The sequence below is a fragment of the Nocardia sp. NPDC052566 genome (assembly GCF_044547285.1).
GTDB lineage: Bacteria > Actinomycetota > Actinomycetes > Mycobacteriales > Mycobacteriaceae > Nocardia.
Map to the genome: position 1 here is coordinate 620885 of NZ_JBIUAF010000007.1, position 176590 is coordinate 797474.

Below are 176590 nucleotides of genomic sequence, written 5' to 3' on the forward strand. Positions count from 1 at the left end.
GGTGATTTCTCGTCGATCAGCTGCCAGCATGGAACATGTCGGATCGTTGAAGCGGCGGTTCGCAGGGACTTGGAGGCATGAAATGCTGTGGAAGATCATCGGTATCGTCGCGGTCGTCTGGATCGCGCTGGCCATCATCGGTGCGCTGATCAAGGGGCTGTTCCCGATCCTGGTGATCAGCGCCATCGTGTTCGGCCTGTACCTGCTGTACAAGGCGGTCTCGGGCTCGGACAACAACACCGTCAGCAAGCTCTGACCATCTGCTGAGGCCGTGCACCGTATGACGGATGCACGGCCTTTGTCATGCCCGCAATACGATGGGCCGCTGTGGAACAACTTCCGGAGGACTGGCAGCGCGGCCTGGTGATCGTCGCGCATCCCGACGATATCGAATACGGTACGGCCGCCGCAGTGGCGCGCTGGACGGAGCAGGGCAAGGACATTCGCTACGTGCTGGCCACCCGCGGCGAGGCGGGGATCGCCGGACTCCCGCCCGCCGAATCGGGGCCGCTGCGCGAGGCCGAGGAGATCGCCTCGGCCGAGGTGGTGGGCGTGCGGCAGGTGGAGTTCCTCGGCTACCCCGACGGACGGCTGGAAGCGAACCTGGCACTGCGCCGCGATCTGGCCGCCGCGATCCGCCGCCATCGGCCGGACATGGTGGTGCTGTCGCACTTCGGCGACACGTGGGGTCCCGGTTTCCTCAACAGTGCCGATCACCGCGCGGTCGGCCGGGCCGGGCTGGACGCGGTCGCCGACGCGGGCAACGAGTGGATCTTCCCCGAGCTCGCCGACCTGCCCGTCTGGACCGCGCGCTGGGCCGCCGTGATGGGCCCGAAGGCCACCCACGCCGTCGACGTCACCCACACCATCGGCAAGGCGAGCGCTTCGCTCGCCGAGCATCGCCGCTACCTCGAGGTGCTCAGCCCCGAGCCGGTGGCCGATCAGGTCCGCGCGATCATCGACATGACCACCGGCCCGAAGGACGGCTTCCCGGCCGAACGCGCCGTGGGTTTCGAGCTGTACTACTTCGGGGGCTGATCCGGGAACCCAGTGCGCCGAGCGCGGGGGCGAGCGGTCATTCCTTGGCGGCGGCGACGCGTGCGACGACCGCGCGCCAATCCTGTACCGGCGCAACGGCGAGACCGACGACCTTGCCCGCGTCGTCGGCGCGGCGCAGGGTGAGGGCGGCCTCGAAATCCGGGTCGGCGCGGAAGCTTTCGATCTCTCGCTGATTCATCGGACCGCCCTGGGCGATCAAGGTGCGCTGACTCGAGGGTGACAGCGCGGTGGCATGCGCGGTATCGGTGGCGGCCAGATAGCGCTTGGCGACCACGTGCAGTTCGATCAGCCGGGCGACGCGATCGCCGAGTACCGGGCGCACGGCCTCGGCGCCGTGCCTGCCGTGGCCCGCGTCGTCGCCGGGCACGAGCAGGTGGCCGATATCGTGCAGCAGCCCGGCCACCTGCAGTTCCTCGTCCTCGGGATGCCACTGCCGCAGCAGTTCCGCGCATTGCCGGTCGTGATCGAGGATGTCCACCGGATCGCCGCTGCGATCGGGCATATCCCAGACGTCGGCGCAGTTCGCCAGCAGGGTCATCAGGTCGTCCACGGTGGAAAGCGGCACCGTTCGCTCCTCTCTCGATAATGGTCTAGACCATCCTGCCGCCGTGGCGGGCGGTACGGGGTTGCCGGTGCGTGGCATCCGGATGAACCCTTCGCGCGCGGTCCTGGTCATCTGTGCAGGTTGGAGATTCGCGGGCGGGTGCCCTCTGTCGTCGGCCCCGATGTGGCAGGCTGTGCGAATGCGTGTTGCCGTTGTTGCCGGACCCGATCCCGGACATGCGTTTCCGGCGCTGGCGCTCTGCGCGCGTTTCCTGGCCGCGGGGGATGAGCCGGTGCTGTTCACCGGGCCGCGCTGGTTCGATGCCGCGAAGGACGCGGGCATCGCGGTGCGCAGGCTGAAGGGTCTGGCGCCGCGTCCCGACGAGGACGACGGCGATGCCGGGCGCCGCATTCACGAACGCGCCGCACACATTTCGACCGAGATACTGCCCGACCTCAGCGCCATGCTGCCGGAACTGGTGGTGTCCGATGTGCTCACCGCGGGCGGCGGGATGGCCGCGGAACGGCTCGGCGTGCCCTGGCTGGAACTGTCCCCGCATCCGCTGTACCTGCCGTCGAAGGCGTTGCCGCCCATCGGGAGTGGGCTCGCGCCGGGGGAGGGGTTGCGCGGCAGGCTGCGCGACGAGATGCTGCGCGGGCTGACCGCGCGGGCCGTGCGCCGCGGGCAGCGCCAGCGTGAGCAGGCACGCGAGGGTGTCGGGCTGCCCGCCGCCGATCCCGGCCCCGATGCCCGGTTGATCGCCACCCTGCCCGCACTCGAGGTGCCGCGCCCCGACTGGCCCGACAACGCCCACCTCGTCGGCCCGCTGTTATGGGAGCCGACCCGCGACCTTCTCGAACCGCCGCCCGGCGACGGGCCTTTGGTGATGGTGGCTCCGTCGACCGCGCAGACCGGTGTGGCCGGAATGGTGGACACCGTCCTGCGAGCCCTCGACGGAACCGGTGTGCGCGTGGCGATTTCCATGCTCGACACCCCACCCGCCGACCTACCGCCCTGGGCGACAGCGGGATTGGGCCGCCAGGACGAGTTGCTGAAGCACGCCGCGCTGGTGATCGGTGGCGGCGGGCACGGCCTGCTCGCCAAATCCCTGCTCGCGGGCGTGCCGATCGTCACCGTCCCCGGCGGCGGCGACCAATGGGAGCTCGCCAATCGCGCTGTCCGCCACGGCAGTTCGATCCTGGTCCGGCCCCTGACCGCCGACGCCGTGCGCACCGCCGTGCTGGAAGCACTCGACGAACCCCGCTACACCGAGGCGGCCCGAGCCGCCGCGGACGGCGCCGCGGTAGTCACCGACCCGATCCAGCTGTGCCACCAGATCCTCGAAGGAGCGCACACCTGACTCCATCGCGCTGCCGTATGTCCGGTGCGACGGGCCGAATCGGCGGCGGATTTCTTCGTCGGGCCCCTTGGCCGCGGGGTGCGGTGTGACGTGAGTATCTTGGATACGGTGCGGTTGACCGAGTTCCAGGAACTGATGCATACCGAGTTCGGGGCGGCCCGTGGGGACGCGCTGCTGGCCGATCATGTGATTCCGTCGTTGGGCGGGCGTACCGGCGCCGCCGCCATCGAGGCGGGCGTCGATCCGAGAGATGTGTGGCGTGCGCTGTGCGCGGAGTTCGACGTGCCGCGTACGCACTGGTAGCGAGGGGTTTTCGGGTGAGTGAGCTGAATATTCTCGATGGGCTGCCGCCGCGGGTGGCGGAACTACTGGGCGATGCGCCGACCTGGTCCGACGATCATGAGGGCATGAGCGGCGGCGTCCAATTCGTCAACGGGACGTACTGGGTCAAGCGCGGACCGCACGCGATCGAGGAACACGCGCGGCTGACGTGGCTGGCCGAGCAGGGGATCGCGGTGCCCGAGGTGGTGCTGTTCGAGCAGGACGTGCTGGTGCTGGCCGATGCGGGCGTGCCGAGCCTGGCCGAGCACGAGGCGCCGGGGCGGCTCATGGGTGCGCTGCTGCGCCGCCTGCACGAGCTGCCGATCGAGCGGTGCCCGTTCGACGAGCGGCTCGACGTGGTGCTCCCGCGCGCCGCGCGCAACGTGGCCGACGGGCTGGTCGATCCGGAGGACTTCGACTTCGACAAGCACGGGCTCGGTCCGGAACAGATCCTGGCGCTGCTGGCCGATCGTCCGGACGAGACGGATCTCGTTGTCGCCCACGGGGATTACACGCCGCCCAATGTGCTCGACGGTGGCATTCTCATCGATGTCGGCGGGCTCGGGCTCGCGGACCGCTACCGGGATCTGGCGCTGGCGGTGCGGGACCTGAGTGACGATTACGGTGACGCCGAGGTCGAGCGGTTCTTCGAGGCATACGGGCTGGACACGCCCGACCAGCGGCGGTTGGACTACTACCGCATGCTCGACGAACTGTTCTGAACCCGGCTGGGCGGCTACCCCTTCTTCGCGTAGTGCCGCGCCGCCTTGGTCCGATTCCCGCACGTCGCCATCGAATGCCAGCGCCGCGTACCGTTTTTCGATGTGTCGTAGAAGAACAGCACGCAGTCCGGGTGGGCGCACTGCCGGATGCGGTCGGGCGCCTCGGTGAGCAGATGCAGGAGATTGTCGGCGGCCAGCCAGGCCGGGAGCCACGCGGTATCCGGCACATCGGGTGTGTCGGTGGGCCCGGTGGCGGTGAGGGCGCGTTTGACGCGCCCGTGTTCGAGGACGTCGTTGAGCCCGGCATGGGTGGCGTTCTTCACCGTGTCGTAGATGGCGGAGCGCGCCGCGAGCACGGCCTCGAGTGTTCGCTCGTCGGCGGTGGCGCGCTCGGACAGTCCCGCCGCGTGCAACCAGACGGCCAGACCTGCCACATCGGTGAGCAGGTCCTGGGGTCCGCCCTCGATCCAGCGAGTGTTCAGCAGGTCGAGTGCCAGCGGTTCGCCGAGGTGCGGGCGCGGATCGAGCATGATTGAGGGTATCGAGCTTCGGGTGCTCTCCATGGCAACCACCGCCGTTCTAACCGGGTATTGCGATTTTATAGGTTGACGCCACCGGTCGGCGCCACTATCTTCTAACTTGTCAAACGCCGCAAGGTGGTTATTCCTTCCGAGGGTCCACAGAAAGGAGTCGTCATGCGACCTCCACTGCCTCCGTTCGATCTCGAATCCGCCAAGGTGAAGGTGCTCGCCGCCGAGAACGCCTGGAACACCCGAGATCCCGAACGGGTCGCGGCCGCTTACACCGAGGACTCGGTGTGGCGCAACCGCGACGAATTCTTCACCGGCCGCGCGGCGATCGTGGACTTCCTCACGCGAAAATGGTCCAGCGAGAACGGCTATGCGCTGCGCAAGGACCTCTGGGCGTTCGATGGCAACCGCATCGCGGTGCGCTTCCAGTACGAATGGCACGACGAAACCGGCCAGTGGTGGCGCAGTTACGGCAACGAGCAGTGGGAATTCACGCCCGAGGGCCTGATGTCGCGGCGCGAGGCCAGCATCAACGATGTGCGTATCGCCGAATCGGAACGCCGCATCTTCGGTCCGCGCGAGGCCGGAGACGAGTCGGTGCTGCCGCAGCAGTAGACGGCCGCGGTGGCCGACCGTGCCACCGCGGCAACGGGTTCGCACCCGGCAGGCACTTGTCGCCCGCCGGGTGCGACCCCGTTTCTTCGTGCGCTACGCACCGACTTCGGCTGGCCTCCGGGTGATTTCGGCGACCTGCTGTCGCTGGAACAACCCGAACGCCACGAGTCCGAAGACGATCCCCACCGCGCCCGCCACCACGAACGCCGCGTCCATTCCGTCGACGAACCGGGCGAGCGTCAGTGGCTGTTCGTCACCCGATACTCCGCGAAATACGGTGCCCAGCACCGCGACACCGAGCGCGAGCCCGAGTTGCCGCGCGGTGTTCACGGCTCCCGCGGCGGTGCCGCCCTGCTGCGGCGGTACGGCGGCCATGCCCACCGAGACCAGTGCGGGTGCGTTGATCCCGGTGCCGATGCCGATCACCACGAAGCCGGGAACCATTGCCACCCAGGATGATCCGGCATCGATGAGGGTGAGCAGGGAGGTGCCGAGGCCGAGCAGGACCAAACCGCCGCCGATCGTCCACTTGGGCGAAACATCCTGCAGCGCCTTACCGAACGCACCGGACACCATGAACGCGACCGCCGCCATCGGCAGCATCGCCAGCCCGGCGCGCAGCGGCGAGAGGTGCAGTTGCTGCTGCAACCACAGCGACACCAGCGGCAGGCTCGCGAACGCCGCGAAGGTCTGCCCGCTCGCGCCGAACAGGGTGGCGCCGAACTGGCGGTTGGCCAGCAGCGACAGTGGCAACATCGGTGCGGCGCCGCGCAATTCGACCAGGACAAAGGCGGCGAGCGCGACCGCGCCGAGCGCGAGCGCGGCAACCGCGCGGCCGTCGGTCCAGCCGTATTCACCGCTGCGGATGACGCCGTAGGTCACCGCCGTCGCCGCGGCCGCGAAGGTGAGCATGCCCGGCACGTCGATGCCGCGATCGGCGCGGCGCGGCGATGCCGGGAACACGCTGGCGGTCACCGCGATCGCCACTACCGCGATCGGCAGGTTGACGAAGAAAATCCAACGCCAGGACAGCAATTCGGTGAGTATGCCGCCCAGGACGACGCCGAGACCCGTCGCCGCGCCCGCGACCGCGCCCCAGATGCCGAAGGCGGTGCCGCGATCACGCCCGGTGTAGGTGGCGTGCAGCAGCGACAGGGTGGTGGCGAACATGGCCGCACCGCCGACGCCCTGAAGTGCCCGCGCCGCAACGAGGATCGTGGCCGATCCGGCGATACCGCACAGCAGTGAGGCGACGGCGAACACGGCGAGCCCGGCCAGATAGGTGCGCTTGGCGCCGACCCGGTCGGCGAGCGAGCCGAGCACGAGCAGCAGCGCGGCCAGCGCCAGCGAGTATCCGTCGACCACCCACTGCAGGCCGGACAGCCCCGTCTCCAGATCGGCCGAGATGTCGGGCAGCGCGACGTTCACGATCGTGACGTCGATGAGCAGTATCAGCGTGCCCAGGCTCGCGGCGAGCAGGGGAAGCCATTTCCTCACGGGAACCTCCAGCGGTCGAACGATATCGACGGCAATCGTGCGTGGATCGCGGGGATCGTCCTAGCTGGAGCGCTCCGTGCGTTAGATTCCTCCTATGGCTCGCGAAGACCCGTTGGAATCCTCCGTTCTCGATACCTTGGACAAGCAGATCCTGTTCGCGCTGGTGAAGGACGCGAGGATTCCGTTCGCCAAGCTCGGCGGCATCCTCGGTGTCTCGGAGCAGACGATCGCGCGGCGCTATCGGTCGCTGCGTCAGCGCGGCATCATGCACGTGTCGGGGCAGGTGAACGCGGTGCCGCTCGGCCACACCCGCTGGATGCTGCGGATCAAGACCACGCCGGATCGTGCGCTGCGGCTGGCCGAATCGCTGGCCAGATTCCCGGATCTGAGCTGGGTCACCCTGCTGTCCACCGGTTCCGAGGTGACCTGCGTGAGCCGTCCGCGCTCGATCGAGCGGCGCGATGCGCTGCTGCTGCACACCCTGCCCAAGGCCAGTCAGGTGGTCGGCCTCATCGCCCACGAGGTGATGCACCGCTTCCCGGCCGACGAGGACTGGCCGCGCTTCGGTCATCTGTTCACCGCCGGGCAGCTGCGTGAGCTCGGGCCTGCGCGCTCGCGCCGCGACGGCGCGGGGCCGGAGGAGCCGGTCGACCTGTCCGCACAGGACGAGGCGATGCTCGCGCTGCTCGGTCGCGACGGGCGCGCGCCCTACGCCCAGCTCGCGGCCGAAACAGGGTGGACCGCACCGCGGGTCGCGCGCCGGATGGCCGAGCTGGAGGCGGCGGGCGTGCTGTACTTCGATCTCGACTTCGCCATCGAGCGGATGGGTTACGGGGTGCGGGCCACGCTGTGGCTGCGGGTGCGTCCCGCGGATCTGGACGCGGTGGGCCGGGCCATCGCCACCCATCCCGAGGTGGCGTTCGTGGCCGCGACCACCGGGCCGACCAATCTGGGCGTGTCGGTGGTCTGCCGCGACACGGCAGGGCTCTACCGGTACATCACCGAACGGCTCGGCGCGCTCGACGGCATCACCGATCTGGATGTGACGCCCGCGCTGCGGGTGTTCAAACAGGCGCAGACGCTGCTGGACAGTGATCGGATCGCGCTGGTCCGGTGAGGGCTCGGGTGGCTGTGGTGTGGCGCGGCCGCGATCGCGCCGCGTTTGCCGAGGCCGGATCGATCCGTTTGCGTGTCGTCTGGCGCGTCGCTTGACTCGAACATCTGTTCGTCTAGTCTGGTCGCCAGAACTTGTCGGTGCCGCCCTCTAGTGTGGGCGCCAACCACGAACGAGAACTCACCCGGCGAAAAGGGGATCAGGACATGGCACCACAGGCGTTCGACCGCGACAAGGCGCTCGAGCTGGCGCTGGCTCAGGTGGAGAAGAGCTTCGGCAAGGGCGCGGTGATGCGCCTCGGTGAGGAGGCGCGCCAGCCCATCTCGGTGATCCCGACCGGATCCATCGCGCTGGACGTCGCGCTCGGCATCGGTGGCCTGCCGCGTGGCCGCATCATCGAGGTCTACGGTCCGGAATCCTCGGGTAAGACCACCGTCGCGCTGCACGCGGTGGCCAACGCGCAGGCCGCGGGCGGCGTCGCGGCGTTCATCGACGCCGAGCACGCGCTCGACCCCGACTACGCGCGCAAGCTCGGTGTCGACACCGACGCGCTGCTCGTCTCCCAGCCGGACACCGGTGAGCAGGCGCTGGAAATCGCCGACATGCTCGTCCGCTCCGGCGCCATCGACATCATCGTCATCGACTCGGTGGCCGCGCTGGTGCCGCGCGCCGAAATCGAGGGCGAGATGGGCGACAGCCACGTCGGCCTGCAGGCCCGCCTGATGAGCCAGGCGCTGCGCAAGATGACCGGTGCGCTGAACAACTCCGGCACCACCGCCATCTTCATCAACCAGCTGCGCGAGAAGATCGGCGTCATGTTCGGCTCGCCCGAAACCACCACCGGCGGTAAGGCGCTGAAGTTCTACGCCTCGGTGCGCCTGGACGTGCGCCGCATCGAAACGCTCAAGGACGGCAGCGACGCGGTCGGCAACCGCACCCGCGTGAAGGTCGTGAAGAACAAGGTCTCGCCGCCGTTCAAGCAGGCCGAATTCGACATCCTCTACGGGCAGGGCATCTCTCGCGAGGGCTCGCTCATCGACATGGGTGTCGAGCACGGCTTCGTCCGCAAGTCGGGCTCCTGGTACACCTACGAGGGCGACCAGCTCGGCCAGGGCAAGGAGAACGCCCGCAAGTTCCTGCTGGAGAACGTCGATGTCTGCAACGAGATCGAGAAGAAGATCAAGGAGAAGCTGGGTATCGGCGCCGACGTGACCGCGGACGCCGCCGAGGTGCCCGCCGATTTCTGAGCGAGTGCAGCGTGAACACAGTGCCCTCGGCCACGACCGAGCCGAGCGCCGCAGGGTCGTGATCCGATGAACAGCGACCGCCGGATGCGTCGTTCCGAGACCGGGCAGCAATCCGATCCGGTCGCGGACATCCGGCGTCGACTGGCCGGCCTCGGTGTCACGCAGGATCTTTCGGCCGGTGTGCAATCGGCCGAACACACTTCACCCGAACGCCGGTCGGCCGGGCTCGATCCGCAGCGAGCCCGGCCGACCGGAACCTCGGCAGGACCGGTGGCGGCCGGCGCCGAATCGGGTGAGCCCGAGCCGCCGCGACCGGACACCCGGTCCGCGGCGGCTCCCGGGGAATCGGGCGGCACAGTCGAACAGGCCAAAGAGGCATGCCTGCGCCTGCTCGCCGTCCGTGCCCGCAGCCGCGCCGAGCTCGCACAACGCCTGGGCGCCAAGGGATTCACCGCCGAGGTCGGCGACCGCGCGCTCGACCGGCTCGCCGAGGTCGGCCTGATCGACGACGCCGCCTTCGCCGAACAATGGGTGCACTCCCGCCACACCTTCTCCGGCAAGGGCAAACAGGCACTCGCCCAAGAACTCCGCCGCAAAGGCGTAGACCCCGCCGACTCGGCTCCCGCCCTGGAATCAATCACCTCCGACGACGAGGCCACCCGCGCCGCCGAACTGGTCCGCCGCAAACTCCGCACCATCCCCCGAGGCCTGGACCGCGACAAAACAATCCGCCGCCTCGTCGGCATGCTCGCCCGCCGCGGCTACAGCCAATCCACCGCCTTCACCGTCGTCAAAGCCGAACTGGCCCAAGCGGAATTCGATACGGCGGATCTCGATACGGATTGATGGGACGTCCGGCGCCGATGTAGGGGCGACAGTGAGCGGGCGCAAGGCAGTGGCGGTGCACGGTCGGCATTGAGCCCGGTCGGTGAGAGTGCGACTGTGAGCGGACGCGTGGTCCGTAGGGGAGCGGTGTGCAGAGTGCTGTCACACAGTCATTTCGGCGCCGCGCACCGAATATCGCGAAATTCGCAGCGCGCCACCGCAATCGACGAGCTCCAACGAGGTCGATGCTGTTCCTACGCGGGTTGGGTGGCTCGAGGCCGAGCCCGTTGCCGAGCGCAGTCAGATGGCCCGTTTGCGGCGTGTCGGACGGCCATTTGACTGCGCTCGGGGAGTGGGTTGGCGGGTCAAAGTGGGGGGACGGTGGGGGGCCAGGGAGTGGGGGTGATGTTGGCGGGTTTTCCGGTGCCGTCGTCGGGCCAGTCGAAGTGGGGTGGGGGTGGGCCCCATTGGCGGGGGGCGGTGAAGGAGATTCGGGCGGAGCCGAAGTCGGTGGCGGTGAAGGTGGTTTGGGCGTTGAAGGCGACCTGGTCGAATCTGGCGCCGCCGATGAAGGTGGCTCTGCTGAACCTGGCCTCGTCGTTGAAGGTGGCTCCGCCGAACAGCGCGCCGTAACCGAATGTGGCCATGTCGAATCCGGCGCTGCCGTGGCAGGTGATCCGGTCGAAGTCGGCGTTGCCGCTGAAGGTGGCCTGGTCGAACTCGGCGTCGCCATGGAAGACGGCCTCGCTGAACCTGGCACTCGCGCCGAACGTGGCCGCGCTGAACCCGGCGTTGCCGGCGAACGCCGCCTTCTCGAAGCCGACGCCGCCGTGGAATGTCGCCTGGTCGAACCTGATGTCACCGCCGAAGATGGTTCCGGCGAATCCGGTGCTGCCGTGGAAGACGGCATTGTCGAATCTGGCGTCGCGGTTCAGTTCGACTACGTCGAATCTGGTGTCGCCGTGGAAGGTGGCTCTACCGAAACCGGTGCTGCCGTTGAACCTTGCTCCGTCGAACCAAGCGCCCGCGCCGAAGGTCGCCCGCTCGAACCATGCACCCGCGCCGAAGGTCGCCCGCTCGAACCAAGCACCCGCCCCGAAGCTTGCCCGCTCGAACCAGGCGTTGCCGACGAAGGTGGCTCCGCCGAACCTGGCGACGAATTCGGCGGCACCGCCGAAGGTGGCCCCCACGAAGCCGGTGTCGCCGTGGAAAGTGGCTCCGCCGAATCCGGTCTCGCCGTGGAACTTCGCTTCGGTGAACCAGGCGCCGCCGCCGAACACGGCACGGTCGAACCGGGCTTTACCGGAGAAGATGGCGCTGTAGAAGTGGACGTCGTCGAAGTGGGCGGTGCGGAAGTCGAAATTGCTTGCCGACCAGCTGTATTCGGCGTCGGGTTTGAGATGATCGGCGATGACCCGGACGATGGTGTTGCGGACCTCGCGGTCGTTCTGCCGGTACTCGAAGTGCCGTTCGGTCTCCGGTCCGGCCGGATCCGCGGCCGGGTACTTGCGGACGTCCTTGGTCTGATGATTGGCCCCGAGTTCGGGGGTGTAGGGCAGACGCAGGTACCCGCAGAGCACATCGATGCACTGCTGGCGGTGCAGACCCTCGGTTTCGTCGGCGACACCGGCCATCGCGTACACCCCGGCGATCCGAACCGCGACATCGGTGGCGCCGAGCTGCGCGGCCGCCGCCCCGAACCGCTCCACGAACTTGCTCTGTTCGAGATCACGCTGCCGCCGATAGGCGACCACCAACGCGACAACCCCACCGACCCCGGCCACCACGGTCAACGCCACCCGGGTGAGGTCGAGCGGCGCCGCCTTCACATCACTGGTCGGCGTCACCCCATGCAGCACCTGATACGCCACATACGCCACCCCGAGCCCCGCCACCAACGCGAACACCACCGCGGGCAGCAACCGGACCCGCCCCGCCCGCCGCCCAATCGCCTTGTTCCCCTTCCCCATCCGCGCCGCAACCACCCCGGTCTTCCCGCGCGCCGCCGCACCAAGAGCACGAACCCACCCCGCCATCGCTCGATTCTGCGCGCCACCACTCACCCTTTGTGCGGAACTTCAACCTTCCGCCGGAAGTTTTGCCCCGCCACATTCCTCAGCCGCACCCCACAGCCGTGCGGGAGAAGACGCTAGGACGCTCGGGGATTCCATTTGCGGTAAGCCAGGATTCGGGGGTGTCCGTATGGTTTCCGCAATGGAGAGTTCGGGGAGGGCGATGCAGGGGGAATTAGTCATACCGGGCCTGGCGACCGTGGGCCCGTGTCAGGCCCACGAAGAAGGTAACGGGCGGTTGCCGGGTGCGTGTTGCTCAGCATTCCGACGCGTGCAGCTGAACCGCGCACGGCACCCAGGTAGTGAACGAGCTCATCTTGGATTCCGGCACGACGCCATAGGGTCTGCAACGCTGCTACCAGCTGAAATGGGTCAGTCCGCTGCGGTTCGAGGGTCAGTGCAGGTCGAGAACCGTCAACAGCACCGATTTCACCGCGGTCATCTGCTCGGCTGTGGCGACGCCGAGGCGTTCCACGAACCGATCCGAGGGCGCTACCCCGAGCAGATGTCCATAGCCGCAGCCGAACTCGCCGAGGCTCACACTCACCATGCCTCGCCGTCCCGGTGGCTCGATATCGAGTATGTCCATCACCAGAATTCGGCCGTCTTCGTTCAACGGATCGCACGAGACGACCAGCACTGTTCGTTCTCGCATCACTGCCTGATATCGCCAGATGTCGCCGCGCCGGACTGTCACCGGCCCAGCTCCGACAAGTAGGCGTCTACCGCGGCATCGTGCTCGGCGGCAGCGACGGCTTCCGCGTCGGTGAGGACGGTGGCCAGCGGCGGATCGGCACGCATCGCGGCCAGTTCTTCCCGGACGAGTTCATGCCGCACAGCGCGAGTGATGAAGTCGGTGAGGTTGCCGTTTCCAGCGTCCTTCGCGGCGGCGGCCAAGTCGTCGTCGAGCCGCAGGGAAATCTTCGCCATACGTTAAGGGTATCGGTTGTCGGGCAGACTGTCCGACAGCGTGGAATGCTGCACGGCCTAACTGCCCGAGTTCGCGGCGCGGGACAGCGACATCGTGCTGATTGATCTGAAACGCCTGTACAAAGGGTCTTGACCAACCTCGTGCGGCTGATCGGAGGCGTGGATGCGACTAAGTGTGGTGGTGGCGCGGGAGCGGTTTGCTGCCGAACGGGTGGCTCGGCTTGCGACCGTGACGGCCGAGTCGCTGCCGCATGTCGTGCCGATGGTGTTCGTTGTGGTGGGGGAGACGATCTATTCCGCGGTCGATGCGAAGCCGAAGTCGACGCAGGCGTTGCGGCGGCTGGCGAATATCGCGGCGCATCCGGGGGTGGCGGTGCTGGCCGATCACTATGCCGAGGATTGGGGGCGGTTGTGGTGGGTGCGGGCGGATGGGCGGGCGCGGATCGCGGAGGGGGAGGAGGCGGGGACGGCGTTGCGGCTGCTGGCCGCGCGGTATCCCGAGTATGTGGAGCAGCCGCCGCCCGGGCCGGTGATCGCGATCGACGTCGACCGGTGGTCCGGGTGGGCGGCGAGGTGATGCGCGGCAGGGGTTTCAGAGGCCGGGGATGGTGGCGAAGACGGTGGCGAGGCTGTCCTGGCGGAAGTAGATGTCCGGCGGCGGGTTTCGATAGATGTCGAGGCCGGAGTCGGGGAGCCAGGTGGAGTCGAGCACGTGCAGCGCCAATGGGCCTGCGGGGGCGGTGATTTCGACCTCGATGCCCTCGGCGGGCGGTGCGGAGAACGAGAAACCCTTGGTGGGCACCGGGTTCAGGTCGCGGCCGGCTACTCGCAGCGTGCGGGGCGCGGTGTCGTAGCGCAGGCCGAGAATGGTGGCGCCACGCAGGGTGTGCAGGCGCAGCCGGACCGTGCGCTGCCCGGATTCGGTGGTGTCGGAAAGGATTTCGGCGGTGGGCCGGGGCAGTGATTGGGCCGATGCCGGTCCGCTGGCGACCGCGGTCGGCCACAGCGTCGCGAACTGCGCCTCCGGCGCGGTCGCGCCGACGAAGCCGTCGGTCCAGCGATCGGGCTGCACCTTCGACAGCCACTGCGCCTCGTTGCGGTCGGCGTCGAGCGCGTAGATGAGCTGGGACGACATCGGATGCTCGTCGTCGAAGCGGTCGACGACCAGCCCGGCCGCGGCGAGTGCGGCGGCAAGGGTCAACGTGGTCAACGGGATCGCCCATCCGCGCCGGGCGGGCCAGGCCTTGGCGAGGGTCAGCAGGAGCAGGCCGCCCAGCAGCACCACCGCGGGCGCCACCAGGAACGGCGTGCTGGTGATGCCGGTCTGCGCCGCGGACCAGTAGCCGCCGAGCGATATCGCGGCGGGTACCAGGAAGACGGTGAGCACCGGCAGCTGCCAGCGTTCGGGTACCACGAAGGTGGCGAGCACTCCTACCGTGGCGAAGAACGCAGGGACGACAAGCGCCTGCGCGGCGGCAGGCGCGAGTGCCGCGGCCGCCGCACCGAGTACCGCGACGCAGCACAGCATTCCGGCGGCAGCGGCCGAGGCGCTGAATACCTTGCGCGCCACGGCGAACCACGCGCCGACGACGGCCGCGGACAGCACGATGATCGCCAGATAGTAGAGCTCGGGCCGGTACGGATCGACGAACAGCGGCCGATACTCCGGCCGGATCGCTTTCAGCGCCTCCCACAGCCCGTACACCGCGCCCATCGCGATCGGCACCGCGACGAATGCCGTCGCGGTGGCGCCGAGTACCCGTGCGATGCTGGTCTCGCCGCCGCGGCGGGCCTGCCGGACCACCCACGCCGCGCCGAGCACCGTGGCCACCGCGAGCGCGATGATCACCCACAGCGGCAGCACCACCAGGATGCCGAAGGGCAGCTGGAAGTACGCCCGGTCGCCACCGTCGGCGAGGTCGGCCAGGTCCTTGCCGCCGAATTCGCGGGCCAGCGCGAGACTGTTGTCGCCGAGCTGCTGCAGGGTGGCCCGATCGACGTGCGCCGGATCGTCGAATCGGTTGTGGTAGTAGGCGCTTTTCCCGGCGTAGGCCCAGTCCAGCACCTGGAGTCCGCCGGGCTCGAACGAGGCGAAGTCGGTATTGCTCGAGGTCTGCCCACCGGCCAGTGCGGTGGTCAGCGAGTCGGTATTCGGGTGCGGCGCGGTGGCGACCGTATCGATCAGCGCGCCGTCGGGCCGGGTGGTGCGCCACAGCAGCGCGGGCCCGCCGGCGCCGCGGGCCTCGTGGTTGATCACCACGCCGCTGCGCTTGCCCGCCGCGACAAAGGCTTCCGCGCCGAGCAGCCCCACTTCTTCACCGTCGGTCAGCAGGACGACGATGTCGTTGCGCAATCCGGTACCGGCGGCCCGCAGTGCGCGCACCGTTTCCAGCGTCGTCGCGACCCCGGCGCCGTCGTCGTTCGCGCCGGGTCCCGAGGCGACGGAATCGTAATGCGCGGTGAGATAGACGGTTCCGGTCGAGTTCGTGCCGGGCAGTTCGGCGACGATATTGGCGATCCGCCCCATGCCCTCGACCTCGCGCACGAGCGTCGAGGGATAGTGGCCGACGCCTTCCTGAATCTCGGTCTCCAGACCGAGCTTTCGCAGCTCCGCGACGAGATGGTCACGGACGCGGTCGTGTTCGGCGGTGCCGAGCGGGTGCGGCCGCTGCGCGATCTCCTCGATGACCCGCATCGCCCGGCCCGCACTGAACACGTCCGCGGGCGCGGATTCTGGCCGGTGCCCGTGCGGTTGCTGGGTCCACGCTGTAGCTACGACCACAGCGAGCAAGATCGCGAAAGCCAGCAGACCGGAGAGACGGGAACCCATTCGCACGTTCCCGATCGTAGTTAGCGAGCCTGGTCGCGCGGATCCGTCGATGGGATGACTCCGTCTCGCTCCCGACGACGACGCTCATTCCGGTCGGTGACACACGGCTTCGACATTGTTGCCGTCCGGATCGCGGACGAACGCCCCGTAGTACGCGGGATGGTATTCCGGCCACACCCTCGGCTCGTGCAGTATTTCGGCGCCCGCGGCGATCGCCGCGTCGAAGAAGGCGTGCACGGCGGCGCGATCCGGTGCGGCGAAGGCGATATGCGATTCACGGAAGCCGTCGCCGGTGCTGCGCGGGCCGAGCCAGAAGTCGGGTTTCGGCGGGTTGCCGTAGCCGATGACCTGACCGAAATCCATCAGCCTGGTCCCGCCGAGCGGGGCGAGCACCTGATCGTAGAAGGTGGCACTGACCGCGACATCGGCACATTGGATCGCGAGGTGGTCGAGCATGGGTGCCTCCATGGGTGGCTTCGGCGGTCCCTGGCGCAGGGCGGCTTGTCGAGATCCTCGCACACGCAGACACGACGGTTGGGGCGCTCGGCCGTCGCGATGCCGGTGGCGGCGCGCCTCGGGGGTGCGGGCGAACTGTCGGCAGAAATCCATCGGACTTCCAGTGGCGCCTATCGCGTTTCACCCGCCGCCCGCGCCGGCGTGATCGAGGTGGTGGTGATCGTCATGGACCGTTCCTTCGTCGAGGACCTGCGGATCCCGTTGGCTGTACACCAGGGCCGCGAGCACGATGACCCCGCCGAGGACCTGCCACCGGGTGATGTGTTCGGCGCCCGTTGCCACGGCGAATACCGCCGCCGTCACCGGCACCGCGAACATGAAGACCATGGTTTGGGCCGAGCCGACCCGCCGCACACCCCAATACCAGGCGACGAGACCGTAGATGGTCACCGCGAGCACCGAGAACGCCAGCGAGAACCAGGTGAGCCCGGACAGATTCGCGAGCGAGACGGACCTCCCCGGCAGCAGCAGCGCCGCCGGAACGAGCAGCGCCGCACCGATCGACGACGCCCACGCGGTCACGCGAAGGGGGCTGTGCTGTGCCAGCAGTGGCCGTGTGACGACCGGATACGCGCCCCAGAGCAGCGCGGCGGCCACCGCGGCCAGATCGCCGAGCGCGCGATTGCTCGCGCCGGCACCCCCGTGCCGCCCGAGTACCACCAGCACCACACCGGCCAGCGCGATCGCCGCGCTCACCACCACCCGCCGCCGCACCGGCTCCCCGGTCAGCGTCGCGAAAAGCGCCGTGCAGAACGGGGACAGCGCGATCAGGATCGCGGATTCGGTGACCGTGGTGAGCGCGACGGCGGCGCTGAAGGTGAGCTGATACGCCACGATGCCGACCACCGCCGACAGCACAAGCCGTGGCCACCAGCGCCGTGCCAGCCACGGCCTGCCCTCGGTGAGGAGCACAAGCGCGAGCAGCAGCGGTGCGGCGGCGGCGAAGCGAACGGCGTTGTAGCCCACCACATCCAGTTCACGCAGCCCCCATCCGGTGACGGTGTAGCTCGCGCCCCAGACCGCGCTCACCGAGGCGAGTACCCAGCTCGCGCGGTCAAGCCGCACGCGGCACGCTCACCTGATCCAGTACCTGCCCGACGGCGCCGAGCGCGGATTGCAGCGCGCCCTGGATCCAGGCGTGCGCGACGGAGAGGTGCTCACCGGCGAAGAACACCCGCGGCGCCGAATATGGGTGCGGCGCACCGATTTCGGCGAGATAGCGGGTGTGTTGTCCCGGCGAGAGGTAGGCGAACGCGCCGCCGCCGATGCCGACCTGTTCGTCCCAGGTCCAGTGCACGACGTCATCGACCGACGAGGTGATTCCGGGATGCAGTTTCTCGAGCGAGCCGAGCACGATTCTGGTGCGGTCGGTTTCGGGCAGCGCGGCGAACCGGCGGGCGTTGCTCTCCCACAGATAGGCGGCGGTCAGCACGGCGGGCCCACGTGAGCGCTCGGGATCCACTGCCACCCAGCGGGATTCGCCGTCGACCCGGCGCGCGTTGTCGGACGGATACCAGACCTGCTGGATCGGCAGATCGGTGAAGCTACCGCCGCCGAAGATGCCGTCGCGCCGCTCCCACGTCCGCTCCTGCACGTGCACAAGGGTTTTGGTGCTGCTGGCATAGCTGATGCCGCGCACCGCCTGGCGCTGGGTGGCGGGCAGTGCGGGGGAGATGTCGATCTGATCGACCGCGGTCGCGGGCACCGCGAACACCACGTAGTCGACGTCGTCGACGATCGGCGCACCGTGGCGGTCACCGCTGAGGCGGACGCCGTCGGCGTCGATGCGCACCTCGGTGATCCTGGTGGACAGCCGCAGGCTGCCGGGCCGCAGTGCGTCGGCGAAACCGTGGATCAGCGCGTCCGTACCGTCGACCAGCTCCAGTTGGTCCACGTTGAACAGGCCGAAGTAGTCGACGAGCACCTCGAGCAGCGAGGCGTGCTCGTAGTGCAGCAGCCCGCTGGCGTGCCCGATCAGATCCCACGCGTCCGGTGACAGCCGCTCGCGGGCGAACTGCCACAGCGAGGTGGCGGCGAGCCGGTCCAGCTCCGGGTCGGCGACATCACCGGCGAGCAGCGCCTTGCGCCGATGATCGCCGAGCCCGGACCAGGCGTCGCGCAGCAGTTGTTCGAGCAGCAGCAGCGGATCCCGCTGCTCACCGGTCGCCAGCCGGTAGGCGGGCAGCACCTGATCCACCTCGGATCTGCGCACCCGTTTGCCGCGCAGCAGGTAGTAGGCGTCCGGGTTGGCATTCACGAAAGGCCGTGTGGTCAAACCGAATTCGTAGACGTAGTGCAGCGTGCAGTGGTGATTTCCCGGTATCCGCATGGCGCCGAGCTCACCGTGCGTGCCGTCCCAGAAGCGCTTGGTACGCACCCGGCCGCCCGGCTGGGCGGTGCGCTCGTACACGGTGACGTCCAAGCCGTGCCGTTGCAGCTCGTAGGCGGCCGCCAAGCCGCTCGCGCCTGCCCCGATCACGGCCACCCTGGCCGGACCCGCATGGCTGCGGCGGCGAAGTTCGGTGGGAAAAGCGTAGGACTCGTCGAATAGGACATCGGAGGTACGGCTGGCCATCGATCATCAACTCCCGCGTTCGGTCTCGGTGATGACCGTCCCGCCGGGAGGCTGTCCGGGGGGTCGGTGGCTACGAGCCTCGCGGTAGGCCGTCCGCGAGACGAGGGTTGCGCTCACCATGAGCACAACACCGAGAGCCTTGCGCCGCAGTCCATTCCGTGGCGATTGTCCCGTTGGGGAGCTATCTCCGATTTGTCCCGGAAAGCACGCTGCCGACCCGTCCGAACATGCTCGGTCGAGTCGGCAGCGATGCTGTCGGTGCTACTTGGTGCCCGCCAGATCGACGCCGGGCGCGGCGTCGGTCAGGACCGAATCGGCGGCGAGCACCGCGCCGCCGCGTGTCTTCCTGCGGACCCGCAGCCGCTGCTCCACCTTCGTCGCGATGAACGTCAGCGCGCTGTTGAGCGCGATCATCACGACGGCGATGACCATCAGCGCCGGGATCGTATTCTGTTGCGCCGCACCGAGTTGCTGACCGGAGCGGACGATCTCGATGTAGGTGATCTGGTAACCGAGCGCCGAATCCTTCAGCGCGACAACCATCTGCGAGATCAGCGCGGGCAGCATGGCGGTGATCGCCTGCGGCAGCAGGATCAACCGCATCAGCTGGCCCTTGCGCATGCCGAGCGCCACCGCGGCCTCGGTCTGACCGCGGGGCAGCGACTTGATACCCGCGCGCACGATCTCGGCGATGACCGACCCGTTGTAGATGGTCAGCGCGAACACCACGGCGCCGAGCGCCAGGTCGTCCACCTTGAACACCTTGTAATCGGAGAACAGGGCGAACAGGAAGATCATCAGGATCAGCACCGGGATGGCGCGTGCCACCTCGACGATGGTGCCCGCGACCATGCGCACGATCCGATGATCGGACAGCCGCAGGATGCCGAACACCATGCCGACCACCAGCGCGAGCACGATCGACAGCAGTGCCGCGACCACGGTGCCCTTCAGGCCGGGCAGCAGATAGGTGGTCCAGACGTCCATGTCGACGAACGGCTTCCACTTCTCCGCCGTGAACTGGCCCTTGTCCGCGAAACCGCGGTACAGCGACCACAGAGCGAACGCCACCAGGATGACGACGATGCCGGAGAAGATGTGGTTGCGGACGCGCGCCTTGGGGCCGGGCGCGTCGAACAGGACTGACGCTTGTGCACTCACTGGGCGATCACCTCGAGACGCGACTCCCCTTGCGTCGGGGGCGTGCAATTGGCAGTTCGAGTCGGGTAGTCGATTGGCTGGTCTTGCGCACTCACCGGGCCACCTCGAATCGCTTGGCCAGCCAGCCGAACAGCAGGCCGGTCGGCAGCGTGAGGATCACGAACCCGAGCGCGAAGATCGCGCCGATGGCGAGCAGCGCGGCCTCGGTGTCGATCATCTTCGCCATCAGGTTGGACGCCTCGGCCACACCGATCGCCGAGGCGATGGTGGAGTTCTTGGTCAGCGCGATCAGCACGCTGCCCAGCGGGGCGATTACCGAGCGGAATGCCTGCGGCAGCACCACCAGGCGCAGGTTCTGCAGGAAGCTGAAGCCCAGCGAGCGGCCCGCCTCGGACTGGCCCATCGCGACGGTGTTGATACCGGCGCGCAGCGATTCACACACGAACGCCGCGGTGTAGATGCTGAAACCGATGACGGCGAAGCGGAAGTTGTTCTGGGCCACCGAATTCGGACCCTCCGGCGCGAGCCGCCAGCCCATGGTGGTGTAGAGACCCAGCGACATGAACACGATGATCAGCGTCAGCGGGGTGTTGCGGAAAATGGTGACGTAGGCGGTGCCCACCCAGCGGGCGACCGGGACGGGGGACACTCGCAACGCGGCGACGATGGTGCCCAGGATCAATGCCCCGATGGCCGACAGGACGGTGAGTTGAATCGTCACCCAGAAGGCGTCGAGGATTTGGTCGTCATACCTGGAGATCAGGTCGAACACGGCGGACGCGTCCCTCCGATCGAAGTAGATGTGCCTGGTCTGGCAATGGTTGAGCTACCGGGTGTGGCAGCGGCCGGAGATGCCGGATTCGGCGTGGGGAGATGCGGCGGGTGGCCCGGTCCGGCAGGCCCGGACCACCCACGCGGGGAACCTCAGTAGCGGTTCACCGTAGGCGGCTGCGGCGCCTGGTAGCCGGACTGGCCGACGGTCGAGTCGAACGCCTTCTTCCAGGAGCCGTCCTTGATCATTTCCTCGATCGCGTCGTTGACCTTGGTGCGCAGGTCCTTGTCGCCCTTCTTCAGGCCGATGCCGTAGTTCTCCGTGGTGAACGGCTTGCCGACGACCTTGAACGCGCCGGTGCTCTGCGCGGCGTAGCCGGCCAGGATGATGTCATCGGTGCTCACCGCGTCCCACGAACCGGCGCGCAGGCCCTCGAGGCACAGCGAGTAGGTGTCGTTGGTCTGCAGCTGGGTGTCGGGGAAGTTCTTCTCGATGTTGCCCGCGGGGGTCGAGCCCTTGACCGAGCAGACCTTCTTGCCCTTCAGGTTGTCCGGGCCGGTGATGTCGGTGTTGTCGGCGCGGACGAGCAGCGACTGACCCGCGACGTAGTACGGACCCGCGAAATCGACCTTCTCCTTGCGCTTGTCGCTGATGGAGTAGGTGGCGACGATGTAGTCGACCTGGCCGTTCTCGATCAGCGTCTCGCGCTGCGCGGACGGCGATTCCTTGAAGGTGATGTTCTCGGTCTTGACGCCGAGCTTGTTTCCGACGTACTTGGCGACCTCGACGTCGAAGCCGCTGAACGAGCCGTCCTTGTTCCGCAGGCCCAGACCCGGCTGGTCGAACTTGATGCCGACGGTTAGCTTGCCGTCCTTGGCGTGATCGAGGGCGGACTTGCTCTCGCCGCCACCACAGGCCGCGGTGGTTGCGGCGGCCAGCGCCAGGGCGGCCGCCCCGACACCGAGCCGAAGCGCACGGTTGATCCTCATCGAGTTTTCCTTCTCTCTCGTGTATTTCGTTGGCTTCAGGAGCGCTGCCGACTCGAGGTCAGTGGCTCAGTATCTTGCCGAGGAAGTCCTTGGCGCGGTCGGATTTCGGTGCCGTGAAGAACAGTTCGGGCTCGGCATCCTCGACCACCTGTCCGTCGGCCATGAACAGGACCCGGTTGCCCGCCCTGCGGGCGAACCCCATCTCGTGGGTGACCACGAGCATCGTCATGCCCTCCCTGGCCAGCGACACCATCACCTCGAGCACCTCCTGGACCATCTCCGGGTCCAGCGCCGAGGTCGGCTCGTCGAACAGCATCACCTTCGGGCTCATCGCCAGCGCGCGGGCGATCGCGACGCGCTGCTGCTGACCACCCGAGAGCTGCGCCGGGTACTTGTCGGCCTGGTTGGCGATGCCGACCCGGTCGAGCAGCTCCATCGCGCGCTTGTTGGCTTCTTCCTTCTTGGTCTTGCGCACCTTCATCGGCGCGAGCATCACGTTCTCGACGATGGTCTTGTGGGCGAACAGGTTGAACGACTGGAACACCATGCCGACGTCGGCGCGCAGCTGGGCCAGCTTGCGGCCCTCCGCGGGCAGCGGGACACCGTCGATGGCGATATCGCCGGAATCGATGGGCTCGAGGCGGTTGATGGTGCGGCACAGTGTCGACTTCCCCGAACCCGAGGGCCCGAGGACGATGACGACCTGTCCCTTGGGGACTTCGAGGTTGATATCGCGCAGCACGTGGAGCTCACCGAAGTGCTTGTCCACGTTGCGCATCGAGATCATCGGTGCGGCGCTTCCGGTGGCGGTAGCGTCCTTCTGCACGGAGATCGTCGGCGCGCTGGTGTCGGCGCTTGCGTCCCCGGTGTTGTCGATCCCGGTCGTGTCGGGCGCGGCGGCGTCGTCGGTCATGGTCCAAGACCTTAAGGGCTAAAACCGGATTTGCCCGAGTTTCGACGACACACCCCGGTAACACTCGTCATCACATGCAGATCACGAGCATCATCGACGCGTCATCGCGCACCGTTCGGACACCTCTCGGTCACATTCCGTAGGTGTGCGTGCGCTCGGCCCCCGGGAGGCGCCGATGCGCTGGAAACCAGGTTCGCACGTCCCCGTACCCTAGGTGGGTGGATTCGATCGGACAGGTTGTGGCGGGAGCACGCAGTTACGAGGTCCGCACCTTCGGTTGCCAGATGAACGTGCACGATTCCGAGCGCTTGTCCGGCCTGCTCGAGGATGCGGGCTATGTGAAGGCCGCGCCGGGCGCGACGGCCGACCTGGTGGTCTTCAATACCTGCGCGGTGCGCGAGAACGCCGACAACAAGCTCTACGGCACCCTCGGCCATCTCGCGCCGATCAAGGCCGACCGGCCCGGTATGCAGATCGCCGTCGGCGGCTGCCTGGCGCAGAAGGACCGCGATGTCGTCGTCCGCAAGGCGCCGTGGGTGGACGTGGTGTTCGGCACGCACAACATCGGCTCGCTGCCCGTCCTGCTGGAGCGGGCGCGGCACAACGAGGAAGCCCAGGTCGAGATCCTCGAATCGCTGGAGGCGTTCCCCTCCTCGCTGCCTGCCAAGCGCGAATCCGCCTACGCGGGCTGGGTGTCGATCTCGGTGGGCTGCAACAACACCTGCACGTTCTGCATCGTGCCCTCGCTGCGCGGCAAGGAGGTCGACCGCCGCCCGGGTGACGTGCTCGCCGAGGTGCAGGCTCTGGTCGACCAGGGCGTGCTGGAGGTGACGCTGCTCGGGCAGAACGTGAACTCCTACGGCGCGTCCTTCGCCGATCCCGACGCTGTGCTGAATGGGCGCTCCGCAAGCTCCGCGCCTGAGCGTGACCGCGGCGCCTTCGCCAAACTGCTGCGCGCCTGCGGCGGCATCGACGGGCTGGAGCGGGTGCGCTTCACCTCGCCGCATCCCGCGGAATTCACCGACGACGTGATCGAGGCGATGGCCGCGACCCCGAATATTTGCCCGCAGTTGCACATGCCGCTGCAATCGGGTTCGGATCGGGTGCTCAAGGCGATGCGCCGCTCTTACCGCAAGACCCGCTTCCTCGGCATCATCGAGAAGGTCCGCGCCGCGATGCCGCACGCCGCGATCACCACCGACATCATCGTCGGCTTCCCCGGCGAGACCGAGGAGGACTTCCAGGAGACGCTGGACGTGGTCCGCCAGGCTCGATTCACCAGCGCCTATACCTTCCAGTACTCGAAGCGGCCAGGCACGCCCGCCGCCGAGATGCCCGACCAGCTGCCGAAGGCGGTCGTGCAGGAGCGCTACGAGCGGCTGATCGCGCTGCAGGAGCAGATCTCCCTCGACGCGAACCGCGCGCTGATCGGCACCGAGGTGGAACTGCTGGTCGCCGAGGGCGCGGGCAAGAAGAACGCCGCGACCGCGCGGATGAGCGGGCGGGCCCGCGACGGCAGGCTGGTGCACTTCCGTCCAGGCGGTACCGCCGAGACCATCCGCCCCGGCGACATCATCACCGTCGACGTGACCGATGCCGCGCCGCATCACCTGATCGCCGATTCGGCGATCAAGAGTCACCGGCGGACCAGGGCGGGTGACGCGCACGAGCGCGGCATCACCCCGAAGACCGAACCGATCGGCGTCGGCCTCGGCCTGCCCCGAATCGGTGCGCCCGCACCGCAACCCGTTGTGGTCGGCGGCTGCGCCACCGGTTGCGACGCATGAGCACGGGCGAGGACAAGCGCCGCGACGACGGGCCCGAGCCCGCGAGCGAACCCATCGCGAATCCCGAGGTTCGGCCGGGAACCGGCGGCCCCGCCGAGCCGACTGACTCGGCGGAGGAAGTCGGCACCGATACGGACAAAGGAGACGCACCCGCCGTGAACCCGGTCGAGAGCAAGGATTTCGAGCAGTTCCGCGATGAGCTGGAGGGCGTCGAGCGCCGCATCGCCGGGGAGATCGATCCCGGGGTGCGCGCCATGGTGGTCGCGGGCTCGGTGTTCGTGCTGCTGCTTTCGCTGGTGCTGCCGCACGCGGGCGCGGCGCGCGGTTTCGACGTACTGCTCGGCACCGATGTCACCCGGCTCGAGCACATCGGCCTGCCCTCACGGATCTTCGTGTGGTTCACCGTGGTCTTCGCGATCGGGTTCTCGCTGCTCGCGCTGATGACGCGCCGCTGGGCGCTGGCCTGGATCGCGGTGGCGGGCACGGCCGTCGCCACCGTCTTCGGTGTGCTGTCGATCTGGCATCGCCAGACCCCGGGGCTCGGCAACTACCACGGCGCGGGCCCCGGCATCGGGCTGATCGTCGGCACCATCGCCGCCGCGGTGCTGACCTTCCACTGGATCAAGGTGGTGTGGAGCCGCACGGCCCTGCACCTGGCCGCCGAGGAACAGCGGCGCAATGCCGCTGCCGCCGCGGAGGAGCAGGATCGCCGCCGCCGGACCGGTGAGCTCTGATCGAGCCGGGTTACCCCGCCGCCGTCAGCGGTTGCTGACGGCGCCTTCGGCGGCCTCGGCCCACTCGCGCCACTGCTTGGCCTGCTCGAGTGCCTTCTCGGCGTCTCGCTTGTTGCCCGCCGCGGTGGCTTTCGCGGCCTGCTCCTCGAATTGCGCCACCCGCTCCCGGAATTGGGCCGCGCGGGCCATCGCCTCCGGGTCGGTGCGGCGCCACTGCGCGTCCACCGCGTCGCGTACCCGCTTCTCGATGGTGCGCAGCTTGCCTTCCAGCTCCTGGATGCGCTCGCGCGGCACCTTGCCCAGCGCGTCCCACTTGTCCTGCAGTTCACGCAGTGCCGCGCGGGCGGCGTCGAGACCGTTGGCCGGATCGATGTGCTCGTAGGCGGCGAGTAACTCTTCCTTGGCCGCCGCGTTGTGCTCGAACTCGTTGTCGCGCTCGGCGACCGCGGTGTTGCGGGCGGCGAAGAACACGTCCTGCGCGCTCTTGAACCGGCGCCACAGCGCCTCGTCGGCCTCGCGCGGCGCGCGGCCCGCGGCCTTCCACTCGGTCAGCAGATCGCGGAACACACCCGCGGTGCCGACCCAGTCGGTGGAGCCGGACAGCTCCTCGGCGCGGCCGCAGAGCTCTTCCTTGCGGGTCTTCGCGGCGGCCCGCTCGCGGTCCAGCTCGGCGAAGTGGGCGCCGCGGCGGCGGTTGAACGCCTCGCGCGCCTTGGAGTAGCGCTTCCACAGCGCGTCGTCGACCTTGCGGTCCACACCGCGGATGGACTTCCACTCGTCGAGGATTTCGCGCAGCCGATCGCCCGCGGCCTTCCACTGGGTGGATTCGGCGGCGATCTTCTCGGCCTCGGCGGCCAGCGCTTCCTTGCGCTCGGTGTGCTCGTGCCGCGCCCGGTCCTTCTCCTCCTTGGCGTGCGCGGCGGCTTCCTCGGAGTGCTCGGCGATCGCGGCCAGCCGGGTGGTCAGGCCGTCGATATCGCCGATGACGGCGGCGGTCGGCAGCGATTCGGCCAGTGCGGTGGCGGCGGCTCTGGTCTTGCGCGCGTCCGCGCCCGCGGCCAGCCGCGCCTCCAGCAGCGCCACCTCGGTGGCCAGATCGTCGTAGCGGCGGCCGAAGTGGGCCAGCCCCTCGGCGGCGTCACCGGCCTGCCACGATCCGACGACGCGCTCGCCGTCCGCGGTCTTCACCCAGGCGGTGCCGTCCTCGTCGACCCGGCCCCAGGCACTGGGATCACTGACGGAGGGAACGACGACCGGATGCGGATGCTGCTGCGCCGGACCCGGCGTCGGTTTGACCGCGTGTGGCTTGGGGGCGCCGGGAGTCGGGCCGCCGGGCTTCGGGGCGGACGGTCGCGGCGTCGCGCCGGGGGTGGCCTTCGCGGTTCCGTTGCTGTCGGTCATTGCTCCTCGTCCCTGCCGCGCGTCACGGCTGCCTGGTTACGCCCTAGCTCATCCCATTGAACCCGGTCCGAGCCTTACAAACCATTGATCAACGTCTTCCCGTGGCGCTATCTCGTGGATGTCAACCCGTGATGACCTGGGATGTCGCTCCTCGAACACTATCAATCTCGGCCGAGTTTGCGGCAGAGACACTCGAACAGAGGCAGTCCACGGGCCGGTACCCGTGCTCGGTATGACCGCCTCGGCGAACGACTACGGTTACGTGGTGTTCTCCATTGCGGCCCTGGTCCCGTCGCCGCCGATCCTGGTGCCCGAGCTCTGCGGCGGCCTCGCGGCGACCCCCGGCATCGGGCAGCCGGACGTACCACTGACGCTGCGCGAAGCGGCGCTCGCGGCCGCCGGCGCGCTGGCCGGAACCCGAAAATGGCTGGTAGTAGGCACCGGAACCGAGGATCAGGCGCTCGGCGCCGACGCGCTCGGCACCTTCCGCGGCTTCGGCGCCGACGTCAGGGTCGCGCTGTCGGAGGCGGCGATGGGTGACCTGAGCGCCGAGCCGGACCCCGAGCTACCGCTGCCCGCGCTGGTCGCGGGCTGGCTGCGCGGGCGGGCCGCGCCCGCCTCGGAGGTCTCGGTGCGCATTGTCGCCGCCGACACATCCGCCGAGCGTTGTGCCGAGATCGGCGCCGAGCTGCGCGGTGTGCTCGACGGCACACCCGAGCCGGTCGGCGTGCTCGTGGTCGCCGACGGCGCGGCGACGCTGTCGCTGAAGGCGCCCGGCTATCTCGATCCGCGCGCCGAGGCGGTGCAGGCCGGGCTCGATCGGGCGCTGTCGCACGGCGACCGGGCCGGGTTGCTTGCCCTCGATCCGGCCTTGTGTGCGGAATTGGTCATGTCCGGCCGTGCCGCCTATCAGGTGCTCGCCGGGCTGTTCGCCGCCGACGCCGCCGACCCGGCCGTCGAAACCCTGTACCAGGACGCCCCTTTCGGTGTCGGCTACGACGTGAGCGTATGGCGTCCCGCGGACGGTGATACGCCGTGATCACCCCCATCGCCGTCGTCGGCCCCACGGCGACAGGCAAATCCGATCTCGGGCTCGAGCTGGCCGAGCGGCTCGACGGCGAGATCGTCAACATCGACGCGATGCAGCTCTACCGCGGCATGGACGTCGGCACCGCCAAACTGACGGTGGCACAGCGCCGCGGGATCCCGCACCACCAGCTCGACGTGCTCGAGGTGACCGAGAACGCGAGCGTCGCCACCTACCAGGCGGCCGCCGCCGCGGACGTGGCCGCGATCATGGCGCGCGGGCGCACGCCGATCATCGTCGGCGGTTCGATGATGTACATCCAAGCGCTGCTGGACGATTGGGAGTTCCCGGCGACCGATCCCCGAGTCAGGGCGCGCTGGGAGCGGCTGCTGGCCGACGGCGGCGTCGTCGCGGTGCACGAGGCGCTGCGCGCGGCCGATCCGGTGGCCGCCGCGACCATCCTGCCCACCGACGGCCGCCGCATGGTGCGCGCGCTCGAGGTCGTCGAACTCACCGGCCGGCCGTTCGCCGCGTCCGCCCCCCGCATCGGCGAACCGCGGTGGGGCACCGTCATTCTCGGCGTCGACCGGGAGACCGCGGCGCTGGACGCGCGGATCGAACTGCGCACCGCGCTGATGTTCGACACCGGGCTCGTCGACGAGGTGCGCGGGCTGATCGAGCGCGGCCTGCGCGAAGGCGTCACCGCGCGCCGCGCCATCGGCTACGCACAAGTCCTGGCCTACCTGGACAACGAATACGACCTGGATCAGGCGCGGGAACGCACCCTGATCGGCACCAGGCGCTACGTGCGGCGGCAGCGCTCCTGGTTCCGCCGCGACCAGCGGGTGCACTGGCTCGACGGCGCGGACCCCGCGCTGGTGAGCACGGCGCTGTCGCTGCTCGACACCACAGAACGGACTCCACAGTGAACCGACGTGTCAGTACCCGCAACGCCTCGGTCCAGGTGTGGCAGGCGTATCTGAACAACCGGACCAAGCGCCATCGCGACGGCCGCTTCCTGGTGCAGGGCGTGCGCCCGATCACCCAGGCCATCGCCAACGACTGGCCGCTGGAGACGCTGCTCTACCGCCTCGGCACGCCCGACCTGTCGGCCTGGGCGCGCGAGTTGCTCGACACCAGCGAGGTGCCGCAGGTCGGGCTGGTGCCCGAGCTGATGGCCGAACTCGGCGAAAAGTCCACGGGCATACCGGAAGTTGTCGCGGTGGCGATGTCGCGCCAGCCGGAATTGGATACCTTCGAACCCGGTGAACCGGGCGAGGACGCGCCGATCGTCGTCGTCTTCGACCGGCCCAACTCGCCGGGCAACCTCGGCACGCTGATCCGCTCGGCGGACGCGTTCGGCGCGAGCGGGGTGATCGTCACCGGGCACGGCGCCGACCAGTTCGACCCGCAGGCGGTGCGCGCCTCCACCGGATCGCTGTTCGCCATGCCGGTGCTGCGCGCCGCGGGCGCGGCCCAGGTGCTCGAATTCCGGGACCGGCAGGTAGCGCGCGGCATCCCGACCAGGATCATCGGCACCGACGAGCGCGCACCGCACGCGATCTTCGACCACGACCTGACCGAGGCCACGATCCTGGTCATCGGCAACGAGACCAGCGGTATGAGCACGGCTTGGCAGGAGGCCTGCGACGACCTGGTCTTCATCCCGATGGGCGGCACCGCGAGCTCGCTCGGCGCGCCGTCGGCGGCCGCGATCGCGCTGTACGAAATTTCCCGGCAGCGCCGCACGTTTGCCAGGTGAGACAAGCGGGCTGGAACACAGCCCGGTGCGGTCGAGCCCGGAGGCGGTAGCGCAGCGTCACCACGCAGGGGCTCCGCGTCGGGCTCCAATAAATACAGCTGGGAGAATGCGGGCGTGCGGGATATCGAATTCACCAAAGGCCACGGCACCCAGAACGATTTCGTGGTGCTGCCCGATCTGCCGGTCGCGCTCGAGCTGACCGTGCAGCGGGTGGCCGCGCTGTGCGATCGGCAGCGCGGTATCGGCGCCGACGGCGTGCTGCGGGTGGCCAAGGCCGGCGCGTTGCGCGACGCGGGTGTGCTCGACGCGATCCCGGACGGCGTGGCCGCCGACGACTGGTTCATGGATTACCGCAATGCCGACGGCTCCATCGCCGAGATGTGCGGCAACGGCACCAGGGTGTTCGCGCACTACCTGGCCGCCACCGGCATGGAGAGCAGGCGCGGCTTCGTGGTCGGCAGCCGCGCGGGTGCGCGCCCGGTGGTCGTGCACGCCGCGGACGCGGTGCACGGTGAGGTGAGTGTCGGCATGGGCCCGGTGCGCGAGCTCGGCGAATCCACCGCGACCGTGTCGGGCTGGGGGTACTCGGGGATCGGCATCGATGTCGGCAACCCGCATCTGGCCTGCGTCGATCCGAATCTGTCCGCCGAGGCGCTGGCCAAGCTCGACCTCACGGTCGCACCGGGATTCGATCCCGACCTGTTCCCGCGCGGGGTGAACGTCGAAATCCTCACCGCGCTCGATGCCGACCGGTCCGTGGACATGCGCGTGTACGAGCGTGGTGTCGGCGAAACCCGTTCCTGTGGAACGGGAACCGTCGCGGCCGCCGCCGCGGCGCTGGCGCACGAAGGATTCCGGATCGCGTCGGACAGTGGCGAGGTCACCGTCCGCGTGCCCGGCGGTCAGGTCACCGTCGGCATCGCGAACGGCGAGGCCACGCTGCGTGGACCGTCGGTGCTTGTCGCCACCGGCCGCCTCGCGGGTGCGTGGTGGGCCGGCCTCTGAGCGGCCTGCCGACTCGCGCGGAGTTCGCCCAGCGGATAACCGAATGCGCGGGGCCACCGGAACGTGGCAGCATGGACAGCGTATGAGGAAATCAGAGACATTCGACATCAATTCGGCCGACGACGCGTTCGACGCCGGTGACACCGCCGACTCCGGTGACGTGGTCGCCGAGCACAAGGCGCGGATGAGCCGCAACGGCTGGTCGGCCGAGCCGACGGTCGGCGAACTGCAGCTCGACGAGCGCAGTTCGCTGCGCCGCGTGGCCGGTCTGTCCACCGAGCTCACCGATATCACCGAGGTCGAGTACCGGCAGCTGCGCCTGGAACGGGTCGTGCTGGTCGGGGTGTGGACCGAGGGCACCGCCGCGCAGGCGGACGCGAGCATGGCCGAACTGGCCGCGCTGGCCGAGACCGCGGGCTCCGAGGTGCTCGAGGCGCTGATCCAGCGCCGCGACAAGCCGGACCCGGCGACCTACATCGGTTCGGGCAAGGCCGAGGAGCTGCGCGCGGTGGTGCTGGAGACCGGCGCCGACACGGTGATCTGCGACGGTGAACTCACCCCGGCACAGCTGACCGCGCTGGAGAAGGTGGTCAAGGTCAAGGTGATCGACCGGACCGCGCTGATCCTGGACATCTTCGCCCAGCACGCCACCTCCAGCGAGGGCAAGGCGCAGGTCGCCCTGGCCCAGATGGAATACATGCTGCCGCGCCTGCGCGGCTGGGGTGAGTCCATGTCCAGGCAGGCCGGTGGCCGCGCGGGCGGCAACGGCGGCGGCGTCGGTCTTCGCGGTCCCGGTGAGACCAAGATCGAGACCGATCGCCGGCGCATCCGCGAGCGAATGGCCAAGCTGCGCCGCGAGATTCGCGAGATGAAGACCGCGCGCGAGACCAAGCGGGCGCGCCGCAATTCCAGCGGCATCCCGTCGGTCGCCATCGTCGGCTACACCAACGCGGGCAAATCCAGCCTGATGAACACGCTGACCGGCGCCGGGCTGCTGGTGCAGGACGCGCTGTTCGCCACCCTCGATCCGACCACCCGCCGCTCGGCGCTGGACGACGGCCGCGAGGTCGTGTTCACCGATACCGTCGGGTTCGTCCGGCACCTGCCGACGCAGCTGGTCGAGGCGTTCCGCTCGACGCTGGAGGAGGTGACCGGCGCCGATCTGCTGCTGCACGTGGTCGACGGCTCGGACCCGATGCCCGCCGGGCAGATCAAGGCGGTTCGCGAGGTGATCACCGACGTGATCAAGGAGTCGGGCACGCCTGCGCCGCCGGAGTTGCTGGTGGTCAACAAGATCGACGCGATCGATCGGGACGAGCTGACGAGGCTGCGCGGGCTGATGCCCGACGCCGTCTTCGTCTCCGCGCACAGCGGCGTCGGGATCGATGCGCTGCGTGAGCGCCTCGCCGAGGTGCTCGGCGGTCTCGATGTCGAGGTCAGCGTGCTGTTGCCGTACACGCGCGGCGATCTGCTCGCCAGGATCCACGCGGACGGCCGCATCATCGGCTCGACGCACGAGGAGGGCGGTACCAAGGTGCATGCCCGCGTGCCGCATTCGCTGGCGTCGGCGCTGGCGGAGTACGCGGGCTCCGGCGCGCCGCTCACCAACGGCCACGCCCAGGACTGACGCGCACTCGGATCCGTGCTCGGTGCGCGGATCCGGGGCGCGAACCCTGTGTCACAGTGTGGATCCGGTCGCGCGAATCCTGCTGGGCAAGTGTCCAGGTCGGGCGAATTTCGAGTGAACTGAGACACAGTCGGGCATACCGGTCGGTATCTACCTGGCAATCGCCTGGATAACTTACGAGGTCACGTGTCCGGGCGCTGTCCCGCGCCGCCGAGTTATCCCATGACTCCATGCACAAGCAGTGCGACACAGTCGATTTCGTTACGCTATCGTCGTCGAATCGACATCAGGAGGGCTCCTTGTCGCACGACCACCCCACCCCGACGCTCAGTGATGGTGCGCCGCTGTCGGTTTCGCTGACCGATACCGACGTTCGAGTGCTCGACACCTTGCTCGCGCCGCTGCGCGCGTGGACGAGCCCCCGCTTCTACGGGCTGGAGAACATCCCGGCCGACGGGCCGGTGCTGCTGGTCGGCAACCACAATCTGATGGGCGGCATCGACGCTCCGCTGTTGCTGCCCGAGGTGCTGCGCCGCCGCGGCAGGCTGATCCGCGGCCTCGCGGAGAACGTCCTCATCGCGGTGCCCGGCATCCGGCACCTGCTGCACCACTTCGGCTCGGTCCGCGGTACCCGGCGCAACTGCCTCACCATGCTCTCGCGCGGCGAGGCGGTGATCGTATTCCCCGGCGGCGGCCGGGAGGCGGTGCGCCGCAAGAACGAGAAGTACGTGCTGAAGTGGGAAGGTCGAACGGGCTTCGCGCACATGGCGATCGAAGCGGGCGCGCCGATCGTGCCGGTCGCCATGATCGGCGTGGACGACGCCTACGACATCGTGGTCGACGGCGATCATCCGGTGCTGCGCCCGCTGCGCTGGGCCGTCGAGGCGCTCGGCCTGAGCAAGGACCTGACCCCGCCGCTGATTCGCGGACTCGGCCCGACCGTCATTCCGCGGCCGGAGCGGTTCTACTTCTCCGCCGGTGCGCCCATCGACCCGGCGCCGTGGCGCGACGCCGACGATATGCACAGTGCGGCAAAGGAATTGCGCGATGTGGTGCGCAAGGCGCTGGAGGAGGAATTGCGGTTCCTGTTCGCCGAGCGGGAACGCGATTCCGGTCGCACGCTGGTCGGCAGGTTACGCGGATTCCTCAGGCGCTGAGGCGCTGATCACCCGCCGGTGTTCCGGCGGATATGAGATCCATTGCGCCGGTTCATCATCGGCGCGAACCTGACGAGCCGCTGAGAATAGGCTGGCAATTTCTCAGCAATCGATACGTACCGTGGCGTCCATGGCTCGTACACGCAAGAAGCTGGCGGTGGTGGCAGGCGCGGTCGCGGTACTCCTCGGGATGCCCGCCGCATCGGGCGGTTTCGCCGCGATGGCCGCGACGGCGGCATCGGATCCGATCATGGCCTCCGGTGCGCTGCTGGCGTCGCCGCGCTCGTCCGACGGGTCGTACATCGCGGGTGTCACCATCAACGACGCGCGCTCGCTGCAGTTGCAGGTGTACTCGGCCGCGATGGGGAAGAATATCGAGGTCGACGTGCAGCGCCCGGCCGACGCCTCCGTACCGCGCCCCACGCTGTATCTGCTGTCCGGCGCCGGTGGCGGCGAGGACTCGGCGACCTGGCAGAAGAAGACCTCGGTGCTGCAATTCCTCGCCGAGAAGAACGTCAACGTCATCCAGCCGGTCGGTGGCGCGTGGAGCTACTACACCGACTGGCGCGCACCGGATCCCGTGCTCGGCGTGAACAAATGGAAGACCTTCTTCACCGAGGAGCTGCCGCCGCTGGTCGACGGTGCGCTCGGTACCGATGGGACCAATGCCATTGCCGGACTGTCCATGGCGGGCACCTCGGTGCTGCAACTGCCCATCGCCAAGCCCGGCCTGTTCAAAGCGGCGGCGGCCTACAGCGGCTGCGCGCAGATCAGCGATCCGATCGGCTACAGCTTCGTCAATACGGTGGTCACCGCGGGCGGCGGCAAAACCGACAACATGTATGGGCCCGAAGGCGATCCGATGTGGGCGGCCAACGATCCCTACGTCCACGCCGATCAACTGCGCGGCGTCGACCTGTTCATCTCCAACGGCTCCGGCCTGCCCGGCCAGTACGACACGCTCGACGGGAAATTCGCGCTGCCCGGCGTCGGGGGACTGGCCAACCAGACCACGCTCGGCGGTGTGCTGGAAGCGGGCGCCAACTACTGCTCGCGCAACATGCAGAACCGGCTGAACGCGCTCGGCATCCCGGCCACCTACGACTTCCAGCCGCAGGGCACCCACTCGTGGGGGTACTGGCAGGATGCCCTCGTGGCGTCGTGGCCGGTCCTCGCCCGCGGACTCGGGCTGCCCGCGTGAGCTGACCCGGGGATCGCCTTCTGTGTCAGGTTGCTATACCAGGTGAGATCGTAATTCCGGGACGCGAAGTGAACGATGGTTCTCGTTCCGGGTACCGTTATGGGCAACGACCGCGCCGGTAGGTAGCCGGCTGGTGTTGGCACTAGGAGGTTGGCGTGGAGCGCACACTGTTCGAACCCGAACACGAGTTGTTCCGGGAGTCGTTCCGTAAGTTTCTCGATCAGCACGTCGCGCCACGGCATGCGCAGTGGGAAGAGCAGGGCATCGTCGACCGCGATGTCTGGCTCGAGGCGGGTAAGCAGGGCTTCCTCGGCATGGCGATGCCGGAGGAGTACGGCGGCGGCGGGGTGCGGGACTTCCGCTACAACGCGATCGTCGCCGAGGAGTCGGTGCGCGGCCAGTACTCCGGGCTCGGCTTCGCCCTGCACAACGATGTGATCGCGCCGTATCTGCTGGAGCTGGCCAATGAGGAGCAGAAGCAGCGCTGGCTGCCCGGTTTCTGTTCCGGCGAGATCATCACCGCGATCGCCATGACCGAACCGGGCACCGGATCGGACCTGCAGGGTATCAAGACCCGCGCGGTGCGCGACGGTGACGACTGGATCCTCAACGGCGCCAAGACCTTCATCACCAACGGCATCAACTCCGACATCGTCATCGTGGTCGCCCAGACCGATCCGGAGAAGGGCGCCATGGGCTTCAGCCTGCTCGTGGTCGAGCGCGGCATGCCCGGCTTCGAGCGCGGCGCCAACCTGGACAAGCTGGGCCTCAAGGCGCAGGACACCGCCGAGCTGAGCTTCACCGACGTGCGGGTGCCCGGTAAGAACCTGCTCGGCACCGAAGGCATGGGCTTCGTCCACCTGATGAACAACCTGCCGCAGGAACGTCTTTCGATCGCCGTCATGGCCGCCGCCGCGATGGAGGCCTGCCTCGAGATGACCAAGCAGTACGTGCGCGACCGCAAGGCGTTCGGCAAGCCCATCGGCGCACTGCAGAACACCCGCTTCGTCATGGCCGAACTGGCCACCAAGACCACCGCCGTGCGCATCATGGTCGACCGCTTCATCGAGGATCTCAACGCGGGCAAACTGTCCGTCGAAGACGCCGCCATGGCCAAGTGGTGGAGCACCGAGGAGCAGGTCGACCTCATCGACCGCTGCCTGCAACTGCACGGCGGCTACGGCTACATGAAGGAATACCCGATCGCCAAGGCGTACATGGACGCCCGCGTCCAGACCATCTACGGCGGCACCACCGAGATCATGAAGGAAATCATCGGCCGCAGCCTGAAACTGACCTGATCCGCCGGAAAGGTGACGCCCGCAAAGAATTTCGCGCGGGCCTCACCTTTCGGCTACTCGGAATCGTTGCGGCGCAGCTCGGTTGCGTACATGCCGCAGACGTAGGCTCCCGCGCCACCGAGAAGCATGAGCAGGGTGGCGGCGGCGAGCTTGATGGCGACGTGGCTGAGGGGTTCGCGCTGACGGATGACCACCGCGTCGATGGCCTGCCAGCCGAAATAGAGACCGGTCAACAGAATCGCGACACCGCAGGCGACCATGAGGTAGGCGCCCACGATGCGCCAGAACGTCCGCGGATCGGGGTGCGGCGCCGGACGGTCGCCTCGCGCTGCGGGCTGGTGAACGTCCGCGCGATTTCCGCTGCGCGGTACGGGGGTTGGGCCCGCGTGATGGATTTCTGTGGTGCTGTATGGCATGGGGGCTGCGGACGGACGATAGGTGTCCGCTGAGCGATCGGTGCGGTGGGCCCGAGGTACCTCGGAGGGCGGGATATCCACTGGGCGACTAGCACTTCGAGGCCCGGTCGTCGTGCCGGAGCGGTGGACGTCGGCTGGATGATCGGTGCTCGGCGATGTGGGTGACGAGGAGGGGCCGACACCCGCAGGACTATTGATGCCGTGCGCGGTGTGCATGGGGAAGGCCTGCCGGACATTCGCTGGGCGACTCCCACTTCCAGGATCGGGCGTCGAGCCGCGGTAGTGGATGTCGGCTGGGTGATCGGTGCTCGGCGATGTGGGGGCGGGAGTGGGGTGGTCGATGTCCGGTGGGGGACTGGCGGTTTGGGATGTGGGTTGTGGATCGGGGTGGCGGGTGAGGTTCGCGCTCGGTGTTGACGGCAGTGGCGGGTGGTGGCGTTCCGCTGGGGGTTCAGTGGAGTGCGGTGTCAGCTGTGCCGTCGAGCTGGTGTATGGAATGTGTTGTGGCGCAGGTATGTTCGATGATGTCGAGGGGGGAGGTTTTGGTGCTTCGACGATTTTCATCGAGGGGGCGGTGGGGTCGCCTTCGTAGAACGGGGAGGGGTGGGGGGTACGGGATTCGGTGAGGGCGGCGGTGGCGCTGGTGGCGAGTTCGCCGCAGGTGCTGAAGCGCTCGTCGCGGTCCTTGGCCAGGGCGCGGGCGATGACCTCGTCGAAACTGGCGGGGACGCCGGGGTTTTGGCGGCTCGGCTGGGGGATGGGGGAGTGCAGGTGGCCCTGGATCAGTTGCGGGGTGCCGACGCCCGGGTAGGGGAGCAGGCCGGTGAGCATATGGTGAAGGGTGCAGCCGAGGGAGTAGACGTCGGCACGGCGGTCGATGTCGATGAGCGGGTAGAAGCGTTCCGGGGCGGCGTACTGGAAGCTGGCGTAGACCTCGCCGAGGCGGGTCAGGCCGGTGGCATCGTCCATCACCACCGCGATGCCGAAGTCGACCAGGATCGCTCGTTCGGTGACGCCGCGGGCGAGCAGGATATTGCCGGGTTTGACGTCGCGGTGCAGCACGCCCGCGTCGTGCGCGTAGTCGAGTGCCTGGGCCACCTCGGCAATGATTCGTACCGCACGGCTCGGTTCGAGCGGTCCGCTGCGCAGTCGGGCGGCGACGTCGCTGCCGTCGATGTACTGCATCGAAATCCACAGGCGCTCATCGGCTTCGCCGCGCGCGAAGATCGCGCCGATATGCGGATGCGACAGCCGCGCCACGGTATCGGCCTCGCGGCGGAACCGTTCGCGGACATTCGGGTCGGCGCTGTTGGCGCGCGTGAGCACCTTCAGCGCTACATACCGTGGTAGATCGCGATCGTGGGCCAGATAGACCTCGCCCACGCTGCCGACAGCAAGCAGTCGCTCGATGCGGTATCCGGCGAAGACCTGCCCCGCCGTCAGTGCTGGCCCCACCGTCAGTCCTCCGCGCTAGTTCCTCGCGTGCAACCCACTCCCTGGATCGACGATACGCGTGGCGCCCCGGTGCGTGGCGGCACAGAATACCGCGGGCAACCGTGCCGACCCGTCCGTGTGTTTGCGCGCAACGAATACACAGCGCACCCATGGACTCGTGCGCGCCGTCGAACGTGCGCCGAGCCGAATCCGATCAACCCCCATTTCCGAGGCGAAAGGTAGAGACGATGATTCCGCACTTTGTCGATCAGCTCACCCGCATGATCTCCGGCTTCCTCGCGATGCTGATGCTTCCATGAGATCACCTGGCCCGGGACGGAAGTGCCAGGTCCGCCCCGGGCTGCTGACGGCTAGTGCGGCGGCGCACTGAATTCGGCTGTGCCGGATGGATTATCGATAACGTAGCGCCAGTCGCCGTCGGTATCGCGGTGGACGACATCGGTCGCGATCCCGCGCAGGGCGATGGCCCGGCCGTCCGGCGAGTTTCCTTCGAGGGACCAGTCGACGAGCAGCAGCGCGATATCGCCGACGAGGTAGTAGCGGTGCAGCCGTGCCGCCATCGGCACGCCAAGGCTCGACAACGAAGCCAGCGCCACCGCGCGTTCCGGGCCGGTGACGAGTTGGCCCGGCGTAGGAACCATGACGCTGCCGGGTTCGTAGAGCTCCGCCAGTGCGGTCAGATCGCGGGCATTGAAGAGCTCGACCCAACGGGCGATGAACCGCGTCAGGGAGTCGTGGTCATGATTGGTCGTCATGACTTACCGAGCGTAACAACATCAGCGCCGCTTGCTGATCCGAATGCCGCGATCCGGCCGCCGATCGCGCAGTGCCCATTCCCGCGCAGACCCATGGCGGTCAGCCCCTGGCCGCGGAAAGCCACCTCCGATTCGCTCACCCGCGGTGCGCCGCCGGACCGGCTCGGCGTCGGAACGACTGAGGTCCTAGGGTTTCGGGCCGATCGGCAGCAATGGCACGGTGGTCGTCAGGCAGAAGGGGTGTCCGGCCGGATCCAGGAGGACGCGCCAGCGGTCCGGGCCCGGTTGTTCCTCGGCAAGGCGGGCGCCGAGACGCAGTGCTTCGGCCTGGGCGGTGTCCAGATCGGCCACCGCGAGGTCGAAGTGCATGTGCTTGGGAGTCGGCCCCTGTGGCCAGGTCGGAGGCTGATATCCGGGGACTCGGATAGCGGCCAGTACCCCGCGTTCGGCCTGCATCACGTGCAGTTCATCGGTGCGGTAGACGACCTCTCCTTCGAGTAGGTCGGCCCAGAATTTCGCGAGCATCTCGGGATCGGCGCAGTCGAGCGAGATCAACGCCAGCTTTGCTACGGCCATAGCGGCCACCGTACCCGCCCGGGTGGGTACGGCGCCGAAAACGAAGGGGGACAGCGACTTCGGTCGCCGTCCCCCTCGTGCGGAGGCTGCGGTCAGATCTTGCGGATGACCGTGACGACCTTGCCGAGAATCTGCGCATCGTTACCCGCGATCGGTTCGAACAACGGGTTGTGCGGCATCAGCCAGACGTCCTTGCCGGTGCGCTTGAACGTCTTCACGGTGGCCTCGCCGTCGATCATGGCGGCCACGATCTCACCGTTGTCGGCGACGTTCTGCTGGCGCACCACCACCCAGTCGCCGTCGCAGATCGCGGCGTCGACCATGGACTGGCCGACGACCTTCAGCAGGAACAGCGAACCGTCGCCGACGAGTTCGCGCGGCAGCGGGAACACATCTTCGACGGCCTGCTCGGCCAGGATCGGCCCACCGGCGGCGATCCGGCCCAGCACCGGGACGAAGGTCGGCGTCGGGCGGCTCGGATCGGTTGCGCCACTGTCGGTATCGCGCGGGGCGCCCACCGTCGGCAGCGTGGTGACCGCACGCACCTGCTCGTCGAGGCCGCGCACGTCCACCGCGCGCGGACGATTCGGGTCGCGCCGCAGATAGCCCTTGCGCTCCAGCGCGCGTAGCTGATGGGCCACCGACGAGGTGGAGGTCAACCCGACGGCGTCGCCGATCTCCCTGATGCTCGGCGGATAGCCGCGCTCGCTTACGGAGGTGCGAATGACCTCCAGCACCCTGCGCTGACGCACGGTGAGATCCGTCCCGCCGCCGGCGCCGACTTCGCTCTCTTCACCCGTGTCGTCTGTGTGGCTCACCGCAACCGCCCTTCTCGTGCCGTGTGGGTACTGCTGTCGATCCTGTCGTGGTTTTCGTCTCTCGAATCTAGTCCGGTCGCAGCGATGTTTCAAACATCTGTTCGACGCATGTCGGGCGTTTCTACTGACATTGTCGGTGCCTCGTGGTAGAAATTCGAACACAAGTTCTTCGAACACTTGATCGAACGGCCTGGCTCGAACACAGACGGAGCACCCACACGGAGGTTTGTCCGATGAGCACTGCGATCAGCGAAAACGCCACCAAGACCACCAGTATCGATGATGTCGACGACCTCGGTTTCGATACCGTTCCGCGCGTCGCGCCCGCGCGGCGCGGTGCCACGCGGGCGCTCGAATCGCTGCATCGCCCCGCCGTGGATCGCCCGCGTGGCGTGCGCCCGCGCGCCGCCGTCGTGGCCTACGACGAGCGGCCGGCGCGCATCGTCGCGCCCGCGTCCGTGCGGGAGCTGTCTCCGATGGCGCGGGTGCAGGAGGCGCAGGCCGGGTTCGCGATGCTCGCGATGGCGGCGCTGCTGAGCGCGCTCGTGGTGACCGCGCTGATCTGCCTGGCGCATTGGCGCGCGGGCACTTTCGACGGGGGAGTGCCCGCGACGGTGCCGGTGGTCGTCGACGGCTCGGTCGATTCCGGTGCTCCTTCGGTGTATCCGCCCCGCTGATCCTCGGGGTGAATGTCGTTGCGGCGACGAGGGGTGTCGCAGCGAAGGGTGGCCGAATTTGTTGATCGGCGAGTGAAACATGTTGCTACTGTGCTCGAAACGTGACCGGGGCCACCCGTTCCGCTGAACGATTTCGGGACTTCATGCAATGACCTCGCTCGCCCCATCTCCCCGAGCCCTCGCGCGAATCGCCGGGCTGCTCACCTGTTTCGCACTCGCGCTCGGCGCGACGCCCACGGTGCACGCGGCCCCCGCCTATGCGATGTATCTGGATCTGCCCACCGTCAACGGTGACGGCGCGGGCGGCGGCGGGCTGAATCCGGCACTGCCACTGGACGAATCGGTGCTGCTCGACGCGCTCGACCAGGCCAGGGCCGACGGGGTGGCGCCCGCCCGATACGGCACGCTGCTGCACCACTACTGGCTGGTGGTCTCCACCCGCAACGCCGCCATCGACCTCGCGGGCTGGGATCCGGCGCGCGGCGTGCACGCCAACGAGCGCACCTTCAATCAGGTCTACGTGAACTATCTGCGGCTCGCCACGACGCATCCGCAGTTCTGGTGGGCCGGCCTGGCCGGTATCGCGGGCGGTTCGTTCGCCTCCGGATTCTTCGATATGAGCGATGTCGGCGTGGTGCTCGACGTGCCGGGCATCCACCAGCTCGGCAACGCCGTCGCCGACCTGCTGCGCAACACACCGGCGGAACTGGTGGACATCCTGCCCGCCGATATCAAGCTGCTGGCCACCGAGGGTTCGCGGCTCAGCGCCGACGACGTCGCCTGGTACCAGACCCGGCTGATGATCATGCAGAAGCACATCTTCACCGACCTGGTGCCGATGCACGAGGCGTATGTCGCGCTGGGGATGGGCGGCATCGAGGAGATGTACGCGGCGGGCGTGATCGACGCCGATATCGAAGCTGCCTGGCGGTCCATCGATTCCGGTACACGCGACGGCTACATCGACGCGCTGATCCGGATGACCGATCGCGAACAGAACCACGTCATCGCCGACCAATGGGATGCCACCGCCGCGGGCCGCGCCCCGATCGGCCGGGTACTCACCTACGTCAGCACCGTCGCGGGCAAACCCGCCGTGCCCGGCGTACGCGCACCCGGTATCTTCGCCTCGGCCACCGTCCGCGCCGACGTAGCGGGCCGCACCCTCGCCCTGCGCACCCCACTGCCCGACTTCAACTGGGCCGACCGCGACACCCGCTGGACCTACATCACCGCCGATCTGGTGCCCCGCCACGTCGACATGGAAAGCAACACGGCCTTCGCGGCCTCCTTCCTCGGCGAACCGTTCTGGAACAAGCTCGCCCGCGGTCGTTTGATCCCCCGGCTACCGGAGCTCATCGCGGACCTGACCGCGCAGTGGCAACTGACCGGATAGCGCCGGGGTGGCGCATGTTCGCACGCCGTTTCGCTCCGGATTGCCCGAGCGGGTCGCGGCCTGTCGTGCGGTGGTAGCTGGATCATCGGACGACGTGGCCGGGGTGATGTGGACGGCGCGTCCACTGGCCCAGGTATCCTCGAAGTGCTATGGAGGTATACCGAGTGTCAACAGGCGTATACCTCGTGTCGGGTATTGACCCCTGTACACGTGCTCGCCGGGCCGGTCATCTCGATCGGGTGCCGGGCCGGTCGCGAGCGCTCGCATCGACGAAGGATTTCTCGGATGCATTGCCCGTACTGCCGACATCCTGATTCGCGGGTGGTGGACTCGCGCCTGGCCGAGGAAGGCACGGCCATTCGCCGCCGCCGGTCCTGCCCGCAGTGTGGGCGACGATTCACCACGGTCGAGACCGCGATCCTGTCCGTGGTCAAGCGCAGCGGCGTCACCGAACCGTTCAGCCGCGAGAAGGTCATCCGCGGCGTGCGCCGCGCCTGCCAGGGCCGCGAGGTCGACGACGACGCACTGAACCTGCTGGCCCAGCAGGTCGAAGACGCCGTGCGCGCCAAGGGATCTCCCGAGGTGCCGAGCCACGAGGTCGGCCTGGCCATTCTCGGCCCGCTCCGCGATCTCGACGAGGTCGCCTACCTCCGCTTCGCCTCGGTCTACCGATCCTTCACCTCCGCAGAGGATTTCGAACACGAGATCCAGGAAATGCGCCAGGCCCGCGCCGCCGCCACCGTCCCCGCCGAATAACCCCGCTGGTGCGCGGCGGTGGTCAGCGGATGGCGGCGATGGCCTTGTCTATGCGCTTGAGGGAGACCGGGTAGGGGGTGCCGAGTTTCTGGGCGAAGAGGCTGACGCGGAATTCCTCGATCATCCACCAGATTTCGGTGACGGCGGGGGCGTGTTTGCGGTGGTCGGGGAGTGAGGCGACGAGGCGGTCGTAGGCGGCGAGGGCGCGGTCGAGTTCGGCCATGCCCTGGCGGTCGCGGACGGCCGAGCCGGGGAGGGCGGTGAGGCGGGCGGTGGCGGCTTGGAGGTAGCGGGGCAGGTCGCGCAGGCGGACGCTGCCCCATTCGGAGACGAAGCCGGGGAAGACCAGGTCGTCGAGTTGATGGCGCACATCGTCGGCGATATCGCGCTCGGCGGTTTCGGCGAGTGCCGCCGAAACCTGGTGTGCCGCAGCCAATACCGGCACCACGAGGCGGACCATGCGAGCGACGGCGGTGCTCAGCTGCGGCCGGAGCGCGGTGACCAGCGCGTCGAATTTGCCGGGGCTGCGCACCGGACCGCCTGCCGCGGCGATCAATTCGTCGGCCGCGGCCGCACGGCAGTCCTCGACCAGTGCGTCCAGTGAGCCGTACGGATTCTGGCTCAGCGCCAGACGATCCGCCGGCGGCAGGCCCGCGGTCACGGTGCGCGCCGAGGTGGGGATCGCGTGCAGCACCAGCGCCCTGGTGCCCGCCCGCATCGCATTCGCCTGTTCGGCAGGCGAACTCAGCACGCGCACCGCGACGCCGTCGCCCTCGGGCACCAGCGCCGGATAGCCGGTGACGGTCTGCCCGGCGACCTGCCGCTTCACGGTCGGCGCCAGATCGCCGAGCGATTCGGAGGTCCACACCGTCGCGGCGGCCCGCTCCGCGCCCGCGGTGGCCCGCGCGACCGAGGCGGAGACCTGCTCGGCCAGCTGTGTTTTCAGCGCGGCCAGGCTCTTGCCGCTGGCGACGGTGGCGCCCGACGGATCGGTGACGGCGAAGGTCATCCGCAGATGGTCCGGTAACGCGGAGACGGTGAGACTATCCGGCGCGATGGTCACCGAGCCGAGCCGGGACAGCTCCCTGGCCAGTCCGATACGCAGCGGTTCGGCGCGCGGGGTGAGCGCGGCCAGCGCCGCCGCCGCGAAGTCGGGCGCGGGAACAACGGTGCGCCGCAATGCCTTCGGCAACGTTTTGATCAGCGCGGCGGCCAGTTCCTCACGCATGCCCGGCACCAGCCAGTCGAAGCCGACGGCACGCACATGCGCCAGCTGCGCCACCGGAATGTGCACGGTGACACCGTCGTCGGCGTTGCCCGGCTCGAATTGATAAGTGAGCGGGAAGCTCAGCTCGCCCTGCCGCCAGGCGTCCGGGAAGTCGGACGGGTCCAGTGTCGCCGCGCCCTCGTTGACCACGGTGCTGCTGGAGAAGTCGAGCAGCGCGGGCTCTTTGCGGCGCGCGGTGCGCCACCAGCTGTCGAAGTGGCGCACCGAGACGATATCGGCGGGCAGGCGCTTGTCGTAGAACTCGAACAGCACCTCGTCGTCGACCAGGATGTCGCGGCGGCGCGCCCGATGCTCCAGATCCGCGACATCGTCGAGTAACTCGCGGTTGCGGTGGAAGAACTCGTGGCGGGTCTGCCATTCGCCCTGTACCAGCGCGTGCCGGATGAACAGCTCGCGCGACAGCTCCTGGTCGATGCGGCCGTAATCGACCGGCCTGCCGGTGACCAGTGGGATGCCGTACAGCGTGACCCGCTCATACGCCCGCGCCGCACCGCGCTTGGCCGACCAATGCGGTTCGGAATAGGTGCGTTTCACCAGATCGCCCGCGAGGCGTTCGGCCCACTCGGGTTCCACCCGCGCCGCCATCCGTCCCCACAGCCGCGAGGTTTCCACCAGTTCGGCCGCCATCACCCACCGCGGCGGCTTCTTGGCCAGCGACGACCCGGGAAAGATCATGAACTTGGCATTGCGCGCGCCGAGGAACTCCCGCGACTCCGCCTCCCGCACCCCGATATGCGACAGCATGCCGGATAACAGCGCCTGATGAATCGACGTCGCATCCCACGGGGTGCCGTCATCAACCGCGACGGCCGCACCGGCTCGCCCGCGCCCCGAGTTCCCGGCAGCACGACCACCCGATCGGTCACGCCCAGAGCCGCCCTCGCCCGCCGCCGAACGCGAGTCATTCCCGCCGCGCGATCGGCCGCCTGCTGCCGAGCCGCTGTCGCCCTCCGCCGTACGGGAATTCGTCGTGCGCTGTCCGGATCGGCTGCCGCCCGGGGCGGAACTGCTCTCGGTTGCTGCCGCGCGGGAGTCCTTTGCGCTGCGTCCTGGTCGGCCATCATCCGCTGCCGAGCTGCGATAGTCCTGCGCTGCGAGCGAATCGTTCGCGCTGCGTCCCGACCGGCCGCCATCCGCTGCCGAGCCTTCCGCTGCACGGGAATTCGTGGTGCCGCGCCTGGATCGCCCGCCCTCGGCCGCGGATCCGCCTGTCTGCCCGGCGTTCTCACTCGACCAGCCGAGGCCCCTGGTGATGGTGCGTAGCTGGCCGTGTAGGTCCTGCCACTCGCGGATGCGCAGGTAGTGCAGGAATTCCTCGCGGCACATGCGGCGGAATTGGTTGGACGACAACGACTTGCGCTGTTCGGTGAGGTACTCCCACAGGCGCAGGTAGGCGAGGAAGTCGGAGTTCTCGACGGTGAAGCGCGCGTGTTTGGTGTCGGCGGCCTGTTGATGTTCGGCCGGGCGTTCCCGGACATCCTGAATCGACAGTGCCGCGACGATGATCAGCACATCGGCCAGGCAGCCGTTCTTGTTCGCCTCGACCAGCATGCGCGCCATCCGCGGATCCACCGGCAGCTGGGCCATTTCGCGCCCGATCGGCGTCAGGGTCAACCCGGCGTCGGCGGTCTCCGCGGCCTCGGTCTTGCGGTGCGCCTCGGAATCTGCCTGCGCGGAGCCGTCTTCGGCCGCACCCGTACCGCGACCGGCCCGGCGAGCGGGTGCCAGTGCGCCCAGCTCTTCGAGCAACGCGATGCCATCGCGAATGGCACGGCGATCGGGCGCCTCGACGAACGGGAACCCCTCGATATCGCCCAGCCCGAGCGCCGTCATCTGCAGGATGACCGCGGCGAGGTTGGTCCGCAGGATCTCCGGTTCGGTGAACGCGGGGCGTGCTTCGAAATCGTCCTCGGCGTAGAGCCGGATGCAGATGCCGTCCGCGACACGGCCGCAGCGCCCCGAGCGCTGCCGCCCCGAGGCCTGCGAGACCGGTTCGATCGGCAGCCGCTGCACCTTGGTGCGCATCGAATAGCGCGAGATGCGTGCCGTGCCAGGGTCGATGACGTACCGGATGCCGGGAACCGTCAGCGAGGTCTCCGCCACATTGGTGGCGAGCACCACGCGACGCCCGGTGTGCGGCGCGAAGACGCGATGCTGTTCGGCCGCGGACAACCGCGCGTACAGCGGCACGATCTCGGTGCGCGGCAGCTTCAGATCGCGCAAAGCGTCGGCGGTATCCCGGATTTCGCGCTCGCCGGACAGGAACACCAGCACATCGCCGTCACCCTCGGCGAACAGCTCGACCACGCCGTCGGCGATGGCGTCGGTGGGGTCGCGGTCGACGACGCGGGTGTCCTCGTCGTCCTCGTCGACCGACGGCAGCTCCAGTGACAGTGGGCGATAACGGATCTCGACCGGATACGAGCGGCCCGACACCTCGACGATCGGCGCCGGGGTGCCGCTCGCATCGATGAAGTGGTTCGCGAACAGCTCCGGATCGATGGTGGCCGAGGTGATGATCACCTTCAGATCCGGTCGGCGCGGCAGCAATTGCTTGAGGTAGCCGAGCAGGAAGTCGATATTGAGGCTGCGTTCGTGCGCCTCGTCGATGATGATCGTGTCGTAGCGGCGCAGCAGCCGGTCGCGCTGGATCTCGGCGAGCAGGATGCCGTCGGTCATCAGCTTCACCAGCGTGCGCTCGGACGCCTGATCGGTGAAACGGACGGTGTAGCCGATGACATCGCCGAGTTCGGTGCCCAGTTCTTCGGCGATGCGCTCGGCCACGGTGCGCGCGGCCAGCCTGCGCGGCTGGGTGTGGCCGATGGTGCCGCGGATGCCGCGCCCGAGTTCCAGGCAGATCTTCGGGATCTGGGTGGTCTTACCGGAACCGGTCTCGCCTGCCACGATGACGACCTGGTGCTCGGCGATGGCCTTCGCGATATCGGCGCGGCGCGCGGTGACCGGGAGTTGCTCCGGGTAGCGGATTTCGGGTACCGCGGCGCGGCGGGCCTCGACCCGTCCCTCGGCGGCCGTGATGTCGGCGGCGATACCGGCGAGATCCGCGCCGCGGGCCCGGTCGAGGCGCCGGCGCAACCGGTATTCATCGCGGAGCGTCACGGCGGCCAGTCGGTCACGAAGCTCGCGGAGACTGGGGTCGGCTGTCCTGGTCATTGCCTCCTCAGCGTAGCGAAACGGCGCCACCGAATTTCCGCGTGGACCGGGCATCCGGTCCGCGAACGCCGCGACACGACCAGTCCGACCGGCCGGTTTTTCTCGGTCGACCCCCGCTGATGTGCGACGATCCGCTGATGACCGCCCTGCGGGCCCCACTGTGGATTCGTGTCCTGCGCTTGGCCTTTGCCGTGCTCGGGGTGGTGGCGCTGGCGTGGATACCGCTGCGCAACCTCGACACACCCAGCTTCTCGGCGGCGAACTACTTCAGCTACTTCACCATCCAGTCCAACGTGCTCGGCGTGGTGGTGCTGATGATCGGCGCACTGCGCGATCCGCTCGACCGCCGCTGGCAGGTCATCCGCGGGGCGAGCACGCTGTACCTGGTGATCACCGGCATCGTCTACGCCGTGCTGCTCGCGAACATCGACGTGATGCTCACCGATCGGTGGATCAACGACATCCTGCACCGCGTGCTGCCGATCGTGCTCCTCGTCGACTGGCTCCTGGTTCCGGTGTCGCTCGGCCTCTCCGCGCGCCTGCTCGCCGGCTGGCTCGGCTACCCGGTGGTCTACGGCGTCTACACCCTGATCCGCGGCCCGATCGTCGACTGGTACCCCTACCCGTTCCTGGATCCGCGCGAGCGAGGGTACTTTTCACTCGCCCTCGGCCTGGTGGCGCTGGTCGCCGTCTTCCTGCTGCTCGCGATCGCGGTCGCGGCCCTCGGTGCGCTGATCGTGCGATGGCGCGCACCCGCCCGGAGCTAGTTCCCGGCTCGTCAGCCGAGCGCAGTCGAATGGCCCTGCGACACGCCGTAATCGGGGGCCATTCGCTTGCGCTCGACGGATCTCGAGCACTTCCGGCCGCGCACTGGTCAGGCCGAGCTCTTGTCGTAGGGATACGGCCTGCGTGGGCGTTGCGGTGGGCGGTCGGCATCGACGGAAGCAAATCCCGATGCGAGGAAGTACAGCGTCCAGTAGCCGATGCTCTTGGCGATCCACCAGGTGTATTTCCAGAACATCACTCCAGCATCGCTAGCCGCCGTCCACTATGGCAAATATGTGGCAATCATCAGCGACGAAAGGGGTGCGGTGTCGGCGCGTGGCAACCTCCGACTGGTCTGATTTGTGAGTTGTGTAACAATCGGCCGATGAGCGCCGTCGAGGTGTCGCCCGGGTGGGTTCGAGCGTTGCGAGTCGGCTTCGCCGTGCTGGCGCTCATCGCCCTGATCCGCGATCTGGTACCCGATTCCGGGGAGATCGGCTACTCGGTGGCGAATGAGCTGAGCTACTTCACCATCCAGTCGAACGTGATTGCCGCTGTCGTGCTGCTGGTCGGCGGGCTGCGCGATCCACGGGATCGCCGGTGGCAGGCGATCCGCTGCGCCGCGACGCTCTACCTGGTGATCACCGGCATCGTCTACGCGGTACTGCTGTCGCACCTCGGTTACGGCGCGGCACATCCCTGGGTCAACGACGTGCTGCACCGGGTGATGCCGATCGTCGTGGTGGTCGATTGGGTGCTCGTACCGGTGGCGCTCGGGATCACCGAGCGGTTGATCGGGGGTTTGCTGATCTACCCGCTGGTGTACGGCATCTACACTCTGATCCGCGGGCCGATCGTGGATTGGTACCCGTATCCGTTCATTGATCCGCGTCACCAGGGTTATGTGTCGATGACCATCGGCCTCGTCGTGCTCGCCGTCGGATTCGCCCTGCTCGCCGTCGCGATCGTGGCGCTCGGCGACCTGTGCGGCAGGCGGCGCGTTTCGCTCTGAGGTCCTGTCCTGCGGTAAAGGTGGTTGTCATGAATGCGCTTTGGCATGGATTCGCCGATATGGGTGCCGTCGAACGCGACGGCGCCTTCGTGGTCGCGCGCGGAGAGGGCGCCTACGTCTATGACGCGGAGGGCACCCGGTATCTCGACGCGACGGCGGGCCTGTGGTTCACCAACGTCGGGCACGGTCGCGCGGAGATCGCCGACGCGGTAGCCGAGCAATTGCGTACCGTCGCGCACTACTCCAACTTCGGCGATCTCACCGCGCCGGTCACCCAGGCGCTGGCCGAGCGGCTGTCCGCGATCGCGCCGGTGCCGGGCAGCAAGATCTTCTTCACCTCGGGCGGCTCGGATTCGGTGGACACCGCCGCCAAGCTCGCCCGCCGCTACTGGCACGAGATGGGCCGCCCGGACAAGAAGATCGTGGTCGGGCGCCGGATGGCCTACCACGGCATGCACTACGCGGGGACGGCGCTCGGCGGCATCCCGGTCAACCGCGAGGGCTACGGCGAACTGGTGCCCGATACCCGCACCATCGAATGGGACGACGCCAAGGCGCTGCTCGCGCTGATCGAGGAGATCGGCGCGGAGAACATCGCCGCGTTCTTCTGCGAGCCGATCATCGGCGCGGGCGGTGTGTACCTGCCGCCGGACGGCTACCTGGCCGAGGCGCGCCGCATCTGCCGCGACAACGACATCCTGTTCGTCGCCGACGAGGTGGTCACCGGATTCGGCCGTATCGGCGGATCCTGGTTCGCCTCTTCGCGTTTCGGCCTGGAACCGGATCTGATGACCACGGCCAAGGGCCTCACCTCCGGCTACATCCCGATGGGCGCGGTGTTCATCGCGCCGCGGATCGCCGAGCCGTTCTTCGCGGGCGGTACGTGGTGGCGCCACGGCTACACCTACGGCGGGCACGCGGGCGCCGCCGCGGCCGCCATGGCCAACCTGGACATCATCGAGCGCGAGGGCCTGCTCGACGAGGCCGAGCGGCTGGAGTCGACGCTGCACGACAAGCTCGCCCCGCTGGCCGAGCATCCGCGGGTCGCCGAGATCCGCAGCGGTCTCGGCGCGGTCGCCGCGGTTCAGCTCGTCGATCCGTCCGAGGGGCTGCCCCTGGTGAAAACCCTTCGCGCACACGGTGTTTCGGGGCGTGCCGCGGGGCAGGGCGCGATGCAGATCTCCCCGTCGTTCGTGATGAGCGACGATCAGGTCGACGAGCTCGTCGCGGGCTTCACCCGCGCGCTGGGGTAGGTCGCCCGCGAGCTCCGGTGCCCTCGTGCGGCTGCTGACGTGTGCGAGGGCGCTACCGCGGCGGCTGGAGCGCTAGCGTCATGTAGACGCTGTTCGGGTCGTCGGTGTAGTCGGCGAACGGGCCGCATTCGGTGAAACCGTGCCTGGCGTACAGCCGCCGCGCGGGCGCGAAGAAGTCCTGCGTGCCGGTCTCCAGGCTGAGTCGCCGATAGCCGCGGCCGCGTGCCTCGGCGATCAGGTGCCGCACCAGGGTCGAGGCGATGCCGCGCCCGGTCAGGTGGGTGGCGGTGCGCATCGACTTGATCTCGGCGTTGGCCGGGTCGAGTTCCTTCAGCGCGCCGCAGCCCGCCAGCTCCGTCTCGGTCCACGCGGTCCACACGGTGATCTCCGGCTTGCGCAGTGCGTCCAGGTCGAGCGCGTGCACGCTCTCGGCGGGCGAGGTGGCGTACATATCGGCCAGGTGTTGCCGCAGCAGCGCCGCGAGTTCCTGACCCGAGACGTCGTCGACGACGATGCGTAGCGCGGCACTTTCTGTGGACTGATCGGTATGGCTCGACATTTCCCCATTCTGGACGGCGCCGGACGGCCTGTCGCGCCGAAGTCCGGCGCTCGACGGAGACATTGGCCACCCTTTAGTGTGAGGGCGGCCGCCCTCGCCGGTACCAGGCAGGCGACGGACTCACCTAGGTGGACAACGATGTCGATATTCGAGACGCTCGCGCACCGTGTGCCGGTGGCCCGCAGGGCCGCCGACGAAACCTACTACGCGGCGCTCGCGGTGCGCGCCGGGCTCGCCACGCCGGAGCGGCCGGATCGCCTGGCGCGCATGGGTTTCGCGGTGCTGCGGTCCGGGCTGGTCGGCGGGCTCGTCACGGTGGCCGCGCTGCGCTACCGCGAACGCGCCGCGCTGATCGATGAGCTCGGCTCCGTGAGTTTTCGCGAACTCGACGAGCGCAGTACGGCATTGGCCAACGCGTGGCGGGCGCGCGGGCTGCGCGACGGCGAGGGCGTGGCGATTCTGGCGCGCAATCACCGAGGCTTCCACTACGCCGTCTTCGCCGCCGCCAAGTGCGGTGCGCGAATCGTATTGCTCAACACCGATTTCGCCGGTCCGCAGCTGTGCGAGGTGGTCGAGCGCGAAGGCGCGGATCTGCTGGTCTACGACGACGAATACGCGGGCGTGCTCGGCGATCTCGCGCCGCGGCGCGGCCGCTACCGCGCCTGGGCCGACCGGCCCGGCGCCGACACATTGGACAACCTGATCGCCAGCGGCGCGCGCACCCCGCCGCGGCGGCCGCGCACCACGGCCAGGATCATCCTGCTGACCAGCGGCACCACCGGAACCCCCAAGGGCGCCGGGCGCAGCGACCCCACCTCGCTCGCACCGCTCGGCGCGATTCTGGCCAAGGTGCCGCTGCGGGCGCGCGGCATCACCGAATGCCCCGCGCCGCTGTTCCATACGCTCGGTTTCGGGCACGCCATCCTGGCGATCGGCTTCGGTTCGACGCTGGTGATCCGCCGCCGCTTCGATCCGCACGCGGTACTCGACAGTTTGGACCGCCATCGCGCCACCCTCATGGTCGCGGTGCCGGTGATGCTGCAGCGGCTGGTCGATCTGGGCCCGGAAGCCCGTGCGGGACACGACTTCTCCCGGTTGCGCGTCATCTTCGTGGCCGGTTCGCAGCTGGGCGCGGAGCTGGCGGTCCGGGTGACCGAGGCGTTCGGCCCGGTGGTGTACAACGTGTACGGCTCCACCGAGGTGTCCTACGCGACCATCGCCACCCCCGCGGATCTCGCGGCCGAACCCGGTTGCGTCGGCAGCCCGGTGCCCGGCACCACCGTGCGGATCTTCGACGACGACGATCGCGCGGTGTCCACCGGCGCCACCGGCCGCATCTTCGTCGGCACCAGCTATCAGTTCGAGGGCTATACCGGCGGTGGCGACAAGGCCAGGATCGGCGGGCTCATGTCCACCGGCGACGTCGGCCACTTCGACCGCGCCGGACGGCTTTTCATCGACGGCAGGGACGACGACATGATCGTCTCCGGCGGCGAGAACGTCTTTCCCGGCGAGGTCGAGGAACTGCTCGCCGCGCATCCCGCGGTCGAGGAGGTCAGCGCGTTCGGCGTGCCCGACGACAGATACGGCCAGCGCCTGCGCGCGGTCATCGTTGTCCGGGAAGGGCATTCGCTCACCGATGAGCAGGTCCGCGAGCACGTGAAGAGCCACCTCGCCCGCTTCAAGGTGCCCCGCGACGTGCTGTTCATCGATGAACTGCCGCGCAACCCGACCGGCAAGGTGCTCAAGCGGGTGCTGCGCGACCTGTGACGACCGGGGCCCCGCACACCTCGAGGCCCCTCACACGCCGGTTTGGGCGGCAAGCCCGGCATGTGAGGAACCACGGAGATGTGCGGGGCGGTCTCGGGTCAGGTGGTACCGAGGATGCGGCGTAGTGAATCGGGGTGGGGCAGTAGCGCGGAGCGGAACCGGCTGACCGGGGGCACACCGACCAGGCCGCCGCGCCCGCGTTCCACGCAGTCCACGATCGCGTCGGCCACCGCCTCCGGATCGGTGACATAGCCGGGCGCCACGGTGCTCACCGTGACCCCCTGCTCCGCCAGCCCACGGTGCAGCGCGGTGCCGAGCCCGATCACCGCGTGTTTGGTCGCGCAGTACACGGCGGCGCCGAGTGCGGTGGCCACGCCCGCCGCCGAGCCGATGTTCACGATGTGGCCGTGGCCCTGTGCGACGAAGCGCGCGCCGGCCAGCCGGGACCCGGTGATCACCGCGCGCAGGTTGACATCGATCTGATGGTCGGACTCCCGTTCGGTTTCGGCCAGGAATGCCTCCGTCGGGCTGACGTCGGCGGCGTTGACCACCACGTCGAGGCCGCCGAGCTTGCGATCGGCGGCCGCGAGGAATTCGGCGAAGCGGCCGCTGTCGGTGACATCGAGCGCGAGGCCGAACACCGTGCCGCCGTGGATCCGGTTGAGCTGGGTCGCGACGGCGCGGACTCGGCCCGGATCGAGGTCGCCGATCGCGATGTCGGCTCCCTCCGCCAGGAACGCCAACGCCGCCTCACGCCCGATGCCGTGCGTGCCGCCGGTGATCGCGACACGTTTGCCGACAAGTGCCTTCTTCGACATGAACTTTCGCCTGCCTTCATGCTTTTCGCCTACTACGACGGTAGGTGCGCCCCGATTGGCGTTCCATGCGATATCGGGTCATGACCTTCTGGATACCGGCCAGCATCCCGCCGGAATGCGGACGTGGGGAGAGGCGACGACCTTGTCCTTGCTTTGTCCGGCCAAAAACTTACCGATTCCGGCCACCGTGCCGAACGATGAAGTAGTGACCTCGTGGGAGTGGCGGCGGTCGGTGACGAACGCGGCGATCCTCGCCGATGTGGCGATGGATCACGGCCTGGCACTGGCGGATTGTCTGCAAGACACCGGTATCGACAAACAACTTCTGGACACCCCCGGCGCGGAGATCACCGCGGGCCAGGAGATCCAGCTGATCCGCAATATGGTGAACCTGACCGACGACGAATGGGGGCTCGGCATCGAGGCGGGCGCCCGCACCCGCATCACCACGCACGGCGTCTTCGCGCTCGCGGTGCTCAGCAGCCCGACGATGCGCTCGGCGGTCGATTGCGCCATGCGCTACTTCAGCCTGATGACCTCGTTCGCGCGCGCCTGGCACGAGCACGTCGGCAATGAAGTGCACATGTACGTCGACGATTCCGAGATCCCCAAGGATGTGCGCGGCCTGTGCGGTGAACGCGATATGGCCGCGCTGCTGATGAATTGGGTGCTGGTCTTCGGTGTGCCGCCGCCGGTGCTGCGTGGTGAGGTCGGCGGCGGGCTGCGCGAGCGGGCGCTGCCGATCCTCGAGGAGTTCGGGATTCCCTGTACCGAGGCGGTGGGGCCGCACCTGGCCGTTTTCGACGCGACCGATCTCGACAAGCCCATGCCGCAGGCCAGCCCGCTCAACGCGCTGCTGTTCGAGGAACAGTGCGCCGACCTGCTGCAGCGCCGCGGCCTGCAGCACGGCTTCGCGGGTTCGGTGCGAGAGGTGTTGCTGCACAGCCTCAACGGCAAGATAAGCCAGGAGGACGTCGCCGCCAGCCTGCACATGAGCCTGCGCACGATGCGGCGCAGGCTCGCCGAGGAGGGTACCTCCTATCGGCGCCTGTGCACCGAGACCTTCGGCAACCTCGCCGAGGAACTCCTGGCCACCGGGCTCACCGTGGAGGACGTCGCCTTCCGGATGGGCTACTCCGGTGCGCCGAGCTTTTCCAACGCGTTCAAGCATTGGCGCGGCATTTCCCCTGGCCGCTACGCGCGCGGCGTGACCGACCGGGTGCGCTCCGCGGGCACCTGAGATCGCGGCCGCGCCGCGAAAGGGCCGCCCTGTCGGTGCCCGGTGCGAGCATGGAATGGCGAGAGGTGGTGGGGTATGGCGGATTTCGTCCAGCACTACGGCGTGCTGCGCTGGTCGGTGGTCGCGGCGTTCCTGGTCGCGGCGGCCGTCGTCGGGGTGCGGCTGTGGCAGCCCGTGCTGTCGGCGAGCGGGCGGGCGGAGGTGAATGCCGAACCGCGGCAGGCGGACTCGGTGGACCGGCCGATCGCCTGCCAGGAATCCGATGCCGCCCATCTGCTCATGTGCCTGGTCATGCTCGCCATGCTGGTCTTCCCGGCCGGTGCGAGTCCACACGCCGTCAACGGAGTACTGACGGCGATGGCGGTGGTCTTCGCCGCCCTGCTGATCAGCCGAATAGCCCAGCGGCCCACCGAGGGTCGCCTGCCGCCCGCTGAGCGCATCGTCGTACTCGGCTATCACGTGGTGGCCGCGGCGGCCATGCTCTACGCGATGTCCGGCCACGCCATGGGCGCACGCGGTGGCGGCCCGGCCCCGATCCCCGCGCTCGCGCTGGCCGCGCTGTTCCTCGCCGACGCACTGGCGATCCTGCTCGCCGCGTCCACCGGCCGCCGCTACCGCTGGCTCGCGCACGCGCTCGCGACACCGGGTCCGTCCCTGGCCCTGATCCCGCACGTGGTGATGGATATCGGCACCGCCTACATGCTGATCGCCGCCGTCTCCGGGTAGCCGTGCGCAAAGTGCTCATAGGGTGAGCACTTTGATGCCGATGATGGAGGTATGACTACGGGAGATCACCGGGAAATGCTCGATGGCGCTGAGGTTTTCACCTTCGCCGACGCAGGCGCATGGGAGTCGTGGCTGGCCGGTGCGCACGAGCGGGCCGACGGTGCGTGGCTGCGGATCGCCAAGAAGGGCTCCGGGCGCACGACGATCACGCTGGCCGCGGCCGCCGAGATCGGACTGTGCTACGGCTGGATCGACAGTCAGCGCAAGACGTACGACGCCGACCATTACCTGCAGCGGTATTCGCCGCGTCGTCCGGCCAGTTCCTGGTCGCGGGTCAATGTCGACAAGGCCGAGGCACTGATCGCGGCGGGCCGGATGCGCGCACCCGGATTCGCGGTGATCGCCGCGGCCAAGGCCGACGGCCGCTGGGACGCCGCCTACGCATCGCAGCGCACCGCGACCGTGCCACCCGATCTGGCGGCCGCGCTCGCCGCGGACGTGCGGGCACGGGAGCACTTCGACCGCCTCGACCGCACCCGGCAATACGCGCTGTTGCTGCGGCTGATGAAGGCCAGGACCGCCGACGCCCGGGCCGGACAGCTGCGGCAGATCGTCGCATCGCTGATCCCGTCCGGTCGGTAGTTGAGCGAAACAGCAAGTAGCGGAATGGATTCGGTATCTGTGCGTGGCCGGTCCCGCTTACTATCTCGGATGTGACCGACACTAATCGCGGAGGGGACGAAGTGCCGGAGGTCGTGGTCGTCACCGACCACGCGTCGCCGGAGAAGAGCCGGATCGTGCTACACGAGGCCGTCGCGACGCTGACCGGGCGGGTTCCGATCATGCTCGACGCGCGCGACTTCATGAGCGGCGGAGCGGGGCTGGCCCACTTCGTGGACGGGCGGCTCGTGCTCGAGGTGGCCCGCGACGGGGTGGCCGTCGCGCCGGACGCGGTGCTCGTCTACGAGATCGATCCGGCCGATCGGCCGCGCTTGCGCGAGTTCCAGGATGTGCTGGCGCGCAGCGGTATCGCCTGCTTCGGCGCCGACCGGCAGGCCTGGCGCAACGCCACCGACAAGAGCCGCACGGTCGATTGCTTTGCCAGGCGGGGAATTCCGTACGCCGCCACCGTCACCCTGCGCGACCAGGACGAGCACATCGCGCTGGCCTCCTTCGCCCGGCTCGGTGGTGACGTCTGGACCAGGCCGGTGACCGGGCTCGGCGGCGCGGGCGTCTTCCGTGCCACCACCGCGGGCGAATTGCTGACCGCCCGTGCGTATTACGCGGCGAACGATACCCGCTGGCAGCAGTGCCGCGACGTGCGCAATATCCGCTCGGACGGGCACCGGCATCAGTACCGCGTCGTCGTGCTGCACGATCAGGTGTTGCGGGTCTGCGAACACGTGCAGCCCCGCCACGATCTGCCGTGCAACGAGGCACGGGGCGCCGCGTCGACCGTGCTGCCCCCCGACGCGCTCGCCCGCGGCCTGCGCGAACTCGCGATCGCCGCGACCCGCTCGCTCGGCCTGTCGTTCGGCGGTGTCGATCTGGTGCCGCAGCACGGCGGCTGTGTGTTCGAGGTCAACGTGCACCCGGCGCTGCGGGTGCCGGGTGGCTTGGAATCGGTGGCGTTGCCGCTGGTCGCCCATACGCTGGGCATCGACCGCTGGTGATGGGCCGGGCACCCGTCGCAGGGGGCGGGTGCCCGGCGTTCGCGCTACAGGTCGATGATCGAATCCGCGACGACGCGCCCGCCGAGGCGCACCCAGCCCGCCGGATCCCAGTCGGTGAACAACTGCGAGCCCTTGCCCTGGGTGATCTCCAGCCCGCGCTCCAGCAGGGCGGTGATGGCGACGGCGGCGGCGCCGGTGGCCTCGTCCTCGGCGATGCCGAAGTCGGGGGCGAACATTCGCGAGCGCAGCGCGGCGCGCGATTCGTCGATCCACGCCCAGAGGTAGTGATGGCCCTCGGTGTAGTCGGCCGGGTTGAGCGCCGCTACCTCGGCCGGGCTCGCGAGCTGGGCGAAGGCGAACGACGGCGCCCATTCGGCGCGTGCCGTGACCCGGGTGAGCCCGTCGGAGAATTCGACGGCCACCGGGCCCGCCGGCACGTCGAGTACGCGCACCGCCTGCCCGCGTTCGGCCAGCCACCATGCCGTGCCGACGGTCGGATGTCCGGCGAACGGCAGCTCCACCGCGGGCGTGTAGATCCGCACCCGCGCGGTGCCGTCGACCGGATCGTCGACGAAGACGGTCTCACTGAATCCGAGTTTCGCGGCGACCGCCTGCCGGTCGGCCTCGGCCACGGCGTCGGCGCGGACGATGCCGAGCTGGTTGCCGAATTGCCCGGCCGCGTCCGTGAATACGCGTACCACTTCTACGTGTGTCCCCATGGCTGCCGAGCCTACCCCGGAATAACCGCCCTAGGTGGTTTCGGGGCCGGTCACCGGACCGCACGTCCTGGAAACGCCAGCGGCCCCGTCCGGAAAGGACGGGGCCGCCGAGTCTTTCGTGCTGATCAGACCGTCGCGCCGGCCAGTGCCTCGGTGGACTCCACCGCCTGGCCGACACCGGCGACGATCGCGGCGACCCGCAGCGATTCGAAGATCACCTCGCGGGACACACCCGCCTCGCGCAGGGTGTTCTCGTGCGCCTCGAGGCAGTGCGCGCAGCCGTTGATCGAGGACACCGCGAACGACCACAGCTCGAAATCGGCCTTGTCGACGCCGGGGTTGCCGATGATGTTCATCCGCAGCCCGGCGCGCAGATCGTCGTAGCGCCCGCCGAGAAATGCCTTGCCCCGGTAGAACACATTGTTCATGCCCATGATCGAGGCGGCGCCGAGCGCGGCGTTGTACGCCTCGGCCGACAGCGTATCGGCGGCCTCGGCGGAGATCTCGCGCAGCGTCGTTGCCGACCGGGTGGCCGCCGCGGACGCGAGCAGGGTGCCCCACAGCTGCTGTTCGTTCAGCACCGTGGTGCGCGAGATCGAGGACAGATTGAGCTTGAGGTCCTTGGCGTACTCGGGGAGGGAGTTCTTCAGGTTCTCAATGCTCATTCGTCGATTCCTCTTGTCTCTCTATGGTTTTCGGTGTTCGGGTGGATCGTCAGACGCTGGCGGTGAGCAGCTCGGCCGCGTTGATGGTCGGGTCGCCCTTCTTCCAGTTGCAGGCGCACAGCTCGTCGGACTGCAGCGCGTCGAGTACCCGCAGCACCTCGTCGACGTTGCGGCCGACCGAACCGGCGGTGACCGAGACGAACTGGATCTCGTTGTTCGGGTCGACGATGAAGGTGGCCCGGTCGGCGACGCCGTCGGCGTTCAGCACGCCGGTCGCGGCGGCCAATTCGCGCTTGAGATCCGAAAGCATCGGGAACGGAAGGGTCTTCAGGTCCTCGTGCTGTGCCCGCCACTGGAAGTGCACGAACTCGTTGTCCACCGAGGCGCCGAGCACCTGGGCGTCGCGGTCTTCGAATTCCTCGTTGAGCTTGCCGAACGCGGCGATCTCGGTCGGGCAGACGAAGGTGAAGTCCTTGGGCCAGAAAAAGACGATCCGCCACTTGCCCGCGTGATCGTCGCTGGTGATCTGGGTGAAGTAGTCGTCAGGCTGCTGAGCGTCGACCTTCGACAGGTCACCGCCGATCACCGCGGTGAGGTTGTATGCCGGGAATTGGTCGCCGATGGTCAGCAGGGCCATGCGTGTCTCCTCGTCATTGTGGGGTTGCCAGCGATGTGCGAAAAACGTGCGAAAAGCTCTGTGGTGATCTTGCCCAACGGCCGGTGAAAGGTAAACGTGATCGGTCGCACTACACTCATAGGCGTGACTGATCAGACTTATCAGCCAACCCTGTCACAGCTGCGTGCGTTCGTCGCGATCGCCGAATACCGTCACTTCGGTACTGCGGCAGCCCGGCTCGGTGTGAGCCAGCCGACACTATCGCAGGCGCTCGCGGCGCTGGAACACGGGCTGGGACTGCAGTTGATCGAGCGGAGCACGCGCCGGGTGCTCGTCACCGCGGCGGGCGAGCGACTGCTGCCGCAGGCGACCGCGACGCTCGAAGCGGCCGACCGTTTCCTCGCCTCGGCGACCGGCGACGGGCTCGGCGGCACGCTGCGGATGGGAATCATCCCAACGGTAGCTCCGTATGTGCTGCCGACCCTTTTGCCGGAATTGCGCACCCGGGTGCCCGCTTTGGTGCCGCAGGTGGTCGAGGACCAAACGGCCCGGCTGCTCGACGGTTTGCGGACCGGCGTGCTCGACGTCGCCTTGCTCGCGTTGCCGACCCAGGCGCCGGGCCTGGTCGAGATTCCGCTGTACACCGAGGAGTTCGTGGTGGTGACCCCGCGCGGGCACGAACTGGCGGGCCGCACCGATCTCGGGCCCGGCGCGCTGGATTCGCTGCCGCTGCTGCTGCTCGACGAGGGGCACTGCCTGCGCGAGCAGACACTGGAACTGTGCCGTGCCGCGGACATCCGTCCCGGCGCCGTCGGCGACACCCGCGCCGCCTCGCTGGCGACCGTGGTGCAGTGCGTCGCGGGCGGTCTCGGCGTCACGCTCATCCCGGAGATGGCGGTCGCCGCCGAAACCGCCCGCGGCACACTGGAAACCGCGCACTTCGCCGCGCCCGCTCCGGGGCGTACCCTCGGTCTGGCTTTCCGGGCCTCCACGGCGCGCGCTGAGGACTACGAGTTGCTCGCCGAGATCATCCGCAGCCAACGGGTCGATCGTGCCGGAGCGTCGAAATGACGGCCGATTACGGCGATGCGCGCGGTGGGCGGCTGGCTCGACTACGCGACGCCGGCCCGGGGCAGCCGCTGTTCGCCTACGGCACACTGCAATTCCCGCAGGTGCTGCTCGGCCTGCTCGGCCGCTGCCCGGCGCTCGAACCCGCCGAACTGCCCGGCTGGCGCAGCGCGGTGCTGCCCGGCCTGCTGTACCCCGGTCTGGTGCCCGCGCCGGACTCGATCGCGCGTGGCGTGCTGCTGTCCGGGCTGTCCGAGGGGGAGTGGGCGGTGCTCGACGCCTTCGAGGACGACGAATACGACCTGCGGACAGTGCGACTCGCCGACGGGCCCGCCTCGACCTACGTCTGGACCGGCGCCGTCGCGCCGAATGACTGGTCCGCACAACGCTTTACGGCCGAACACCTCACCACCTTCGCCGCTCGCTCCGCCCATTGGCGTGCACGACTCGGTCCGCAATGATTCATGCGACGCACTCGTTAAATATGGACGTACACAAGAAGAATTGTCCGAATAGGAATGGGATCTGAGTTACCCTGGAAGCGCGGTATGTTCGGCTGCAGCGAGAGGCCGACCGATTCGCTACCCTATGTCATGGCGGGCATCGGGTGGTTCGGGGGTGGGGGAGGAAGTCGGCGGCTTTGTCATGGCCTATTTGTTGGGGGACAAGTAGAACGGGTTCATAGTCTCTTCGTCGAGGCGTCGAGACGGTCACGAACCGGGCAGCAAATCATTGGAGTGCGATCGCCGTTCTGCGAATGCACGCGCGTTCGACACCGTATCGTTGCCGTGATGCTTCCAATGTGAAATATTGCTGTCCGCACCGTTATTCACCGTTGACCAGGCACAGCGTGGTGCCTTCTTCGTCGAACATTCCCGGATGCATTCGGGGCGTCTCGCCGGCGGCAGCGAGTGATGAGGAATGTGTACGGAATGATCTCAGCCTCGATGCAGGGGAGTACCGCCGTGATGAATGAATACAGGTTGAACGCGGACGACGACGTCACGAGAGCGGGGGTTGCCGACGTGACGGTCGAGATCCCCATCGAGTCGATAGATACCGGCGGTGCGCTGCGGGTGCGCGCCGAGGACTCCACGCATATCCGGGTGCTGGCGAAGACGGAGACGGAGCTGCCGCCGATCCTCGTGCACCGGGAAACCATGCGGCTCATCGACGGGGCACATCGACTACAGGCGGCAAAATCCAAGGGGGCCATGACAATTCGGGCGCGATTCTTCGACGGGACCGAAGAGGAGGCGTTCGTGCTCGCGGTGCGGGCCAACATCACCCACGGGCTGCCGCTGTCGATCATCGATCGCAAGGCGGCCTCGCTGCGGATCATGCGGATGTATCCGCAGTGGTCCGACCGCAAGGTCGCCGAGGTGACGGGGCTGGATCACAAGACGGTCGGCGCGGTGCGCAGACAATCATCTGGGGAGGTTCCCCAGACACGACATCGGATCGGGCGTGACGGCCGCATCCGCCGGGTGCGCGGGGCGGGTGGAGATCGCCCGCGCCGCACCGAGCCCTGCGACGGCGCCGGCCAGACGCCGCCCGGATCCGCGTCCGGGCCCGAACCGGCGAAACCGGAGCGGGTGTGCTCGGCGGCGGTGCTGCAAAGCCTGCGCCGCGATCCGTCGTTGCGGCTCACCGAGACCGGGCGCACCCTGCTGCGCTGGCTCGATGCCAGTCCGCGCACGCCGACGCAGTCGGTCGATCTGGCCGACCGCATTCCGGAACACTGCCTGAATCTGATCCTCGACATGGCGCGCCAGAATGCCGCCAACTGGCAGGATTTCGCGGCCAGAATCGGCGATCGGCTGCAATGCCGCTGAGCGCGATATCGCGCCGAAATATGTAGTATAACGGGCGCCGCGAACATCGCGGCGCCCGTTTCGTTTTCGAATCTTCTGCTCGAATTCCCCAGATTTTCCCCAGTCGTATGGGCCCGCCGAGTGTGGTTCTACTTGGATATGAATTCGATAAAACGTAGGACGACGCGCTTCGCCGCGACTGCGGCGATCGCAATATCAGCAATGGTTTTCGCGACGAGTTCCGGCGCCATTGCCCAACCGCCGACCGATTCCTCGGTGCCCTCGACTGCGCCATCCACCGCACCGTCGGCCGCGCCATCGACTTCACCGTCCACCCCCTCGACCCCGTCGAGTGCGCCACCGTCGTCGTCGCAGCCCGCACCGCCGTCGTCGAAGACCCCGCCGCGGAGCTCGTCCGCCGTGCCCGCGCCGGACAGCCAGGTCGGGCCGTCGCCGTCGGATCTGCCCGCGCCGCCCCAACTGCCGCTGCCGACAACACCTTCCGCACCGGGTGGTACCGATCTCGGCGCCACGCCCAAGGACGTGCAGAAGGACGAGCAGGGCGTCGTCACCCAGGTGGTGCCCAAGACGCCGGTGCCCGCACCGGGTGGCACCGAGCTCGATCCGGCGGCCGCCGCGCAGGCGCTGGCCGACGCCGTCCAGAAGGAATTCGGGAAAGACCAGGTCGGACAGCTGGTCGTGGACAAGGTCTTCGACGTCGGCGTCGGTTCGACGGTCCGCCTGCGCCAGGAGATCGACTCGATTCCGGTCTTCGGCGCCTCGGTGTCGCAGTCGCTGGCCGCCGACGGTTCGCTCATCGCCGCAACTGGCGCGCTGACCCAGAAGTCGCAGGGCAAGTACCCGGACGGCGCCGCGACGCCACCGCCTCAGGTGTCGGCCACCGCGCTGCGCGCACTGGCCGAGCAGACCAAGAAGCCGGCCGAGAAGTTCACTGCCGCACAGGTGAAGCCCAGCTGGTACGACCCGAAGCTGGCCGGCCTGGACGAGAAGCCGAGCGTGGCGATTCCCGCGTACAAGGTCGAGATCAAGGGTGATGGCCAGGAAGGAAAGCAGCCCGGCGAGTGGGTGGTCTTCGTCGACGCCAACAACACCGGCACCGTGCTCGACAGCTGGAGTGAGACCAAGCACCTGAACCGGGTCGTGTGCGACGCGGACAGCACGCCGGTCGACCTCGACGGCCCGCAGGACCCGACCGAGTGCGGCACCTCGAACGGGTTCTCGCCCACCAGGACCGAGGGTCAGGGCCCGACCGGCATCGACGACGTCGACAAGATCTACGACTACTTCGGCTCCACGGAAACGATGTACCGGAATTACACCCAGTTGAAGAATCTGACCGATCTGATCGGCGTCGATACCGGCGATGGGAACGGAAAAGCTTTGCGCGCCACCGTGCGTATCTGCTCCTACGATGAATGCCCCTACCAGAATGCCTTCTGGAATGAAGACCACATGGCATACGGTCAGGGCCTGTCCACCGAGGACGTCACCGGGCACGAACTCACCCACGGTGTCACCCAGCACATCAACGGCCTTGTCTACCGCAATGATTCGGGCGCGATCAACGAATCCATGTCGGATATCTTCGGCGAATTCGTCTACCTCACCGGACCGAATTACCGGGCGGAGAATCGGTGGAAGATCGGCGCGGGCAGCTCGCTCGGCGTGATCCGCGATATGAAGGATCCGAAGTCGCACCGCCAGCCCGACACCTACCGTGGCACCTACTGGTACACCGGCTCGAACCAGTCGGCGCTGGTCCACACCAACAGCGGCGTCGGCAACAAAGCGGCACAGCTGATCACCGACGGCGGCGCGCTGAACGGGCAGAACATCACCGGTATCGGTATCGAGAAGACCGCCCAGCTGTACTGGACCACCCAGACGCTGCTGACCTCCAATGCGACTTACCGCAGCCTCGGTAGCGCGCTGGCGACCGCATGCCGCACGAATGTCCAGAACAACGTCGCGGGAACAACTCTCGCCGATTGCACGCAGGTGGTGAACGCCACCAAGGCGGTCAAGATGCCGGGCACTGCCGTGGCCGGCTGACTGCTCATCGAATTCGTGAACTGGGCGTCCGGCACATAAGCACGGCGCCCAGTTCCCGGCCCTTCGAACGCATTGTTTCTTATCGAATTGCTCATCAAAAAAGGTTGTGTCCCATGCAAATCAAGACTCCCGCCGCGCTGCGCTCGCGGTCGATGGCGGTCTCCGCGGCAGCGCTCGCGCTGAGCCTGCTGGCCGGTGCGGCCGCGGTCGCCGATCCGTCCCCCGAGGCGCCGAGCGGATCGGCCGCGGGTGTGGCCGATCCGACGCCAGGATCCGACGGACTCGGCGATCCCTACTACCCGAAGGACGGCAACGGCGGCTACGACGCGCTGAACTACGACGTGGCGATCGATTACGACCCGCCGTCGCACGTCCTCAAAGGCAAGGCCACCGTCACGGCCAAGGCCACCCAGCATCTTTCGGCGTTCAACCTCGACTTCGCCGGTCCCGCGGTGAAGTCCGTCGCGGTCAACGGTCAACCCGCGCGCTTCGCGACAACGGGCGAGCACGAACTCGTCGTCACCCCCGGCGCGCCACTGCCGTCGGGGCAGCCGTTCACGGTCGTCGTCGACTACGCCGGAACCGCCGCCGACACCAAGGGCAATGGCTGGACCTACTCACCCTCCGGCGGCGCCTTCGCCGCGGGCGAACCCCATTCGGCGACAACGTGGTACCCGCTCAACGACACGCCACTCGACAAAGCCACCTTCACCCTGCGTGCCACGGTGCCCACCGGCTGGGTGGTCGCGTCGAACGGTATCCAGGTCGCCGACGTGCCCGCGGGCTCGGGCAAGCACACCGTCACGTGGGAGGAGAAGGATCCGATCATCGGCTACCTCACCACGGTCGCGATCGACAAGTTCACCAAGCTGAGCCAGCGTTCCGGCGCAACGCCGCTGGAGAGCTTCTTCGCCCCCGGCGCGGCCCAGCAGAAGGTGTCGCTCGAGAAGAAGCTTCCCGCGGTGCTCGATTTCGAACAGCAGCTGTACGGCCCCTACCCGCTCACCTCCGGCGGCGGCATCTACGTCTCCACCGATCTGCAGTTCTCGCTGGAGACCCAGACGCGGCCGATCTACGCGCCGTGGACGGACCTGAACACGCTGATCCACGAGAACGCCCATCAGTGGTGGGGCGATTCGGTATCGGTCAAGGACTGGCGCGATGTCTGCCTGAACGAGTGCTTCGCCAGCTACACCGCCGACATCCTGTATCCCGAACGCGTAGAACGCAAGAACGCCGACCGGATCTACCGCCGTGCCCTCGCCGCCGCCGATCAGAACAACGTCTGGTCGACTCCGCTGTACGACCCCGGCAAGGGCAACGAGTTCACCACCGTGTACACCCGCGGCCCGCTGTTCCTGCACGCACTGCGCCGCAACATCGGCGATAACGTCTTCTTCACCGCCGTCAAGGATTTCGCGCAGGGCCACAAGAACGGCAACGCCTCGATTCCGGAGTTCCGCCAGTTCATCCAGTCGCGCACGAGCCACGACCTGACCGGCTTCTTCGACGCGTGGCTGAACGGGCGCGTGCGGCCCGCCAGCGAGTACCTCTACCCGGGCAGCCTGGCCGCTCAGGCGCAGGCGAGCCCCGAGGCGCGCAGTGCCGACGCACCCGAGGCCGATGTCCAGGACGGCGACGACGCTCCCGACTGGCCGATCGGAACGGGGGACCGGAAATGATCGCGAAACGCGCATGGATCGCCTGCTTCGCGCTGGCGTGCGGGCTGGGGTCGGTCCTGACTCCCGCGACGACCATGGCCCAGCCTGAGCTCGCCGCGGCCGCCGACACCGACGGCGACGGGCTGCTCGACGAATGGGAGACAAAGGGTTACGACGCCGACGGCGACGGCAAGATCGACGTGGACCTGCCGAGGATGGGCGCGAGTCCCAACCACAAGGACGTCTTCGTCGAGATGGACTACATGAACGGCAGGCTCGCCTCCGGTCCCGCGCTCGATCGCATCGTGCGCACGTTCGCCATCGCGCCGGTGAACAACCCGGACGGCTTCCCTGGCATCAATCTCCATCTGGACGCCGGGAACGCCAGGGGCGGCCCCTACGATCTCGGTGGCGGCAATCAGGTGCCCTACGACAGCAATCTGTCGCCGGTGGACGATCAGGTCAACGCGATCAAGCGGAGCAACTTCGACGCCAAGCGCGCGCGGATCTTCCACTACATGATCTGGGCCGACTCGTATGACGACGGTTGCAGCAGCGGTATTTCGCTCGGCATACCGGCGGATACCTTCATCACCGCGCTCGGGCCCAACTGCAATTGGAATCCCGGCGACGACGGCAACGTCGGCACGTTCATTCACGAACTGGGACACAACCTCGGGCTGAAACACGGTGGCGTCGACCACGGTAACTACAAGCCGAACTATCTCAGCGTGATGAACTACAGTTTCCAGTTCTCGGGTGTACCGAGGGTGGACGGCAATTCGTATTTCGGTTACTCCGCGATGAACCCGCCTGCGCTGGACGAGAATTCACTGGCCGAGCGCCAGGGACTCGGCCCGGTGGCGGCGGGGTGGCGAACCGTGTACTTCTGCCCGGACCAGTCGCGCAGGCGGACCACCCAGTCCGCCGACCAGCCGATCGACTGGAACTGTGACGGGTCCATCGCGACGGGCACCGTGCGGTCCGACATCAACAAGGACCGCAGCTACAACACGCTGCGGGCCCAGAACAATTGGGCGTCGATCGTCTACGACGGCGGCGCGGTCGGGCCGGTCACCCGCGAGTCCAGGCAACTGCCCGAGCGGTCACCGGAGGAGATGACCAAGGACGAGTACGACCAGCTGCAGTCGAGCCTGCACGACGACTGAGGGGCGCCGTCCACCATAAGGAGGCCGGTCCAGCGGACCGGCCTCCTTTTCCTTGTGCGAGTCCATCTTTCAGGGCGCGTGCCCGATCTGCTGGTTGAGCCAGTCGCCGAGCCACTGGATGGCGTTGCGGCCCTTGCCGTCCACGACGAGAGAGCCGTAGGCGGCGTGCGCGCCGGAGAGGAAGAAGTTCGCGGCGCTGAGTCCGTCGTTGACGAGGGTGACCAGGTCGACGTTCGGCGCGATCGTCGCGGCCAGTTCGCCGAGGTCGATCTGCTCCAATTCGGTGGCGGCGGAGGCCAGTTCGGTGCCGAGCGGCAGGAGATCGGCGAGCGTTGCGGTGGTGCCGTCCTGGATCCGGCGGACGGTGCCGGCCAGCTTGCCGATGTCGACGGCGGCAAGCACGGAGCTCGCCGCCGCCGCGATCTTGGTGTAGCCCTGCGGATCCGGGATGTCCGACAGCGTCTGCGAGATCCGCCGCAGGTCGACCTGGGCGACGAGGTCGACCAGTGGCCGCAACTGGTTGGTCAGCGTCGCGGCGGCGGCGCGGGCGCCCTCGATATCGCGCGCGAGGACCTTCTGCACCAGCAGGCCGAGTGTGCCGAGGAAGCCGGGAAAGTCGAACGTGGCCACCTTGCCGACCAGCGTGAGCATCTGACCGACCAGCGCACCGGGTTTGAGGGTCGGCAGCACCGTCGCCGCCGCGCCGAGCGTGTCGGGCGCGGTGGCGGTCAGTGGTGCGATCCGGTCGCCGAGCTGCTCGACCGCCGTTGTCAGCGAGGCGATTTCGGGCGCGTCGGCCCGCAGCGTCTCGACGCCGCCGTCGAGCAGCGCGGCGAGGGTGCCGGTGATCGTGCGCAACGCCGACATCGCGCCGGGCAGGTCGGATTGCCCGGCATTGGTCAGCACCTCGCTCGCGTCGTGCTCGGCCGTTCCGGCGGGCGCGCCGGCCAATCGGGTGGTGGCGGCCGGGGTGGCCGCGCCGGAGCCGATGAGGTCGGCGAGTGGGCCGATGGTGTTCACCAGGCTCTCGGCGTTGTCGCGCAGGCGGGTCAGGTCGATGTCGCCTTCCGCGTCGAGGTCGGTGCCCAGATTGCTTGCGGCGGAGGCCATCGCGGGCAGATCGGCCTTGGAGAAGTCCGAGGTGAGGCTGGTGGCCAGCCCGGGATCCGCGGTGCTGAGCGTCTTGCTGAGCAGTGAGCCGAGCAGCCCGAGCAGCGGGTTGTCGGCCTTCTGGATCGCGCAGTACAGGTCCTCGGGATGGCAGATCGAGGAGACCCGGCCCGCGAGCTTGCCCATGCCCTGTGGCCGTGGTTCGCCGATGCCGGTGCCGGAAGTGCGTGGCCCGACGACGTTTTCGCCGTCGGTGCCCGCGCCGGGGTCGGCGAGCAGGCCGACGGCAAGTACCCGCTCGGCGGGCACCGGGCCGCGGTCGTTGCCGATTTCGGCGGCGAGATCGCCCGCGGCGTCGGCGCCCTGGCTGTAGCCGGTGATGGTGAAGTTGGCGGCGGGGCAGCGGGTTCCGTAGTCGCGCAATGCCTTCTGCGCGTTGCGCACGGCGGTGTTCTTGCTGTCGGCGTAGGTGAAGCCGTTGTCGAACGCGCGCGCCATGTACGGCGTGAAATAGATGGCTGATTTCGGGCCCTGTTCACGCTGGACGGCCTCGGCGACCGGCCCGAGCATGCCGATGGGCCGCGCGGGATCGGCGGCCTCGCTGGTCTCCCAGGTGCCGGGGATGAACAGATTGAAGGCCGCCGCGCAGCCGGCAGGCCCCGGTGGGGCCATGGCCGGGTTCGCGACGGCGGTGGAGCCGATGGCCACGCCGAGGGTCACCATCGTGGTGACCGCGACGCGCTTGGACGAATGTGTGACCGACACGGAAATCATGCCCCAAGTAGAACCAAACCCGCATGGTCATTTCGACTGGGGAATAAGTGGGGAAAATGATCACGCGCGGTTTGCTACCTTCGATTCGGCAGCTCGTTCGAGGGTTGTGCAACGCAAAAGAGTTCCAAGACAGGCGGTTCGAGAAATGTCTACTCTCCTCAGTGCTATGGATGCCGTGAATTACATTGCCCAGAGTGGTTCCAGTTCCGGACTCGGTGACGGCGGGAAATCGCTCGGCAGCGGATCGTCGCTCGCGGGCAGCGGATCCGCCGGAATCGGAATAGGTTTGATCAAATTGATTATCGGCCTGTTCTCCTCGGTTATCGGAAACTTCTGAGCCGGATATCGCAGCGTTCAGCGCGGCAGCCGGAGGCGCCGCGCTGGAGCTGTGCCGGTCGAGCACAGCGTGGGGTTGCAATTCCAAGACGACCGGTCGTATAGTCATCGCATGGCACGACCGAGACGCAGTGACGACACCCGGCAGCTCCTGGTAGAAGAGGGCGCCGCCGGGTTTCTGGCGAATGGGTACCACGGGACCGGGATCAAGCAGATCCTGGACAAGGTCGGCGTGCCGAAGGGCTCGTTCTACAACTACTTCGACAGCAAGGAGAGCTTCGGGCGGGCGATCATCGATCACCACTCGCTGTGCGTGCAGCGGAACCTGACCGAAGCCTTCGGTGCCGCAACGGATCCGGTGAGCGGGCTGCGCGCGTTCTTCGGGCGCCTGATGGACGATTTCGTCGAGGCGGAGTTCACCGGCGGCTGCCTGATCGCGAACCTGGGCGGCGAGCTCGAAGGCAGTGAGGTGCTGCGCGAATCGCTGTCCGCGGCATGGGGAGCATGGCGCGATCGCGTCGCCGAACAGGTGAAAGCCGCGCAGCGGCAAGGGCAGATCCGGTCCGATATCGACGCCGTCGACCTCGCGGACCTGCTGCTCGAATCGTGGGAGGGCGCGGTGATCAAGATGAAGATCGATCGGACGCTCGATCCGCTGCGCAAGTGCCTGGACCGTCTCCTGGGCGACTACTTCCGGCCCTGATCGGGGCTTTTCCAAAATCCGGCGTCGGCATATCCATTCCAAGGCGACCGGTCGTATTGAGTATCGAAGAGATAAGGAAGACGACCATGACGAAGACGGTCATCGTGACCGGATCCTCCAGCGGGATCGGCCGCGATATCGCCCGCGCCCTGGTGGCGCGCGGCGACAATGTCGTGCTCAACGGGCGCGACGCGGACAAGCTCGCCGCGGTGGCGGCCGAACTCGGCGCACCGGAGCGGACCGCCGTGCACGCGGGCGATATCGGTTCGCCCGCAACGGGAACCGAGCTGGTCCGGATCGCGGTCGAGCGCTTCGGCGGCGTCGACGTGCTGGTGAACAACGCGGGCGTCTTCGGCGCCAAGCCGTTCACCGATGTCACCGAGGCCGATCTGGACACCTACCTGGACGGCAACCTGAAGGGCACCTACTTCACCACCCAGGCGGTGGTGCGGCAGCTGCGCGCGCAGGGGACCGGCGGCAGCGTGGTCAACATCGGCACGGTGCTGATCAACCACGCGCTGGCCGGGCTGCCCGCCTCCGCCGCGCTGATCAGCAAGGGCGGCGTGCACGCGCTGACCACCAGCCTCGCCGCGGAACTGGCCGCCGACGGCATCCGGGTCAACGCGGTCGCGCCGGGCATCATCCGCACCCCGCTGCACGGCGACGGCGACGAAAAGGCCTCGGGCAGGCTGGCTTTGCTCAATCGCATCGGCGAGGTCGCCGAAACCACCGCCGCGGTGCTGTATCTCGCCGACGCCGAGTTCACCACCGGCCACATCTTCCCCGTCGATGGCGGGTACCTCTCGGGAAGGGCAGCGTAATGCCGTACGTCAACATCAAGGTCACCGACGAGGGTGTCACTGTCGCCCAGAAGTCGGAGCTGATCAAGGGCGTCACCGACCTGTTGCGCGAGGTGCTGGGCAAGGATCCGGACACCACGTTCGTGGTGATCGACGAGGTGCCGCTCACCGACTGGGGTGTCGGCGGGATGAACGTCGCGCAGTACCGCGCGCAGCGGACGTGATCGGTAGCTACCTGGCAGACAAGTGATTTCAGAGCATCGGGATACCCTCGGTACCACGGGAGATGCGCGGTGGACAGGGCAGACGTTCGCCGCGCAGTCCTTGCGCGTACAAGGAGAGGGTAAGTAGTTCGTAAGGCACTCCCCATACCTTCGGATCTGGACATCCGGTTGCGCCGCGGCGCGAATCGGCGATCCGATAAGTAACTGCCGATAGAGCTCGACAGAGGGGAGCTGGTATGCCAACGATGTTGGAGATCTCCAGCCATTTCTTTTTACAGGTCGTGGTGATCCTCGTGGCCTACCGCCTGCTCTGGCCGCTGTTCCGGCGGCTCGGGCAGGTGCAGGTGGTGGCCATCATGATCGCCGGATTCCTGCTCGGTCCCTCGGTGCTGGGGTGGATCTGGCCGGACGCGCAGAACTGGTTGTTTCCGACGAAACTGGCCATCGGCGGCGCGAACATCGTGCATCCCAACCTGACGGTGATCTATGTGGTCGGCCAGGTAGGGCTGATCCTCTACATGTTCCTGGTCGGTGCGTCGCTCAAGCTGGACATCCTCGGATCGCACCTGCGGTTCGCGGTGGCACGCTCGGCCACCGGCGTGGTGGTGCCCATGCTGATGGGCGGCGCCGTCGGCTGGTGGATGGTCGGCCAGGGGCGCTACTTCACCGACTCGGTGGCGAATTGGCAAGGGGCGCTGTTCCTCGCGGCCGCCGTCGCGGTGACCGCCTTCCCGATCCTGGCCTGGATCATCTACGACTCCGGCCTGCTGAACACCCGGCTCGGCACCATGTCGCTGGCGGCCGCGGCCTTCGATGACGCGTGCGCGTGGGTGCTGCTCGCGGTGGTGGTCGCGACCGCGAAGGACAGTCCGGAGGGCATCTTCCTCGCCGCGGGCGGCGGCCTGGTCTATGTGCTGTTCATGCTGCTGGTCGCCCGGCGCGGGCTGGCCAAGCTCGAGACCTGGACCCCCAAGCGCGGTGACAGCGAGCGTGCGGGCGGTATTCCGGTCGGCCATCTGGTCACCGTGCTACTGGTGATCCTGGCGGCTGCCTGCTTCACCGATTTCGTCGGAATCCATTCGGTACTCGGCGCTTTCGTCGCCGGTGTGGCGATGCCGCGCGGTGCGCTGCTCGACAAGATCAAGGACCGGTTCGAGCCGCTGGTCGGCTACCTGCTGCTGCCGGTGTTCTTCATCTACACCGGTCTCAACACCAAGCTCGGCCTGATCTTCGAGCCCAAGGTGCTGCTGATGACCGGCGTGGTACTCGTGGTCTCCTTCGTCAGCAAGTTCGGTGCGGTCGGCCTGGTCGCCCGCAAGCAGGGCATGGGCTGGCGGGAAGCGGGCGCGATGGGCGCGCTGGCCAACGCCCGCGGGCTGATGGAGCTGGTGCTGCTGAACGTCGGTCTCACCGAGGGGCTGATCACGCCGGAGCTGTACACCATCCTGGCGGTCATGACGACGGTCACCACCTTCGTCGCGACGCCGTTGCAGCGGATGTTCGAGCGCAGCGCGTGGAAGAACGGCATGGTGTTCGGGCCCAATGGAGAAGAGCCCAAGGAGGCGGTCACCGATTACGGCGACAAGCAGTCCGGGCAACTCGCCGAGGCCGACGAGGACGGTGAGCCCGAACGATCGGGCGGATCGTCGTCGGTGACCAGCGAAACCCGGTGACAACGCGAAACGCGCCGGTTCCCAAGGGAGCCGGCGCGTTTCGGTTTTCGTCCTACACGCGCAGTGCGTGCGGTTCGATCGCGCCGCGCACCAGCGCCCGCGCGTCCACGGTCTCGGGACGGTAGGGCAGGGTGGCCAGACGATCGGTCATCCCGGCGATCGGGTCATCGATCTTCTCGTTGAGGCCGAACAGGAACGACCACTCGTGTTCGTCGCTGGTGTAGAGCACGACGGTGCCGAACTGGTCGTGGAAGCGTTCCCAGGACCGTTTGAGGGTTTCGTTGCGCCACATGGTGGCGCAACCGGCTTGGGCGCTGAGTACGCCGCCGGGTGCGAGCAGCTCGCGACAGCGTGCGAGGAATTCCGCTTCGTAGAGGCGGTTGTGCTGTGCTTCCTCGACTCGTTCGTCGGGCAGGTCGATCACGATGACGTCGTAGCGGGTGCCCGCTTCGGCCGCGTTGGCCAGGAAGTCCCAGCCGTCGGCGTAGTGCACCTTGATCGGGCCCTCGTGCTTGACGGCGAGCACGAGCTCGTCGCTGGTGTAGCCGTAGGGCAGGTGCTCGGCGCAGAGTTCGACTTCGAGCTGGTCGATGTCGACGTGGTCGACGTGGGTCGCGCCCGCGGCGACCGACATCTGGCTGGCCACGCCTTCACCGGAACCGATGATCAGTACCTTGTCGAGTTTCTCGGCTGCCACGAAGGCGGGGACCATCATCGCCTCGTGGTAGGTCAGCTGGGAGAACTCGGTGGATTGGCGGTCGTCGTCGGAGAACAGGCTGATGCCCTGGTCGGTCCGGGCGATCACCATGTGCTGGAACGGGGTGTTGGTGTCGACGATCACCTCGTGCAGGTCCCAGATCCGGGTCAGGCCGTTGCCCACCGGTTCGTTGATCTTCTGCGAGCCGTGCCCGCGTTGGATCACCTGCATGCGAACGTCCTTGGGGGACAACTTATCTCGCAGGAGTTCGACGGCCTTCGTCGCACCTGCGCCGATACTGCCGCAGGTGAAGACGTCGACGAAGATATCGCCGGACTCCGGATAAGTGTGAATCGAGGCGTGGGACTCCGACAGCAGCGCGAGGACGGTCACCCCCTGCGGATCGAACTTCTTGTGTACGACATCGCAGATGGTGACGCCCGCCGCGATCAGAGACTCACGCAACGCCGATTCGAGTCGTTCGAGATCGTCGCACAGGGCCGTGTCGACACCACCGAACTCGGCCAGCACATGCCAGCCGGTGAAATCCGCCGTCATAGGCAAACTCACTCTCGCTCAGCGCCCGAGACATGAACGGTCAGGGGCGGAAAACCATTGAAGGACACCGACGAATAGCTCGCGGTATAGGCGCCGGTGTCGAGGATCTGTACGCGATCACCGGCTCGCAACGTGGTCGGCAACAGGACACGCGTGCGTTGATAGAGTACATCGTCTCCATCGCAGGTCGGACCGGCCACAATTGCCTCGTCCACCGGATCGCCGTCACGCTCGGTGACGAACCGGTAGGCGATGTATTCGTTCTCCGTCTCGGCCATGCCGTTGTAGCGGCCGATGTCGAGATACACCCAGCGCCGGCCATCCGGCGCGATTCGGACGCCGACGACCTCGGCGTGGATGACCCCTGCCGAGCCGACCAGCGCGCGGCCCGGCTCGACGACGAGCCCGGCGGTCGCGGGCAGGAATTCGGCGACCGCGGCATCGATCACCGCCGCGATCTCGCCGACACCGGGCGCGGCGTCGACGTAGGAGATGGGCAGGCCACCGCCGATGTTCACCGAGGTGACCGCGATGTCCTTGTCCGCCAGCGCATTCGAGATACGGCCCGCCTGCTCGATGCCGATCCGCCACGCGGTGGGATCGGTCTGCTGGGAGCCGACGTGGAAGTACGGCCCCGCGACGATCAGGCCGAGATCGCGGGCGCGCACCAGCAGCCGGAACGCCTCACCGGGGGTGCAGCCGAACTTGGTGCCGAACGGCGTCGTCGATTCCGGCGCGGCGGACAGGAACCGGCATTCGACCTCGGAGCCCGGCGCGTGCTCGACGATGCGCAGCAGGTCGTCCTCGGTGTCGAAGGCGTAGCGGCGCACGCCGAGCGCGTAGGCGCGGGCGATATCGGCGGCCTTCTTGATCGGGTTGCCGTAGCAGAGGCGGTCCGCGGCGACGCCGAGCCCGAGGCACTGCTCGATCTCGCCGATGCTGGCGACATCGAACTGCGCGCCCTCCTCGTCGAGCACGCGGATGATCTCGGGCACCGGACTTGCCTTGACCGCGAAGCGAATCCGTGCGGCGGGCAGCACGGCATGGAGCGCGCGGTAGTTGTCGCGCACTCGCTCGGGATTGATGACAAGATACGGTGATTCGGGCATAGTTGATCTTTCGCCTCGGCAGCGACGGAGAGCGTATCAGCGGCCCCTACCCGCGAACGAATCCGTCAAACGTCACGTTGGTCACCCCCGGTGACCCTATGGGCACAGTCGGACGAAGTCCGTCGACAGCCTGCGCCGGGCCGTAGCGCAGGCGGAGGCAGCCGCCTCACCCGGCGGTCACGCTGACCTCGTCGAATACCACCTCGCCCGCGGCGTCGGACTCGGCCAGATCGACGACGCCGTCCAGCGACCAGCCGTGGTCGCCCGCCGGGTCGTCGAGCACCTGGCGCACATGCCAGAAACCGGGGCGTTTCTCGATCTGGAACAGCTGCGGGCCGCGTGCGTCCTGACCGGTGCCGATTCGCTCGTACTCGGCGAAATAGGGGTCGAGTTCGGCCGCCCAGTCCGGCCCCGTGCCGAGGTCCTCGAGGGCGTCCCAGCGCTTCAGCGCGGCCAGTTCGACCCGGCGGAACATGGCGTTGCGGATCATCACCCGGAAGGCGCGCTCGTTGGCCGAGATCGGGCGCACCGTCTCCGCGCCGAAGGCGAGCTGCTCGGCGTCGGTCTCCGCGCCGGGGTTGGTGAGCTGCTCCCATTCGTCGAGCAGGCTCGAATCCACCTGGCGGACAAGCTCACCCAGCCATTCGGTGATGTCGTCGAGCTCCTCGGTGCGCGCGGCGTCCGGCACGGTGCGGCGCAGCGCGCGGTAGGCGTCGGCGAGATAGCGCAGCACCACGCCCTCCGAGCGGGCCAGTTCGTAGAACGAGATCAGCTCGGCGAAGGTCATCGAGCGCTCGATCATGTCGCGCACCACCGATTTCGGCGACGGCGCGAACTCCGACACCCACGGATGCCCCGCTCGGTAGGTCTCGAACGCGGGCTCGATCAGCTCTGCCAGCGGTTTGGGCCAGGTGACCTCTTCGAGCAGCTCCATCCGCTCGTCGTATTCGATGCCGTCGGCCTTCATCTCGTTGATCGCCACCCCGCGCGCCTTGTGCTGCTGGGCCATCAGCAGCTGGCGCGGATCCTCGAGGGTGGACTCGATGAGCGAGATCACCTCGAGGGTGTAGCCGGGGGAGTCCTTGTCCAGCAGTTCGAAGGCGGCCAGCGCGAACGGTGACAGCGGCTGGTCGAGGGCGAAATCGCGCTGCAGGTCGACGGTGAGCCGGGCGCGTCGGCCCTGCGCGTCGGGTTCGTCGAGCTGCTGCACCACCCCGGCGTCGCGCAGCGCGCGGTAGAGCCGGATGGCGCGCAGGATGTGCTTGCGCTGAGCCGGGCGCGGTTCGTGGTTGTCCTCGAGCAGATGGCGCATCGCGTCGAAACAGTTGCCGGGACGGGCGATCACGTTGAGCAGCATGGAATTGGTGACGTTGAACCGCGACACCATCGGCTCGGGCTGGGCGGCGACGAGACGGTCGAAGGTCTCCTCACTCCACGACACGAAACCGGCCGGTGGTTTGGTCCGCTGCACCCGTTTCTGTTTGACCGGGTCGTTGCCCGCCTTCGCCAGCCTGCGGGTGTTCTCCACCTCGTGCTCGGGAGCCTGCACCACGACGGTGCCCATGGTGTCGTATCCCGCGCGGCCCGCGCGGCCCGCGATCTGGTGGAACTCACGGGCTTTGAGCCTGCGGGTGCGCACGCCGTCGTACTTGGTCAGGCCGGTCAGCAGGACGGTGCGGATGGGCACGTTGATGCCGACGCCGAGCGTGTCCGTGCCGCAGACGACCTTGAGCAGTCCCTCCTGGGCGAGGCGTTCCACCAGGCGGCGGTATTTGGGCAGCATGCCCGCGTGGTGCACGCCGATGCCGTGGCGGATCAGCCGCGAGAGCGTCTTGCCGAAGCCGGAGGCGAACCGGAAATCGCCCAGCGCCGTGGCGATCGCGTCCTTTTCGGCGCGGGAGGAGAAGTTCACGCTGGTCAGTGCCTGCGCGCGCTCCAGCGCCGCGGCCTGGGTGAAGTGCACGACGTACACCGGGGACTGGTTGGTGGTGACCAGTTCCTCCAGTGTCTCGGTGATGGGGGTGCGGGCATAGGAGAACGTCAGCGGCACAGGGCGTTCCGTGCCCGCGACGATCGCGGTCGGATTGCCGGTGCGGCGTTCGAGATCGGCGGCGAAGAAGTCGACCTCGCCGAGTGTGGCCGACATCAACAGGAATTGGGCGCCCGGCAGCTCCAGCAGCGGCACCTGCCAGGCCCAGCCGCGATCAGGGTCGGCGTAGAAATGGAATTCGTCCATCACCACCTGGCCGACATCGGCCGCCGCGCCCTCGCGCAGCGCCAGATTCGCCAGGATCTCCGCGGTGGCGCAGATGATCGGCGCGTCGGCGTTGACCGCGGCGTCACCGGTGACCATGCCGACCTTGTCCGCGCCGAACACCTCGCACAGCGCGAAGAACTTCTCGCTCACCAGCGCCTTGATCGGGGCGGTGTAGTAAGTGCGCAGCCCGCGGGTCAGCGCGAACAGATGCGCGCCGACCGCGACGAGCGACTTACCCGAACCGGTGGGCGTGGCCAGGATGACATTGGCTCCCGAGGCCAGCTCCATGATCGCCTCGTCCTGCGCGGGATACAGCGGCGTGCCCTGTTCGGCCGCCCACAGGGCGAACGATTCGTACAGTGCGTCGGCGTCGGTGCCCGGTATCTCCAGCAGGTCGGTCAGATCCACTCCGACCACCCTACGGGCTCGGGCGCGCGGCCCGAGCGGCTACCGGCTCCGGTCGTCCTCGCCGTCGGCGCCGTCCTCGTAACCGCCCTGCTCGGCCAGGAATCGCTCGAACTCGGCGCCGAGCTCGTCGCCGCTGGGCAGTTCGCCGTCACCGACCAGCAAACTCGACTGGCGTTCCTGCGCGGTGACGAAGCTGTCGTACTGGCGCTCCAGCGCGTGCACCACGGTCTCCACCTCCGAGTTGCCCGCGATGTGCTCGTTGACCTGTTCGCGCACACGCGCCGCGGCCTCGCCGAGCGCGGCGAGCGGGATCTGCAGGCCCGCGTTGTCGGCGACGTTCTCCAGCAGCGTCTGCGCGGCCTCCGGATACGCCGTCTGCGCCAGGTAGTGCGGCACGTGCACGGAGAATCCGACGGATTCGTGGCCGTGCTGGGCCATCCGGTACTCCAGCAGCGAGGACGCGCTGCCGGGCACCTGCAGCTCGCCCGGCCAGCGCTGATGATCGGCGATGAGATCGCGGTCGGAGGAATGCGCGGTGATGCCGAGCGGGCGGGTGTGCGGGATCGCCATCGGGATCGCGCTCAACCCGATGCTGCGGCGCACGCCGAGCTGTTCGGCGAGCAGGCGCACCGCGGTGGTGAACTTCTCCCAGCGCAGATCCGGTTCCAGCCCGGACAGCAGCAGGAATGGGGTGCCCGCGGTATCGCGTAGCGCCCACAGGTTCAGCTCCGGCTCGGCGTACTCGGAGAAGTGATCGGTCTTGAACGTCATCAACGGCCTGCGCGAGCGGTAGTCGAGCAGTTCGTCCACGTCGAACGAGGCGACCAGTTCGCTTTCCAGGCTTTCGCGCAGGTGGGTGGTGGCCAGGCGCACGGCGTGCCCGGCATCGGTGAAGCCTTCCAGCCCGTGCACGAGCACGGGGCCCGAGCCGTCATCCGCCGACAGCTGCGGAGCTGGGAACTCCAGCTCGTACATTCGCGACTCGTGGTCCATCGCGTACTCCTTCCTGCGCGGTCCACCGAGGCGAGCCACTCACTGCGCTGCGGGGTACCGCCGTCCATTGTCCCCCATGCCGGCGACACACCGCGCACGGCCGAGACACCGACCCTTACGTCCAGGCAACAGCGCTGGCGCCACACACATTCCCGCATCGCGGTTTTCCCGCGGATTGCTGCCAGGGTGCTCCCGGCGTGGCATCGCGGGCAGGCACCGGGAGTTTGGCACAGTGGGGACGTGACTGTGCCGTTTTCGACGCGCAGGGGGCCGGCGGGGGCTGGTTTCGCGCTGGCCGGATGCGCGGCGCTGACGGTCGTGCTCACCGGTTGCGCGGATACGGTGAGCGGGCACGCGGTCGCCGCCGCGCCGAGCGGGGTGACCCGGCACATCGGCGCCGTGCTGACGACCCTGCTGCCCGATCCGGCGCAGTTTCCGGCCCGCTATCCGGCGGTGGTGCTGCCGCCCGAGGCGGCGGCGCAGGCGGCGGGCGATCTCAACGGTGCGGGCCGCGGCGCGGTCGTGACACCGGCCGGATGCACGCCGCCGGACCAGAAATTCGGCGCCGACCAGACCGCGATCGCCGTCGGCACCGACAACGACACCCGCGCCACGCTGACCGTCGAGCTGATCCGCACGGACAAACCGTTGTCGGCCTGGCGTTCTCAGCTGCGGCAGTGCGGATCGGTGCGGGTGAGCAAGGGTGCGGCGGCGAGCACCGTCACCACCGAACTCGACGCGCCGCCGCCCATCGATGCCGACGACACCATGGCGCTGCGGCGCACGGTGACGCCCGATGTGGGCGCCGCGGGGCTGACCCAGTCGATGCGGACGCTGGCCGGGCAGGTCGGCGATGTGCGAATCACCGTGACCTACATGACATTCGGGAGCGGCAAACCCGATACCGCCGCGCTGGACGAGCTGTTCACGACCGCCGTGCGGAAGGTGAAGAAGGGGTAGGGGTTCGCTCGGACGATGCGTGGGCGGGGTGACGATAGCAGGACGCACCGACACGTCGGCTGTGGCTGTCGCCCGTGGATGCGGGGGTATCCACAGCTGGAATGTTGTCCACAGGGCGGATGTTCGGCGCCTGTTTGCCGTGGTCGGTGCGCGGGGCGCGTGGGCAGGTGAGCGCAGGCTCTGCCCATGACCACTCCCACGAACCCGCATCTGGCCGTCGACGATCCCGGCGCGGCCGCCGCCGCACCCTGCGCCGGAGGCATCGGGCGCGCGGGCGTCCACGATCCGCACCCCGGCGCACGCACGGGTAGCGCCGATCCGCCGTGGGGCGGCGCGCTGTGCCGTGAGCGCCCGCCGAAGTACGGGGACCGAACCCCGCCGCCCGCACTGCATGTCGATGATCCAGGCGAGCTCATCGCGGCGATCCCGGCGATGCTCGGTTTCGCGCCGGAGCGGTCGCTGGTGGTGCTGATGCTGCGGCCGGTGCCCGATCCGGTGGACAAGTCGATCATCGAGGCGATCATGCGGTTCGATCTGGACACCGACGGCGGGCCGATCAACGGTGGGGCGGTGGTGCCGCATATCGCCCATCTATGCGCCGGGCTCGCCGCGGGGAAGGTACTCGCGGTCATCGTCGACGACCGATTGAGCGAACCGCCGCCGCGGCGCGGGCGCGCGCGAATGCGTTCGGCCACAAAGCCGTTCACCGGGCTCATCACCACGCTCGCGCTCCAGCTGAGCGACCGCGGGCTGGTGTTCGGCGGGGTGTGGGCGGTGCCGGGATTCGGGGCGGGCCTGCCGTGGTGGAGTGTGTCCGGGCTGGATCGCCATGGGCGGGTACCGGATCCGGCCACCTCGATGGTGGCGATGGCGCACCTGCTCGACGGCAGGCCCATCCACGCCTCGCGCGGCGAGCTCGCCGCGCTGGTGGCCCCGGATCCGGTGCTGGCCGCGGAGGTGGCCGCGCAGTTGGACTCCGCTGTCGCCGTGGCCAGGGATCGATACGCCAGCGCTGTGCGCCGTGGCGATCCGGCCGGGTACAGCCGGACCGCGATCGAGCAGGTGCTGTGGCAGATCGCGAATACCGAATCCGGCGCCGAGCTCGACGCGCCCGAGATCGCGGAACTGATTGCCGCGCTCCGGGATCGGCCGGTGCGCGATGCGATGTTCGCCCTCGCGCTGAGCGAGCACGCGCTCGCGGCGGAAGGGTTGTGGCTGGCGTTGGCGCGCGCGGGTTCCGGTAGTGACCGTGCCGAAGCCGCGGCATTGCTCGGATACAGCGCCTACGCCCGCGGTGACGGACCGTTCGCGGGGATGGCGTTGACCGCGGCACTGGCCGCCGATCCCGCGCATCCGATGGCGGTGCTGCTGGAGACCGCGCTGTACATGGGGCTGCGGCCCGATCGGCTGCGGTCGCTGGCCCGCTGCGGTTTCGACACCGCGGGGCTGCTCGGCATCGACCTGGGGCTGGAGCGGCCGTGACAGGGCGACGGCACGGTGCGCGCGGGGCCGGAAAACGCCGGAGCCCGCGCCGACTCGCGGCGCGGGCTCCGATGGTCGTGCGATCAGGCGGACGCGGAGTGTGCCCGCGGGCCGAGCGCCCGCAGGAATTCCCAAGCGTCGGTGACGATCTCGTCGAGATCGGTGTGCTCGGGGCGCCAGCCGAGTTCGGCGATCGCGCGCTCGCTCGACGCGATCAGCGTCGCCGGGTCGCCGGGGCGGCGCGGCGCTTCGACGGCCGGAATGGGCAGGCCGGTGACGCGTGCACAGGCCGAGATCACCTCGCGCACCGAGAATCCCGTGCCGCTGCCGAGATTGAACACGCGATGCGTGCCCGCCTGTGCGGTGTCCAGTGCCAGCAGATGCGCCTGCGCCAGATCACGGATGTGGATGTAATCGCGCACCGCGGTGCCGTCCGGTGTCGGCCAGTCCGCGCCGAAGACCGAGATCGCCTTGCGGTGCCCCGCGGCGACCTGCAGCACCAGCGGGATGAGATGCGTTTCCACCACCCGGTTCTCACCGAGACCCGCGTAGGCGCCCGCCACGTTGAAGTAGCGCAGGCTGGTCGCGGCCAGGCCGTGCGCGATCGCGTAGGAGGTGATCGCGTGGTCGATGGCCAGTTTCGAGGCGCCGTACGGATTGGTCGGGCGGTTCGGCGCGTCCTCGGTGATCGGCACCTGTTCGGGTTCGCCGTAGACGGCCGCGGTGGAGGAGAACACCAGGCGCGGGGTCCCCGCCTGACGCATCGCCTCCAGCAGCGTCAGCGTCTTCACCACATTGCCGTGCCAGTACTTCTCCGGCTGCTGCACCGACTCGCCGACCAGCGACTGCGCCGCGAAATGCAGGACACCGTCGAAGGATTCGGCGGCGAGCAGCGCGGGACCGGCCACCGCGATATCGCCCTCGACGAACCGGGCGCCGCCGGGAACGCCGTCGGCGTTACCCGTGGACAGGTCGTCGATCACCACGACCTCGTGCCCGTTTTCCAGCAGAACCTGCGCGCAGACGCCGCCGACATAGCCCGCGCCGCCGGTAACAAGAAGCTTCACGCGTCAGACCAGCTTCACCTGGACCGCGTGCGCCATCTCATCGGACAGCTCGAACCCCGAATGGCCTGGCACGGTGATCACCACCGAACCGGGCTTGGTCTCCACCGTGACGCGCGCGTCGGGGACGACGCCCGCCTCGCGGAGCTGCCCGATGACCTCGGGATCGGTCTGGATGTGCTCGGCGAGCCTGCGCACCACGACCGCGTGCACCTGGCCGTGCGGCAGATCCGACAGCCGCACCAGTGTCTCCTCGGTGGCGATCGGCGCGGTGATGCCGAGCTCGTCCAGGCCGGGGATCGGGTTGCCGTACGGCGAGGTCGTCGGGTGGTTGAGCACCTCGACCAGCCGCCGCTCGACGTCCTCGCTCATCACGTGTTCCCAGCGGCACGCCTCGGCGTGCACGTTCTGCCAGTCCAAGCCGATGATGTCGACCAGCAGCCGTTCGGCGAGGCGATGCTTGCGCATCACCGCGACCGCCATGCTGCGGCCCTTGTCGGTCAGCTCCAGATGGCGGTCTCCGGCGACCAGCAGCAGACCGTCGCGCTCCATCCGTGCGACAGTCTGGCTCACCGTCGGACCACTCTGCTCGAGGCGCTCGGCGATGCGAGCGCGCAAGGGCACCACGCCCTCCTCCTCGAGGTCGTAGATGGTACGGAGATACATCTCCGTGGTGTCGACCAGATCCTTCACCTGTTAACCCTTCGTCGGCACGAATTCTACCCACGCACGACGGCACGACCGCGTGCCGGACCGCTGCGGGAACCCCATCGGCGCACGGCCCGTTGCCGTGATCACACTCAGGCTCTATTTCTACTGCATAGCAACGTTGCACGGGGCTGCCAGCTTCCCAGTAGCGTTGCGATCATGGCCACTGTGCAGCGCAGTCCCGGAACGGTCGTGTGGACCGACCGCTTCCTCGACTACACGTGGACGCCGGAGCATCCGATGAAACCGGCGCGCCTGAAGTTCACCATGGCCCTGGCCGAAAGTCTGGGATTGCTCGACGGTGTCGAGCTGTTGGAGCCCGCCTCGGCCACCACCGCGGACCTGTTGCGCATCCACACCGCCGACTACATCGAGGCGGTCGAGCACGCGACCGTGCGCCCCGCGTCCTCGCTCACGCCGCCGTACGGACTCGGCTCGCCCGACAATCCGGTGTTCCCCCGGATGCATCAGGCGGCCTCGGTGATCGTCGGCGGCACGCTGGCCGCCGCGCGCGAGATCGCCGAGGGCCGGGCGAGGCGCGCGGTCAGCATCGGCGGGGGCATGCATCACGCGATGCCGGACTCGGCGTCCGGGTTCTGCGTCTACAACGATGCGGCGGTGGCCATTTCGTGGCTGCTCGACCACGGCTTCGACCGCATCGCCTATCTCGATGTCGACGTGCACCACGGCGACGGCGTGCAGCGGGCGTTCTACGCCGACCCCAGGGTGCTGACCGTCTCCATCCATCAGCATCCGGCGACGCTGTGGCCCAACACCGGCTGGCCGGAGGAGGTCGGCTGCGACGCCGCCGAGGGCACCGCGATCAACCTCGCGGTGCTGCCCGGCACCCGGGATGCCCAGTGGCTGCGTGGTTTCCACGCCGTGGTGCCGAGCGCGGTGGCCGCGTTCGAACCGCAGATCGTGGTGAGCCAGTGCGGAGTCGACACCCATCGCGAGGATCCACTCGCCGACCTCGAGCTCACCGTCGACGGTCAGCGTGCGGCCTTCCTCGCCATGCGGGAGCTGGCCGACCGGTACGCCGACGGCCGCTGGCTCGCGGTCGGCGGTGGCGGCTACGGCCTGGTCCGGGTGGTGCCGAGGGCGTGGACGCACCTGCTTGCCACCGCGCTGGACCGAACCATCGCACCCGAGACCGAGATTCCCGCGGAGTGGCTCGCGCTGGTCGGCGCCGCGGCGCCCAACACCGAACCGCCGCGCACCATGGGCGACGGCGGTGATATCGCTTACCGCCGCTGGGACGGTCCCGGTGGTACGGGAGAGACTGGGGACGCGCGCACCGATCGTGCGCAGCGCGCTATCGATACGGCCGTGCTGGCCACCCGCCGGGCCACCTTCGGGTTGCTCGGCCTGGATCCGGAGGACCCTCGTGACTGACCCCATCATCCCGGATTCACCGGACACCCCCGCGGTGCCGCCGCCACCGCCGCAGCACTGGATGGCCGATGTGCTCGCCGCCGACGGTGGTGTGGTGCGGTTGCGCCCGATCACCCCCGAGGACGCCGACCGGCTGCAGGCCTTCCATGCCGCGCTGTCCGACCGCACCAGATATCTGCGCTACTTCGGGCCGTACCCGCGGATTTCGCCGAAGGACCTGTACCGCTCCACCCATGTCGACCATCGCGACCGGGTCGGGCTCGTGCTCGAACTCGGCGAGGCGATCATCGCGGTCGGGCGCTACGAACTGCTCGACCGGGTCGGCCCGCGCGCTGCCGAGGTCGCCTTCGTGGTGGCCGACGAGCACCAGGGCCGCGGGCTCGGCTCGGTGCTGCTCGAACATCTCGCCGGTGCGGCCGCCGAGAACAAGATCGATACCTTCGTCGCGGAGGTGCTCGCCGAGAACACGGTGATGGTGACGGTCTTCCGTGACGCGGGCTACCAGGTGGAGCGCAGCAGGGACGGGTCGGTGCTGCATCTGGAATTCGCCATCGATCCCACCGAAGCGCTGCTGTCCGTGCGGGATTCGCGCGAACGCGCCTCCGAGGCGCGCAGCGTCGGCAACCTGCTCACACCGCGCTCGGTCGCGGTGATCGGCGCGACGCCGGGGGCGGGCCGGGTCGGCGGCGCTGTCCTGGCGAACCTGCTGTCCGGGGTGTTCCAGGGGCCGGTGTATCCGGTGAACCCGAATCGCAAGTCGGTGCGCGGGGTGCACGCCTACGCGACCGTCCGGGAGATCCCGGACGAGGTCGATCTCGCGGTCGTCGCGGTGCCGCCGCAAGCGATCGCCTCGGTGCTCGACGACTGTATGGCCAAGGGCGTCAAGGGACTTGTCGTGCTGACCGCCGGATTCGGCGAGACCGGCGTCGGCGGTATCGCCGCGGAACGCGAATTGGTCGCTGCCGCACGGGGACACGGCATGCGCGTGGTCGGGCCGAGCGCGCTCGGCATCGCCAACACCGATCCCGCCATCTCGCTGAACGCGACATTGGCGTCGGTGCTGCCGGGGCGCGGGCGGATCGGATTCTTCTGTCAGTCGGGACCTTTGGGCGCCGCCATCCTCGGCGAGGCGGCCGCGCGCAACCTCGGCCTGTCCACCTTCGTCTCGGCGGGCAACCGCGCCGACGTCTCCGGCAACGACCTGCTCCAATACTGGGACACCGCACCCGATACCGATGTGGTGCTGTTGTACCTGGAGAGCTTCGGTAACCCCCGCAAGTTCTCCCGCATCGCGCGCCGGATGGCCCGCAACAAGCCGATCGTCGCGGTGAGCAGTGGCCGGATGGCCGCGCGCGGCAAGCCGGCCGGGGAGACGGAACGCTCCATCGAGCGAGACCTGTTCGCGCAGGCCGGCATCGTCCAGGTGTCCACCGTCTCGGAAATGTTCGACTGCGCCGCCCTGCTCGGCTATCAGCCACTGCCGAAGGGGCCGCGGCTGGCGATCATCGGCAACAGCACCGCGCTGGACTGGCTGGCCGTCGACGCCGCACGTGGCGAAGGTCTCGAGGTCGCCGAATCGGTCCACCTCGGACCGCAGGCCACCCCCGGCAGCTACTTCGATGCCGTGATCGAGGCGCTGCGCTCACCCGAGATCGATTCCCTGATCCTGGTTTTCGCGCCGCCGGTGCCGGTCGGCGTCGCCGCCTTCGCCGACGCCATCCGCAGCGCGGCCGACGCGGTCCCCGGCGCCGACAAACCCATTCTGACGACCTTCATTGCCGAACAGGGCATTCCGAACCTGCTCGCCGTTCGCGGCCCCGGTGGTACCGCGATTCGCGGCTCCATCCCGTCCTACCCGGATCCGGAGCGCGCCGCGCGCGCACTGGCCCTGGTCCATCGCTACGCCCAATGGCGCACCAAGCCGGTCTCGGCGGTGGTGCGCCCCAAGGGCATCGACGCCGAACGGGCCCGGCGCCTCGTCACCGAATGGATGCGGGATTCCGAAGGCCGCTGGCTGTCCGACCTCGAAGCCGTCGAGCTCCTCTCCTGCTACGGCATCGATGTCGTCGAATTCCGCGAGGTCCGCTCCGCTGACGAGGCAATCGCCGCCGCCGAAGAACTCGGCTACCCGGTGGCCGCCAAGGCCACCGGCGAACTCTGGCGCCGCCGCCCCGATCTCACCGGCGTCCGCCTGGACCTGTGGCGACCCGAAGCCGTGCGCCAGGCCTACACCGACCTGGTCGAACTCTGCGGCGACCCGGTCCTGCACATCCAGAAGATGGCCACCAAGGGCGTCGGCTGCACTCTGCGCGTCAAGGACGACCCGTCCTTCGGATCGGTGATCGAGTTCGGCCTCTCCGGCATGATCATCGAACTTCTCGGCGACCGCGCCTACCGCCCCCTCCCACTCACCGCCGACGGCGCCACCTCCCTCATCGACGCCCCCCGAGCCGCCCCTCTCCTCTCCGGCACCCCCGCCAGCCCCCGGGTGGACAAAGCCGCCCTAGCCGAACTGGCCCAACGCATCTCGGCCCTCTTCGACGACATCCCCGAAATGCGCGACCTCTCCTTCGACCCCGTCCTCGCCTCCCCGGCCTCCGCCGAAATCATCTACGCCCGAGCCCGAATAGGCCCCGAACCCAGCCGCTTCGACACCGGCCCCCGCCGCCTGGGGTAATCGCGGTCTGCTGGGCGTGAGGACGGCGCGCGATTCACAGATCGTCAGGAAGGACGCGAAAGGCTTTATGCTCGGTGAGCGGAGCCAGAGCCCGGAAGTCCCGGCGATCGAGAGTCAGGACCGCATCGGTCTCGTAATCTGCGGCCAGCGCGACTGTGACGGCGTCGGCAAGGTCCAGATGCAGGTCGGGATAGAGCCTACGGACAGCGTTTGCCTGATCCAGTACGTCAGAGGTGACTGCGGCAATCTGGAAATGTGGTGTTCGGGCCTGGGCGCCGAGATCCTCGATCATTTCGATGGCGACGCGCCGACCGAGCACGCGGCGCGCGACATGATCGACCTCGGCGAGGATCAGAGGAGATATGACCACCAAGCCGGCTGTCTCGAGGACATGGAAAGCGCCATTGCTCTCGGGTGAGGAAGTGTCGAATGCGGCGATCAGGCCGGAAGTGTCCGCGATAACGATTCCCGGCCGGGTATCGCCCGGAATCATGACCGCTCCGGATCGCAGCCGAAGTCATCGGCCAGATAGTCGTCGACGCGCTCGGCGAGCGTTGGATCGCCGCTCGCGAAGCGTCGCAAGCGTAGTGGTTCCGAGCGGCGCTGGACACGTAGCGCGGCGAGGTGGATCGCGTTGCGAATTATCTCGGCTTCGCTGACGTTGCTTCGCGCGGCCGCCTCCTTGATGACGGCGAGGTCGTTGGCATCGGCATAGACCATCGTGCGCTTGAGAGACATATGAGTATTGTGGCATATATGCCACATGGTGTGCAGTCAATATATAGATGAGCGGGATGTCAGCCGACCTGCTGGCTGGGGACGAGGCGGACGCGGACGTCGGTGACGTTGCCAAAACGTTGTGGCGGTCAGTCGGCGGCTCACCTGGTCTCACCTTCGTCGCGTCTCCGTGGGGTGTCGAGTGAATATCGCTGGTACGCACGCATTTTGGTGCGGGGCGCGACGCCGCGGTGCCATCATGAACGGTGTCGCTGGTTCGGCCCGGGTGTTGCGTGATCGCAGGAGGTGGGACTCATGTCGGAGCGTGGAGCGCAAGGTGATGTTGTTCGGGCCGGGCGCCCGGATTCGGCCATCGATCGAGTGGCCGATTTCTATGGGGCCTACATCGACGCGCTCTCCGATGGCGCCGAGGATCTGGCCGAGCGGTTGCGTGGGCAGTACCTGACCGAGGACTTCCGCAAACGCCTGACCACTCCGGGGCACAGCGTCGACGATGTCCTGCATTCCCGGGATGTTCCCACCGGATGGGAAGTCCACTACGTCGATTCGGGCGCTGGTTTCGTCTTCATGAAGGTCACCCTCACCTGGGGCGCGGGCGCTGCTCTGTCCAGCCGTAACCTTGGGGTGAAGGTCGACTCGGAGACGAATCTCATCTCCGACGTCATGACCGAGCGGATGATCTGGCAGTGAATGTCCGATCTCGCGCGGGGCGTATGACGCGAGGCTTTGTGTAAGGCAACGAATTTTGGGTGTGGTGTATCGCGATCTCAAAATGAGACCGTACGGTGGGGTGGATCGCCGCACGATGAGGTTGCTGAATGATGAAGCCGCAGTACTGGTTCCGGTGGGTGTCGATTCAGGGGGCGCCGCGGGCGGTGTTGCGGCGCAAGGCCCGGCGCGGGGATGTGTTCGCGCAGTTGATGGGCGGGCCGCAGGGGATCGCGGATCCGTACTCGCTGATCGAGCGGATGCGGCCGCGCGGGCCGCTGGTGCGGAATTCGTTGTCGTGGGCCACCTGTGACTACGAGTTGACCCGGGCGATATTGCGGGACAGCCGATTCGGTGTGCGCAGTCATGAGCGGGTCAATGTGCCGAAGGTGCTGAAGAAGGTGGCGAGTCGCCTGACGCCGCCGGCCAATCCGGTCGATCCGCCCGCGATGCTTGCGATGAATCCGCCGGAGCACACCATGATGCGCAGGCCGGTGACCTCGGCGTTCACGCCGAAGGCCGTGGGCAGGCTGCGCGATCGGGTCGAGACGGTGACCGAGGAGTTGCTGGCGGCGATGCCGTCGGGGGGATCGGTCGATATGGTCGAGGCGTTCGCCTCCCGGGTGCCTCTCGCGATCATCTTCGAAATACTCGGTTTCCCCGACCGGGATCAGGAGATGTTCCGTGCCTGGGGCGTCGAGATGACACCGCTGCTCGATATCGGGATCTCCTGGCGGTCGTTCAGCCGCGCCATGGACGCGGCGCAGAAGTTGAACGACTACCTGGACCGGCACATCGAGCACCTGCACCGGGAGCCGGGCGAGGACGTGCTCAGTAATCTGATCAAGGGCGGTGAGCTCGACGACCACTCGATCAAGGCCAATGCCAGCCTGATCATCGGCGCTGGATTCGAGACCACCGCCAATCTGATCAGCAACGCCACCGCTCAATTGCTCTCCCACCCTGAGCAATTGGACCGGTTGCGCGCGGAACCGGAGCTGTGGCCGAACGCGATCGAAGAGGCGCTGCGCATCGATCCGTCGGTGCAGACCACGGCCCGCACGGCCCAGGACGACCTCGAGCTGGCGGGTTTCCAGCTGAACAAGGGCGACCTGATCGTGCTGTCGCTGGCGGGCGCGAACCGCGATCCCGCGATATTCACCGATCCGAACCGCTTCGACGTCGCCCGCTCGAATGCCAAGGACCACTTGGCTTTCAGCAGCGGCATCCACGTCTGTTTCGGTGCCAACCTGGCCCGCATGGAAGCCGGTTACGCCCTGCGCGCCCTGTTCGACCGCTTCCCCGACATGCAGCTGGCAGCCCCGCCCGAACGCCGCCCGCTCTACACCTTCCGCGGCTACGCCCGCATGCCGGTCCAACTCGGCCGCCGCGCCCACACCGCGGTGTGAGCCACTGACCTGAAGCGGTGCGGCGACCGCCGCACCGAGTGGCATCCGCCCCCCGATCGGGTGGATGTTCGGTGTGCTGACCTCGCCTAGGCTCAGGAGCCATGGCCGTGCGACGCGGTGCGCGATGTGCTGTCCCGGTCCGCGATACTAGTACTGTCGCTAGACGTATTCCCTTGTGCCACAAGGGAATACGTGACCCGAGAAGTATGGGCTACTGGGCCGTGCCGCGCCGGGAGACGATGACCTCACAAGGTCAGGAGGGTCGGTTTCTTCTTCCGCCTGGCACGCCTGGTGCGGGATATCGAGGTGGCCGGTGGCCATCGGGACCGGCGTCTCTCTCGGTGATCGATAGGAAAGACCCAGTGAGACAATCGAATAGCGCCGCGGGGTACCGAACGAAGACGATCGTGTCCGATGTCGGCCGATACCGCGGCAGCCCGCTCGGGGTCGCACTGGCATTGCATCTCCTGCTCGACCGGGTGTTCACCGCTCGCACGCAGGTATGGATCGTTGCGGGCGAACAGGATCCGCGCCGCGTCGACCTGACCGCGCTCGATCCCGATATCCACACCCTTGCCGACCTGCACCAGATCGGTACCCAGGCGTCGCGACCGACGCCGACCGATCGTGGCGGCCACCTGATCGTGCTCGGCGAGGACGTCGGCGACCTGGCCGGGCTACTGCACCCGGTGACGGTGCTCCATGTGGCTGATGCGGTGACGCTCAGTGTGGCCGACCATCTCGCTATCGACGACGATGTCACCACCACCCTGACTCGACTGTGGGCGCTACTGGCCGAGTGTCCCGCCCCGGCCGGGGTCGACGATAGCCACGTGGTCCGGGCCGAGCGTGACGATTCAGGGGGCGCGGCGGTGCGTGGGGACGGTCGGCCGGTAGAGGCTGTCCGGCTCACTCGAGGCGCCGATGACGCCGCCGATCAGCCGATTCAACAGATCGTGGCCAGCGAACGGGTAGGCGCCGCCGCACCGTTGGCTCCGCCGCCCCTGTTCGTCACGCGGTTCCTCGCCGTCACCCGGAGGCATCCGGACCGGATCGCGATCGAGACACCCACGCGCGACATCACCTACGCCGAACTCGACGCGACCGCGAATGCGATCGCCGCCGAATTGACGGACCGGGGCCTGCGTCGTGGCGATGTGCTGTTGCTGATCCCACGACGCGACGAACAGTTGGTCGCCACCGTGGTCGCCGCACTGAAACTCGGTGTCGCCCTGGCGATCGCGAACCCGACGGGCCCGCCCGCCTACCTGCGCGAGTGCGCACGCGCCGCACAGGCCGACCTGATCGTCAACCTGGCCGGAGTCGACCTCCCCGACGCCCTGACCGAGCTGCCGATCGAACGGGCTGAGCTGCCGATCGAACGGGCTGAGCTGCCGATCGAACGGGCTGAGCTGCCGATCGAACGGGCTGAGCTGCCGATCGGACCGGCTGAGCTGCCGATTGCGCCGGTCGAGCTGGCGACGGCACCGGTCGATCACCCGGTCGGCTCCTATGACCAGGAGCGGCTGCTACCCAATGACTGTGCCGTGGTGACCTTCACCTCCGGCACCTCGGGCACTCCACGGGCGGTGCGCGGCCGGTACAGCTCGCTCACCTACTTCTTCGATTGGATGGACCGCCACCTCGGCCCGCTGCGCGACGCCCGCTTCGGTATGTGCTCGGCGCTGGGGCACGATCCGCTGCAGCGTGACATCCTCACTCCGCTGTATCTCGGTGCCACCCTTGTCATTCCGGATGCGGACGACGCCGCCTCGGCCACCCTGCCGCGCTGGCTGGACGAGGCGCGGGTGCAGGTGGTGTGCGTCAATCCGTCGGCCATCGCCTTGCTCGCCGCCGAGGGGCGCGTGCTCGAGCACCTGCGGACGGTGTTCCTGGTCGGTTCCGCCCTCACCCGCACGCAGGTCGGCGCTCTCGCCGCCGTCGCTCCGATGGCGCGGATCGTGAACCTCTACGGCTCCACGGAAACGCAAAGAGCCGTAGCATTTTTCGACATCACTACCGCAACGGGCGAACTGCCCGAGATCATTCCGGTCGGTCAGGGCATGGCCGATGTCGATGTGCTGGTGCTGACCGCGCGGCACCGGATCTGCGTGCCGTGGCAGACCGGTCAGATCGCGGTGCGCTCACCGCATATCGCGCTCGGATACGTCGGCGACGCCGAGCTGAGCGCGGCGAAGTTCCGCACCGGCCTGCCCGCTGGCGCCGCACCCGATGACCACACGCCGACGTATCTGACCGGCGATATCGGTTACCTAACCCCGAGGTACGGAGTGCATTACGGGGGGCGCGCGGACAACCAGGTCAAAATCAACGGATTTCGCGTCGAACTCGATCAGATCACCGCCTGCTGCCTGGCCATGCCCGCGGTCCGCGACGCCGCCACCCGCACCTTCGAATTCGACGGTGTACCAGCGCTGGCCGTCTTCCTGGTTCCGGACGCACCCGCGATCCGATTCGACCCCACCGCTTTTCGCGCCGCACTGGCCGAGCGGCTGCCCGCACACATGCTGCCGCACCGGGTCATCACCCTTCCCGAGCTGCCGATGACCCGCAACCAGAAGATCGACACCGAGGCGCTCGGCGCGTACCTGGCCGACCCGAAGACACCGCCCGCCAACCCGTCCGATGCGGCCGACGTGGTGCACGACTACCTGCGCGGCCTCACCGGCGACGCGACCCCGGACCTCTCGCTGCCACTGGCTGAACTCGGCATGGATTCACTGCGTTTCGCCGCGCTGCTGAGCCGCCTGCCCGCCACCGCGAGGACCCGAGCCACCACCGCGTTGAGTGCGGCGGAACTGCTGGCCGATATGGAGGGCGAGATGTCACTGATCGAAGCGGCGGCGACCGGCGGTGACGGCTCGGGCGACACGCTCGATCTGCGCGCGTTGCTCGGACCGATCACCCGGATCACCGAAACCACCATCGAATTCACCGATCGCACGCTGGATCACCTGTGCTCCAACAGCTATCTGGGCCTGTCCAGCGATCCGCGCCTCCGCGCCGGATTGCTGGAGTTCGCGCAATCCGCCGGATCGCTCGGCTCGCACGGTTCCCCGGAGATCAACGGCTACACCCAGGCGCACGAACGGCTGACCCGGAGCCTGCGGACGCTGCTCGGCGGCGACGGTGTGACGCTCTACAGCTCCGCCTATCTGGCCAATATCTCCGCGATCCCGGCCATCGCCGGCCCGGGGGACCAGTTGTTCGCCGACGAGCGCATGCACCGGTCGGTGCGCGACGGCTGCCTGCTCAGCGGCGCCGAACTGCACCTGTACCGGCACAACGACCCCAACGATCTCGACGATCTCCTGCGGCGCACGCCGGTCACCGGGCGGCGGGTCATCGTCAGCGAGGCGCTGTTCGGCGTGGACGGTGATATCGCCGATCTGCCCGGGCTGGTCGCCTGCGCTCGGGACCGGCAGGCCATTCTCTTCCTGGACGAGGCGTCCTCGATCGGCCAGCTCGGCGCGGGCCGCGGGATCGAGGCGCACTATGATATGCCCGGCACGGTCGACCTGCGGGTCGGCTCGCTCGGCAAGGCACTCGCCGGTGGCGGTGGATTCGTCGCCTGCGCAGGCGAATTCGTCGATGTGCTGCGCAGGCATCGCGGCGCCACGTTCTCCACCACCCTGTCCCCGCTGGCCGCGCACCTCGCCGCGGACGCTGTCGACATCCTGCGCGCCGAGGGCGCCGAGCTCACCGCGCGCCTGCACGCCAACCGCACCCGCTGGGCCGAGGCGCTGCGCGACGGCGGCATCGACACCGGCCCGTCGACCACGGCGATCGTCCCGCTGTATCCGCCGGGCGCCGGTGACACCGCGCGCTGGTTCCACGCCGCGCTCGACGCGGGCATCTTCACCCTGCCGCTGGCCGCGAGCTGGACCTCGCGTCCCGGCGGCGGGCTGCGCACCACCGTCACCGCCGTGCACGATCCCGACGCGCTCGCCGAGATCGCCGACCGGCTCATCCGCAGCCTCGCGCTCACCATCGCCCGGTAGGTATCCATGACCACATCCACGTCCGCCGATCCGGTCTTCGCCGTCATCGGCGCGACCAGGGGCATCGGCGCCGCCACCGTCGCGGCATTGGCCGCGGATCCGGCCCGCCGCGTCGTCTGCTGCGGGCGCGACAGGGACGCCGGTGCCGCACTGGCCGAAAAGCTCGGCGACAGGGTCGATTTCGTCCCTGCCGACATCACCGATCCGGCCGAGGTCGAGCACTTCTTCGCGGCCGTCGCCGAGCGCGGGCGGCTGATCGGGGCGTTCAACTGCGCCGGTGTGATCGGCACCGACACCATATTGCGCGGCAGTCATTTCCACGAGGCCGATCCCGCCCGGTTCGACGACGTCATGGCCGTCAACGTCACCGCGCTCGCCCGCTGCCTGCGTGGCGAGCTGGCGCTCATGGTCGAGCACGGCGCGGGTGGCGCGGTGGTGAACTGTTCGTCGGTCGCGGGTCTGCGTGCCGCGGACAGCCTTTCGGTGTCCTACACCGCCGCCAAACACGCCGTGATCGGGATGACCCGCGCACTGGCCGTCGAATACGCCCGCCATGGCATCCGCGTCAACGCCGTCTGCCCCGGCGTCATCGACACCGACATGCTCGGCGGCCTGCACGACCAACTGCTCGCCCATCTGCGCGCCAAGAACCCGTCCGCCCGCATCGGCACCCCCGCCGAGGTCGCCGACACCGTCGAATTCCTGCTCTCCGACCGCGCCGCGTATATCTCCGGCACCACGGTCACCATCGATGCGGGAGGCCTGTCCGGCGCGCTGTAGTTCAGGAGAGATCGATGTAGGTGAGTGCGAAATCCTGGTATTCGCCGGGTGTTTCACCGATCTCGGCGTTCCGGCAGAGGATGCCGAAGTCGGGTTGTGCTGTGCCGTAGCGGTTTCGGTCGTCGTAGACGAATCGCCTGTTGTTCTGCCGTGCCGCATGGACGACTCCGGGGGCGGAAAGGTTGCACTCGCCGTAGATCGCGTCGAGTGGTTCCTGGCGGAGGAGGTCGACGAGCAGCGCCGACAATCCGCGATAGAGTCCTCTGCCGCGATGGTCGGCCCGCGTTGTGCCCTCGGTGATCTCGCAGAGGGCGACGATCCCGTGACCCGCGATCGGAATCCGCGCGTGCTCACCGACGGCGGTGCAGACGACGCCGCCGTCGGGTGCGACGAGGTAGGCGATCGTATTGTTCACGTCGAGAATCAGCTCCCGCGTAGCCGATTCGCCGAGATCGAAGGCGCGATACACCTCGCTGAACCTCGGAATCTCGCGCTCGCGCCAGTGCGGCGGCGTGGTTCTCGACAGCAGCCGCAGGTCGAGGCCGAGTGCCCGCACCGCACAGTCGGTGGAGGTTTCGCGCCTCGGCTGTGCACGAGTCCGCTCCAGCAGCATTCGATGGCGATCGAGATCCTCGGTTCCCGGCGTCCGTGCCGGGGAGTTCCATCGTGCGTAGATCAGATAGCGGGAGTCCGTGGTGGCGAGTGGAATCATGCCCTCGATATGGATTCCGTTGTCGCGCGCGCGAGGAACGGATTCCGCAATGCCCACGTACTTGATGGAGAGTCTGTCGACACCGGAGGTCTTTGCCCGCTGTTGGTAATCGGTGAACTCACGGACGAATCGACGCATTCTGTAAGGCGTGTCGACGATCGCGGGATAGAAACCACGCAACCTGTTGTGCGTCGCGAGGATCGGCGGCCAGACCGCACCGATGGAGCTGGTCGCGAACCGCTGACAGTCGATCGCGATGTCACCTGTCTTCGCTACCTCAGGCATGGTCGTTCCCGATGCCGATCGACGCCGGGCCGAAGACGCGGCGGTGGGCGGCCAGGTAGCGGGAGTCCATGGTGAGGAACGGGATGTCGCTGGGGACCATGTGGCGGATGACCAGCATGGGGACCGGGCTGCGCAAGGGGCGGAAGTCCGGGTTCCACAGGCCGGGCTGATTCGGGGGGATCGGGTGGAATTGACCGATCATCAGGCCGGATTCGACGAAATCCAGTTTGAGCTTTGCCTGGGTGTCGTCGATGAGCCGGGGGATGTCCTGGATGGGCAGGTCGGGGAAGAGGATCAGGATCGTGGTGAGCTGTGCCTGTTTGACGTCGGCTCGGGCGAGGTCGAGGAACCAGTCGCGATGGTCGCGGACGGTGTCGAGCACCGTCGGCTCGTCGAGCGCGCCCGCGCAGACGGTCAGGTGGAATCGGTTGTGGCGCAGGGAGCCCGCGACGAAAGGGCAGACCGGACCGGTTCGGCCGAGGTCCGGATTCGGGCGCATCAGGTACTGCCTGGCCCAGACCAGGGTGGCGCGCAGCGCTTCGGCGTATTCGCCGTACCGGGCCGGTGGGCCCGGCTCGATATCGGTGGCCTGCAACAGGACCCGGTCGGGACTGGTCGGATGGGTCAGCATCAGCGCGCACCGGGCAGATGGGCGGCGTCGGGGAGCGAATCCGCTTGCCGTAGTGGTGGATACCGGTAGGCGGCGGCGGTCAGTCCGAGGGTGGTCAGTCCGATGAGGATCACCACCAGCGCCATGCCGCGTCCGGGGCCCGCGCCGATCAGCTGACCGAGCAGCGAATTGTCCTCGCGCAGCAGCGGTTCGAAGATGTGGTCGACGAGCGGTCCGCTGATGAGATAGCCGATCGGCGTCAGCAGCTGCGCCAGCATCAGATCGGTGGCCAGTACCCGTCCTTGAAGATCGTGGCGCACCTTGATCTGAACCAGGGAGAACCAGTGCGCGTTGACCAGTGACCCGCACAAACCGGCGCAGAACATGCCGAGCGCGGGCAGGACGGCGATCGGGCGCACGCCGATGAGCACGGCGGAGACGGCGAACAGGGCGACGAAACCGATGACGCCCCTGGTGCGGTCGCGGGTGCCGCCCCACACGGCCATCACGGCGCTGCCGGTCAGCAACCCGAGGCCCTCGGCGGCGAGGACGACGCCGAGCGTGGCCGGTGTGGCGAACGAGAGCACCAGCGGGGTGACGAGCACGGCGACCACCCCGGCGAGCGCGTTGCCCACCGCGAAGAACAGCGTCAGCGCGAGCATGCCACGCAGCCGGGCGAGATACCGCCAGCCGTCGGCGATTTCGGTGAGCAGCGGCGCCTCGCGGCGCACGAAGCCGAGGTCGGGAAATCTGACCGCGAGCAGTGTGCCGAGCGCCACCGCGAACGTCGCCACGTCGAGCCACACGGCGGCGGCGAAACCCAGTGTCACGGTGAGTATTCCGCCGAGCAGCTGAGCGAACAGGGTACCGGAGGCGAGGCCGAGACCGACCACGCCGTTGGCTTGGCCGAGGTAGCGCTTGGGGGTCAGCTGCGTGACGGCGGCCAAATAGGCGGGTTGCCGGAACGCCGCCGCCACCGAGGTGACGGCGACGATCAGGTACAGCTGCCAGATACGCAGTGATCCGGTGGTGAGCAGTCCCGCCGCGACGGCGGCGCCGGTGAGTGCGGTCAGATCGCTGGCGATCATCACGCGGCGCCGGTCGTAACGGTCGGCGACCGCGCCCGCGATCGGGGCGGCCAGCAGGGTGGGCAGCAGCGCGAACGTCGCGATGGTGGTGAGCGCGGTGACCGCGCCGGTGGTCCGGTACGCCCAGAGCCCCAGCGCGAAGGTGGACAGCCCGGAGCCGATCAGCGAAACCAGTTGGCCCAGTGCGACGGTGGCGAACGCGCGCAGCTTGGGCGCGGGTGGCACCGTCGGCGCGCACAGCGGTGGCGCACCGGACAGCCAGCGGCCGATCCGTTCGCGCAACAGCGGCGCGAGGGCGGGATCGCGGCCGAAGAAGTGGTGGGCGTCGGGCAGGACGGCGGTGTCCACCGCGGATCCGTAGGCCGCCCATTCGTGGGCGCGTTCTTCGTGGAATTCGGTGATCCGGTCCTTCTCACCGACCACCACCAGAATCGGTGCGGATACCGGTTCAGGTGGTGCGGTGTAGAAGCATTCGGCCTGCGCGCTGTCATGGCGGATCGCCGCGGCCAGTTGCCTGCGTTCACCGGCGGGCAGTTCCTCGGTCAGGCCGCCCATGGCGCGCAGCTCGTCGGTGACGAGCCGGTCGGAAACCCTTCGGCCAGGGGCGATCCGGGCAAGCCTGCCCAGCACCCCTGGCATCCGCGCGCCCGGAAATGCCGCGCCGACAATGACACCGAGTACCGGCTGTCCCGCGGTGTCCAGCCGGTTGGCGATCGCGGTGGCCAGCGCCGCGCCCGCGCAGTGCCCGTAGAGCACGATCTTGCCCGGCCGTTCCGCCAGAATCCTTGTGACGCACCGCTCGGCGAGGGCATCGAGCGATAACGCGGATTCCTCGGCGTGCGCCGGGTCGCGGCCTGGCGGCTGCACCGCGTAGAGCGCCCAGCGGGCGGGCAGTCGGCCGGCCAGGTCGCGGAAGACGATGGCGCCCGCGCCGCCGAACGGCACGCCGATCAGCGTCACCTCCGCGGCGTCGGCGGCGATCGGGGTCATCCGATGCAGCACGTCGGCGGAATGCGCGGTGCTGGTGAGGCGTTCGGCGAGGCGGCCGGCGGTCGGGTAGGTGAACAGATCGAGCACCGACAGCGCCGGGTCGATGTGGCGGACCGCGCGGACCGCGCGCAGCGAATCGCCGCCGACGGCAAAGAAGTCGTCGTCCGGGCGCACCGGCCGTTCCAGGATGTCGGCGAAGACGGCGAGGATGCGCGCAACTACCGGGTCGTCGATCGGCACAGCCGCATCGACCACAACGGTCGTCTCCGGTGCGGGCAGCGCCTTCCTGTCGACTTTTCCATTGAGCGACAACGGCATTGCGTCGAGTGCGACCATCTGGTCCGGCACCATGTAGCCGGGCAGTCTGGCGCGCAGCCACTCGGCCAGGCCCGCGGTGTCGCCGATGACGTAGCCGATCAGCCGTGGCTCACCCGACCGGTCCGGTCGCAGCGTGACGGCGGCTCGGCGCACCGCGGGATGTTCGGCGAGCAGCGATTCGATCTCGCCGACCTCGATCCGGTGGCCGCGCAGCTTGATCTGGCCATCGGCCCGGCCGAGCAGGACGATCTCGCCGTCGGCGCGATACCTGGCGAGATCGCCGGTGCGGTAGATCCGGCCGGGACCGAACGGGTTTGCCAGGAACGCCGTCTCGGTGAGATCCGGCCGGTGGTGGTACCCGCGCGCCACACCGCCGCCGCCCAGATAGAGCTCGCCGACCGCGCCGGTGGGCACCGGTTGACGCCGGTCGTCGAGGATGTAGGCGGTGGTGTTGACCATCGGCCTGCCCACGGTGATCGCGGCGGCATCGGTGATGCGACGGGCGGTCGACCAGACCGTGGCCTCGGTGGGGCCGTAGAGGTTCCACAGTGCGCCGACCCGCGGCAGCAGCGCGGTGGCCAGGTCGGCGGGCATCGGCTCGGCGCCGCAGATCGCGGTGAGCCCGGGTGCGCCGGTCCAGCCCGCCTCCAGCAGCAATCGCCAATTCGACGGTGTCGCTTGGAGATAGGTCTTCTTCGAAGCGGCCTGTCTGCCAGCGGTTGTCATCGCGATCCGCCGGGCCAGTGCCGCGCCGTCGCGCGTCGTATCGCGATCCACCATGTCGATGCGGGCGCCGATCGCCAACGGCAGCAACAGTTCCACCACGGACATGTCGAAGGACATGCTGGCAACGGCGAGGAAGACGGCCTCGGCGGTGAAACCGAGTTCGGCGACCATCGCGTCGACGAAAGCGGCCAGGCTGCGATGCGCGATGGCGACGCCCTTCGGCCTGCCGGTCGATCCGGAGGTGTAGATCACGTAGGCGAGATCGTCCGGACGCGGTGGTGTGGCCGCGGTTTCGGCGGCTGTCGCATCGAGGCCGACGACCGGACCGTCGAATTCGACGCCGGGCAGCGGGTTTCCGGTGTCGGTGAGCAGGACGGCCGCCGCCGAATCGGCCAGCATGTAGCTCAATCGCAGTGGGGGATAGCCGGTGTCGAGCGGGACATAGGCGCCACCGGCCCGCAGTACCGCGAGCAGTCCGACGAGCAGGTGGGGCGTGCGTTCGAGGGCAACGCCGACAACGGTTTCCGGCCCGGTGCCGTGCGCGCGCAACGCCGAGGCGAGCCGGTCGGCCGCCCGATCCAGTTCGGCGTAGGTCAGCGTCTCGATGCCGTCGGTGACGGCGATCGCATCGGGACGCTCGGCGGCGTGTGCGGCGATCCGTTGCGGCAGTGGCACTTCGGTGAATGTCGCGGTGTTGGCGTTCCAGTCGTGGAGTACCAGTTGCCTTTCGGACTCGGGCACCAGCGGCACGTCGTGCAGCGCCAGGTCCGGGTCGGTCGCGATCGCCGCAACCAGGGTGCCGAGATATCCGGCGAGCCGGTGCACGGTGGCGGGCTCGAACAGATCGGCGCTGTACTCGAGGGCGCCGTGCAGACCATCGGCGCGCTCGGTCAGGTACAGCGACAGGTCGTACTTGGCGATTCCGGTCGGTCCCTCGGCGGATTCGGCCGTCACGCCGGGCATCCGCCAGCCGGGCGCCGGGGTGTCCTGCATCGCGAACAGCGTCGAGAACACCGGCGGACGGCTCAGGTCGCGGGCCGGGGCCAGCTCGGAGACGAGGCGCTCGAACGGGATATCGGCGTGCCCGAAGGCGGCGATGCTGGTGTCGCGGATCTGGCGCAGATACTCGCGGAAGCTCAGGTGCCCGGCGGGCAGGCCGCGGATCGGCAGGATGTTGACGAAGTAGCCGATCATGTCCTCGGTGTCGGGGTGATCGCGCCCGGCGGTCGGCACACCGACGACCAGATCGTCGACGCCCGAATATCGGGCCAGCAGTAGCTGATATGCGGCGAGGAAGGTCATGAACGTGGTCGCGCCCTCGGCCCGCCCGAGCGCCGACAGCCGGGCGGCGACGTCCGCGGGGACGGTGAAATCGACCGCGCCGCCGGTGTGGGTGGGCCGTGGTGGGCGTGGACGGTCGGCGGGCAGGTCGAGTCCCGGTGGCGCGCCGGCCAATGCGGAACGCCAGTACGCGATGTCGGCGTCGTGTTCCCGCTCGTACTGCCAGCGTGCGTGGTCGGCGGACTGCGCGCCGAGCGGCGCGAGTGTTTCGCCGGAGTAGAGTGCGGCGATCTCGTCGCCGAGGATGCCGTAGGACCAGCCGTCGAACGCGATGTGGTGCACGGTCAGCAGCAGGACGTGCGCGTCATCGGCGACGCGCAGCAGCCTGGCCCGCAGCAGGGGACCGAACGTGAGATCGAAACCGTGCCGGAACTCCGCGTCGATCTCTTCGCGCACTGCGGCGGGTGACGCAGAGCGCAGATCGGTCACCGGTAGCGGGACCTCCTTCGCGGGCAGGACGACTGGCTCGGGACGACCGGCCACCGCAGGAAAGACGGTGCGTAGCACGTCATGTCGGGCGACCACGGCGGATAGTGCGGCGGCCAGCCTCGGTACGTCGAGTGGACCGGTGAGCCGGACCGCGGTCGGCAGGTTGTAGGCGGGGCTGCCGGGTTCGGCCTGATCGAGGAACCACAACCGCTGCTGGGCGAACGACACGCAGGGTGCCGTGTCGTGGTGCAGCGGTGCGTATTTCGCGTACCGCAGGGTGCCTGCCCGCCGGGCCAGACCGGCGACGGTGGGATGCGCGAACAGGTCCGGCACCGACAGCTCGACGGCGAGATCGCGGCGCAGTCGCGAGACCGCTCTGGTAGCGAGCAAAGAATGCCCGCCGAGGTCGAAGAAGTCGGCATCCGTTGTGGTCACCGGTATTTCGAGCAACTCGGCGAAGGTCGCGGCGATGATTCGCTCGGCGTCGGTGGCCGGCGCGGCGCCCGCGGCGGCATGCTCGGCCGCAGGTACCGGGAGCGCGGCATGGTCGACCTTGCCGTTTCGGTTGAGCGGCAAGGCTTTCAGCTCGACGAGTGCGCTCGGCACGAAATGCGCCGGGAGCAGTTCGGTGAGTCGCTCCGCCAGCCCATCGACCGGGCCGACCACATAGCCGACGAGCCGGGTGCCGTGCACGACCACGACGGCGTCGGCGATCCCGGGCTGCGCGCGCAGCACCGCCTCGATCTCACCCGGTTCGATCCGGTAGCCGCGCAGCTTGATCTGCCGGTCCATCCGGCCGAGGAATTCGATGGTGCCGTCCGGCCGCCACCGCGCCCGATCGCCGGTCCGGTATCGGCGGCCGCCCTCCGGATCGGGCAGGAATCGTTCGGCGGTCGACGCCGGGTTGCCGAGATAGCCGCGGGCCACCGACGGGCCGCCGATGTACAGCTCACCGGGGACGCCGATCGGCGTGGGCAGGCCTGCGCGGTCGAGGATTCTGGCGCGCACGTGCCGCAGCGGGCGGCCGATCGGGATTGTGGCGGGGCGCGGCCCCTGCTCGGTGCCCACCTCGTGCCTGGTCACCGCGACCGTCGTCTCGGTCGGGCCGTAGCCGTTGAAGATGTGCAGGTCGGGCCGCAGTGCGTGGACCCGGTCGGCCAGCTCCCAGCTGATCGCCTCCCCGCCGACCGCCAGATACCACTTCGGCAGCACGGCCGCGGGATCCGCCGCGGTCAGCAAGGCGCTGAGGTGCGACGGCACGATATTGAGCAGATCGACCGGATCCGCGCGGAGATGTGCCGCGAGGGCGTCGGCGTCGGTGACCAGGTCCGGATCCAGCAGCCGCACCGTGCCGCCCGACCACAGCGCGCCGAACAGCGAGACGTGGGCGAGGTCGGCGGCCAGTGTCGTGCAGACCGCGAACGTGGTGCCGGCTTCGGCGTTGAGCTGTTCGCCCTTGGTGGTCAACCACGCGGTCAGGTTGTCGTGGGTGATCGCGACGCCCTTGGGGCGGCCGGTCGAGCCGGAGGTGAACAGGATGTAGGCGAGCTCGGGATCTTTGGCGGTGCAAGGGTTTACCTTGCGCGCGGTGGCGCCGTCGACGACGGCGTCGGCGACAGTGAGCATTTCGTGTTGCCGGGCCGCGGGGAGGGTCGGTTCGATCGGCAGGTAGGCGGCGCCCGCTCGCCAGGTTGCGAGTACGGCGACCACGAAATCCGTTGTGTGGTGGGCATATATGCCAACTACTCCGGTCCCGGCCAGATCGGCCGCCAGCGCGTCGACGGCGCGGTCGAGTTCGGCGTAGGTCAGCCGGCCATCCGTGGCGACCACCGCCGGGCAGTCGGGGGTGGATCGCACATGGTCGGCGAATCGGTCGAGCAGTGCGGGGCCGAGGGTGGTGTCGGCGGGCGCGCACACGATCGGGTATTCGTCGGGGCCGAGGAGGGGGAGCCGGTCGACCGGCTTGTCCGGGGCGGCGGTCAGGCCGTGGAGCAGGCGCGTGTAGTGGCCCGCGAATCGTTCGATGGTGGTGGCGTCGAACAACTCGGTGCGGTAGGTCGCGGTGAGCGAGATCGTCGGGCCGCCGAGGTCTTCCGCGGCGATACCGAGATCGATGGCCGAGGTCGGCTCGTCGACGGTCAGTGCGTCGACGGTGAGCCCGGCGAGGGCGAGCGGGACCCGCGGCACGTGCGTCGCGACGAAGGCGGTCTGATAGAGCGGGTGCTGCCCTGTCACCCGGGGCAGGCGTGCTACCAGCCGGTCGAACGGGAATCGGGCGTGCGCGGTGTCGGCGAGTACCGCATCGCGGACGGTGTGCAGTAATTCGTGCCCGGTCATGCCAGGTGTGAGCGCGGTGCGGACCACGATCGTGTCCAGGAAGCAGCCGATCACCTCGGGCACGTCGTCCCGGCTGGCGACGGGCGTGCCGGTCACGATGTCGTCGACGCCGGTGTAGCGGGCGCACAGCGCCTGAAAAGCGGTGAGCAGCACCATGAACGAGCTGGCCCGTGCCGCCGTCGCCCACTGGCGCACCGCCGCGGTGGTCGGCTCGTCGAGCTGGAAGCGGTAGGTCGCGCCCGCTTCGGTGAGCGTCACCGGACGTGGGCGATCGGTGGGCAGCTCCAGGACCGGCGGCGCGCCGTCGAGGCGGTCGAGCCAGTAGGTGAGGTCATCGCCCTCGGTCGTGCGGCGGGCGTGGGTGACATCGGCGTATTGGATTGGCAGCGGCCGGAACTCGCCCGCGTACGCGGCACTCAGTTCGGCAGCGAACAGGCCCGTCGACCAGCCGTCGACCGCGATGTGATGGAAGCAGATCGCCAGTACGTAATCGTCTGGCGCGCAACAGATCAGGGTCGCGCGCAGCGGGATATTCGCGGCGAGATCGAATGGTTCGCGCAGCATCGTGGCGACGACGGTCATCGGCTCGGCGACGTCGTCGAGCAGCGGCATCGGAACCGTCCCCGGTGGATCGATCACCGGGGACGGTTCGCCCTCGACCGCCGGGTATCGGGTGCGCAGGATCTCGTGGCGCGCCACGACCGCGGACAGCGCGGCGCGCAACCGGTCGACATCGAGCGCGCCGCGCAACCGCCACGCCACCGGCACCGAATACGCGACGCTGTCCGGCGCCCACTGGTGCAGGAACCACAGGCGCCGTTGGATATTCGACAACTCACAGGCCCCGGCGGGCCGCGACGGGAACGCCGGGGCGTCGGGGCCGGTCCGTGCCTTCGCCCGCGCCAGCCGCTGCGCCAGGCGCGCGTCGAGGGTGCCGGTCATGCTAGATCCTCCATGATTGCTTTCTCCACCGAAACGGCGAGGGTGGCGATGGTCGGCGTCTCGAACAGCGCCCGCACCGGCAGCGGAATCTCGAACCGATGCCGGATCCGTCCCGCGAGCGTCGCCGCGAGAATCGACTGACCACCGAGGGCGAAGAAGTCGTCGTCGACGCCGGGTTCGCCGCCGAGCACCGCACCCCAGAGCTCGGCCAGCATCTCCTCGATGGGGCCCGATGGCGCCCGGCCGCCGACACTTGCCGGGAGATCGTCCGGCGGTGGCAGTGCCCGGCGATCCACCTTGCCGGTCGCGGTGCGCGGAAGCTCCTGGAGCGCCACGAATGCGGTCGGTACGGCGTGATCGGGTAGTCGCTGGCGCAGGAATTCGCGCAGCGCAGACGGGTTCGGTGCCGAGAACTGCAGGGGGGCAATATGATTGACGGCACCGCCAGGGTTCATGACTGCGTCGCCCGTGTTCGCGGCTGTGCTGGCGGGATCTACGAAGACGCCCCCGGAATGGGACGCGGCGCTGCCGGAATCGGATACTCGGCTGGGCAGATCGCGAGCCGTCCCCGCCGATTTCGGCGGCGTCCCGATGAGGTAGCCGACGAGCCGTTCGCCGCGCGCCGGATCCCGATGGACCGCCACCGCCGCGTCGGCCACCTCCGGGTGGGCGCGCAAGGCGGCCTCGACTTCGCCGATCTCCACCCGTGCGCCGTGGACATTGACCTGGTCGTCGTTGCGGCCCAGCAGGGAGATGCGGCCGTCGGGGCGCCAGCGGCCCAGATCGCCGGTGCGGTACATGCGGCCGCCGGTGAAGGGGTCGGGGAGGAATCGCCCGGTGGTCAGATCGGGGCGGTTCAAGTAGCCACGGGCCACGCCGACGCCGCCGATGTACAGCTCGCCGGGGACACCGACCGGGACCGGACGCCCGCGACGGTCGAGCAGATACACCCGCGCGCCCGCGATGGGGCCGCCGATGGCCGGTCGGCCGCCGCCGGGGACGCATACGCCGGTCGCGGTGGCGGTGGTCGCTTCGGTGGGGCCGTAGGCATTTACGAAATGCCTTCCGGGAGACCAGCGTTCGACCAGTGCGGCGCCGCACGCCTCGCCACCGACGGTGATCGCGCGCACCGAGGGCAGCTCTGCTTCGGGGAGCGCGGCCAGCACGGAAGCGGGGAGCACCAGGTTGGTGACGCCGTGCAGCCGGATGAGCGACACCAGGTCCGCACCGGCCAGTTCGGCGTCGCCGCGCAGCACCAGCGTCGCGCCGGTGGTCAGCGTCATGTAGACATCGGAGATCGACACGCTGAAGCCGAACGAGACGAATTGCAGGACGACGCTGTCCGGGCGAACGGCGAACCGGTCGACCTTCGCGGCGACCAGGTTGGCCAGGCTGCCGTGCGTGAGCAGTACACCTTTCGGGCGACCGGTCGACCCGGAGGTGAACATGATGTCGGCCAGGCTGTGCTCGCCGACTCCGTCCGGTGGCGGCTCGGCGCGGCCGGGCTGGCGAGGATCGACGACGATGATCGGCCGGGAAGTCGGGCCGCGCACCGGATCCGGTGTTGGTTCGGCGCGGCCCGGTTGGTCGGAGTTGACGGTGTCGATCGGCCGGGAAGTCGAGTCGCGCACCGGATCCGGCGTCGGCTCGGCGCGGTCTGGACGATCGGGATCAACAATGGCGATCGGCCGGGAAGTCGAGTCGCGCAACTGATCCGGTGTCGGTTCGCCGTGGTTCGGTTGGTCGGAATCGACGGCGGGCATCGGCCGGGAAGTCGAGCGGCGCGCCGGATCCGGTGTTCGATCGACACGGGCCGGTCGGCTGGGGCGGGCGATCGCTACCGGCCGGGATGCCGAGTCGCGCAACCGATCCACCGATGTGGGGTGGCAGATGACCGCTACGGGATCGATATCGGCGAGCAGCATCCGCAGGCGCTCGTCCGGGTAGGACGGATCGAGTGGTACGTAGGCGCCGCCCGCGCGGTGTACCGCAAGCATGGCGGTGACCGACTCGATCGAGCGCGGCAGGCATACCGCGACGGGCGCTTCCTTCGCGACACCTTGCTCGCGCAGCGCCCAGGCCAAACCGTTGGCGGCGGTATCGAGTTCGGCGTAGGTGAGCGAGTTGTCTTCGCAGACAACGGCCGTCTTCGCGGCGGGTCCGGCGATCCTGCGGTGTACCGGTCCGGGCCGGTGTGCCGCGCCGCCGTCGCCCCAGGCGAGCAGTTGTTCGCGGTCGGTGGGGGTGAGCAGGTCGAGGTCGTCCAGGGGTGTCCGAGCGGTGGCGCTGGTCAAGATACGGAACAGGTGGTCGAGCAGCTGTCGCGCGAAGGCGTCGTCGAACAGGTCGGTGCTGTATTCGACGCACACCGTGTCGCCGTCGACCACCAGCGTCAGGTCGAATCGCGCACGGTCCGGATGGAATTCGCCGACGTGGCGCAGTGTCGCCGCGGGCAGCCGGATTTCGGTGAGCTGCGGTTGCTGCATGACCAGCATGACCTGGAACAGCGGGTGGTGGTCGCGCCGCCCGGTCAGCCCGAGCTTGTCGACCAGCCGGTCGAAGGGCAGCGACCTATGTGCGTACCCGTCCACCGCGACCTGCCGCACCCGGCGCAGTGCCGCACCGAAGGTCGGATTGCCGGACAGGTCCGCCCGCAGCGCGAGCGTGTTGACGAAACAGCCGATCATCTCCTCGAAGGGGAGCGGGCGGTCGGCCACCGGGGTGCCGACCACCAGGTCGGTTTCGCCCGTGTACCGCGACAGCAGGGTGTACAGCGCCGTCAACACGACCATGAACGGGCTCGCATCCTCCGCCCGCGCCAATCGCTCGATGGCGGTGGATATTTCGGCGGGCATGCGCCGGGTGACCGTCTTGCCGCGGAAACTCGGCGCGGGCGGGCGGGCGTGGTCGGTCGGCAGATCGAGCACGGCGGGCGCGCCATCGAGCACGCCGGTCCAGTAGTTCAGATCGGCAGTGTGATCGCGCGCTTGTTCCCATGCCGCCACCTCCACGGTCGTCGGCAGCGGATGGCCCAGCGGCGCAGACTGTTTCGCGGCCACGGCCGGATAGATCGCCGCGATCTCCCGCAGTAGTACATCCACCGACCACCCGTCGAACGCGATGTGGTGGGCGGTGAGCCCGAGCTGCCACGATCGCTCGCCGAGCCGAGCCAGCGCGGCGCGCAACAGTGGTGGCGCCGCCAGGTCGAACGGCCGTGCCGCGAGCGTCTCGAAAACCTGCTGAGCTGCTGCGGGATTCGCGCGCAGATCATGGCTCTCGAAATCGATCGACACAGCGGGCGACACCTGCTGGCGCGGCCCATCCGGCCCGTCGACGATCGCGGTCCGCAACCCGGCATGCCTGCGCACGACCTCGTCGAGTGTGCGGCGCAGCGTCTGTTCGTCGATCACGCCATCGATCGCGAAGCCATCCGAGATGGTGTACAACGTGCGATCCGCCGCGAACTGATCGAGAAACCAGTAGCGCGACTGAACTGAGGTCAACGGCGCGGTGTCGTGCGCGGTCGACTCGGACTCCTTGTCCGCGTCGGGATTCGGTTCGGGCATTCGTGACGTACCGATGGGGGCCGCGGGCTCATTCTCTGCGCGGGGAATCGATGCGGATGGGCGTGGTGTGCCGCTATCCGCGTCGTCGTCCGCGAAGAGGTTCGGATTGGACGGCCGCAGCGCGCCGGTAGCGCTCTTCGCGCTGCCGGCCGCGATCGGGTTCGACTCGGTCGAACGCGGTGCGCAGGAGCCGATCTCTGCGGCGAGGTCGGCGATCGTCAGCGAGCCGAAGAATCGTTCCGCGGCCACGTCGGTACCGCAGCGGTCGGAGATCCGGGCGATGATGCGCATGGCGGTGAGGGAGTGCCCACCCAGTTCGTCGAACGGGTCGTCGATGCCGACCGCGAATCCGAGCACTTCCGTCCAGATTCGCACCAGGAGTTCCTCGGTGGCGTCGCGGGCTGGCGCGCCGGGCGTGCGATCGGCACTTACCAATGCTCGCAATGCTTTTCGGTCGATCTTGCCGTTGGGGGTGACCGGCAGCGTGACGATATCGCGCACGGTCGCGGGCACCATTTGGGCGGGCAGTCGATCGGCCAGCCAGCGCCGGATCGTTGCCGGGTTCGGGCCGTCGTCGTGCGGGACGTAGAACGCGGCGAGGCAGACCGCGCCGACGGCATCGGTGGCGGCGATCACCGCGGCGGCCGTGACGCCGGGATGGGTGGCGAGCGTCGCCTGTACCTCGCTCGGTTCGACGCGGAAGCCACGGATCTGCACCTGATCGTCGGCGCGGCCGAGGTATTCCAGTTCGCCGTCGCCGCGGCGGCGCACCAGATCACCGGTGCGGTACAGCCTTCCGGCCGCGGGTTCGTCGAGGAATCGTTCGGCGGTGAGGTCGGGTCTGCCGAGGTAGCCCCTGGCCACCCCGGGGCCGCCGAGGTACAGCTCGCCGGGTGCGCCCTCCGGTACGTCGATGCCGCGATCGTCGCGGATATGGACGCTCGCCCCGGCGAACGGACGGCCGATGGTCGGCACGCCGGGGCCCGGTTCTACGCGGCCACAGGTGACGTTCACGGTCGCCTCGGCGGGCCCGTACATGTTGAACAGGGCGAACGGCAATCCGCGCGGCGGGCGCGTCAGCAGCTGCTCGCCGCCGGTGCGCATCGCCCGGAGCGCCGTCTCGGCGGGCCATGGCAGGGCGAGTAGTTCCGTGCAGAGCGCCGTCGGCAGGTCGGCGTGGGTGATCCCGGTGTCGATGATGAAGTCGCGCAGCTGTTTCGGCGATCGTTTGGTCGCCTCGTCGGCGATGACCGCGGTCGCACCCCCGGTCAGGCATTCCCACAGCTCGCTGACCGCGACATCGAAACCGATGCCGGCGGCGAGCAGGTATCGATCCGCGGGGCCGACGTGGTAGGTCGCGTGGTGCCAGCGGAGCAGATTGGCCAGGCCGCCGTGTTCGACGCAGACGCCCTTCGGCGTCCCGGTGGAACCGGAGGTGTAGACCACGTACGCCAGATCGCCTGTCCCCGGCGACCATTCGCTGGGCATCGCGGGGGCGCTCGGTGACGTCACTGCGCAGGCGGCCACCGTCGCCCGGTCGAGTACCGTCCCGATGCCCGCGTCGGCGAGCATCACTTCGCGCCGCTCGGCTGGATAGTTCTCGTCGATCGGCACATAGCAGGCGCCCGCGCGCAGCACACCGAGCGCGCCGGCCACGTACTCGATGGACCGGGTGCCGACGACACCGACCGGGACGTCCCGTCCGGCGCCACGCGCACGCAGGAGGACGGCGACCTCGTCGGCCCAGCCGATCAGTTCGCCGTAGGTCAGCCGCCGATCACCGTCGAGCACGGCGACCGCGGCCGGTGTCGCCGCCGCTTGCTCGGCGATCAAATCCGGTACTACACGCATGGATTCGATGCTGTGTGAACTTGTGGTGCGGTGCACCAATTGTTTCGCCCACCGAACCCGAACGGTCTGTACGGTGCGCTCATCGGACCGACGTGATCTTTCGCACGTTCAGGAACGCTGAAATGGACTGTGCGGAGCGGGTTCTCGGAGCAGTTTCCGGCTTGTCGGTGCGAATCGCTACTCTGCCGACATGGTCAGTCCGGACTCGGCGGTGCGCCGTCTGATGCGCGATACGGGAAAGCTGCTGCAACCGTACGGGTTCGACGGCGCCGAGCCGAGCTGGGCGCGCATCGTCCCCGGCGGCGTCGCCCGGGTCGGGCGCACGCGGGCTACCCGCACCTGGACCGACGGGCAGCAGCTGCTGCGCTTCGGCCTGACCCTCAGCGCCACCCCGCTCGCCTGGTGGGAGTTCCGCAACTGGTGCGCCGAACGACTACTCCAGCCACCCATTCCACTCGACGAGGCCACCGGCCCCGGCCTGATTCCCGACGGCCTCGCCGCCGACGTGACCGAGTTGTGGTGTCTACGGACCGATCCCGAACAGCAGGGACACGCGCAATCCGGCGATATCGAAGCCATCCGCGCGCAGCTGCCCCGCCGCGTCCACGCCTACGCCCGCCGAGCCCTGCAACTCCTCGAACCGGACCGCTATCTCGACGAGCTCCTCGCCCTACCCGACCCCCACCCCCACATCTGGGCAGCGATCGCCATCCTGCTCACCGCCCACGGCCCAACCCCCCAACTCGACAACGCCATCGCCCACCTCCGGCTTTCGGGCACAACCGCGTCGCCGCACGCGGAAGACGTCATCGCCTACGTAGCAGCACGCACCGCCCTGGTCTGAGCTCGAGTGCGCCGCGGTTCGCGCGTCAGGAATACGTCCACCGGGTCCTCGGTGTCCAGGGTGAATCCGTGTCGCTCGTATAGGCGCCGGGCTGGGCTGCCCTGCAAGACATTCAGGCGGACGACGCTGTTTTCGCGGTCGCACTCTTCGAGCAGGGTGCTCAATACGGCCGTGCCGATTCCGCTGCCTTGCAGATGCGGTGCGAGGTAGAAGTGCTCCAGCCAGTGCACACCCGCCGCCGGGCGCAGGGCCACGCAACCGGCGAACTCTCCGTCCACCTCGATCACGCGGGTGTGCTCCGCGACGAATCCGTCGCGTAGTCGCTGGCGTACGCGCTGGCCGTCGTAGCGGCCGAGGCGGGTCAGGTCCGCCTCCAGCACCAGGGCCCGCAGTTCGGCCACCGCCTCGACATCCGCCGAGGTGGCCGGTCGAATCTCCCAGTCCGCCATGATCGCCAGGCTATCGCGCGCCGAAACGTCCACAGGACACGGCTATCCGATGGGGTAGGGCCTGGTGCGAGCCCATGCCTCACGGAGGGCGACCGCCGCGAGCACCACGGCCAGTGTCGCCACCGGCGTGGTGCCGAACCGCCGCTGGCCTCCCCACTTCCACTGGGGAGATCCGGTCCGGTCTTTCGTGCCATGATTCGATCGGTTGTTCGGAATCGGCGGTCGAGCCCCCGGCCGACGACTGGAACGACCTCTCGCACAACAGTTCTCGGTTTCCCGACCCGGTTGTGCCGCATCCTTGCGTATCTCCTCCGAAGTGAGGTCTGTTGTGAACCGTAAACGTAGTCTGCCCGTAGTTACCGCATGCCTCGTGCTGTCCCTCGGCGCCGGTTCGGTCGCCGCGGCGGCGCCCGTGTGGAGCGGGGAAGCCGGCAGTGTCAGTCAGTCTCAGCCCGCCGAGCCCTTCTGTTATGACGAAACGTCCAATCCGAAGGCCGATTTGAGCGATCTGGTGGCGCGGTTCAGCCGCGCGAACTGGATGCCGACCCTGCAGGCCATGTATCAGCGGCGCTGGCCGAGCGGGCAGAAGCTGGCGATCGCGCAGGCGAAGGATCAGTACTGGGATCAGTTCGTCGATACGAGCAACTTCAAGGCGTTCGCCGAGTCGATGATGGTCGCGATCCACGAGGAAACCCATATGTGGGACCTCGATGGGTCGCGCACCGAATGGGATGTGCGCACCGCGTCGTGGATCAACTCGACACGGCAGATCACCGGCATACCGCTGCACGGAGGTTTCCCCCGCAGGGAGATCCTGCCGTTGATCAAGGACAAGCTCAGCGACGATATGGACGGCATCTACCTGCGCGACCGCGAACAGGGCGACTATCACCTGCAGGGCGTGCTCGCGGAGTTGAACGCGGGCTTGATGGGCCTGCCCGCCGTGACTGTCGTGCAGGAGTACATCGAGGGGATCGGTGCGAGCAACGCCCGCGATATCGCCGCCACCAACCTCAGATACCTGCTGCTGTACCTGCGCGTCGCCAAGGATCGCCACGCCGACTACTGGGCCAAGATCAAGAACGAACCGGTCCTGCGCGACCTGGTGCTCATCCAATTCCTGCGCACCGCTTACTGGTTGGAGAAGTCCGCCCCCTATACCGGCAAGCTCGGCAGCCCCGACGCGGACAAGATCACCCAGACGAACTACAGCCCCGCGAACATCGCCATCCTGGAGGAGTTCACCGGTCGCAAGGTCCGTACCGACAGCCAGAAGAACTGCACCGCCTGACATCGGGTAGGGAAAATCCTACGGTTGACAGGTAGGGGAAAGCCTACCTATTGTCGTCGGCATGATGATTTCGCAGATCGGGAAGATCACCGCCTTCGTGGCGGATCAGGATCGGGCCAAGGCGTTTTATGTCGATGTACTGGGGTTTGCCGTGCGTGCCGACAATGTGTGGGGTGACAACCGGTGGCTCGAGGTCGGGCCGGGGGAGGCCGGGACCGCGATCATCCTGCACGCGCCGTTTCCCGGCGCGAGCGCGGGCAACCTGGCCGGTGTGATGGTGAACAGCCCGGATATCGACAAGGTGGTCGCTCGACTGCGTGACGCGGGCGCGGTCGTCGACGGGCCGACCGACGAGCAGTGGGGCAGGCAGGCCACGTTCTCGGATCCGGACGGCAATTCGTTCGTGCTGGTCGCGGATGGGCCACGGTGACAACCCTTTTCGACGCGCACGGCGTCACCGGGCGATTCGGTGACACCGCCGCGCTCGACGGTCTCTAGCTCGCCGCCGATCGACGGGCGTGCACACCGACCTGATCCTCGCCCGCGGGCGAACGGGCACACCGGCGGTTACTACGTCACGGCGGCGATCGCCCGGTGCCTCGGTATTCTCGTGCTCGCCTGCGCCGCCGCCCTCGTCCTGTTCCGGCGGTGGTGACCTCGACCGAACGAGAGCCCGATGCCGCAACGTCTGAAGTCCAGTACCACCGACCTGGTGTTCGGCGCGCTGGCCAACCCCACCCGCCGCGACATCCTGAACCTGCTGCTCGACGGTGAGCAGTCGGTGCATGACATCGCCGAGCGGTTCGACATGGCGCGGCCGAGCGTGTCCGAACACCTCAAGGTGCTGCGCGGCTGCGGACTCGTCGCGGAGGAGAAGCGCGGCAGGCAGCGCTTCTACCGGGTCGAGGCGCAGCCGCTGCACGACGTGCAGACCTGGCTCGAGCCGTTCGAACGCTTCTGGCGGGCCAGGTTGCGCGACCTCGGCGCGGTGCTCGACGCCATGCCCGACGAGTAGTGCCCATCGATACAGGGAGCGCGTGATGACCGATGATCCGACCTCGATCGTGCTCGACCAGTTCTACCCGCACCCACCCGCCAAGGTGTGGCGGGCGATCACCACGCCCGAGCTGATGGGGCAGTGGCTGATGGTGCCGATCGGCTTCGAACCCGTCGCGGGCAACCGCTTCCGGATGAAGGCCCGCCCGATGCCCGCGGTGAACTTCTCCGGCGAAGTCCGTTGCGAGGTACTGGAAGTCGTCGCCCCCGAACGCCTCAGCATTACCTGGAGCGACGCCGCCACGGTGCACGACACCGGCTGGACCGTCACCTGGGATCTGCACCCGGAAGGCCGCGGCACCCGAATGCTGCTCACCCACAGTGGTTTCGACCCCGACGACCCCACCTCCCAGCTGTCCCGCACCATCATGCGCGGCGGCTGGCCCGGCATCGTCACCCGCCTGGGCGCCGTACTCGACGCGGCAGGCTGACCCACTGTCCGCATTTCGCCGAGCGGCGAAGTCGGGCCTGCGGCCCGGTGACGATATGGCGTCAGGGGTGGCACCGATATCGGGTAGTTGGTGGCTGCGGGTTTCGATAGGATCGGCGACGTGCCGGGCGGTCGAACTCGGCGGATGAATTGCGGCTCGGGGGATTTCATGCGGATCAATGTCAAGGTGCTTGTGCGCGTGGCGGTTGTTGCCGTCGCGGTACTGGCGGCGGGGTGTTCGAATGATTACAACGATCAGCGGGGGAAGGGGGATGCTCCGGTCAAGGATGAGCGGGGGGACAACACTCCGGCGGAAGTGTTCAATATGCCGGATGGTTTCGGGAACATCGCGACCAAGTGTGTGGGGCATGGGTTTCGGGCCTATGTGACGACGAATGCCACTGGGCCGTCGAATATTCAGGTTGTTCCCGACGAGGCGTGCAAGGGGCAGCCATGAGGTGGGCGGCTGTCGTCGGCTGTGTGCTGCTGCTTTCGGTGGTGGGGTGCTCTCGGCAGTACTACGAGGAGCGTGGGAAGGCCGATGCGCCGGTTCGTGGTCAGGCGGGGGAGAACACCGCGGCCGAGGTTTACAACTTTCCGGACGGATTCGGCAACCTCGCGACGAAATGCGTCGGCAAAGGGCAGCGCGTGTACGGCACGACGAAATGGGTGTATCAGGACGACAAGCGCGTCGTCATCGTTCCGTCCAACGCCGTGATCGTCGCCGATCCTGGTTGCGCGGGCTGAGCGCCCCACCGCCGCACACCTTTCGATTTCCCGCACGGCGTATCGGCGCGGCGATTCGCTGTGCGGGATATCAGAAGGTGTGCGCGAAGGTGGGATGGCGTGCGTCCGGCGGATTGGGGAGAACGTGATGCGACGCCTCGGCGTTCTAGGGTGAGCCATGGCAGATGACCGAGACGAGTTGATCGTGGTCGATGCCGCGAACGTGGTCGGTTCGCGGCCCGACGGATGGTGGCGCGACCGCAGCGGCGCGGCGCGGCGGCTGCTCGAGCGGCTGACGTCGTTGCACGAGCGCCTGGATCGACCGGCCGAGATTGTCGTCGTGCTCGAAGGCGCGGCGAAAGCCGCGATGACCAGCGAGGCGGGGTTCGAAGGACTTCACATCGTGGCAGCGCACGGATCCGGAGACGACGCGATCGTCGACGTCGTGGCAGCGGCTGTCGAGAAGGACGGCCACCGATCGATCACCGTCGTCACGGCGGATCGCGGACTCCGCACCCGAGTCGAGGCACTCGGCGCCACCACCACCGGCCCCCGCTGGCTCCTCGACCAACTCGACCCCTAGCGCCCATCCACCGCGCACCCGGCGCACCGATTCCATCGCCGCGCAAGATAGAGCGCAGGATCCGCAGCGCGGCGCGAAAGTCAGTGCGCTGCATCCATCGGGCCGTACGGTCGGCGGATGCTCCCTGCGTCGTGCGTCCTGTGGCGCGCATCGTCCGAGCCGCTGCGCACCAGTTCGAGGGACGCGCACGGAGTTTCGCGGGATCCGCGGCACGGCGTGAATACCGGTGCGCGGCAGCGCCCGTCGAGTTCTGGCGGTCGACTGTGCGCTGGTGCGTAACACAGTGGCCGCCAGTGCGTGCGGCGCAAACCTGGACGGCCGATCATCAGGAACTGACGTAAGTAACGTGCGAGAGCGCAGTTACCTGAGTTCCGGATGATCGCCCGACCAGGTCAGGGATGGGGTGCGGTGGTGGAGCCGCGGACCGTCAGGGATGGCGGGAGCAGGACGGAGCGTGGGGGACGGTCCGGGCTGGTGATGGCGTCGAGGAGCATGCGGGCGGCTTCTTGGCCCAGCGCGTGGTGGGGGACGGCGACGGTGGTCAGTGGCGGGCGGAGTTTGTCGAGGAAGGGCATGCCGTTGAAGCCGACCACGCTGATGTCGGTGGGGCAGGCGATATTTCGTTCGGCGAAGACGTCGTAGCAGCCGAGAGCGATGAGGTCGTTGCCCGCGACGACGGCGGTGATGTCCAGGCCCGCGTCCAGGGCGGAGCGCAGGGCTACCGCGCCCGCCTCCTCGGTCCAGCTGTCGCACACCACGATTCGCGCGGGATCGGCGTCGAGGTCGTAGCGGCGCACGGCTTCCCGGAAAGCGAGCAGGCGATCGACGCCGGTCGAGGTGGTCTGCGGGCCCGCCAGGTGGAGTAGGCGGCGGTGGCCGAGGTCGGCGAGATGTTTGACGGCCAGGCCGACCCCCATGGCGTCGTCGGCCGCGACCGAACCGACGCCGAGATCCTCGGTGCGCCGGTTGACCAGCACCATCGGCACCCGCTGATCGTGCAGCTCGCGCAGCAGCGGATGGTCGAGCAGGGCGGTCGCGATGATCAGGCCCTCGGCTTGGCGGGAACGCAGCGACGCGATCTGGGATTTCTCGCGATCGGGCTGGTTGTCGGTGTTGACGATCAGGGTGCTGTAGCCGGCGGGGGCGAGCACATCCTCGATGCCGCGCACGATAGGCGGGAACAGTGGATTGGTGAGGTCGGGGATGACCAGGCCGACGGTGCCGGATTTCGCCGTCTTCAGGCCGCGCGCAATGGGATTGGGCCGATAGCCGAGCGCCTGGGCCGCCCGCAGCACGCGCCGCGCGGTATCCGGATTGACCAGGTTGCGGGATTCCGGATTCAGCGCGCGCGACGCGGTGGCGGTGTGCACGCCCGCCGCGTTGGCCACGTCGCGGAGCGTGGGTGGCTGCATGGGGTCATCCTATGGTGCTCGTCGCGAGGTCATATCCACCGCAGCGCGAGTGGTCCGGCCGTCGAGGAATTGCGTGTACGCGCCGGTTTGGCGTGGGGATTCATGTTCGCGCCAGTGCGAGTAGGCCAGTCGCTGGATCGGGGTCGAGGGCGCGGGCGAGGGCCGGGGTGGGGAGGTAGCGGCGGCGCAGGTCGATGACCGTGGCCAGGGCGGCCGGGTCGAACTCGGTGTGGTCGATCAATCCTTCGGTGGGGTGGCGGAGCCGATCCAGGTAGCGGGTGGCGAGGTCGCCGGAGAGATCGAGGAGAGTGGTTGCGGCGTCGCGCACTTGGTGATCGAGGTGTCCGGCGAGGATGGCGGCGGCGGTGGCGTGCAGTGCGTCGGCCAGGCGGTGCGCGGGGGCGAGGGCCTTGTCCCCGGCGACGGCGAGCACCGAGCCCAGGTATGGCGCGCACACCTCGGCGACGCTCGCGAAGCGCACGCAGCCGGCTTGTTCGGCGTGGAGTTCGTTGCCCGCGCCGAGCATAGTGGCGTCGCAGCGGCCGGCGAGAAGTGCTTCGAGGCGGCGGGGCGTCGAACCTAGCGTGGCGAGTTCGTATGTGTCCCTGTCGATTCCGAGTGATTCGGTGAGTGCGTACATGGCGAGGGCGAAGCCGGAGGTCGGCACGTCGACGCCGAGCGTGGCGCCGCGGAGCTGTGCCGGATCGGTCAGGCCGGGGCGGCCGTACAGTGCCAGGCCCATGCTGCGGTCGAGTCCTGCGACGATGCGGACGTCGGCGAGTTCGCCGAGCGGGTTGGCCGGGTCGTAGCGGTAGGCGAGCACGTTGTCGGGGCTGGTGAGGGCGATGTCGAGGTCGCCGTCCAGCAGGGCGCGGAACTGTCCGGGGGAGGAGCCCACCCGGACCTGTTCCACCGTCAGCTCTCGCGCCGCCAGAGTGCCCGCGTCCGCGGCCACCGCCAGGAGGACGGAAGGGGTGAACACTCCCACCGTGAGCGTCGTCCACACGATTGTCTCCTTTGCTTGATGCGCACCGCGATCTCGTCGGCGGGGTCGGCGCCGGTCTCGGGCATCCTTGGCGTCTCGACCTCGACCCTAGACTGCATTCGTTTGCATATCTAGTCCGAAACTGACTCTTGACTGACCGATCTATCAGGTCATATTTTGACTGCAAACGATTGCAAGGAGTTGCTGTGAGTCCCTCGAACAACCCGACGGTCGGCTGGATCGGCACCGGACGGATGGGCGCCGCGATGGCCACCCGCCTCGCCGTGGCAGGCCTGCCGGTGACCGTCTGGAACCGCACCAGGAGCAAGGCCGAACCGCTCACCGAGCACGGCTGCGCTGTCGCCGACACCATCGAGCAGTTGAGGGGGCTCGATGTGGTCTTCACGATGGTCTCCACCCCCGCCGATCTGGAGCAGGTGCTGCTCGGCCAGGGTGGACTGCTCGCGGATCCGGCCGCGCTGCCCGCCGTCGTGGTCGACTGCTCGACGGTGTCCACCGAATCGTCGGCGGGCATCCGCGCAGCCTGTGCCGCGCGCGGCGTCGGCTTCCTCGCCGCACCGGTCAGTGGCAATGCGAAAGTGGTCGGCGCGGGTGGCCTTTCGATCGCCGCGTCAGGTCCGCGGGAGCTCTACGACGAGGTCGCCCCGCTGCTCGGGCATCTCGGCAAGTCCGTCACCTACGTCGGTGACGACGATGTGGCCAGGCTGGTCAAGATCTGCCACAACCTGTTCCTCGGCGTGGTCACCCAGTCGATGGCCGAGATCACCGTGCTCGCGGAGAAGGGCGGGGTGTCGCGCGCGGCGTTCCTCGACTTCCTCAACAACAGCGTGATGGGCTCGGTGTTCACCAGGTACAAGACCCCCGCGTTCGTAAACCTGGACTACACACCGACTTTCACGCCGATCCTGTTGCGCAAGGATTTCGACCTCGGCCTGGCCGCGGCCCGGCGCCTCGATGTGCCGATGCCGGTGGCGGCGGCGACCGCGCAACTGGTGCAGGCGAGCGTCGGCAGCGGCCGGGTCGACGAGGACTTCGCGATACTGCTGGATCTGCAGGCGCAGGCCTCGGGGCTGACGCTGAAACCCGAGCACGCGGTGGTCGACGACGGACTCGGCGCGCAGGCATGAGCACGGTCGAGATCTCGCGGCAGGCAGGCACTCTCGCGCCGATGGCGGCGCCAGGGCATATGGGAGTCGACTACGAGCAGCGCGTCGATTTCGACCGGCTGCGCGCCTACCGGCTGGCCCGCGCCAAGGCGGCGCTCGCGAGCAGCGACTGCGGCGCCTTCCTGCTGTTCGACTTCTACAACATCCGCTACACCACCCAGACCTGGATCGGTGGTGCGTTGGGCGACAAAATGACTCGCTACGCGCTGCTGACCCGCGACGGCGAGCCGATGCTGTGGGACTTCGGCTCCGCCGCCCGGCACCACCGGCTGTACTCGCCGTGGCTGCGGCCGCAGGACTGTCACGCGGGCATGCTCGGCCTGCGCGGCGCGATCGCGCCGACGGCCGGGCTGATGGAATCGGCGGTCCGCCAGATCAAGGGCCTGCTGATCGATGCGGGCGTGGCCGGCGCGCCGGTCGCGGTGGATATCGTCGAGCCGCCGTTCCTGTTCGAGATGCAGCGGCAAGGGCTGCGGGTGGTCGATGCCCAGCAGCTGATGCTCGACGCGCGCCAGATCAAATCGCCGGACGAGATCATGCTGCTGACCCAGGCCGCCGCCATGGTCGACGGCGTCTACCAGGACATCGTCGAGGCGCTCAAACCCGGTGTGCGCGAGAACGACATCGTCGCACTCGCCAACAAGCGGCTCTACGAGCTGGGTTCCGATCAGGTCGAGGCGATCAACGCGGTCTCGGGTGAGCGGTGTAATCCGCACCCGCACAACTTCTCCGACCGCATCATCCGCCCGGGCGATCAGGCGTTCTTCGACATCATCCACTCGTTCAACGGCTACCGCACCTGCTACTACCGCACCTTCGGGGTCGGCAGCGCGACGGCGAGCCAGCGCGACGCCTACACCAGGGCCAGGGAATGGATGGACGCCTCGATCGCCCGCATCGCACCGGGTGTCGGCACCGATGAGGTCGCCGCCGCATGGCCCGCCGCCACCGAATTCGGCTTCGAGAACGAAATGGCCGCGTTCGGCCTGCAATTCGGGCACGGCCTCGGGCTCGGCCTGCACGAGCGGCCGATCATCTCCCGGCTCAACAGCATGCGCGAGCCGGTGCAGCTGCAGACCGGGATGGTGTTCGCCTTGGAGACGTATTGCCCTGCCTCCGACGGCTTCTCGGCCGCCCGCATCGAAGAGGAGGTGGTCGTCACGCCGGACGGCCCGCGCGTCCTCACCCTGTTCCCCGCGCAGGACCTCGTGGTCGCCAACCGCTACTGAAGGTGAATTCCGATGGGTGTCAATACACTTGAACTACTCGCCGACCTGTACATCGGCGGCGCGGCGGTCGCGGCGTCCGACGGCGGCCGGTTCGACGTCCTCGATCCCGCGGCGGGACAGCCGATCACCTCGGTCGCCGACGCGACGGTCGCCGATGCCGCCGACGCGGTGGACGCGGCCGCCGCTGCCGCGGCGGCGTGGGCGGCCACCCCGGACCGGGAGCGAGCCGAAATCCTGCGCCGCGCCTACGATCTCATGACCGAGCGAGCCGAGGAGCTGGCCGGGCTGATCACGCTGGAGAACGGCAAATCGTTCGCGGACGCACGCGGCGAGGTGGCGTACGCGGCCGAATTCTTCCGGTGGTACTCCGAGGAGGCGGTGCGCGCCAGGGGCGAGCTGCTGCGCGCGCCCGCGGGCGGAAACCGAATTCTGGTGGCCCGCCAGCCCGTCGGGATCTGCGTGCTGGTGACGCCGTGGAACTTCCCCGCCGCCATGGCCACCCGCAAGATCGGGCCCGCCCTCGCCGCGGGCTGCACGGTGGTGCTCAAACCGGCCAGCGACACCCCGCTCACCGCGCTCGCGCTCGGGCAACTGCTGTCCGAGGCGGGCGTGCCGCCGGGTGTGGTGAATGTGTTGCCCAGCAGGCGATCCGGTGCCGTTGTAGCCGCGATGCTGAGCGATCCGCGGGTGCGCAAGCTGTCGTTCACCGGCAGCACCGAGGTCGGCCGGGTACTGCTGGCCGAGGCGGCGCGCCACGTCACCAACACCTCGATGGAACTCGGCGGCAACGCACCGTTCCTGGTGTTCGCCGACGCGGACCTCGAGGCCGCGGTCGAGGGCGCGCTGGTGGCGAAGATGCGCAACGGCGGCCAAGCCTGCACCGCCGCCAATCGCTTCTACGTCGAATCCGCGATCGCCGCGGACTTCGCGGAGCTACTGGCGCAGCGGATGTCGGCGCTGCGGGTCGGTCCTGGATCCGACGCGCACAACCAGGTCGGGCCGCTGATCAACGCCGAGGCGGTGGCCAAGGTGGACGAGCTCGTGCGCGGCGCGCTCGCCGCGGGCGCCGAGGCGCTGACGGGCGGGCAGCGCGGCGACGGGTGCTACTACCCGCCGACCGTGCTGCGCCACGTGCCGCCCGACGCGGCGATCCTCACCGAGGAGATCTTCGGCCCGGTCGCGCCGATCGTCGAATTCACCGACGAGGCCACCGCGCTCGCGCTGGCCAACCGGACCGAACACGGGCTGGTCTCCTACGTCTACACCGGTGATCTCGCACGCGGGCTGCGGGTGAGCGAGGCGATGGAATCGGGCATGGTCGGCCTGAACCGCGGGCTGGTCAGCGATCCCGCGGCGCCGTTCGGCGGGGTGAAACAGAGCGGCCTCGGCCGCGAGGGCGGCCACGACGGGCTGCTCGAATACCTCGAGTCGAAATACATCGCCGTTCAATGGTGATCGAGGGGGCGATCGCGAAAGAACGCCTTGCCGTTCGGGTAGGACACCAGCTCGAACTGCATGCCCCACGGCGCGAGGAAATAGATCCACCGATTCCCCTCGCCGGGACCGGTGCTGGCCGTCGGCTCGCCCAGCACCGTAACCCCTTGCTCGCGCAGATATTTCACCGCGAGGTCCAGATCGTCGACGTAGAGCGCGACGTGATGGCCGCCGTGATCGCTGTTGGCGGGCAGCACCGGATTCTGGTCCGGCGCACGGTATTGGAACACCTCGAACACCGCCTGATCCCCGCAGCGGAAGAAGCGCAGCTGCTCCATCACCGCCCGTGGATGCACATTCAGATGTCGGCGCATCCAGTCGCCGTCGTCGCGGAACGGCCCCATCGGGAACAGGTATTCGCAGCCGAGCACGTCCACCAGGAACCGGCTCGCCTGCTCCAGATCGGGCACCGTGAACCCGATGTGATCCAACCGGCGCACGCCAGGAATCGCCATATCAACCTCCCGAATCGACTGGCTGCGAACGCTAGCCACGCCCCGTGCGCCACGGCCATGGGTGTGTTGCGTTTTCCACAACGACACCTTGGAGATCGTCATGACCAAGTACAACCGGCTCGCGGCCGCCGCACCGTGGGTGGAACTCGTTGCCACCAACGAGGATTGGGATGAGGCCGCACCGGACCTGCTGCGCACCATGCTCGCCCAGCTCGTGCTGATCCGCGCCTTCGAGGAGTACGTGCTCGAACTGGCCGCCGCCGGATTGGTACACGGGCCCGCGCATTCCAGCATCGGCCAGGAGGGCGGTGCCGTCGGTTCGGTGCTCGCGCTGACCAGCGAGGACGCGATCAACGGCTCGCACAGGGGCCATCACCAGTTCCTGGCCAAGGCGCTCGGCCATGTCGCGCCGAAGGGGATCGACCCGGACGCGCCGCACACCGAGGAGGTCAGGCAGGTGCTGCTGCGTACCCTCGCCGAAATCTGCGGCCTGGACCGGGGTTTCAGCCACGGTCGCGGCGGTTCCATGCATCTGCAATGGAAGCCGGCAGGTGCGATGGGTACCAACGCCATCGTGGGCGGCGGTGTGCCGCAGGCGGCCGGATTCGCCTGGGCGCGTAAACAATCCGGCTCCGACGCGGTCGCGGTCACCTACTTCGGCGACGGTGCGATCAATATCGGCTCGACGCTCGAGACGTTCAATCTCGCCGCGGCATGGAAATTGCCGATCTGCTTCTTCATCGAGAACAACCAGTACGCGGTGGCCACCTCGGTCGCGGAGGCGACGGGGGAGCCGCGGCTGTCCGCGCGCGGGCTCGGGTTCAACATCCCGAGCTGGCGGGTGGACGGGATGGATCCGCTCGCCGTGCACCTGGCGATGCGAGAAGCGCTGGCGCACATGCGTTCCGGTAGCGGGCCGACGATGATCGAGGCCGACACCTACCGCTTCTTCCATCAGAGCGGCACCTTCCCCGGCAGCGCCTACGGCTATCGCTCCAAGGAGGAGGAGAAGCGGTGGCGCGAACGCGATCCCGTCACTCAGCTGTCGGGGCACCTGATCCGGCGCGGCCTGATGAGCCGCGCCGAGATCGACGCGACCGTCGCCCGCGCCAAACATGTGCTCGCCGAAACCGGTGACCTGCTGCTGGAGGACGCACCGGACACCAGGGCGGGCAGGCGCATCAAGACGACGGAGTGGCCGGACCCCGCCTTCGCGGATATCGGTGTGCGCGGCGACCTTTCGGAATTCGACGGCGCGCCGCTCGCCGATCGCGACAGCTACACCGGGCGGCTCGCCGAGCAGAGGTTCATCGAAGCGGTCGCCGCGGTGATGGCGCGGCGCATGGAAACCGACCCCGGCATCGTGGTGCTCGGCGAGGACATCCACCGGCTCAACGGCGGTACCAACGGCGCGACCCGCGGGCTCGTCGAACGCTTCGCCGACCGGGTGCTCGGCACCCCGATCAGCGAGAACTGCTTCGCGGGCCTCGGCGGCGGCATCGCCATCGACGGCCGGTTCACTCCCGTCGTCGAATTCATGTACGCCGACTTCATGTGGGTGGCCGCCGACCAGCTGTTCAACCAGATCGCCAAGGCGCGCCACATGTTCGGCGGCGGTGGCGCGATGCCGCTGGTGCTGCGCAGCAAAGTCGCGATGGGCACCGGGTACGGCTCCCAGCATTCGATGGACCCGGCGGGGATCTTCGCGACCGCGCCCGGCTGGCGCATCGTCGCGCCGAGTACACCGTTCGACTATGTGGGGCTGATGAATTCGGCGCTGCGCTGCCAGGATCCGGTGGTCGTCCTCGAACACGTCGACCTGTACGCCTCGAAGGGCCAAGGGCCGGTGGATGATCTGGACTACTGCATCCCCGTCGGATCGGCGGCGGTGCGCCGTAGCGGTTCCGCCGTCACCGTCCTCACCTACCTGGCGATGGTGGATTACGTGCTCGCGGCGGTGGATTCGGTGGACGTCGACGCCGAGGTGATCGACCTGCGCTGGCTCGACCGCGCCAGTATCGACTGGGACACCATCGAGGCCAGCATCAAGAAGACCAACATCGTGCTCATCGCCGAACAGGGCGCGCTCGGCACGTCCTACGGCGCCTGGCTGGCCGACGAGATCCACCGCCGCTACTTCGACTGGCTCGACCACCCCGTCCAGCGGGTCACCGGCCGCGAAGCGTCGCCGAGCATCAGCAAGGTGCTCGAGCGCGCCGCCATCGCCCGCACCGAAGAGGTCGCCGCCGCACTCACCGAAATAGCGAGGTTCTGACCATGATTCAGCACGAGACCGGCCCCCGAACGTTCGCCAGCCCGCTGGCCCGCCGGATGGCGTCGGACGCGGGACTTCCCCTCGCCCAACTCACGGGAACAGGCCCGGCGGGCAGGGTGGTGCGTCGTGACGTAGCGGAAGCGACCACCCTGCATAACTCAACCGCGCAACTCGCCGGAACGGGCCCGGCGGGCGGGATGGTGCGCCGTGATGTGGCGGAGGCGATCGGCCTATGGGACTCGGCCGCGCAACTCCCCGGAACGGGCCCGGCGGGCGGGATGGTGCGTCGCGACGTGGCGGACGCGACCGCCCTGCGGAACCCGGCGCACGCCGATGTGGCGGAAGGCCAGGCGTCGCCGACAGTCCGGCCGACGTCACCGACCGCTCACCTGGCGGCACCGACCGTCCAGCTGCGGCGTGCGGTGCGGGTCGATCCACTGATCGCACTGTGCGAACAGCTGTCGGAACCGGGCGCGCCCCGAATCTCGATGGAGGACCTGCTGGTCAGGGCGTCGGTGCGCACACACGCGGTGGTGCCCGGCCTGGACGACGGTGGATTCGGCGTGCTGCACCTCGGTGACTACGACGTCGAGGAGGTCGCCGGACTCGGTGGCCATGGTCGCACCGCGGTACTCGGCCTCGGCACGGCACGGCCGGAAGCGGTCGTGGTCGATGGCGCGCTGGATATCGCGACGGTAGTGCGCTGCACGTTGACCGTGGACGCCACAGTGGTAGATGTCGTGCTCGCCGCCCGCTGGCTGTCCGCCTACGTCACCAGGGTCGAGTATCCCGCCAGGATCCTCACCTGACCTTCGGCGAGGTCAGCACGAGCCGTGAGATCGGTCGAGCGCAGTCGAATGGCCGTGCGACATGCCGCAAACGAGGGCCATTCGACTGCGCTCGACGAACGAAGCGGCCCGATGGCGGCGTGCTACCCGGACGGGGCGCCGGCTGCGAAAGCTCCGTGGCCGGGCTCGTATTCGATCTAGGCTCGGAGTGCGTCGATGTCGACAAAGAGCGGGTGGTGCGTGATGTCACCGTGGAATGCGGAAACAGGGTTGCTCGGCAGTCCGCTGCTCTATGGCCTGGCGCCGGAGGCCGTCGCGGACTTTCTCGCCATCGCCGAGCGGCGCGTGTACGCGGCCGGTGATCGGTTGTTCCACGAGGGTGAGTGTCCCGAGGGCGTCTTCGTCCTCGCCTCGGGCAAAGTGAAGGTCACCCGGCCGGGCCCGGATGGCAAGGACATCATCTTCACCATGGCGGGCGCCGGAAATCTGCTCGGCGAGCTCGCCGTTTTCGACGGTGGCGTCCGCCATGCCGACGCCACCGCCGTGCGCGAGACCGTCGCGGCACTGGTGCCGATCCCGCGGATGCGCGAATGGCTCGATCGCTATCCCGCGGCCTCGTTCCGCATGATGCGGCTGCTGGCCGAGCGGGTGCGCCGGATGAACGACCGCCTCGAGGATATGGCGGGTGTCGACGTGGCGACCAGGGTGGCCCGCGCGCTGGTCGAGCACACCGCCCGGTTCGGCAGGCACACCGTCGACGGTGTGCGGCTGCGCTTGGACCTGAGCCAGGACGAGCTGGCCCACCACGTGCGCGCCTCGCGGGAGCGGGTCAACCAGGTGCTGGTGGAGTTCGCCCGGCGCGGCTGGATCCGCAGGGACGGTGAGGAATTCGTGGTGCTCGACGCCGATGGCCTGACGCGGCGGGCGCGCTACCGGCCGGAGACCGCCCAGCGGCGGCCGTCCGTACCGGAGCGCGCCCGTGGCAGGCGGCCGGGTCACGAGGTCCCTGGCAGCAGGAAGCCGGAGACGTCGAGGGGTTTGTCGAGCAGCCCGTAGGCGCGCATCAGCTCGGCCATCCGCTGCACCTCGGATTTCGTTGCGGCGAGATCGGTTTCGACGTACTTGTTGATCGCGACCCGGTCGGTGATCTTGGCGTCGATGGTGGTGAACTTCGGCAGCGCCGCCCGGACCGCGCCGGGATCGGCGTTGGCGAACTTGGCCGCCTTCACCAGCGCCCGCTGAAAGCCGGCCAGCACGCCAGGATTCGCGGCGGCGAACCGGTCGGACACCACGTAGCCGCCCACCAGATGCCCGGCCAGTTCGCCCGCGGTCGCGTCCAATACCGGTCGCGCGCCGAGCTCTTCGATCATCAGGGTGCGGAACGGATCGCTGGTGCATGTCCCCGCGACCTCACCGGAGCTGAGCACGGTTGCGTGCTCGGGCGGTGCGACCGGGGTGAAGGCGATGCTGTCCTGCGGCAGCCCGAGCGCCTTCAGTGCGGCACGGATGCTGACGATGCAGATGGTGTTGGGGGACAACACCGCGACCTTCTTGCCGACGAGATCCTTCAGCTCGCGGGCGGGAGAATCCTTGGGCACCAGCAGTTGCTGCGCGCCGTCGACACCGAGGTCGGTGACGGCGACCAGGCGGATGCGCAGGCCCTTGCCGTAGGCGTTGAGCGCGCTCACCACATTCGTCCAGGCCATGTCGACCTGTCCGCCGATCACCGACTCGATGGTGCTGCCCGCGCCGAGATCGACATCGGCGGCGATATCGAGGCCCTCCTGTGCGAAATAGCCGTTCTCCATGGCGATGTGCAGTGGCACGTTGCTGACGTTGGCCGGGCTGCTGATGCGCACCCTGGCGCGGCCGTCGGCGCCGGTCGCGGCCGGGTCGCTGCCCGCGCAGCCGGTGGCGAGGGCGAGGCAACAGGCCAGGGCGGCCCCGGCGGCGAGGCGAATGCGATGGTGGCGGAACATGGTTCGGATCCTCCGGTTCACTGGGTTACCGCGGTGCGCGCGGTCTGGCGGGACGGTTCGGCGGCCTGCCGGATGAGCTGCGCCAATTCGCTGCGCTGGCGCACGAATTCGGGCAGCGATTTGGTGGCGATCTGATCGCGCTCGGCGGGCAGGTCGATCTCGACCTCGGCGAGCACCGCGCCGGGGGAGCGGCGCAGCACCACCACCCGGTCGGCGAGATAGACCGATTCGTCGATGTCGTGGGTGACGAACAGGATCGTCATCCCGAATTCCGCCCGCACCCTGCGGGTCAGATCCTCCAGCCCGGCCCTGGTCTGGGCGTCCACCGAGGCGAACGGCTCGTCCATCAGCAGCACCCTCGGCTGATAGGCCAGCGCCCTGGCGATGGCGACGCGCTGCTGCATACCGCCGGACAGCTGCCAGGGATAGCGATCGGCCTTGTCCGCCAGGCCCACCGCGGCCAGCGACTGCTGAACCCGCTGCCGCCGTTCGACTTTCGTCAGCGGCAGGGTCCGCAACGGGAATTCGACGTTGCGCCCGACCCGCATCCACGGGAACAGCGATCGGCTGTAGTCCTGGAACACCACCGCCAGCCCTTCGGGCACGCCGGTGACGTCCTCGCCGAGCACCCGCACCCGGCCCGCGCTCGGCGGCACCAGGCCGGCGACACAGCGCAGCAGCGTGGTCTTTCCGCAGCCGGACGGGCCGACGACGGCGACCAGCTCACCCGCGCCCACCTCGAAGGACACGCTCTGTAGCGCGATGTGGGTGCCGGCGCCGGTGCCGTAGGTCTTGGCGAGGTTGTCGATCGCGAGATCGGCCATGGTCGTCCTCCTGTGCGTCATTGCGTTGTGGGACAGTCACTGTGTGGGGCAAGGGGGTTACCCCTGGGCGGAGATATTGCGGTGCCAGGCGAGCACGCGGGCCTCGACCGCGAGGAAGCCGACGTTGAGCAGGTAGCCGATGAGGCCGAGCAGCACGATGGCGGCCCACATGTCCACCACGTCGAAGCCGCGCTGCGCGTTGATCAGGAAGTGGCCGAGCCCGTTGTCGGACAGCAGCCACTCGGAGAGCACCATGAGGATGAGCGACAGCGACAGGGTGACCCGCATACCCGCCGCGATCTTCGGCAGCGCCGCGGGAATGATGATGTGCAGGAACCTGGTTCGCATCGAGAGGTGAAATGCCCGCGCCGTCTCGTGATAGGCGGGCGGCACCGCGCGCACGCCCTGTAGCGTGTTCAGCAGTACCGGCCAGATGCAGCCGAAGGCGATGAGCCCGATCCGCATGACATCGCTCGCGCCGAACACCAGCAGGAACACCGGGACGATCGCGGGTTTCGGCAGTGAGCGCAGGAAGTTCACCGGTGGATCGAGATAGCCTGCGGCCCTGGCCCATTGGCCCGCGACGAGTCCGACGGCGATCCCGACGAACGCGCCGAGTAGCCAGCCGCCGATAGCACGCGCGACGCTCGGCACGGCATCGGCCCAGAACGCGTCGGTGAGCAGGCCGTGCGCGATGGGGCCGCTGAACCACAGTTCCCTTGCCCGCCCGATGATCTCGACCGGCGGCGGGAAGAACGGCGATTGTGCGCGCACGGTCACCCACTGCCAGAGCAGCACGACCAGCACGGCCGGTGCGATGCGCACCAGCGCGCGGCCCGCCACGCCCATCCAGCGTGGGTGTTCTCGTGGCCCCGCGGCATGTCCGATCGGCACCGCGGCGCCTTCTGCCGAATGATCGATCGGCGCGCTGTTGATTGTCTGTTCGCTCATGCCCCGACCTCCCTGGTGCTCGGCTCCGATGCGTGCTCGCACAGGATTCGCCTATTCATGACGCGCCTCGCGTATCCCAGGCCACCAAACGCTCAGTAGCCGCCGTGACCAGCATGTTCAGCCCGTATCCGAGGACACCGGCCAGCACGACGGCCGCGAACACCACATCGGCGTGGAACCCGGCGTAGCTGGCCCGCAGGATGAAGTACCCGACCCCCTCGTGCGAGCCGACCGCGATCTCGGCGGCGATGGCGACCGTAAGCCCGGTGGACAGTGCCAGCCGCAATCCGGTGAGCATCAGCGGTAATGCACTGGGTAGCACCACGCGCCGCCAGCGCATCAGCGTCGGAACGCGGAAGCTGTGCGCGGTTTCGATCGCGACCCGGTCCACCGCTTGCACGCCGTACATGGTGTTGAACAGCAGCGGCCACACCGTCACGAAAACCACCACGGTGACCTTCATTTCGAGTCCCTGCCCGAGTATCAGCACCAGCAGTGGGATGATCGCGATGCCGGGCACCGAGCGCAGCGAATCGATGATCGGGGTGAACGCGGTGGCCGCGAGCCGGTACGAGCCGAGGATCACCCCGAGCGGCACCGCGATCACGGCGGCGACGCCGACCCCGGATACCAGCGCGGTGAGCGTCGCCGCCACCTCGCGCAGGAAGGCCGGATCCACCAGCAGCGTCAGCGCTTTCGGCAGGATCACGCTGGCGGGCGGAAAGAGCTTGGGGTCGACCAGTTCCAGCCGCGCGAAGCCCTCGAATGCCAGGGTTACCAAGCCCGCCCCGGCCACGCCCCTGGCGAGGGCGATCAGTGCCCGTGCGGCTTTCGGCCGATCGGGCGCCCCGGTGCGCCGTGCGGCGCCCCGTGGCGTGGTGGCCAGTGCGTTCATCGGGCCTCCTCGACCGTGCCGCGCCTGCGACTGCCGCTGACCGCGAGGCCTGCGAGCACGCCGACGCCGAGAACCACCGCGCCCCGGCTCATTCCGTCCCACGGCGCGTCGAGCATCGCGTCGGCCGACCAGGCGCCGGGACCGGCGAACGCCACACAACAGGTGGCCGCCAGCAGGACCAGTTCGTACTCGAACCCGTTGTTCCTGCGGGACAAGCCGTTCGGCAGGTGCAGCAGCAGAATGTTGACGAAGGCGCCGATCAGCATCAGCGCCGCGAGCGGCGTGGCGAGCCCGAGGGCGAGTAGTACACCGCCCGCCGTCTCGGTGCCGCCCGCGACGGCGGCCATCAGGCGTGGCGGCCGATAGCCCTGACTGGTGAAAAACCTGGTGGCGCCGTCGAGTCCGTCGGCGCCCCACCAGCCGAACAGTTTCTCGGTGCCGTGGTAGGCCATGACGAGGCCGACGATCACGCGGACGATGAGCAACCCGACTTCCACGGCTGCCCTCCCTTTCTGAACCGGATTACGAACGGGGTGTGGCGAATTCGGGCAGCACCTCCTCCAGGAACAGCCGCAGCGAGCGGTCGGCCACCTCGGTGGACATGAAGCCGTAGTTGAAAAGCAGCGCCATATGCCTGATCCCGATCGCCTCGTACTCGCGGATCTGCTCGCGTACCGCCGCCGGGTCGCCGATGATCATGGCGTGGCTGAGGAACTCGTCCGGCTTCTGCGGCGTGACGCCGACGACGCTGCGCATGTGCTCGGCATCGCGGATGTTGGAGACCAGCCCGAAGCTGCGCTTCTGATGGTCGGCCATGAGCACCAGGCGTTCCCGGATATCGCGTTCGGCCTCGGCGCTGGTCTCGGCCAGGTACACCTGCTTCTGCACCATGCTCCAGTCGAGGCGCTCCTCGACCATGCCGGTCGCCAGACCCGAAGTGCGCAGCGACTTCTCATACACCCGCCACCGGTCGGCCAGTGCGGCGGGCGTCTCGCGGGCGGTGAACAGGTACCACCCCTTGCGGCCGGTCCATTCGGCGCCGGAATCGCTCTGGGTGGCCCTGGCGAACGGTGGATGCGGACGATGGAAGCCCGACGGCATGATTCGGGTGTGCAGTGTGCCGCGCTCGAAGGTCGTCGCCCACTCCAGTGGCGCGTCCTCGAGCGTCTTGCCGAGCGCGGCCTCGAGTATCTCCAGGTTGTGCATCATGTCGGTATGCCTGGCGCCGGGATCACGGCCGAGTCCGGCGTATTCGACCGGTGAGCCGCCCGCCGCGAATCCGACGATCAGCTCACCGCGGGTGAGCACGTCGAGCAGATTGCATTTCTGCGCCAGCCGCAGCGGATTGTGCAGCGGCGGAACCGCTACGGCCAGTGAGAATTTCGTGCCCGCCGGGGTCTGCGGCGCCAGGTGCGCGGCGAACATGAAGTTGTCGCCGTAGGTGTTGTAACCGGAGAAGTGGTGCTCGGTGAGCGCGACACCGTGGAACCCCGCCGCGGTGGCCTCGAGCGCCTGCCGGGTGAGGGTTTCGATGATCGGCACGTCCTCCTGGGGACCGCGCGTCTGGGCGTTCAGGTAGATCGAAAAACGCATGTGGTGTCACTCTCTTGATCTCGGGAGGGTACTGCAATCGTTTGCGGAATGGTCGAGTATCGATGGCCCGCTGAGTTGCCGGCAGCTGGTGTGGCCGCTCGGCGACACCGACCCGCCGCTGTCAGATGGTGGCTGGATGCGGCGTGTCGCGCGGCGTTCGACTGCGCTCGGCGGACGAATGGGGCTGGAAGCCGGAGTAGTGGTGGCGGTGGTAGAGGAGGGGGTCGGCGTCGGGGTGGTGTTCGCCGTCGGTGATCAGGCCCAGCACGATGAGGTGGTCACCGGCGTGGACGGTGCGGTAGACCTCGCAGATCGCGTGGGCGACTACGCCTTCGGTGAGGATGGGGATGCCGTGCGGGCCGGGGGTCCACGGCACACCGGCGAATCGGTCGGGCGCGTCGCCGGCGAATCGGTCCGACAGCCAGGCCGCGTCGGCGGCCAGGATGTTCACGCCGAAGGTGGCGCGCTGCAACAGTGCGCCGAGCGTGCGCGAGGTGGTGTCGAGGCAGGCGAGCAGGAGCGGCGGCACCCGGGACAGTCCGCAGACCGCGCCCGAGGTCATGCCGACCGGTCGCCCCGCCGCATCGAGTGTCGTCAGGACGCACACCCCGGTCGGCAGTGAACCGGCCAGTGCGCGGAAATGATCCGCACCGACACCGCGCGCTGCCGGATCCTGTCCCCGCGCTCCGACGGGTGGTCCAGAAGCTGCGCTACTCGTAGCCGCGGCACTCGCCATGGCGACCTCCTCGCATTCGGTTGATGCGGGAAGTCTGCGACGCGGGGCCCGGCCTCGGATACGGCGTTGTGCAGCTTTGCACAGGGCATTGCCGCACCGGTCCGTGCGGGCCTGGGATGGTCAGATGAACGACCGAAACCAGCTCGGCGTCACCACGCCTCGAGCCGTCGAATCCGCCGCCGGCCACACAGAGGCGACACCGGGAAGTGCTGCCGTGGGCCCACCGAGCACGGTGGGCACGCCGAGTGCGAGTGCGGGTGCTGTGCCGAGTGTGGGTGCTACGTGGCCGGATCCCAGGGGGCTGGTGGCGACCGCGCTACCGGCCCGGTTTGCCAGGCCCGGCTATACCGAGCGTGAACTGCGCAATATCGAGCTGATACTCGCTCTCCGGGCCGCCTCGTTCGCGCAGCGCAAGCGCTTCATGCATCCGCAATTGCGGCATCACAGAAGGGGTTTCGGTGGATTGGCCACCATGACCGGCCTCGGTGCGGACGGCTACACCGCGCGGTCCATCGGCGATCGGGTGGACACCGTGGAAGATATCGTCGCCAAGGACGATCGGGTCTGGGCGGTGTGGACGCTGCGCGGTACGCATACCGGCCCGCTGTTCGGAATCCCGGCCACGGGACGGAAATTGGCGATCCTGGAGGCGGGCATCTGGCGCATCGAGGGCGAATTGGTCGCGGAAGCCTGGTTTTTCGGCGACGAACTTGCCCTGCTCCAGCAGCTCGGTGTGCAGGTGGAGTTGCGCTGAGTCGAATCCGCCCGCTGAGTCGACCCGCTCCGCTGACTATCGACCCGCTCCGCTGAGCGGATTGTCCCCGCGGAGCCGATCCATCCGCTGAGCTGACTCGCTTGAGCCGATCTACTTGGCCGAGCGGATTCACTTCGCCGAGCTGAGCCGATCCGCTTCACCGATCCGCTTCGCTGAGCCGATCCGCTTCGCCGATCCGCTTCGCTGAGCCGATCCGCTTCGCCGATCCGCTTCGCCGATCCGCTTCGCCGATCCGCTGAGCCGATCCGCTTCGCTGAGCCGCCGAGCCGATTCGCCGAGCCGATTCGCCGAGCGGATTCACTCTCCTGAGCGGATTCACCCCGCTGAGACCATCCATCCCACTGGGGCCACTCATCTCACTGAGCGCACCCAGCAGCCCGACCACGGTCGATTCGGGAGGTGATCCAAGAGTTCGCCGACCGGTTCGCGGGAGCCCGGAGGGGGCGGGTTCACGCGGGCACCGGTCGGCGTGGGGAGGCGATCGTTGCCGACCGCGAAGGCCGCGACGCCGAGCCGCCTCGGAGTTGCCCGGCGTCGATGGCACGTGCCGGGGTCACCAGCACGAGTTCTGTTACTACACTTGCTTATTCGGTCGATAGGACCGCTTCGTCTCCCTGGCTGGGGTTCAGCTCGCGTAGGCGCGCAGCCGGTCGGCCCGCTCACCCTTGCGCAGCTTCGACATGACCTCACGCTCGATCTGGCGGACCCGCTCGCGGGACAACCCGAACAGCTTGCCGATCTGGTCGAGGGTGCGCGGCTGGCCGTCGTCCAGGCCGAAGCGCAGCCGGATGACCTGCTGTTCGCGCTCGTCCAGGGTGGCGAGCACGCTGCGGACATCGTGGTGCAGCAGTCCGGCGATCACCGCGGATTCGGCCGAGGTGGCCTCGGAATCCTCGATGAAGTCGCCGAGCGGGGCCTCTTCGTCGTTGCCGACCGGCATGTCCAGGCTTACCGGATCGCGGCTGTGGTCGAGCAGATCGGAGATCTTGTCGACCGGGATGCCGGATTCGTTGGCCAGCTCTTGGTCGGTGGCCTCGCGGCCCAGCTGCTGATGCAGTTCACGCTTGATCCGCGCCAGCTTGTTCACCTGTTCGACCAGGTGCACTGGCAGGCGGATGGTGCGGCTCTGGTCGGCCATACCGCGGGTGATGGCCTGACGGATCCACCAGGTGGCGTACGTGGAGAACTTGAAGCCCTTGGCGTAGTCGAACTTCTCCATGGCCCGGATCAGGCCGAGGTTGCCTTCCTGGATGAGGTCCAGCAGCGGCATGCCGCGGCCGGTGTAGCGCTTGGCGAGCGAGACCACGAGGCGGAGGTTGGCTTCGAGCAGATGCGACCGCGCGGTCTGGCCTTCGCGCACGATGGCGGCCAGGTCGCGCTTGCGGGTGGCCGACAGCCGTTTGCCGGTCTCCAGCAGGTGCTGAGCATAGAGGCCCGCCTCGATGCGCTTGGCCAGCTCGACCTCGTCGGCAGCCGTGAGCAGTGCGGTGCGGCCGATCCCGTTCAGGTACACGCGTACCAGGTCGGCGGCAGGGCTCTGGGCGTCGAGGTCCGATTCGCTGATGCGCACACGAGTGGTGGCGGGGCTTGTCATGACTTGCCTCCTGTCGGTGGTGTCTCACTCCGATCAACGGAACCGACAAGGAGAAAGTTCCCGGATACGGCTGTCGTAAACCGCTCTGAACTGCGGCTTTCGTCACCACCGTCTGAGAAGTTCCTGAGAACAGCGCCTCGCCGGAACAACACTCACCAATGCGTTCGCCCGCCTGCGTGTCGTTGCCATGTGGTTACACGGGGCGTACCAAACCGTGGCGAACGAGCCCGGCCACCACGGAGAGCGCATCGGCCGCGAACTCCTGGGTCACCTCGCCGGATCCGTGGGCGAGTGCCAGCAGTTCGATCAGCTCGTACAACGGCAGGCCGTCCGGCCGCATTCCCGCCACCAGCGCGATGGTGGATTCGTCGACCTCGTGCTGCCAGCGCGGTCCGTCGCCCCGGTGCAGCCTGGCGATCTCCGGCGCCCAGCCCTCGTCGCCGGGCAAATAGATGCGCTCCAGCGCGGTCGCCGGGTCGACAACGAAACGTGAACGCCAGGCCAGGTTTTCCGCCGCCGCGACCGCGCGCAGCCAGGCCGAACGCTCGAAATATCCGGTGGCCTCGGCGCCGAGCGGGTCGTCGAATCCGTGGGTGAGGTCCTCGGCGAGCAGTTCGGTGGGGCCGTCGATGGCGCGCAGATAGACGAAACCGAAGCCGATGCCCTCGACCTCGGCGGCGGTGAACGCGTCGAGCCAGCGTTCGGCGCGCGCCTGCGCGGCCGGATCGCGCGGATCCAGTCCCGCGTCGCGCAGCCAGGTTCCGACGTAGAGGGCGGGATCGGCGACATCGCGCTGCACCACCCAGGCGTCGACGCCGTGCGAAGGCAGCCAGGACGAGACGCGCTGGCGCCAGTCCTCGCCGTCCACGTGCACCCAGGCGGACAGCATCGCCGCGGTGCCGCCCGGCGCGAGCAGATCCGCGGCCTGGGAGATCACCAATTCGCTCGCGCCGTCCAGCGCGAGGCCGGAGTCGCGGTAGGTGTGTTCGATCCTGGCGGGGCCGACCACGAACGGCGGGTTGGCCACCACCTGATCGAAGCGGCGGCCCGCGACCGGTTCGAACCAGGAACCCTCGAGCAGTTCGATATCGAGGCCGTTGAGTACGGCGGTGGCCTCGGCGAGCCAGAGCGCGCGCGGATTGACGTCGGTCGCGGTGACCGAGGACGCGTAGGAGGCCGCGTGCACCGCCTGCACGCCGCAGCCGGTGCCGAGATCGAGGACGGACCCGACCGGCGCGGTCGGGGTGGCGCGCAGCAGCGACAGTGAGGCGTGCCCGACGCCGAGCACGTGATCCTCGGTGAGCGTGCGCCTGCGCATCGAATCGTCCAGATCGGACAGGATCCACCGGGTGCCCGCGCCCGCGTCGAGCGGGCGCAGATCCAGAGCCGCGCGCATCAGATCCGCGTCGCGCTCGAGCAGCCCCGCTGCGACCGCGCGGTCCATATCCACCGGGGCCAGCGCGGCGGCCACCTCACGTTCCGGCAGCGCGTCGCCGAGCAGCAGCAGCCGGATCAGCGTGCCGAGCTGGCCGGCGCCCCTGGCCGCCCGGCGCACCGGCACCGGCTCCGAACGCCCGAGTGCCGCATGCACATCCGCGCCGAGCGCCTCGATGAGCGAGTCGGCGTCGTATCCGACCCGCCGCAATGCGGTCCGTAGATCCGGGCACAGTGCCGTGAGCAGGGAGCCAGTCGTCGTCCGGTTGGTAGCCACACGAGTACTCTGCCACCGCAACCACCCAGCATCCGCAGGCAGCTCCGGACTTCGCGCGGCCGACGTCAGCCCGCCGCGCCCGCTAGAGCAGCGGCGTTACCGAGCGGCGCGGCGTTCATGGGGGCGGGTGCGCGAAAGGTTTTGCGGTAGGCCAGCGGAGCGAGCCCCACCGCGGCGCGCATGTGGTGGCGCAGGGATGCGGCGGTGCCGATGCCCGCCGAGTGCGCGACGGCGTCGACCGGGAGATCGGTGGTCTCCAGCAGATGGCGTGCGTGGCGCAGGCGCTGCTGGAGCAGCCAGGTGCCCGGCGCCAGCCCGGTTTCGGCCTTGAAACGGCGGGTGAAGGTGCGCACGCTCATCCGGGCGTGCGCGGCCAAGGTGGTGAGGTCGAGGTCCTGCTCGAGATGACGCAGCGCCCAGCCGCGGGTCGGCGCGGTGCCCTCGTCGCCGGGATCGGGGACATTGCGCTCGATGAACTGGGACTGTCCGCCGTCGCGCCACGGCTGCACCACGCAGTAGCGTGCCGCGCGATTGGCGACCTCGCTGCCGTGATCGGAGCGGATGATGTGCAGGCAGACGTCGATGCCCGCGGCCAGACCCGCTGCGGTCCAGACGTTTCCGTCCTCGACGAACAGCAGGTTCTCGTCCAGCCGCACCAGGGGATAGAGCTCGCGGAACCGGTCGGCGAAGGCCCAGTGCGTGGTGGCGCGGCGGCCGTCGAGTATGCCCGCCGCGGCCAGGACGAACGCGCCGGTGCAGATGGAGATGATCCTGGCGTCCCGGCGGATGGTCGCCAGCGCCGCGGCGATCTCCGCGGGCAGGCTGCCGTCGGTGCGCGGTCCGATGATCTTGGTGCCGGTGACGATCACCGTATCCGCCTCGGCGAGCCACTCGGGGCCGTATTCGGGGACGATGGTGTATCCGGTGGTCGCGGGCACGCCCTCGGTGGTCACGCCGCAGACGTGCACGTCGTACAGCGGTGTGCCGTCGGCGGATTCGGCGCAGCCGAGCACGGTCGGCGGGATGGTCAGATCGAAGCCGACCACCGGGGCGATCGCGAGCACCGCGACTTTGTGCGGCTCGCTCACGCGGAAGCCTTGCCGTGCACGGCCTTCGGGTCGCGGCCGGTGAGGCAGTAGGTGTATCCGGTCGGGTCGGTCATCACGATCCAGTGCCCGCCGCGCCGTACCTTGCGCGCGCCGAGTGTCTCGTGCCAGTCGGCCAGCGCGCTGATATCGGAGCAGGCCAGATCGAGGTGTGCGCTCGTCGGCCGTTCTTCGCCCACGCGCTGCAACAGGATTCGCACCGGCATCATCCGGTCCGGGATCAGGTGGATGAACTCGGTGAGGGTGGGGTGCGGGCGCGGCTGCCAGCCGGTCAGTTCGGCCCAGAAGCGTGCCTCGTCCTGGAAACCGCTGGGGCCGACGTCGATACAGATCTGATCGAGTTTGCTGAGGGTGCCGTCGGGTGCGACGGCGGGTGCGGGGAGCTCACCGCCGTCCTCGCCGGTCAGGCAGAACACCTGGCCCTGTGGGGAACTCATGATGACGTAGGTGTCGTGGTCGGCGATCACGGTGGCGCCGAGCTTTTCGGCGCGGGTCAGCGCCTCGCGCACGTCCTCGACGTCGAGATCGATGTGCACGCCGCCGCCCGTGCCGACGGCCTGGGCTTTGATGCACGGATCGCCGTGTGCGGGGAGCAGCGTGACGAATTCGTCGTTGTCGCCGCGGCGCGGGGACAGGTGGGTGGCAGTCGCCGCCGTCCAGAAGGCGAGTGCGTCCTCGAATTGCGCTGTGGGGCGGTCGATGAACGCCCAGATCCACCTGATCATGCTGTCCTCCCGCATCAATGGCCCGATCAGTACTATGGCCAGATATTGACGCATTGTGGCATATGGGCCACTCGTTCCGTGCGGGAATTTCTTGCACGCTGCTCTGGTGACCGAACTGCGAACCTCTACGCCACCGCCAGGCAACAGTTTTCGTGCGCAACGCCTGCACCCGGCGTGGATCGTCGCCGGCGTCGGCTTCGTCACGCTGGTCGGTGCGGCCGCGTTCCGTTCGGTGCCGAGCGTGCTGCTCGACCCGCTGCACGAGGAGTTCGGGTGGTCGCGCGGCACCATCGGCTCCGCCGTTTCGCTGAATATGCTGCTGTACGGCCTGATCTCGCCGTTCGCCGCGGCGCTGATGGACCGGTTCGGCATCCGCAGGGTGGTCGCGAGCGCGCTGGTGCTCGTCGCGGCGGGCGCGGGGCTGACGGTGTTCATGACCCAGGCGTGGCAGCTGATCCTGACCTGGGGGCTGCTGGTCGGCGTCGGCGTCGGGTCCATGTCGATGCCATTCGTGGCCACCATCACCGGGCGCTGGTTCGTGCGCCAGCGTGGCCTGGTCACCGGCGTGCTCACGGCCGCGGGCGCGACCGGGCAGCTGGTGTTCCTGCCGCTGGTCTCCTCGCTGGCGAGCGCGCACGGGTGGCGGGTGCCCTCGCTGGTCGTCGCGGCCGCGGCGCTGGCGGTGGTGCCGCTGGTGCTGCTGTTCATCCGCGACTTCCCCAGCGACGTAGGCGCTTCCGCGTACGGCGCGGAGCCCGGCAGCACCGCCGGGCTGCGCAAACAGGCCACCGGCGGCGCCATCCGGGCGCTGACCGTGCTCGCGACGGTCGCGCGCAGGCCCGGATTCTGGCTGCTGGCAGGTGGTTTCGCGGTCTGCGGCGCGTCGACCAACGGACTGGTCGCCACCCACTTCGTCAGCGCCGCGCACGATCACGGCATGCCGCCGACCACCGCCGCCGGATTGCTCGCGCTCGTCGGCATTTTCGATGTCGCGGGCACCATCTTCTCCGGCTGGCTCTCCGATCGGGTCGACCCGCGCTATCTGCTGCTCGCGTACTACACGCTGCGCGGTCTGTCGCTGCTGATCCTGCCGTCGCTGTTCGCGCCGCACACCCAGCCGAGCATGTGGGTGTTCATCATCTTCTACGGTCTGGACTGGATCGCCACGGTGCCGCCGACGGTGATGCTGTGCCGCGAACTGTTCGGCGACGACGGGCCGGTCGCCTTCGGCTGGGTGTTCGCCTCGCATCAGATCGGCGCGGCCATCGCCGCGACGGGCGCGGGCGTGATCCGGGATATCCAGGGCAGCTACACCATGGCGTGGTACATCGCCGGTGGGTTGTGCGGGCTCGCCGCGTTGATGTCGATCCTCATCAAACGCGCGGTCGTCCCCGCCGCGGTATAGCTAGCCGTCGATCGCCTTGTGTGGCCGCGACTCGATCGCGGTGCGCGGCCGGTCCCAGCGCGAGGGTTCGTCCTTGCGGCGCGGGGGCCGGTCGTTGGCGATGAGCACCGCGATCCACGGCAGCGGAATGGACACGCCGATGATCAGCAGGGAGATCAGCGCGCTGCCCCACAGGCCGTAGGCGATCGCGGCGCCGATCAGGCAGGGGATACGGAACGCCATGATGATGGTGTAGCGGCGGACGCGGGCACGGTGCTGGTCTTCCAGCGACGGCGCCGCCTCGGTGATCAGAACCGGATGGTCGTCGTCGCTGCCGGGAAAGTATCCGGAGGACGGGCGAGGTGGCGCCGGCATCGTCACATCAGGGCGATCACCGCTGCCGAAATCGTCGGCGTCCGGGGCATCGCCGTGCTGCTGCATACCCCTGAGTCTTCCACTGTCGCTCGCCCGGCGCACACACCGTGGTCAGCCCGGGGCTGTATCTGTTGGCGCCCGGCGCGGAGCCCCTGCGTGGTGACGCTGCGCTACCGCCTCCGGGGCTTGACCGCGCCGGGCCGTGCCAGTCTGGGCCCGGCGCGGAGCCCCTGCGTGGTGACGCTGCGCTACCGCCTCCGGGGCTTGACCGCGCCGGGCAACCGCGTCCTCGCGCCCGCGATGGGGCATCATGGATCCGTGAGCACAGAGACCCTGGTTCGCCCTGACTCGACCACCGACGAGTCGACCAGCGACGACACCCCGAAGTTCTTCCACTACGTCAAGAAGGAAAAGATCGCCGAGAGCGCCGTCATGGGCACCTACGTGGTCGCCCTCTGCGGTGAGGTCTTCCCGGTGACGCGTTCCGCGAAGCCCGGCTCGCCGGTCTGCCCGGAGTGCAAGAAGGTCTACGAGATGATGAAGAAAGACTGATCTGTTTCCGCAGATCGGTCTGTTGCTGTCGGTGGCCTACATGAGCAAGGGCGACTGATCCCTCATACCGTCGGCAGTTTCGGCGCGGCCGGAACGGTGGCCCGCGGGGGAGCGAGGCGCGGATCCGTCGTCGCCGTCGGATCCGGCGCCGGGGCGTCCTCCCCGTCCGAGTCCGAGTCCGAATCGCCGCGAACCTGATTGGCCAGCCACTGCTTCACCTGTGTGATCCGGGTGGCGCGCGCGGGCCAGAACTCCTGGACGGCGGCATTGAACTCGGCGCCGAGGATGATCGCGAATCCCAAGAAGAATGTGAAGAGCAGGAACGCGATCGGTGTCGCCAGCGCGCCGTAGCTGACGCCGGTGTCGGTGACCCACGCCAGATAGCGGCGCAACCCCTCGCTGGCCGCCATGAAGAACACACCGGCCACCAGCGCGCCGTAGAACAGCCGGTGCCAGGGCAGTGTCGTATGCAGCGCCAGCTTGTACAGCGTGGCGAGCGCGACGATCAGCAGCAGGCCGACGCCGGGATAGTAGAACGCGTCGAGCACATCCAATCCCGTTGCGCGCCAGGCGCTCGGCAGCACACGGCCGATCAGCTGCGGGCCGAGCGCGACCAGCGGCAGGATGAACACCGCGGCCACCAGGAAGCCCAGATACAGCAGCAGCGCGAAGATACGCTGCCAGACCGGGTGCCTGGCGTCCTGCTGGTCGTGCGCCTCCACGATCGCGTCGACGAAGGTCGCCATCGCCGAGGAGCCTGCCCACAGCGACAGCACGAAACCCACCGAGACCACGGCGCCGCGCCCCCGGCCGAGCACGTCGGAGACGGTCGGCTCGATCAGATCCGAGACCACCGTCGAGCTGAACAGGTCGCGGCTGAACGCGATGATCTTGGACTGGACGATGTCGACGGTGTCCGGCCCGAACCAGCCGCCGACATAGCCGAGGCTGCCGAGCAGCCCGAGCAGCAGCGGCGCGAGCGAGAGCGTCTGCCAGAACGCCGCGGCGGCGGATTTGGCGAAAATCGAGTCGTCCCATGCCTTCACCGCGACCCGCACGATCAGCCGCCATGCCCGCGTCGCCACCTCGCGCAGCCACGCCGCCGCCCTGGCGGTCCAGGTCGCGGGTACCGCGCCACCACTGTGGATCGGCGATTCGCCGTCCGATGGTCTGTTCGGCAACGCGGTGTTCTCGGTCATGATGAGTACAGCATCGCGCACCGCGGCGCCGCACACGTCACTGTGGTGGCATCGTGTCGGCGGGCGGCTCGTGAACAGGGGGTGACCTGAGCCGATATGTGACGAGTGTCGCGACGACCGCGTCGGTTTGGCGACACGCCGGTTCAGGCGGCTAGGGTCGTCTCCGTGAACGGGTCGGGTGGCGCCGCTGCGGCGGGAGATGTGGCAACGCCGGGCACAACCAAATCCAGCGGTGGTTCGCTGCGCGCCTGGCAGCGCCGGGCGCTCACCAAGTACCTGGCGACCAAACCGCGCGACTTCCTCGCGGTGGCCACGCCGGGCGCGGGCAAGACCACCTTCGCGCTGCGGGTGGCCGCCGAACTGCTGGCCGACCGCACCGTCGACCAGATCACCGTGGTGGCACCCACCGAGCACCTCAAGCACCAGTGGGCCGAATCCGCGGCGCGCAACGGCATCGCGCTGGATTCGCGGTTCTCCAACGCCACCGGCGGTACCTCCGGCGACTATCACGGCGTCGTCGTTACTTACGCGCAGGTCGCCTCGCATCCGGCCAGACACCGGGTGCGCACCGAAAACCGCAGAACCCTGGTCATTCTCGACGAGATCCACCACGCGGGCGACGCGAAGAGCTGGGGTGAGGCGACCGCCGACGCGTTCGGTGACGCCACCCGCCGCCTCGCGCTGACCGGCACCCCGTTCCGCAGCGACGACTCGATGATCCCGTTCATCACCTACGAGCCGGGTGAGCACGGGCTGCCGCAGTCGCGCGCCGACCACACCTACGGCTATGCCGAGGCGCTCGCCGACGGCGTCGTCCGGCCCGTGGTATTCCTCGCCTACTCCGGTGAGGCGCACTGGCGCGACAGCGCGGGCGAGGAGTACACCGCCCGCCTCGGCGAGCCGCTCAACGCCGAGCAGACCGCGCGTGCCTGGCGCACCGCCCTCGACCCGGCGGGCGACTGGATGTCCTCGGTGCTGCGCGCGGCCGACACCCGGCTACGCCAGCTACGCGCGACCGGCATGCCGGACGCGGGCGGCCTGGTGATCGCCACCGATCAGGAGCGGGCCAGGGATTACGCCGAACTGCTCGAACACATTTCGGGCACCAAGCCCGCGGTGGTGCTCTCCGACGATCCGTCGTCCTCGGACCGGATCGGTGAATTCAGCTCCAGCACCCAGCCGTGGATGGTCGCGGTGCGCATGGTGTCCGAAGGCGTCGACGTGCCGCGCCTCGCGGTCGGCGTGTACGCGACGAGCGCCTCGACGCCGCTGTACTTCGCCCAGGCCATCGGCCGGTTCGTGCGCGCGCGCAAACCCGGTGAGACGGCGAGCGTTTTCCTGCCCTCGGTGCCGGTGCTGCTCGATCTCGCCGCGCAGCTGGAGGTGCAGCGCGATCACATCATCGGCAAGCCGCACCGGGAGAAGAACGAGCTCGACGACGAGCTGCTGATCGATGCGAACAAGCAGAAGGACGAGCCGGGCGAGGAGGAGAAGTCCTTCGTCGCGCTGGCCGCGGACGCCGAACTCGACCAGGTGATCTACGACGGCTCGTCTTTCGGCACCGCGACCATCGCGGGCAGCGCGGAAGAGGCCGACTACCTCGGCATTCCCGGGCTGCTCGACGCCGACCAGATGCGCGCGCTGCTGCGCGACCGGCAGACCAAGCAGCTCGCCGAACGCGGCGAGCCCGCGCCCGATCCCGGCCCGCAGGTCGCCTCCGCCGCCGAGCGGGTCGCCACCGCGGACCGCCTCGGTGAGCTGCGCAAGGAGCTCAACAGCCTGGTCGCCATGCATCATCACCGCACCGGTAAGCCGCACGGCGTGATCCACGGTGAGCTGCGGCGCGAATGCGGCGGTCCGCCAACGGCGCTGGCCACCGCCGATCAGCTCGGCGAGCGCATCGCCGCCCTGCGGCGCAGGTAGTCAGCTCGCGGGCCAGGCCGTCATGGCGCAGTCGATCGACTGGTTGAGCTCGGTGAGCTCGGCGCCGTCGCGGGCCTGGATCGAAAGTCCGTAGAGGACAGTGGCGTAGAAGTTCGCCAGGGCCGCGGTGTCGGCCCCCGGCGCCAGATCCCCTTCGGCGACACCACGATCGAGCCGCTGCCTGATGTGATCGGCTGTCTCCCTGCGCATTTCGGCCAGGAAGTCGCGAATTCCGGTGCTGCGGTCGGTGTAGGTGGATCCGGCGAGCACCACCATGCAGCCGCGTGGTGTGTCCGCCGTGGTGTAGGCGGCGGCGTTGTCGCGCAGCATGGCTTCGATACTGGCGCGCGCCGTGGACTTCTCGCGCAGCGCGCGGGAAGTGTAGCCGCCGTCGGTCTGCCCGTAGAGCGACACCGATTCGCGGAACAGCGCCTCCTTGCCGCCGAACGCGGCGTACAGGCTGGGGGAGTTGATGCCCATCGCGGAGGTCAGGTCGCTCATCGAGGAACCCTCGAAACCGTGCTCCCAGAACACTTCCATGGCGCGCCGCAAAGCGTGCTCGCGATCGAAGGCGCGGGGGCGTCCGCGTTCGGCCATGCCCGGCCCCTTTCTGTGTCGATCGTTAAATATACCCCTTGACGCCGGTGCGGGCCGTGCGCTTAGCTATTTATGTACTGATCGACACAAAAATGAAGGAGTACCTGATGTCGGATCTCGCGGGCAAGGTGGCACTGGTGACCGGCGGTAGCCGGGGCATCGGCGCGGCGATCGCCCGGCAGCTGGCCGCGGCGGGCGCCGATGTCGCGCTGACCTATCAGCACGGTGAGCTACCGGCGAAAACCGTTGTCGCCGAGATCGAATCGCTGGGGCGGCGGGCGATCGCCCTCCAGGCCGACAGCGCCGACGCGGGGGAGGTCAAGGGCGCGGTCGATCGGGCGGCGGCCGAACTGGGCGGCCTCGACATCCTCGTCAACAACGCGGGCATCTTCCCGGCCAAGCCGTTCGAGGACTTCACCGTCGAGGAGATCGATCACGCGCTGCACGTGCATGCCCGCGCCGCCTTCGTCGGCGCCCAGGCCGCGGTCGCGTACATGAGCGAGGGCGGCCGGATCATCAGCGTCGGCACCAACCTGTCCGAGCACGCGACCTTCGCCGGCCTGTCGCTCTACAACCTCAGCAAGTCCGCGTTGAACGGCTTCACCAAGGCGCTCGCCCGCGAACTGGGCCCGCGCGGCATCACGGTGAACCTGCTGCAGCCGGGATCGACTGTGACGGATATGAATCCGGCCGACGGTGGCGCCTACGACCTCCAGGTCGGCTTCACCTCCGTCGGCCATTTCGCGCGTCCCGAAGACATGGGCGCGATGGTCGCCTTCCTCGCCGCCGACACCGGCCGCAGCATCACCGGCGCCGTCTTCACCGTCGACGGCGGCACCAACGCCTGAGCTCAGCGGTTCAGGGCGCGGCGCATGTGGGCCAGTTTGTGTGGGTTGCGCACGGCGTAGAGGCCGGTGATGCGGCCGTCGGCGAGATGGACGGCCACGACGGTGTCGATCTCGCCGTCGACGCGCAGGACCAGGGCGGGGGAGCCGTTGACGTGCGCGGTGTGCAGCGAGGTCGCGGCGGCGATCCGGCCGAGCACCTCGGCGACCGTGTCCGCGCCGACGACGGGCGCGATCGCGGCGCGCACGACGCCGCCGCCGTCGGTGAGGAGTACGACGTCAGGGGCGAGGATGTCGAGCAGGCCGCGCAGATCACCGGTCTTGATCGCGTGCTGGAAGGCGGCGAGCGCGTCGCGGGTCTCGTCTGGCGAGACGACCTCGCGCGGGCGGCGCGCGGCGACGTGCGACCGTGCGCGGTGGGCGATTTGGCGGACCGCGGCCGGCGTCTTCTCGACGGCCTCGGCGATATCGTCGTACGCCACGTCGAAGACCTCGCGCAGCACGAACACCGCGCGCTCGGTCGGGGTGAGCGTTTCGAGCACGAGCAGCATCGCCATCGAGACGCTGTCGGCCAATTCGATGTCCTCGAGCACGTCGGGTGCGGTCAACAGTGGCTCGGGTAGCCACGGGCCGACATAGGACTCCTTGCGGCGCGAGAGGGCGCGCAGCCGGGTGAGCGCCTGCCGTGCGGTGATCCTGACCAGGTAGGCGCGCTGATCCAGCACCATGCGCCGGTCGGCGCGCATCCAGCGCAGCCACGTCTCCTGTAGGACGTCCTCCGCGTCGGCGGCCGAGCCGAGCATCTCGTAGGCGACGGTGAACAGCAGCCGGCGATGGGCGAGGAACGCCTCGGTGGCGGGGTCTCGGTGGGCGGGCGGGGGCTGCGACGGTGCGGCCATGCGTGGCTCCTGTTCGGTTTCGGCGGTGTCCCCCACCAGATGTCGCTCGGTGCCGTTTTGTGACACCGAGACCCTATGGCGTAGGTCACGCCCCCGGTGCTGTCACAGGGGCCGTGTCGCCGGCATCTCTTGTTCGTTGAGTTACCCCGAAACAGGAGATCCTGACATGGAAACCCGTATCGACCTGGTCACTAATGAGCTGGGCGCCAAGTTCGCCAAGCGATTCGGCAACGCGAGCCTGGTGATCAACCAGTCGACGCTGCCGCGGGCCGTCCGCGAGATGGCGTCGCTGCGCGCCAGCCAGATCAACGGCTGCGGCTGGTGCACCGATGCCCACACCAAGGAACTGGCGGCCGCAGGTGAGCCCGCGGTGCGGATCAACCTGGTCGCCGCCTGGCGTGAATCCACCGTGTTCACCGAGGCGGAGCGCGCCGCGCTGGCGCTCGCCGAGGAGGGCACCCGCCTCGCCGACGCCCATCACGGTGTGTCCGAAGAGACCTGGGCGCAGGTGCGCAAGCACTACGACGACGACCAGACCGTCGCCCTGGTCGCGCTCGTCGCCCAGATCAACGCCGCCAACCGCCTCGGCGTGATCCTGCACCAGCAGGGCGGCTCGTACGAGCCGGGCATGTTCGGCTGATCCGCTGACGAATCCCGGCCCGGCCCGGAATCTTTCGGGCCGGCCGGACATCACCGCGGTGAGTGCGGGAACCTCAGGACGTGCGGCGTACGAGGCGTGTCTGTTCCAGGGTTCGGAGTAGTTCTCGTGCGGACGCTTCGGTCGAGCCGGGGGCTCGCCGGAGCAGCTCGGAGATGTCGATCGTGGTACCAGTGGGCAAGCCGTTTATCCAGGTCAGCGCTGGCACCAAGGATTGGTGAACATCGGTGCTCGCGGTCGTCGTCTCACGGAATCCGTATGCGGTCACCGATATTCGAGCTCGCTGGCCCTCGAGGGCATCGACGCCGAACGCGGCTTGCCCGGCGCGTGTGAAGGTTGCCTCCGAGGCCGCCCCGTGATCGGCAACGGCTGGCCGCAGCAGGTCGTCCGTGGTCAGCCGCGATACCGCAGCGGCCAGTGCGAGCCGGTCGGCATCGAGCTGATGCCGCGTATCGGCGCTGTTGCCGAAGTCGTAAATCGCTTCGCGCCAATAGGTGTCGCGCAGCAGTTCGCTCTTGAGCGCGGCGAGGGCCCGATCGATGCGCAGGGGCGTGTTCAGAACCAGATGCAGTGAGATCGAGTCCCGGTCGGAAGTCGTCTCGTGCCAATATCCGCGGGGGACATGGAGCACGGAACCCGGTTCGAGCACATGCTCGGTCGACTCGGCGGGCATCCGCTGCGGCGGTGCCGTTTCGGTGTAGTTCCGCAGACTCGGCGATACCGGCTCACCCATCGCCCAGGGATCAAGTGGTTGTGGTGCAAAGGTGTTGGGACCGATTCGCCAGGTCTTGCGTCCGGTGAGCTGCATTGTGATTACATCGACCGGGTCGTAATGCGGTTTGGTGATCGCGCCGGGGCGGTTGCAGAACAGTTGGAGTTGCGTCGCGGTGCTCGCCACCCGGAATGCGGCGGCGGCCTCGCGCTCCAACGGCGCGAAGGTGGGAATCACCTTGTAGAACAACGTTGTTCCGGCCCCGTAGAAGCGACTCGCGACTTCGGCGGCGATCGGCGCGGAACTCAGTCGACCGCTCAGGTCGTGAAACCAGGTGTACACGGTCGCGCCGGGCAGGGCGAAGGCATCCTCGATCGCATGAATTCCCACCGCGTCGCGCACCCGCTCGGCCAGATCACGACGGGGTGGCGCTGCGAACGGCTCTTTGCTGAGCACTGATCGGCCGAACTGTTCGAGGGTGTGTGGTGCGAACCAGTCGGCGAAGTCCAGGGCCGTGCTCACCGTGCCGGCTCGCTCGACGAGCTTTCCCCCTCCGAGTCGTGGGCATTCGGGCCGGGAGGATCGATCGGGCTGCGTTCGATCAGGCCCCTCGCCTCCGTGAATGGGAAGGCTTGGTTGTGGACGAAGTCGCTGACGATGCCATCGGTCACCGTGAAGGTCAGCGGTCCGGTCAGGCCCGATCCCGGCTCTTCGATCGGCGGCTGGCTGCTGCCTGTTCGTTGCTCGGCGACGTACGGTGCGGCGGGCGGCATATCTGGATGGTCGATCACGCGTAACTCCTTGCGCTGCTTGGTAACTCCATGCTTGCACCGGTGGTTTGCGCGGTGCATCCGATGGTCCGGCCAGCGGACCGGCGGCGTAGCGATTCGGCCGAGCGGGTGCGGTGGCGAGCGAGAACCTCAGGGTCGCAGCCAACTCGTCAGTGGAAGGCTGTGCCAGTGACGGTAGCGAGGGTTTCGGCGAGTGTGGTGTCGCTGGGCGGGTAGTCGCGCCAGCGGGCGGCTATGTGGCCGTCGGGGCGGACAAGTAGTGCGCCGTGGGAGCCGATATCGAAAATGGCGTTGTGGTCGTGGGGGAGTGGCTCGATGTGCAGTGGCCAAGGCGCGCTGGTCTGCGGTGCCCAGCGGGCTGGGTCGGGGGTGAGGAGGGTGAACCATTCGCCGAGAGTGTCCAGGGTGGAACGGGTTTCGGTGAGCCAGCGGTGGGGCATGCGGTGGCCGGGTTTGCCGGTGGGGAGGTAGTCGGTGCCTTCTTCGGGTGGGGTGCTGTCGTCGGCGACGATGGCGCCGGAGTGGTAGGCGACGCCGAGTACGAGGCCGAGTTGGGCGAAATACTGTTCCGACCAAGGCAATTCGATCTCGGCCTCCTCGCCGTCGCGTCGCTGGTCGCGGCGCTTGGTCAGTACCTGGAGCATGAGCTGGGCGTTCTCCACCGTTTGCCGCAGGGTGCGTTCGGCGACCGGTTGTCGTTCCGGCTCATAGGTTTCCAGCAGGGCGGGCGCGGCCCAGCCGTGCAGCACACCCGCGAGCTTCCAGCACAGGTTGTGCACGTCGGCGATACCGACATTCATGCCGAGGCCGCCGATGATCGGCACCGTATGCGCCGCGTCGCCGGCCAGCAGGATCCGGCCGTGCCGGAAGCGTTCGGCGAGGAACGCGGTCATCACCCAGTGCTGCACCCGCAGCACGTCGGGCTTCACCTCGGTCCGGGTGCCGATGGCACGGGAGACGAGGGCGGGCCAGTCGGCGTGCTCGGCGTCCTCCGGTGACAGCGCGAACCAGGCCCAGCCGCCTTCGGGATACAGCGGCGCGAAGGAGCCGTTGGGGGTGAAGTAGACACCGGCGGGCCGATCGGCGCACCAGGGGGCGAGGTCGGCGTCGAAGACGACCGTGGTGAAGCCCGCCATCGCGCCGGGACCGGTGGTGCCGATGCCGAGCCGTTGCCGCACAGTCGAATTCGCGCCGTCGGTGGCGAGCACATAGCGGGCACGGACCCGGATCTCGGCCGCACGGTCGTGATCGGCGAGCACGGCGACGACACTGTCGGCTTCCTCGATCAGATCGACGAGCTCGATGCCGTAGCGCGCCGGTGTCTCCGCCGCGCCGAGCAGGGTGGGTTCCAGCCGATCCTGCGAGGTGACCACGCCCAGCACCGGGCTCTCGGCGATCGGCGCATCGACCCCGACCATCGCCGCCGTCGCGAAATCGCGGTCCTGCAATGTGTCACGGAACCGGATACGCCCGAACCTCGGCGCCAGCGCGCGTGCCGCGATCGTGGTATCGAGCCCGAGCTGGCGAAAGATCTCCATCGAGCGCACATTGACCAGCCGGGACCGCGGAAACGGCGACAGCTCCGGATACTTCTCGACCAGCATCGCCCGCACACCCCATCGCGCGAGCAACGCCCTGGCCATGAGCCCGACCGGCCCACCGCCGACGATCAACACCGCTACTTCGCTCTCCACGTCGGACACGTCGAGCTCCCTCCCACTCAGCTGCACGTCCTCCGTAATTGTGCGGCACGGCGTTTCTGTTAACCGCTGATCCGCTGCCACGGGTCGGGGACGAAACGCCGTGGTGGAAGCCGGTGCCGGGCCGGTGTCGGCGGCTAGTCTCTGCGCATGCGCTGGAGCCGCGGGGTCGCGTGTCTGGTCGGGGTCGCATTGTCGGCCGTGGCGTGTGGCGACGATGCGCCGGGCGGTGGTGCGGCGTCGACGGTCGCGATCTCGGCGTCCGCGACGACCACGATGTCCAGCGTCGCGCTGCCGCGGTGTGGCGAGGTGCCTTCGAAGAGCGCCGAGGTGCCCGCGGACTGCCGGTTGGTGTCCGGGGACCGCGCGGGCCAGTCGTTCGCGGTGCGCCACGACGGTGCGCCCGGCCGGACCGTGGTGACGATCGAGGTGTTCGACCGCGACGGCGCCCGCCGCCAGACCGTGGTCGAACGCGACACTCGCACCCCCAACCTCCCCACCCTGCGGGACCTCGACGACGACGGCAGAGACGAACTCGTCGTGCCACTGAACACCGGCGTCGTCAACACCACCTACGCCATCTACCGTGCCACCGACGCCACCCCCGAATTCCGCAGGACCGGTGAACTTTCCGGCCTCGGCCCGGAACATACGTCGAGCGGCTACATCGCGATCGCGGCCAGAGACGGTGCGGCCCACTGGGATGTCGGCTTCTGGCACTTCGACGACGCCCAACTGCTCCGCGTGGCCACCGCCCACATCGACCTGACCAAGGACAGCAACGGCAAGGTATCCGGAACATGCGCCGTCGATCCTGAACAAGCCGCCGCCCAATTCTGCGCCGAACCCCTTGTGCGTCAACTCCTTCCGTCCTAGCCCTTCGGCACCTTTCAGGTGCGGAAGGACTTTTCGAGCAGGGCACGGGCGACGCGGGCGGCCATGAGGGTGGAGATGCCCGCGGGGTCTTGGGGGTCGTAGCCGGTGAGGTCGGTGATGCGGGTCAGGCGGTAGGTCACGGTGTTTCGGTGGATGTAGAGGGTGCGGGCGGTGGCGTTGTGGTTGAACTGGTTGGCGACGTAGGCGTCGAGGGTGTGGCCGAGCAGGGGATGCTCGTCCAGCGGGTCGAGAAGGGCGGCCAGGCTGGGGAGTGCGGTGCCGGTCGTGGCTATCGCGTATTCGAACATCATGTCCTGGCGGCGGCAGATGACGTCGGGGCGGTCCAGGCAGCGTGCGGTTTCGGCGACGATCGTCGCCTCGGCATAGGCGTCCGGGATGGCGGCGTGCGTCGCGGCGGCGGCGACGCCGAGCCACAGCCGTGGGTGCGGTAGGCCCTCGCGGAGCGCGAGCCGGGCGGCGAGCGCGCGGGCCGGATCGGTGTGGTCACCGGAACGCTGCGGGATGAGCGCGGTCCAGCCGCCTCGGTCGCGATGCAGGAAGGCGCCGGGCAGGTTGCCGATGCGGTAGCGCAGGCCGGTCAGCGTGCCCGGCGGCGACTCGCCCTGGCGGACGACGGCCACGAGATAGGCCTGCGCGAGTGTCGCGCCCGGGTCGCGCACCCACTCGCTCGGGTCCCGCCCGGCCAGCAGCGCCGCGGCTATCTCGTTCTGCTCCAGCAGATCCCAGCGCGGCTGGCGGGCATCCTCGACCAGTGCGATGGCGATGCGCGCGATCACCAGGCCCGAGTAGGTGGTCAGCCGCGCCCCCAATTCCGGCAGCATCGGGTAGTCGCCGGGCGCCAGCGACGGCACCACCTGCGACCAGAAGAAGTCGATGCCGATGCGGTAGTTGGCGAGCACCTCCTCGAGCGGCATACCGTCGCGCACCAGCTTCACCGCGCGTTCGACCAGCGGGCGGGTGTCGTCCTCGGTGGGCTCGACGCCGTCGGTGGCGTAGCGGAAGAACAGTTCCACGTTCAGTCGCGCGCTCGGCACGAAGTCGGCGTCGAACAGTGAGGAGGGGAGCACGTCGTAGGGCGGTACCGCGATAGCGAACTCGTCGGCCAGCGCGGCCGCCCGCGACCGGAAGCCCGCGATCACCGCGGACCACCGAGCCGGTCCGTCACCGACCGCGTCGGCAAGGGAGATGTGCGTCATCGAACTCCACCTTCGGCGCGAACTCCTGCGGACGATACGCGCTGTGGCGAAGATTCAGCTACCCGGGAATCCGGGCGGCAGTGGCTGGAAGTCCGCTTTGAACCGCGGGCCGGGCGGCAGGCCGCGCAGCAGCGCACTGGTCCACGCGACGGCGGGCGGCCAGCCGGTGACCGCGTTCACCACGTGTTCGGGCACGGGGACGGTGTAGAAGCGAAGGTCCGCGCCGCGCTCCCAGTACGAGTTCACCGTCGGCAGCACCACCGACGCCGGCGGGATCAACTCGTCCCACAGCCCGTGCCACCACAGGATCGGAGTGTCGGGGATGTAGTGGCCGAGGCTGTTGTCCCGCAAGACTTTCAGGATTTCCGGCGAGGATTCCAGCGACTTTCCCGGCAGGTAGTAGTCGCTGATCGGCCGGTAGGCGCCCGACAGTGCGATGGTCGCATAGCAGCGATTCTGGAAGTCACGCAGCAACTGCTGCCCCTCGGCGTTCAGCAATTCCTCGGGCCGGAACACGTCCGGGTATTCGCGGCCGAGGCTGACGAGCCCGAGCCACATCGTGAAATTGCTGATGCCGGTGAGCCCCGGCCGCTCCCGCGTCGCGTACGCCGCGATCGCCTCCAGGTTGCCGGGGGTGCCACCGATGCTGGTGCCGAGGATCCGCACGTCGGGCGCGTAGGTGGCGCGGAGTTCGGCCGCGCGCAGCGAGCCGGAGCCACCGCCGGAGTACCCGTAGAGCGCGATGCCCGAATCGGCGAGCCCGAGGCCCGCGTCGTTCTTCATGGCGCGCAGGCTGTCCAGCACCATCTTGCCTTCGGCGTAGGTGTTGAACGTGTTGAATTTGCCGTCGAAGTCGGGCACGTTGATCGCGAAACCCTGTGCCAGCCAATACTGCGCGAGCAGCGCCTCTTTCATGGTCCCGGTCTGCAGCGTGTACGAAGGGTTGCAGGTCGAGCTGGTCGAGTCGATGGCCTCCTGGAACGACACCACCGGCCGCGGGCTGCCGATCCACGGGATGCCGGGCACGATGACCGTCGTCGCGGTCACGATCGGGTTGTCGTGCACATCGTTGGACCGGTACAGCAACTGCTTGGTGTAGACGGGGAACGGAATGCCGAGAATGCGGGTCTGGACCTCGCGGGCGCGCACGATCTGCCCGGGTTGGTAGCTGTCCAGATTCGGCGGATCGCTGTACCAGGGATCCTCGGCGGGCGTCGGGATCGGCAGCATGTCGTACAGCGACGGCTCGGAAGGCAGCTGCGGCAACTGATTCCGATCCGGTGGAAAGGTGGGATATCCGGGTTCGGCCGCGGCCACTCCCGCTCCGCCCACCGCCACCAGCGCCGACATCGTCAATACGGCGAGCGGCCGCAGTCGAGACTTGCCCACTTGGTCCTCCAGCGTCATTGCTTCGGTTGCGCCGGCCGCGCAGTGCTCGGCCGGTGAGGATCATGCTCACAGCTGGAGGCAGTGATGCGCTATCGACATAATGCCGAGGGTGGCGCGGGCTCATTGGGCATATGCACTGTTCCGGAGCGGCTCACTGGGAGAAGTACTTTCCGGGCGAGACGCCGACGGCGCGGCGGAAGGCGGCCACGTAGGCGCTGGGGGTGTGGTAGCCGACGCGGGGAGCGATGCGGGCGACCGGTGTGCCCGCGGCCAGCGGCGGGAGGGAGGCGGCCAGGCGGATCTGGGTGCGCCAGTGGCCGAAGCTGACCCCGGTTTCGTCGAGGAACAGCCGGGCCAGGGTGCGCGAACTGGTGGGGACGGTGGCGGCGAATTCCTCGAGTGTGCGCGGATCCGCCGGGTCGGCGATCAGGAGGTCGGCGATCCGGCGGGCGCGCGGATCGGTGGGCAGGTGGGCGCCGATCGGGATGACGTCGACCGGATCGAGCAGGTCGAAGATCACCGCCTCGGCGCGCTCGCGGTGCGCCGCACTGGCCTCGGGGGCGGTGAGATGGTCGAACAGTTCGTGCAGCAGGCGGGTGACGCGCAGCATGGTCGGCTCGGCGAAGGTCACCGGGGAGCGATCCGGTTCGAGGTAGATGCCGCGCATCGCGGCGCCGCCGGAGGTGCCGGTGCGATGGCGGACGCCGCCGGGAATCCACAGCGCGCGGGTCGGCGGCAGCACCCAGTGGTTGTCGCCGACCTCGACGACGAGTACACCCTGTGCGGCCCAGGCGATTTGATGCTGCGGATGTTCGTGGGTGTCGAACCAGTGGCCCGCGGGCAGCAGCCCGGCGCCGAACACCATCGCCGTCGGGCCGGTAGGTGCTGGCTGGACGGTCGGATGTCCGTTCTGCGACACAACCTGTCACGTTAGCCGGTCGCCGGCACCGGTGTCCGCTCCCTACCGTGAGCTGATGGCGATGAACTACCTGCATCAGATGCTGTGCCGGTCCGCGTTCTGGGAGCGGGCCAGTGCGACGAAGATCGTGCCGTGGGCGCTGTCCGGGGTCGACCTCGGCCCGAGCGCACTGGAGATCGGTCCCGGCTACGGCGCCAATGTCGGTGCGCTGCTGCAGCGGACGAGCGCGCTCACCGGCGTCGAGATCGATCCCGTGCTCGCCGGGCGCTTGCGCGGCAGGCAGGGGGCGAAGATGACCGTCGTCGACGGCGACGGAGCCGAAATGCCGCTGGAGGCGCGGCAATTCGACTCCGTCGTGTGCTTCACCATGCTGCACCACGTGCCGTCCGCCGCCAGGCAGGACTCGCTGTTCGGCGAGGCGTTGCGCGTGCTGCGGCCCGGCGGTGTCTTCGCGGGCTGCGACGGCCTGGACAGCAGGATGTTCCGGCTGCTGCACCTCGGCGACACCTGCGTGCCCGTGCCGCCGGACACCATCGCCGACCGCCTGGCCCGTGTCGGCTTCACCGATATCGAAACCGACACCGCGACAACCTACTTCCGCTTCCGTGCCCGCCGTCCGGACTGAGCGATCGCTGGCCTGGCAGGTGTCGCCCTGCCCCATGGCGGCTCGCGCGCACCGGCCCGGGTGATCGCCGGGGCCGAAACCCTGACCGGCATCAGGGTTCCGGTGCCGATGCCTGCCCGCGTAGATCAGGCCGTAGCGAAGTAGGCGGCCGGATCGAGGGTGTAGATCGGGGTCCACCGCGATTCGGCCGGTGCCGGCGAATCGTCCTGTGCGGCTTGGAAAAAGCCCTGGAGTTCCAGGGCGACCCGTGGATCCTCGTCGACCCGGCGCGCGATGTCGTAGAACACCGAGAGCACATGCAGGCAGCGGGGTGTCCTGGCCGAGCAGGAGCAGTCGGTGCTCGCGAGGACCGGGGCGAGGCTGATGCCCGCGGCGACGACGGCGCGGTGCATCTCGTCGGTGAGCACCGTGGTGTCCGGAATCGCCTGTGCGATGGCCGCTGCCGAGGCTCTCGGCAGCGGCGACACCTCGAGGTAGGTCACCGACGCCTGGTTACCACGGTGGATGGTGGCCCGCACGATACGTCCCTCGATGGTCGCCTGGACGCCGAAGTTGCGGACGATGCTGCGCGCCCTCGGCAGCAGCGGCTCCGGGCGGGTCTGGCGCAGCGGCTCGGCCAGGCGTGCCCAGTCCCTGCCCCACGCGGTGTAGCCGAAATCGTTGTCTGGCATCAGTTCTCCCTCTTGCGGCGCAGGATCTCGACCAGCTGCTCGTCGTCGAGCCTGGCCAGTGCGGCGATGCCGGTGGCGTCGTCGAGGTCGGCCAGCGCGGATTTGCGGTCGTGCATCCCCGCGATGTGCTCCTCGACGGTGGTGGCCGAGGTCAGCGTGGTGACGGTGACCGGGCGAGTCTGGCCGATGCGGTGGGCGCGGTCGGAGGCCTGCGCCTCCACCGCCGGATTCCACCAGCGGTCGAAATGGATGACGTCGGCGGCACGGGTCAGGGTGAGCCCGGTGCCCGCGGCGCGCAGGCTCAGCACCAGAACCGGTGGCCCGTCGGGGGATTGGAATCCGGTGACGAGCGCGGCGCGTTCGGCCTGGTTCAGCCCGCCGTGGAAGAACGGCGCGGTGATGCCGAACTGCTCGGCGAGGTGGCGGACGAGCAGCTCACCGGATTGCCGGTACTGGGTGAAGATCAGCGTGGGCGCGTCGTTGTCCAGGTTGGCCGCCACGATATCGGTGCACAGGTCGAGTTTGCCCGAGCGCCCGCCCAGTTCGGCGAGCTCGCCGGTGATCAGCCCCGGATGATTGCAGACCTGTTTGAGGGCGGTGAGCGCCGCGAGCACCCGGCCCTGTCGCTGCAGGCCGTGCCCGAATCCGTCGTCGACGGCGCGGTCGAGCAGTTGGTCGTAGAGCTGCTCCTGCTCCGTGGTCAGATCGCAGAGCAGATCGCTGTGGATCTTCGGCGGCAGCGACGCGGCGACCTGAATCTTCTTGCGCACCAGCACCACCGGCTCGATGGTGTCGCGCAGCCTGGCCGCCGCGGTCGCCGAACCCTCGTGGATGGGCCGCACGAACCGCCGCCGGAACTGCGTGCGATGCCCGAACAGGCGCGGTGCGATCAGGTTGAGCAGCGCCCACAGCTCCTCGAGGTGGTTCTCCACCGGTGTGCCGGTGAGCGCCACCTTGGCCTCGGCGGTGAGCGCGCGCGCCGCCTTCGACACCTGGGTGCGCGGGTTCTTCAACGCCTGCGCCTCGTCGAAAACCGCCGTCACCCACGGTTGTTCGGTCAGCGCGGCACCGTGCAGCCGCAGCGTCGGGTATCCGGTCACCACCACGGTCCCCGCCTCGGCCGCGAAATCCCCACCGCGCCAGGCGATTGTCCGCAGGCCGGGGGCGAAGCGGGCGATCTCGTGCACCCAGTTGCCGACCAGCGAGGTCGGGCACACCACCAGCTGCGGCCCCGCCTCGGCGCGCCCGACCAGGAAACCGATGGTCTGGACGGTCTTTCCGAGCCCCATCTCGTCCGCGAGCACGGCGCCGCCGTACGCCGCCACCGTCTCGTGCAGCCAGCCGATGCCGCGTGCCTGATACGGCCGCAGCTCCGCCTTCACCGTCGACGCCGATTCCACTGCCACCGCCAGGGTTTCCCGCAGCACCCGGACAGCGCGCTCGGCGGACACGACCGAGGTGCCCGCCGCGTCGGGCACCGCGTGCGCCGCGATCGGCATGCGCACGCTCCCATCCGGCGTACCGAACACCTCCCGCCAGGCATGAACCGACGATCCCGCGTCGATGACTTCCGGTGCGGCGCCCGCATTCGCCGCGCCGGTGTCCTCCGCCCGCCGCGCGGGCTCCGGGGTCGATGTGGGGCGGTGCGACGGACGGGAGTCCGCCATCGCGGAATCCGATTGCCGGACAACCAGACCGGCGAACTCCTCCGGGTCGACCACTGCGCAGTCGACGTCGGCCGTCTGGATGGCGCCGTGCTCGCCGGTGGGCACGGCGAGGGTGAGTGTCTCTCGGTCACCGAGTCCGGCCGGCGCGGGCCCGGTGCTGTGGCCGGTCCATGTCCACAGCGCGAACATGTGGCGGTCGGGTAGATACGTTGCCTGTGTGGTGGGCAGGGCTGTCCCCTTCATCGGCGTATGGTGTACGAAGTATTCTAACAACGTACGCCGTACTGGATTTGTTCCGAGGGAGCACCATGTCCGAGCCGACGGCCGCCGACCAGGCACAACGTCTGATCGAGCTGCTGTGGCGGCAGGCCATACCGCAGCGGGTGACGCGCGGGCCGAAGCAGGCGGTCAGCGTCGACGCGGTGGTCGCGGCCGCGGTCGCGCTCGCCGATCGCGACGGCTACGAGAAGGTGTCCATCCGCGCGGTCGCGGCGGAGCTGGGACTGCGGCCGATGAGCCTGTACACCTACGTGCCGAGCAAGGACGCGCTGACCGCGCTGATGGTCGACGCGGTCGCCGCCGAGGACGCGCCGATCGCGGCGGACCTGCCGGTTCGCGAACGGATGGGCCGTATCGCCCGCCAGGTGCGCGCTGAGCTGCTCGCGCACCCGTGGCTGTTGGATGTGTCGCCGTGGCGGCTGGTACTCGGCCCATGGCGGATGCGGCGGTACGAACACCAGCTCGCGGCCATCGATGGCATCGGCCTTGCGGATGTGGCGATGGATCGGGTGATCGCGGTGCTGTCGGAATTCGCCACCGGCAATGCCAAGACGGCCGTCGCCGCGGCACGCGATCGGGCACAGCTCAGCGACGCGCAGTGGTGGGATGCGCACGGCCCGTTGCTCGCTCAGGTCGTGCCGCCCGAACGGTTCCCGCTGGCGTCGCGGGTCGGCGCGGCCGCGGGTGAGCTGCACGAGGCGCCGGGCGATCCGGACGGCGCCTTCGAGTACGGGCTGGCCAGGCTGCTCGACGGGATACTCGCCGAGCTCGCGGCCTAGGGAGCCGGAGACACCGGAAGCGGGGGGGGGGGGGGGGGGGCCCGGGCGGGGGGGGGGGGGGGGGGGGGGGGGGGGGGGGGGGGGGGGCGGGGGGGGGGGGGGGGGGGGGGGGGGGGGGGGGCTGGGTTGGGGGGGGGGGGGGGGGGGGGGGGTTTTGGCCTCGCCTTCGGCTTCGGCCTCCTTTGTTTTCCCATCCGCACCGCCCGTGCTGCTTTCGTCTTCGGGTGCGGGTGGCCCCTGCGGGGGTTCTTCGACGTCGGCGGCTGCGGGTTCGGGGGTGGGGGCGGGAGTGGTGGGGGCGGTGGTGGGGGCGGTGGTGGTGGCGGGGGGTGCTTCGGGGGTCGGGGGGGCGGCCGGTTCGGGGGTGGGGTCGGCGGTCGGTTCCGGTTCCGGTTCCGGTTCGGGGGCCGGGGTGGGTTCGAGGACCGGTTCCGGTTCGGGGGTCGGGGTGGGGGCCGGTTCGGGTTCCGTCGTTGCCTTGGGCTCGGGGGCGGGCTCGGGCACCGGCTCGGGGGCGGGCTCGGGCGTGGGCTCGGGCTCAGGCGTGGGCTCGGGCTCGCGGGCAGGCTCGGGCTCAGGGGTGGGCCTGGGCTCCGGCTCGGGGGTGGGCTCCGGCTCGGGCGTGGGTTCTGGCTTGGGCTCGGGGACCGGTTCCGTTGCCGTGGGGGTGGGGGTGTCGTCGGGAGACGGGGACGGCTTGGGGACCGTGAGGTTGTCGAAGGCGGCGGTGACCAGCTCGTGTACGTCGTCGGGGGCGTCCTCGGTGGACGTGCGCGGCTCCGGGACCCCCGGTGCGGGCTCGGGCTGGGACGGGGAGGGGGACGGGGCCTTGGGCTCCTCCGTGGGAGGGGGTGTGGGAGCCGCGGCCTCCGTCGGTTCCGGCGTCGGGGCCGTCTCCTGTGTGGCCTCCTCCGGCTGGGCGGACCGCGCTTTGCGTGAGCGGCCGAACGCGTTCCGCAGGAGAGTGAGAATGCCCATGTGCGCAACCCTTCGCATGAGTTGAAGCCCGCCAATCCCTGGCCAGGACGGACACGTAAGGTTAGCGGCCTCCGCTTCCGCTTCGGGCCACGGTCTGGCACACGGACCGGGTCCGCGTCAAGGGCCGCTTCCGGCCCGTCTGCGCATGGCGTCCCGGTGGCGATCAACTTCCTGACGATTGCCCTCAGTTCACCCCCTGTTCATTCGGGCGCCCGACTGCCGCACATATGTGCCCCTACGGTCACGCTGACACCAAGGGCATCCAAGGGGAGAGCAAAAGTGCGCAAGCTGCTGCCGTTGATCGGAACACCGTCCGGTTCCCACCCTGGCGGCCGTTCCGCCATGACCTGTCGTTTCCGGTGTGGTGACGCCTGCTTCCACGAGGTGCCCAACACCAGTGACAACGAGTACGTCGGTGATGTCATCGCCGGCGCGCTCAGCCGCCGGTCGATGATGCGGGCCGCCGCTGTGGTCACCGTCGCCGCGGCGGGCGCCGGCGCGGTCACCGTCGGTGCCGCTCCCGAGGCGCAGGCGGCCGCGGCCGCCGGCAAGGGCAAGGGTCACGGTCACGGCCAGAGCAAACCGAAGGGTGCGCGCGGGCTGCGCTTCACGCCCGTGGCGCCCAACACGAACGACGCCGTCACCGTGCCGGACGGCTACCGGCAGAACGTCGTGATCCGCTGGGGCGAGCCCATCCTGCGCGGCGCCCCCGCCTTCGACCCGGAGAACCAGACCGCGAAGGCCCAGGCCGGTCAGTTCGGGTACAACAACGACTTCCTCGCGCTGCTGCCGCTGGACGAGCGCGGCCGGCAGCTGCTCGTGGCCAACCACGAGTACACCGACGAGGTGCTCATGTTCCGCGGCTACGACGCGGAGAACCCGACCCGCGAGCAGGTGGAGATCGCGTGGGCCGCGCACGGCCTGTCCGCCGTGGTCGTCGAGGAGGACCGCAGGACCGGCAAGCTCACGCCCGTCACCCGGCACCAGCTCAACCGCCGCGTCACCGCCACCACCGAGTTCCGGCTGACCGGCCCGGCCGCCGGCTCCGACCTGCTGAAGACCTCCGCCGACCGGACGGGCAGGAAGGTGCTCGGCACCCTCAACAACTGCTCCGGCGGCACCACCCCGTGGGGCACCACGCTGCACGGCGAGGAGAACTTCAACCAGTACTTCGCCAACAGCAGCCGCACCACCGACAAGCGGTACGGCATCGGCACCGGTGCCACCGAGCGCAAGTGGGAGCGGTTCGACAAGCGCTTCGACGTCGCCCAGGAGCCCAACGAGGTGCACCGCTTCGGCTACGTCGTCGAGCTGGACCCGTACGACCCGGACTCCACGCCCCGCAAGCACACCCTGCTGGGCCGGTTCAAGCACGAGGCCGCGACCGTGCGGCTGACCTCGGACGGGCGTCCGGTCGTGTACACCGGCGACGACGAGCGGTTCGACTACTTCTACAAGTTCGTCGGCAGCAAGCGGATGAAGAAGGGGTCCTCCCGGGCCGCGCGCGAGCACAACCTCTCCCTGCTCGACGAGGGGACGCTGTACGTCGCCAAGCTCACCGGCGACTCTCCCGCGATCGAGATCGACGGCACCGGCAAGCTGCCGGGCGACGGCGAGTTCGACGGCAGCGGCGTGTGGATCCCGCTGGTCACCGCCGACGAGGACGGCGCCGTCTCGCACGTGGAGGGGATGAGCGCCGAGGAGGTGTGCGTCTTCACCCGCCTCGCCGGTGACAAGGTCGGCGCCACCAAGATGGACCGGCCCGAGGACATCGAGCCCTCGCCGAAGACCGGCAAGGTGTACGTCGCCCTCACCAACAACAGCAACCGGGGCGTCGGCTCCTACGCCAAGGCGGACGAGGCCAACCCGCGCAACGCCAACAAGCACGGGCACGTCCTGGAGCTGACCGAGCACCGCAACCGCGCCGACAGCCTGAAGTTCGGCTGGTCGCTGTTCCTGGTGGCCGGTGACCCGGAGGACTCGGCGACGTACTTCGCGGGCTTCCCGAAGGAGAACGTCAGCCCGATCTCCTGCCCGGACAACGTGGCCTTCGACGACCACGGCAACCTGTGGCTCTCCACCGACGGCAACGCGCTCGGCACGCACGACGGCCTCTTCGGCGTGGCGACGTCGGGCGAGCGGCGCGGTGAGCTGAAGCAGTTCCTGACCGTGCCGACCGGCGCCGAGACCTGCGGTCCGCTCATCCAGGACCGGCGCGTGCTGGTCGCCGTGCAGCACCCGGGCGAGGTGGACGGCGCCTCGGTGGAGAACCCGGCCAGCACCTGGCCCGACGGTGCGGGCAAGATCGTGCGCCCGGCGGTCGTGGCGGTGTGGCGCGCGGACGGTTCCGACATCGGCGTCTGAGCGTCCTGACCGCCCTGACCGCCCTGAGGGCCTGAGGGCCCTCAGGGATCGCCCGTACCGGGCCGGGTCAGCCGGCCCGGTGCAGGGTGAGGTCGACGAGCAGGGCCCGGTGGTCGGTGTCGGCCAGGTCGAGGAACCGGGCCTCGCGTGAGGTGAAGTCCTCCGAGACCAGTACGTGGTCGATCTGGACCCCGAAGGTGGGCGCCGTCAGGGCCGGCCAGCTCGCGGTCCGCCCGGAACCGGCCAGCCGGGCCGCGTCGCGCAGTCCGGTGTCCAGCAGCGGCCGGAACGCGGCGTGGTCCTGGGAGGCGTTGAAGTCGCCGGCCAGGACGGTGGGGGTCTTGTCGTCCTTCGCGACGGCGTCGTGCAGCGCGTCCAGTTCCTCGCGCCAGACGTCGGTCTGGCCGGGCAGCGGGGGCATGGGGTGGGCGAGCTGGAGCCGTACGTCGGTGCCGCTGACCTCCGCGACGGCGGCGGGCATGCCCATCGTGCCCTCGACGCCCTTGGCGGCACGCAGCGGGTAGCGGCTGAGGATGACGGAACCCTTCGAGCCGTCGCCCTCGACGGCCCGGCGGTCCGGGTAGGTCTTGCCCAGCTCCCGGCGGAGCGTGGTGTCGCAGGCCTGGTCGCACTCCTGGACGAACACGATGTCCGGTTCCTCGCGGCGGACTGCGGTGACGAGGGCGTCGGTGGCCTGTCCGAACTCGACGTTCGAGGTCAGTACGCGCAGTTCGGCGAAGGCCGGGCCGATGGGGTCGCCGGTCCTGCCGTAGGGCTGCATGAACCAGGCCAGCAGGCCGAGCAGCAGCACTCCCCAGAGCGCGCCGAACCACCAGTGGGTGAACACGGCGATCACGAGTGCGATGCCGAGGGGTATGAGCAGCCAGGGCAGGAACGCCAGGAGCTGCGGTACCGGGGTGATGCCGTCGGTGCCGGCGGTCCGGCAGCCGAGGACCACGCTCAGACCGGTGAACAGCAGGACCGCGCAGGTGAGGGCGGACCGTCGGCCGGCCCGTCTGCGGCGTACGTGCCGGGGGACCGCCCATGCGGCGGCCCTGGTGTCCGTGTTCAAGTCCCGGCCTTCCGCTCGGTGAAACAGGTGGTCCGTTTCGGTTTCTCCCTCAAATCCTTCATCAAAGACGGGGTGAGCGGTCGGAAAGTTCCCCTGGCGTTCCGGGAGCGGGAACAGCTGGTGTCCGGCGGCGGACACGGCCGGTGAGCCAGGACACCAGCGCGACGGTCAGGCCGAGGGCGACGAGGAGCCAGGCGGCGGTGCGCAGGGTGGCCGTCAGGGCGTCGTAGACGGCCCCGGCGGCCGGGCCGTGCACCGTGCCCGGCAGTTCGGCCAGGGTGAGGTGGCGGCCGACGGCGACGGCCAGGGCGAGCAGCGCGCCGCCCAGGGCCGTGCCGAGGCCGGCGGCGGTGACGGCGCGGCGGCGTCGGGCGGCGACCGCGATGCCGGTGACGGCACAGGCGACGGCGGCGAGGGGGAGCCAGACGGCGGCGACGTCCAGCGCGTGGTAGCCCCGGCGCAGCCGGTCCGCCTCGGCGGCGCCGAGGACGGTGACCGGGGTGGGGTGTACGGGGATGCGGTGCGCGAACGGTACGTGGTCCCGGACGAGCTGGTGTCTGACGCGGGCGGTGACGGGGGCCAGGTCGACGGTGACGGGGCGGTGGTCGTCGGCGCGGGGCGGCCGGCGCAGGGCGCGGACGACGGCGTCGTGGACGGTCCGGTTGGCGGCGTCCCAGCCGGCCCGGAACGCCTCGGTGCGGGTGAAGGAGCGGGCGGCGTCGTGCACGAAGAGGCGGGTGGCGCCGGGGGCGGGTCCGGGATCGATGTGGCTGAACACGCCGTCCCGGACGGTGTCCGCGACGGCGTCCCGGACGCGGGGGTCGGCGGCGAGGGGCGCCATGGCGTCGACGTAGCGGCCGGTGTCGGAGAGGGCGTAGGCCGCCCAGGCGGCGAGGGCGCCGCAGGGGGTGAGGAGGCAGGCGAGGGTGATCAGGACGGCCGACAGGGCGTGCCGGAGGCGCAGGCGGGGGCGGAGACGCAGACGTGGGGCCACGGGTCCAGGCAAGACGGCCGGGGGGTGGCGGGCGAGCGGCCCGACTGCATGTGGGGGCATGCGGTGGGCCGGACGGGTGGGGACGACCGCCCGCGCCGGGCGCGCACGACACGGTGCTGGTGTGCGCGGTCCGCGGCCGGAGCGCCGACGGGGACCGGTACGGGTGCTGCGCGCGGCGCCGGGGACGGGGTGGCCGACGCCCGCGTGGCCGCCCTCGGCCGGTGGGCGTCTGGCCGTTCCGGCCGGTGAGGCGGCGTGCTCGGCCGCCTCGGCCCCTGAGCCGGTGGGGGCGGGTGGGTCAGGGCAGGCGGTGGCTGGTCGCGGCGCCGCCGCCGGGAACCCGGTACGGGTGCTGGCGCGCGGGCGGCGGGGGCGGGGTGACCGCCGTCGGCGCGGGTACTTGCGGCCGGTGGGTGTGTGGTTGTTCCGGTGGGTGTGTTGCTGGGCCCGGCTGTTCTGGTTGTGGAGCCGGTGGGTGTGTGGTTGTTCCGGCGGGTGTGCGGCTGCGCCCCGCTGTCCTGGTCGTCGAGCCGGCGGGAGCGGGCCGTTCCGGCCGGTACGCCCCGCTGTCCCGGCCGTCGAGCGTCAGGGGCGGGCCGGGGAGGCTGTCGAGCCGGTGAGTCCGGCTGCCCCGGCCGGTGGGCCGGCGCGCCTGACTGCCTCAGCCGGTGAGGCGACCAGCCCGGTCGCCCCGGCCCCTGAGCCGGCGAGCCCGCCCCCCGGCCGCCGAGCCGGCGCGGGTCGGGTCGGGTCGGCGAGGGCAGGCCGGCGACGGCGGGCCGGCCAGGGGCGGGCCGGTCAAGGCAGGCGGTGGCCGGTCGCGTCCTCGTGGGTGTAGTAGCGGTAGAACAGCGTGACGAACATGGCCGCCGCCACCGCCACCGAGATGCCCGCGGACAGGAGCACGCTCCGGCCGGACTGGTTGATCAGGAAGCCCACCGCGCAGCCGGTGAACGCGGCCCACAGCAGCGCGTGCTGCTCGCGCCGCAGCCGCGCGGCGACCGCGCGGACGACGGAGTACAGCACCACGAAGACGAGCGTGGTCAGCCAGCCGAACAGCAGGTTCCAGCCGGTGATCTCGGTGCCGTGGCGCCGGTTGGCCGCGGCCCACCAGCCGTAGACCAGCCCCAGCAGGACCGGCACCGCCCACTTCGCCACCAGGTGGGTCCGGGGACCGAAGACGTCGGAGTCCGGCGCCGGTGCCCGTGTCCCGCGGCCCCGCCTGCTCGTCGTACCGCCGTACCCGGTTTCCGCGTGCGCCATGAGGACGCTCCTCTCTGTCCTGGCCCCCGCCTACCAGGTCACACCCGGTGCCGTCCCCGGGCAACTCAGGATGCGGGCGCCGCGGGCGCGTGTTTCGCTGGGCGGGTGAGCGGTCGCGTCCGGATGAGGCCGGTGAGCCGGCCGTCGCGTGGTCGGCCGGGACGGGCCGGCCGGCTGTCCGGGGACCCGGGTGCCGTGCACCGGAACCCGTTGGTGCGGGTGGGCGGCCTCGGGGTCGGCTGGGTCCCGCCGCTGCTGCTGCTGATCGGCGTCGCGGCGGCCGACGCCAACACCGGCGGCGAGTTCCGGATGATCTCCTGGATCGTGCTGGTCCCCGGGATCGCCTCCGCCCTGTGCGGAGTGTGGGGCACCGCCGTCTACGCGGCCCTCGCCGTCGCCACGTACTTCACCGTGGACAGCGCCTGGCCGCACCAGTACCAGAGCGGGCTGCCCGACTTCATCCTCGTCGCCGTGGGCGGGCTGCTGGCCACCCTGGCCTGCGTGGTCCGGGTGCGCGGGGAGCGGCGGATGCTGCACATCCGGGACGTCGCCGACACCACCCGCCGCGTGGTGCTGCGCCCGCTGCCGCCGGGCTGGGGCGGCCTCGACCACGCCGCCGTCTACCTCCCGGCCGACGCCGAGGCCCGGGTGGGCGGCGACTTCTACGACATCCAGCCCGGCCCGCACGGCACCCGCGTCCTCGTCGGTGACGTGCAGGGCAAGGGGCTGGGCGCGGTGGAGACGGCGGCGGCGCTGCTCAGCGCCTTCCGTGAGGCCGGCTACCACGAGGCGGACCTGGCGACGGTCGCCGAGCGGCTGGAGGTGCGCATGACGCGGCACCGCGGCCACACCGCGGCGGTGCACGGCCGGGCGGGCGGCGGCGACCGGTTCGCCACCGCCGTGCTGGTCGGCTTCCCGCCCCGGGTGCCCGGCGCCGTCGACACCGTCGTCTTCGGCCATGAACCGCCGCTCGCGGTCGGCCCGCGCGGCGTACGGGAGCTGCCCGTCGACGGCGGGCTGCCGCTGGGCCTGGCCGAACTCGGCTCCGGGCCGCCGCCGGTGCGCCGGCTGGAGCTGGCCGCCGACGAGACGCTGCTGCTGGTCACGGACGGGGTGACGGAGGCCAGGGACCGCGACGGGGGCTTCTACCGGCACGCCGAGGAGGTCGCCCGGGCCGTCGCCGCCGACGCCCGCAACACCGCGCCGCGCCGGCTCGTGCGCCTCGTGCGCGACGGCACGCTGCGGCACTGCGGCGGGCGGCTGGGCGACGACACGACGGTGTTCGCCGTCCGGCGCCGGTAGCGGGCGTGAGGGGCGCGGCGGGCGGTTCGCGCGACGTCCGCGAGCCCCCGGCTCCGGCCGGGGCGGGGGTCACACTTTCCGCCGGGTGCCCCTCTTCGCAGCCGCAGCGGTTACGGTGCTGACGTACGTGATCGACAGGGGAGGGGACATGCCCGGAACCGTGCTGCTGCTGGCGGCTTCGCCCGTGGGCAAGGGACGCCTGGTGGACGCGGCCTCGGTGCTCCCCGTCCTCGCGGCCGTGCCGCCCCCGGTGCTGTCCGGGACGGACACCGCCAACGTCATCGAACTGGCCGACCCGCTCGACCCGCAGGCCGTGCTGACCCGGCTGCGGGCCGCCGCCGCGGCGCCCGGCCCGCTGACCGTGTACGTCACCGGACAGCTCCAGACCGACCGCCGCCAGCACCTGCCGCACCTGGCGCTGGCCCGCACCACCCCGGCCACCGTCCGCTACACCGCCCTGCCCTGGCACTGGATCAAGGAGGAGCTGCGGCTGCGCCCGACCGGGGCCACGACGCTCGTCCTCGACCTGCACGCCGACCAGGAGACCTGGGAGTGGCTCCAGCGGCACCCGCTGGACTGCGGGCGCAACAACGCCGTCTACGGCCGCGTCGCGCCGCCCCCGTCCCGGCGCGGGACGGCGGTCCCGGCGTACATGCGCGGGGTCGCGACCATCCTGCGCAGCGGGCACCGGCCGCCGTTGCAGCAGCTGCACGAGCAGGCGCTGGCCCGGGCCGCCGCCGAGGGCGGGGGCGGCCGCGTCCCCGACCTGGTGCTGACGGTGCCCGGCCCGGCCCCCGGCGACCCGCACGACGCCGTCACCGCGGCCGTGCAGGCCGGGCGGCACGCCGACGCCGACGCGCTGGCCGCCTCCCACGAGCGGGCCGCCGCCTACACGCACGGGCCGGCTTCCGAGGACGCGCTGCACTGGACGGAGGTCCGCGCCGACCTGGCGATGTTCGCCGGGGACCCGGTGCGCAGCTGCCGGGGCTGGCTGGAGGTGGCGCGGATGCGGCTCAACTCCGGGCAGGCGGCGGACGCGCCCGCCGTCGAGGCCGCCGTCGACCGGGCCCACCACCAGTGGGGGCAGATCCGCGATCCGCGCCAGGCCCGTGAACTGGGCCAGGTGCTCGCCGAGCTGCGGGGCCGGGTGCCCGGCCGGCGCGCGGGCGCCCTGGACCACGTACGCAAGCAGCTGGACCAGTTGCAGACCCAGGGCTGAACCCCGGTCCGGCCGGTCCGACCCCTCCCCCCTGCGCATTCCCGGTGCCATGATGGTGAGTTATGGCTAAGGGGGACGAAGTGGCCACACAGGACATCCGGGTTCGGCTGGACGGCACCGCGACCGAGAGCGACATCGGGGCCCTGCGCAAGTGGCTGGAGCGGGAGAAGCCGCTGGACGAGCTGGTCCGCGCCGGGCGGCTGCGCATCCACGAACGCCCGCACACGGACGAGTCCGGCGCCCCGATGGGCGTCGGGATGGAGATCGTCGTGGCGGTGACGTCGGGGGCCGCCTCGGTGGTGTTCCGGGAACTGCTGGACCAGGTCAAGGGGGCCGTGGAGGCCTGGCGGACCAATCGGCGCGAGGTGGAGGACGGCGAACCGCCCGAGGGCCGTGTCGACCCGGTGCACCCCGACGACAGGTAGGCCGGTGGCCGGTTTCGACCCGCGCGGGCAGGTGAACCGGGCGCTGCTGGTCGGGGTGTCCGAGTACGACGTCACGGAGCCGCCGTACGGCGTGCCCTGCGACCTGCCCGCGGTCAAGCACAACCTCAACCGGCTGCGGGACGCGCTGCAGCGCGGCCGGGTCTTCGGCGAGCGGGAGATCGTGGTGTCCCGGTCGCCGACGCTGGACGACTTCAGCCGGTCGCTGCGCACCGCCGCCGAGGAGGCCGAGGGCGTCCTGCTGCTGTACTTCGCCGGGCACGGGGCGATCCCCAGCGCGGGCGACGAGCTGTTCCTCCAGATGCGCAACGCCAGTGTGGTGGCGGGCGGGCACGCGGTGTTCCCGGGCGCGGAGATGTTCACCACCGTGCTGACGGTGCTCGCGGCCAGTCCGGCCCGGCGGATCGTGATCGTGCTGGACTGCTGTTTCGCGGGCAACGCGGCCTGGCTGTGGGAGACCTTCCGGGACAAGCGGCGGGTCCTGCTGCTGATGAGCGTGCAGGCCAACCACCGCACCGACGCGGGCGCTCCGGGCACGCCGACGCCGTTCACCGCCGAACTGCTGCGGGTGCTGGAGGAGCAGGACGGACGGGACGGGCGGGACGGGCGGGGCGGACGGGGCGGCGGCGGGCTGTGGTTCGGGGGGCTCGCCGAGGCGCTGCGCGAGGGGATGGCGGCCGGCGGCCACCGTACGGTGCGGTCGGCGCCGTGGGAGCCGCAGAGCCGGGCCGAGCCGGGGGAGGACGTACTGCTGTGGGCGCCGTCCGCCGCCCCGGACGAGCCGCCCGGGCCGACCGAGCCGGAAAAGCCGGGGAAGAAGCCGGAGCAGCAGGTCAGGGAGGGGGACGGGCCCCGCCGGCCCGGACTCCTCGACCGGACGGTCGCCGCCGTCGGGACGGTGGCCTCCGCCGTGGCCGGCGCCGTGGCCGGCGCGGTGACCGCGCTGTACCTGTTCGGGCGCCGGCTGCCGACCGTCCTCGTCGCCCTGCTCGCCCTCGCCCTGGCCGCCGCCGGCGTCGGCACCTACCGGCTCGTCTCCCCGCCCGGCTCCGGCGTGAGCTGCGCCCCTCCGCCGGAGCTGCGCGTGCTGACCGACCCCGACCTGGAGCCGACCGTGCGTGCCGCCGCCGACGCGTACCTCACCTCGGACGAGAACACCACGGACGACGGCTGCCGCCGCGCCGGCCTCACCGTCTACAGCGCGGGCACCGCCGACGCGGTCACCGCGCTGCGCCGGCAGACCGGTGCCTGGCAGGAACCCGGCGACGACCCCAACCCGCAGCGGGACGTGGGCCCGCAGCCGGATGTCTGGATACCCTCCTCCCCCGCCGACGTCGCCCGCGTGGCGTCGGGCCGGGACACCGACGCGGTCGCCGCGCTGGAGGAGGACCGGCAGCCGTTCGCGTACTCCCCCGTCGTCCTCGCCGTCCCGCAGGAGCTGGCCGCCGAGTCGCAGGACGAACGCGTCTCCGTCGCGCTCAACCGCATGATCGACGCCCTGCGCGGCCGTCGCGCGGACGCCGAGGTGCGCCGCCCGGACCCGGAGTTCGCGGACACCGGGCTGCTCGCCACCATCGGCCTGTACGGCACCCACTCCGGCGCCGAGGCCCGGGACGCGGCCGGTGCCGAACGCCGGGTCGCGCAGTCCGGCCCGCCCGCCCCGACCGCCGCCGAGCTGCTGTGCGCGCTGCCCGACGACGACGCCGTGGACGACCGCACCGCCGCCCTGGTCCCCGAGTTCCTGATGCGCAGCGGCGTCGGCTGCGACAGCGCGCGGCGCACCCCGCGGATGGCCCAGTACCCGGGCGACGTACCCGGCCTGGAGCCGGTCTTCGTCCGGGTGCGCTGGCGGGGCGCCGACCGCGACACGGCGGACCGGGACGCCGCCGCCGACGGTTTCCGCCGGTGGCTCACCCGGACCGGCGGGCGTCAGGTGTTCGCCGAGGCCGGGTTCCGGGCGGCGGACGGGGAGCGGGCGCTGCTGGACGAGGACGGCCGGGCCGCGGGGGTGCTGGCGGCCCCGGCCCCGCTGATCGAACCGGCCGGACGGGACGCGATGGAGGCGGCGCTGGAGGCATACCGGGACGTCGACGGGCCCGGCCGGGTGCTGTTCCTGCTCGACAGTTCCCGTTCGATGCGCGACGTCTGGGACGGGCCCAGCGGCGGCCCCGGTCTGATCGCCCGTTCGCTGGGCGGCCTCGGTGCGCGTGACGAGTACGGGGTGTGGGCGGTGTACGGCACGGGCGACGACCCGTACGACACCCTGCTGGCGACCGGACCGCACCGCCGGCGGGACGCCGAGCGGGCCCTGGACCGGGCCGCCGTCACCCGGTCGGCCGACGACGCCGATCCGCACCGCGCCCTGCTGGCCGCCTTCGACCACATGGAGCGGCGCGACGCCGAGCGGGAGCGGACCGGCCTGATCGTGTACGTCACCGACGACGAGGACGCCGGCCGGCTCCGCGGCGACCGGCTCGACGCCGTGCTCGACGCGGCCCGCGCGGCCGACGTGCCGGTGACGATGGTGTCCCTGGCGGGCGGCGGCTGCGACCCGGGCCGGCCCGACGCCCGGATCGCCGAGGCCAGCGGCGGACGCTGCCTGGACGCCGGCGACGACCCGGGCGCCGCCCTGCACGACGAGGTCGCCCGCACCGGAACGGGGGAGGAGGACTGATGCCCCGCCGCCCGATCGTCCGCCTGTTCCGCCGCCCGCTGGGCCGCCCGTCCCGCCGCCCGCTGAGCCGCCTGTCCCGCCGCCCGCTGAGCCGCCCGTCCCGCCGTCCGCTCGGCCTGCTGCTGGCCGCCGTGCTGCTCGCCTCCGCCGCCTGCACGGGAGGCGGCGACGGCACCGGACCGGTCCCCTCCGACGACGTGCCCGGCTCCATCGTGGTCGCCAGCGGCCGGGACGTCACCGGGCAGAACGGGGTCCGCCGACGGCTGATCGACGCCTGGAACGAACGGCAGGAGAAGGCGGGCAGCCACTACCAGGCCCGCCTGGTGGAACTCCCCGGCAGCGCCGACGAGCAGCGCGGCCAGCTGCTCGGCGCCCTCCAGTCCGGCAGCTCCGCCTACGACGTGGTCAACCTGGACGTGACCTGGGTGCCGGAGTTCGCCGCCGCCGGCCTGGTCCGCCCGCTGCCCGAGGCGCTGGTCGACGACGACGTCGTCGACTCCGTGGCCGGCACCGCGCGCTGGGACGGGAAGGTCTACGCGGTCCCGTTCAACAGCGACGTCGGCCTCCTCTACTACCGGCGCGACCACCTCGCGCGGGCCGGCCTGGAGCGGACGGAGCTGGCCGGGGTGACCGACTGGCGGAAACTGGAGACGCTGATCGACGTCCTGGACGAGCGGGACGTCCCCGGCTACGAGAAGGGCTGGACCACCCAGCTCGCCGCCTACGAGGGCCGCACCGTCAACGCCGTGGAGGCGTTCGCCGCCGTACCGGGCGGCGTGCCGCTCACCGACGACGAGGGCCGCTACACGGCGACCGTCGAGGAACTCACCCGGGGCATCGCCGAGCTGCGCCGCCGCACGGCCACGCCGTACACCCTCGCCGACGCCGCGCAGTCCGACGAGGCGGCCTCCCTCGCCGACTTCGCGGACGGCCGCACCGCCTTCCTGCGGCACTGGCCGTGGGTGTACCGCACCCTGCACCAGAGCTTCTCCCCCGGTCAGCTGGGGGTGACGGCGCTGCCGGGCCGGGCGGTGCTCGGCGGCCAGAACCTGGCGGTGACGGCCGCCTCCCGGCGGGCGGACAAGGCGGCCGAGCTGATCGAGTTCCTCACCGGCAAGGAGAGCGAACGCTGTCTGCTGGACGCGGGGTTCGCGGCGACGCGGGTATCGGCGTACACCGACGACGACGTGCGGTGCCCGGTGGACACCGCCGGGACCCCGTCGGCCGCCCCCAGCGGGGAGCGGCCCGACCGGATGCCCCGGGACGCCGCCGACCGGCCCGCCTACGCCGCCTCCGTGCTGCTCCCCGCGCTGCGGCGGGCGGTGCAGCGGCCGCGGACCCCGCTGTACGGCGCGTTCACCCAGACGTTCACCGCGCAGCTCGGGCCGCTGTTCGGCACCGATCCGCCGGACGACGCGACGCTGGCGAAACGGCTGGACGCGGCGCTGCGGCGGGCGCTGCCGGGTTAGGACACCTCAGGTGTGCGGCCCGTCGAGCCGCGGGGCGGCGGGGCGGGGCGTGTCCGGCGGGTCGTCCGCCGGGCCGCCCGTGTTCGCGGCCAGCAGCAGACAGGCCGTGGCGGCGACGGCGGCGGCGACGGCACGGACATAGCGCTCGGCGGTGCGTGGGCGTTCGAGCACGGCGACCTCGCAGCAGCGGTCCACGGGAACGGGAGTCGGACGAGAGGGGTACAGCGATGTACGGCGGTGTGTTAAACACGCTTAACTCTCGGTTTAACCTAGGGCCGGGGATGCCGAACGGCAAGGGGCACAGGGGGAGTTGCAGTGGAGGACCGGGACGATCCGGCGGTCATCGGCCGCCGGGTGCAGCGGCTGCGGACCGACCGCGGCCTGACCCAGCGGCAGCTGGCCGAACCGGCCTACACCCCCGCCTACGTCTCCACCCTGGAGGCCGGCCGCGTCCGCCCCTCCGACGAGGCGCTGCGGCACATCGCCGGACGGCTCGGCGTCACCTTCGAGGAACTGGTCACCGGCCGCCCGCCGCACCTCGCCACCGACCTGCGCCTCAGACTCACCGGCGCCCAGCGCACCCTGGCCACCGGCGCCACCGAGGCGGCGGCCGAGAACTACGCCGAACTGCTCACCGAGGCCGAGGCGCACGGGCTGACCGACATCGAGGCCGCCGCGCTGCTCGGGCTCGGGGAGTGCGCGGTGGAGCAGGGCGAGCTGACCCGCGGCCGGGAGTACTTCGAACGGGCCGAACGCCGCCTGACCGACACCGGCGCCCCGCTGCCCGCCCGGGTCCCGGCCCTGCGCGGCAGGGCGCTGGCCCACTACCTCGCCGGAGAGCTGCGCTACGCCGTCTACCTCCTCGAATCCACCCTCGACGAGCTGAACCGCGCCGGCCTGCACGACCCCGACGCCCTGCTCCTCCTCTACGCCAGCGCCATCGGCCCGTACATGGACATGGGCGCGCACGCCCGCGCCGCGCAGGCCGCCGAACTGGCCCTCGCGCTGGCCCCGCAGGCCGGCGACCCGGCGCTGGTCGCCCGGATGCACCGGTCCGTCGCCCGCACCCTGGTCGCCGAGGGCCGCCTAGCCGAGGCCGACGCCTCCCTGGCCAAGGCCGCCGAGCTCTACCGCACGCTCCAGCTCCGCACCGAGCTGGCCAACTGCCACTGGATGCGCGGGTACGTCTACGCGCAGAACGGCCGCCTCGAAGACGCCGAGGCCGAGCTGCGGCAGGCGCTGGACATGCTCTCCGCCCAGCGCGCCGCCCTCTACACCAGCCAGGCCGCCGTCGAACTGGCCGACGTACTGCGCCGGCGCGGCAAGTCCGAGGAGGCCGCGGCCCTGCTGCGCACCGTGCTGGACGACCTGACCTCCGAGCGCGGCGCCGTGCACGCGGCCGGCGCGCACCGGCTGCTCGGCATCATGGCCGAGGAGGCCCGGGACACCGAGGCCGCCGAGGAGCACTACGTGCGCGCGCTCAGCCTGCTGGAGCGGGCGGGCGCCGCCGGGGACCTGGCCGACCTGTGCCGGCTGCTGGGCGACCTGCTGCGCCGTACCGGCCGGACGGAGGCCGCCCTGGACGCGTACCGCACCGGCCTGGGCCACCGTACGGCCCCCGGGACGACCACCCTGGGCCCCGCGCCCGCACAGCCTCCTCTGTGAGACGTGCGAGCTGCCGCACAGGGGGTTCGGTTAGGTTGCGCGAATGGAAAACCGGTTCCGGGACGGGCGGACGGCGGCCGACGCCCTGCGGCTCGTGCTGCGCGCGCTGCTGTACGCCGTCGTCGGCGGGGCCGCGCTGATCGCGGTCGCCACCGTCGTCTCGGTGCTCGGCCCGGTCGTCGCCCTGGACCTGTACACCCCGGCGGTGGCGGCCTGGTGGACGGTGTTCACCGCCGTCGTCGTCCAGGGCGTGCCGTTCCTGCTGCTCGGCACGGTGGTGTCGGCGGCGATCGGCGCGTTCGTGCCCGACCGGGTCTTCAAGCGCCTGCTGCCGCGCAACCCGGCGCTCGCGGTGCCGGTCGCGGGCGCGGCGGGCGTGGTGCTGCCGGGGTGCGAGTGCGCGTCGGTGCCGGTGGCGGGCAGTCTGATGCGGCGCGGGGTCGCCCCGGCCGCGGCCCTCGCCTTCCTGCTCTCCGCCCCCGCGATCAACCCGGTCGTGCTGGTGGCGACGTCCATCGCCTTCCCCGGCCGGCCGTCGATGGTGCTCGCCCGGCTGCTGGCCTCCCTCGCGGCGGCGGTGGTGATGGGCTGGCTGTGGGCGCGCTTCGGCAAGGACGAGTGGCTGCGGCTGCCGAAGCGGCCGGAGGGGACCGGATCGTCGTACGGCCTCGGGGGTTTCCTGACCGGGCTGCGGCACGACTTCCTGCACGCGGGCGGCTTCCTGGTGGTGGGCGCCGGGGCGGCGGCCACCTTCAACATCGCGGTGCCCCGCTCCGTGCTGGACGTCTTCACCGGCTCGGCCTGGCTGTCGGTGCTGCTGCTCGCGGTGCTGGCCGTGGTGCTGTGCGTGTGCAGCGAGGCGGACGCGTTCGTGGCGGCGTCGCTGAGCGGGTTCTCGCCGACGGCCCGGCTGGCGTTCATGGTGGTCGGCCCGATGGTGGACCTGAAGCTGATCGCGCTCCAGACGGGCACCTTCGGGCGGGCGTTCGCGGTGCGGTTCGCGTCGGTGACGTGGGTGGTGGCGGTGGCGAGCAGTGTGCTGGTGGGGTGGTGGCTGCTGTGAGGCGGTACGGACCGGCGGTCCTGCTGGCGCTGACCGGCGCGGCGGTGCTGCGGATATCGCTCTTCTCGGAGCTGTACCTGCGGTACGTGCAGGAGGGGCTGCGGCCCTACCTGATCCTGTCCGGGGCGGTACTGGTGCTGCTGGCGGCGGTGTCGGTGTGCGCGCGGCGCCCACGGCAGGAGGCGCCCGACGACGGCCACGGCCACGATGACGACGGCCACGGCCACGGCCACGATGACGACGGCCACGGCCACGGCAACGATGACGACGGCCACGGCCACAGCCACGGTGCGGCCGGCCCCCGCGTCGCCTGGCTGCTCACCCTGCCCGCCCTCGCCCTCCTCCTCTTCCCGCCGCCCGCCCTCGGCACCTACAGCGCCGAACGCGAGGCCGCGCAGCGCGCCGCCCAGGGCGTCGGCACGTTCCCCGCGCTGCCGTCCGGGGACCCGGTGGAGCTGACCCTCGCCGAGTTCTCGTCCCGCGCGATCTACGACAGCGGGCGCTCCCTGAAGGGCCGTACCGTCCGCCTGACCGGCTTCGTCACCCGCGACGACGACGGCACCTGGTACGTCACCCGGCTCCTGGTCACCTGCTGCGCCGCCGACGCCACGACCAGCAAGGTCGAGGTCCGCGGCGACGCGGCGGCCGACGCCCCGGACGACGGCGCCTGGGTCACGGTCACCGGCACCTGGCACCCCGAGGGGACGCTCGGCTCGGAGGAGGCATGGCCGCCGGTCGTGGACGCGGAACAGGTGCGGCGGGTGGCGCAGCCGGCGAACCCGTACGAACGGCCGTAGCGGCGCTGCCCTCCCGTCAGGTGGTGCGGGCCCGGAGGTGGGCGCGCTCGCCCTGGGGGCCGAACAGGACGAGGAGTTCCACGGTCCGGTCGTCGTCGGGGCCGAGCCAGTGCGGGACGTGGGTGTCGAACTCGGCCGCCTCGCCCGCCCTGAGCACCAGGCGCCGGTCGCCCAGCAGCAGCCGGAGCCGGCCGGCGAGGACGTAGACCCATTCGAAGCCCTCGTGGGTCTTCAGGTCGGGTTCCGTGCCGGGCCGGGGCGGGATCAGCAGCTTGTGCGCCTGCGTGCCGCCGGGGCGGCTGAGCGGTACGTAGGTCATGCCGTCGCGGGTGACCGGCTTGAGGTGGATGCGGGGGTCGCCGACGGGCGGGGCGCCGACGAGTTCGTCGAGGGGGACGGCGTACACCTCGGCCAGCGGCAGCAGGATCTCCAGGGTCGGCTTGCGGGTGCCGCCCTCCAGGCGGGAGAGCGTGCTCGCGTTGACGCCGGTCTCCTCGGCGAGCCGGGCCAGTGTCAGGCCCCGCCGGCGCCGCAGCTCACGCAGCCGTGGCCCGACGGCGGCGAGCCGGTCCTGTTTGGCGGTGCCGGTGTCCCTGCCGGTGCTGCTCATGGCCGCCAGCATGCCGATATGGCAAGGGGTCTTGCAAGAACGGCGAGCGGGGCGAGCACGGTTTCGCCTGGTCGGCCACGGGTAGTCGGGCGCTGCCGAGGTGGCCTTCCGGGTCGGTGAAGGAGGCGGTGGCGTGTCGCCCAGCGACGATTCCCAGGGGCCCGCCGACCGGCCCGAGCGGCCCGAGCGGCTTCGGCGAACGGACGCGGGCCGGGTCGCCGACCTGATCGCGGAGAGCGTCGGTGACGCCCCGCCCGGCGAGGTGCCGGCCCGGCTGTGCGAGGTCGTGGTCCGGTTGCTGCCGCTCTCCGGGGCGAGCGCGTCGCTGCGCAGCGACGGCGTACCGGTGCCGCTGTGCGCCAGCGGTGAGCGGGCCGGCCGGGTGGCGGAGATCCAGGCCACCCTGGGTGACGGGCCCTGCGTCCACGCGGCGGAGACCGGCGCCCCGGTGCTCGTACGCGACGTGACGGCCGATCCGGAGGCGGCCCGCTGGCCCGTCTACGCCCAGCAGGCGGCGGCGGCCGGGGTCCGCGCGGTGTACGCGCTGCCGCTGGGCAGCGACTCGGTGTGCCTCGGCACCCTCGACCTCTACCGGGACACCCCCGGCGGGCTCAGCGTCGAGGAACTGCGGACGGCGCGGCTGGTCGCGGGCGTGATGACCATGGCCCTGATGGCGCTGCCGCACGAGGAGGACGACGACGACCCTCCTGGCGGCCTGTCCTGGCTGAACGGCCTGGCCACCGGCCACGACCGGATCCACCAGGCGGTCGGCATGATCATGGCCCAGCTCGGCGTCGGCTCCGACGAGGCCCTGGCCCGCCTGCGCGGCGACGCGTTCGCCCGGGGCCGTACGGTCCAGGAGGCGGCCCAGGACGTGATCACCCACCGCCGGCGCCTGAACCCGGACGAGTAGGCCGCCCCGGCCCCCCGGTCTCCGGCCCCGCCCCCGGTCTCCGGTCCTGGCTCGGTCCCGCCCCCGGTCTCCGGTTTCGGCCGCCCCCGATTCCCCGGCCTCGCCACCGGTTTCCGGTCCTGGCTCGGTTCCGCCGCCGGGTCTGCGGCCTTGCCGCCGGTTTCCGGTCCGCCGCTGGCCCGGTCTTGCCGTTGGCTCCCGGTCCTGGCTCGGTTCCGCCCCCGGTTCCCCGGCCTTGGCCCGGTCCCGCCCCCCCCCCCCCCCCCCCGGGGGCCCCCCCCCCCCCCCCCGCCCCCCCCCCCCCCCCCGGGGGGCCCCCCCCCCCCCCCCC

155 protein-coding genes are annotated in these 176590 nt (G+C 69.3%); 83 read left to right on the top strand and 72 right to left on the bottom strand.

Going from position 1 to position 176590, the window contains the following annotated elements:
• The first annotated feature begins 82 nt into the window (after nucleotides 1–82).
• Entirely contained in the window at nucleotides 83–256 is a 174-nt protein-coding gene (locus ACIG5A_RS37675) for a hypothetical protein (RefSeq protein ID WP_397249132.1), read from the top strand.
• A gap of 71 nt (nucleotides 257–327) precedes the next feature.
• Entirely contained in the window at nucleotides 328–1038 is a 711-nt protein-coding gene (locus tag ACIG5A_RS37680; RefSeq protein ID WP_397249134.1) for a PIG-L deacetylase family protein, read from the top strand.
• 37 nt (nucleotides 1039–1075) lie between these two features.
• On the opposite strand, the gene ACIG5A_RS37685 is transcribed toward ACIG5A_RS37680, so the two are convergent.
• On the bottom strand, nucleotides 1076–1624 hold the full coding sequence (locus ACIG5A_RS37685) for an HD domain-containing protein (RefSeq protein WP_397249136.1): 549 nt from the start codon (nucleotides 1622–1624) through the stop codon (nucleotides 1076–1078).
• Nucleotides 1625–1802: 178 nt separating this feature from the next.
• Between ACIG5A_RS37685 and ACIG5A_RS37690 the strand changes: the two genes are divergently transcribed.
• From ACIG5A_RS37690 to ACIG5A_RS37700, 3 genes are all read left to right on the top strand, one after another.
• Entirely contained in the window at nucleotides 1803–2963 is a 1161-nt protein-coding gene (locus ACIG5A_RS37690) for a glycosyltransferase (protein WP_397249138.1), read from the top strand.
• A 108-nt stretch (nucleotides 2964–3071) separates the two neighbouring features.
• Nucleotides 3072–3266, top strand: a complete 195-nt coding sequence (locus tag ACIG5A_RS37695) for a DUF3046 domain-containing protein (protein WP_397249477.1) — start codon at nucleotides 3072–3074, stop codon at nucleotides 3264–3266.
• 14 nt (nucleotides 3267–3280) lie between these two features.
• Nucleotides 3281–4006, top strand: coding sequence for a phosphotransferase (locus tag ACIG5A_RS37700; protein WP_397249140.1), 726 nt, complete (start codon nucleotides 3281–3283; stop codon nucleotides 4004–4006).
• Nucleotides 4007–4020: 14 nt separating this feature from the next.
• Here ACIG5A_RS37700 and ACIG5A_RS37705 read toward each other — a convergent pair whose 3' ends face one another.
• Nucleotides 4021–4536, bottom strand: coding sequence for a CGNR zinc finger domain-containing protein (locus tag ACIG5A_RS37705; RefSeq protein WP_397249142.1), 516 nt, complete (start codon nucleotides 4534–4536; stop codon nucleotides 4021–4023).
• A gap of 165 nt (nucleotides 4537–4701) precedes the next feature.
• Between ACIG5A_RS37705 and ACIG5A_RS37710 the strand changes: the two genes are divergently transcribed.
• A complete protein-coding gene (locus tag ACIG5A_RS37710; RefSeq protein ID WP_397249144.1) occupies nucleotides 4702–5151 on the top strand; it encodes a nuclear transport factor 2 family protein in 450 nt (149 codons plus the stop codon).
• A 93-nt stretch (nucleotides 5152–5244) separates the two neighbouring features.
• Here the strand turns inward: ACIG5A_RS37710 and ACIG5A_RS37715 are convergent, their stop codons facing one another.
• Entirely contained in the window at nucleotides 5245–6648 is a 1404-nt protein-coding gene (locus tag ACIG5A_RS37715; RefSeq protein WP_397249146.1) for an MFS transporter, read from the bottom strand.
• Nucleotides 6649–6742: 94 nt separating this feature from the next.
• On the opposite strand from ACIG5A_RS37715, the gene ACIG5A_RS37720 reads away from it, so the two are divergent.
• The 3 genes from ACIG5A_RS37720 (at nucleotide 6743) to recX (ending at nucleotide 9855) form a co-directional block, all read left to right on the top strand.
• Nucleotides 6743–7765 carry an Lrp/AsnC family transcriptional regulator gene (locus ACIG5A_RS37720; protein WP_397249148.1) on the top strand — a complete coding sequence of 341 codons (1023 nt, stop codon included), beginning with the start codon at nucleotides 6743–6745 and terminating at the stop codon, nucleotides 7763–7765.
• Between the two features lie 203 nt (nucleotides 7766–7968).
• Nucleotides 7969–9009, top strand: coding sequence for a recombinase RecA (recA, locus tag ACIG5A_RS37725; protein WP_397249150.1), 1041 nt, complete (start codon nucleotides 7969–7971; stop codon nucleotides 9007–9009).
• Nucleotides 9010–9279: 270 nt separating this feature from the next.
• Nucleotides 9280–9855, top strand: a complete 576-nt coding sequence (gene recX / locus ACIG5A_RS37730) for a recombination regulator RecX (RefSeq protein ID WP_397249479.1) — start codon at nucleotides 9280–9282, stop codon at nucleotides 9853–9855.
• 344 nt (nucleotides 9856–10199) lie between these two features.
• Here the strand turns inward: recX and ACIG5A_RS37735 are convergent, their stop codons facing one another.
• The 3 genes from ACIG5A_RS37735 to ACIG5A_RS37745 all read right to left on the bottom strand — a co-directional run bounded on the left by ACIG5A_RS37735 (nucleotide 10200) and on the right by ACIG5A_RS37745 (nucleotide 12836).
• Nucleotides 10200–11870, bottom strand: coding sequence for a pentapeptide repeat-containing protein (locus tag ACIG5A_RS37735; protein ID WP_397249152.1), 1671 nt, complete (start codon nucleotides 11868–11870; stop codon nucleotides 10200–10202).
• A gap of 430 nt (nucleotides 11871–12300) precedes the next feature.
• Nucleotides 12301–12561 (bottom strand): hypothetical protein, encoded by a 261-nt coding sequence (locus ACIG5A_RS37740; protein ID WP_397249154.1) that lies wholly within the window; start codon nucleotides 12559–12561, stop codon nucleotides 12301–12303.
• A 38-nt stretch (nucleotides 12562–12599) separates the two neighbouring features.
• Nucleotides 12600–12836, bottom strand: coding sequence for a hypothetical protein (locus tag ACIG5A_RS37745; protein ID WP_397249155.1), 237 nt, complete (start codon nucleotides 12834–12836; stop codon nucleotides 12600–12602).
• 163 nt (nucleotides 12837–12999) lie between these two features.
• Between ACIG5A_RS37745 and ACIG5A_RS37750 the strand changes: the two genes are divergently transcribed.
• Nucleotides 13000–13413, top strand: a complete 414-nt coding sequence (locus ACIG5A_RS37750) for a TIGR03668 family PPOX class F420-dependent oxidoreductase (RefSeq protein WP_397249157.1) — start codon at nucleotides 13000–13002, stop codon at nucleotides 13411–13413.
• 15 nt (nucleotides 13414–13428) lie between these two features.
• Here the strand turns inward: ACIG5A_RS37750 and ACIG5A_RS37755 are convergent, their stop codons facing one another.
• The 8 genes from ACIG5A_RS37755 to ACIG5A_RS37790 all read right to left on the bottom strand — a co-directional run bounded on the left by ACIG5A_RS37755 (nucleotide 13429) and on the right by ACIG5A_RS37790 (nucleotide 22466).
• Complete coding sequence (locus ACIG5A_RS37755) at nucleotides 13429–15666, bottom strand: M20/M25/M40 family metallo-hydrolase (protein WP_397249159.1); 2238 nt, start codon at nucleotides 15664–15666, stop codon at nucleotides 13429–13431.
• 84 nt (nucleotides 15667–15750) lie between these two features.
• Nucleotides 15751–16122 (bottom strand): VOC family protein, encoded by a 372-nt coding sequence (locus tag ACIG5A_RS37760; RefSeq protein ID WP_397249161.1) that lies wholly within the window; start codon nucleotides 16120–16122, stop codon nucleotides 15751–15753.
• Between the two features lie 180 nt (nucleotides 16123–16302).
• On the bottom strand, nucleotides 16303–17247 hold the full coding sequence (locus tag ACIG5A_RS37765; RefSeq protein WP_397249163.1) for a DMT family transporter: 945 nt from the start codon (nucleotides 17245–17247) through the stop codon (nucleotides 16303–16305).
• Nucleotides 17237–18757 (bottom strand): flavin monoamine oxidase family protein, encoded by a 1521-nt coding sequence (locus ACIG5A_RS37770; RefSeq protein WP_397249165.1) that lies wholly within the window; start codon nucleotides 18755–18757, stop codon nucleotides 17237–17239. The genes ACIG5A_RS37765 and ACIG5A_RS37770 overlap by 11 nt, the downstream gene beginning before the upstream one ends.
• A 261-nt stretch (nucleotides 18758–19018) precedes the next feature.
• Nucleotides 19019–19918: an amino acid ABC transporter permease gene (locus ACIG5A_RS37775; RefSeq protein ID WP_397249167.1), complete on the bottom strand. Its 900-nt coding sequence runs from the start codon at nucleotides 19916–19918 to the stop codon at nucleotides 19019–19021.
• 91 nt (nucleotides 19919–20009) lie between these two features.
• Entirely contained in the window at nucleotides 20010–20690 is a 681-nt protein-coding gene (locus ACIG5A_RS37780) for an amino acid ABC transporter permease (RefSeq protein ID WP_397249169.1), read from the bottom strand.
• A gap of 152 nt (nucleotides 20691–20842) precedes the next feature.
• On the bottom strand, nucleotides 20843–21679 hold the full coding sequence (locus ACIG5A_RS37785) for a glutamate ABC transporter substrate-binding protein (protein ID WP_397249171.1): 837 nt from the start codon (nucleotides 21677–21679) through the stop codon (nucleotides 20843–20845).
• 58 nt (nucleotides 21680–21737) lie between these two features.
• Entirely contained in the window at nucleotides 21738–22466 is a 729-nt protein-coding gene (locus tag ACIG5A_RS37790; RefSeq protein ID WP_397249481.1) for an amino acid ABC transporter ATP-binding protein, read from the bottom strand.
• A 344-nt stretch (nucleotides 22467–22810) separates the two neighbouring features.
• On the opposite strand from ACIG5A_RS37790, the gene miaB reads away from it, so the two are divergent.
• Nucleotides 22811–24379 carry a tRNA (N6-isopentenyl adenosine(37)-C2)-methylthiotransferase MiaB gene (gene miaB, locus ACIG5A_RS37795; protein WP_397249173.1) on the top strand — a complete coding sequence of 523 codons (1569 nt, stop codon included), beginning with the start codon at nucleotides 22811–22813 and terminating at the stop codon, nucleotides 24377–24379.
• The gene (locus ACIG5A_RS37800; protein ID WP_397249175.1) at nucleotides 24376–25113 is read left to right on the top strand and encodes a hypothetical protein; all 738 of its coding nucleotides are present in this window, start codon (nucleotides 24376–24378) and stop codon (nucleotides 25111–25113) included. The genes miaB and ACIG5A_RS37800 overlap by 4 nt, the downstream gene beginning before the upstream one ends.
• Nucleotides 25114–25137: 24 nt before the next feature.
• Here ACIG5A_RS37800 and ACIG5A_RS37805 read toward each other — a convergent pair whose 3' ends face one another.
• Nucleotides 25138–26514, bottom strand: coding sequence for a DUF349 domain-containing protein (locus tag ACIG5A_RS37805; protein ID WP_397249177.1), 1377 nt, complete (start codon nucleotides 26512–26514; stop codon nucleotides 25138–25140).
• A 265-nt stretch (nucleotides 26515–26779) separates the two neighbouring features.
• On the opposite strand from ACIG5A_RS37805, the gene ACIG5A_RS37810 reads away from it, so the two are divergent.
• From ACIG5A_RS37810 to ACIG5A_RS37845, 8 genes are all read left to right on the top strand, one after another.
• Complete coding sequence (locus ACIG5A_RS37810; protein ID WP_397249483.1) at nucleotides 26780–27553, top strand: hypothetical protein; 774 nt, start codon at nucleotides 26780–26782, stop codon at nucleotides 27551–27553.
• Nucleotides 27550–28470, top strand: a complete 921-nt coding sequence (miaA, locus tag ACIG5A_RS37815; protein ID WP_397249179.1) for a tRNA (adenosine(37)-N6)-dimethylallyltransferase MiaA — start codon at nucleotides 27550–27552, stop codon at nucleotides 28468–28470. The genes ACIG5A_RS37810 and miaA overlap by 4 nt, the downstream gene beginning before the upstream one ends.
• Entirely contained in the window at nucleotides 28467–29303 is an 837-nt protein-coding gene (locus ACIG5A_RS37820) for a TrmH family RNA methyltransferase (RefSeq protein ID WP_397249181.1), read from the top strand. Before miaA ends, ACIG5A_RS37820 begins: the two co-directional genes overlap by 4 nt.
• A 123-nt stretch (nucleotides 29304–29426) precedes the next feature.
• Nucleotides 29427–30308 (top strand): diaminopimelate epimerase, encoded by an 882-nt coding sequence (gene dapF, locus ACIG5A_RS37825; RefSeq protein WP_397249485.1) that lies wholly within the window; start codon nucleotides 29427–29429, stop codon nucleotides 30306–30308.
• A gap of 184 nt (nucleotides 30309–30492) precedes the next feature.
• Nucleotides 30493–31935, top strand: coding sequence for a GTPase HflX (gene hflX / locus ACIG5A_RS37830; protein WP_397249487.1), 1443 nt, complete (start codon nucleotides 30493–30495; stop codon nucleotides 31933–31935).
• A 299-nt stretch (nucleotides 31936–32234) separates the two neighbouring features.
• Nucleotides 32235–33092: a lysophospholipid acyltransferase family protein gene (locus tag ACIG5A_RS37835; RefSeq protein ID WP_397249183.1), complete on the top strand. Its 858-nt coding sequence runs from the start codon at nucleotides 32235–32237 to the stop codon at nucleotides 33090–33092.
• A gap of 190 nt (nucleotides 33093–33282) precedes the next feature.
• On the top strand, nucleotides 33283–34293 hold the full coding sequence (locus tag ACIG5A_RS37840) for an alpha/beta hydrolase (RefSeq protein WP_397249489.1): 1011 nt from the start codon (nucleotides 33283–33285) through the stop codon (nucleotides 34291–34293).
• A 155-nt stretch (nucleotides 34294–34448) separates the two neighbouring features.
• Nucleotides 34449–35594: an acyl-CoA dehydrogenase family protein gene (locus tag ACIG5A_RS37845; RefSeq protein ID WP_397249185.1), complete on the top strand. Its 1146-nt coding sequence runs from the start codon at nucleotides 34449–34451 to the stop codon at nucleotides 35592–35594.
• A gap of 53 nt (nucleotides 35595–35647) precedes the next feature.
• Here ACIG5A_RS37845 and ACIG5A_RS37850 read toward each other — a convergent pair whose 3' ends face one another.
• From ACIG5A_RS37850 to lexA, 4 genes are all read right to left on the bottom strand, one after another.
• Nucleotides 35648–37465, bottom strand: a complete 1818-nt coding sequence (locus ACIG5A_RS37850) for a protein kinase (protein WP_397249187.1) — start codon at nucleotides 37463–37465, stop codon at nucleotides 35648–35650.
• Nucleotides 37466–37815: 350 nt separating this feature from the next.
• Nucleotides 37816–38220 carry a YybH family protein gene (locus tag ACIG5A_RS37855; protein ID WP_397249189.1) on the bottom strand — a complete coding sequence of 135 codons (405 nt, stop codon included), beginning with the start codon at nucleotides 38218–38220 and terminating at the stop codon, nucleotides 37816–37818.
• 186 nt (nucleotides 38221–38406) lie between these two features.
• Nucleotides 38407–38796 (bottom strand): VOC family protein, encoded by a 390-nt coding sequence (locus tag ACIG5A_RS37860; RefSeq protein ID WP_397249191.1) that lies wholly within the window; start codon nucleotides 38794–38796, stop codon nucleotides 38407–38409.
• A gap of 92 nt (nucleotides 38797–38888) precedes the next feature.
• Nucleotides 38889–39614 carry a transcriptional repressor LexA gene (gene lexA, locus ACIG5A_RS37865; RefSeq protein ID WP_397249193.1) on the bottom strand — a complete coding sequence of 242 codons (726 nt, stop codon included), beginning with the start codon at nucleotides 39612–39614 and terminating at the stop codon, nucleotides 38889–38891.
• Between the two features lie 233 nt (nucleotides 39615–39847).
• On the opposite strand from lexA, the gene ACIG5A_RS37870 reads away from it, so the two are divergent.
• From ACIG5A_RS37870 to nrdR, 3 genes are all read left to right on the top strand, one after another.
• Entirely contained in the window at nucleotides 39848–40291 is a 444-nt protein-coding gene (locus tag ACIG5A_RS37870; RefSeq protein WP_397249195.1) for a hypothetical protein, read from the top strand.
• Between the two features lie 148 nt (nucleotides 40292–40439).
• On the top strand, nucleotides 40440–41687 hold the full coding sequence (locus ACIG5A_RS37875; protein WP_397249197.1) for a hypothetical protein: 1248 nt from the start codon (nucleotides 40440–40442) through the stop codon (nucleotides 41685–41687).
• 285 nt (nucleotides 41688–41972) lie between these two features.
• Nucleotides 41973–42443: a transcriptional regulator NrdR gene (gene nrdR, locus ACIG5A_RS37880; RefSeq protein WP_397249199.1), complete on the top strand. Its 471-nt coding sequence runs from the start codon at nucleotides 41973–41975 to the stop codon at nucleotides 42441–42443.
• Between the two features lie 22 nt (nucleotides 42444–42465).
• Here the strand turns inward: nrdR and hrpA are convergent, their stop codons facing one another.
• Nucleotides 42466–46902 (bottom strand): ATP-dependent RNA helicase HrpA, encoded by a 4437-nt coding sequence (gene hrpA, locus ACIG5A_RS37885; RefSeq protein ID WP_397249201.1) that lies wholly within the window; start codon nucleotides 46900–46902, stop codon nucleotides 42466–42468.
• 137 nt (nucleotides 46903–47039) lie between these two features.
• On the opposite strand from hrpA, the gene ACIG5A_RS37890 reads away from it, so the two are divergent.
• Entirely contained in the window at nucleotides 47040–47669 is a 630-nt protein-coding gene (locus ACIG5A_RS37890; RefSeq protein WP_397249203.1) for a Pr6Pr family membrane protein, read from the top strand.
• Nucleotides 47670–47776: 107 nt separating this feature from the next.
• Here the strand turns inward: ACIG5A_RS37890 and ACIG5A_RS37895 are convergent, their stop codons facing one another.
• Nucleotides 47777–47923: a hypothetical protein gene (locus ACIG5A_RS37895; RefSeq protein WP_397249205.1), complete on the bottom strand. Its 147-nt coding sequence runs from the start codon at nucleotides 47921–47923 to the stop codon at nucleotides 47777–47779.
• Nucleotides 47924–48052: 129 nt separating this feature from the next.
• On the opposite strand from ACIG5A_RS37895, the gene ACIG5A_RS37900 reads away from it, so the two are divergent.
• On the top strand, nucleotides 48053–48679 hold the full coding sequence (locus tag ACIG5A_RS37900) for a Pr6Pr family membrane protein (RefSeq protein ID WP_397249207.1): 627 nt from the start codon (nucleotides 48053–48055) through the stop codon (nucleotides 48677–48679).
• A 29-nt stretch (nucleotides 48680–48708) separates the two neighbouring features.
• Nucleotides 48709–49932: an aspartate aminotransferase family protein gene (locus tag ACIG5A_RS37905; RefSeq protein ID WP_397249209.1), complete on the top strand. Its 1224-nt coding sequence runs from the start codon at nucleotides 48709–48711 to the stop codon at nucleotides 49930–49932.
• Nucleotides 49933–49984: 52 nt separating this feature from the next.
• On the opposite strand, the gene ACIG5A_RS37910 is transcribed toward ACIG5A_RS37905, so the two are convergent.
• The gene (locus tag ACIG5A_RS37910; protein ID WP_397249211.1) at nucleotides 49985–50491 is read right to left on the bottom strand and encodes a GNAT family N-acetyltransferase; all 507 of its coding nucleotides are present in this window, start codon (nucleotides 50489–50491) and stop codon (nucleotides 49985–49987) included.
• Between the two features lie 138 nt (nucleotides 50492–50629).
• On the opposite strand from ACIG5A_RS37910, the gene ACIG5A_RS37915 reads away from it, so the two are divergent.
• Nucleotides 50630–52261: an acyl-CoA synthetase gene (locus tag ACIG5A_RS37915; RefSeq protein ID WP_397249213.1), complete on the top strand. Its 1632-nt coding sequence runs from the start codon at nucleotides 50630–50632 to the stop codon at nucleotides 52259–52261.
• A 98-nt stretch (nucleotides 52262–52359) separates the two neighbouring features.
• Here the strand turns inward: ACIG5A_RS37915 and ACIG5A_RS37920 are convergent, their stop codons facing one another.
• Entirely contained in the window at nucleotides 52360–53079 is a 720-nt protein-coding gene (locus ACIG5A_RS37920) for an SDR family NAD(P)-dependent oxidoreductase (RefSeq protein WP_397249215.1), read from the bottom strand.
• A 205-nt stretch (nucleotides 53080–53284) separates the two neighbouring features.
• Between ACIG5A_RS37920 and ACIG5A_RS37925 the strand changes: the two genes are divergently transcribed.
• The 4 genes from ACIG5A_RS37925 (at nucleotide 53285) to ACIG5A_RS37940 (ending at nucleotide 56718) form a co-directional block, all read left to right on the top strand.
• Entirely contained in the window at nucleotides 53285–54319 is a 1035-nt protein-coding gene (locus ACIG5A_RS37925; RefSeq protein ID WP_397249217.1) for an AraC family transcriptional regulator ligand-binding domain-containing protein, read from the top strand.
• A gap of 75 nt (nucleotides 54320–54394) precedes the next feature.
• Nucleotides 54395–55045: a DUF5134 domain-containing protein gene (locus ACIG5A_RS37930; protein ID WP_397249219.1), complete on the top strand. Its 651-nt coding sequence runs from the start codon at nucleotides 54395–54397 to the stop codon at nucleotides 55043–55045.
• A 51-nt stretch (nucleotides 55046–55096) separates the two neighbouring features.
• Nucleotides 55097–55687 carry a YdeI family protein gene (locus ACIG5A_RS37935; protein ID WP_397249221.1) on the top strand — a complete coding sequence of 197 codons (591 nt, stop codon included), beginning with the start codon at nucleotides 55097–55099 and terminating at the stop codon, nucleotides 55685–55687.
• Between the two features lie 71 nt (nucleotides 55688–55758).
• A complete protein-coding gene (locus ACIG5A_RS37940) occupies nucleotides 55759–56718 on the top strand; it encodes a RimK family alpha-L-glutamate ligase (protein ID WP_397249223.1) in 960 nt (319 codons plus the stop codon).
• A gap of 44 nt (nucleotides 56719–56762) precedes the next feature.
• Here the strand turns inward: ACIG5A_RS37940 and ACIG5A_RS37945 are convergent, their stop codons facing one another.
• From ACIG5A_RS37945 to ACIG5A_RS37955, 3 genes are all read right to left on the bottom strand, one after another.
• Complete coding sequence (locus tag ACIG5A_RS37945) at nucleotides 56763–57437, bottom strand: PhzF family phenazine biosynthesis protein (protein WP_397249225.1); 675 nt, start codon at nucleotides 57435–57437, stop codon at nucleotides 56763–56765.
• A 125-nt stretch (nucleotides 57438–57562) separates the two neighbouring features.
• Nucleotides 57563–58102: a carboxymuconolactone decarboxylase family protein gene (locus tag ACIG5A_RS37950; RefSeq protein ID WP_397249227.1), complete on the bottom strand. Its 540-nt coding sequence runs from the start codon at nucleotides 58100–58102 to the stop codon at nucleotides 57563–57565.
• Between the two features lie 49 nt (nucleotides 58103–58151).
• Complete coding sequence (locus tag ACIG5A_RS37955) at nucleotides 58152–58739, bottom strand: peroxiredoxin (protein WP_397249229.1); 588 nt, start codon at nucleotides 58737–58739, stop codon at nucleotides 58152–58154.
• Between the two features lie 123 nt (nucleotides 58740–58862).
• On the opposite strand from ACIG5A_RS37955, the gene ACIG5A_RS37960 reads away from it, so the two are divergent.
• The 3 genes from ACIG5A_RS37960 (at nucleotide 58863) to ACIG5A_RS37970 (ending at nucleotide 61621) form a co-directional block, all read left to right on the top strand.
• Nucleotides 58863–59789 (top strand): hydrogen peroxide-inducible genes activator, encoded by a 927-nt coding sequence (locus ACIG5A_RS37960; protein ID WP_397249231.1) that lies wholly within the window; start codon nucleotides 58863–58865, stop codon nucleotides 59787–59789.
• On the top strand, nucleotides 59786–60247 hold the full coding sequence (locus ACIG5A_RS37965; RefSeq protein WP_397249233.1) for a gamma-glutamylcyclotransferase family protein: 462 nt from the start codon (nucleotides 59786–59788) through the stop codon (nucleotides 60245–60247). Before ACIG5A_RS37960 ends, ACIG5A_RS37965 begins: the two co-directional genes overlap by 4 nt.
• A 507-nt stretch (nucleotides 60248–60754) precedes the next feature.
• Nucleotides 60755–61621, top strand: a complete 867-nt coding sequence (locus ACIG5A_RS37970; RefSeq protein ID WP_397249235.1) for a ParB/RepB/Spo0J family partition protein — start codon at nucleotides 60755–60757, stop codon at nucleotides 61619–61621.
• A 128-nt stretch (nucleotides 61622–61749) separates the two neighbouring features.
• Here the strand turns inward: ACIG5A_RS37970 and ACIG5A_RS37975 are convergent, their stop codons facing one another.
• Nucleotides 61750–61935 carry a hypothetical protein gene (locus tag ACIG5A_RS37975; protein ID WP_397249237.1) on the bottom strand — a complete coding sequence of 62 codons (186 nt, stop codon included), beginning with the start codon at nucleotides 61933–61935 and terminating at the stop codon, nucleotides 61750–61752.
• A gap of 85 nt (nucleotides 61936–62020) precedes the next feature.
• Between ACIG5A_RS37975 and ACIG5A_RS37980 the strand changes: the two genes are divergently transcribed.
• The 3 genes from ACIG5A_RS37980 to ACIG5A_RS37990 all read left to right on the top strand — a co-directional run bounded on the left by ACIG5A_RS37980 (nucleotide 62021) and on the right by ACIG5A_RS37990 (nucleotide 66503).
• Entirely contained in the window at nucleotides 62021–63673 is a 1653-nt protein-coding gene (locus tag ACIG5A_RS37980) for a M4 family metallopeptidase (RefSeq protein ID WP_397249239.1), read from the top strand.
• Nucleotides 63674–63786: 113 nt separating this feature from the next.
• Nucleotides 63787–65355, top strand: a complete 1569-nt coding sequence (locus ACIG5A_RS37985) for a M1 family metallopeptidase (RefSeq protein ID WP_397249241.1) — start codon at nucleotides 63787–63789, stop codon at nucleotides 65353–65355.
• On the top strand, nucleotides 65352–66503 hold the full coding sequence (locus ACIG5A_RS37990; RefSeq protein WP_397249243.1) for a hypothetical protein: 1152 nt from the start codon (nucleotides 65352–65354) through the stop codon (nucleotides 66501–66503). Before ACIG5A_RS37985 ends, ACIG5A_RS37990 begins: the two co-directional genes overlap by 4 nt.
• Nucleotides 66504–66572: 69 nt before the next feature.
• Here ACIG5A_RS37990 and ACIG5A_RS37995 read toward each other — a convergent pair whose 3' ends face one another.
• On the bottom strand, nucleotides 66573–68387 hold the full coding sequence (locus ACIG5A_RS37995; protein ID WP_397249245.1) for a cutinase family protein: 1815 nt from the start codon (nucleotides 68385–68387) through the stop codon (nucleotides 66573–66575).
• Between ACIG5A_RS37995 and ACIG5A_RS38000 the strand changes: the two genes are divergently transcribed.
• The 5 genes from ACIG5A_RS38000 to ACIG5A_RS38020 all read left to right on the top strand — a co-directional run bounded on the left by ACIG5A_RS38000 (nucleotide 68368) and on the right by ACIG5A_RS38020 (nucleotide 72123).
• The gene (locus tag ACIG5A_RS38000; RefSeq protein WP_397249247.1) at nucleotides 68368–68724 is read left to right on the top strand and encodes a hypothetical protein; all 357 of its coding nucleotides are present in this window, start codon (nucleotides 68368–68370) and stop codon (nucleotides 68722–68724) included. The genes ACIG5A_RS37995 and ACIG5A_RS38000 overlap by 20 nt on opposite strands.
• Nucleotides 68725–68835: 111 nt before the next feature.
• Nucleotides 68836–69426: a TetR family transcriptional regulator C-terminal domain-containing protein gene (locus tag ACIG5A_RS38005; RefSeq protein WP_397249249.1), complete on the top strand. Its 591-nt coding sequence runs from the start codon at nucleotides 68836–68838 to the stop codon at nucleotides 69424–69426.
• Nucleotides 69427–69512: 86 nt separating this feature from the next.
• Nucleotides 69513–70247 carry an SDR family NAD(P)-dependent oxidoreductase gene (locus ACIG5A_RS38010; RefSeq protein ID WP_397249251.1) on the top strand — a complete coding sequence of 245 codons (735 nt, stop codon included), beginning with the start codon at nucleotides 69513–69515 and terminating at the stop codon, nucleotides 70245–70247.
• The gene (locus tag ACIG5A_RS38015; RefSeq protein ID WP_397249253.1) at nucleotides 70247–70450 is read left to right on the top strand and encodes a 4-oxalocrotonate tautomerase family protein; all 204 of its coding nucleotides are present in this window, start codon (nucleotides 70247–70249) and stop codon (nucleotides 70448–70450) included. Before ACIG5A_RS38010 ends, ACIG5A_RS38015 begins: the two co-directional genes overlap by 1 nt.
• Nucleotides 70451–70686: 236 nt before the next feature.
• On the top strand, nucleotides 70687–72123 hold the full coding sequence (locus ACIG5A_RS38020; protein WP_397249255.1) for a cation:proton antiporter: 1437 nt from the start codon (nucleotides 70687–70689) through the stop codon (nucleotides 72121–72123).
• 52 nt (nucleotides 72124–72175) lie between these two features.
• On the opposite strand, the gene speD is transcribed toward ACIG5A_RS38020, so the two are convergent.
• The 4 genes from speD to ACIG5A_RS38040 all read right to left on the bottom strand — a co-directional run bounded on the left by speD (nucleotide 72176) and on the right by ACIG5A_RS38040 (nucleotide 78145).
• Nucleotides 72176–73378, bottom strand: coding sequence for an adenosylmethionine decarboxylase (speD, locus tag ACIG5A_RS38025; RefSeq protein ID WP_397249257.1), 1203 nt, complete (start codon nucleotides 73376–73378; stop codon nucleotides 72176–72178).
• An 8-nt stretch (nucleotides 73379–73386) separates the two neighbouring features.
• Nucleotides 73387–74487 carry a type III PLP-dependent enzyme gene (locus tag ACIG5A_RS38030; protein ID WP_397249259.1) on the bottom strand — a complete coding sequence of 367 codons (1101 nt, stop codon included), beginning with the start codon at nucleotides 74485–74487 and terminating at the stop codon, nucleotides 73387–73389.
• 166 nt (nucleotides 74488–74653) lie between these two features.
• The gene (locus tag ACIG5A_RS38035; protein ID WP_397249261.1) at nucleotides 74654–77152 is read right to left on the bottom strand and encodes a DEAD/DEAH box helicase; all 2499 of its coding nucleotides are present in this window, start codon (nucleotides 77150–77152) and stop codon (nucleotides 74654–74656) included.
• 39 nt (nucleotides 77153–77191) lie between these two features.
• Nucleotides 77192–78145, bottom strand: a complete 954-nt coding sequence (locus ACIG5A_RS38040; protein WP_397249263.1) for a proteasome assembly chaperone family protein — start codon at nucleotides 78143–78145, stop codon at nucleotides 77192–77194.
• A gap of 240 nt (nucleotides 78146–78385) precedes the next feature.
• Between ACIG5A_RS38040 and ACIG5A_RS38045 the strand changes: the two genes are divergently transcribed.
• Both ACIG5A_RS38045 and ACIG5A_RS38050 read left to right on the top strand, forming a co-directional pair.
• Complete coding sequence (locus ACIG5A_RS38045) at nucleotides 78386–79105, top strand: sensor domain-containing protein (protein ID WP_397249265.1); 720 nt, start codon at nucleotides 78386–78388, stop codon at nucleotides 79103–79105.
• A gap of 186 nt (nucleotides 79106–79291) precedes the next feature.
• Nucleotides 79292–80587, top strand: a complete 1296-nt coding sequence (locus ACIG5A_RS38050; protein WP_397249267.1) for a DUF4192 domain-containing protein — start codon at nucleotides 79292–79294, stop codon at nucleotides 80585–80587.
• 83 nt (nucleotides 80588–80670) lie between these two features.
• Here the strand turns inward: ACIG5A_RS38050 and galE are convergent, their stop codons facing one another.
• Nucleotides 80671–81654, bottom strand: coding sequence for a UDP-glucose 4-epimerase GalE (gene galE / locus ACIG5A_RS38055; RefSeq protein WP_397249269.1), 984 nt, complete (start codon nucleotides 81652–81654; stop codon nucleotides 80671–80673).
• 3 nt (nucleotides 81655–81657) lie between these two features.
• Nucleotides 81658–82344, bottom strand: a complete 687-nt coding sequence (locus tag ACIG5A_RS38060; RefSeq protein ID WP_397249271.1) for an iron dependent repressor, metal binding and dimerization domain protein — start codon at nucleotides 82342–82344, stop codon at nucleotides 81658–81660.
• A 174-nt stretch (nucleotides 82345–82518) separates the two neighbouring features.
• Between ACIG5A_RS38060 and ACIG5A_RS38065 the strand changes: the two genes are divergently transcribed.
• Together ACIG5A_RS38065 and ACIG5A_RS38070 are read left to right on the top strand one after the other, a co-directional pair.
• Complete coding sequence (locus ACIG5A_RS38065) at nucleotides 82519–83754, top strand: acetoin utilization protein AcuC (protein WP_397249273.1); 1236 nt, start codon at nucleotides 82519–82521, stop codon at nucleotides 83752–83754.
• Nucleotides 83755–83815: 61 nt separating this feature from the next.
• On the top strand, nucleotides 83816–86431 hold the full coding sequence (locus ACIG5A_RS38070) for a GNAT family N-acetyltransferase (RefSeq protein WP_397249491.1): 2616 nt from the start codon (nucleotides 83816–83818) through the stop codon (nucleotides 86429–86431).
• A gap of 34 nt (nucleotides 86432–86465) precedes the next feature.
• Here ACIG5A_RS38070 and ACIG5A_RS38075 read toward each other — a convergent pair whose 3' ends face one another.
• Nucleotides 86466–86924 (bottom strand): type II toxin-antitoxin system VapC family toxin, encoded by a 459-nt coding sequence (locus ACIG5A_RS38075; RefSeq protein ID WP_397249275.1) that lies wholly within the window; start codon nucleotides 86922–86924, stop codon nucleotides 86466–86468.
• Complete coding sequence (locus ACIG5A_RS38080) at nucleotides 86921–87169, bottom strand: CopG family transcriptional regulator (protein ID WP_397249277.1); 249 nt, start codon at nucleotides 87167–87169, stop codon at nucleotides 86921–86923. Before ACIG5A_RS38080 ends, ACIG5A_RS38075 begins: the two co-directional genes overlap by 4 nt.
• 294 nt (nucleotides 87170–87463) lie before the next feature.
• Between ACIG5A_RS38080 and ACIG5A_RS38085 the strand changes: the two genes are divergently transcribed.
• The 4 genes from ACIG5A_RS38085 (at nucleotide 87464) to ACIG5A_RS38100 (ending at nucleotide 94088) form a co-directional block, all read left to right on the top strand.
• Complete coding sequence (locus ACIG5A_RS38085; RefSeq protein ID WP_397249279.1) at nucleotides 87464–87859, top strand: hypothetical protein; 396 nt, start codon at nucleotides 87464–87466, stop codon at nucleotides 87857–87859.
• Between the two features lie 128 nt (nucleotides 87860–87987).
• A complete protein-coding gene (locus ACIG5A_RS38090; protein WP_397249281.1) occupies nucleotides 87988–89286 on the top strand; it encodes a cytochrome P450 in 1299 nt (432 codons plus the stop codon).
• Between the two features lie 362 nt (nucleotides 89287–89648).
• The gene (locus ACIG5A_RS38095) at nucleotides 89649–93308 is read left to right on the top strand and encodes an aminotransferase class I/II-fold pyridoxal phosphate-dependent enzyme (RefSeq protein WP_397249283.1); all 3660 of its coding nucleotides are present in this window, start codon (nucleotides 89649–89651) and stop codon (nucleotides 93306–93308) included.
• A 6-nt stretch (nucleotides 93309–93314) separates the two neighbouring features.
• Nucleotides 93315–94088, top strand: a complete 774-nt coding sequence (locus ACIG5A_RS38100; protein WP_397249285.1) for an SDR family NAD(P)-dependent oxidoreductase — start codon at nucleotides 93315–93317, stop codon at nucleotides 94086–94088.
• Between the two features lies 1 nt (nucleotide 94089).
• Here ACIG5A_RS38100 and ACIG5A_RS38105 read toward each other — a convergent pair whose 3' ends face one another.
• Genes ACIG5A_RS38105 through ACIG5A_RS38120 form a run of 4 tightly spaced genes read right to left on the bottom strand, consistent with a single transcriptional unit; the run spans nucleotide 94090 to nucleotide 109283 of the window.
• Nucleotides 94090–95085: a hypothetical protein gene (locus ACIG5A_RS38105; RefSeq protein ID WP_397249287.1), complete on the bottom strand. Its 996-nt coding sequence runs from the start codon at nucleotides 95083–95085 to the stop codon at nucleotides 94090–94092.
• Complete coding sequence (locus tag ACIG5A_RS38110; RefSeq protein ID WP_397249289.1) at nucleotides 95078–95716, bottom strand: DUF6875 domain-containing protein; 639 nt, start codon at nucleotides 95714–95716, stop codon at nucleotides 95078–95080. The genes ACIG5A_RS38105 and ACIG5A_RS38110 overlap by 8 nt, the downstream gene beginning before the upstream one ends.
• The gene (locus ACIG5A_RS38115) at nucleotides 95716–103866 is read right to left on the bottom strand and encodes an amino acid adenylation domain-containing protein (RefSeq protein ID WP_397249291.1); all 8151 of its coding nucleotides are present in this window, start codon (nucleotides 103864–103866) and stop codon (nucleotides 95716–95718) included. Before ACIG5A_RS38115 ends, ACIG5A_RS38110 begins: the two co-directional genes overlap by 1 nt.
• Nucleotides 103863–109283, bottom strand: coding sequence for an amino acid adenylation domain-containing protein (locus tag ACIG5A_RS38120; protein WP_397249293.1), 5421 nt, complete (start codon nucleotides 109281–109283; stop codon nucleotides 103863–103865). Before ACIG5A_RS38120 ends, ACIG5A_RS38115 begins: the two co-directional genes overlap by 4 nt.
• A gap of 190 nt (nucleotides 109284–109473) precedes the next feature.
• On the opposite strand from ACIG5A_RS38120, the gene ACIG5A_RS38125 reads away from it, so the two are divergent.
• Complete coding sequence (locus ACIG5A_RS38125; protein ID WP_397249295.1) at nucleotides 109474–110127, top strand: hypothetical protein; 654 nt, start codon at nucleotides 109474–109476, stop codon at nucleotides 110125–110127.
• Here the strand turns inward: ACIG5A_RS38125 and ACIG5A_RS38130 are convergent.
• Complete coding sequence (locus tag ACIG5A_RS38130) at nucleotides 110097–110576, bottom strand: GNAT family N-acetyltransferase (RefSeq protein WP_397249297.1); 480 nt, start codon at nucleotides 110574–110576, stop codon at nucleotides 110097–110099. The genes ACIG5A_RS38125 and ACIG5A_RS38130 overlap by 31 nt on opposite strands.
• Before the next feature lie 328 nt (nucleotides 110577–110904).
• Between ACIG5A_RS38130 and ACIG5A_RS38135 the strand changes: the two genes are divergently transcribed.
• The 7 genes from ACIG5A_RS38135 to ACIG5A_RS38165 all read left to right on the top strand — a co-directional run bounded on the left by ACIG5A_RS38135 (nucleotide 110905) and on the right by ACIG5A_RS38165 (nucleotide 114662).
• Entirely contained in the window at nucleotides 110905–111867 is a 963-nt protein-coding gene (locus ACIG5A_RS38135; RefSeq protein WP_397249299.1) for a hypothetical protein, read from the top strand.
• 61 nt (nucleotides 111868–111928) lie between these two features.
• Nucleotides 111929–112297 (top strand): VOC family protein, encoded by a 369-nt coding sequence (locus tag ACIG5A_RS38140; RefSeq protein ID WP_397249301.1) that lies wholly within the window; start codon nucleotides 111929–111931, stop codon nucleotides 112295–112297.
• A gap of 246 nt (nucleotides 112298–112543) precedes the next feature.
• Nucleotides 112544–112882: an ArsR/SmtB family transcription factor gene (locus ACIG5A_RS38145; protein WP_397249303.1), complete on the top strand. Its 339-nt coding sequence runs from the start codon at nucleotides 112544–112546 to the stop codon at nucleotides 112880–112882.
• Between the two features lie 25 nt (nucleotides 112883–112907).
• Nucleotides 112908–113354 (top strand): SRPBCC domain-containing protein, encoded by a 447-nt coding sequence (locus ACIG5A_RS38150; RefSeq protein WP_397249305.1) that lies wholly within the window; start codon nucleotides 112908–112910, stop codon nucleotides 113352–113354.
• 168 nt (nucleotides 113355–113522) lie between these two features.
• Nucleotides 113523–113810, top strand: coding sequence for a hypothetical protein (locus tag ACIG5A_RS38155; protein ID WP_397249307.1), 288 nt, complete (start codon nucleotides 113523–113525; stop codon nucleotides 113808–113810).
• Entirely contained in the window at nucleotides 113807–114100 is a 294-nt protein-coding gene (locus tag ACIG5A_RS38160; RefSeq protein ID WP_397249309.1) for a hypothetical protein, read from the top strand. The genes ACIG5A_RS38155 and ACIG5A_RS38160 overlap by 4 nt, the downstream gene beginning before the upstream one ends.
• 157 nt (nucleotides 114101–114257) lie before the next feature.
• Nucleotides 114258–114662 carry a hypothetical protein gene (locus ACIG5A_RS38165; RefSeq protein WP_397249311.1) on the top strand — a complete coding sequence of 135 codons (405 nt, stop codon included), beginning with the start codon at nucleotides 114258–114260 and terminating at the stop codon, nucleotides 114660–114662.
• Between the two features lie 392 nt (nucleotides 114663–115054).
• Here ACIG5A_RS38165 and ACIG5A_RS38170 read toward each other — a convergent pair whose 3' ends face one another.
• Nucleotides 115055–116074 (bottom strand): LacI family DNA-binding transcriptional regulator, encoded by a 1020-nt coding sequence (locus ACIG5A_RS38170; protein ID WP_397249313.1) that lies wholly within the window; start codon nucleotides 116072–116074, stop codon nucleotides 115055–115057.
• A 100-nt stretch (nucleotides 116075–116174) separates the two neighbouring features.
• On the bottom strand, nucleotides 116175–117080 hold the full coding sequence (locus tag ACIG5A_RS38175) for an ABC transporter substrate-binding protein (protein ID WP_397249315.1): 906 nt from the start codon (nucleotides 117078–117080) through the stop codon (nucleotides 116175–116177).
• Nucleotides 117081–117265: 185 nt separating this feature from the next.
• On the opposite strand from ACIG5A_RS38175, the gene ACIG5A_RS38180 reads away from it, so the two are divergent.
• The 3 genes from ACIG5A_RS38180 to ACIG5A_RS38190 are packed head-to-tail and all read left to right on the top strand — an operon-like array spanning nucleotide 117266 to nucleotide 120930.
• Entirely contained in the window at nucleotides 117266–118207 is a 942-nt protein-coding gene (locus ACIG5A_RS38180; RefSeq protein ID WP_397249317.1) for an NAD(P)-dependent oxidoreductase, read from the top strand.
• Nucleotides 118204–119475: a M24 family metallopeptidase gene (locus tag ACIG5A_RS38185; RefSeq protein WP_397249319.1), complete on the top strand. Its 1272-nt coding sequence runs from the start codon at nucleotides 118204–118206 to the stop codon at nucleotides 119473–119475. The genes ACIG5A_RS38180 and ACIG5A_RS38185 overlap by 4 nt, the downstream gene beginning before the upstream one ends.
• 12 nt (nucleotides 119476–119487) lie before the next feature.
• Nucleotides 119488–120930: an NAD-dependent succinate-semialdehyde dehydrogenase gene (locus ACIG5A_RS38190; RefSeq protein ID WP_397249321.1), complete on the top strand. Its 1443-nt coding sequence runs from the start codon at nucleotides 119488–119490 to the stop codon at nucleotides 120928–120930.
• Here ACIG5A_RS38190 and ACIG5A_RS38195 read toward each other — a convergent pair.
• Nucleotides 120921–121424, bottom strand: coding sequence for a VOC family protein (locus ACIG5A_RS38195; protein ID WP_397249323.1), 504 nt, complete (start codon nucleotides 121422–121424; stop codon nucleotides 120921–120923). The genes ACIG5A_RS38190 and ACIG5A_RS38195 overlap by 10 nt on opposite strands.
• A gap of 100 nt (nucleotides 121425–121524) precedes the next feature.
• Between ACIG5A_RS38195 and ACIG5A_RS38200 the strand changes: the two genes are divergently transcribed.
• From ACIG5A_RS38200 to ACIG5A_RS38210, 3 genes are all read left to right on the top strand, one after another.
• Entirely contained in the window at nucleotides 121525–123699 is a 2175-nt protein-coding gene (locus ACIG5A_RS38200) for a thiamine pyrophosphate-dependent enzyme (protein WP_397249325.1), read from the top strand.
• Nucleotides 123700–123701: 2 nt separating this feature from the next.
• Nucleotides 123702–124508, top strand: coding sequence for an E3 binding domain-containing protein (locus tag ACIG5A_RS38205; RefSeq protein ID WP_397249327.1), 807 nt, complete (start codon nucleotides 123702–123704; stop codon nucleotides 124506–124508).
• Between the two features lie 195 nt (nucleotides 124509–124703).
• The gene (locus ACIG5A_RS38210) at nucleotides 124704–125543 is read left to right on the top strand and encodes a Crp/Fnr family transcriptional regulator (RefSeq protein WP_397249329.1); all 840 of its coding nucleotides are present in this window, start codon (nucleotides 124704–124706) and stop codon (nucleotides 125541–125543) included.
• Here ACIG5A_RS38210 and ACIG5A_RS38215 read toward each other — a convergent pair.
• The 7 genes from ACIG5A_RS38215 to ACIG5A_RS38245 form a co-directional block, all read right to left on the bottom strand.
• Complete coding sequence (locus ACIG5A_RS38215; protein WP_397249331.1) at nucleotides 125483–126466, bottom strand: ABC transporter substrate-binding protein; 984 nt, start codon at nucleotides 126464–126466, stop codon at nucleotides 125483–125485. The genes ACIG5A_RS38210 and ACIG5A_RS38215 overlap by 61 nt on opposite strands.
• A 17-nt stretch (nucleotides 126467–126483) precedes the next feature.
• Nucleotides 126484–127290, bottom strand: coding sequence for an ABC transporter ATP-binding protein (locus ACIG5A_RS38220; protein WP_397249333.1), 807 nt, complete (start codon nucleotides 127288–127290; stop codon nucleotides 126484–126486).
• A 57-nt stretch (nucleotides 127291–127347) separates the two neighbouring features.
• Complete coding sequence (locus tag ACIG5A_RS38225) at nucleotides 127348–128241, bottom strand: ABC transporter permease (protein ID WP_397249335.1); 894 nt, start codon at nucleotides 128239–128241, stop codon at nucleotides 127348–127350.
• A gap of 55 nt (nucleotides 128242–128296) precedes the next feature.
• A complete protein-coding gene (locus ACIG5A_RS38230) occupies nucleotides 128297–129136 on the bottom strand; it encodes an ABC transporter permease (protein ID WP_397249337.1) in 840 nt (279 codons plus the stop codon).
• A complete protein-coding gene (locus ACIG5A_RS38235) occupies nucleotides 129133–129633 on the bottom strand; it encodes a DoxX family protein (RefSeq protein ID WP_397249339.1) in 501 nt (166 codons plus the stop codon). Before ACIG5A_RS38235 ends, ACIG5A_RS38230 begins: the two co-directional genes overlap by 4 nt.
• A gap of 25 nt (nucleotides 129634–129658) precedes the next feature.
• Complete coding sequence (locus tag ACIG5A_RS38240) at nucleotides 129659–130729, bottom strand: LLM class flavin-dependent oxidoreductase (protein ID WP_397249341.1); 1071 nt, start codon at nucleotides 130727–130729, stop codon at nucleotides 129659–129661.
• A gap of 121 nt (nucleotides 130730–130850) precedes the next feature.
• A complete protein-coding gene (locus tag ACIG5A_RS38245) occupies nucleotides 130851–131465 on the bottom strand; it encodes a flavin reductase family protein (protein WP_397249343.1) in 615 nt (204 codons plus the stop codon).
• Nucleotides 131466–131589: 124 nt separating this feature from the next.
• On the opposite strand from ACIG5A_RS38245, the gene ACIG5A_RS38250 reads away from it, so the two are divergent.
• A complete protein-coding gene (locus ACIG5A_RS38250; RefSeq protein ID WP_397249345.1) occupies nucleotides 131590–132219 on the top strand; it encodes an ester cyclase in 630 nt (209 codons plus the stop codon).
• 646 nt (nucleotides 132220–132865) lie between these two features.
• Here the strand turns inward: ACIG5A_RS38250 and ACIG5A_RS38255 are convergent.
• The 4 genes from ACIG5A_RS38255 to ACIG5A_RS38270 all read right to left on the bottom strand — a co-directional run bounded on the left by ACIG5A_RS38255 (nucleotide 132866) and on the right by ACIG5A_RS38270 (nucleotide 137376).
• Nucleotides 132866–133834, bottom strand: a complete 969-nt coding sequence (locus ACIG5A_RS38255) for a sigma-70 family RNA polymerase sigma factor (RefSeq protein WP_397249347.1) — start codon at nucleotides 133832–133834, stop codon at nucleotides 132866–132868.
• Nucleotides 133835–134027: 193 nt separating this feature from the next.
• On the bottom strand, nucleotides 134028–135545 hold the full coding sequence (locus ACIG5A_RS38260; protein ID WP_397249349.1) for a methyltransferase: 1518 nt from the start codon (nucleotides 135543–135545) through the stop codon (nucleotides 134028–134030).
• A gap of 65 nt (nucleotides 135546–135610) precedes the next feature.
• Nucleotides 135611–136633, bottom strand: a complete 1023-nt coding sequence (locus ACIG5A_RS38265; protein ID WP_397249351.1) for a GlxA family transcriptional regulator — start codon at nucleotides 136631–136633, stop codon at nucleotides 135611–135613.
• Nucleotides 136630–137376: a VOC family protein gene (locus ACIG5A_RS38270; protein WP_397249353.1), complete on the bottom strand. Its 747-nt coding sequence runs from the start codon at nucleotides 137374–137376 to the stop codon at nucleotides 136630–136632. The genes ACIG5A_RS38265 and ACIG5A_RS38270 overlap by 4 nt, the downstream gene beginning before the upstream one ends.
• A 106-nt stretch (nucleotides 137377–137482) precedes the next feature.
• On the opposite strand from ACIG5A_RS38270, the gene ACIG5A_RS38275 reads away from it, so the two are divergent.
• Nucleotides 137483–138781 (top strand): MFS transporter, encoded by a 1299-nt coding sequence (locus ACIG5A_RS38275; protein WP_397249355.1) that lies wholly within the window; start codon nucleotides 137483–137485, stop codon nucleotides 138779–138781.
• Here ACIG5A_RS38275 and ACIG5A_RS38280 read toward each other — a convergent pair whose 3' ends face one another.
• Nucleotides 138782–139135, bottom strand: a complete 354-nt coding sequence (locus ACIG5A_RS38280) for a DUF3099 domain-containing protein (RefSeq protein WP_397249493.1) — start codon at nucleotides 139133–139135, stop codon at nucleotides 138782–138784.
• 318 nt (nucleotides 139136–139453) lie between these two features.
• Here ACIG5A_RS38280 and ACIG5A_RS38285 point away from each other — a divergent pair, with 318 nt between their 5' ends.
• Nucleotides 139454–139687, top strand: coding sequence for a DUF3039 domain-containing protein (locus ACIG5A_RS38285; RefSeq protein WP_397249357.1), 234 nt, complete (start codon nucleotides 139454–139456; stop codon nucleotides 139685–139687).
• A 62-nt stretch (nucleotides 139688–139749) separates the two neighbouring features.
• Here the strand turns inward: ACIG5A_RS38285 and ACIG5A_RS38290 are convergent, their stop codons facing one another.
• Entirely contained in the window at nucleotides 139750–140886 is a 1137-nt protein-coding gene (locus tag ACIG5A_RS38290; protein WP_397249359.1) for a YihY/virulence factor BrkB family protein, read from the bottom strand.
• Nucleotides 140887–141087: 201 nt separating this feature from the next.
• On the opposite strand from ACIG5A_RS38290, the gene ACIG5A_RS38295 reads away from it, so the two are divergent.
• Nucleotides 141088–142809 (top strand): DEAD/DEAH box helicase, encoded by a 1722-nt coding sequence (locus tag ACIG5A_RS38295; RefSeq protein WP_397249495.1) that lies wholly within the window; start codon nucleotides 141088–141090, stop codon nucleotides 142807–142809.
• On the opposite strand, the gene ACIG5A_RS38300 is transcribed toward ACIG5A_RS38295, so the two are convergent.
• The gene (locus ACIG5A_RS38300; RefSeq protein ID WP_397249361.1) at nucleotides 142810–143406 is read right to left on the bottom strand and encodes a TetR/AcrR family transcriptional regulator; all 597 of its coding nucleotides are present in this window, start codon (nucleotides 143404–143406) and stop codon (nucleotides 142810–142812) included.
• A gap of 107 nt (nucleotides 143407–143513) precedes the next feature.
• Here ACIG5A_RS38300 and ACIG5A_RS38305 point away from each other — a divergent pair, with 107 nt between their 5' ends.
• Nucleotides 143514–144254 carry an SDR family NAD(P)-dependent oxidoreductase gene (locus ACIG5A_RS38305; protein WP_397249363.1) on the top strand — a complete coding sequence of 247 codons (741 nt, stop codon included), beginning with the start codon at nucleotides 143514–143516 and terminating at the stop codon, nucleotides 144252–144254.
• 2 nt (nucleotides 144255–144256) lie between these two features.
• Here ACIG5A_RS38305 and ACIG5A_RS38310 read toward each other — a convergent pair whose 3' ends face one another.
• Nucleotides 144257–145150: an RNA polymerase sigma-70 factor gene (locus ACIG5A_RS38310; protein WP_397249365.1), complete on the bottom strand. Its 894-nt coding sequence runs from the start codon at nucleotides 145148–145150 to the stop codon at nucleotides 144257–144259.
• A gap of 166 nt (nucleotides 145151–145316) precedes the next feature.
• Between ACIG5A_RS38310 and ACIG5A_RS38315 the strand changes: the two genes are divergently transcribed.
• Nucleotides 145317–145790: a carboxymuconolactone decarboxylase family protein gene (locus ACIG5A_RS38315; RefSeq protein WP_397249367.1), complete on the top strand. Its 474-nt coding sequence runs from the start codon at nucleotides 145317–145319 to the stop codon at nucleotides 145788–145790.
• 73 nt (nucleotides 145791–145863) lie between these two features.
• Here the strand turns inward: ACIG5A_RS38315 and ACIG5A_RS38320 are convergent, their stop codons facing one another.
• The 3 genes from ACIG5A_RS38320 to ACIG5A_RS38330 all read right to left on the bottom strand — a co-directional run bounded on the left by ACIG5A_RS38320 (nucleotide 145864) and on the right by ACIG5A_RS38330 (nucleotide 149014).
• A complete protein-coding gene (locus tag ACIG5A_RS38320; protein ID WP_397249369.1) occupies nucleotides 145864–147042 on the bottom strand; it encodes a JmjC domain-containing protein in 1179 nt (392 codons plus the stop codon).
• The gene (locus tag ACIG5A_RS38325) at nucleotides 147039–147311 is read right to left on the bottom strand and encodes a hypothetical protein (RefSeq protein ID WP_397249371.1); all 273 of its coding nucleotides are present in this window, start codon (nucleotides 147309–147311) and stop codon (nucleotides 147039–147041) included. The genes ACIG5A_RS38320 and ACIG5A_RS38325 overlap by 4 nt, the downstream gene beginning before the upstream one ends.
• 149 nt (nucleotides 147312–147460) lie before the next feature.
• On the bottom strand, nucleotides 147461–149014 hold the full coding sequence (locus ACIG5A_RS38330; protein ID WP_397249373.1) for an FAD-dependent monooxygenase: 1554 nt from the start codon (nucleotides 149012–149014) through the stop codon (nucleotides 147461–147463).
• 147 nt (nucleotides 149015–149161) lie between these two features.
• On the opposite strand from ACIG5A_RS38330, the gene ACIG5A_RS38335 reads away from it, so the two are divergent.
• Nucleotides 149162–149887: a hypothetical protein gene (locus ACIG5A_RS38335; protein WP_397249375.1), complete on the top strand. Its 726-nt coding sequence runs from the start codon at nucleotides 149162–149164 to the stop codon at nucleotides 149885–149887.
• Nucleotides 149888–149901: 14 nt separating this feature from the next.
• Here ACIG5A_RS38335 and ACIG5A_RS38340 read toward each other — a convergent pair whose 3' ends face one another.
• From ACIG5A_RS38340 to ACIG5A_RS38350, 3 genes are all read right to left on the bottom strand, one after another.
• Nucleotides 149902–151104: a PucR family transcriptional regulator gene (locus tag ACIG5A_RS38340; protein WP_397249377.1), complete on the bottom strand. Its 1203-nt coding sequence runs from the start codon at nucleotides 151102–151104 to the stop codon at nucleotides 149902–149904.
• Nucleotides 151105–151158: 54 nt separating this feature from the next.
• Complete coding sequence (locus tag ACIG5A_RS38345; protein WP_397249497.1) at nucleotides 151159–152454, bottom strand: lipase family protein; 1296 nt, start codon at nucleotides 152452–152454, stop codon at nucleotides 151159–151161.
• 190 nt (nucleotides 152455–152644) lie between these two features.
• Complete coding sequence (locus ACIG5A_RS38350) at nucleotides 152645–153412, bottom strand: AraC family transcriptional regulator (protein ID WP_397249379.1); 768 nt, start codon at nucleotides 153410–153412, stop codon at nucleotides 152645–152647.
• A gap of 55 nt (nucleotides 153413–153467) precedes the next feature.
• Between ACIG5A_RS38350 and ACIG5A_RS38355 the strand changes: the two genes are divergently transcribed.
• Complete coding sequence (locus ACIG5A_RS38355; protein WP_397249381.1) at nucleotides 153468–154037, top strand: class I SAM-dependent methyltransferase; 570 nt, start codon at nucleotides 153468–153470, stop codon at nucleotides 154035–154037.
• A 125-nt stretch (nucleotides 154038–154162) separates the two neighbouring features.
• On the opposite strand, the gene ACIG5A_RS38360 is transcribed toward ACIG5A_RS38355, so the two are convergent.
• Nucleotides 154163–154708: a hypothetical protein gene (locus ACIG5A_RS38360; RefSeq protein ID WP_397249383.1), complete on the bottom strand. Its 546-nt coding sequence runs from the start codon at nucleotides 154706–154708 to the stop codon at nucleotides 154163–154165.
• Nucleotides 154708–156618 (bottom strand): DEAD/DEAH box helicase, encoded by a 1911-nt coding sequence (locus ACIG5A_RS38365; RefSeq protein WP_397249385.1) that lies wholly within the window; start codon nucleotides 156616–156618, stop codon nucleotides 154708–154710. Before ACIG5A_RS38365 ends, ACIG5A_RS38360 begins: the two co-directional genes overlap by 1 nt.
• 65 nt (nucleotides 156619–156683) lie before the next feature.
• Between ACIG5A_RS38365 and ACIG5A_RS38370 the strand changes: the two genes are divergently transcribed.
• Both ACIG5A_RS38370 and ACIG5A_RS38375 read left to right on the top strand, forming a co-directional pair.
• A complete protein-coding gene (locus tag ACIG5A_RS38370) occupies nucleotides 156684–157433 on the top strand; it encodes a TetR/AcrR family transcriptional regulator (RefSeq protein WP_397249387.1) in 750 nt (249 codons plus the stop codon).
• A 1320-nt stretch (nucleotides 157434–158753) separates the two neighbouring features.
• Nucleotides 158754–160775, top strand: a complete 2022-nt coding sequence (locus ACIG5A_RS38375; RefSeq protein ID WP_397249499.1) for a PhoX family protein — start codon at nucleotides 158754–158756, stop codon at nucleotides 160773–160775.
• 67 nt (nucleotides 160776–160842) lie between these two features.
• Here the strand turns inward: ACIG5A_RS38375 and ACIG5A_RS38380 are convergent, their stop codons facing one another.
• From ACIG5A_RS38380 to ACIG5A_RS38390, 3 genes are all read right to left on the bottom strand, one after another.
• Complete coding sequence (locus ACIG5A_RS38380; protein ID WP_215172126.1) at nucleotides 160843–161847, bottom strand: endonuclease/exonuclease/phosphatase family protein; 1005 nt, start codon at nucleotides 161845–161847, stop codon at nucleotides 160843–160845.
• A gap of 61 nt (nucleotides 161848–161908) precedes the next feature.
• Nucleotides 161909–162841, bottom strand: a complete 933-nt coding sequence (locus ACIG5A_RS38385; RefSeq protein ID WP_397249389.1) for a hypothetical protein — start codon at nucleotides 162839–162841, stop codon at nucleotides 161909–161911.
• Nucleotides 162842–163639: 798 nt separating this feature from the next.
• Complete coding sequence (locus ACIG5A_RS38390) at nucleotides 163640–164104, bottom strand: hypothetical protein (RefSeq protein WP_215172124.1); 465 nt, start codon at nucleotides 164102–164104, stop codon at nucleotides 163640–163642.
• Nucleotides 164105–164299: 195 nt separating this feature from the next.
• Here ACIG5A_RS38390 and ACIG5A_RS38395 point away from each other — a divergent pair, with 195 nt between their 5' ends.
• The 5 genes from ACIG5A_RS38395 to ACIG5A_RS38415 all read left to right on the top strand — a co-directional run bounded on the left by ACIG5A_RS38395 (nucleotide 164300) and on the right by ACIG5A_RS38415 (nucleotide 171211).
• On the top strand, nucleotides 164300–165406 hold the full coding sequence (locus ACIG5A_RS38395; protein ID WP_397249391.1) for a PP2C family protein-serine/threonine phosphatase: 1107 nt from the start codon (nucleotides 164300–164302) through the stop codon (nucleotides 165404–165406).
• 148 nt (nucleotides 165407–165554) lie between these two features.
• Nucleotides 165555–166625, top strand: a complete 1071-nt coding sequence (locus tag ACIG5A_RS38400; RefSeq protein ID WP_215172122.1) for a hypothetical protein — start codon at nucleotides 165555–165557, stop codon at nucleotides 166623–166625.
• Between the two features lie 62 nt (nucleotides 166626–166687).
• A complete protein-coding gene (locus ACIG5A_RS38405; RefSeq protein ID WP_215172120.1) occupies nucleotides 166688–167050 on the top strand; it encodes a hypothetical protein in 363 nt (120 codons plus the stop codon).
• A gap of 4 nt (nucleotides 167051–167054) precedes the next feature.
• Entirely contained in the window at nucleotides 167055–169742 is a 2688-nt protein-coding gene (locus tag ACIG5A_RS38410; RefSeq protein WP_397249394.1) for a caspase family protein, read from the top strand.
• On the top strand, nucleotides 169742–171211 hold the full coding sequence (locus ACIG5A_RS38415; RefSeq protein WP_397249396.1) for an extracellular solute-binding protein: 1470 nt from the start codon (nucleotides 169742–169744) through the stop codon (nucleotides 171209–171211). Before ACIG5A_RS38410 ends, ACIG5A_RS38415 begins: the two co-directional genes overlap by 1 nt.
• 6 nt (nucleotides 171212–171217) lie before the next feature.
• Here the strand turns inward: ACIG5A_RS38415 and ACIG5A_RS38420 are convergent, their stop codons facing one another.
• Complete coding sequence (locus tag ACIG5A_RS38420; protein WP_397249398.1) at nucleotides 171218–171382, bottom strand: hypothetical protein; 165 nt, start codon at nucleotides 171380–171382, stop codon at nucleotides 171218–171220.
• Nucleotides 171383–171526: 144 nt separating this feature from the next.
• Between ACIG5A_RS38420 and ACIG5A_RS38425 the strand changes: the two genes are divergently transcribed.
• The 3 genes from ACIG5A_RS38425 to ACIG5A_RS38435 are packed head-to-tail and all read left to right on the top strand — an operon-like array spanning nucleotide 171527 to nucleotide 174736.
• Nucleotides 171527–172876, top strand: coding sequence for a tetratricopeptide repeat protein (locus ACIG5A_RS38425; RefSeq protein ID WP_215168090.1), 1350 nt, complete (start codon nucleotides 171527–171529; stop codon nucleotides 172874–172876).
• A 43-nt stretch (nucleotides 172877–172919) separates the two neighbouring features.
• Nucleotides 172920–173939: a permease gene (locus tag ACIG5A_RS38430; protein ID WP_215168089.1), complete on the top strand. Its 1020-nt coding sequence runs from the start codon at nucleotides 172920–172922 to the stop codon at nucleotides 173937–173939.
• The gene (locus tag ACIG5A_RS38435) at nucleotides 173936–174736 is read left to right on the top strand and encodes a TIGR03943 family putative permease subunit (RefSeq protein ID WP_397249401.1); all 801 of its coding nucleotides are present in this window, start codon (nucleotides 173936–173938) and stop codon (nucleotides 174734–174736) included. Before ACIG5A_RS38430 ends, ACIG5A_RS38435 begins: the two co-directional genes overlap by 4 nt.
• Nucleotides 174737–174752: 16 nt before the next feature.
• Here the strand turns inward: ACIG5A_RS38435 and ACIG5A_RS38440 are convergent, their stop codons facing one another.
• Entirely contained in the window at nucleotides 174753–175346 is a 594-nt protein-coding gene (locus ACIG5A_RS38440) for a helix-turn-helix domain-containing protein (protein ID WP_215168088.1), read from the bottom strand.
• A 133-nt stretch (nucleotides 175347–175479) separates the two neighbouring features.
• Between ACIG5A_RS38440 and ACIG5A_RS38445 the strand changes: the two genes are divergently transcribed.
• Complete coding sequence (locus ACIG5A_RS38445; RefSeq protein ID WP_397249403.1) at nucleotides 175480–176259, top strand: GAF and ANTAR domain-containing protein; 780 nt, start codon at nucleotides 175480–175482, stop codon at nucleotides 176257–176259.
• The last annotated feature ends 331 nt before the right edge of the window (nucleotides 176260–176590 follow it).

Coding starts and splice junctions, on each gene's coding strand:
- ACIG5A_RS37675 (WP_397249132.1), top strand. CDS start 83: ATGCTGTGGAAGATCATCGGTATCGTCGCGGTCGTCTGGATCGCGCTG.
- ACIG5A_RS37690 (WP_397249138.1), top strand. CDS start 1,803: ATGCGTGTTGCCGTTGTTGCCGGACCCGATCCCGGACATGCGTTTCCG.
- ACIG5A_RS37705 (WP_397249142.1), bottom strand. CDS start 4,536: ATGCTCGATCCGCGCCCGCACCTCGGCGAACCGCTGGCACTCGACCTG.
- ACIG5A_RS37710 (WP_397249144.1), top strand. CDS start 4,702: ATGCGACCTCCACTGCCTCCGTTCGATCTCGAATCCGCCAAGGTGAAG.
- ACIG5A_RS37720 (WP_397249148.1), top strand. CDS start 6,743: ATGGCTCGCGAAGACCCGTTGGAATCCTCCGTTCTCGATACCTTGGAC.
- recA (WP_397249150.1), top strand. CDS start 7,969: ATGGCACCACAGGCGTTCGACCGCGACAAGGCGCTCGAGCTGGCGCTG.
- ACIG5A_RS37735 (WP_397249152.1), bottom strand. CDS start 11,870: ATGGCGGGGTGGGTTCGTGCTCTTGGTGCGGCGGCGCGCGGGAAGACC.
- ACIG5A_RS37740 (WP_397249154.1), bottom strand. CDS start 12,561: ATGCGAGAACGAACAGTGCTGGTCGTCTCGTGCGATCCGTTGAACGAA.
- ACIG5A_RS37745 (WP_397249155.1), bottom strand. CDS start 12,836: ATGGCGAAGATTTCCCTGCGGCTCGACGACGACTTGGCCGCCGCCGCG.
- ACIG5A_RS37750 (WP_397249157.1), top strand. CDS start 13,000: ATGCGACTAAGTGTGGTGGTGGCGCGGGAGCGGTTTGCTGCCGAACGG.
- ACIG5A_RS37755 (WP_397249159.1), bottom strand. CDS start 15,666: ATGGGTTCCCGTCTCTCCGGTCTGCTGGCTTTCGCGATCTTGCTCGCT.
- ACIG5A_RS37760 (WP_397249161.1), bottom strand. CDS start 16,122: ATGCTCGACCACCTCGCGATCCAATGTGCCGATGTCGCGGTCAGTGCC.
- ACIG5A_RS37770 (WP_397249165.1), bottom strand. CDS start 18,757: ATGGCCAGCCGTACCTCCGATGTCCTATTCGACGAGTCCTACGCTTTT.
- ACIG5A_RS37785 (WP_397249171.1), bottom strand. CDS start 21,679: ATGAGGATCAACCGTGCGCTTCGGCTCGGTGTCGGGGCGGCCGCCCTG.
- ACIG5A_RS37790 (WP_397249481.1), bottom strand. CDS start 22,466: ATGATCTCGATGCGCAACGTGGACAAGCACTTCGGTGAGCTCCACGTG.
- ACIG5A_RS37800 (WP_397249175.1), top strand. CDS start 24,376: ATGAGCACGGGCGAGGACAAGCGCCGCGACGACGGGCCCGAGCCCGCG.
- ACIG5A_RS37805 (WP_397249177.1), bottom strand. CDS start 26,514: ATGACCGACAGCAACGGAACCGCGAAGGCCACCCCCGGCGCGACGCCG.
- hflX (WP_397249487.1), top strand. CDS start 30,493: ATGAGCCGCAACGGCTGGTCGGCCGAGCCGACGGTCGGCGAACTGCAG.
- ACIG5A_RS37840 (WP_397249489.1), top strand. CDS start 33,283: ATGCCCGCCGCATCGGGCGGTTTCGCCGCGATGGCCGCGACGGCGGCA.
- ACIG5A_RS37855 (WP_397249189.1), bottom strand. CDS start 38,220: ATGACGACCAATCATGACCACGACTCCCTGACGCGGTTCATCGCCCGT.
- ACIG5A_RS37860 (WP_397249191.1), bottom strand. CDS start 38,796: ATGGCCGTAGCAAAGCTGGCGTTGATCTCGCTCGACTGCGCCGATCCC.
- ACIG5A_RS37870 (WP_397249195.1), top strand. CDS start 39,848: ATGAGCACTGCGATCAGCGAAAACGCCACCAAGACCACCAGTATCGAT.
- ACIG5A_RS37875 (WP_397249197.1), top strand. CDS start 40,440: ATGACCTCGCTCGCCCCATCTCCCCGAGCCCTCGCGCGAATCGCCGGG.
- nrdR (WP_397249199.1), top strand. CDS start 41,973: ATGCATTGCCCGTACTGCCGACATCCTGATTCGCGGGTGGTGGACTCG.
- hrpA (WP_397249201.1), bottom strand. CDS start 46,902: ATGACCAGGACAGCCGACCCCAGTCTCCGCGAGCTTCGTGACCGACTG.
- ACIG5A_RS37890 (WP_397249203.1), top strand. CDS start 47,040: ATGACCGCCCTGCGGGCCCCACTGTGGATTCGTGTCCTGCGCTTGGCC.
- ACIG5A_RS37895 (WP_397249205.1), bottom strand. CDS start 47,923: ATGTTCTGGAAATACACCTGGTGGATCGCCAAGAGCATCGGCTACTGG.
- ACIG5A_RS37900 (WP_397249207.1), top strand. CDS start 48,053: ATGAGCGCCGTCGAGGTGTCGCCCGGGTGGGTTCGAGCGTTGCGAGTC.
- ACIG5A_RS37905 (WP_397249209.1), top strand. CDS start 48,709: ATGAATGCGCTTTGGCATGGATTCGCCGATATGGGTGCCGTCGAACGC.
- ACIG5A_RS37910 (WP_397249211.1), bottom strand. CDS start 50,491: ATGTCGAGCCATACCGATCAGTCCACAGAAAGTGCCGCGCTACGCATC.
- ACIG5A_RS37915 (WP_397249213.1), top strand. CDS start 50,630: ATGTCGATATTCGAGACGCTCGCGCACCGTGTGCCGGTGGCCCGCAGG.
- ACIG5A_RS37920 (WP_397249215.1), bottom strand. CDS start 53,079: ATGTCGAAGAAGGCACTTGTCGGCAAACGTGTCGCGATCACCGGCGGC.
- ACIG5A_RS37930 (WP_397249219.1), top strand. CDS start 54,395: ATGGCGGATTTCGTCCAGCACTACGGCGTGCTGCGCTGGTCGGTGGTC.
- ACIG5A_RS37935 (WP_397249221.1), top strand. CDS start 55,097: ATGACTACGGGAGATCACCGGGAAATGCTCGATGGCGCTGAGGTTTTC.
- ACIG5A_RS37945 (WP_397249225.1), bottom strand. CDS start 57,437: ATGGGGACACACGTAGAAGTGGTACGCGTATTCACGGACGCGGCCGGG.
- ACIG5A_RS37950 (WP_397249227.1), bottom strand. CDS start 58,102: ATGAGCATTGAGAACCTGAAGAACTCCCTCCCCGAGTACGCCAAGGAC.
- ACIG5A_RS37955 (WP_397249229.1), bottom strand. CDS start 58,739: ATGGCCCTGCTGACCATCGGCGACCAATTCCCGGCATACAACCTCACC.
- ACIG5A_RS37965 (WP_397249233.1), top strand. CDS start 59,786: ATGACGGCCGATTACGGCGATGCGCGCGGTGGGCGGCTGGCTCGACTA.
- ACIG5A_RS37970 (WP_397249235.1), top strand. CDS start 60,755: ATGAATGAATACAGGTTGAACGCGGACGACGACGTCACGAGAGCGGGG.
- ACIG5A_RS37985 (WP_397249241.1), top strand. CDS start 63,787: ATGCAAATCAAGACTCCCGCCGCGCTGCGCTCGCGGTCGATGGCGGTC.
- ACIG5A_RS37990 (WP_397249243.1), top strand. CDS start 65,352: ATGATCGCGAAACGCGCATGGATCGCCTGCTTCGCGCTGGCGTGCGGG.
- ACIG5A_RS37995 (WP_397249245.1), bottom strand. CDS start 68,387: ATGATTTCCGTGTCGGTCACACATTCGTCCAAGCGCGTCGCGGTCACC.
- ACIG5A_RS38005 (WP_397249249.1), top strand. CDS start 68,836: ATGGCACGACCGAGACGCAGTGACGACACCCGGCAGCTCCTGGTAGAA.
- ACIG5A_RS38010 (WP_397249251.1), top strand. CDS start 69,513: ATGACGAAGACGGTCATCGTGACCGGATCCTCCAGCGGGATCGGCCGC.
- ACIG5A_RS38015 (WP_397249253.1), top strand. CDS start 70,247: ATGCCGTACGTCAACATCAAGGTCACCGACGAGGGTGTCACTGTCGCC.
- ACIG5A_RS38020 (WP_397249255.1), top strand. CDS start 70,687: ATGCCAACGATGTTGGAGATCTCCAGCCATTTCTTTTTACAGGTCGTG.
- speD (WP_397249257.1), bottom strand. CDS start 73,378: ATGACGGCGGATTTCACCGGCTGGCATGTGCTGGCCGAGTTCGGTGGT.
- ACIG5A_RS38030 (WP_397249259.1), bottom strand. CDS start 74,487: ATGCCCGAATCACCGTATCTTGTCATCAATCCCGAGCGAGTGCGCGAC.
- ACIG5A_RS38040 (WP_397249263.1), bottom strand. CDS start 78,145: ATGGACCACGAGTCGCGAATGTACGAGCTGGAGTTCCCAGCTCCGCAG.
- ACIG5A_RS38050 (WP_397249267.1), top strand. CDS start 79,292: ATGACCACTCCCACGAACCCGCATCTGGCCGTCGACGATCCCGGCGCG.
- ACIG5A_RS38065 (WP_397249273.1), top strand. CDS start 82,519: ATGGCCACTGTGCAGCGCAGTCCCGGAACGGTCGTGTGGACCGACCGC.
- ACIG5A_RS38070 (WP_397249491.1), top strand. CDS start 83,816: ATGGCCGATGTGCTCGCCGCCGACGGTGGTGTGGTGCGGTTGCGCCCG.
- ACIG5A_RS38075 (WP_397249275.1), bottom strand. CDS start 86,924: ATGATTCCGGGCGATACCCGGCCGGGAATCGTTATCGCGGACACTTCC.
- ACIG5A_RS38080 (WP_397249277.1), bottom strand. CDS start 87,169: ATGTCTCTCAAGCGCACGATGGTCTATGCCGATGCCAACGACCTCGCC.
- ACIG5A_RS38085 (WP_397249279.1), top strand. CDS start 87,464: ATGTCGGAGCGTGGAGCGCAAGGTGATGTTGTTCGGGCCGGGCGCCCG.
- ACIG5A_RS38090 (WP_397249281.1), top strand. CDS start 87,988: ATGATGAAGCCGCAGTACTGGTTCCGGTGGGTGTCGATTCAGGGGGCG.
- ACIG5A_RS38100 (WP_397249285.1), top strand. CDS start 93,315: ATGACCACATCCACGTCCGCCGATCCGGTCTTCGCCGTCATCGGCGCG.
- ACIG5A_RS38105 (WP_397249287.1), bottom strand. CDS start 95,085: ATGCCTGAGGTAGCGAAGACAGGTGACATCGCGATCGACTGTCAGCGG.
- ACIG5A_RS38110 (WP_397249289.1), bottom strand. CDS start 95,716: ATGCTGACCCATCCGACCAGTCCCGACCGGGTCCTGTTGCAGGCCACC.
- ACIG5A_RS38115 (WP_397249291.1), bottom strand. CDS start 103,866: ATGACCGGCACCCTCGACGCGCGCCTGGCGCAGCGGCTGGCGCGGGCG.
- ACIG5A_RS38120 (WP_397249293.1), bottom strand. CDS start 109,283: ATGCGTGTAGTACCGGATTTGATCGCCGAGCAAGCGGCGGCGACACCG.
- ACIG5A_RS38125 (WP_397249295.1), top strand. CDS start 109,474: ATGGTCAGTCCGGACTCGGCGGTGCGCCGTCTGATGCGCGATACGGGA.
- ACIG5A_RS38130 (WP_397249297.1), bottom strand. CDS start 110,576: ATGGCGGACTGGGAGATTCGACCGGCCACCTCGGCGGATGTCGAGGCG.
- ACIG5A_RS38140 (WP_397249301.1), top strand. CDS start 111,929: ATGATGATTTCGCAGATCGGGAAGATCACCGCCTTCGTGGCGGATCAG.
- ACIG5A_RS38145 (WP_397249303.1), top strand. CDS start 112,544: ATGCCGCAACGTCTGAAGTCCAGTACCACCGACCTGGTGTTCGGCGCG.
- ACIG5A_RS38150 (WP_397249305.1), top strand. CDS start 112,908: ATGACCGATGATCCGACCTCGATCGTGCTCGACCAGTTCTACCCGCAC.
- ACIG5A_RS38155 (WP_397249307.1), top strand. CDS start 113,523: ATGCGGATCAATGTCAAGGTGCTTGTGCGCGTGGCGGTTGTTGCCGTC.
- ACIG5A_RS38160 (WP_397249309.1), top strand. CDS start 113,807: ATGAGGTGGGCGGCTGTCGTCGGCTGTGTGCTGCTGCTTTCGGTGGTG.
- ACIG5A_RS38165 (WP_397249311.1), top strand. CDS start 114,258: ATGGCAGATGACCGAGACGAGTTGATCGTGGTCGATGCCGCGAACGTG.
- ACIG5A_RS38170 (WP_397249313.1), bottom strand. CDS start 116,074: ATGCAGCCACCCACGCTCCGCGACGTGGCCAACGCGGCGGGCGTGCAC.
- ACIG5A_RS38185 (WP_397249319.1), top strand. CDS start 118,204: ATGAGCACGGTCGAGATCTCGCGGCAGGCAGGCACTCTCGCGCCGATG.
- ACIG5A_RS38190 (WP_397249321.1), top strand. CDS start 119,488: ATGGGTGTCAATACACTTGAACTACTCGCCGACCTGTACATCGGCGGC.
- ACIG5A_RS38195 (WP_397249323.1), bottom strand. CDS start 121,424: ATGGCGATTCCTGGCGTGCGCCGGTTGGATCACATCGGGTTCACGGTG.
- ACIG5A_RS38200 (WP_397249325.1), top strand. CDS start 121,525: ATGACCAAGTACAACCGGCTCGCGGCCGCCGCACCGTGGGTGGAACTC.
- ACIG5A_RS38205 (WP_397249327.1), top strand. CDS start 123,702: ATGATTCAGCACGAGACCGGCCCCCGAACGTTCGCCAGCCCGCTGGCC.
- ACIG5A_RS38210 (WP_397249329.1), top strand. CDS start 124,704: ATGTCGACAAAGAGCGGGTGGTGCGTGATGTCACCGTGGAATGCGGAA.
- ACIG5A_RS38215 (WP_397249331.1), bottom strand. CDS start 126,466: ATGTTCCGCCACCATCGCATTCGCCTCGCCGCCGGGGCCGCCCTGGCC.
- ACIG5A_RS38220 (WP_397249333.1), bottom strand. CDS start 127,290: ATGGCCGATCTCGCGATCGACAACCTCGCCAAGACCTACGGCACCGGC.
- ACIG5A_RS38225 (WP_397249335.1), bottom strand. CDS start 128,241: ATGAGCGAACAGACAATCAACAGCGCGCCGATCGATCATTCGGCAGAA.
- ACIG5A_RS38230 (WP_397249337.1), bottom strand. CDS start 129,136: ATGAACGCACTGGCCACCACGCCACGGGGCGCCGCACGGCGCACCGGG.
- ACIG5A_RS38240 (WP_397249341.1), bottom strand. CDS start 130,729: ATGCGTTTTTCGATCTACCTGAACGCCCAGACGCGCGGTCCCCAGGAG.
- ACIG5A_RS38245 (WP_397249343.1), bottom strand. CDS start 131,465: ATGGCGAGTGCCGCGGCTACGAGTAGCGCAGCTTCTGGACCACCCGTC.
- ACIG5A_RS38250 (WP_397249345.1), top strand. CDS start 131,590: ATGAACGACCGAAACCAGCTCGGCGTCACCACGCCTCGAGCCGTCGAA.
- ACIG5A_RS38255 (WP_397249347.1), bottom strand. CDS start 133,834: ATGACAAGCCCCGCCACCACTCGTGTGCGCATCAGCGAATCGGACCTC.
- ACIG5A_RS38270 (WP_397249353.1), bottom strand. CDS start 137,376: ATGATCAGGTGGATCTGGGCGTTCATCGACCGCCCCACAGCGCAATTC.
- ACIG5A_RS38280 (WP_397249493.1), bottom strand. CDS start 139,135: ATGCCGGCGCCACCTCGCCCGTCCTCCGGATACTTTCCCGGCAGCGAC.
- ACIG5A_RS38290 (WP_397249359.1), bottom strand. CDS start 140,886: ATGACCGAGAACACCGCGTTGCCGAACAGACCATCGGACGGCGAATCG.
- ACIG5A_RS38300 (WP_397249361.1), bottom strand. CDS start 143,406: ATGGCCGAACGCGGACGCCCCCGCGCCTTCGATCGCGAGCACGCTTTG.
- ACIG5A_RS38305 (WP_397249363.1), top strand. CDS start 143,514: ATGTCGGATCTCGCGGGCAAGGTGGCACTGGTGACCGGCGGTAGCCGG.
- ACIG5A_RS38310 (WP_397249365.1), bottom strand. CDS start 145,150: ATGGCCGCACCGTCGCAGCCCCCGCCCGCCCACCGAGACCCCGCCACC.
- ACIG5A_RS38315 (WP_397249367.1), top strand. CDS start 145,317: ATGGAAACCCGTATCGACCTGGTCACTAATGAGCTGGGCGCCAAGTTC.
- ACIG5A_RS38335 (WP_397249375.1), top strand. CDS start 149,162: ATGCGCTGGAGCCGCGGGGTCGCGTGTCTGGTCGGGGTCGCATTGTCG.
- ACIG5A_RS38340 (WP_397249377.1), bottom strand. CDS start 151,104: ATGACGCACATCTCCCTTGCCGACGCGGTCGGTGACGGACCGGCTCGG.
- ACIG5A_RS38345 (WP_397249497.1), bottom strand. CDS start 152,454: ATGTCGGCGCTGGTGGCGGTGGGCGGAGCGGGAGTGGCCGCGGCCGAA.
- ACIG5A_RS38355 (WP_397249381.1), top strand. CDS start 153,468: ATGGCGATGAACTACCTGCATCAGATGCTGTGCCGGTCCGCGTTCTGG.
- ACIG5A_RS38360 (WP_397249383.1), bottom strand. CDS start 154,708: ATGCCAGACAACGATTTCGGCTACACCGCGTGGGGCAGGGACTGGGCA.
- ACIG5A_RS38365 (WP_397249385.1), bottom strand. CDS start 156,618: ATGAAGGGGACAGCCCTGCCCACCACACAGGCAACGTATCTACCCGAC.
- ACIG5A_RS38370 (WP_397249387.1), top strand. CDS start 156,684: ATGTCCGAGCCGACGGCCGCCGACCAGGCACAACGTCTGATCGAGCTG.
- ACIG5A_RS38375 (WP_397249499.1), top strand. CDS start 158,754: ATGACCTGTCGTTTCCGGTGTGGTGACGCCTGCTTCCACGAGGTGCCC.
- ACIG5A_RS38390 (WP_215172124.1), bottom strand. CDS start 164,104: ATGGCGCACGCGGAAACCGGGTACGGCGGTACGACGAGCAGGCGGGGC.
- ACIG5A_RS38400 (WP_215172122.1), top strand. CDS start 165,555: ATGCCCGGAACCGTGCTGCTGCTGGCGGCTTCGCCCGTGGGCAAGGGA.
- ACIG5A_RS38405 (WP_215172120.1), top strand. CDS start 166,688: ATGGCTAAGGGGGACGAAGTGGCCACACAGGACATCCGGGTTCGGCTG.
- ACIG5A_RS38415 (WP_397249396.1), top strand. CDS start 169,742: ATGCCCCGCCGCCCGATCGTCCGCCTGTTCCGCCGCCCGCTGGGCCGC.
- ACIG5A_RS38430 (WP_215168089.1), top strand. CDS start 172,920: ATGGAAAACCGGTTCCGGGACGGGCGGACGGCGGCCGACGCCCTGCGG.
- ACIG5A_RS38440 (WP_215168088.1), bottom strand. CDS start 175,346: ATGAGCAGCACCGGCAGGGACACCGGCACCGCCAAACAGGACCGGCTC.